We start from the raw sequence: 214,436 nt of genomic DNA on the forward strand, positions 1-214,436 counted from the left end.
CAACTCCGCACCCTCACAGGAAACGGACCCCGCAAGGACACCGTCGTGGTCGCATCCATGCAAACCGTCGAGGCCGACCTCGACACCACCAATCCTGGACAATGGATGCTGCACTGCCACAATGCCTATCACCAGGAAGGGGGAATGATGACCGTCATGTCCTACGTGCGCTGACCACACACACCAGGGATGGACGGTGAACCGGCCGGGCGGGTGAGGGTCGATCCCCAGGCGCCTTGGTGGGGCGGTGGATCGCACCGCCTCCCGGATGCGGCAGGTATGTGCCCGTCGCGCCTTCGCCTGCGTTGTGCGCGGCGAAGGCCAGAGCAGCCTGCCCATAACCATGACCGACCCGAGAACGGCTGTCTTACACGCGCCTATTCGTCGCAGCAGCTCTCGGGCCGCGCCGGACTCAGCTGTCAGTGTGCCACCAAGCTATCGAGTTCCTCGGCGAACACTAGGGCGGGTCGAAACCCATTCCGGCGAAGTGCCCGGCGAGTTCGAGCGCAGATGCGACCCGGCCGGTGCATCCGCTGGACCGGCCCAGCGATCGGCGCCGGAATGAGCATCGACGACGGCACTCACGTCTGGACCTTCACCCCCGTCGCGGCGTCCTCGTACGCACCGAGGAGAACTGGAACGGGCCCAAGTCGAAGCCGACGTATCGACCTCCACCTACTTTTCGGCGCCGGACTCGAAGCCTGGCTGACCGACCTGCGCACAGCCGCCGAGAACTGAACACCGTTGCGGCTGTGTGGCGCCGCTTCAGCTGCGGAAAGCGTGCGCACGGTGGAGTGCCTCGATCCAGTCGGTGAGTTCGGCGACCGGGTCCGTCGACCATGGCGTCCGGCACGACCTCGGTGATCGGCAGCGCCGCGACCGGGGCACGCGGGACACCCCACTCCGCCAGCCACGACACCAATTGACCGGACGACACGGCGTAAACGATCCGCCCGAGGCCGACCCATCCGTGGCTCGCCGCGCACATCGGGCAGTGCTCGCCGGAGGTATAGACGGTGGCCGCGGCGCGCTCGTGAGGCGACAGATGCGCCGCGGACCAGCGAGAGATCTCGAATTCGGGATGACGTGTCGCGTCACCCGCCTTGATCCGGTTCCGGTCCTCGAAGAGCACTTCCCCGTCGGCCGAGACCAGGAGCGAGCCGAACGGCTCGTCCCCGTCGTCGAGCCCCTCCCTGGCGAGTTCGACGCAGCGGCGCCGGTGCGAAAGGTCCTCGGCAGTGATGGTCATCGAATCATCCATAAGGTTGTAGGTGTTCAGGGCCAGACGCTCTGGATGCCCAGGACGGCGGGTTGTGGCTGATCGAATCTCGCCGCTGGGTGGCTTCCTAAGAGTGGCCGCCCCGTCGTTCTGGACGCCTTGGCCGCTGATTGAAATCTGTGCGCGAAGTCGCTGTTTATGGAGATGCAGGCAGGGTCGTCCGCGGGGTTTCTGCTCGATCTCGACCGCGAGATCAAAGACCTCGACAAACAACTCACCGAACGATTCGGCGACCATCCCCACGCCGCGGCCATCACCAGCGTGGACGGATTCGGCCCGATCCTGGGCGCGCAACTGCTGGCCGACGCCGGCGGCGACCTGCGCACCGTGTTCGGCAGCGCCGCACGGCTGGCCGCCTACGCCGGGCTGGCACCGGTGCCCCGCGACTCCGGCAAGGTCAAAGGAAACCTGCACCGCCCCAAGCGATACCACCGCGGCATGCGCAAGGTCTTCTACATGGCCGCGCTGTCGAGCATCCGCCGCACCGACGGACCTTCCCGCGCCTTCTACCAAAAGAAGCGAGCCGAGGGAAAGGTCCACACCCAAGCACTCATCGCCCTGGCCCGCCGCCTCATCGACGTCATCTGGGCACTCGTCCGCGACAACCGCACCTTCGCCACCGAGGCACCAGCCCCGATCAGCGCCGCGGCTTGACACGATCATTGAAACTCCTGGTAGCAGAAAACGGGTGGGCCTTGCCGGAATCGACAAGGTCCACCCGCCGACGCGGTCGATCAGCTATCGCATCGGTGCCGGTCCGCATTCCTTGCCCATCAAGTCGGGGAGGTGCGCCCATCCGGACGAGCAGTTCATGACCTCGCCGCCGTTCACCTGGAACGGCTGCGTGATCTCTCCACTCGCGGGCGCACCGTTCGACGGCGTGCAGTCCATAGCGGTCACTCTGCCTTCCCACACCGGCGAATGGGACGAACAGTTGTAGTTCCACATCTCCTGCGCCGTGGCGGTCGGCGGACAGAACAACAGCGCCGCCGCGGCGGCGAAGAACGGGGGAAGACCCAAACGAACGAGGCGTGTGGCTTTCATGACGATCTCCTTGTCCTGGTTCCGTGCGGTCTGAATCGGTAACCGTCCCGGACGAACAGTCCGAGTGGTAGCGAGCAGAAACTGCTTGGTGCTCAGGAGAGAACGTGCACACTGCGACAAGGACGCTACCCCCGGGATACCCGACCTGATGCGGAATGCCGATCGCTGTGACCATTCGGATACGGTGGCGACCATTTCGGCTGCCGAGCCGGGCGGACGCCGAGCAGCTCAGTGGGCATGCTTCCCGGGCGCGGCGCTGCCGCGGTACTCGCCGAGACCGGAGACATGATCTCGGGCATGCCGTGCGACCATCGGGAGTCCGGGAGCCGTGGTTCACGGTTCCAGCACGACCTTGCCGACCACCGTGCCCGACTCCGCGAGCCGCACCGCCTCGGCGACCTCGGTGAGCGGCAACCGGGCGGCGACCTGTCCCCGCAATGACCCGGCCACCGCGAGATCGAACACCTGCCCGAGGTCCTCGGCGATCCGGGCGCGGAAGGCCGCGGCGTCGCGCTTGCCCGCCCACAGATTGAAGAAGTGCGCTCTGCGCTTGTTCGGCACCGCGTTCCACAGTTGCAGCCGGGCGAGCAGTTTCAGCACGGGAAGCCGGGAATCGCCTTCGACGTCACGGGTGGCCGCGGTGCCGTAGGACACCAGGGTGCCACCGGGCGCGAGCAGCCGGAAGGAGTCCACGATGCCGGGGCCGCCGACGTGGTCGAACACCGCGTCAACACCGTTCGGCGCCAGCGCCCGGACCTGGGCGGGCACGTCGCCGCGGTAGTCCACCCACTGCGCGCCGAGCGCCCGGACCGCGTCCTCGTTGCGGGCCGACGCGGTGCCGATCACCGCGATACCGGCCGCGCGGGCCAGCTCCACCAGCGTGGAGCCGACGCCGCCGTTCGCGCCGTGCACCAGAATCGTCGCACCGCGCCGGGTTCCGGCGACCCGGTGCAGCATCTGCCACGCGGTGATCCCGTTGACGACCAGCGTCTCCGCTTCGGCCGGGTCGAGCCCGTCCGGCACCGGCACCAAGTCGGCGGCGTCCAGCAGCACGTGGCTGCGCCAGCCGCCGGTCTTGGTGAGCGCGGCGACCCTGCGGCCCCGCAGCGCCGCGTCCACTCCCGAACCCACGGCGACGACCTCGCCGACCAAGTCGTAGCCGGGCACGAACGGGAACGGCGGCTGGTCGTAGTACTTGCCACGCCGCATCTGCTGCTCGGCGAAGGAGACTCCAGTGGCCTCTACCCGCACCAGCGCCTGCCCCCGACCGGGTGGCGGCAGTTCGCGCTGCCGCACCCGCAGTCCGCTCGGTTCGACTCTGCCGGGCAACACGATCTCGGTAACTGTCACGTTCGGTGTGCTCATCTCGGAACCTCCTAGTGTGTGATTGATCAATCACTCTGTGGGTAAACGGCGATTTCGCCGCTCAGGACGTCGATTACATGCGGTTCGGGTGCCGGATCCCCTTGGTGAGCATTGCCGCCCACTCTCCTGCGCTCGCGTCGATGTCGAGCGTGGTGATCAGATGACAGAGCTGGCCGTAGGCGATGAAGCGCTGGACCTGCTCGGCGCTGCCGCCGGACCGCTCCGCGGCGAACGCGGTGACCCGTTCGAGCCCGTTGCGCATAGCGGCGGCGATTTCCGGGATGCCGGCCGCGGATTGGGCGTGCACCTGCACCATGAGCAGTCGGTTGTCCGCGATGAGCTCGGCGTAGGCGCCACCCATCCGATACAGGATCGCATCCGGGTCGGTCTCGCCCGGCCGGGACGCACCGGCCGACAGCGCTTCCTCGATCAGTTCGAAGGCGCGATCGAGCGCGGCGACGAACAGCGATACCTTGCCGGGAAACAACTTGAAGACGTACGCGGGCGAGATCGATGCGCGTGCCGCGACGCTCGTGATCGGCGTGCCGTGATAGCCGGTGCGGGCGAACTCGTCGATCGCGGCGTCGACGACGGCCTCGCGCCGGAGTTCCGCGGTGGAGAGAGTGGCACGTCTGCTCATGTGAGTGACTGTACACTCACTCTCCGGGGCGTGCAACGGTCCCGAGGCGGTCGCCAGAGGACCTTCTGCCCTGTCGATACCTTCGCCACCGTCGAATGATGATCGGAGTAGCGAACACGCCGCCGTAATAGAAGGAGATGCATCATGACGACCGCGCGGACCATCATGCGGCCCGACGTACAGCACATCAGTGTTCGAGAAACCATGGAGGCAGCCGCCCAACGCATGCGGCAGCTCGACATCGGCGCACTGCCCATCTGCGACGGCGAATGCCGTCCGGTCGGCATAGTCACCGATCGGGATATCGTCGTGAAGGTGGTCGGTGTCGGCGCTAATCCGAAGACCACCACCGCCGGCGAATTGGCGCAGGGCGCCGACCGACTGCATACCGTCGATATCGACACCGATGTGCGCGACGTGCTGGTCCTCATGGAGCAGCAGCGGATCCGTCGGCTCCCGGTCACCGACAACGGCATGCTGGTCGGCATCATCACCGAGGCCGATCTGGCCCGCAATCTGTCCGATAGCACCGTCGGCGAATTCGTCGAGGCGGTCTGCGCGGCCCATCTGCCCGCCACCGAGAAAGTGTGAGGATCGGACGCGTCGGCCAGCCCGTCGAAAACTGTCTCGGATAGGTGCAACGCGGGCAGCATCGCGACAATGATGCAGTAGGAATGCCGAGGCCGATATCATCGATACCGCGACCTTTTCACAATGCTGATCCTCCATAGCGAACGCGATTCATCCGTGCGGGAGGTGGTCGGTGAACGGCATAGCGTTCGGTCGCTACCGGTTGCACGAGTTGATCGGCGAAGGCGGCATGGGCCAGGTATGGCGGGCCTATGACACCGCTACCGACCGCATCGTGGCGATCAAATTGCTGCCCGAGCGCTGTGCGATTGATCCCAGCTTCCGGGAGCGGTTCCGACGCGAGGCTCACGACACCGCTCAACTGCGCGAACCACATGTGGTCCCGATCCACGGCTACGGCGAGATCGAAGGCCACCTCTATCTCGATATGCGCTTGATCGATGGCGACGACGCGAGAACGCTGCTCAACCGCGATGGTGCGATGGAGCCGGCGACAGCGGTTGGGGTGATCTCCCAAGTCGCGGCGGCACTGGATGCGGCGCACGCCCAAAGTTTGGTACACCGCGACGTCAAACCATCCAACCTGTTGGTCACCGATACCGGCTTCGTCTATCTGATCGACTTCGGTATCGCGCGCTCGGCCAGCAATACCCCGCTGACCAGCACCAGCACGATGATCGGCACCTTGGCCTACATGGCTCCGGAGCGATTCACCAGCGGGGTCGCCGACGCTCGGTCCGACGTATATGCCCTTACCTGTGTGTTGTGCGAATTCCTGACCGGAATACCGCCCTACCCGAGCACCAGCACGGAACAACAGGTCGCGGCGCACCTGACCGCAGCACCCCCGGCGCCGAGCATGCGGCGGCTCGACCTACCGGTCGGGTTCGACGATGTCATCGCCCGGGGCATGGCGAAGGACCCGGACGACCGCTACCAGACCGCAGGAGAGCTGGCAGCCGCCGCCGAACACGCTCTCACCACTGCTCCTGCGGTTGCCGCCGGAAGCGCCCCCCGAGCCGGCCCCATTTCGGTGCCCCCCGGCTTCGGAGGTCTCCGCGATCGGCCCGGGACGCCGCCGCCGGTACCCTCCACAGAGCCGTACGCGGAGCAAAAGTCCACGATCAACGCTGGACCTCCCGTAGATCTGCCCGGTCTTCAGCCCATCCGATCCGAATCGGGCGGGATCCCACGCGACGGCACCACACCGCCTCGACGTAAACGGCCTGTCGTGGGGGTAGTGGTGACCGTGGTCGCCGCGTTCATCGCCGCGGCACTAGGGGCGGGTATTTGGTGGCTCACCCGGCCATCGAAGCCTGAAGTCGCTTTCGACGGCAAATACGAAGTCACCTACACGCCCAAAACTCTCAACGGGAAGCCGGACAACAGTCCCCCGCAAGAAAGGATATGGTCAGTCCGATCCGACTGTCCATCGCACGGCGAACGCTGCGTGGCCTCGATAACCAGCCAGAGCACGTCCGAGCGGGAGACAGCCCCGGCCAAGTTCAGCGCGGACTATCGCGACGGCACGTGGACGATCACAAGAGACATACGGGCCCGCCCCGACCCCGATTGCGAAAATCCGATCACCAAGGTGCCGCAGAACGTCCCGGCATGGCAGAGACTCGAATTCCGACCCGGCATCCCGGCATGGACCGGAAACTCCTTCAGTTTCGTCGGCGGCCCTTGCGCATACACCCAACAACAAGAGATGAAGCTTTCCCGCGTCGGCGAGATCGATCCGAAGGTCGACGTCGTCCCTCCCGAAACCATCCCCGACCGCGGTCCCAGCCCGACCATCGCGCCGATCAGCGGCTCCTACGACGTAACCATCACATATACCGCGACACCAGACGTTCCCAATCCCCCACCGCCGAGCAAGTTCCGGCAGCAATACAACACCCTGTGCATGCGTGAGGGCGACCGCTGCGCCGCAACGACGGACACAAATTCCGGCACAGATCCGCGCAAAGATCCTCGCGCCGTCTTCGCTCCGATGTTGAGGCTCGAGGGCGGGGTCTGGCGGACCGATTACAGCATCCCCTTTCCCTGCTCCGCGGAATCGAACGAGCCGCACACCATCGCGACATTTCATTGGGAGTTGTTCCCGTCCGACGTGGGTCCCGAACCCACCGCATTCTTGACCGGAACATGGACCCGCGAAAAATCGGATCCTTGTCCCGAGACCAGCCGTGCCACGGTCGAGATGCGGCGGGTCGGCTCGACCGGCGCGCGGCCCGCTGTCGCAGGCAGCAATGCGGACCAGCAGCAGCCCCATCCATCCCCGGCTCCAGCGATCGTCGCAATCCGCTTACCCAAGGGAAGCGATGGGTTCCGAGACCCACACCTCGGACAAACGATCAGATAACAACGACGAGAGCGGTTCGGCCAAGGGATTTCAGCTCGCTTCGCGCCGCACCGCTCGAGATGGAGGCGGAAATGACCACAGGCGATGCGGATTGGTCCAAGCCGGCGGCGATGGCCCTGCCGAAGGAGGGGTTCTTCGAGCTCGAGCAAGGCCGGTACGGGCCGGTCTTTCCCCGCACACCCGCCAATTACGGCTTCTCGATCATCGCGCGGGTCAAACCCGGCCGTGAGGAGGCGATCCGGGAGTACGGCAAGCAAATCGAGGCCGCGGTAGCCGAAGATCCCACTGTGCTGGCGCCGCTCCGGCTGCATTACTTGCGGTGGGTACTGTTCGACATCGGCGACGGGTTGTGTTTCCAATATCAGGGGATCTTCGACACCGACTTCGACAAGTACGTCGAGGATGCTATCGCCTTGTTCCTGTCGACGGGCATCACAACCGTATTCGTGAACCTCGAAGGGTTCCCCGAAGACTGGAAGACCAATACCGATGCGGTGATCGAGTTCTTTCGTGAGCATCAATTCCCGAGCTTCTTGGAGTACGGTGAGTACCCCTATGTGACCGCGGACGAGGTCAAGAAGGCGCTGCGCGTGAAGGCGGCATTTTCCGACATGCTCGACCAGATGCAGTAGGGACCGAGAGGTTTGCTGATGCTCGAACTCGACGACATTCAGCACATTCTGCTGACCCGCGTCCCAGCGCTGACCGGACGCTACGAGTTCCTGTCGTTCGCCAGTGCCACCGGTGGGCGGGCGTGGCTGTCGGCCATGGTCGACCGCGTGGCCTCGGCCGCCGACGCACAACGCTCCGTGACCACCGACCGCCGATGGGTGACACTCGCGTTCACCTGGACCGGCCTGCGCGCACTCGGCGTGCCCGAACAGTCACTGGCAACGTTCCCCGAGGAGTTCCGCCAGGGCATGGCAGCGCGGGCCGGCGTCCTGGGCGACACCGGGACCGATCACCCCGACCATTGGGTCGGTGGATTGGCGGGCGACGATCTGCACGCGATCGCGATCCTGTTCGCCCACGACGACGCCGAACGCGCTCGCTGGGTGCACGAGCACCAGCAGCTGGTCGGCCGCTGCGCCGGAGTGACGGTGCTGTCGTCGCTGGACCTCGCGGCCGTTCCGCCGTTGGAGTACCCGCACGACCATTTCGGCTACCGCGACAGGTTGTCGCAGCCGGTGATCGAAGGCTCCGGTGAGCAGCCCACACCGGGCACGGGTGCCCCGCTCAAGGCCGGCGAGTTCATCCTGGGATATCCCGACGAGGACGGTCCTCCGGTGGGATTGCCGCAACCGGAGGTGTTGTCGCGCAACGGCAGCTACATGGCCTACCGGCGCTTACAAGAACACGTCGGGCGATTCCGCGAGTTCCTGGCCGAGCACACCGACACCCCGGAGGAACAGGAGTTGCTGGCCGCGAAACTCATGGGCCGCTGGCGCAGCGGCGCCCCTCTGGTGCTCGCCCCCGAGCGGGACGATCCCGAACTCGGGGCAGATATGCGGCGAAACAACGATTTCAACTACAAACAGATGGACCCCTACGGGTACGCCGTGCCTTTGGGCTCGCACATCCGCAGGCTGAATCCCCGCGACACCGCGGTGAACATGCAGCGGCGGCGCATGATCCGCCGCGGCGCCACCTACGGACCGCACCTCCCCGAAGGCGTTTCCGAGGACGGCGCCGAGCGCGGAATCGCGGCCTTCGTGCTGTGTGCCAGCCTGGTGCGCCAATTCGAATTCGCCCAGAACGTGTGGATCAACGACAAGACGTTCCACGAACTCGGCAACGAGCGGGATCCGATCATCGGCAACCAAGACGGCACCCTGGAATACAAGATCCCCAAACGTCCGATCCGCAAGACCATCAGAGGATTACCGGCGTTCACAACTCTCAGGGGTGGCGCGTACTTCTTCATGCCCGGTGTTCGCGCACTGCGCTACCTTTGCACCCCTACCGACAACGAGGTGGCACCATGAGCACCGTCACCCAGGCACGCACCTACAACCAATCTCAGCTGCCACGCACCTACACTCCCGGCAGACGCCGGTTGAGCATCTACTGGACTTGGAGTTATCCCTGGGAAGCCCAGCGCGATCCCGCCGCGCTGGACAACCGCTTCTCCACCATGACCGAGGTGCGCCAAGCGGCTTGGCCTGCCTACGAGACGCCCGAGTACGACGCCGCGCACTTTCTGCAAGGGATCGCCGGAACGCTGGAATTGTTCCACCGCTCCACCCTCACCTTCCAGCAGATCGCCGGAGAGGCCACCGGTCACCCCGTCGCGGTCTTCCAGCGCATCGATCAAGCCGGGTTCGAACTCCCCCTCGACGAACGCATTCTGGCCGACACCGATACTCTCATGATCTTCGGCCTCGACCACGTTCTCGGTCAGGCGGAAGCCGCGCCCGACGAGATCGCGGCCCTCGACGAATGGCTGCGACGCGAAGGCACCTGTCTGCTTTTGGCGCCTCATCACGACGTGGGTTGCACCGACGACCTCCAGCAACGCCAAGTCGAATACCAGCACCACGGCGACCCGCTGGTGCCGCGCCAACAACGCTTCAGCGCCTACACCCGCTCACTGATGACAGCCCTCGACGTTCCGGTGCACAACATGTACGGACTCCGACCCGCCGTCGCCGAAGGCACGAAATCCATTGCGCCGCTCAGCACAGTTCGTGACCTCGATGACTTGCACCTGCTCGACAACGTCACCACATTCAACTTCCACCCTCACCTCCCGCACTATCACCTCACCGCGCCCGCAAGCGCATCGGTGCGCCTGCTCGCCCGGCAACCCATCGACCTCGACCGCCCACACCCCTTCACCGCCGAAGGCAACACCGAATTCAACACCCTGATCTGGCTGCCGCCCACCGACCGACGCGCAGGCGACATCGTCATGATCGACTCCACCAACTTCACCACCTTGTTCGGAGGAACCGAAAGCCTCATCAACCTCTGGCGCAACTTCGCACTCATGAAGTGACCGCGCACCACACCGACGCGGTCTACCTCCTGCAGGCCAGGGGCCATCCGCCCATCGCGAGTTCGGCAGCCACCTGCCGCAGTTCCGCTTCGCTACGTGGGCGTCGATGTCAGCAATTGGTAGGGGCGAGCTCTCCGCGGGCCCGGCCTTCGAGCCACAGCAGCACCGCAGGCGCACCCAATACCGCAGGGGCCAAATGTTCCAGCGCGGAAGGCAATTCAACCGACGGCACCAGCACCGTCTGCACCCGCACCCCGGCCGCGCACCAACGGCGGACGGTATTCTCGATCGCACCGAGCGGAATCTGCTGGTCCTTCGGCGAATGCCATTCGAGGATCGGATTTTCCGGCATCCCGGGATAGAGTTCCAGGCTGTTCTCCTCCACCACCGAGCGGGCTTCGCGGCTGTCGATGATCGAGGTGTTGTCGAGGTACTCCCGAGCGCTGCCGTCGACGCCCGCGGTGAGGATGTCGTTGCTGCAGCTGTTGGCCATGTCCTGAGCGACCGCGAGGCCGCGCGGGTTGAGATACGAGCTCGTCGGCAGTCTGTCCGGGTACTCCCGCTCCAGACCGATCGCCGCCGCCATGGCCAACCCGAACGAGGGGTGCCGGTCCAGGCCCAGTGTCTCGGCCATCGTCATCAGATTCATCGGGGCACCACCGATGGCCGCACCCGCGAGTTTCAGCTCCGGTGCGTATGCCGGCTGCAACGCGGCCGCCCATGCGGTGGCCAGGCCACCGCCGGAATAACCGGCCATGACCGCGGGGCTGTGCTCCACGGCGAGTGCGGGTAGCCGCTTCACCGCACGGATGCCGTCCAATACGACCTGGCCACCCAAACGCGCTGCCCCGAGAGCGAACTGCGGCCCGAGGTGATCCGGCAGCGCCACAGTCCAGCCCCGCGCCAGCGCCACGTTCAAGATCGGCGTGGTCGCCACCAGGTTCAGATCGTCGCTGTACAGCTTGTGCGATATCGCGCAGCCGGTGCCGAGCGCGTTGATGAAATGCTGATACGACAACAGTGGCCCGCCGGGCTGTCGGGCGAAGGGAGTCAGAACCGTCGTAGTCGCAGCGATCGGCGCTCCATGCGAGTCGGTGGACCGGAACTTGACCAGCGTGACAGTGGCTGCGGGGAAGATCGCCAGCGCGGGCAGCGCCCGCACACCCAGCACATCCCCTGCTTCGTGTGCCGCCAGATCCGCCGGGGCGGCATAGAACGGGTCCGGATCGGGCAGTGGATACAGCGGTTGCGCGGTTGCCGTCGTCGCCAAGAGCAGCCCGAGTGCCACACCGCCGATCGCACCGCTGCGCCTGCTGCCGGGCAAAAGAAACCGCCGGATCACGATCTTCTACCTCCAGTAGTTCGCGCATTTGTCGACCGGCCAGCCTGCATTCAAATCCGACGCTGCGGACTGACCTTCCGCGACACGCCGCACGAAAATCTGAAACGGTAGGAATCGAGATGTGCGCGCGCTGTCACACACGCGCGAAGTCGGCAAGGTGTCGGGTTGCCCACTCGCGGAACGAGGTCGGCCGCACGCCGGTGACTTCTTGCACCGTCGGATGCACGACGGAGGTGAACGACTCCAGTGCGGTGGCGCGCAGTGCCATGATGGCGTCGGCCATGATCTCGGAAAGTCCGTGGTCCAAGATCGCCTGACGGGCGGCGGCGGGCTCGACTTCCAAGAACCGTAGCGGCCTGCCCAGCACGTCGGCGAGTACGGCGGTCATCTCGGCGGGGGTCAAAGCCTCCGGTCCGCTGAGCCGATAGGTTCGCCCGTCATGACCGTCGGTGGTGAGCACGGTGGCGGCGACGGAGGCGATGTCGTGTTCGTCGACGACCGCGATGCGGCCGTGGCCATAGGCGGCGAACACGCTGTCGCGGTTCCTGATCGAGTCGGCCCAGTGCAATGCGTTGGCCATGAACCCGAGCGGGCCGAGGATCGTCCACGGAATGCCGCTGTCGCGCAGTGCCTGTTCACCGCGGCGATGCCAGCTCGGGATGGAGTCGGTCGCGGTGTCGTCGCCGGTACGCCCGGAGGACAGCTTGACGACGTGCGCGACATCGGCGCGTACGGCTTCGCGAATCAGGTTCGCGTCGTGGGTTGGGATGTCGGGGCCGGCGGAAAGCAGGAACACGCGGTCCACCCCGCGCAGCGCCGCGGCGATGCTGCCGCGATCACTCAAGTCGCCCGCGACGACGTCGACGGCAGCGGGAAGACCAGCGGCGGCGGGCCGACGGGTCATCGCGCGCACGGGCACCTTCGCGGCGACGAGTCGGTCGACGAGCGAGCGGCCGACAGTGCCGGTGGCGCCGGTAACCAGAATCATGAGAGTCCCTTCAGTGGATCGTTGTCGTCGCGTCCTGTCCGACGACGGGACCCAGCATCGGCCCGGAGCGCCCGCCATCTCCATCCACAGGGAGATATCGGTGGAAATTTTCCATTGAAGACGGAATGCTGAAAGAAATGACCGTGATAGACGAGCTGGACCGGGGCATCGTCCATGCGCTGCACATCGATGGCCGCGCACCGTTCAGCCGTATCGGCACGGTGCTCGGGGTGTCGACGCAGACGGTGGCCCGGCGCTACCGGCGACTGCGCGCCGAGGCCGGGTTGCGGGTGGTCGGTCTGAGCCGTCTCGACCGCGACGACCACACCCGCTGGCTGGTCCGCCTCGGCGCCACCACGACGGCAGCCCGGACACTCGCGCATTCCCTCGCCCGACGTCCCGACACCTCGTGGATCAAACTCCTGTCGGGTGGCACGGAAATCCTTCTCATCCTTCGCATGTCGCACCAGGCGGACGCGGCACATCCGCTGCTGCTGCAGGAGATCCCCCGCACCGCCGGTATCACGACCGTGTCGGCTCACTACGTGCTCCACACCTATTTGGGCGGTCCGACGCCGTGGCACGGACAAGTCGCAACGCTCACCGAGCACCAGCAGCGACAACTCACGCCACCCCATCACGACGCGCTGTCCGCACGCGGGCTCTCCAGCGCCGACGATGCCCTGTTGTCCGCGCTGCAAGCCGATGGACGGGCCGGGCTGGCCGAGCTGGCGGCAGCCACCGGATGGTCCCCGGCGACGGTCGCGCGCCGCCTGGCCGATCTACGGGCGCAGGGCGAGATCTTCTTCGATGTCCAGGCCGACGACACCCTGTTCGGCGCCGCCACCCAGGCACTGCTGTGGATGTCGGTCGCTCCCGCACGGCTCGACCAGGTCGGCCTCGAGTTGGCGCGGCATCCCGAACTCGCCTTCGTGCTGGCCACCACCGGTCCGAGTAACCTCGTGGCCCAGGCGATGTGCCCGAATCCCAGCGCCTTGCACCATTACCTGACCCGCCGCCTCGGCAGCGACGACGCCATTCGAACACTGGAAGTGACACCCGTACTCGCCACGGTCAAAGCCGCAGGTCACGTCACCGCCGAACGCACCAGGCACGGCACAGCCAGCCGTCGTTCGAAAAGCGCGGCGAATTCATGGTGAGGCGCCCGTGTCGCAGCCGCATCCCGCATCCGCGCAATGCCCCGAGGTGGTCGTGCATCCGGCGCGCCGGGCGCGGGTCCACAACAGACCGATCGCACCGGCGACAATGAGGGCGATGCCCAGCGACTCCAGCCACGAAATGCTCACCAACGCCACCCCGCCGCCGAAGATTCCGGCGGCGACCAGGACTGGAAGCGCGCAGCATCCGACAGACAGAAGCGCGCCCAGCCCGATCGGTACCCACCAGCGTCGCGTCCGCGTGCGCTCAGCACCCACACTCGCCTCCTTCACCGGCGGAGTCGGTGGTGAATGGTACTGGGCAGCAAGGGCTTTCGCTGCAGGCGAGCAAGTCGTCACAACCTGCCTCCAATGCGGCATGCAGGGTGTCGCGCACCGCGGTCAGCTCGGTGAGTTTCGCGTCGATCTCGGCCAATTTGGCCGCCGCGCGCGCTTGTAGCCCGACAGCAGTACGGCGACCCGATGGGGTGGCGGACAAAAGCTCGGCGACCTCGTCGAGGGTGAACCCCAGCCGCTGGGCCGCCTTGATCACACGCAACACCGTGACGTACCGCTCCGGATACAGTCGATGCCCGCCGAGAGACCGCTGCGGTTCGGCGAGCAGACCACGCCGCTCGTAGTACCGCAACGTCTGCGTGTTCACCCCGGTGGCCGCGGCCAGCTCGCCGGTGCGCAACCCGGTCAACGCCGATCGCCGCCGATCCAGGCGTCCGCCCGCGCGGCCAGCGCGTCGAGTACCGCGGCCTGATTGTCGGGAACGGCGATACGCATCACCGGACCGTCCTCGGTGGCATCGAAGCCGAAGGTGAACAACGAGCAGCAACCGGACTCGCGCGCGGCGAGGTCACGGCCCTCCTCCTCCGCGCCGGCGGCCAGTAAGAGATCCAGTCGCGTGCGCGCGGGCCGATCCGTGCGCCGCACCGATTCGGCGAAGAACCGGTCGAACTCAGCGACTCGTACCGACTGTTCAACGGTGGGCAGCGTGCACGAGTCCGGTACCCAATCCCCGGCGGGAGGCGTGATCATCATGCCCTCACGGTAAGCCCGTACCCAGGTACAAGATGCAACCTCGAACCGCGGCAACGCGCGTACGTCCACCATTCCGCACTGCTGTATTACAGCGTCCGGCAAATTCGATGATTCAGTTCGAAGTGCTACGGATGTTCGGTCCGTTGCACCTGTTCGTTGATGAGGGTGTCGTCGTCAGCCGGCGGCTCGGGGTCATGCCACTCTTCTGCTCGGCTGGAACGATTGCCTCGTATCGTGCCTTCCAACTCGTGGGCCAACTCGTCGTCGTGTACGGGACCGTGCTTGGTATTTCCTCGTTCCATGGGATCTTCTCCTGTTGCGGTGGCTGGACACGGCGCGCTAGCGGTGGCGCAAAAGGGTGGCGACCCCTTCCCGGGGTACGACAGCACCTTCGACGGGCACGATCGAGCCACCCTGCAGCAATGTGACCACCGGCAACGCTTCGTCCGCGCGGTAGGCGCTGGACGATGACGCATCATCGATCCACTGCGCCGCGGTGATGCCGCGAAGCAATTCCGGATCGAGTTCGACGGATCGGTCCCCCACGGTGTCCGGATCGATCAGCAAAGTATCGGCGTTCGCCGCCAGCAGCGCCGAGACCGTCTCGGGCAGCCCCTCCACGGCCAGGCCGTCGGCCCTGCCCCGCGCGGTATTCAGTTGCTCGACAACCTGTCCCTGGTGCTGCCGTGCCTGCGTCCGCACCGCTTGCTGCACCTGCGCTTCCAGCGCGGCGGAGTCCGCACCCGCGGCCCGGGCACCGGCCTCGACCTCGACGATCCGAGCGGTAGGCGAATCGAGCGCCTTTGCCAGCGCTGCGCGGGCGCCGACCTCACCGACCAGCACGATGACCTGCGCTCCGACGCGATCCGCGAGATCGCGGACCGCCGTGGCGGCCTCCCCGACGTTCCGGCGGACCACTTCCTCTACCCGGCGCTGCATCGAAAGGTGTGCCCACCCTCCGCCGTGACGGATCTTGTGCACCGGATGCGCGGTGCCTTCGGCGGTCATCTCGATCAGGTTCTCGTCCTCGTCGACGCCGTACAGATCGCAGCCGACACGATCGACGACCGCGATCACATGCGGCACCTCGCGGGACTGCTGCTCGATGAGAGGCAACAGATACGGAAGCGCCGACACCCGCACTGTCTCCCGTGCGGGCGGCTCGGCGAGCATGTGATCGACGAGGACGCTGTCCGAATCGGCGATCAGCAGGCGGCCTGCACGCCCTTTCTCCGCCTTGACTTTGCTGATCGCGTCGTCGAGTAGCGTCAGCGTCTTCTCGGGAACGTGCTGGGCGGCCAATTGCTCGCGGATCGAGCGCCACCGTAACGCTTTTTGCTGCTCGGCGTCTTCGGTGTTGTGCGAGGCGTCGACGCAGAGCGAGACGAACGGGCCCCGCCGTTGCGCTATTTCTCTGAGATTCATGCCATACACATCCGGCGCGTACCCGGTTCGGCGTGCACGAATCCGAATCCGCGAGTGCGTTCGGAATACGCTCCGAACGGTGGTTTGGCCCACCCAGGCCCGGGTAGTCGCCACGCGTCCGCCGGGACAACCGACTGGAGGTGAAGCCATGGCCGAAACCGTCATCGACGACGAGCTGTGGGAGGAATTCCACCGCCTGGTCAATATGTCGTCCCGGCAGTTGCGCGACTGGCTGCGCACCGAAGGCGCCGATACCGGCACCGAAACGGAACCCGATCGCGCGGGGCCGGAGATCGGCCGGCGCATCCTTGCGGTTCTCGGCAAACGTCGTACCGACCTCGATGCCGACGACATCGCGGTGATGCGCCGGGCCGTAGACGAGATCACCGCGGCGCGCGGTGCGGAAGCAGAGCGCGAGCCGCGCGCGGGCAGAGACGACTGGCGCAGGCATCTGATGTCACTCGGACACGACCCACTCCAGCCGTCGTGAACTCCGCATCGCGAGTCGAGCGGACGGGTGTGCGCTCTGCAAGTTGACGGCGAGGAGGGTGCTTCGATGAAGGCAGTGGTGTGGCACGACGTGGGAGATATCCGGCTCGACGAAGTCGATGATCCCAAAATAGTGGAACCGACCGATGCGCTCGTGCGGATCACGACCTCGGCTATCTGCGGTACCGATCTCCATCTCGTGCGCGGCACGATGCCGGGCATGCAGCCGGGAACAGTGCTCGGGCACGAGGCTGTCGGAGTAGTGGAGGAGACCGGAGCAGCGGTGCGCGGGTTCAGCCAGGGCGATCGGGTCGTAGTGTGCTCGACCATCGCATGCGGGACCTGCTCCTACTGTCGTGCGGGCTACTTCGCCCAGTGCGATACCGCGAACCCGAACGGACCGCAGGCGGGAACCAGTTTCTTCGGCGGACCGGAGAGCACAGGCCCCGTCGCGGGGCTGCAGGCCGCTTACGCGCGCATCCCCTTCGCCGCCACCACGCTGGTGAAAGTCCCGGATTCGGTGTCCGACGAACAGGCGATCATGGTCTCCGATGTGCTGCCGACCGGCTGGTTCGGCGCCCGATTGGCGCAAGTCGGGCAGGGCGACACGGTACTGGTGCTCGGTGCGGGCGTGGTCGGGCAATGCGCGATCGCCGCAGCGAAGCGTCAAGGCGCGGCACGGGTGCTGGTCATCGACGGTATCGCCGATCGTCTGGCGACCGCTCGCGCGCAGAACGCCGAGCCGATCGATTTCAATGCCGAGGATCCGGTGGCAACGGTGCGCGAGCTGACCGGCGGTATCGGAGTGGACAGGGTGATCGACGCGGTCGGTGTGGATGCCCAACGCCCGAAGTCCGGACCGGCCGCGCAGGATCTTCCGGTTTCGGATTCGACGCTGGAAGCCGAGCGCAAGAAGGCGGCCCCGCAGGGCAGGACCGAGGGCGCGCAGTGGTTGGCCGGCGACGCGCCCAGCTTGGCGGCGCGGTGGGCACTCGAGGCAGTCGCCAAAGCCGGTAGCGTCGGCGTCATCGGAGTCTATCCGCCGAATTTCGACGCTTTCCCGATCGGCGCCGTGGTCAACCGCAATCTCACCGTTCAGGGCGGCAACTGCAACCACCGCCGCTACGTCCCCGGCCTGCTGGGCAGGGTGGCCCGGGGCGACATCGATCCGACCGCCTTCATCACCCAGCGCGCCGACCCGGTCTCGATCATCGAAGCCTACGAGACGTTCGACCGGCGCGAGGACGGCTGGCTGAAGACGATCGTGCCGATGTGAGGTGTGTAGCGATGCTGAAGTCGATCCTCCGCGGCGCCGCGGCGGGAGCCGCGGGCACGACCGCGTTGAACGCCGTCACCTTCCTCGACATGATCGCGCGCGGCCGACCACCGAGTCGCACGCCCGAACAGAGCGTCGAGCGCATGACCGACAGGTTGGGCGTGCAGGTGCCCGGTGACGAGGAACAACGGCGCAGCCGGATTTCCGGCGCGGGTGCGCTACTGGGCACGGGGACCGGCGTTTCGGTCGGCTGTGCCTACGGTTTCGCCCGTTCCATGAGATGGCAGCCGTCGATTCTCGCCGCCAGCACGGTCAATACCGCCACGGCCATGTCCGTCACGGCGCTGTCGCTTCTCGACTTGGGTGTTTCCGATCCCCGCCGATGGACACGTTCCGACTGGCTCAGTGATCTCGTGCCACATCTTGCGTACGGGCTGGTCACTTCCCTCACTTACGCCGCCATGGCCGACGGTCGTTCGACCTCGCGGCGACGTCGGCAGTGGCCGTGGGCATGACCCCAGCGGTGCCGGCCATCTCCGTGATGGGTTCGCGATTGCGCGGAGCCGGGTCGGCGAGCCTGTGCCGATCAACCCGCCCTGCTGTCCGAGTTCGTCTGCGTGCTGGTCGAATCGATGACGACGATATCCAGTTCGCCTGACGAGTACCGGGCGCGCAGGGCTTTCTTGTCGAATTTGCCGACACTGGTCTTGGGTACTTCGGGCAGGAAAGTCCAGCGCTCGGGCAGTTGCCATTTCGCTGTCCTACCGGCCAAGAACGCACGCAGCACGCCCGCGTCCGCCTCCGCTCCGGCCCGCAACGCGGCGGCGACGACCGGTCGCTCGTCCCATCTCTCGTCGGGTACGCCGAACACGGCGGCCTCGACGACGTCCGGGTGCGCCATGATCGCGTTCTCGAGCGCGACCGACGAGATCCATTCGCCGCCGGACTTGATGATGTCCTTGGCTCGATCGACCAGGGTGAGGTAGCCGTCGGCGGTGATGGTCCCGACGTCACCGGTGCGCAGCCAGCCGTCACGGAACGCGTCGGAGCCGACCGTTCCCGCATCGGGCGAGTAATAGGACGCGGTGATCCAGGGACCCCGAACCTCCAGCTCCCCCACGGCTTTTCCGTCGCGGGGCAGCTCCGTGCCGTCATCTCCGACGAGGCGCGCTTGCACCGGAGCGGGGAAGCGTCCCTGGGTGACCCGGTAGGCGTAGGCGTCTTCGCCCTCAATTCCGGGTGGCGGCCACGCGACGCAGCCCAGCGGCGAGGTCTCGGTCATCCCCCATGCCTGGATGATGCGCACTCCATGGCGGTCCTCGAAGGCGCGCATCAGTTGCGGCGGCACGGCCGAGCCTCCGACCACGACCGCTCGCAGATGGCCGAGGTCCTGCGGTGCGGCGTCGACCGCGGCGAGCACACCGTTCCACACCGTCGGTACGGCGGCGGCGAAACTCGGGCGTTCGGCTGCCATGAGTTCCAGCAGCGGCGACGGCTGCAGGAAGCGGTCCGGCATCACCAGCGAGGCGCCCACCATGAGCGCGGCGTAGGGCAGGCCCCACGCGTTGGCGTGGAACAAGGGGACGATGGCCAGCACCCGATCCCCCGTCCTGATGCCCATGCCGTCGGTGGTGCAGGCGTGCATGGAGTGCAGCCAGTTCGAACGGTGCGAATAGACAACGCCTTTCGGGTCACCGGTGGTGCCGGAGGTGTAGCACATCGCGGCGGCGGATCGTTCGTCGAGCAGGGGGAAGTCGAACGTGGACGAATGTCCGGCCAGCAGCGTGTCGAGTTCGTGTACCGCCACACCCTCGGGTGCGCGCAGCGCCGCCGCGTCACCGTTGGCGACGATGACGTGCCGGACCGTACGCAACTGCGGCAGCACCTGCTCGAAGGCGGGCATTAGCGAACCGTCGACGATCACCGCCTTGTCCCCCGCGTGATTCGCGACGAAGGCGATCTGTTCCGGGAAGAGACGGATATTCAGGGTGTGCAGCACCGCGCCCATGGCGGGTACGGCACAGTAGGCGAGGAGGTGTTCGTTGTTGTTCCACATGAAAGTGCCCACTCGGTCGCCGCGGCCGATTCCCAGCGCGGTGAGGGCGTGCGCGAGTTGGGCGGCCCGGTCACCGAGTTCGCGGTAGGTCAGTACCCGCGACCCGCTGCCCGTCCAGGTACGGACCGTGGCATCGGCGTGCACGGTGGTGGCGTAGCGCAGCAGCGTCGCCAAGGAAAGGGGTTCATCCTGCATGGTGCTCGGCATCGGCAGGTCGTGCTCGTGGTAAGTCATTTCGTGCTCGTCTTTCTCGAAGAATGCCCGGCCGACGGGAACGTGGTGAGCCCGGGCCGACGTTGCCGCCGGGCCCGGGCTGGTCTCATGGGTTTCAGCCGCGCAGCGCGGAGGCGAAAATCGGCGCGAGCGGGGCGACGCCGGGCTTCTTCGCGAAGTTGGTCAAACGCCGCAAGGTGGTGGCGCCCGTCCGGTTGGTGACGAACCACGGCGGCTTCGGCGACAGGCTGAATTCGCCGTGCAGCAGCGACCGAGGCGAGGGGCGGAACGGCCCGCGCAGGACGGTTCGTTCCGGTTCGGCGATCAGCAAGGCGTTGTGCACCACACCGATGCCGCTCTGGATATCGGTCAGAGAGTGCCCGGGGAAGGCGCCCCACGACGCGCGGGCGGTGAGGTAGCCCAAGCCGGTCCAGGCGTTGACAGCGATCGTGCCGTAGCGCAGTTCGGTGACGGCCGTGTCGAATCGGTCGCCCAACTGTTTGATCGTGGCCGGGTGGGCGATGATGTTGACGCCGAGCGTGCCCTCGAACTCGTCGTTGCATACCTGCACCGCCCGCGCCAGGAACTCGGCCGGGTCGCCGCCCGGCAATTCGATCACGCCGAGCACCGGGGCGAAGTATTCGGTGTGCAGAGCGGGTTCGCGCCGATTCGGTGTCAGGCCCTCGATGAGAGTGCGTGCGCCGATCACTTGCGCCTGCGGGTAGCTCTGTCGGGCGGCCTCGACACGGTCCGAGGATCCGGGATAGTAGTCCGGCCGCTTCGGCGCGCGGCCGATAGCCGCGCGGAGTTCGGCGAGGAACCGCTCCTTTTGCGGCCAATCCGCGGAGATCACCGCCACCTGTGCGGCGATGCAGTTGTACCCGTTGTTGTGCAGGCGCTGCGTCGCCAGGTGCTCGGCTTGGAAGCGCAGGTCCGCGTTGGACCATCGGCCCGGCACCACGATGGTGGGCGAAACACCGCCGAGTTCGCTGGTGATCGGCTTCGTGAGTCTGGGCGTGCCTGCCGCCTTGTTCCGTTCGGCCTCCGCTCCGGTGCCGAACACGATGGCGTCGTGGGTCGCCGCGCTGCCGGTCATGTGGACGGCGTCCACATCCGGGTGGTGCACCAAGGCCGCGCCGACTTCAGGGCCGCCGGTGATCAGGCGCACGAATCCGCGCTCTATCGCCGGAGCGAAGATCTTCTCCAGCACCGGCAGCAGCGGATCGGTGATCGGGTTGAGCTTCAGCGCCACCACCCTGTTGTCCGCGTAGAGCTGGTACAACACGTCCAGAGGGGCGATCGAGAAGATGTTGCCCGCCCCCAGGACGACGCCGATGCCGCCGGTGCTGGTCGGCGTGCGCTGCCCCAGGCCCGCACGGGCGCGAACGGTTTCGGCGTCGACGCCGGGCCGCGACCAGACTTCGGCGCGGAATCCGTTGAGCAGCAGGGCGTCGAACACTCCGTGCGGAAACACTTCGACGGCCGTCCGGCCACCGGGGGCCGGACGCATCGGGTACCCGTCGACCGGGCTGCGCCCCTCCTCCAATGCCAGCAGGGATTCCGCGAGCGCGGCAGCCCCGGTCAGCAGGGAATACGGTCCGCTCACCCACTCCTCACCGAGCAAGGGCGAATCCGAGGTCAGTTTCTTGATCCGGGCCGCGGTCTCGACCCACTCCTGCGCATGCCGCGCCGTGTTGACATGAATCTGATCCAGCAGTCGGCGCCGTGCGGGCAGCGCGGTGCGCGCCCATTCGACTTCACCACGCCGTAGTGCGGACACCGCGGCGCCGACGGTTGCCGTCACGGTCGAGGTCATGCTTCGGTTCCTTCCGATTCGGCGTCCTCGAGGACCATGTCGGAAGCCTTCTCGCCGATCATGATCGTGGGAGCGTTGGTGTTTCCGCGCACTACCGACGGCATGACCGACGCGTCGGCCACGCGCAGACCGCGCAATCCCAGCACGCGCAATCGCGGGTCCACGACGGCGCCGATCGCGCAGGTCGACGTCGGGTGGTACAGGGTCTGCGCCGTCCGAGCCGCGAAATCGAGCAGCTCGGCATCGGAATCCCCAGTGGGAGTCGAGAATTCACCGGTGGTGAGCTCCCGGAGCGCGGGTTGATCGGCGATCCCGAGGGCGCTGCGCAGCCCGGCGATCACGCTCTGGCGGTCCTCTTCGGTCTGGAGATAGTTGTGCTGGATACGTGGCGCCGTGCCGGGGGACGCGGAACGCAAGGTGACTTCGCCGCGGCTCGTCGGGTTGATCAGGCACGGGCCGAAGGCGTATCCGTGCTCCGTCGCGGCCCCCATGCCTTCACCGTGGAACAGCACCGGCGCCATATGGAACTGGATGTCGGGCCCCGCGAGACCGCCGCGGGTCTCGATGAAGCCCCCTGCCTCGCCGATATTGGAGGTCAGCGGGCCGCGTCCTTGTTCCTGCAGCAGAGCGAGGTTTTCCGGGGTCAGTGCGGTCATCAGCGACTCGCGATCGGTGCGGTAGTTGAGGAACACCGACAGATGGTCTTGCAGATTCCGCCCGACCGGCAGGTCGCGGATCGTCTCGATCCCGAACGCCGACAGCTGATCGGCCGGGCCGACACCCGACAACAGCAGCAGATGCGCCGATCCGTATGCGCCCGCGGCGAGAACAACCTCGCGCCGGGCCTGGATCACTTCCGTGCTGCCGTCCCGGCCGATGACCACACCGGTCGCGCGGCCGTTCTCGATGACGACTCGATGGGCGAGCGCGCCGGTGACCACCGTCAGATTGGGGCGCGACGCGGCCGGGTGCAGATAACCGACGGCGGCGCTGCACCGCATGCCATTGCGCTGTGTCACCTGATAGCGACCGACGCCCAGTTGGGTGGACCCGTTGAAGTCCTCGTTGCGGAGGTGGCCCGCTTGCTCGGCGGCGCGCAGGAACGCGTCGCCCAGCGGATGCCGCGATCGGCTTTCGCTCACCGCCAGCGGCCCGCCGACGCCGTGGTAGGCGTCCTTCCCGCGTTCGTTGTCCTCGGCCTTCATGAAATAGGGAAGGACCTCGTCGAAGCTCCATCCGTCGGCGCCGCCCGCGGCCCATCCGTCGTAGTCGGCACGTGCTCCGCGAATGTAGATCATCGCGTTCATGGAGCTGCTTCCGCCGACCACACGCCCACGCGGCAGATAGGCGCGGCGGAATTGCAGCCCGGCTTCGGGCTCGGTGTCGTAATCCCAATCGAGCGGACTTTTGAACAGAGAGGGAAATGCGACCGGCAGATGGATTTCGTCCGCCGTGTCCTGCGGCCCCGCCTCGATCACGGCCACCTGGACCCGCCGGTCCTCGGACAATCGACTCGCCAGCACGGATCCGGCGGATCCGGCGCCTACGACGACATAGTCGTACACGGTCGGCACCTCTCTCGAAATCAATTCTCGAATCGGGGCGCTATGACCCCGGTCACTGTCGAAGTCGATACTGCTGCGGGGATGCCTCGAACCACCATGTGCACGGGCCTACCGATCCACGGCGGATATGTGTGCCAGAGCACAAGCGCATTCCCGGCGAATGCCTACCATCTATCCATGACCACGCTGACGGAGCCGCCCGTGAATGATTCCGCCGCGGTGGCGCGCACGCTGCTCGCGGAGGTCGACGACCTCACCGCCGAACTCGTCGGCCGGATCCGGACCGGGGACCACGCCTACGCGGAATCGACCGCGCTCACCGACGCCGAGCTGGGCTTCGTCGTCCGCGACAACCTCGTCTCGCTGCTGGGCCAGCTCTCCGGCGGTGTCGGGCGTCGGCTGCAGCCCGCTACCGTGGTGGGCCGGGTCAAAGCCGAGCTCGGCGTGCCCCTCCCCGCGGTGCTGCACGCGTACCGGCTGGCCGGACGACTGCTGTGGGAACGCGCGCTCGCCGTGGCCACCGGCACGAGACTCGACGTGTTGCCCCAGCTCGGGTCGGAGATGTGGCGGATCATCGACGACTATTCGGGGGCGGCGGCGGAGGCCTACGGCGACTATCTGACCGAGCGAGTCCGCCACGACGATTCCGAACGCCGCTCTCTGTTGCGCCGTCTACTGAACGGCGATTCCCACGATCCGACACAACGCGACATCGCCCGCGCCCTCCACCTGCCCCCGCTGGGCAGCTTCGTCGTCGTGCATGCCGAAGCCGATCCCGAAGCACTGGCGCCACTGATGGGCATCGAGTCCCGGCTCCGCGCCGAATACGTCGAATCGATCTGGATCACCGAAGCCGGCGCTCGCATCGGGCTGCTCAGCCCGGCCACCGAGCGCGCGCACCAGCAGGTACTCGCTCAACTGCGGCAACACGCCACAGGCCGGGTCGGCGTGAGCCGCCCGTTCTCGACCGCGGGGGACGCGGGCGCCGCACTGCGGGAGGCCGAACTGGCCGGGCGTTGCGCACCGGCAGGCACCGCCACGGTCACCGTCTACGGCGACACACCCATCCCGCTCGTCCTGGCGCATGCTCCGTCCGCTGCGCACGAAATGGCGCACGAAATCCTCGGACCCGTACTCGACCTGCCACCAGAGGAGTGCGATCCCCTTCTCGACACGCTCGCCATGTGGTTCGAATGCGGAGGCTCCAATACCGAAGTCGCGCAACGTCTGCACTACCACCGCAACACCATCCACTACCGGCTGCGCCGCATCGAAACCCTGACCGACCGCCGCTGCTCCGATCCCAAAGCGGCCGCCGAACTCTACGTCGCCCTGACTGCCGTGCGGCTCATCGGACTGGACCGGTCCGGGATTCCCGCCGATCCCCCGTCGCGTGGCCAGGCACAACGCCTCGGCTTCTGATCACAACAGTCTTTCACCGGCTGGTCAGAGCACGCCACTCGCGCCGGAGCATGCGTCTAACCACCCTGGGAGTGACAGATCGTCGAACGACCATCCAGCCCGTGCACAAGATCGATGCCGCGGCCGAGATTGTCCAGTCGCGCGTGCAGGGTGTCGCCCGCGGGATAGAGACGTACCGTGTCCACGCCGGTGTCGCGCCAGGTTCGCAACCGCTCGCGGACCATGTCCTCGGTGCCGATCAGCGTGGTGGCCAGCACCATTTCGTCGGTGACCAGCGCGGCGGCGCCATCGCGATCACCGCTCTGCCACCGTTCACGCACTCGAGCGGCGACATCGGCCCAGCCTTGGCGGCTGTAGGCGTTGTTGTAGAAGTTGGTCGAGCCCGATCCCATTCCGCCCAGCGAGAAGGCGAGTTCTTTCTTGCGGCTGCCGAGGACCTCGTCGAGTTGGGCCTCGTCGGCGACGATATTGATCTCCGCGCCCTGACAGATGTCCAGATCCGCGCGCTCCCGGCCGGAGCGGGCCAGCCCGGCGTCGAGATGCTCGAAATAGGCGTCCGCTCCCTCGGGGACGAAGCTGGTGCCCAGCCAGCCGTCGGCGATCTCGCCGGTCAACTCCAGCATCTTCGGTGACAGGGTGGCCAGGTAGATGGGAACCGTGACCGCGGGCACGCTCAGCCGCATCGGTTTGCCCTCGCCACCGGGCAGCGGGATTGTGAAGTGCCGGCCCTGGAAGACGATCTTCTCGCCGGTGCAGGCTGCCCGGATTATCTGCACGGTCTCGCGCATGCGCGCCAGCGGACGGGCGAACGGCACGCCGTGCAGACCCTCGATGACCTGCGGGCCGGAAGCGCCGAGCCCGAGCAGGAATCGGCCTTCGGACAGTCGTGCCAGCGTCATGGCAGTCTGGGCGATCAGCACCGGCGACCGGGTGCCGAGCTGAATGATGCCGGTGCCCAACCGCATTCGCTCGGTGCGCGCGGCGAGGAAGCCCAACGGTGTCACCGCATCGCTCCCCCACGCCTCGGCCATCCAGCAGATGTCCAGGCCGAGTTTCTCAGCTTCGACTACGAATTCGACGAGGTCGGGCCAGTTCGCCCCCGACGCCTCGATGGTGGTGGCCGTGCGCATCACGCGTCCTTCTCCACTAGATCCTTGATGGCGGACAGATTGGCCGCCATGCCGAACTCGAACTCGCGCAGGCGCACGAAAACGATCTTCTGCTCCTTCTCGGGCATGGCATCGATCGCGAAGTTGAGTCCCGAACGCGCGGGACCCATCTGGGTCCACTGCTCCAGGACGGTGCCCGCGCCCTCGGGTTGGAGGGTGAAACGCCATATGCTGGATGGGTATCCGGGGTCGCCGACAGCCCAGGCGAAGCGCCGCTCCGGCTCGAATTCCACGACCGTGCTGGTCGTTTCCCAGTTCCCCATGGCCTCGTGGGCGTTACGGCCGATGAACCGCGCGCCGACCTCGGGTCCGGTTGCGCCGTCGAGCCATTCCACGCTCTGTAGTTCTTCACTCAACCGCGGCATGAGGTGGATATCGCTGACGAATGCCCACACCCGTCGCGGTGGCGCGTCGATGAAGGTCTGAACTGCCACGGTCGGGGTGTCGGCATACACCTGCCCGGTCCACTCCACGATCAGCTCCTTCCGGCTGTTTCGCCCATAGTTGCATAGATAGACTAAGCACTACAACGGTCTCTTCAGCGCACTCAACAGCTGAGTTTCACATTTGGACTCACGGGGATGGGGCTATGCCGCGCACATCGTCGGCGAACTGTGATCCTCCCGGCACCCCGCACGATTGATCCACTGGGGACGACTCTCGGACGCCCCTAGATGGGGCGTCGCTTCATCGATCGCCGACATGACGGGCTGGGGTAATCGATGGCTCTCCGACGAGGGCGTCGGCAAAATCCGGCGATCCGTAGCCGGTCATTCACCGGGAGGCCGGTCTACTTGGACGCACCCACGATGCGCAGCGCGAGGTCCACGTAATAGTCGCCGATCTCCTCCGGCGAGAGCGAGCCGTCCTCCCGGTACCAGCGAGCGAGGTCGATGCCGAGCGACAGCAGAGCGACCGCCGCCATATGCGGATTCGGGTTGTCGAACACACCCGCCGCCACGCCTCGCTCGATCAGCTGCCGCATCTCCGCGTCGATGAGGTGACGGATCGCCTTGATCTCGCCTTGATGCTCCGGACTGAGCGCGGCGAGTTCGTAGTTGATGACCCGGGCCACGGTATGCGCCCGAGCATGGAAAACAGTGAAGGCCCTGACCGCCGCGATCAACTGATCGACCGGATCGTCAGCGGAAGCGACAGCGCTCTTTAAGCGCTTCAGCGTGTTGTGGTGACCGGTCCGGGAGACCTCGTAGAGAAGTTCCTCTTTCGAGCGGTGATGCACATAGATGGCTGCCGTGCTCAGCCCCGCGATCGAAGTGATGTCGCGAGTGGTCGAGCCGTGGAAGCCCCGCTCGGCGAAGGCGACGACCGCGGCATCCAGCAGCCGAGCTCGTGTGTCGTCCGCACGTGATTCGGTCACTTGAACAGTCTCGCATCCTGCCATCGAACACTTCCGGACGGTATCGGTCCGGGCCTCGCGCGACCGGCGTCGATGCTGTCGTGACCTTCGGCGCGTCGCACGGCTGTGATCCCGGATACGCTGCGGTGGCCGCCGCTCAGAGCGCGAGCACGAGTTTTCCGTTGTTGGCGCCGCTGAACAGCATGTTCAGCGTCTCGCCGAAACGCGCGACGCCTCCCTCGACGACGTGCTCGCGGCTCTCGAGCTTGCCCTCGGCCAGCCATTGCGCGATCTGCGCGACGGCTTCGCCGTAGCGATCGGCGTAGTCGAAGACTACGAATCCCGTCATCGAGGCGCGGAAGACCAGCAGTGACATATAGCGCGACGGACCGGGAGGCAGCTGCTCGGCGTTGTAGGCCGAGATCGCGCCGCACAGCACCACGCGGGCCCCGCGGCGCAAGTTCATCAGCGCGGCATCGAGGATGTCACCGCCCACGTTGTCGAAGAAGACGTCGATGCCCTGCGGGGCGAGCTCGCGCAACCGCTTCGCGACGTTGTCGTTGCGGTAGTCGACAGCCGCGTCGAAGCCGAGTTCCTCGGTGAGCAACCGGGTCTTCTCCGGGCCACCCGCGATCCCGATGACCTCCGCGCCCTTGGCTTTGGCGATCTGACCGACCACGCTCCCGACGGCGCCTGCCGCCGCCGAGACCACCACGGTGTCGCCTGCCTGCAGCTTCCCGACCTCGAGCAGGCCGAAATACGCTGTCATGCCGGGCATTCCGAGGGTGCCGAGCCAGGTGGGGCCGGGGGCGATGGTCAGATCGACCTTCGAGACGTCACTGCCGTCACTGATCGCGTATTCGGTCACCCCGAAAGTGCCGCTGACCGTGTCACCGACGGCGAAGTCGGGGTGCGCCGATTCCACGACCGTGCCGATATCCAACGACCGCATCACCTCGCCGATCCCGACCGGCGGCACATAGGAACGCTGATCTCTCAGCCATCCACGCATGGCGGGATCGATGGAGATGAAGTCGATCTTCACCAGCAGCTGACCTTCGGCGGGCCCTGGCAGTTCCTCGGTCGTCAGGCTCCAGGTGTCGTCGCCGGGCAGCCCCGACGGACGCCGCGCGAGACGGATCTGCTGAGTCTTCGTCATGACATTTCTCTTCTCATCGATTCGGCCATATGTCCGGGATGGCGTCCGTTGCCGTCGGGAAACTCTGCCCCACAGCGAATCTGGTCAGCTGCAGATCCCGCTCGCAGACGGTCGCGAACCGTGCCGGTCAGTTCTTCGGTCCTCCGGCGACGTACACGACCTGCCCCGACACGAATCCCGCACCCTCGCTCGCCAGGAATGAGACGGTGTGTGCGACATCCTCGGGCGACCCCGCTCGCGCGACCGGAATCTGCGCGATCGCTCATGGTGCTCTCCTTCGGGATGGACAGATGCTCGACGGTCCACGCGCAACCGGTGGACGACAGCGGTGCGCGCTCAGGACAGCCGCTCGAGCACCATGGCCATGCCCTGGCCCCCGCCGACGCACATGGTCTCCAGGCCGAACTGTTTGTCATGGAACTGCAGCGAATTGACGAGGGTGCTGGTGATCCGCGCACCGGTCATCCCGAAGGGATGGCCGACGGCGATCGCGCCGCCGTTGACGTTGAGCTTGTCGAGGTCGATGTCCAGTTCGCGCATGGACGCGATGACCTGCGCCGCGAAGGCTTCGTTGATCTCGACCAGGTCGATGTCGCCGATCGTCATGCCCGCGTTGGCCAGCGCCCGCCGCGACGCCTCGACCGGGCCCAAGCCCATGATCTCCGGCGACAGGCCGCTGACGCCGGTGGAGACGATGCGCGCGAGTGGCGTCAATCCGAGTTCCGCCGCCTTGGTATCCGACATGACGACCACCGCGGCGGCGCCGTCGTTGAGCGGGCAGCAATTGCCCGCGGTGACCGTGCCGTCCGGCCGGAACACCGGCTTCAACGCCGCGACCGCGTCCAGCGTCACACCCGCGCGCGGACCGTCATCGGCCGACACCACCGTGCCGTCGGGCAGAGTCACCGGGGTGATGTCGCGTTGCCAGAATCCATTCGACAGCGCGATTTCGGCGAGGTTCTGGCTACGCACGCCGAAGGCGTCCTGCTCCGCGCGGCTGACACCCGCGAACTGCGCGACGTTTTCGGCGGTCTGCCCCATCGCGATATAGATGTCGGGCAGTGCTCCGTCTTCGCGGGGTTCCGACCAAACCTGCCCTCCCGCAGCGAATTTCGACGTCCGCGCGACCGCGTCCTCGAACAGGGAGTTCTGGGTGCCCGGCAGGCCATCGGCATTGCCGCTGTTGTAGCGGCTGACGGTCTCGACGCCCGCCGAGACGAACACATCACCTTCACCGGCTCGAATCGCGTGCAGCGCCATCCGGGTCGTCTGCAGGCTCGACGAACAATAGCGATTGACCGTGACGCCGGGCACCCGATCGAGCCCGGCCAGTACCGCCACCACCCGTCCGAGGTTGAAACCCGATTCGCCCGCGGGCTGGCCGCAGCCGAGCATCAGGTCGTCGATCGTGGCCGGATCGAGCGCGGGCACCCTTTGCAGCGCGGCCTTGACGATCTGCGCCGCCAAATCGTCGGGGCGCATGTCCTTCAGCGAGCCCTTGACGGCGCGTCCGATCGGCGACCGGGCGACGGAGACGATGACGGCTTCGGGCATGTGCCCAACCTCCCAGCTACTTACTAAGCGCTTATTCAGCGCATACGATGCTGGATCGGACAGGCCGCGGTCAATACCGACGGCCCGCATTTATCGATGTGATCTGCCACACAACATGTACATAAGTGCTGGTGAGGCAGGTGAATTCGGCTCGCGAAGAACGCGGCCACTGTGCGCGTAGCACCTCGTTCGGAGTGTCCTTCGGCAGAGCAGAGCACCGAAGCGACGATGGCGGTGGACCAGCAACTCGGTGTTCCGCTACACCTCGGGACCTGAAACCGGCCCCGGTGAACTTTCGTCAGTTACTTCGACTCTTGCCGCGCGAAGCGCTCCACGACGTCGGGACGTTCGCGCAGATGTTCGGGGTAGCCCGGACCCATGCGCAGGCGGGATTCCTCGATCGGGACAGGCTGTTCACAGTGCTCGCAGACCACCTTGACCTGTGTGTCATGACCGCACGCGGTGTGCCGCACAAGCACCGGCGGACCCGATTCGTCGGCGAGCCAGCGATCACCCCAGCTCGAAATCGCCAGCAACACGCTCCAGAAGTCGGCGCCCTTCTCGGTCAGCACATACTCGTACCAGGTCGGCTCGACCTGATACGGCCGTTTCTCGAGCAAGCCTTCGTCCACCAGACGACGCAAACGGTTGCTGAGCGTATTGCGCGCGATGCCCAACTGCTGCTGGAAGTCCTCGAAACGGCGTACTCCATAGAAGGCCTCACGCATCACCAGCGGGGTCCACCAATCACCGAGCAGATCCATCGTGCGCGCGACGGAGCATGGCCACCGTGCGAAGGATGTACGCCTCATTCAGCGAGGATATCGGTTTCATAGATAGACCATGCACTTGATGACGCCACGCGGCCGCCCGCGCTCTGTGCAGGCCATCCATCGGACCCCCGCCTCGACCCCGAACTTCGCCGACAGGCTGCGGCCGCGACGAGCCTAGGCTCAGGTCGAGCGCGATTCGCTCGGCGTCTGCATGGCATCGAGGGCTTCGATGACTTCCCGACACCAGTCGATCCAGGCACGTTCGGTCCCGAGACCGGCCTTCAGGATCAGATGCCTCATCGCGCCCGCATCGTCGCCGACAGCCGGAAAATCACGTGCCTCGATCTCCCGATAGGTCGCGAACGTCTTCTCGTGCACCGCGAGGTGGTGTGCGACGACCTCGCGGACACCTTCGAAGTCCCCGGTGGCGGCCGCTGCCCGCAACCTGATCAGCAGCGTTTCTCGCTGCTGCGGCGGCTCGTCGACCTCGCACACCCAACGGCGAAGCGCAGCGGTGCCCGCCGGTGTGATGGAGAAACGCTTCGGCTGACCACGCCCCGGGGCCTGTGGCTGCGAAACCTCGGCGACCAAACCGCCACCGCTGAGCCGATCCAATTCGCGATAGATCTGCTGATGGGTGGCCGACCAGAAGTATCCGAACGCGCGGTCGAAGCGCCGAGCGAGTTCGATGCCGGTCGAGGCCCGTTCGGTCAACGCGGTGAGGATCGCGAACTGCAGTGCCACGGCCCCATGTTAGAGAGCGTCGAGCGCGTTGGTCCCGCGACCTGAATCCGGAGTCTCCGCGGCGAAGGCTGTGCGCGGGACCTTGCGCGGCCCGGGATCCGGCAACTTATGAAGCCGTGACCACCGGGCGTGTGATCGGCCACACATGTTTTTGCAACTTATTGCATGAATGCGGGGTGCGTCGATAGCTTCGTCGTAACGCAGCGCTATGCGGCCGGAATCGCCGCGCGTCAACGCTTCAGAACTCCTCGAAGGACGTCATCATGGCCTTACCCGCCGCTCTGTCCGGTCGCCTCACCCTGCCCATCGTGGGCTCGCCGATGTTCATCTCCTCCGGACCCGAACTCGTGATCGCGCAGTGCCAGGCCGGGGTGATCGGATCCTTTCCCGCGCTGAACGCACGTCCGGCGTCACTGCTGGCGGACTGGCTGGACCGCATCACCGAGGAAAACGCGTCGTTCGCGGCGGCGAACCCGGACGCCACCGTCGCGCCGTTCGCCGTCAATCAGATCGTCCACCGGACCAACGACCGCCTCGAACACGACATGGACGTGATCGTGCGGCACCGCGTGCCTATCGTGATCACCTCTCTGGGCGCACGCCCGGAGATCAACGACGCCGTGCACTCCTACGGCGGAATCGTCCTGCACGACGTGATCAGCGACGAGTTCGCTCGGAAGGCAATCGAAAAGGGCGCGGACGGCATCATCGCCGTCGCTGCAGGCGCAGGCGGCCACGCCGGAACGCAGTCGCCGTTCGCGCTTGTCCAGGAGATCCGGGAGTGGTTCGACGGGCCGGTGCTGTTGTCCGGCGCGATCGCCCACGGCCGTTCCATCCTCGCCGCGCAGGCCGCGGGCGCTGATCTCGCCTATATCGGTTCGGCATTCCTTTCGACCGTCGAGGCGATAGCGGCTGCGGAATACAAGCAGATGATCGTCGACTCCCGAGCCAAGGACATCGTGTACAGCAACTTGTTCACCGGTGTCCATGGCAACTATCTGCGCGGCAGCATCGTCGCCGCAGGCCTGGACCCGGACAACCTCCCCCATTCCGACCCTTCCGTCATGAATTTCGGCTCCGGCGGCAATGCGAGCGCCAAGGTATGGCGGGACATCTGGGGCGCCGGACAAGGCATCGGCGCGATCAAGGAAAACCTCACTGTCGCGGACTTGGTGGCTCGCTTCAAGGCCCAGTACGACGAGGCGCTCCAGGCTCTCGCCCGCAAGACACCGAGGCCCGACACCGTCGAGCAGCCGGCCTGACCCACCCATGGCCGTCGAGGCCTTCCTCGCCAAAGACGAGGAATTCATCGGCCGCTGACGCGGAATACCCGCCTACCCGGTAACGCGATCATTGCCAGGTAGGCGGGTATTCCGCGTTTCGGCGCGCCGATGACCGGCCCGCGGCAGCAGTCTCAGCCGGCCGCGACGACCGGGTAGGTGTCGACCTGCCTGCGATCCAGTCGCGGAATGATTCCGTCGATTCCCAAAGTCCGGAAGTGCTCGGATTCGCGGTGGGCGGCGAAGCCCTCGGCATCGGTGTAACGCTCGAGGATCACCAGGTGCGTTGGGTCGTCGGTATTTTGGAAATAGTCGTAGGACAGGTTGGCCGGTTCTTCACGGCTGGCGGCGCGCAACCGGGCGAGCAGTTCGAGGACGGCCGTCAGCTGCTCCGGCTGCACGTGGTAGTGGGCGATCACCTGAAAGTAAGTCTGACTCATCTGGTTGCTTCTCCATATCGCGGCCGATGCTCTCGGGCGCGGCGAATTCAGCGGCGTAGCGTGCCGCACTGCCATGGCGGCCTGTTCCAGGCGTCTACGCCATGCGCGCCATAGTCAACATTCTTACTACATGCTTCACAGGCCGTGGCGTCGAGACCAACGCTTCGCGCGCCGGCGCAAGTCGGGCCCGGGCACGCTCGACAGCCGTGCAGCGGCACTGATTCCGCAGTGCGGATACCCATAATGTCGCAAAGGTTAGTTCTATTGTCGCAATCTTGACCAGGTCGATGGCTAGCGTCGCGAACGTGGCAACGGGAACACGAATACTCAACTCCTTAACCATCGGTCGAGGTGTGCGCTCGAGGGCTCGCACGGTCCCTGCCGCTGGTCGAGTCCGAAGCGAGAACTCCGGACAGCAGTGTCACCGCCACGCCAAACCGAGTCGTTCGAGTCATCAAAGGTGAGGAACACCGATGAAAGCTGTCATTGGCAACAGCCCCAGCCACTACCAGCGGTTGGGTCTCACGCCCGGCGTGATCGAGCCCTGGGAGGACGGCCTCCGCACCGGCGCTGCCGACGGGACATTCGAATGGTGGTACTGCGACGCGCATTTGGAGGATGGTTCGACCCTCACGGTCGAGTTCCACACCAAGCCGCCGTATGTCTCCCCCAAGGCGCCGCTGACCCCGTTCGTGTTGCTGACGTTGACGCGCCCGGACGGAACACGAATTCAGAAGACCCGCATCGAGTCACCGGACGCCTTCCGAGCCGCCACCGCCGGCTGCGACGTGCGGATCGGCGCCAACGTCTTCCGCGGTGGCCCCGAGGGCTACACCATTCATGCCGAGATCGATGAAGTGACCGTCGACCTCACGCTGAACCCGCAGGTGCCGCCATGGCGGCCCGAATCGGGGCTGCTCTTCTTCGGCGAGAACGAAGAGCACTACATCGCCTGGTTGCCGGTGGTGGCGAGGGGTGCCGTCGACGCCGTTCTGACCGTGGACGGCGAGGTCGTGCGATCGACGGGACTGGGCTACCACGACCACAACTGGGGCAACATCGCACCACGAAAGATCCTCGACCACTGGTATTGGGGTCGAGCATTGCTCGGCGACTACACGATCGTGACGCTGGCGTTCGTCGCTGATGATCAGTACGGCGGCGTGACGGTCCCCGTACTGCTGATCGTCAAGGCAGGCGAGATCGTGGCCGCCAGAGTGGGCGCGGAAGGCATCGAGGTCGCCGCGGACGACACCGCCGTACATCCCGACAGCGGCGTGCCGTTCGACAAGCGGCTGCGGTACACGATCGAGGAAGCGGGCACGACCTACACCGTCACCTTCACCTACCTCGACGACATCTTCCGGCTGGACTTCGGCGAGTACGGCGCCTACCACCGCTTCCTCGGCGACGTGACGTTGACGCACACCAGCGACGGTCACACCGACAGTCTCGACGGCCGAACCGTCTGGGAACTGCTGTATTTCGGCGAGCGCACACACGACGCCACGGCGACGACACCCGTCGACGCCGAGCATCCGCCGATCATCACCCATCAAGCATGACCGAATGACACACCCCAACCAGTCCGGCGCCGTCGCCGGACCGAGACGAAAGCTGCGACGCATGCGAGTGCTCTACTACAACGGAGCCGGGGGTTTGGAATGGCGCGACGAACCCGAGCCGGTGATCCGAAGCCGGACCGACGCGCTGGTCCGGCCCATCGCGGTCTCGACCTGCGATCTGGATCAGCGAGTGATCCGCGGCGCGGTGCCCCTCCCGGGTGTCGACGCCCCGTTCGCCATCGGCCATGAAGGCGTCGGCGAGGTCGTCGAGGTCGGGGACGCGGTGACCGGTATCGCCCCCGGTGACCTGGTCGCGATCCCCTACCACGTGTCCTGCGGGAACTGCGACCGGTGCCGCGCGGACCTGCCGCTCTACTGCCGAGCCACCGCCGCCCACGGTGTGGCGGCATACGGAATCCCGTTCGGCGGCGGATATGGCGGACTGTTCTCCGACCTCGTGCGAGTCCCGTTCGCGAGCTATGCGCTGCTCCCGCTGCCACCGAATGTCACTGCCATCCAAGCTGTTTCGGTCGGCGACAACCTCGCGGACGCCTGGCGCTCGGTGGTTCCGCATCTGCGCCGCGATCCCGGCGCCGATGTCCTGGTGATGAGCGGGGGCACGATCGGCCTCTACAGCGCCGATGTCGCGCGTGCCTGCGGCGCTCGTGTCGTCCACTATGTCGACCCCGACCCGGACCGGCGTCGCATCGCCGCCGAACTGGGGGCCAGTACCAGTGCTCCCGAAGAGTTCGAGCCCAGCGCCCACGAGTACCAGATCGCCCTCAACCACTCCAGTGGATCGGGCCGTGCCTTGCGCAATGCGATCCTGGCGACAGCACCGGGCGGTTATGTCGAAAGCAGCTCGTTCTATTTCAACGACATCGAGCTGCCGCTGCCTGCGATGCACATGAAGGGCATCCATTTCAGCAGCGCGCTCAGCAACGCCCGCTCGCACATGCCCGAGGTGCTGAATCTGCTGTCCAGCGGCCGCCTGCATCCGGAACTGATCATCACCGACGTGATTCCGTTCGACAGCGCCGACCAGGCGATACCGACGGCCGGATACAAACCCGTCTGCGTTCGCAGATCCAGCAGCGGCATCGAGGAAACGTGAGCGCGGTTGACGAACGCCCCGACGAGACCGACAGGAAGACAACCATGACCGTAGTCGACTTCACCAGCATGAGTGGACTCGAACTGATGCGCTGGGCCCAACGGGATCGGCCTGCCGACACACCGTCCATCGGCCGCTTGATCGGTATCACCATGGATGAGGTCGAGAAGGGGTATGCGGCGATGTCGATACGTACGCAGCCGGACTTCTCGAACCCGCTCGGCCAGGTCCACGGCGGCATCGCGGCCACGTTGCTCGACTCGGTCATGGCATGTGCGGTGCACACCACCCTTCCGACCGGAGCTCGCTACACCACTCTGGAGTTGAAGGTGAACTACATCCGCTCCGTCGCGCTCGATGCCGGGCGAATCACCGCTGAGGGCAAAGTGATCCATGTCGGGCGAACGGTGGCCACCGCAGAAGGCAAGGCCTTCGACGAGAGCGGCAAGCTCGTCGCGCACGCCACCACCACCTGCATGATCTTCCTCCCCCGGTAGGCAGCAGCCCGGGCGTGCGGCGTCCGTTCGCCGTCACGCCCGGCAGTGGCCGACCTGACTGCGAACTCGGCCCCGCATCCGCTTGTTATCGCCCGGTGAATCGTGCCGGTCGCCGCTCCAGGAACGACAACATGCCTTCCCTGGCATCCTCACTGGTGACCAGACGCCGCAAGTCCGCACGGATGGCTTCGCCCGCGACGACCTCGCCGTCGTTTATCGCGCGCCGGGCCGAAGCCATGGTCGCCTCGATACCGAGCGGCGCTTGCTCGCTGATCCGTTCCGCCAGCTCGAGCGCACGCTCGAGCTGACGGCCGGGCTCGACCACCTCTTGGACGAGCCCGAGGCGCAGCGCTTCGTTCGCGTCGAACGGATCTCCGGTGAGCAGCCAGCGCATCGCGTTGCCCCATCCCGCCTCACGCGGAAGCCGGTAGGTCGCGCCACCGAGGGGAAAGATACCGCGCTGCACTTCCATCTGCGCGAACTGAGCGTCGGCGGCGGCGATGCGCACGTCCGCGGCGAGCAGCAGTTCGATTCCGATGGTCATGGACCATCCGTGCACGGCCGCCACGACCGGAGTCGTGCGCGCCGGTCCGGTGGTGGACACCGGATTCAACTCGTCCTCGGCCCAATCGACGCTGCTGTCGGTGATCTGCGGCAGCACATCGGCCAGATCGAGCCCGCCGGTGAAATTCGCGCCGTGGCCGTACAGGACACCGCACCGCAGGTCGTCGTCCGTCTCCAGGACGTAGTAGGCATTTCCGAGCGCACGCAGCAACTCCATGTCGAACGCATTGCGTTTGGCCGGGCGATTCAGGCCCATCAACAAGACATGCCCGCGCCGCTCGACGGTGAGGACCGCACTTGGCCGCAGATTCTCGGTCATGCCGAGACCACCGTCGACACGGCCTGTTTCACCATCGACTCGTGTGTTCGGAAATGCGAGCATTCCGTGCGCGAGCCGTCCTTCGCGGACTGTCCGGCGGCACGGAAAGTTCCGAGCCGCCGGAAACAATATGGCCGAGAATCGACCTGTGCCTTCATGAAGTTCTCCGTTCGGGACATCGACGACGACCGATTTCGTCGTCGCGGCCGACGCTACGTAGCGCCCGGATACCTGATGCGGCATAACGGCCACCGTTTGCGACATGATCGGGACAACGGAGTCCGGCACGGGCCCGGCTGTTCAGGGGCGGACGAGCACCTTGAGCGCTTCGCGGGAATCCGCGGCGCGGTAGGCATCGGCGATCTGGTCGAGGCCGGCTTCGCGGTCGAAGACCTTGCCGGGTTCCACCCTGCCGTCGAGGACGCCCGGCAGCAGGGTGTCGGTGTAGGCGCGGACCGGCGCGGGACCTCCGGTGAGAGTGATATTGGGGCCGAACAGACTGCCGAACCCGATCGGGGCGTTCTTGTATTGCGGGACACCCACCCGGCTGATCACACCGCCCGGGCGGACGACGCCGACGGCCTGCTGGTAGGCGGGCATATGACCGACGGCTTCGATGACGACGTGGGTGCCGTCCCCGCCGGTGAGCTCACGGACGGCGGCGATGCACGTCGCCGCCGATGTCTTCGACTACGCCGACGAACTCGTGGCCCATGGAAAACCCCTGGGGTATCGGAGCCATGGAATGGTAGGGGTGCAGATCCGTCCCGCACACGCAGGCGCGCACCACGCGGACGATGGCGTCGGTGGCGTCGTGGATCACCGGGTCGGGGACATTGATGACGCGAACGTCGCCGGGGCCGTACAAATACGTGGCTCGCATGAAGTTACGCCGCGCCGTTCTTGACCGCGACCACCGACAGCGGTGACACCGTCGGTGGCTGGGCGAGCAGATCGCTGCCCTCACCCAGAATCAGTGCGGCGGCCGCGCCCGCCATGTGCGCCTTCTGCTCCTCCGGCGAGGCGAACACGTCGACGAGGAAGAATGTCGACGGTTCCGTGGCCGACCGTCCGGCCAGCCACACCGTCGTCCCGGCTTCGGCTTCGATCAACGGACGGGCGCGTTCCAGGAGTTCGGCGAAGGCGTCCGCTTTGCCCTCGGCGGTGGTGAAGGTGACCATCAATGCGGTATTCGTTGTCATGGCCGCGACACTATTGGCGACAAAACTAATGATTGCGACAAAACGGCTACACTTTGCGACATGAAGATCGGGGTTGCCGCGATCACCGGCGGCTGGGACTCCGGCCTGACCACCGTCTTGGACGTCCTACGTACCGCCGAAGCCGCACGAGAACGAGTCGACCGGAACATTCCGGCGATTTCCGTCTGCACAATCGCGGCGACCCCGGCACCGATCCCCACGCAGGGCGGCCTGCTGGTCCCGATCGACTTCACCTTCGATGATGCCCGCATGGGCGATCTCGACATCCTCGTCATTCCCGCCATCGGCGCCAACAGCCCACCCGGCGTGATCGACGCCCTCCTGCGCCCCGACATACATCGGCTGCGCACGCAGCTACGCGACTGGGCAGACGAAGGCCGTCAACTAGCCGCCGCCTGCACCGGCACACTGCTGCTGGCGGAGGCGGGCATCCTCAACGGACGCCGCGCCACCACCAGCTGGTGGCTCACCACCGAATTCCAGCGCCGCTACCCGCGCGTCGATCTCGACATGACCCGAATGGTCGTCCAAGACGGACACATCACCACAGCGGGCGCCGCGTTCGCCCACATCGATCTCGCGATCAACCTCGTGGCTCGGGCCAGTTCACAACTCGCCGACTTCACGGCTGCGACTCTGCTCATCGATGAACGTCCCTCCCGCAGTATCGAATCCGCCCTCGGCTATCTCTCCAGCACCGACCGGCTCATCACCGACTTCGAAAACTGGATCCGCGCACATCTCACTGAACCCATCTCGATTGCCGACGCCGCCACCGCGATCGGGACCACCCGTCGCACTCTGGAGCGTCACGTCCGGCAACAACTGGGCACCAGCCCCAATACCCTCGTGCAACACATTCGCGCCGAACGCGCCCGCCACCTCCAGCGCACCACCGACCTTCCCCTCACCAAGATCGCGCCGATGGTCGGCTACCAAAGCAGCGCCGCACTACGCAACGCACTGACCGCCAGCGAATGCCGCGAGCACAGTTAGCGCGCCGAGACGTGCGCCGGGGAACGAGCTATGCATCGTCGTTGCCATCGCGCAGGGAATGGATCATGCTCCGCAGGATCCGCAACGCGCTGGACCGCTCGGTCTCGGTCAGGCCGGCGAGCATTCTGACCTCGACGGACCGGACCGCCACGGTCGCCTTATCGAGGCTCCGTCGTCCGCGGGGCGTGAGCCGTGTGGGAAGAACCTTCCCGACGGGCGCCTCCGCGGGCCTGGTCACGTAGCCGTCTCGTTCCAGAGCCTGGAGTAGCACGTTCATCGTCTGCCGTGTCACGAACGCGCCCCGCGCGAGCTCGGAGTTCGACAGGCCCGGTCGTTGCGCCAGCAGCTCGAGGCAGGAGTAGTGCGTCACGCTCATCCCGAGTGGCCGCAGCACCTCCTCCATGGCTACGCGCAGGACGCTCGACGCCTCTTTCAGCAGGTAGCCCAGTGACGTTTCCAAGTCGACGCCCGCACGGTCTTGACTCATGTCAGTATTCTGACATAGATTGCCATGTGTCAGAAAACTGACACAGAATGAGGAGATCATCATGCCCGTTACCGGCCCCGACTTCATCTCGCTGCAAGCGCGCGACCTGGTTGCTTCGCAGGCGTTCTACGAGCAGTACCTCGGCCTCGTCCGCTCGCAGGCCGGACCTCCACACGCCGTCGTCTTCGAGACGAAGCCGATCGCGTTCGCACTCCGCGACGTCGTTCCCGGCACCGATCTCGCATCCGTCGCTCAGCCCGGCATCGGCGCCGCGATCTGGCTCCACGCCACCGACGTCCAGGCCATTCACGATGCTCTCGTCGCCGACGGTCACACCATCGTCTCCGCACCGATCGACGGCCCCTTCGGTCGGACATTCACCTTCGCCGACCCCGACGGCTACCAGGTCACTCTCCACGACCGCGTCTGACGGGACCAGCGTCACCGGACGATCACCGCCCCCGAAGACCGCGCGGCGACAAGTACACCGCCGTGATCATCGACCTCACCGGGATCCGTGACTCCACCGGACCAGCGCGGCTGCTGGACATACGCTCGCCGACCGGCCCAGTCGCTGTCGCCTCGGCGACTTACGCACCTTCAGTAGCCTACTTCCTTGACGAATTCCGCTATGGCGGTGCCGATTTCATCAGGGCTGTCTTCCTGAATGAAATGTGATCCCGCGACGGTCGTTTCGCGCTGATTGGGCCAGGTGCGGCAGAATTCGCGTTGCGGTCCGGTGAGAATGGAGCCCGGTTCCGCGTTGACGAACAACTTCGGGACATCGCTGGTGCTCAACCATCGTCCGTAGTCCTCGACCACCTCGACGACATCCTTCGGCTCCCCTTCGATCGGGATCTGGCGAGGCCAGCTCAGAGTGGGCCGGCGATCCTCGCCCGGCGACGCGAACGGCCGCCGATATTCCGCCATCTCCGCGTCGCTCAGCGCTCGGAGTACCGAACCGGGGAGAACCCGCTCGACGAAGATGTTCTTCTCGAGCACCATTCCCTCACCAGCAGGCGACCGGAAACCCTGGAACACGCCCCGTGCGCCTTCGGGCCACTGTTCCCACGTCACCGGCATGACAATGCTTTCCATGTAGACGATTGCCCGGACGCGGTCGCGGTGCTGGTTGGCCCAATCGAATCCCAAAGCCGACCCCCAGTCGTGGAGGACCAGCACGATATTGTCGCCGAGATCGAGCGCATCCCACAGATCGAAGAGATACGAGCGGTGCTCGGCATAGGTGTATCGGTCGGGACCGGAATCGGGGAGCTTGCCGGAATCACCCATGCCGATGAGGTCGCAGGCGATCAACCGTCCCAGCCCCGCACAGTGCGGCATGACGTTGCGCCACAGATACGACGATGTGGGATTGCCGTGTTGAAAGACAATGGCGTCGCCCTGCCCCTCGTCGATGTAGGCCATGCGCTGTCCGCGAACATCCGAGAATTTCTTCGCCGCGAAAGGCGCTGTACTGTATGGCATTACAGAGTCTCCTTATGTGTAGGTGTCCCGTTGAAGGCAGGTCTATGCCGCTGCGGCAGTCCGATCACTCACACCTCTGCCCCAGGCCCGCGCTCGGCGCGCTCGTCGACCGCGGCGCCCATCCGCGCCGCCGCGTTCCGGCACACGCGAAGAATCCGCGACGAGAAGGACTCGGATTCCACAGCCCGTGACAGCACGAGTCCGCCGATACACAAGGCCAGGGTCGCGATGGCTTCGTCATAGAGTTCGTGCTCCTGCGGATCGTCCACCGGACGGCCACCCATCGCGTTGAGAGTCTTGCGCAGTTCCTCCTCGTAGGCTGACCTGAACTCGGCGGGCATGCGCGCGGCGTCGGATCCGATCGCCGAGAACGCGCACGAATCCGCCCGCTCGTCGCGGTGGGTCCGGTTGAGATAGCCGCGCGCGAGTCGGGCCGCGCGGGCGCCCCAGGACGCGTCGCGCGTCTTGCCGATCCAACGCGGCCGGCTTTCGGCGAGCCCGTGCCGGAAGGCCGCGATGGCCAGATCGTCCTTACTCGCGAAGTGTGAGTAGAAGGCTCCGTGCGTCAGGCCCGCGTCCCGCATGACCTTCCCGATAGCGCCGCCATCGGGACCATCCGCCCGCAGCCGAGCGGCGCTCGCGTCGAGGATGCGCGTCAACGACTCTCGTTTCTGTCGCGCCCGCTGCCCCTCCCCGGAGGGAGAATTTCGCATGTCGACCATCATGTGAACTACGCTCTCGCATGATGTCCGTCATGTCAATGCGCCCAACCGGCCGAGCGGTCGGGCGCGCACGGGATATCGCAGGGTCAACTGACGAAGTTCCTGGCGAGCCGCCGCATGGTCAGGCGCGCGAGCAATCGCGTGGTGAACTCGCCGAAGGCACCCTCGAAGCGGGCGAGCTCTTTGCCGATGGCCACGTCGAGATCCGCTGCGGTGATCAACGTTCCCTTGGCCACCGTCGCCGTCAGGTCCCGGCTCACCGACCAGCTCGAATGGCGTGGATCCGATCGAGTGACGACGAGTTCGGCGCGCGCACCACGATCCACGGTGCCGATATCGGTGAGTCCGAGCGCGCTCGCCGCGGTGGCGGTGGCCAGCCGCCACGAGTCCCGGCGTGGGATACCGGCTTGCTCGAAGGCCTCGAGTTCGCGATGCAGGGCGATCCCCGGCGCGACGAACGGTTGCTGGGTGTCGGTACCCAACCGCAGCGGCACACCGTCACCGAAGAGACGGTTGACGAGCAGGTGTTTGCGCTCCACGGCGCGCCTGCACCGATCGAAGTCCTCGCGTCGGATGTCGCGATAGGCGGGGATGCCGTGTCGAGGGTGCCACACGATGGCCGAGTAGAACGACGGCAGCGCTCGCGCTGTGGGCTCGTCGCGCGCTTGGTGATGCCGCTCGAGATCGAGGACGCCGGTGGAGGTGTTCAGCGTCGGCGTGACCGCGAGCCCGCGGTCGGCGCTCACCTGCCGGACGAGATCGATGCGGCGGTCGTCGACCGCGTCCCAGTCGATCATGCGATTGAAGACGTGGTCCCGCCGAATACTGGCCGGCGGCGCCATACCGAACAGGTGCTGCCCATCCGGCAGTTGCGCATCCTCGTGCCCGAGCCCGTACGGGACGTGTCCGAGAACTCCCATGCCGGCCGCACGTGCCGCTGCTTTGAGCGCGACGATGCGCGGAACATCGAGATTCTCATAAGATTTGACCCACGTGGCCCCCAGGTGCCGCAGCCGATCGATGATGTCCGGCGCCTGCTCCGGATCGGCGTAGCCGAACGAGTTCGACCACCGTGCCGGTGGGGAGTTCACGAACCCGTAGGCGTAGTGGATCTCCGGTCCGGGCAGGGCGCCGGATACCACCGATGCCAGCGCCGCCGGTGTCGCCGTCCCGTCGGTGTCGCCCGCGTCGCGAACGACCGTGATCCCGTGCCGCAGGGTTTGCAGTAGGAACAGATCGGTCAGCCGAAGCACGCTGTCAGGAGGCATGTGCACATGCATGTCGATCAGCGCGCTCGCGACAAAGCCGCCGCGAGCTTCCTCGAACACCGTCGCCTGTGGCGGAGGTTGCATCGCACCGGCCGGGGTGATGCTGTCGATCCGGCCGTCGACCACATAGACGTCGACATGCACCGCATCCGGCCTGTCCATGTGGGCGATGGTCACATCCGGCAGGACGAAGGCGCCACGGATCGTGGGCAGGATCGAGTCCCGTGTGGACACCGTCTCGGTCCAGGCGTCTCGGCCGAGCCGCTTGAACAGGCTGTTCTGCCGCATCGGCTGTGCCGGACGCGATCGCACCACGGATAGACTCGGTGCCGCGCAACAGCTCTCGTGTACCAGGCCCATGACGGCGCGGCAGAACTGGTCGAATGCGATGTTCGACGTCGTGGCGAGCGACAGGGCGGAAGTCACAGTCTGTCCTCCTTCGGAAATCGACGAACTCGACCCTATGAGTATTCGAATATCGAGGACCAGGGCCGAGTTGGACAAAATAGAGACCACTCGTGACAGATGATCGGTCGAGCGCCCGTGGCAATCGGCGGGCACTGTTGCCGTCCGGGGTCATGAGTACCATCGTCCTACGGGAATAATTGGGACTCGGTGAACGAGAATTGACCGAGGCGACAATCACCCGCCACGATCGTCCACGAATTCTGCGCAGACACGAACCGGATATGATCGAGACGTGAAAGCCGCAGTGCTCGAACTGCCGGATATGCGAGCCACCGGAATCGCGATCAGTCACGACATGCTCGAGTCGGCCAACCGAGCCGCGGAAGCTCTCGGCCGGCCCCGCCCTTTCGAGATCACCGCATTGCGCCCTGGCGATCAATTGCCCGGCGCGCTCGATCTGCTCGCTATTCCGGGAATGGGGTGCGTATCGGTGAGCGAGCTGGACGCCGTTCTGGCGCGAGCGAGCGATCCGTGGTCGATGCGAATTCTGTCCGAGGCCGTGAACTCGCAGGCTCGGGTGGCCGCCTCTTGTTCGAGCGTGTTCCTGCTCGCCCGAACCGGAGCGCTCGACGGTGGCCGCGCGACGACATCCTGGTTCCTCGCAGCCGAACTCCAGGCACGGCACCCCGCGATCACCGTCGAACCCGACAAGATCTTGGTCCGGCACGGCCGCACGGTCACCGGCGGAGCATCACTCGCCCATGTCGACGTCATGCTCGCGGCGATCGAGATGCTCACCGGCTCGGACGTGGCCGATCTGTGCGCCCGCTATCAGCTCATCGACCGCCGGACCTCGCAGCGTCCCTACATGATGCTCACCGTGCTGATCGCCGACGACCCCGATCTGGTGCACGCCCACGACTGGATCGTCAGCAATCTCCGCCGATCCTTCACGACCACCGATCTCGCCGACGCGGTGGGACTTCATACCCGCACACTCGCACGACGCCTACAGCGCGCTACCGGCCTCAGCCCGCAAGCCTTCGTCCAGTACATACGCACGGACACCGCGTTGACGCTGATCCGATCGGGAACCACTGCGGAGGCTGCCGCCCATCGAGTCGGCTACGCCGACGCCTCTTCCCTGCGCCGAGCCATTCGCCGCCGAGAAACCGGTCGCACCAGCTGGTCGACTCCCGGGCACAGGCCGGACGGCGGGCAGGGCACGGCGTCACCCCGGGAATAGCGGCTCCAGAGGACCGAACACGTGTTTTCGCACTGACCAATGGCGCCCTCCCGGTCACGGCTGTTGCCACTTCCGGGAGGGTTCGCGACGGTGCCCGGCGCCATACGTCCGCTACTTCACGGTGATCGTGAGCGTCCGCGTCTGCGTCTTGGCGGGCAGCTTGGTGGTGTCGACCATCAGCACCTCACCCGTGTCCTGGGCGCCGTTGGCGAGGAGTTTGGCCTTCAGTCCGAACGGCGGCCGGTCGCCGGTGGCGGCCTCGATGCCGAAGTCGCTGTCGTCGGCGATGTAGAGGGTCTTGCCGCCGTCGCGGGTGGCGACGCCCTCGATCTTGTCGTGGCCGAAGAACTTGCCGTCGGCGTTCAGGCCGTCCAGCAGACCGCCGAGGTCAAGGGCGGACTTCTTGGCGACGGGGGTGACACCCGCCTTCCGCAGCGTGGCGACGCCTTCGGCAGTGGGCACGGCACCGACGAGGAGTTCCAGCGGCTTGCCGTCGACCAGCAGGCCGAGTTGTGGATCGTAGTGCGCGTTCTGGATTTTCGCCTGCGGGCCGATGTCGGTGGCGCCGGTGATGTCGATGGTCCACAGCTTCTTGTCGGCCTTGGGCGATTTGCCGCCGTCGCGTTCGTCGACCAGGAAGGTGGTGTCGCTCAGCGCCGTGATCTCGGAGACCGCGAGCTTCTGCTTCGGATTCTCCAGCGGATATACGAATTCCTTGACGTCCCGGGTCTTCAGATCCACGGTGACGATCCGGGTCATGGGCACCTCACGCGCCGACGCGACACCTGGCTCGTTCAGTGCACTCTGCACGATGCCGACCAATGTTCTGCCGTCCGGCGTGATGGTGAGCCCCTCCATACCCTGGTTCGGGGTGCGCAGCGAAAGCTCTTTGGGCAGACCGCGTCCCGGTGCGAGCCGCTCGAGCTCGGCGCCGTTGGCGTCGAAGTGCACGACGAACGGCCCGTACTCGTCGGACACCCAGAAGCTGCCGTCGGGCATCGCGACCAAGCCTTCGCTGTCGATGCCGTGATCGGTCGGCGGCAGGACGGTGCCGTTGAGGTCGCGGATGGTCTCGCCGGTGCTTGCGGAGGTGTCGACCAGGCCGTTGAACGGCTGGCCCGCTGAATTCTTCAGGGGAATGGTGCTTTCCAGCACCGCCTTGGTGCCGACCAACTTGAATTTCGCGATGGTGGGCGTGAAAGTCGGTATCGGCGTGAGCTTCTCGTTCTTGCCCTTGCCGTCCACGTTCGGACCGCGATCGGTGAGACCGTAGAACTCGTCGGCCGATCCGGGCACCGGGGTGAACGCCGACCCGTATCCGCTGCCCTGCAGACTCACGCCACCGAAGTCACCGAGCGGCGGGATATCGGTGGTGAACAGCTTCACGGCGTCGGTGGTGGTCACGGTGATGCTGTCGGAACCGGTGTATCCAGCCGCAGGGGTGTACACCACCGCACCGTCGGTGCGGCGGGTGATCGTGCCGTGCTGCGGATCGGCGATCCCGACCGCGGCGCTGCCGCCGGTCGCGGCCAGCAGATCATCCAGCGAGATCACCAAGGGCTGGTCCTTGGCGGCGGTGAAGCCCGCCTCCGAGTTCGACGACGAGCAAGCGGACAGAACGGCGGTCGCGCACACGGCGACCATGACGAGCGCGCTTCGGGTACTGCGGTGCATTCTCACCAGCGATGCGTACCGTCCGAGCCCGACCGCCAGTTGGCATCGAGCTGAACATGAGCCGTCGATCCCCACAATCATCCGATCAGTTTGCAGTGTTGCCAATCCTGACGAACGTGAGCACTGCGGTATCCGAGCGTCGGCCGCGTCGCTACCGACTTCGATGCCGAACAAGCCTTAGCGCTCGGTGAAGGGTCAACTGCGTCCGATCGGGCGCCTGCGGCGAGGAAGATGCCGAGCAGGCCATCCGCATCGAGGTCCCCACAGCCGGGACGCGGCCCCGCCACCACCGCCGCCCAGCGGAGGACCCAGCCGTGCGAGCTGTTCGGAGATCATCCCGGAAGTGTCGTGTCGTTCCCCGTATAGCTCTACGGTGGAGATATGACCGCCTTGGAGTATCAGCATGTGCTGGTCGCGCGGGACGGCGACACAGTGCGCATCACGATGAACCGGCCGGAGCGACGCAATACCCTGTCCGGCGAACATCTGGCCGAGTTGCTCGCCTCCTTCCGCGCTGCGGGCGAGACGGACGCCACCGGGATAGTGCTCGGGGCAGCCGGTCCGGTGTTCTCCGCGGGACATGATTTCGCCGATGTCGCCGCACGCGACCTGCTCGGCGTGCGGGAACTGCTCACACTGTGCACCGAGCTCATGTCGACCATCGAATCGGTCCCGCAGGTGGTGATCGCTCGGGTGCAAGGTTTGGCCACAGCCGCCGGCTGCCAACTGGTGGCCTCGTGCGATCTGGCCGTCGCCGCCGAATCGGCCGGTTTCGCGCTCCCCGGCGGCAAGGGCGGCTGGTTCTGCCACACCCCCGCGGTGCCGGTAGCCCGCGCCGTCGGCCGCAAACGACTGATGGAACTCGCCCTCACCGGCGACCCGATCGATGCCCGCACCGCCGAACAGTGGGGCCTGATCAACCGAGCGGTGCCGGACGCCGAGCTCGACACCGCCGTCGACGAGCTGCTCGCCCGAGCTACCCGCGGCAGCCGCGCCAGCAAAGCACTGGGCAAACGCACCCTCTACCGCCAGCTCGACCGCCCCGAGGCAGATGCCTACGCCCTCGCCCTGGAAGTCATGGCCGCCGCCGCCCAACTTCCCGGCGCCCGCGAAGGATTGGCGGCCTTCCTGGCGAAGCGCCCACCTGTCTGGCGCGATTAGCGGCGCCCGGCGTCTGCCCGTGCCCGCCGGAGACGGCTCGAATCGGCAAGAGACGCTGGAGGCGTCGCGTATTCGCTGCTGCCGTCAGCTTTTCATCGGATCGTGGCCCCAGTTCATCAGCGAGTATCGCCATTTGGTGTTCTCGATTTCGCCGGAGGGTCGCTGCTCGAGATGGCGGTGCGCATAGCCGATGACTTTGCGCATGTGCGCGTAATCATCGTCGGTCGGTTTCTTCTTCTCGAGGATGTCCGCGATGCGCCGCCCGCTGGCGTGCCCGGTCGACTCGCCGCCGTCTTTCGGCTTCTGCCCCACCGACTTCGACTCGTCGGTGTCGAGCCACCGGCGCAGTTCTTTCGCCGTCATGTTGACGATGTTGTCGAATTCCATACGCGTGTCTTTGTCTTCCGTCGTCATGGCGCGGCTCCGATTTTCGATGTCAATCGTCGTGCGGACGTAGCGCGCCGGGCTTGTGCACCGCGTCACGGCCGCTCTTCGCACTGCGCACCCGATACTGCGGATCTTGTTCGGAGGCCCGTACCGTTCGGCCCGCCGCTTCGGTGTCGGACGTGATCACTTCTTCCACCTCGCCCTCGGCGGTACTGCCGTGGCTGTTCCATTCGACTTCGTCGCCTTTGCTGAACGATTGCTTTCCCATGGTCGATCCCTTCCCCATTCCCGCATCCAACGAGTTCGTGTTACCCGGGAGCTGCTCTCGAAAACTGATAGCTGAGCCGGTCCTCCCGATTCGCCACCCACTCTTTCTGCGGCCAGAACCTAGTGAAAGGTCGCGATTGTGCCAGTTTCGACCCGACCATCCCGTTGTCAGCACCAGACGCTCTGTTGCGCTAGGAGGTAGTGGTCGGGCGCCAACAGCCTGAGGCGGCGGCTTGCGCGACATAGTTCTCGAATGTCCGCGCCGGACGGTCCAAGGCCTGGTGCACGTCATCGGTGGGGGTCGTGCCCGGGCCGCCGTGGGGAAGGCGGGTGAGAATGTCGGTGAGTAGCCGCGCAGCCTCGGGCGAGACACCGAAGCCGATTTGCTGTTCGACGAAAGTCACGGGGTCGATGTCGACGTGGCGGATCGTGCGGCCGACGGTCGCTCCGATCAGGTCCACGGCTTCGCCGAAGCTGATCGCCCTCGGGCCGGTCAGCTCGTAGGTGTTACCGCTGTGCCGGTCATCGATCAGTGCTCGCGCCGCGACTTCGGCGATGTCGTCGGCGTCCACGAACGGGGTACGGCCGTCGCCGGTGGGGATATACAGCGCGCCGTTGAGAATGCCTGATAGCCAGAAACTTTCACTGAAATTCTGCGCGAACCAGTTGGGTCGCAGGATGGTCCATTCCAGCCCGCTGTCCCGGGTCGCGCGCTCGGCGGCGTGCAGGGGATGATCGGCCTGGTCGGCGGCCGGTGCGGACAGTAGTACGAGTCGCCGGACACCGGCCCCGACCGCCGCCTCGATGAATTTCGGAATACGCGCTCGGCCCTCGTCGGTGAATTGCAGGGCCGGTTCCACGAGATAGGCGGAGGTGGCGCCGTCGAGCACGGCCGACCAAGTCGTCGGGTCGCCCAGGTCGAACGACATATCGCCCCCGGTGCGGGCGACCGCCCGTACCGGATGGCCCGTGGCTCGGAGGTGGCGTGCGATCCGTCGGCCGGTCTTACCGGTGCCGCCGAGAATCAGGATGTTGGTCATGGCAATCATCCAATCGAGCAGCAGTCAGACGATCCATGGGAGAAGATCCGGGATGTCTTTGTGATCGTCTAACGTTGCTCGCTGTGGACGTGCTGAGTGATCTGTTGCATCGAGCGCGAGTGGGCAATACCGAGGTGCGCCAGCTCATCCAGCGGCCGCCGTGGTCGCTGACCTTCGCCGCATCCGGACATCCAGCGCTCGCTGTCGTCGCGGTGCTGGGCGGTCCGGCGCACTTGCGGCTCGACGATGCCTTCACGACAAAGGTGCCGGTGCCCGAGGGCGGTATCGCCGTGGTGAAAACGACCCGCGGATATACGGTTGCCGATAGTCCGACCACCCCGCCTCAGATTTTGATCGAGGAGGGGCGCAAAGTCGTCCTCGACCACAGCCGGGAACCGGGCGCGCTCCGGAATATGGGCCCACGCACCTACGGTGACGGTTTGCCAGGAGCCACGACAGTGCTGCGTGGCTCCTTCGTACTTCATGGCGACGTGGGCGAGCGAGTACTCGATCTGCTGCCACCCGTGGCGGTCGTACCTGCCGGATCCCGGACCAGCGCCGCGTTGCATCTGCTCACCACCGAAGCCGCCCGGGACGAGCCGGGACAAGACGCCGTCCTGCATCGGTTGCTCGATCTGGTGCTCGTGTTGGCGCTGCGCGCCTGGTGGGCCGCGCCCGGCGCGACACCACCCGGCTGGTATCACGCGATGATCGACCCGCGGATCGGCCGTGCTCTCCACGCGCTCCACAACGATCCGGCCCACCGCTGGACCGTTGCCGCGTTGGCCGAGGAGGCCAACATGTCCAGAGCCTCCTTCTCCGCCCGCTTCACCGCCTTGCTCGGACGCCCGCCGCTGACCTATCTCACCGATTGGCGAATGACCCTGGCCGCGGACGCCCTGCGCGATACCGACGCCACCGTCGCGACCATCGCTCATCAAGTCGGATACCACGACGCCTTCGCTTTCAGCGTCGCGTTCAAACGCGCCCGCGGGGCCGGGCCCTCGGCCTGGCGGCGCCAGCAGACCATGCGTCCACCGCCAGACCGAGACAACCATTGACCGCCCTATCCCGCTGTCCCCGGTGCACTCGCGGGGGTCCGGCGGCCAGTCGGCGAATCAGCCCACTGCGACGCCGAACCACCGGGGCAGGTGCTCGCGCAGATCCTGCTGGTCTGCACCGACCCAGGCCACGTGGCCGTCCGGCCGCAGCAGCACGGCGGGCACCTCCAGTTCCTCGCTGACATCGACGACGTGGTCCACCCGATCCGCCCACCCCGTTACCGAAAGCCGGCCCGTCTGGTCGAGCAGCAACCCACGCCCGCCGTGCATCAGTTCGTAGAGACGACCCCGCTTCAGCCCGACGTCCCGCATCCGCCGGCCGAGCAGGTCGTGCCCCTCGCCGAAGTCGTAGCGGACCCCGACCGCGGTGATGATCTCGGTGATATACCGGTTGACCTCCTCGAAGTCCATCAACTTCGAGAACAGCTCGCGCAGCGCGGTCGCGCCAGGATCGGTTCCCATCAGCGTGATCTGCGCACGGGTGTTCTCCAGCACACGCGCGCCCACCGGGTGTCGTTCGGCGTGGTAACTGTCGAGCAATCCCTCCGGCGCCCAGCCGTTCACCTCGGCGGCCAGTTTCCAGCCGAGGTTGAACGCGTCCTGGATGCCGAGGTTCATCCCTTGCCCGCCGGTCGGCGGGTGGATGTGCGCAGCGTCGCCGGCCAGCAGCACCCGGTCGACCCGGTAACGCTCGGCCTGCCGCGTAGCGTCGCCGAAGCGGGACAGCGAGCGCGGGGAGTGCACCCCGAAGTCGGTGCCCGAGAACGCCCGCAGTTGCCGCTTGAACTCCTCCAGGGTCGGGGCCGCACGATCGTCCGACACGCCCTCGGCAGGCACGACGATACGGAACAGCCTTCCGTCGTCACCGGAGCGGGCTGCGCCGAACCGCTTCTGCGTTTTGTGGACTTCCTCGACGATCGCGGCCACCTTCGCCGGGTCCTCGGTCACCTCCATTTCACCGAGCAACGTCTCGACTTTGGTGGGTTCGCCGGGGAAACCGACGCCGAGCAGTTTGCGCACCGTGCTGCGGCCGCCGTCGCAGCCGACGAGGTAGCGCGAGCGTAGTTGCGTGCCGTCGGCCAACGCGACGGTCACCCCGTGCTCGTCCTGACTCAGCCCCACCACTTCGCAGCCGCGCCGGATCTCGGCGCCGACCTCGAGGGCGTACTCGTTGAGCAGCCGTTCGGTGACGGGCTGTGGAGTGGCGAGACCGTACGGGTGCGCCGTCTCCAACCGGTCCGGCCACGGCTTGACGATGCCGCCGAAAAGACCGCCGACTTGGAACTTTTTACTGACCGCGAGGAACCGGTCCAGCAGGCCGCGCTGGTCCATCATCTCGACACTGCGCGCGTGCAGGCCCTGCCCCCGGGACAGCGTGGACGGTTCCGTCTCCTTCTCCAGTACAAGCGTGTGCACGCCGTGCAGCCGCAACTCGCTGACCAGCATCAAGCCGGTCGGTCCGCCGCCGACAATGATCACGTCAAACATGAACCGCCCATCCGTTGGTGTCGCATCTCGGCCAGCTGGTCCGGCGGAAACCCGCGAGCGCACGTGCCTCGCAAATCGCCGATTTCCGCAGGTTCTGGCTTCGGCCGAAGATTTTGCAGCACTACCCGGGCCTTGCCGCAAGTCCCCCAGTGCGATATATGTTAAAAGGGAAGAGGAATTGGTTCTTCCCCGTCTGCGCCCGGTATGGACATCCTGGCAGCACCCATCCCACATTCGGCCAGTGCGTTCGCTTCGGTCTGGCAAGAAGCATCAAACCCACGCGTCGGGTGGCCGGTCCACGCTTCTCGACCTCAGCATGCCTCGCAGGGTCGGGCGCGTCCGCCGTGTAGATGAGTCGAAGCGGAATCTGCCGACAATATCCGGTCCGCAGATGATGTGACCAACGAATATAGGGCCGTCCCAGCGGAATCGGCGACGGTGGCGCCCGGCTATTCGACGCCGAGCGCCACCTCGGTCGACTTGATGAGGACTTTGACGCGTGTGCCTTCGGTGAGTCGCAGGTCATCGACTGCGTCGCGGGTGATCGAGGAGGTGATCTCATCACCCCCGGTGAGCCGGACCCGGACCACGGCCATGGCTTCGCCGCGGGTGATCGAGACGACGGCGCCGTCGAGTTGGTTGCGGGTAGATAGCTGCATGCCGGTGATGGTACGCACGCCCGGCCCGGGTGGCGGGGATTGCCGACGGGGGTGTCAGTAGGCGTCGCGGACGTGACAACCGGCTACCTCACCCCCGCCCCAAACCGGGGCTTGCTCGACACGACGGTGGATATGCCGTCCGCATGCACGAAATGTGCGGCGGGATGCTGTTCGTGCGGCTGCCGGAATCGGTGAGTGCCGATCAGTATCGGTCGACGGCGGGCGGCGTCAACGTCGAATCACGCAGCGGCCCGATCGTTTCCTCGAACGCCTTCTGCCAAGAACCGTCGGCGACCATTTGCTCGATCGCGTCGTTGATCTTGTTCCGGGTTTCCTGGTCGCCTTTCTTCAGGCCGATACCGTACTTCTCGGTGGTGAACGTGTTGCCGACCAGCTTCAGTTCCCCTGACGCCTGCCCCGCGAAACCGGCGAGGATGATGTCGTCGGTGGTCACCACATCGACCGAACCGCGGCGCAGAGCTTCGATGCACTGCGAGTAGGTGTCGAGTTCCACCAGCTGAACATCTTTGGCGTAGTGATCCTTGACGTATTGCGCCGGGGTGGAGCCTTTGACCGAGCAAAGTTTCTTGTTGCCGTTCAGCGACTCGACACCGGTGATATCGGTGGTCTCCTTCTTCACCAGCAGCGCCTGCCCGGCCACGAAATACGGTCCGGCGAAGTCGACTTTCTCCTTGCGCGCGTCGGTTATCGAATAGGTGGCGACGATGAAGTCCACCTCGCCGTTCATGATCATCGTCTCCCGCCGGGCCGACGGCGTCTCTTTGAAGGTGATGCCGTCGGGCCGCACGCCGAGCTTGCTCGCTACGTACTTGGCGATCTCGACGTCATACCCTTGGTAGGAGCCGTCCGCTTCACGGAATCCGAGTCCTGGCTGGTCGAACTTGATGCCGATGGTCAGCTTGCCGTCCCGCACGTGATCGGCGGTGGTCGCGGCGTCGCTGCCGCCACCGCAGGCGGCGGCGGCGAGGGCGACGGCGATCGCCCCGATACCGAGGCGAAGTGTTCGGGTGATCCTCATCGAATTCGGCTCCTTCTCACGGTGAGCTGCCGGTCCGGGGGCCGACGACACGTCATCTTTCCCGGAACATCGATCGCCCGGCTCGACTGTCCCTCCCGCCAGTGGAAAGTTCGGGGACGTGGCCGCCCGCGCCGGAAGTGCACATCGTCGTTCAGGCCGACGACGCGGCCCCGACGACCGTTATCGGCACTTCCGGGCTTTCACGAGACGGTTGGAAGTTGTCGCGCCACAGACGTACGAGCGACCACGCGGTTGCGCAGAGCAGCAGGCCGTTGCGCACTGCCAGGACCACTACTCCCGGCCCGCTTCCGGTGGCGACCCGGTCGTAGAGGAACGGGAACTCCACCTGACTCGCCAGTGCCGTCGCGAGTACCAGCACCAGCACAGGCCGCTGCGTGGTGCGCGGGTCGAGCGCGCAGACCGCGGCGACCCCGACCGCCCACACCAAGTACTGCGGGCTGAGCACCCGACTGGCCGCCAAGGCGAGGAGCACCGCCGCCAATGCCAGATCCGTCGCCGGAGGACGCACGCGCCACCAGGTGATCAGCAACACCGCGCCCCCGATGATCATGACGGCCACGCATCCCCTGGCCACGGCGGACACCGCAGGGCCGGACAGCTCCTCCGCCCCGTAACGATGCACGATGGTCCAGCCGCCGTTCATCAGCCGAGAAACCAACAACGGCGTGGCAGCGACGGATTCGATCTGCAATCCCCGCTTCGACTGAAACTCCAGAAACGACCACGCGCCCGGACCCAACGCGGTCAATCCCGCCATCGCAACCAGACCGGCGCAGGCCGCCGCCGCGCTCATGCGCCACAGCGTCCGTCGGCGCAACCCGAGCACGACCACCACCGGCCACAGTTTCAGCAACACACCCGCGGCGGCGGCCACGCCTGCCGCCGCCGGTCGGCGCGCTGACCACAACAGTGCCGCGATCGCGGTCGCGGCTACGATCAAATCGAATCGGCCGTAACAGACCCGGCCAAGGAAGGCCACTCCGAGCGTCCAAATCCACGGCCCGGCCTGCGCTGTCCGCAGCCCGTCAGCCCGCGCCGCCCTGATCAACAAGCTGAGCACACCGGCATCCGCTGCCGCGACCAGCGCGAAGAACAACCAGTTGTAGCCCAACCCACCGCCGATCAGCCAGGGCACCACCAGCAACGCACCCGCCCCGGGCGGATACTGCCAGCGTTCGTCGTCCAGCGGGAAAGCGTTCTGGTGCACGATATGTTCGGCCCAGGCGCGGTACAGGGTCAAGTCCGCCGCCGAGGCATCCCAGACGCTGTGCGGCAACGCCGTCACACCGGTGAACACCACCATCAGTAATCGAGTAACCACCCAAACGACCCACAACCTCGACACCGATGACAGCTCGCGCACAAGGTCGCAGCCTAACCGTCGTGCGCAATGAGCAAGGCGCCCACGGGCATTCGCAGACGACGATCTTACATTCCGGTTCGTGCGGTGATGCGGCCTTCCTGGATCGCGCGCTCGAGTTCGGCATGGTCGCGCGCGTTCTGGTCGGCGTAGGTTTCGGCGTATTCCGCCATGGCATGGTCGAACTCGTCTGTCGTGCCGAGGTACGAAGCGATCGCTATCCGGTCGCCCGCGCGGGCGTGTGCGTAAGCCAGCACCCGCCCGCACAGTCGGCCGTAGAGCCGCAGTCCCCTGGGACCCATGGTCTCGATCACCGCCGAGCCCTTGCCGTCACGTAGCTGCCGGAAGTAGAAGTCCCGCTGCTCGCCGTCGATGTCGGGACCGTGTTGCCAGCCCAGCAGGATGTCGCTCGCCGCCTGCATCAGCCGCTGCCCACGCACTACCCGCTCCCCCTGGTTCGGATACGACGGGCCCGCCAGATACCGTGCCAATACCGACGGTTGGGCCTCCTTCGCCTGCAGAAACAACGGATCTCCGTCGACTCCCAGCAGCAGGACGATCCAAGCGCGGGTGCCCACGCTCCCCACGCCGACCACCTTGCGCGCGGCTTGCGCGAACTCGAATTGGTCCAGCAGCGCGCGGCGATTGTCCTGCAGAGTCGCACGGTACTCGCTGAGACGTTGGCGCAGTTCGCGATACAGCTGCTCGGCGTCGACATCGGCGAAGAGTTCCTCGAGCGGGACGAGCAGGGGCGGGTCGCTGATGATCCGCGGCCTGCCGTCGACACGAGTGGTCAGCTTCGCCAGGGCGTGGTGACTGTCGTGCGTCCGCGACTTCGCGAGCGCCTTGCGCACCCGCTCCTGGGTCGAGGTGTCCAGCTCGTCGCGCAATTCGGGCAATTCGGCGGTGGGATCGATGCGCGAGTACCACACGGCTGTGGTGCTCCGCTCGGCTTGGTCCCGCATCGTGGTCCGGTATTCCGCCGCGCACGCTCGCGTGACTTTCAGCCGCTGTTTCGCGGAGAAGCCGTTCTCTCCGGCGGCGACCGCCAGGCTGGTGACGAGCCGTTTGACATCCCATTCGAACGGACCGGGGTACGTCTCGTCGAAATCGTTGATGTCGAAGGCCAGGCGGCGTTCGGGTGTCGCGAAGATTCCGAAATTGCTCAGGTGGGCATCACCGCACAGTTGAGTGTGCAGCCCCGTCGTGGGCGCTCGGGACAGATCGTCCGCCATGACCAGGGCCGCGCCGCGATAAAAGGCGAACGGTGAGTTCGCCATGCGGCCGTACCGCACCGGAACCAGTTCCGGAATCCTGGATCGAGCCTGCCGATCGAGCAGGTCGACCGGGTCCCTACCGGTGGCGTCGTGTTCGGCGAGAGCGGCGAAAGGGGTAGTCCGCCGAGCGGATTCACCCTGCTCGGCACGTTCGGCGCGGGTGGCGATCCGATCGTTCACCGCGGCCGTCCGGTGGGTCACGGTGCGACCGGCTCGAACGGGCGCGTTTCATCGTGACCGAGGCGGACGACGCCTGCCGACGATTCCTGGACTTCGTTCCACGCTCCCGGCAGGTCACGCAGCGGCTCGGAGACCACGAACCGGGCCTCCTCCCCCAGCGCGCGGAGAGCTTTCACCTCCGGATGCAGGGCGCGCACTTTCGCGACATCGTTGGAATAGAACAGCGATCGCGTCTGCCGCTCGGTGGAATACCGGAAGAACCACATGGATTCGCCGTCGGTGGTCGCGACGGTCATCTGTACCGGAGCCTCGACCTCGTGCGCCCGGCCGACGTCTTCGACGAGGCCGACCGCGCGGGCGACCGCCTCGAACGGGTCGTGGACGAGCCCGAAGGTCAGGGCAAGGAAGAAGAGCAACTCGGAATCGGTAGATCCCTCGATGTCGGCGAACAGGAGCGGATCGACCGCCGTCATCAGATCACGCTTGCACTGGCGGAACCCGCGCAGCGCTCCGTTGTGCATCCACAACCAGTGCCCGTGCCGGAACGGGTGACAGTTGCTGCGCTGCACCGAGGTCCCGGTCGACGCGCGCACGTGCGCGAAGAACAGCGACGTGCGCACCGCGCCCGCGATCTCCCGCAAGTTGCGGTCGTTCCATGCCGGTTCGGTGTTCTTGAACACCGAAGGTCGCGGGCCATCGCCGTACCAGCCGATCCCGAAGCCGTCACCGTTCGTGGTCGTCGCACCCAGTTGGGAGTGCAAGCTCTGGTCGATCAACGAATGCGTCGGCCGGAACAAAAGGTCCTCGGCCCGGATCGGCTCTCCTGAATAAGCCATCCACCTGCACATATATCGATTGAAGCAGAGCAGGCGGGGTTCGGCCACAGCATCCGCGCGATCAGTGGGTCATGATCACCTTGACCACCACGACGGTGGTGGCCGCAACCGCCAGCAGCAGGGCCTCGAGCAAGGTCGAACGCCGGGGGCGCGCACCGTTGAGCCGCTCGATGACGAACACGATTCCGCCGATCCGGATCAGCATGACCACCTCCGCGAGCAGCTGCGCAGTGCGCGGTTCGAGCCATCCGAGACCGGCGATGCCGAGGATCACGCAAGGCAGCACCGCCGAGCTGAGGATCGGCACGGAGTCCCGCATGTCCATCCAGCGCTCCCGAGCGGAGATAGGCCGGTTCTGCTGGACGCTCTGGCCGACCCCTTCGGCGAAAGAGTGTGCGATGAACGTCGAGAAAGCCGTCCCGAGGACGATCAAGATGCCGACGTGTTCGGCGGAGGTCGTCACCGGTATCAGCGCCGCGAGTATCAGCACGTTCCCGTAGACATAGGCGCTGATCCGGCTGGCCGCGTTGCGGCGGTCCAGCGGAGCGCTCCGGGAGAACAGCGGTCCGTGTAGGAATGCTTGTCTGCTGGCTTCCATCGACCTCTCACCGAGTTCGTCGCCGGGCCATCCGTCTTTCCGAGTCGTGCCTAGCCCGCGGCAAGGCCTACTAAATAGTAGCCAGAAGATCGCTGGGGATTATGCTGAACACCGGCGCACGGCGACGTGTGCGGGCTCTGTTGTTCCAGGTTTTCGGTACGTCCCATGCGGATCGGGCAAGACGCCCCGTCAGACCGATGCATCGCTCCGTGCATCGCCGATGAGAGAGGTGACCGGCAAATGTCAGCAACTGATGACCATTCCGTCAAGCAGGCGGTCGCGGCCACTACTTCGATCGGCGCCGCGGTCCTGCTGTTGGCCGCCGGGCTCCTGTCGATCTTCCAGGGGATCTCCGCGATCGCCAAGGATGATCTTCTGGTCTCCGGAACGAATTACACCTATCAGTTCAGTACCACCACCTGGGGGTGGATCCATCTCGTTCTCGGCATCTTGGTGGTGATCGCGGCGGTCGGGCTGATCGCCGGCGCTATGTGGGCGAGGGTCACAGCGGTGTTCCTCGCCGCGCTGTCGATCCTGGCGAACTTCCTGTGGCTGCCGTACTACCCGTGGTGGTCGACCATCGTCATCGCCTTGGACGTCGTCGTGATCTGGGCGGTCACGACCTGGGAGCCGAGCCGCATGTGACCGGCAGCGGCCGCGGTGCCGGTGCGGGTCAGGTGTCGCGCGACGCCACGGGCGGCGCCGACACCGTGCGGCGGGGCAGCAGCGCCGCGGCGAGCAGTCCGCCGAGGCCGATCGCGGCGAGAACGCTCATCGCGGCGGCGTAGGCGTGACCGCCGGGATCGGCGACCAGGATCGTCCCGGCCACCGCGGTACCGAGCGAGGAACCGAGGTTGGACACGCTGCGCGACAACCCCGAGATCTCGCCCTGCTGTTCCTCACCGAAGCTGGACTGCACCACGTTGACCGACGGGGTGAGCATCACGCCGAGGCCGAGCCCGATCAACAACAGTCCGGGGGCGAACGCCCACGGGTTCAGCGCACTGCCCGCCAATGCCAGCAGCACCACCACGCCGATGATGGTCACCAGGAAACCACCCATGATGAGGGTGCGCGCGGCGCGGCGCCGCGCCAGTCGTCCGGCCGACAGTGACGAGACCAGCAGGCCGATGGTGGCGGCGGTGAAGATGACGCCGGTCTCAATGGCGTTGTATCCCCGCACAACCTGCAGATACGCCGAGACGACGAACGAGGTGCCCATCAACAGCAACCACTGGATGTTCTGGGTGACCAGGCCGAGGTTCGACGTGCGGTTGCGGAACAAGCCGGTCGACAGCAGCGGCTCATGCCCGGCGCGCTCCTTGTTGCGGCAAGAGACGAAGAACCAGGCGAGGAACATCGCACCGAGTGACAGCAGCGCCAGCATCAACCAGATATTGTCGTCGGCGGCCAGAATGCCCATGACGAGCAGGATCAGACCGACCGCCGACAGAATCGCGCCCCCGAGATCGAAAGGCCGCGTGGGGTCCGCGGGCAGCGGGTCGGTAATGCGGCGGCTGAGCAGGATGATCGCCACGATGACGAGAGCCTGGAAGCCGAAGGCGGCGCGCCAGCTCAGCCCGGAGGTGATGAGTCCGCCGATCAACGGTCCGGCCGCGGCGCCGATGCCGCCCATGGCCATGATGGCGCCGAAGGCCCGTGCGCGAGACGTCGTCTCGGTGAACAGCAGGGTGCTGAGGATATAGACCGGTGGGATCAGCAGCGCGGTGCCGACACCTTCGAGGATCGAATTGCCCAGGATCAGCACACCGAGCGCCGGTGCGAGAGCGCTGAGCACGGCGCCGACGCCGTAGACGGCCAAGCCGACGACGAAACATCGCTTGCGACCGTATCGGTCGGTGAGCTTTCCGCCGGGGATCATCAGCGCGGCCATCACCAGCAGGAAGATCGTGATCGTCACCTGCACCCCGTGCACGGTGGTGTTCAGGTCGGCGCTGATGTCGGTGATCATCACGTTCATGTTCGAACCGGCGAAGCTACAGATGAACTGCGCCAGCGCGAGAGGAAGCAGCACCCGGCGCGGTCCGGACCCGGTCGGCTCCGCCATTCACGCGCCCCGGGTCAGGAACCGTCCGGCCGAGCTTCGGCTCGGTCGAGCTGTTCGTCCAACGCCATCGCCGCGGCGACCAAGGCCAGGTGCGTGAACGCCTGCGGGAAGTTGCCCAACTGCTCGCCGGACGGGCCGATCTCCTCGGCGAAGAGACCGACGTGATTGGCGTAGGTGAGCATCTTGTCGAACGCGTAGCGGGCTTGGGTCAATCGCCCAGCACGGGCCAGCGCCTCCACATATAGGAAACTGCACAGATTGAACGTGCCCTCGACGCCGCGTAAGCCATCCGGGGAGGCTTCGGGGTCGTAACGGTAGACCAGGCTGTCGCTGACCAATTCCTCGTCCATCGCGTCGAGCGTGCTCAGCCACGCCGGATCCTGCGAGGATAGGAAGCCCATCCGCGGCATGAGCAGCAGCGACGCATCCAGCACCTCGGTGGCGTAGTGCTGCACGAACGCCTGCCGCTTCGAGCTCCAGCCGCGCTCGATGATCTGGTAGAACACGGCGTCCCGTTCCCGTGTCCAGCGCGCGACGTCCGCGGGCCGAGAGTGTTCGATCGCCAGCCGTACACCGCGATCGAACGCGACCCAGGTCATGAGACGGCTGTAGGTGAATTCCTGTTGACCACCACGAGTTTCCCAAATCCCCTCGTCGCGCCGGTCCCAGTTCTCGGTGAGCCAGTCGATCAGGTTCGCGATCGCCCGCCAGCCCGAGATTCCGCCGATATCGGACATCTGCGCCAGCGCGTCGGCCGCCTCACCGTAGATGTCGAGCTGGATCTGATCGGCCGCCGCGTTACCGACCCGCACCGGCGCCGATCCGCGGTAACCCTCCAGATGAGAAAGAATCTCCTCCTCCAGTCGAGGATCGCCATCGATGCGATACATGATCTGCAACGGCTCACCAGAAGTGGTGTCACCGGCTTCCAGCCGCTCGCGCAACCAGCGCCGGAAGGCATACGCCTCTTCGGCGAAACCCAAATCGTTCAGCGCCCGCACCGACAGGGACGCGTCCCGGATCCAGGTATAGCGGTAGTCCCAGTTGCGTTCGCCACCGACCTGCTCGGGCAGGCCCATGGTGGCCGCGGCGATCGGTGCGCCGGTCGGTGCGTAGGTGAGCAACTTCAGCGTGATCGCCGAGCGATTCACCATGTCCCGCCAGCGCCCCCGGTAGGTCGACGAACGCAGCCACGACTGCCAGAACGCGCGGCAAGCCTCGAATTCGGCGATGACCGCTTCCCGCACCAGCGGGACCGGTACCGCGCCGTCGCTGTCCATACTCGTCAACACGAGCACTGTCGTCTCCCCCGCCGACAGGGTGAACCGCGCGGACACGTCATCGCCTTCGGCGTGAAACGACACCGGGTCGGTCGCCTGCAGGTGCAGATCGGTGCCCGGACCTCGGAAGATCGCCGAGCACTGATCGTGCAAAGTGAGCGTGTGTGCGGCGCGCGCGTAGTCGAACCGTGGTCGGCAGCTCAGCACGAAAGGCAAAGTGCCCCGCACCACCCGGGCGATCCGCACCAGCCGATGCCGGTCAGTAGGGGCGGGATCACGGATCGGCTCCATGAAATCGATGACTTCGCCGACCCCACTCTCCGCCATGAACCGGGTCACCAGTACGGCCGTGTCCGACAGGTACAACTGACGAATCGTCACTTCGGCCTCGGCCAGATCGGCGGACAACTGACAGCTACCGCCGCGCTCGCTGTCGAGCAGTGCGGCGAAGACGCTCGGGGAATCGAATCGCGGAGTGCACCACCAATCGATCGTGCCCGCCGAGGACACCAGCGCCGCGGTTTGCAGATCACCGACGATACCGTGCTCAGCGATCGGTGGATACGCGTTCATGGGCACTCCTCCAGTGGAATCGACCGAACGGACAACTCAGCCCAGCGCAACCGATCGCCGCATCCCCTACACGAGAGATGCGACCTTCACAGTGTGCGCCATCTCAACCGGAAAAGTGAACAGCTTACGTGTAGCAAATCTGAAACAGTCACGATGCGCAGCCGCGGGTACGCCGCCACCCTTTCTCGAGCCGGACCTTGCGTATCACGTCATGCGCACATTCCACGCCGTCGACGAATCGCTCGGCCCATGCTTCCGCACCCGGGGATGGGCTCGTCCTACCTACCCGCGCCTGAGGCCCCGCTCTTTTCCGACCATGTAGCCAGAACATCGGATTGCCACGGCTTCCAAGACATCCGGGCAGCTCGGCCGACGGCACGGCGGCTCGACGCGTACGCTGAATCACGCTGGGTAGGAACGAGTTTCGGTGGCCTTCACCGCAGCCCACAGCCGCTGGCCCGGACGCAGTCGCAGCTCGGCGACGGTGGCCGGTGTGATGTCGGCGAGCACGGGCGGTGCGCCGTCGAGACGAATCCGGGTGATGTGCGCGTGTTGCTCGATGCCGGTGATCGTGACCGGCCAGCTGTTGCGGGGGCTGCCGACGGGTTGTTCCGGATGCAGGCCGACCGCGTTCGGGCCGAAGGCCACATGGACTCGCCCCTCGGCGGGTTCGGCGATGGTGAGGCTGCCGCCACCGTCCAGGTCGACAGTCGTGCCGCGAGCCGTGCCGCGGTAGAGGTTGAGGCCCATCAAAGTCGCCACGTAGTCCGAGCGTGGTCTCGCCGCGACCTGCGCGGGCGGTCCTTGCTGGACGATCTTGCCGTCTTCGAGGATGATCAGCCGGTCGGCGAGGACCATGGCGTCGAGAGGGTCGTGGGTGACCAGCACGGTGTGGCCGGGGTAGTCGCGCAGATGGTGGGCGAGGTCCGAGCGCACTTGGACCCTGGTGCCGGCGTCGAGTGCCGCGAGTGGCTCGTCGAGCAGCAACAGCTGCGGTTCGGTGGCCAGCGCGCGGGCCAAGGCGACCCGTTGCGCCTGTCCTCCGGACAGTGCCCGGGGTTTGCGAAGTGCGTAATCGGCCAGTCCGACCCGCGCGAGCCATTCGGCGGCCCGCTCGCGCGCGACGGCACGCCGACATCCCCGGGCGCGCAGCCCGAATGCGACGTTCTCCAGTGCCGACAAATGCCCGAACAACAGGTAGTCCTGGAACACGACGCCTACCTGTCGGCGTTCGGCGGGCACGAACGCCGACGGTGGCGCGTCCCAGGTGGTTCCGTCCAGCCGGATGTGCCCGCCGGTCAGCGCGATCAGCCCCGACAGGGCTCGCAGGGCAGTGGTCTTGCCCGCCCCGTTCGGTCCCAGCAGAGCGGTCACCTCGCCCGGCGCGGCGGCGAGAGGCAGTTCGAGCGCGAAATGCCCTCGGTCGATCCGCAGGTCGGCCTCCAAGCTCATATCGCTCCCCGGATCCACCGTTCGCGCAACGCGACCAACACGGTGACCGAGACGGCCAACAGAACGAGGCTGAGCACGATCGCGGCGTCCGGATCGGTCTCCAGCGCGAGATAGACCGCCAGCGGCATAGTGGTGGTGCGGCCGGGGAAGTTACCGGCGAAGGTGATGGTGGCGCCGAACTCACCGAGCGCACGGGCCCAGCACAGCACCGCGCCCGCGACCACTCCGGGCAATACCGACGGCAGGGTCACCCGGCGGAAGGTGTACCAGCGGGTGGCGCCGAGCGTGGCGGCCGCCTCCTCGAAGCGAGGATCGGCCGCCCGCAGCGCTCCTTCGACGGAGATCACCAGGAAAGGCATGGCCACGAATGCCTCGGCCACGATTACCCCGGCGGTGGTGAACGGCATTGAGACACCAAACCATTCGTAGAGATACCGCCCGATCAGCCCCCGCCGTCCCAGCACCAGCAGCAGTGCGACACCGCCGACCACCGGCGGCAGCACGAGCGGTACGGTGACCAAGGCCCGGACCAGCCCGCGCCCCGGCAGTTCGGCGCGCGCCAGCACCCAGGCCAGCGGGATGCCGAGGACCACGCAGATCGCCGTGGCCGCGGTCGCGCACACCAGCGAAAGCCGCAGTGCCTGGCCGACTTCGACGCTGAACAACCGATCCGGCATGGTCGCCCACGGCGCTCGCGCCAGCAACCCGATGAGCGGTAGGGCGAGGAACGCCAGCCCGCAGCCTGCGGGCAGCATCAGCGCGACCGGTCGCCGCCCCAGCACCGCCCGCCGCCGCGAGGGCGCGATCACGGCGTGTCGAATCCCGCCGCGGCGAAGACCGTCTCGGCCTTGTCCGAGGTCACGAAGTCGACGAACGCCGCCGCGGCGGCCGCGTTCGGCGCGTGCGCCAGCGGCGCTACCGGGTAGTCGTTGATCGCCTTGCCGGACTCCGGGAAGTCGATGCCCTCGACCTTGTCGCCCGCCGCCTTCACGTCGGTGCGGTATACCAGCGCCGCGTCGACCTCGCCGAGCGTCACCTTGGTCAGCACCGCCTTCACGTCCTGCTCGCGGGTATCGGGTTGCGGGGTGATGTTCGCCGTCTCGAACACCGTCTTGGCCGCCGCGCCGCAAGGCACCTGCTCCGCGCACAGCGCGAGCTTGGGCTCGGTCCTGCCGAAATCGGCCAACCCGGTGACGTGTCCCGGGTTGCCCTTAGGCACCGCGATCTCGAGCCTGTTGCGCACGAAGGTGACCGGCGCGGCGGTGACTTCGCCCTTGTCGCGGACCTGCTGCATGTTCTTCGGCGCCGCCGAGGCGAACACGTCGGCCGGTGCTCCTTGGTTGATCTGTTCGGCGAGCGCGGAACTCGCGCCGAAGCTGTAGATCACCTTCACGCCCGGGTGGGCGGCCTCGAATTGCTTGCCGAGTTCGGTGAACGTCTCGGTCAGCGAGGCGGCGGCGAACACGGTCACCGTGCCCGAGACATGCTCGGCGCCGGTGTGTTCGGTCGCGTCGTCCGAACCACAGCCGGCCGCCGTCACCACAGCCACCACCGTCGCGGTGGCGACACCCAACTTGCGAATCATCCTCATCCTCGTCAACTTTCCGGTATCTCCACGACGACGTGCGTGGACTTCACCGATGCGACAGCGACGCTGCCGACTTCCAGACCGAGCTCGTCCACCGATTCCCGGCTCAGCAACGACACCAGCCGGAACGGTCCGGCCTGCATCTCCACCTGCGCCATCACCGTGTCCTTGACCACCCGGGTTACGATCCCGCGCATCCGGTTGCGGGCCGACGCCGCGACCGTCGCACCGGGTGCGGGCGCCTCGGCAGTGGCGCGCAGGAACTCGGCGAGCTCGCGGCCGCTGACACCCTTGCGGCCGTTGTCCAGCTGAATCGCGGTCAGACGGCCCTGATCGATCCATCGACGCACCGTGTCATCGCTGACACCCAGCAACGCGGCGGCTTCGCTGATCCGTAGATTCGACACGAGCGACAGTTTATTGCCGCATTCACGGTAAAGATAGTCGGTCAGATCCGCTACCTCGAGTACTCTCGTTCGCCCGCGCCCGGCGGCTTCTCGTGACGGCAGGGCGTTGTCGATGTCTTCACCAGCCGGACTGCGCCGCAGTGCGGCGATGTCACCTACCCGCCGGGGTGGAGCGTCGCTGTCGATGCGGCAATCCGACGGCTATACGGTCGTGATAGGCCACCGCTCGCGCAGTCGTGGCGCATGGCAGACGACAAGGAACCCGAGCGACATGTCGATATCGAAGAAGGCGCATCCGAACGCGCGCACGCGGGAATTGGTGGCCGCCTGCCGTGCGGAGATCCCCGCGCTGACCGATCGGCTGATCTCGGAGATCTTCACCGACAACCCCGACTGGACCGATTATTCGCGGGTCGCCCGCGCCGATCTGGTCGACGGCTGTCGCCGGTACGTGACCCGCATCCTCGACCTGTTGGGTGCTCCGACAACCGCGTTCGACGACGATGTCGCCGCGTCCATCGGGCGCCGCCGTGCCGAACAGGGCGTGCCGCTGGAAGCCATGTTGCGCACGTTCCGGCTCGGCGGCCGGATCGTCTGGGAGGTCCTGCTCGACCGAGCGGACGATCTCGCTCCCGGCGAGATCCGCGCGGCGGGCACCGCGTTGTGGGCCGTGATCGACGGGCTGTCCACGTCGCTGGTCACGTCTTACCGGAATACCGAATTGGAGCAGTTGCGCAGCGACGAACGCCGTCGGCACGCCCTGATCGAGGACCTGCTCGCCGGCCGAGGCAACGACACCACCTTCGCCGCGCGCGCCGCACGTGAGTTGAACCTTCCAGCCGGTAGCGACTACCTCGTGGTCGTCGCCTGCGGTGCGGGCGAGGCGATGCACACCGGCACCGAGACGGCCTTGGCCGCGGTCGGCATTCGTTCGGTGTGGCACGATCGCGTCGACTCGACGGTCGGGCTGATAGCGGTCGAGCGCCACGACGTCGCCTCGGTGTTGCGACGGATCGAACCGCATGTTCGCGGACGAGCAGGCGCCTCGCCGACCGTCGGCGGCCTGGCGCAGGTCGGCACCGCACACGGCTGGGCACTGCTCACCCTGCAAACCTTGCCCGAGGACGCGACAGGACTCGTGCCGCTGCACCAACGCTTCCAACATGCGCTGTTGCTGCGCTCGACCGACGTGACCGACATGCTGGTCGCCCACACCCTCGGTCCGGTACTCGCACTGCCCGCCGCCGAGCGCACGACCTTGCTCGACACGCTCGCGGCATGGTTGGCGCACGACTGCTCGGCGGCCCATGCGGCGACACGGCTGCACTGCCACCGCAATACCGTGATCAACCGCCTCCATCGCGTCTCGACCTTGCTCGGCCGCACGCTCGAAGGCCAGCGCAGCTATGTGGAACTGTCGCTGGCCCTGGCCGCCCTCGACCTCGACCGGCCAGCGGATAGAGCCTGATCCGACCTCATCGGATTGGGCGCTGCGCCCAATCCGACGATTGCACTACTGGGCTTCATGGCAATTGTGTGTGCACTACGCTACGGCAACACTCGATAGCGATGATTCGCCCCACAACCGGAGGCGGATCGGATCATCGAGGACGAGGAGCACCACGAGTGCCGGATTTCGATCTACTGGTGGTCGGCGGCGGCCCGGGCGGGTACGTCGCCGCCATCCGCGCGGCCCAGCGCGGCCTGCGGGTCGGCTTGGTGGAGAAGGAGCGCCCGGGCGGCGTCTGCCTCAATTGGGGCTGCATTCCGACCAAGGCGATGCTGCGGTCCGCCGAGATCTTCCGAACCATCACCGCCGCAGCTGATTTCGGCGTGTACGCCGACAACGTGCGCTACGACTTCGCCGCGGTGCGGCAGCGCAAGGACGGCATCGTCAAGCAACTCACCGACGGTGTGGCGAGCCTGCTCGCCGCGAACGGCGTGACGGTGATCGAGGGACACGCCCGCTTCACCGGTCCGACCAGCGTCGAGGTATTCGAGGCGGGACAATCGCCGATCTTCCCAGGCGGCCCCCGCTACGCCGCCGCTCCGACAGCCACCGCCACCCGGACGATCAGCGCGAGCGACGTGATCATCGCGACCGGATCGGTGCCCGCTCGACTGCCGATACCGGGCGCGGACCTGCCGGGCGTCATCACCTCCGACGGCGCGTTCGGGCTGACCGAGGTGCCCGAACGCCTCGTCGTCATCGGCGGCAGCGCGGTCGGCGCGGAATGGGCCAGCCTGTTCGCGAGTTTCGGCAGCCGGGTCACCATCGTCGAGCTACAGGACACCCTGGTGCCGCTGGAGGACGCCGACGTCGGCGCCGCCCTGGGACGGTCGTTCACCAAGCGCGGCATCGCCGTGCTCACCGGCTCGACCGTCGAAGCCATCGCGCGAACCGATGCCCTGCGCGTCACCGTCGCGGGCGAGCACGCCGGTGAACTCGACGCGGACGTGGTACTTGTCGGCGTCGGACGCCGTCCCAACACCGCCGACCTCGGCCTGGACCGCGCGGGAATCGACACCGACCCGCGGGGATTCATCCCCGTCGACGAACGGCTGAGCACCGGCGTCGAACACGTCTACGCCATCGGTGACGTCACCGGGCGTGCCCTGCTCGCACACGTCGCCTCGCATCAGGGCCTCACCGCCGCGGACGTGATCGCCGGCCATCCGGCGCACATCGACTACACCGCGATCCCGGCCGCCACCTTCACCCACCCGGAGATCGCGAGCGTCGGGCTCACCGAGGCGAAGGCCCGCGCCGCCGGGCACGAGGTCGTCACCGCCCGATTCCCCTTCGCGGCACTCGGTCGGGCGAAGACCTTCGGCGAAACCGAGGGCTTCGTCAAAATCGTTGCCGGACAGCGCCATCGAGAAGTGCTCGGGGTGCACATCATCGGCCCGTCGGCCAGCGACCTGATCGCCGAGGGCGCCTTGGCTATTGCGCTGGAGGCGACCCTCGACGAACTCGCCGACACCATCCACGCCCACCCCACTCTCGGCGAGATCGGCATGGAGGCGGCCATGGCCGGACTCGGACTGCCCGTGCACATCCCGCCCCGGAAGCGTTGAGGAGCCTGCCGTGACCACCAGCACCGCATCCCGCAAACCGAGTCGCAAGACGGCTCGGTCGACAGCCGCACACACCTCCGCGCCGGTCGCCGAGGAGCGCAAGAGCGACGCCGCCGAACCCGCACGGACGCAGGACGACTCCGTTCCGGCCGACGCGCGCATCGCCGCGGAGGATCCGGACAGCCTGCGCGGCCTGTACCGCGACATGCTGTTCGTGCGCCGGTTCGAGGAGCGCACCGCCCAGAGCTATCAGCAGGCGAAGATCGGCGGCTACTGCCATCTCAACCTGGGCGAGGAAGCCACCGTGATCGGGCTCGGCGCGGCCATGCGCCCGACCGACTATCTGTTCACCAACTACCGCGAGCACGGATACGCGCTGGCCAAAGGCATCGAGCCCGGCCGCGTCATGGCGGAACTGTACGGCCGCTCCACCGGCACCTCCAAGGGCTGGGGCGGTTCCATGCACATGTACGACACCGCGACTCGCATGCTGGGCGGTTACGCCATCGTCGGCGGCCAGGTTCCGCTGGCCGTCGGCGCGGCGCTGGCCATCGACTACCGCGGCGAGGACGACGTGGTGGTGTGCCAGATGGGTGAGGGCACGACGAACATCGGTGCGTTCCACGAGTCGCTCAACATCGCGGCCCTGTGGAACCTGCCGGTGGTGTTCCTGGTGATCAACAACCAGACCGGCATGGGCACCACGGTCGAGCGCTCCTCCGCCGAGCCGGATCTGTGGAAGCGCGCCGCCGCATACCGCATGCGCGGGGAGCGTGTCGACGGCACCGATGTGCTCGCCGTCCGCGATGTGGCCGGTGAGTTGATCGAAACCGCTCGGCGCGAGAAGAAACCCGCGCTGCTCGAGGCGGTCAGTCACCGCCTCAAAGGCCACTCCGTGGTCGACCCGGCGAAATACCGTACCGAAGAGGCGGTCTCGATCGCCCGCGGCAACGATCCCATCGTGCGCTGGCGCGACGCGCTGCTCGCCGCCGGTGTGCTGGACGATCGGTCCGTGGCCGCGCTCGAAGCGGAGGTGATGGCCGCGGTCGCCGCGGCGGTCGAATTCGCCGACACAAGCCCCCATCCGGAGCCGTCGAGCCTGTTCGACTACAACTACGCGACGCCCGTGGCGGGCGATTCGCGTCGCCTGCCCGCCGATCCGCTCTTCATCCATTAAGGACATCACCGTGGCTGTCATGACCTATCGTGAAGCGCTGCGCGAGACCCTCCGCGAGGAGATGCGGCGCGACGACGATGTCTTCCTCATCGGGGAGGAGATCGGCATCTTCGAAGGCTCCTACAAGATCACCGCGGGACTGCTGGCCGAGTTCGGCGAGAAGCGGGTGCGCGACACTCCCATCGCCGAGGAGGGTTTCGTCGGCGCCGCCATCGGCGCCGCCATGCTCGGACTGCGCCCGGTCGTCGAGATCATGACGATCAATTTCTCACTGCTGGCGCTGGATCAGATCGTCAACCACGCCGCGAAGATCTACGGCATGTTCGGCGGCCAGACCAGCGTGCCCATGGTCATCCGCACCCCGGGCGGCGGCGGGCAGCAACTGGGCGCGACGCATTCGCAGAACGTGGAGTTGTACTACGCCTTCGTGCCGGGCCTGAAGGTGGTCGCGCCGAGCACTCCGGCCGACGCGCGTGCGCTGCTGAAAGCCGCCATCGAAGACGACGATCCGGTGTTGTTCCTGGAGAACCTGTCGCTGTACAACACCAAAGGCGAAGTGCCGGAAGATCTTCCGAGCGCCCAGATCGGCAAGGCCGCGGTCACGAGAACCGGCTCCGACATCACGCTGATCGGGTACTCGCGAATGGCGACGATCTGCTCCGAGGTCGCCGAACGACTAGCCGCCGACGGTTTCTCGGCAGAGGTCATCGACCTGCGCAGCCTTCGTCCGCTGGACCGCGCCACCCTGATCGAGTCCGTCCGTAAGACCGGCTGCGCCGTCATCGGCGAAGACGACTGGCTCACCTACGGCATCGGCGCAGAGGTCGCGGCCTCCATCTCCGACGGCGCCTTCGACTACCTCGACGCCCCGGTTCGCCGGGTGGCCATGGCCGAGGTGCCGCTGCCCTATGCCAAGCCGCTCGAACGACTCGCCCTGCCGTCGGCCGATTCGCTGTACACCGCCGCAGTGGAAACCCTTGCGGCAGTGGGCAAGCGACGCTGAAAGACCAGAGGACATTCATGCCCGAAATCACCATGCCCCGCCTCTCCGACACCATGGAGGAAGGCGTCGTCGTCTCCTGGCTCAAGCAGGTGGGCGATCCGGTCGAACAAGGCGAAATCCTCGCCGAGATCGAAACCGACAAAGCTCTCATGGAGCTCGAGGCGTACGACAGCGGCGTGCTCGAGCAGATCCTCGCCGGTGAGGGCGCGCGGGTGCCGATCGGAACACCCATCGGCGTCATCGGCGACGGCAGCGGAACTACCGCGAGCGGCCCGAACGGGGGTACGCCCGCCCCCGCCGAGGAGCAAGCTGCCGCCGGACACGGTGCGGAGCCGGACACTCGCCCGGTTCCGGCTGTCACAGTGACCGAACCCACCGTCGACTCCCGCGCAACGGTGCAGCGAAAGAAGACGTCGCCGCTGGCGCGCAAGATCGCCGACGAACTCGGCGTCGACATCACCACCGTCGTCGGCACCGGTCCCGGTGGGCGCATCATCCGGCAGGATGTCGAATCCGCCCATCGTGCAGCCGAACTCGATCCGCCGCGGAAAGTCGTCCCCGCTCCCCCGAGCGAGCTTCCCGCTCCGGCCGCAGGCGACTACGAGGAAATTCCGCTGACCACCATCCAGCGTGTCTCGGCCACGCGGCTCACCGAGAGCAAACAACAAGCTCCGCACATCTATCTGACCAACGCGGTCGATGTGACCGACCTCTTCGACTTCCGCGCACAGGTCAACGCCACGCTGGCGCAGACAGGTGTGAAGGTCAGCGTCAACGATCTGCTGCTCAAGGCCGTCGCCGTGGCGCTGCGGAAAAACCCCTCGGTCAATGTCTCCTTCGCGGGCGACAAATTGTTGCGGCACCGTGGAATCAACCTCGGTATGGCGGTAGCGACGCCCGCGGGCCTTCTCGTTCCTGTGCTGCGCGACGCCGATCGCAAGAGCGTGTCCGAGATAGCCGCCGAGAGTAGGGACAAAGCCGAACGCGCCCGCGAACGCAAGCTGCGCACCGACGAGATGAGCGGCGGCACTTTCACCATCTCCAACCTCGGTATGTTCGGCATCGAGCACTTCACCGCCGTCATCAACCCACCGGAGGCCGCCATCCTGGCCGTCGGCGCGGCCACGGACGAACTGCGTCTGGACGACGGTGAAGTGGTGACCCGCAAGATTCTGCGGGTCACTATGTCCGCCGACCACCGCGCCATCGACGGAGCCGTGGCCGCACAGTTCCTGCAACAACTGAAGGACCTGCTGGAACATCCACTCCGCATCGTGACCTGACGCTTCGGCGCTCAGCCCACCGCCTTGCGCACCAGTTCGCCGATCCTCGCCTCCTCGGCGGCGGTCACCTTCGTCAGCGCGAAGTACGTCGGCCACATGGCGCCGTCGTCGAGGGTGGCGATATCGCTGAAACCGAGAGTCGCGTAGCGCGATTTGAATTTTTCCGCGCTCTGGAAGAAGCACACGACCTTGCCGTCCTTGGCGTAGGCGGGCATGCCGTACCACAGCTTCGGCGACAGATCCGGAGCGCTGGCTCGGACGACGGCGTGCACCCGCTCGGCCATGACGCGATCGGATTCGGCCATTCCGGCGATCTTCTCGAGCACGTCCTTCTCTCCGTCCGCCTTCGTCGCGCGCGAGCCGCGGCGCGCGGCCGTCTTCAACTCTTGGGCGTGCTCCTTCATCGCGGCGCGTTCCTCGTCGGTGAATCCCACCGCGGTCTCGGTCTTTGCGCTGGTGCGGGTGGCGGACTTCTGCGCGGTCATGAGTGTGTCTCCTTCGTCTCGGACAGGGGTGATTTCGATGGTGGTTCGGGCGCTCATCGGTCTTGGATCAGCCCGAGGACGTGGCCGTCGACGTCGGTGACGGTGGCCACCAGGCGGCCGCCGCCGACATCGTGGGCGGACTCCGCCACAGTGGCGCCCGCGGCGGTCACTTCCGCCAGCTTCGCCTCGATGTCCGGCACGTGCCAGTAGGCCACCGGTGCGGTCATTCCCTGCGGTCCGCCATTCGGCACCAGCCCGATGTGCTGGCCCTCGGCCTCGAAGCCGACGTAGTAAGGCGAGTCGGTCTGCGGCGCCGTGCCGAGCAAAGCGGTGAACAGCGCCTTGGCTGCCGCCAGGTCGGACACGGGATGCAGCACGGTCTTGATTCCCTGGGTGGGAGAGCTGGTCATGATCACTCCTGAGCTCGTCGGTCACGTCGTCCCGGTGTGCCGTTCTGTCGGGCGAACCGGGCGTGCTCACAGCATCTCTCCCGGCGAGTCCGACCCACATCCGTGGCGACTACGGAACCGTCCACTGATCGGGCCACCGATCGACTACGGCGGCAACCCGCAACCGGGGAACAGACCGAGAAGTATCAGGGCGAAGGGATACGGCAGAATCGGTGCCATGGTGGCGACGGTGGAGATCTCGGCTCGGGAAGCCGAGGTACTGGCGCTGGTGGGGGAACATCTCAGTAACGCCGAGATCGGGGCGAAGCTGTTCATCTCCGTGCGCACCGTGGAAAGCCACGTCTCCTCACTCCTGCGCAAGCTGGAGGTGCCCGATCGACGGGCACTGGCCCAGCGCGCGTCCGCTTCGGTACGCGACGACCGGCCGCACCCGGCGCCGGTCCTGCCGAGGCCGCTGACTTCCTTCATCGGCCGCGGCCGGGAGCGCGCGGAACTGACCGCGATGATCGGCGAATACCGGCAGGTGACCGCGGTCGGTCCCGGCGGAGTGGGCAAGACCCGGCTTGCGCTGGCCGTCGCGGCGGAGATGGCCGCTGCGTACACCGACGGGGTGTGGTTCGTCGACCTGGTGCCGGTCACCAGCGCGGACACCGGCGTGATCGCCGGTACGGTCGCCCTCGCGCTCGGCCTCGGCGAGCAGCCCGGCCGTGGCATGGACGAGTCTGTGCTCACCGCGCTGGCCGACCGGCACGCCTTACTGGTGCTGGACAACTGCGAGCATGTGCGCGACGGGGTGGCGCCGTTCATCGAACGACTGCTCGCGACATGTCCGCGATTGACGGTGCTGGCGACCAGCCGGGCCCGGCTGATGGTGCCGTTCGAGCGGGTGTACACGGTCGCGCCGATGTCCTTGGCCGGCGATGGCGACTCGGATGCGGTCCGGCTGTTCATGGACCGCGCGGCGGCCGGCGGCTGGCCGCCGAATCACGCCCTTCGCGACCAGGTCGCCGCCTTCTGCGAGCGACTCGATGGTGTGGCGCTGGCGATCGAGCTGGCTGCCGCACGCTGGACGACGCTCGGGCTGGATGGTCTCGAAGCCGGACTGTCGGACCAGCTCCGGATGCTCGCCGGGGGACCGCGCGCCGAGGACCGGCACCGGTCGGTGCGGGCAGCGCTGGACTGGAGCCACGCCTTGCTGGAGCCGGACGATCGAGTGCTCCTGCGCCGGGTGTCGGTCTTCATGGGTGCGTTCACCGTCGAGGCGGCGGCGCAGGTAGCGGCGTCCGAGAAAGCCGTTGTCGCAGACGGATTGGCCCGACTCGCCGAGCAGAGCCTGCTCGCGGTGACGGCATACCCGAGTGGGACCGGATACCGGGCGCTGGAAACCATCCGCCAGTACGGGACGGAGCAGCTCACGCAGGCCGGTGAACTGGCAGGCACCCGTGCGGGACACCTCCGCTGGTGCCTGGCCGAGGCCGCCGAGCTGACGGTGGTGAAAGCGGACTGGCGGGCACGATTCGACGCGGTGGCCGACGACTTCCGCGCCGCGATGGCGTGGGCGAACGATCAGCCGGAGCACCGCGCGGATGCCTTCCGCTTCGCCCAGCATCTGGCGCGACTGTGCTTCACCCGCAATCTGATCGGCGAGTCCCAGATGCGCTACGAGCAGGCGGCCGCGCTCGCCGACGACCCGTCCGCCGCCGCCTCGATGCTGCGCCATGCCGCTGCCGCGGCCGGATGTCAGATGCGGGGCGACGATATGCACCGCCTGCACCGCGCGGCCGCGGAGGCGGCCCTCAGGTCCGGCGACTCCGCCGGCGCCGCCCGCGACCTGGCGACCGCCGCTGCCAACGGCTACCGGTTCGCGAGTAAGTTCGTCCGGCCCCTGGCACCGGAGGAAGCCATCGCGCTCATCACCGAGGCGCGGCAGCTCGCCGGTGTCGACCCGGCCGCCCAGGCCGCCGTGGCGCTGGCCGAAGCCGGACGAGCGCTCACCGATGCCCTCACCGGCCTGCACTCATCCGACCTTGTGTCCGAGACCGTCGCGCGCGCCGAACGTGCCGTCGAACTCGCCAGGCACACGGCTGATCCGCTCGCGGAGTCCGCTGCGCTCGACACACTCGCCGGCGCACACAGCATGGCCGGTGACACCTTCGCCGCAGCGGCCGTTGCGCGTAGCCGAATGGTGTTGCTGAACTCCGCTCCGCATACCCCAGCCGGTACCCATGAGCTGATCGACGCGCTCGGCGAGGCCGCCGAGGCCGAACTCGGCGCGGGTGATCTGCTGGGCGCCCGCCGGTGGGCCCAGCAGCTCGCGGATCATCCGCTGCTCGCCGAGGTCGGACATCGCGCGACGAGCTGGCTGCTGGTGACCGACGCGTTGGCGGGCAATGTCGAGGAGGTACGCACCAACAGCGTCCGATTCCTCGAGTCGTGGCATCGGGTCGGCAACCCCGTCAAGTCGGTCCTCGGTCCGGCGGTAGCCGGCGTGGCGATGATCCACGACCTACGCGGCGACCATGACGCTCGGGCCGAATGGGACGCCGTCGTAGCCCGACTCGGCACGCCACCAGCGCATATCCACGGCTATGGCGCGGTCTTCGACGCACTCGCCATGCTCCACCGCGGGCAGGTCAGCGCGGCGCTGGAACGGATGGCAGCCGATCCCGGCGAGGTATGGAGATGGGTCACCTGGATCTGGCTTCACTGGTATGTGGCGCTGCGGGCTGAAGCCGCCGTGCTCGCCAAGGCCCCCGACGCCGCCGATCGCCTCGCCGAGGCCAGGACCATCGTCGCCGGAAACCCCATCGCCGGTGCCATCGTCGAGCGCGCCGCGGCATTGCACGCCGGTGACCGGCAGCGGCTGCTCGCCACGGCGGCCGCGTTCGACGCCGCCGGTTGCCGTTACCAGTCGGCGCGCACCGTGGTGCTCGCCGGTGGCGAGCACGCCGCACGCGGCGCGGCCGCGTTCGCCGAACTCGGCCTCGCCCCGATGGCGCCTATCACTTTGTGAACCGCCGTCTGCGCTCGGCTCGCGCTTACTTCCCGCGTCCCGACCAACGACGGAACAATCGCCGGACGCGCTCGCTGAGACTCGGCGCGGGTTGCGGCTGCGCACGGGCGGTTTCGGCGTCCGCCGCGGCCGACGCCGCCTGGGCCAATCGCGCGTGCAGTTGTTCGCGCACTTGGTCCGGGGTGTAGGCACGGCGGCGGCGCTCGGCGCGCACCACCACGACACCGGTGGCAACCACACCGGCCACACCCGCCAATCCCACTGCCTTCCACCACCTCATACCGCATAGGCTACGACCATGACGGGGACGGGCATCGATCTCGACCGAGCGGTCGAGGTCACCAGGACGGGTGACATCTGGCTTTTCCGTGGCCATTCCACAGCCGACCGGGTGATTCGCATGACGACGAACAGTCCGGTGAACCATGTCGGGATGTCCGTCGTGATCGACGACCTGCCCGCGCTGATCTGGCACGCGGAGCTCGGACGATCACTCACCGACATGTGGTCGGGGACCGCGCACCGTGGCGCCCAGTTGCACAATCTGCGCGATGCCGTTCTGGTCTGGGCACACCGCTACGGTCAGCAGGCATGGTTGCGCCAGTTGAACCCTCCCGCCACCCGCGCCATGGAGGACGGCGCGCTGCGCGCCATCGCCCGGCTCGACGGCACTCCGTTCCCCTCCACCGCGGGCTTGGCGGGGCGCTGGCTCCGCGGTCGGGCGCGTCTGCCCCGCAGGAAGACGAGCGGATCGACCGCCCGCGACCTGGAGAACGCGTACTGTGCCGAAATCGTCGCCGCCACATACCAAGCGATGGGTCTGCTGCCCGAGCGCCGCAGCCCCGACTGGTACGACCCGGGCCGATTCTGGAGCGGAGACCGACTGCAACTGTCCGGCGACTACGCATTGAGCGGCGAAATAGCCGTACGGACACCGGCTCGCACGGATTCCTGACGCGAACACGAGAGCGGACCCGGCGGTCCCGAAGTAAAAATCACCGCGATTTTCACAATATGGAGCGGATAAGAATATCCGTACTGTGGGGCCATATGGTCCCATCATCCTATCTGCGCAGGGCGCATTACTTACCGGCGCATATTCGAGTTGTCGCATGACCACCTACCGGCAGGACGGATCGTCGGTCGAACTTCCCTCACTTCGGCCATTGTTGTTCACCGTTTACGTACCCGCGGCGGCGTACGGGATCGGCATGGGAGCCGCGGCGCCTGTCATGGCACTCACCGCGCTCGACCTGGGCGCGTCGGCCGCCGTCGCTGGTCTGACCGTCGCCCTGGTCGGCCTCGGACAGATACTCGGCGACATTCCCGCGGGCCAGGTCGTCGCCCGGCTCGGTGAGCGGATCTCCATCATCGCCGCGAGTACGGCGGGTTCGATCGGCGTGCTGTTGTGCTTGTTCGCACCGGCGGTGCCGATTCTTGGTGCAGGGCTGATAATCGTCGGACTGTCGAATGCGGTCTGGGGATTGGCTCGAATGAGCTATCTGTCGGAAGTGGTGCCGTTCGAACGCCGAGCGCGGGCGATGGCGTTATTCGGCGGAGCCATGCGACTGGGATTCTTCGCCGGACCATTTCTCGGCGCGGCCGCTATCACCGGCCTCGGCACGCGCGGCGGATTCGTCGTCCAGTTGATCGCCATCGCGATCGCCGGATGGCTGATGGCCCGGCTGCCGGACCCGCAGGCCTCGGCCGCCGGAGCGATACCGAAACCGCCGCTGTCCCTGGTCGAGATCACGCGAGCACATCGCGCGCTGTTACTGACGCTGGGCGCCGGGTCGTTGTTGATGGGTGCGGCGCGTTCGTCACGGGAAGCCGTACTGCCGCTCTGGGCCGATCATCTCGGCGTCGACGCTGCTACCGCGAGCCTCATTTTCGGCATCGGGGCGGGCCTCGATGTACTGTGCGCATATCCCGCAGGACATTTGATGGACCGGTACGGCAGGAGATTCATCGCCGTGCCGTCGTTGGTCATCCTGGCCGTCGCGTATTTGTCGGTGCCGCTGACCGATTCGGCGCTCACACTCGGCATCGCGGCGATCGTCATGGGGATCGGCAACGGCATCGGCAACGGTGTCATCATGACCATCGGCGCCGATATCGCGCCCGCCGCAAGCCGTGCCGAGTTCCTCGCCGCGTGGCGGCTCACCCACGACGGCGGTTTCTTCGTGGGCCCGTTGGTGATCAGCGGATTGGCGGCGATCGGTCCGCTGGCCGTGGCGGTCCTCGCCATCGGAGGCGTGTCGGCCCTCGGCGCCGGGGTGATGGCGCGATACATTCCGGTGTACATCCCTTGGCCCAAACCGAGCTATCGCGCAGTTCAGCCGTAGTTACCGTTCTCGGCCGACCGAATGAGGAAGACGGATCGGGCTCGCGCGCAACGACACCCGATCCGTCGCATGCATTACTTCGGAGCCTGCGAGTTGTACTTGTTGGTGTAGAACTTCGACGGCTCGAACGAACCGGTGATGGCGCCGGTATCCCGCAACCAATCCTCCCAGCGCACGAAGTCGGCATCGACGATCACGCCGTTGACGGCAGGCACTCCGACCGAAAGCCAGTACTTCACCGACGAGGCGTCCTCCCCCGAACGCTTTCGCTTCTCGATGATTTCGGTGAACTTCGCGACCACCTGGTCACGAGGAGTCGTCTTCAGCCATTCGATCGCCTTGGCGACCCCGTCGACGAATGCCCGGACACTGTCGGGGTTCTTGGCGATGAAGTCGTTGCGGAACACGTACTGGCCGCCGTTGAAGGGGCCGAACTCCTCGTAGTCGGTGAAGACCGGACGAAGGCCGCCATTGGCGATCGCGCGCTGCTGGAATTGTCCGCTCAGCGCGGCCACGTCGACCTGGCCGCGCCGCACGGCGTCCTCGGTATTCGGCGGGGGCAGCACTACCAGCTGAACCGATTTGATCTGCTGCTCGTTGAAACCGGCCTTCTTCAGCGCCGTGTGGATGTCCGCCTCGGACTGACCACCCAGGGTGTTCACCCCGATCTTCTTGTCCAGCAAATCTTTCGGAGTCCTGATCGGACTGTTCTCGGGAACATAGAATCCGGTGAACGTCTTCTCATCGGATCCGTAGTAGTTCACCACCGCCGTGATCGGCGCACCACCCTGCGCCAGTTTCGCGACCGCGCCGCCGAACGCGCCGCCGAAATCGACCTGACCGGTCGCCGCCGATTGGATGTCCTGCGGACCGCTGATGGTATTGCCCTGCCATTCGAGCTTCACTTTGCCGTCGAAGAAGCCCAGATCCTCCGCGAGTTCGGGAATGACAACTTGCGAGGCCCAGCCTTGATACCGCAGGACCGGCACACCGCCGGAGGTGCGGACCTCCCCGCCACCGCATGCGGTCGAAAGCAGTGCCAGAGTTGTGGCGACTACCGCGCCTATTAAAAACTTACTGCGCGTTATCACGCTCATACTCTCCCTCGATACATCCGCCGACGCGCCATCGCGTCGCAGTGCAGCGATCGTTGAGCATGCGCTATTTCGTGTCCAGGGTTGTCTTCGGCGCGATTCGAAAACGACACGCACTCGCGGCAGGCACATCGTCGTGCCCGCCGCGGTGCGACGCCCCGCGATCAGGCGCTGCGCGTACCTTCCAGTGGCCGTGTGGCGGTCGACTTCTCGGTCCGCCTGAAGGTCAGCACCCCGTCTTCGAGCGCGCCCTTGCGCAGCAGCTTGCGATCGCGGAAGTAGTTGTTGATCACCTGCCACGGGCCATTGGTGCCCTGCCGCGGCATCACCGCGTCGCCGCGCCGGATGTAGCCGGAGGTCAGTGCCCCGCCCATCACCGAGTCGGCGCCTCGGTCGCGCTCGGTGGCGACGGCCTCGACCCGGGTGAAACCGTTCTTCCTCATGTGGTTGAGCACCCGGCAGAAGTACTCGGCCGCCAAGTCCGCTTTCAGCGTCCAGGACGCGTTGGTGTAGCCGAGCACCATCATCGCGTTCGGCACGCTGTCGAGCATGGCCCCCTTGTAGACCACCCGGTCCCGGGTCACCACCGGCTCGCCGTCGATCTCCAGGGTCATGCCGCCGAGCATCTGCACGCTCAGGCCGGTGGCGCTGATGACCAGATCGGCGGGCAGTTCCTCGCCGGAGGCCAAGCGGATGCCGGTCTCGGTGAAGGTCTCGATGCGGTCGGTGACGATGGAGGCCTTGCCGCTGCGCAGCACCTTGAACAGGTCACCGTTGGGAACCACGCACAGCCTCTGGTCCCACGGGTTGTAGTTCGGCGTGAAATGGCGCATGTCGATGCCGGGGCCGACCTGCATGCGCACGGCGGCCAGCAGGAGCTTCTTCGCCGCCTCCGGGTTGGTGCGGGAGAGTTGGAAGCTCGCGCGCTGCAAGGCGATATTGCGGGCCCGGCCGATCCGGTAGGCCAGCTTCTCCGGCACCTTGGCGGCTTTCATCCCCACCGCGACCGGGTCGTCGGCGGGCAGCGCGGTGATGTACGTCGGCGAGCGCTGCAGCATGGTGACGTGCGCCGCCGCGTCGCTCATGGCCGGGATCAGAGTGATCGCGGTGGCGCCGGAGCCGATCACCACCACCCTCTTGCCTGCGTAGTCGAGGTCTTCCGGCCAGTGCTGGGGATGCACGATGCGCCCACCGAAGTTCTCCTCACCGGGGAACTGCGGACGGTAGCCGTTGTCGTAGTCGTAGTAGCCGGTGCAGCCGACCAGGAAGTCGCTGGTGTGGATCTCGGTCTCGCCGGTCTGCTCGTCGACCGCCTCGACCGTCCAGGTGGCCGTCTCGCTCGACCAGCGGGCCGTGGTGACCTTGCGGCCGAACCGGATGTGCTCGGTGACGCCGTACTCGGCCGCCGTCTCCTCGATGTAATGGCGGATGTGCGGGCCGTCGGCGAGGACCTTGGTGCCGTTCCACGGGCGGAAGCCGTAGCCGAAGGTGTACATGTCGGAATCGGATCGGATGCCGGGGTAACGAAACAGATCCCAGGTGCCGCCGACGGCGTGCCTGCGTTCCAGGATCGCGTAACTGCGTCCCGTCTGCTCTTTGGTGAGATGGCAGGCCATGCCGATTCCGGACAGCCCAGCGCCGATGATCAATACGTCGACATGCCGCGTCATTGAGGTACTCGTTTCGTCCGGTCCGCCTCGCACACCTGAGGGTGCGTGCTGAGGCCAGATTACGTGTTATTCGTGGTTACGTCTAGTCACGAATAGTGACACGTACCGAGACCGGAATAAAAACCGGCATGGTTTCAAATCGTGACCTGAGCCGGCGGTGCGCCCAGCATGGATCACTGCGGCGCGCCCACAAGGCGCACCGCCCGATCTGTCCCACCCGAGGTGCCGCGGGGCCGTTGTGACCGCGACACCGGTTCGGGTCGCTTCGCGTGCGAGCTGGTCACCGCGGTGGCTCGGCCGCGGTCTCCGGAAGGGAGTTGGCTCAGCATGAGTCTGTCGTTCCACTGGTTCCTCCCCACTTACGGCGATTCCCGCGGACTGGTCGCGGGCGGGCACGGCACCTTCATGTCCGGTGACCGCCCGGCCAGCCTGCGGTATCTGAACCAGATCGGCGCCGCCGCCGAGGACAACGGGTTCGAGGCCGTGCTCACCCCCACCGGCGCGTGGTGCGAGGACGCCTGGCTGACCACCGCGATGATGGTGGAGACCACCGAGACGCTGAAGTTCCTGGTGGCATTCCGCCCCGGCCTGGTCAGCCCGACGCTCGCGGCACAGATGGCGGCCACCTTCCAGCGGCATTCCGGGGGCAGGCTGCTGCTCAACGTGGTGACCGGTGGCGAGCCGCACGAGCAGCAGGCCTACGGCGACTTCCTGGACAAGTCCCAGCGCTACGCACGCACCGGCGAATTCTTGCATGTGGTGCGGGAACTGTGGACCTCCACCGAGCCGGTGACGTTCGAAGGCGAACACATCCGAGTCGAGCAGGCACTGCTGAGCAATCGACCGGACCCGGTGCCGCCGGTGTTCTTCGGCGGTTCCTCCGAACCCGCGGGCCCGATCGCGGCCCGCTATAGCGACACCTACCTGACCTGGGGCGAGCCGCTGCTCGCGGTGAGCAGGAAGCTGGAATGGATCCGCCGTCTGGCGGTGGACCACGGACGCGTCCTCGACTACGGCCTGCGCATCCACGTGATCAGCCGTGACACCTCCGAGCAAGCCTGGGCCGAGGCCGACCGGCTGCTGGCCGGCATCGACCCCGCCGATATCGAGCGGGTGCAGGCGAACCTGGCGCGCAGCGAATCCGAAGGCCAGCGGCGCATGCTGGAACTGCACGGCGGCAGCACCGCACGGCTGGAGATCGCGCCCAACCTCTGGGCGGGCGTCGGCCTGGTCCGCGGCGGCGCGGGCACCGCACTGGTCGGCTCGCATGCCGAAGTCGCCGAACGGCTGGCCGAATACGCGCGCCTGGGCATCACCCACTTCATCCTCTCCGGCTATCCGCACTTGGAAGAGGCGTACTGGTTCGGCGAAGGCGTGCTGCCGATCCTGGAGCGCAAAGGCCTGTGGCGGCATCCCAACCGCACCGAGCACATCGCCGCCGCCACGCCCTTCGCGACGTCATCCGGCAGCTGAGCGCAACACCCCAGTTATTCCCACGCGCTGCTGCGCGGCGAGAATGGTCTATCTGTCCGGCACACCGGCCGCGACCGACGGACCGTTCCCGAGGGAGTCATGACCACCGCATCAGCCCGGCGATGGCGCCGCCGCCTGCCCGACACCGCGACCGAAGCGGGCGCGCCCACGCTGGCGCGCAGGCTCGGTCGGCTCGATCTCACCGCCATGGGCGTCGGCACCATCGTCGGCGCGGGGATCTTCGTCATCACCGGCGTGGCGGCCGCGGAGAAGGCCGGGCCCGCCATCATGCTGTCGTTCGCCTTGGCCGGAACGGTGTGCGTGCTGGTAGCGCTGTGCTACAGCGAACTCGCGGCGATGGTGCCGGTCTCCGGCAGCGCCTACACCTATACCTACGCGACCCTTGGCGAAGCACCGGCGTTCCTGGTCGGCTGGAACCTGCTGCTGGAGTTCGTCATCGCGGGCGCCGCGGTGGCGATCGGCTGGTCCGCGACCACGGTGTCCGCGCTCGATTCACTGTTCGGCATCACCGTCCCGCACGCACTCGTCGCGGGGCCCGGAGAAGGCGGCGTGGTGAACCTGCCCGCCGTACTGATCGTCGCCGCCGTCGTCGCGGTGCTGGTGGGTGAGGTGACGTTCACCGCCCGCATCACCAAGGCGCTGGTCCTGGTGACCATCGGTGTGCTGGTGCTGGTGATCGCCGTCGGCACCCCGCACGTGAGCGTGGACAACTGGACCCCGTTCGCGCCGTTCGGGCTCGGTGGGATCATCGGCGGCGCCGCGATCGCGTTCTTCGCCTTCCTCGGTTTCGACGTGGTCGCCGCGTCGGCGGAGGAGGCGCGCAACCCTCGGCGCGACGTACCCTTCGCCATCATCGGCACGGTGCTCATCGCCACCGTGCTCTACGCGCTGGTCAGCGCCGTGCTCACCGGCATGGTGCCGTTCGTGACGCTGAACAACAGCGCACCGATCGCCGCCGCGTTCGGCGCGGTGCGCATCGGCTGGATCGGCGACGTCATCGTGATCGCCTCGATCATCGCGCTCACCAAGGGTTTGCTGCTGATCGTGTACGCGCAGGTGCGGTTGATGTTCGCGATGTGCCGTGACCGGCTGCTGCCCTACTCCCTCGCGGCCACCGGCAAACGTGCCACTCCGGTGCGGCTGACGTTGCTGCTGGGAGCGCTCGGCGCGGTCATCGCGGGACTGCTGCCGATCGACATCGTGGTGGAACTGGTGAACATCGGCGCGCTGTCGGCGTTCGCGGTGGTGTGCGTGGGCGTGCTGGTGCTGCGCCGGGTGGAGCCCGAGCGCGAACGCCCGTTCCGCACCCCGCTGGTGCCCGTGGTTCCGGTGCTCGCGCTGATCGGGTGCCTGCTGCTGGCGACCACGCTGGATGCGCTGACCTGGGTGCGGTTCGGCGTGTGGGTGCTGGTCGGCATCGCGGTCTACCTCGGATACGGACGCAAGCGCTCCACCCTCGCCGAACCGCGGCTGGACGCCGCCCCGCCGACCGGATCCTGACTCGGCGATACACCTGACGCCGATTTGCACTCGCTGCCGAAACATTCTGCGGCACAATCTTTTATCCGGCATCGAGTGCATCGGCGGTTCCACGTGGATCACGACGGGCACCGCCACCACGCGACACGCTCCGCACGATCCCACCACTCGCGCGGCCGAGTTGTGAATCACAACATCCGGACCGGCACGCCGCGGCATGGGCGATTAGGGTCGGTCAGGTGACCTGGACCGTGGGCTTCGACCTCGACATGACGCTGATCGACTCGCGGCCGGGCGTCGCGCGGGCCATCGACCTGCTCGGCATCGAATTCGATCTGCCGCTGAACGGGACGACCTTCGCCGATCGGCTCGGCCCGCCGCTGGCCACCTTGCTCGTCGAAGCGGGCGCACCCGAGGATCTCGTTCCGGCCCTGGTGACCCGCTACCGCGCGCTCTATCCGACGATCGTGTCGAGCATTCCCCCCATGCCCGGCGCGCAAGCCGCGCTGGCGGCTGTCGAGGCACGTGACGGACGAGTGGTCGTCGTCACCGGCAAGCACGCCCCGCTCGCGCAGTTGCACCTCGCCGAACTCGGTTGGCGCGTCGATCATCTCGCGGGCGACCTCTGGTCGGCAGGCAAGGCGGCGACGCTGCGCGAACAGGGTGCGAATCTGTTCGTCGGCGACCACGTCGGCGACATGAACGGCGCGCGCGCCGCGGACGTCTTCGCGGTCGGCGTCAGCACCGGTCCGTGCTCGGCCGACGAACTGCGCGCGGCGGGCGCGGACGTGGTGCTTGCCGACCTCACCGAGTTCCCCGCCTGGCTCGCGACGGAATTCGGAGCGGTCACCGCTTAACCCACCTCCGATCACGGCTCCTCCCCTTCGGGGCCGCTCGCCCGGTCACCACGGCCATGTGCGACGGGCCGATAGCGGCACGACGCATTCGCGGGTGAAACGACGGCCGACCCAGCCCTCCGCGAACGCTCCACGCCGAAAACTTGCGGTGCAAGTTTTTTCTTCGCTAGCCTACCGCGCATGAACCTCGAACTGTCCGGCGAGCAGACGGCGGCGCGACAGCTGGCGGCCGATTTCGTCGACCGGGAGATCGCGCCGCACGCCACCCGGTGGGATCGCGACGAACAGGTGGACCGGTCGATCGTCGCCCGGCTCGGCGAACTGGGCTTCCTCGGGCTCACCATCCCCGAGCAGTACGGCGGCAGCGCGGGCGACCACCTCACGTACTGCCTGGTCCTGGAGGAATTAGGGCGCGGCGACTCCTCCGTGCGCGGCATCGTCTCGGTGTCGCTCGGCTTGGTCGCCAAGTCGATTCACCACTTCGGCACCGAGGAACAGAAGCAGGCCTGGCTCACGCGGCTGGTCGCAGGCGAGGCGCTCGGCTGTTTCGCGCTCACCGAGCCAGGTACCGGATCCGACGCCGCCCAGTTGCGCACCCGCGCGGTGCGCGACGGCTCGGACTGGGTGCTGTCGGGCACGAAGATGTTCATCACCAACGGCACGTGGGCCGATGTGGCGCTGGTGTTCGCGCGTACCGGCGGCGAAGGGCATCGGGGCATCAGCGCGTTCCTGGTCCCGACCGACTCCCCCGGCTTCACCGCGCGGGAGATCCACGGCAAGCTCGGGCTGCGCGGACAGGCCACCGCCGAACTCGTGCTCGACGGGGTGCGCGTCCCCGACGGCGCCCGCCTGCACGCCGAGGGCAAAGGCTTCACCGTGGCGATGGCGGCGCTGGCCAAGGGCCGCATGTCGGTCGCGGCCGGTTGCGTCGGGCTGGCGCAGGCGTGCTTGGACGCCGCCGTCGGCTACGCCACCCAGCGGGAACAGTTCGGCAAGCCGATCGCAGCCCACCAGCTGGTGCAGGAACTGCTCGCCGACATCGCGCTGGACGTCGACGCGGCGCGGCTGCTGGTGTGGCGGGTCGCCGATCTCGTCGACCGCGGCGAGGAATTCGCCCTGGCGTCCTCCAAGGCGAAGCTGTTCGCTTCCGAGGCCGCGGTCCGTGCGGCCGATCGCGCGGTGCAGGTGTTCGGCGGCTACGGGTACATCGACGAATTCCCCGTCGGCAAGTATCTGCGCGACGCCAAGGTGATGACCCTCTACGAGGGCACGAGCCAGATCCAGAAACTGCTCATCGGCCGCGCACTGACCGGCGTCGCCGCGTTCTGACAGGAGTACCTCCGATGCACCGCTTCACCGACCGGGTCGCCGTTGTCACCGGCGCGGCTCAGGGCATCGGCGCGGCCACCGCGCTGCGCCTCGCCGCCGAGGGCGCCGCCCTGGCCGTACTCGACCGCGAGGAGCCCGGCGAGACCGCCGCGCGGATCACCGCCGCGGGCGGCGTGGCGCGCGGTTACGTCTGCGACGTCACCGACCGCGCGTCGGTGCAGAACGTATTCGACCGTGTCGCAACCGATCTGGGCAGTCCGCAGATCTTGGTGAACAACGCGGGGATCACGCGCGACGACCTGTTCTTCCGCCTGACCGAGGAAGACTGGAACGCGGTACTCGCGGTCAATCTGACCGGCGCCTACCACTGTGCGCAGATAGCGCAGACGTTCATGGTGGCCCAGCGATACGGCCGGATCGTGTCGCTGTCGAGCCGGTCGGCGCTCGGCAATCGCGGCCAGGCCAACTACGCCGCCGCCAAGGCAGGCATCCAGGGACTGACCGCGACGCTCGCTCTCGAACTCGGGCCCTACAACATCACGGTGAACGCGGTGGCGCCCGGCTATATCGCCACCGCCATGACCGCCGCCACCGCGAACCGGGTCGGTGTGACGGCCGAAGACCATCAGAAAGCCGCCGCGGACCGTACGCCGCTGGGCAGGGTGGGACAGCCCGACGAAGTCGCCGCGGTCATCGCGTTCCTCGCCAGCGACGAGGCGAGCTACGTCAGCGGCCAGACGCTGTATGTCAACGGAGGCGCCCGCTGACTTGCGCGAGCCCGGACCGAGGCACCCATCGGCCCGCACCTTCGGGACTTCGCCTCGGTAGCCGGTCCCGTCGTCGGCTCACCACGGGACCGGCCCGGTGCGGTCGAAGAACCCGCCGGTGGGTCCGTCCGGCGGGAGCGTCGCCAGCCGCACGATCGCGTCGGTCCCTTCGGTGACGGTCTGGAAGCCGGAGTGACCGTTCAGGTCCGTCGCGGTGTAGCCGGGGTCGGCCGCGTTGACCTGGATGCCGGGAAGCGCGCGGGCGTACTGCGAGGTGATCATGTTCAGCGCCGTCTTCGACGCCGGATACGGCAGGCCGAGCAACGTGGATTCGATCCGGGCCGGGTCGGAGGTTCGCGCCAGTGAACCGATACCGCTGGACACCATCACGATCCGCGGCTGCTCGGCGGCACGCAGCAGCGGCAGGAACGCGTTCGTCACCTGAACCGGACCGAAGACATTGGTTTCGAACACCGCGCGCATATCCGCGGCCTCGACTTGATCCGGCAGCTTCCGGGTCCCTCCGATACCCGCGTTGTTGATCAGCACGTCCAGCCGCGCGGTGCGCTGCCGGAACTGCTCGACCGCGGCCGCGATCGACGCGGCAGAGGTGACGTCGAGCGGGATGAACTCGACCGGCGCCCCCGTCGCGGTCAGCTCCGCCGCAGCCGCCTCCCCCAGCTTCTCGTCCCGCGCGGCCAGGAACACCCGCCAGCCCAAATCCGCCAACCTGCGGACGGTTTCGCGTCCCAAGCCCTTGTTCGCCCCGGTCACCAGGGCCGTAGTCGTGTCGTTCACGGGTGCCAGCGTCACGTGTCCAAGCAACCGCGCACCAGGGCTGCCAACTCCTGGGAGCAGCGCTCCCACCCCGGCGTCGACCGGCTGCGGCATGATCGGGATGTGGATCGAACCGAGCTGGCCGCGTTGCTCCGGCAGGCGCGCGAGCGAGTGCGTCCGGTGGACGTCGGGCTGCCCGCGGGCTCGCGCAGGCAGGTGCCGGGACTGCGGCGCGAGGAGGTCGCCCAGCTCGCCGGCGTCAGCGTGGACTACGTGGTGCGGCTGGAACAGGGGCGCGGTCCCCGTCCGTCCAGCTCGGTGCTGGCCGCGCTGGCCCGCGCGTTGCGGCTCAACGACGAGGACCGCACGCTGCTGTTCCAGTTCGCGGGCGCGGCGCCTCCGCAGGAGGGCCGCATCGACATGGTGGTGCGGCCCAGCGTCTTGCGTCTGCTGGACCGGATGGCGGATCTGCCCGCGCTGGTGCTGTCGGCGAAAGCTGATCTGCTGGCCTGGAATCCGATGGCGACCGCGCTGCTCGGCGATTTCTCCGTGTGGCCGCCCACCCAGCGCAACATCATCTGGCAGCGTTTCCTCGGCACCGAACCCGGACGGGTGATGATGACACCCGCCGAGGCCGACAATGCCGCGGCGTTCTCGGTCGCCAGCCTGCGCAGCGCCCGCGCGCGCTACCCCGACGATCCCGGCCTCCTACGCCTGGTCTCCGAACTGCGCTCCCGCAGTCCACGATTCGAGCAACTGTGGAACGCGCGGCGGTCGGGGCAGTGGCGCAGCGCGACCAAGACGATCGATCACCCGGACCTGGGCTCGTTGCGGCTGGACTGCGACACCCTGCTCGTCCCGGACACCGACCAAGCCGTCGTCGTCTATTCGGCGGCGCCCGGCAGCCGGGAAGCGTCGGCCCTGGAGTTGCTCCGGGTGACCGGTGCCCAGCGGTTCACGGTGACGGAGCCCAACGGCTAGCCACCGCCTTACGATGACAACGTGCGCGACGATCCCTACTGGAATCACAACACCCGCTACCACCCCTGGCTGTTGAAGCAGGTGCCGCTCTCCGCGCGCACCGCCCTCGACATCGGCTGCGGGGACGGGCTGCTGGCGGGCAAACTGGCCGGACGCGGGTTGGCGGTCACCGGGATCGACGTCGACCCGGACATCATCGCCGCAGCCACCGCCACGACGGGCGTGTCGCTCGAACAGGCCGACTTCCTCGACTACGCGGGCTCTTTCGATGTCGTCACCACCGTGGCCACGCTGCATCATGTTTCGCTGCGGGCGGGGCTCACGGCACTGCGCGACCTGGTCGCGCCCGGCGGCGTGCTCGCCGTGGTCGGGGTGTGGAAGATGACGCCGCGCACGGACTTCCACTACTTCCCACTGGTGCCGCTCACCCGGGCGATGGACCTCGCGCACCGCGTCTCCTGGCCCAGTGCGCGAACGCGCGACCCCGTGGACGGATACGCCGAGATCCGCTCCGCCGCAGCGGAACTCCTGCCCGGAGCGCGCATGCGGCGGCGGCTCATGTGGCGCTACACACTGCTGTGGCACAAACCCGCGTGATCGTCCATCGCGAGGACGCACCCGGCTAGAGTCGTGGGCATGCCGCCGCTTCGGGAGCACAGACCGCGAAAGGCCATCCGCACGCTGCCCGACCACGCCGTGCCGACGCCACCGCTACTACCCGGCGAGGAGGTGGACGTACGGCACGCAGGCGCGGCGTGACCACCCGCGCACTCGGCGGAGTCGTCTTCGACGCCGCCGCCGTCGTCGCGTTCGCCAACCGCGCCAACTACGCCCAAGCGGTCGTCTGGGCGACGGTCGACGCGGGAAACACCATCGTCGTTCCGAGCACCGTTCTCGCGGCGGCGCGCACGCACATTCCGGCCGATCGGCTCGACCTCCTGGCCGTGCTGGTCGGCCTGCCGCACACCGTCGTCCCGTCGTTCGACCGCACCGTGAGCCCGCCGCTCACACCACTCGGCGGCGCGGCCCCCGCCGACGCCCTCGTCGCCGCGGGCCATGTCACCCGCGAGGCGGTCGTCCGCACCTGGCCCTGCCTGACCAGCCGCCCGAGACGGCTCAGGCAGATCGATCCGCGCGTCATCATCGATCCGCTGCCGTGACTCGCGTCCTGCGGATCAGCGCAGCAACGCGATGACCGGGGCGAACTTCTCCATGCTGTCCTCGAGAACGGTGATGTAGGTGATGCCGTAGCGATCACGCCGATCGCGCAGGCGGTCGGCCATAGCCTCGGGAGTGCCCATGAGCAGGATCGGATGTTCCTCCGGGGAGTCGGCGACGTCGGGCGGCAGCGCCGGACCGAAGACCTCCAGCACGCTCGCGCGCTCCTCGGGCGGCACCACCCGCTGCACGAGGATGTTGAACTCGACCTTGTCCAGCCGCGGACCGAGCAGATCCCGCACATAGGCGACGCGCTCCTCGATCTCGTCGAGCCCGGCCATCTGCAGTGGCCCGCCATTGCGCGCGGCCGCCGCGCCCGTGAAGGCGATGATGTCGGCGTGCCGCGCGGCGACGGCGAGCAAGCGATCACCCCATCCGCCGATGAGCACGGGCGGTCCCGACGGCTGCGCGGGTTGCGGCTGATACTCCGGATCGGCGAACAGGCCGCGCAATGTGACCACCGTCTGTTCCAGGTGCTCGACGCGCTTGCTCCCGCTTTCGAACGGGATGCCCGCTGCCTCGAATTCCGCCTGCACGTAGCCGGCGCCGAGCCCGAGTTCGACCCGCCCGTCAGTGAACTGGTCGGCACCGGCCACGTCGCGGGCCAGCAGGACGGGGTTGTAGAACGCGGTGTTGAGCACGAAGGTGTTCAACCGCACCCGCTCGGTCGCCTCGGCGGCCAGGATCATCGCGGGGAACGGCGCGGGCAGGCCGAGATGGTCGGCGACACCCACCACGTCGAAGCCGAGTTCCTCTGCTCGACGGCACTTTTCGATCCAATTCGACCTGGACTCGGGGACCACCATGTTGACACCGAACCGGAAGGGGCGCTGCGCAGTCACGTGTCCTGTCTAGCGAACCGGGCCGGACCGCCGTACTTCGGGGCCGATTCAGCACTGGGCGAGCGCACCCGCGGCCACCACGATGCCGAGCAGCGCGACGACAGCGGCGACCACCGGTACCGGCCTGCGCAGGGCCCGACGGACCGGGCCGGGAGCGTTGCGCGCTACGGCGTTCGCGCGCGGGGATCGACGGGCGAACCAGCGCCGCGTCATGGCGACCGTGGTGATGATCAACGTCGCGATCAGCATGCCCGCCTCCTCAGACGCGTACGGCGCGCGGCGCGACCGCCCGGGAGGTGGACTTGCCTCGCGGTGGTGCGACGATCCCGTGCTGCAGCAAGCTTTCGGCGGTGTCCAGCACGGTTTCCCGGACCGGGCGCATGGTCCAGCCCAGTTCGCGCCGGGCTTTCTCGGCGCTGAGCGACTCGGTGCGCCCCAGGGCCGGCAGGGTCAGCCGGACGCCTTTGTCGAAGATCGCTACGCCGCGCACCAGCCAATTCGGCAACTGTCTGGTCGGCACCCGGAATCCGCGCGGCCCGAATTCCTCGGTGAGGATGCGCGCCATTTCCCCCATCCACAGGTGCTCGCCCGCGCAGATGTAGCGGTTGCCTGCGGCCTCCGGCGTTTCCAGGGCGAGCCGATGCGCCACGGCGAGATCGCGCACGTCGACCGGCGCCCAGCCGACGCGGGGCGTGCCGGGCACGTCCCCGGCGAGCAGTCTCCGTATGGGCTCGTGCGAGGTGCTCGTCGTGGTGGACAGCACCGGCCCCAGCACCATTCCCGGGTTGACGACGACCAGTTCGAATCGCTCACCCGCCGGAAGCCGTGCGACGAAATCCCAGGCCGCCCGCTCGGCCAGCGTCTTGCTCTTCTGATAGGCCGGGCTGCGCTCGACCACCGTCCAGTCGGCCTCGGTGCGCAGAACGTCCTCGGTGTGCCCGGCGACGATCGCCGCGATCGAGGAGGTGAGCACCACCCGGCGGACGGTGCCCGCGGCGGCGCAGGCGCGCAGCACGCGCAGCGTTCCTTCGACCGCCGTGTCGATGAGTTCTCGCTCGTCGTCGGGCGGGGTGGTGGGGAACGGCGAGGCGACGTGCAGCACCGCGGCGCTACCCGCGACGGCGGCTGCCCAGCCGTCGTCGCCGTTCAGGTCGGCTTGCGCGAACTCCAGTTCGCCCCCGGTTCGCCGGGCCAGCTCGACCAGGTGTGCCCGTTTGCCGGTGTCGGCGAGGTCGCGAACCGTCGCGCGCACGGCGTAGCCATGCTCCAGCAATTCGGCGATGACGTGACCGGCGACGAAACCCGTTGCGCCGGTGACCGATACCCGTGTGCTCATTTCTTCATCCGTCTCGTGAAGTGGCTGCGCCGCACTCATCTGAGCGCCGCTCAGATAATCTAAGCACCGCATAGTTAGGTTGTCCAGGACACGTCGCATACGCTCGGACGGTGACGCGGACCAGTTACCACCACGGCGCCCTGCGCGACGCGCTGCTGGCCGCCTGCCTGCGTTTGATCGAAACCGAAGGGCTCGCCGCGGTCAGCCTGCGCCGGGTGGCTCGCGAGGCAGGCGTGAGCACCGCGGCGCCGTACCACCACTTCCCCGACCGAGCCGCGCTGCTGGCAACACTGTCCACCCAGGGTTTCCAGATGCTCGGAGCGCAACTGGCGGCCGCCCGCGCCGAGGCGGAAACGCCCATGGCCGCCCTGACCGCGCTGGCGAACACCTACGTGCGGTTCTCCCGCGAGCAACCGGCCTACTTCCGCCTGATGTTCCGGCCCGAACTCTCCCAGCCCGACAAGCATCCCGACACCATGGCAGCCGGCGACGCGGCTTTCGGAGTGCTGGCCGACGCGATCACGGAGTGCGTTCGCGCGGGCGCGCTGCCCGCCGACAAAGCCGACACACTGGCCGTCATGTTCTGGGGACTCGGCCACGGCCTGGCCTCGCTGTGGCTGGACGGACAGCTGGAGAAGCGCGCGGGACAGTTCGGCACCACCGGCTCGGCGTTGGTGGACGACGTGATGCGGACCTTCGCGACATTGATCGAACCCGGCGCGCCGCCGCTGCCCTAGAGTGAACGCCAGACGTTTGCTCCTCCGATGCTCCCCACACCGATCCGAGAGGACGACACGGATGACCGCGCAGCTGGATCCGACGGTGCAGGAGTTCGTCGACGCGCTCAACGCCAATGATCAAGACCGGTTTTACGCGGTGCTCACCGATGACGCCACCATGTCCGACGACGGTGTGGAGCGCAACCTCGCCCAGTGGACCGAAGCGGAGATCTTCGACAGCAATGCCCGCATGCAAGTCGAGTCGGTCGGCGACGACGGCACCGAACTGGTCGCCGACTACACCAACACACGCTGGGGCTCGATGCGAACCACCTGGCGATTCGTCCTGCGCGAAGGCAAGGTGAGCCGTTTCGAGACCGGGCAGGCGTGAACGCCCTTGCCAGCCTGCCGTCCGCGTTGACATCCTGACCTTCGTGTTCGTCGCGCCGCGTTACGGTACGGGTTCCCTGGCCGACCTGTTCCCCTCCGTCCTCGCCGGTCTCGGCGTGCCCGGCGAGGCGGACCGCCTCGGGCTGGAGCTCGACGCCGACCAGGTCTGTGTCCTGCTGGTGGACGGGCTCGGCTACCACGATCTGGTCGCGAATCCCGCTGCGGCGCCCTTCCTGTCCGGTCTCGCGCCGACCTCGCTCACGGCCGGTTTCCCGACGACGACGGCCACCAGCCTGGCCTCGCTCGGGGTGGGCGTTCCTCCCGGCGAGCACGGCATCGTCGGCTATCTGTTCCACGTCCCCGGCTACGACTCGCTGTTCACTCCGCTGTCCTGGCGGCTGCACGGCGTACCGAAGTCCGACCTGCGGAAGGAACTCGCTCCGACGGAGTTCCAGCCGCGCACAACGGTTTTCCAGCGCGCCGCCGCCGACGGCATCGCCGTCGCCCAGGTGTCGCCGCGCGATCAGGCGGGATCGGGACTGACCGAGGCGGTTCTGCGCGGCTGCGAGTTCCGTCCCCAGCTGTCGTTCGGCGATCTCGTCGCCAATGTGAGCGAGGCGCTGCGCGCCGGTCCACGCTCCCTGGTCTACACCTACCACGGCGATCTCGACCTCACCGGACACGTGCGCGGACCCGCCTCGCGATCCTGGGAGTTGGAACTCGCCCATGCCGACCGGCTCGCCGCCGCGCTCGCCGAGGAGTTGCCCGCCGGAGCGGCGCTGCTGGTGACCGCCGATCACGGCATGGTGCCACTGGACGACCGTATCGATTTCGACACCACTCCCGTGTTGCGAGAGGGTGTCCGGGCACTCGGCGGTGAAGCCCGCGCCCGGCACGTCTACACCGAGCCGGGCGCCGAATCCGATGTCGCGGCAGCCTGGCAGGCCACCCTCGGCGCGGACTTCGAGGTGCTCGGCAAAGCGGAAACCGTGCGCCGAGGCTGGTTCGGGCCCACCGTGGACCCCGCGATCGCCCAGCGCATCGGCGATCTGATCGTGGTCGCACACGGGCGGCGCGGCGTCATCCGGACCGGCGCGGAACCGCTGCAGTCCCGGCTGGTCGGTCACCACGGTTCGCTCACCCCCGCGGAGATCGACGTCCCGCTGTGCGTCTTTCGCGCCTAGCCCCTGTCGTGGTGAACATACGCCCGGGAGCGCTCTAGTCTGGAGTCCGATCGCGGCGGGCAGCGCCGCCGAACCTCAGGAGGAGTCCCATGAACGCCACGCTGTCACGGACCGGCCGAACCGGCCTCGGGATCGCGATGGTCGCCATGGCGCTCGCGGGCTGCACCGACATCGAACGCGCGCTCAACCGCGGCGGCGACACCCCGTGCAGCGAGTACATCAAGCAGGACCAGGACACCAAGCGCACGACGATCACCAAGTTCGTCAAGCAACAGAGCAAGGACGACCGCGAGCCGGCGGGGACCGTGGTGGACGCGACGATGGTCTCGGTCGACTTGCTGTGCGGCGCTCAGGCCAATGCCGACACCCCGATCAAGAACGCCGACGTCGCAGGCGTTTTCATCCGGAAGTGACCGCTCAGGGCGGCGGATGGGCGGCAAGCCAGTCCGCCGCGCGCTTACGCGAGGCCCGGGCCAGCCAGGCGTCCTGGATGACCTCGGTGAGCTCCCGACGGCTCAGTTCGCCGAGTTCGGCCGCGCGCACCAGGACCGACGGATGTCCGTCGAAATGCCGCGTGGTGAAGAACGGCGAGTCCGGGTCCTGGACCAGCGCCTGTTTGTCCGACTCCGACGGCACCCAGATCACGATCACATCGGCATAGCGCTCGCCGGTCGCCGGGTCGACCGCGTCCGGACGCGGATTGCGGAAGAACACAAACGATTTGCCCCCGACCTGGTAGATCGGGTTGCCGCGTGGTCCGTCGACGCGCGTCACGTGGGGCATGCCCGAGGCCACTGCGTGCACGTCGGCGAGGCGTGCACGTGGAGTACCGGTCGCCATGCCAGCAGCTTATGGCGTGACCGGCCGGTAGGGCTCGAACAGTTCGCCACCGTCACCGGCGTCCGCCAGAATGAGAGTGCGAATACGAGCTCACACGACGATGGGTCTTCCACGTGGCGCGGTTCCGCACCCTCACGCAACAGCGGGTCGAACTGGAAAGAGAATGGGAGCGTTGGGCGACGGCTCCGCGGGCGACACCGGAGCCACGGAACACCGTCCTGCGCAACGAAGTAGCGCAATCCTGGCGGCGGTCGTTGCACACCGTCGATCCGGGCACCACCGGCGCGCCGGGAGTGGACGACATCGGCGACCGCTGGGTCGCTTCCCCGTTGCGCGATCCGGTGACGGCGCTGGCGGGTGAACTGCGCGCCGTCACCGAGGACTCCGGTTATCTGGCCGTGGTCACCGACAGCGCGGGCACCGTCCTGTGGTCCTGCGGTGACCGCACCCTGCGCAGGCAGGCCGAGCAGGTCAATCTCGCACCAGGCGGCTGCTGGGACGAAAGCCATATGGGCACCAACGGCCTCGCCCTCGCGCTGCACACCGATCGCCCTGCCTCCGTGTTCTCCGCCGAGCACTTGGTCGCCGCCCTGCACGGCTGGGTCTGCTATTCCGCACCGATCCACGGCCCCGACGGCAGGCAGGTCGGGGCGCTGGATCTGTCCAGTACCTGGGACCGTTCCCATCCCGCGGTGCGGACCTCGGTGCGCGCGCTGGTGACGGCGGTGGAGACGATGTTGCGCACGGCCGCGCCCGTGCCCGAGCCGGGAATCCGGCTGGAATGTCTCGGCGCCGCACGACTGGTGCGCGACGGCGTACCCCTGCCCCTGCCCCCTCGGCAATTGGAGATCCTCGCGCTGCTGGCGCTCCAGCCGGACGGCTTCTCTCCGGAGCAATTGCACGCCGCCCTCTACGGTGACCGCGCGGTTTCCATCAGCACGCTGAAAGCCGACGTCTCGCACCTGCGCCGCGCGATCGGCGGCGAGATCAGCAATCGCCGTTATGCCCTCACCGGTCCGGTGTCCTGCGACGCCGTCGACCTGCTCGCCGCCGTCACCGCGGGCGACACCACCTCGGCGGTCTGGCTGTACCGGGGGCCACTGCTGCCCGGATCGGAAGCGCCCGCCGTGCTGCAGTGGCGTGATCATCTCGAGGTGGGTGTGCGCACCGCCGTGCTCGCCGGGGACCGCGCCGAGCACGCGGTGGCGTTCGGCGAACGCGTGCCCCGTGACATCGCGGTGCACGAGCACGCGCTGCGGTTGCTGCCGCCCGACGACGTGCGCCGCGCCCTGGTCGCGGCTCGGCTGCATACCGCGCTGCGCGACTGAGATTTTCCCACCAACCTCGCACCAACCTCGGCGGACCATAGTGGGTCGGTCCGAGATATCTGCGAGGAATCATGAGCTACACCAGACCGGGGGCCGGACTCCGGCATCGCCGACTACCCGATGCCCGGCTCCGTCGCCCACGCGGTACGGCGGCGCACCGAACGCATCGGGTGGACATCACCGACCGCGCCAGGGCCGTGCTGCGCCACGTGATCGACCAGCACGGGGCCGTGCTGCTGCACCAATCCGGCGGACACCACGACAGCGGATCGCCCCGCTGCCTGCCCATCCGGGAGTCCCGGATCGGCGGTGAGGACGTTCTGCTGGGCAGCCTTCCCTGGCACACCGAATTGTGGATCAGCGGGGAGCAATACGAGCACTTGAAGCACGCCCACCTCACCGTGGACGTGGCCGACGAGCCCGGCGGCGGCCCCTCGGACGCACTCGAGGACATGCGTTTCGTCATCAGATCACGGCTGCTCACCGACGAAGAAGCAGCGGCGATGGCGGCGGGCGGGCCGCCGCGCACCGGAGCCGACCGGTTGGCGTGACCCCTGCACGACCGAACCGGCGGGTCGTCCGTCCGGGTGGGCACGACCACCCGGACGGACGTCGTGTCTCAGCGCCCGGGCAGGAAACGCAGACTCCGGGCCACCGTCATCAGGAACGGCTGCCACTTGCCCTTGGGGAACAGTTTCGGCGCGTCGAGGTTCATGAAACGGGTGACCACGATCGACTGCGGCTCGGTGAATTTGAGCAGGCCGTCCGGCCCGTGGCGGCGCCCCACACCGGAGATACCCATACCGCCCATCGGCGCCCCGGTGGTGCCCCATGCCGGCGCGTAGCCCTCGTCCACACAGACCGTGCCCGCGTGCAGCCGCGCCGCGATCCGCTCGCCTTCGGACTTGCTTCCCGCCCACACCGAGGCGTTGAGACCGTAGGCGGTGTCATTGGCCAGGCGCACGGCCTCCTCGACATCGTCGACCGGATAGATCGACACCAGCGGTCCGAAGGTTTCGTCGCGGCCGCATTCCATCTCGTCGGTCACTTCGCCGAGGACGGTCGGCTCGAAGAACAGCGGACCCAGATCCGGGCGGGCCTTTCCGCCGGTGAGGACCTTCGCTCCCTTGGAGGTGGCGTCCGCGACGTGCTTGGACACCGTCTCCAGTTGCGCTTCGGAGATGAGGCTGCCGATGTCGGTCGAATAATCGTAGGCGGCACCGAGTCTGGCGGCGTTCGTGGCGGCGACGAATTTTTCGGTGAACGCCGCGGCGACCTGACGCTCGACATAGAGCCGCTCGATCGAGATGCACAACTGCCCGGCGTTGGAGAAGCAGGCGCGCACGGCCGCCCGCGCGGCCTTGTCCAGGTCGGCGCCGGCGGCCACGATCATCGGATTCTTCCCGCCGAGTTCGGCGGAGAAGCCGATCAGCCTGCGGCCGCACTGTTCGGCCAGGGTGCGGCCGGTCGCCGACGACCCGGTGAACATCAGGTAGTCGCAGGCCTCGACGATCGCGGTGCCGACAACGCCGCCCGGCCCTGGGACGACCGCGAGCAGCTCCCGGGGCAGACCGGCCCGGTAGAGCAATTCCGCACCGGCCAGCGTGGAGAACGGAGTCTGGCTGTCGGGTTTGACCACCACGGCGTTACCCGCGATGAGCGCCGGTATGGAATCGCCGATCGACAGCAGCAGCGGGTAGTTCCACGGAGCGATGACGCCGACCACGCCTTTGGGCTGGTACCGCACGGAGGCGCGGTTGAGCACCGGAAAGGCGCCCGGTACTCGGTGGCCGCCCAGCAGGCTCGGCGCGATCCTGGCGAAATAGCGGGCCGCGAACATCAGGCCCATGATCTCTTCCTGGGCCGCCCAGCGCGCTTTGCCGGTCTCGGCCTGCACGACGTCCATCAGGAATTCACGGTGCTCCACCACCAGCGCGCGGTAACGATCCAGCACGGCGGCGCGTTCGGCCACCGGCTTGGCTGCCCAGCTCCGCTGCGCGGCCCTGGCCTTCTCGAAGGCGGCGGCGACATCAGCTGCCGTGCCGACCGGCACGCTGCCGAGCGGCTTTCCGGTGAAGGTCTCGGCGATCGTCCTGCGCTGACGATCTGCGGGCGCCTCGATCGCGGCCAGCGCGCTGAGGCGGTCGAATACATCGGCTTCCGGCGCGGGCATCGTTGCCTCCTACTTGTGAGTAACCGAGGGATACGGACAATCTACGCCGCGTTCGAGGCGCGCTGAACCGGCCACGGGAGGATTTCGGGGCGTATCGGGCCACGGCCGACCGCTCAGGTGAGCCGCGCCGGACGCCATCGCCTCCCAGTTATGTGCTCCGGCAATAATTTTCGGTAGAGCGCCGCCGGATCACGAGGACGCGTGTCACGTCAACTCGAGTCCCGCTCACCGGGACAGGACGCCCGGATCGCCGGGTTCGTGGATTACGTTGTGCCGATGTTCAGAGCGAGGCTCGGGGTCCGCACCCGGATTCTGGCGATCGCGCTCATTCCGAGCCTGACTCTGCTTGTCGTCGGCGTGGGCGCTGCGAGCTATCTGGTCGCGGAAGGAACCAAAGCCAAGGACTGGGCTGCCGAGAACCAGAAGGCCATTCCCTCGACCAGAGAATTGATGGAGGCGGTCCAGCAGGAACGCTACTTGACGCTCGCGCAGCTGAGCGGCGACCCCACGGCGGCGGTACCACTCGGCGCCGCGCGGATGCGACTGGACGGTGCGCTGCGCGGCTTGGTCCAGGCCTCCGAGGGCCTCCGCGACATCGACGACTCCAAGCTCGGCGACAACGTCGCCAACTTCACCACCCTCACGCAGAACATGACCGCCGTGCGTTCCGGCGTCGACGCCGCGGCGCTGCCGCCCTCGGACGCGTACATGTTCTTCAACCGCCTGCTCGACGTGATCTCCGTCGGCACCAAAGTCGCCGAGCAGACCGCCCCGTACACCGAAATCGGCGTGCGGATCGCCACCGGCATGCGCCTGTTCAACGCTACCGAGGCGATGGCGCGCAGCAACGCGCTCGGCGGCCTGTACGTCGACGGCGCCACCGCGCCACCGGCCATTCCCGCCGAGGAGTACGTCCGTCAGATCGGCTTCTACCACACCGAGATCGCCGCGCTCAGCGCCGAACTGCAGGGCGCCGAACAGCACCAACTGCAGACGCTGACCGCGAGCCCGGCCTGGCAGCAGCTCACCGCGATGGAGAACGCCATCGCCCAGCGCGCCGTGACTCCTGCCGCGCCGACCGGCTCGAGCACATCCGGCAGCGGTACGCGTTCATCGACTCCGCCGCCGCTGCCACTGAACACGCAGGAATGGCGCAGCGCCGCCGCCGAGGTCAACCGCGGCCTGATGGATGCCTGGACCGGGCACAACCGGGCATCGCAGAAACTCGCGGAGGACAAGGCGGCCGCGGCGGCGGCCAGATCCGCGTTCGCGGGCGGCGGCGTGCTGGTGGTCAGCGTGCTGGCGTTTCTCATCGCCGTGGTGATCGCCAATCGGGTCATCCGCCGGTTGAAGCGGCTGCGCGGTCAAACGCTGGCCCTGGCCGATGAGCGGCTGCCGGAGATGATGCGCAGGCTGCGCGACGGAGAGACCGTCGATCCCGCGGTCGAATCCCCGAATCTGGACTACGGCAGCGACGAGATCGGCCAGGTGGCCAAGGCTTTCCAGCACGCGCATTCCGCGGCCGTCTCCGCGGCGGTCGCCGAATCTCGTACCAGGGAGGGCGTCAAAGCGGTGTTCCTGAACATCGCGCACCGCAGCCAGATCGTCGTGCACCGGCAGCTGGAGATCCTCGACGAAGCCGAGCAGCGGCAGGAGGACCCGATCCTGCTCGACACCTTGTTCCGCCTCGATCATCTCGCGACCAGGGAGCGGCGCAACGCCGAGAACCTCACCATCCTCGGCGGCGGCAAGCCGGGCAGGCAGTGGCGCAACCCCGTGCCGCTGGTCGACTTGGTGCGCAGCGCCGTCGGTGAGACCCTCGACTACGCGCGGGTCCGGGTGGCGCGGCTGCCCGAGGTCCGCGTGCTCGGTACGGTGGTCGCCGACCTCATTCACCTGCTCGCGGAGCTGGTGGACAACGCGACCTCCTTCTCCCCGCCGCAGTCGCGGGTCGAGGTGACCGGCAACGTGGTCGGCAAGGGCGTAGTGGTCGAGATCGGCGATCAGGGCATGGGCATGTCCGAAGCCGAACTGACCAAGATGAACGAGATGCTGCGCAACCCGCCGGATTTCGGCGTGGCGGCGCTGTCGGCGGACTCCCGGCTCGGGCTGTTCGTGGTCGCGCAGCTGGCTACGCGCCACGGCATCGCGGTGCGGCTGTCGGACTCCGACTACGGCGGTATCAAGGCCATCGTGCTCATTCCGACCGCGCTGATCGCGACGGATTCCGTCGCACCGCAGACACCGGCGGAACTCACCGATCCCGGCAGCCGACGCAAACTCGTCGCCGGTGCCGCGGTCGCGGCGGATACCGGGACGTTCGCGCAGTCGGCATCGCCGGTGGCGACCCTTTCCGCCGAACCGGCCGCACCCCCGCGCTACGGACCGCGCCCGTATACCGAGGCGCCGACGCAGGCGGGTCCGGACGGCCGTCCGGCGTTGCCCCGCCGGAGCCGACAGACCAACCTCGCACCGCAATTGGCGCAGCCGGTCCAGGAGCAGGCCGCACCCGCGCAGCCGCCCCGCTCCGCCGAGCAAGCCCGCGATCTGATGTCCGCCATCGAGAACGGGACCAGGCAGGGCCGTCGCGCTGCCATCTCCGACGAACAGGAAGGCTAGGTGTGTCCGCTTCTCCCGCAGGTGATCTCAATTGGCTGCTCGACGATCTCGTCGACCGGCTGGCCGGCGTGCGCCACGCGGTGGTGCTGTCCACCGACGGGCTGCTGCTGGGCCGCTCCAGCGGAATGAACCGCGAGGACGCCGAACACTTCGGTGCGATGTCCTCGGCGCTCTACGGGCTGGCGCGCAGCGCGGGCAACCGATTCGACGGCGGCGGGGTCCGCCAGGCGGTCATCGAACTGGACCGCGCGGTGCTGTTCGTGACCTCCGCGGGCGACAACGCCTGCCTGGCACTGCAGGCCGCCGAATCGGCCAATCTCGGCATGGTGGCCTACGAGATGAACCTCACCGTCCAGCGCGTAGGCAACTACCTGTCCACAACTCCGCGCCAAGACCTCGTCGGACATGTCGAATAGCGACCGCCATGACCAATCCGCGTGAGCCCTGGTTCGACGAGGCGGCCGGTCCGCTGGTGCGTCCCTACGCGCTCACGCGCGGGCGCACCAGCGGCGCCGGACCCGAACTGGATATGCTCACCACCGTGGTCGCGGACACCTCCGCGGCCGCACTGCGACGCAGTGAACCCGAGTACGCCGAAATCCTTCGCCTGTCCCGGGTCTCGCAGACCGTCGCCGAACTCTCCGCACAGTTGCGTTTGCCGCTGGCGGTGACGAAGATCCTCGTCGGTGACCTGATCGGCGACGGGCAACTGATCTTCCGCGCTCCCGTTCCGACGGAGGCCGGACCCGATGACCTCAACATATTGCGAGCGGTACTGGATGGAATCCGAAAACTTTGACCCGAGCGGCACACCGCAACTGGCCGCCTCGGTCAAGATCCTCGTCGCCGGCGGGTTCGGCGTCGGCAAGACCACGATGGTCTCCGCGATCAGCGAAGTCGCGCCACTGCGCACCGAAGAACTGATCACCGAGGTGAGCACCGGCATCGACGATCTGTCGGGCGTCGAGCAGAAGTCCACGACCACGGTCGCCTTGGACTTCGGCAGGCTCACCATCGACCGTGAGCTGGTGCTCTACCTGTTCGGCACGCCCGGCCAGGATCGGTTCTGGTTCCTGTGGGACGAACTCGCGCGCGGCGCGCTCGGCGCGGTCGTGCTGGCCGACACCCGCAGACTGGGCAACTCCTTCGCCGCCGTGGACTTCTTCGAGCGGCGTGGTCTGCCGTTCATGGTGGGCGTCAACTGCTTCGACGGCGCACCGCGATACACCATCGACGAAGTGCGTGACGCCCTCGACCTCGACACGGTGACCCCCGTCATGCTCTGCGACGCCCGCGACCGCAGCTCTTGCAAAGACGTCCTGCTCACCCTCGTCGAGCATCTGATCCAGCGGGCACAGCGCGCACACGCCACCACCTGATCGCGCCGCGTGTTCACACGCGGTGCACTCCCTAGGCGACTGAAAACCCCGAGAGTTCCGGGCTCACACCTGCCGCAGCCAGGCGACGAACAGCAGCGCGCCACCGGCGACGAGCACGACCGCCGCCGGAGCGGGCCACCGCGGCCCGTTCCGGCCGAGCAAACCGCGGGTCAGCCGCAATTGGAACGCGCCGAGTCCGGCCAGGGCCAGCAACCACACCGGCAGCAACCCGACACCGAGCGCCGCGTGCACCGCCCACGCCCCCGCCAATGTCGGGCCACCCCAGGAATCTTCGAGATCATCACTCGCGACGAGCGGATAGCAGACTCCGCGGAACGCGCCCAGGGCCGCGAGGAACGCCAGGAACCACGTCACCAGGCCCACCCCACCACTGAGCACCGAGTGCGACACCGACCGGAGAGCCGAGAATTTATGCGGCAGAACGGATTCGCCGAGCATTCGCCGCGGCACGCGCAATCGGGTGGGAATTCGCCGCGCCGCCAGGGGCAGCGCCCGGAGTGCGTAGGCTGCGTAGCGCAGAAGCGGCCGAAACCAGGACATATCGCCGACGGTAGCGCTGTTCGGCCCGCGATTCACCGCAGCAGACCCGCGTGCACCAGATCATCGAACAGCAGCTGATCAACGGGGGGTACGAGGGCGCGATCGGCATAGGAGAACCACGCGACCTCTTCGATCTCACTGCTGGCGGCCAGCGTTCCACGATAATCCGCGGTGTAGCAACTCATCCGCACCAGCGCGCCATCCGTCGGGCCGTGCACCGCCTCGTAGGTGCCGACATGCGCTGCGGTCTCCGGCAGCAGGGCGACGGTGAGTTCCTCCTCGATCTCGCGGAGCAGTGTCTGCAGGTCGGTTTCGGCGCCCTCGCGCTTGCCGCCCGGGATGTAGAAGACGCCTTTGCCGCGCGGTCTGGCGCAGAGAATGCGTCCCTCCTCGATGCGCACCCACGCCACCGTGTCGATCAGTTGCCGCACTCGCCCGTCCGCCACCGCCGCAGCCTATCGCCGCGCGGCGGTGAACGCGGAACCGGCCGCACCCGCCTCAGCGCGATGGCAGGAGGGAAGGATCCTTGGCGCCGGGGCCGAGAACGGGGCGCAGGTCGCGTGGTGCGATGTGCTCACCACACTCGGAGCACACCGGTTCGACGGTCGCGAGGTTCCCGCACGCGGTGTGTACGGTCTGCACCGGCGGGCCGTCCGGGGCGGCCCATTCGTCGCCCCACTGACGCATCGCGGTGACGACAAGCCACAGCGAACGGCCTTTCGGGGTGAGCCGGTAGTCGTAGCGAACCGGATTGTCCTGGTATGGCTCTCTGGTCAGTACCCCATGCTCGATCAGATGCTCGAGACGCTGGGTGAGCACGTTGCGGGCGATGCCGAGACGGGCGTGGAAGTCGTCGAAGCGCGTCACGCCGAACAGAGCGTCACGCACGATCAGCAGCGTCCACCACTCTCCGACCACCTCGAGGCACTGGGCCAGCGAGCAGTTCATGTCCTCGAAGCTCGTCCTGCGCATATCCGTCAGCATAGTCGGTTGCTTCATAGAACTCACTCGCTTATGGTGCGTTGCATGAAACAACTCACTAAGCGGACGCTCGCCGAGGAGTTCGCGCTCACCGAGACCGGCACCGCTGGGTGGCAGGCGCGCGTCGACCGGTCCTGGCGCGGCTGGACCGGCCCGCACGGCGGCGTGATCGCGGCACTGCTCATCGAGGTGGCTCGCGCGGCCGCCGCGGAACCGCTGCCGGTGCGGGCCGTGGACCTCCGGTTCCTGGGCCGCCCCACGGACGAAGTGCTCACCTTCCACGCGACCGCACGCGCCGTCGGCCGCAGCACCGTCGTGGTGGAGGTGGGCGCCGACCAGGACGGCAGCCCGGTCGCCGGGGCGTCCGTCACGCTCGGTCGCGCCATGGCGTCGGGCGTCGCGGATTACGCAGGCGCGCCCGCGCCGCGAGTGCCCGATCCCGATTCCTGTGCGCACTTCGCCCTCCCGCCCGAAATCGTTCCCGCGGGCGCTCATTTCGACATCCGTCCGGCAGCCGGGCCGCTGCCGCTGACCGGTGCGGACGAACCGATGATGTGCGCGTGGATCGAACTCGTCCCCGAGTTGCCCACCGATGCCGCGGCCCTCGCGATCCTCGCCGATGCCCTGCCGCCCGCCGTCTTTCCCACACTGCGCGCGCCCGTCGCGATTCCCACCGTGGCGTTGTCGATGCACCTGCACGACGTACCGACCGAGGGCTCGCCGGTGCTGGTGCGCACGGTGAACGCCTCGACCGGCGGCGGCTGGTCGGTGGACGACACTTCGATCTGGGATCGAAGCGGCCTGCTGCTCGCCTCGGCCCGCCAGACCCGCCGCGTGCTCGGCTGAACGGAGACGATCGTGCATTCTCCATCCACGCCGCCCAACCGGGCCACCGACTACCGGGTCGTGCTCGCCGTCGTCTCCCTCGGCGTCCTGCTGTCGAGCCTGGACCTGTTCATCGTCAACGTCGCCCTGCCGGACATGGCCGCCGACCTCGGCGGAGCGCAGATCTCGGGACTGTCCTGGGTACTCAACGCCTACGCGATCGTGTTCGCCGCGCTGCTGGTCCCGGCGGGACGACTGGGCGACCGTCGCAGCATCCGGACCACCTTCCTGCTCGGGCTGGTGATCTTCGTCGTCGGATCGGCACTGTGCGCCACCGCCTGGGACGTCGGGTCGCTGGTGTTGTTCCGCGTGCTCCAGGCAGTCGGCGGCGCGCTGCTGACACCCGCCTCGCTCGGCTTGGTGCTCGCGGCCAGCCCGCCATCGCGCCGCGCCGCCGCCGTGCGGCTGTGGGTCGCCTTCGGCGGGCTCGGCGCGGCGCTCGGCCCGGTCCTCGGCGGCCTTCTCGTCGAATTCGGCTGGCGCTGGGTATTTCTGGTGAATGTGCCGATCGGTCTGGCCGCCGTGGTGGTCGGACTGCGGACGCTGCCCGATCCCGAGGGCGACGGCGGGCGGCTGCCCGACCTGCTTGGTGCGGCGTTGCTGGTCGGGGCCATCGCGAGCCTGGTGCTCGGCCTGGTCAAGGGCGAAGGCTGGGGCTGGTCGTCGGCGCGGGTGCTGGTCGCGTTCGCGCTGGCGGCGATCCTGACGGTGGCGTTCGTCGTCTCCTCGGCCCGGCACCACAGCCCGGTGGTGGATCCGGCGCTGCTGCGCGCGCCCAACTTCGCCTGGATGACCGGCAACGCGGTGTTGTTCAACGTGGCCTTCGGCGCGATGCTGCTGTCGGTGGTGCTGTGGGCGCAGAACGTCTGGGATTGGTCGGCGTTGCGCACCGGACTGGCCATCGCGCCCGGCCCGCTGATGGTGCCGGTGGTCGCCGCCCTGGCGGGACGGCTGATCGGCCGGATCGGGGCCGGGCCGGTCATCGCCGCGGGCGGGATCGTGTTCGGCGCGGGCATGCTGTGGTGGGCGCGGGCGATCACCCTGACGCCCGACTATGTCGGTGGCCTGCTCGGCGGCATGGTGGTCAGCGGCATCGGCGTCGGGCTCACCCTGCCGACCGCCTTCGCCGCGGGCACCGGCGGACTGCCGCCGCAGCGGTTCGCCACCGGATCGGCGGTGCTGAGCATGGCGCGCCAGCTCGGTCTCGCCGTCGGCGTCGCGGGCCTGGTCGCGGTGCTCGGCTCACCCACAAGCCCGGAGGCGACACTCGACGCGTTCCGGCACGGGTGGTACGCGACGGCCGTTGTCGCGGTCCTCGCGGGTTTGGTCGGCGCGACCGCGCGTATGCCGAGACCTACTGTCGCACAGCCAGAATCGGCTATCGAGTCGGCCGTCGCCTGATCCGGATCCAAGCCCATGGCCCGTGCGTGACACTCCGCTCGACAGCGCCGATTCGAAAGCGCGGGTCGCGCCGCCAATTGCTCGGCGATCCGCGGCCGCAATTTCCGGATCCATCGCGGCGCTGTCCGTAGTGGCTGTCATCGGCCGATTCGTCCCGCACACTTGGTCGATCCCTGGTCGACGTCCGAACAGCACCGGACGCCGACCAGGGTCCCACGCGACGGGCGGTTCAGCGGCTGGGCGCTGAAATCGCCGGACCACGAGCGGCAGAATCGGCATCAGTAGCCCGTTTCGGTCGGCAGTGCGTCCTCGACAGCCTGCGACACCCTTATGCCACAGCGTGGCAACGCTACGCGACTCGCACCGTGAGGCTCTCGCGCCCGGCCGCCAGCGCCACGTGGGCGACGGCCGCTTCCAGGCCCCGCGCAGGCAACGGCGCACCGTCGAACATGGTGATCTCGACGGCGTCCTCGGCGAGCTCCCAGACACCCGCGATGCGCCCACCCACCACGACGATCGGTGAGATCCAGCCCGCGGCGCGGCTCACCTTCGCACGGTGCGCGGCAGGCAGCAGCTCGGTGTCACCGGTGCCCGGTCCCAGCACGTATTGATCGAAGGCGCCGAGCAGGTGCACCGGCGCACTCGGCGCGGCGGCGGCCAGTGCGTCGACCTGGTCGGTCGGCAGGAAGGCGCGGCGGCCCTCCACGTCGATCTCGGTGATCAGGTCGCCCAACTCGGCGAACCAGCGGCGCACCGTGGTCTTGCGCAGGCTGTTGCGGCTGAGCCAGGCGTCGAAGGTCTCCGGCGTCGCCGGGCCGTGGGCGCCGAGATAGCCGAGGATCGCCACCCGCGCCGCGGCGTCGAGATCGGGCAGGCCGGGCCAGTCGCGCACCAGGTGCGCGGGACTGGTGAACGTCACTTTGGTGCCTCGTACCGGGCCGTGACACAGCACGCCCTGCCAGGCCAGTGGTTTGAGCAGCGCACCCCAACCGGATCGCAGTTCCTCCCCCAGCCGATGGAATTCCGGTGCGGACACCAGGGCTTCGACCAACTCCTCCCGGGTGAGCACCGCGGCGTCGAGTACCTGCGCGACCGCCTCGGTCAGTGCCGCCACCTCCGTGGGCGAAGCGCCGAAGTTCTTCTGCCACGAGGGTTTCTCCCAGGTGCGCGCGGAACCGATGAGCGCGAGAACGGCGGCGGCCTGTTCTGAAGGCAGCGCGTGCAGCGTGCCGCGCATCGCCCAGGTCTTCATCAGCGCGCCCTCGTCGAGCGCGCGCACCAGCGCGCCGGATTCGGGCTTCGTGCTGCGCAGTGCGACCGCCAGTTCGGCCGCCGAGGTGACCTGAGCCTGGACACCGCACAGACGCCCGGCCACCGCTACCGCACCTTCGTCGGTCCGGGACAAGACATAGTGCCGGTCCAGCCGCCAGGCGAAAACCTGATCCCAGGTGGCCCGCATTCGCGCTCCTTCTCCTGCTCAGTTCAGCATCGTGCCCGCGCAGGCGACCAGCGCGGCGGCCAGCGCCGACCCGGCGACCGTCATCGCGATCACGCCGAGCAAAGCGGTGCGGGTGGTGGCGCGCCGAATCGCGCCGACCGGGTCGGCCAGCCGTTCGGCGCGGGCCAGTACCGCCGTCCCCGCCGCGGCCAGCGCACCCGGCGGCGCGGGCTCGACGATGCCGACGATCGCCAGCAGCCCGCCCAACAGCGGCAGCGAACCGTGCTCGTCGGCGGCCTTGTCGTCGGCGCACATCTCCAGCAGGCGGGCGATCTCGGCCGCACCACCGGTGAACAACCGCAAGCCGGGCAGTGTGGTGGCCACCCCGCGCAGCACCGCGGTCAACGCCGCGTGCCTGCCGGACAGGTGCGCGCGTTCGTGCGCGAGTACCGCGGCGAGTTGATCCTCGTCCAGCGCCGCCAGCGCGGCGGTGGTGACCACGATGGTGTCGGGTCGTCCCGGCACGCAATACACCTGCCGCTCCGGTGAGTCGAGCACGACCGCCCCGATTCCCGGCACCGGCCTGCCGACCAGACGGACCGCGCGCGCGTGGACGCTGGTGCGCCTGCGCATGTCCAGCACGACTCCCACGGCGCGCGCCACCAGCGCGACGGTTCCGGTGGACACCAGGGCCGCCACCGCGAACGTGGCCGCACGGCCGGCCGCGGCGCCGTGCGCATCCACCGGAGCCCACAGGAACGAGGCGCACGCGTGCAACGCGTCCTTCGGATGTCCCCAGTAGGTGGCGAACTCGACGGTCAGCACCGCCGCCGCGACCCCCCATGCGCTCAGCGCACCGATGATCGCGACCACCCAGGCGATCACACCCAGCCGCGGCGCGATCCCGCGATGGGTCAGTCTGCGCAGCACGGGCGGACCGAAGGCCGCCACGACGCCGCCGTACAACGTCAGAGCCAGGGCCAGGCTCACGGCACTTCTGGTGACTTACGCGCCGCGAGTCTGCGTAGCGCGGCACGCAGCCCAGCCGACTCCTCGGCGCTGATCCGATCGACGAAATGGCTGAGCACCAGATCCGAGCGTCCGCCGGAACCCAGCGCCTCCAGCATGAGCCGGGCGCTGTGTTCTTCCCTGGTGAGCGTCGGCCAATATCGATAGGCCTTGCCCGCGCGTTCGCGCGCCAGCCACCCCTTGCGATGCAGGTTGTCCATGGTCGACATCACCGTCGTATACGCGATGTCGCGCTGAGCCGACAGTTCGTCGAAGATCTCACGCACCGTTGTGTCCTCTGCGTCCTGATCCCAGATGCGGTCCATGATCACCGCCTCCAGATCCCCGAATCCACGCACCGTACCGACTCCCTCATCCGAGCTGTGCCCCGTCGTGGGAACAGGTTACCGGTTTGGGTGGGTTACTACGGAGGCAACCAGTAGATCCGCCCGCTCCGACCGCACCCTGTCGGGGCCATATGCGAACATATGTTCGTGTCCGACGCGCCCGTCTCCCGATCCGGCAGACCCCGGATTCTCGCGCGGCCGGAGGCATCGATCCTGCATGCCGACCTCGACTCCTTCTATGCCTCGGTCGAGCAGCGGGACGACCCGTGGCTGCGCGGCAAACCAGTGATCGTCGGCGGCGGCGTCGTCCTGGCGGCCAGCTACGAAGCGAAGGCGTTCGGAGTGCGCACCCCGATGAACGGCGGACAGGCGCGCCGGCTGTGCCCGCACGCGATCGTGGTGCCGCCGCGCATGTCCGCCTACGCAGAGGCGAGCAGAGCCGTCTTCGAGATCTTCCGCGACACCACACCCGTGGTCGAGGGCGTCTCGATCGACGAGGCCTTTCTCGACGTCGGCGGACTGCGCCGGATCGCGGGCGAGCCCGTCGCCATCGCGACGCGGCTGCGTGCGGAAGTCCGCGACCGCGTCGGCCTGCCCATCTCGGTGGGCATCGCTCGCACCAAGTTCCTCGCCAAGGTGGCCAGCGCCGTCGCCAAACCCGACGGATTACGGCTGGTGCCGCCGGACGGCGAACTGGACTTCCTGCATCCGCTGCCGGTCGAAAGGCTCTGGGGTGTAGGCGATGTCACCGCGCGCACGTTGCACGCGCACGGCATCACGCGGGTGGGCCAACTGGCCGAGCTCGGCGAGCGCCCGCTACGGGCGATCCTCGGTCCCGCCGCGGCACGCCACCTCTACGCCTTGTCCTGGGCGCGTGACCCGCGCCGAGTCGAGACCGGCCGGCGGCGGCGCTCGATCGGCGCCCAGCGTGCCCTTGGCCGCAAGCACCGGCCGCAGGACGAGATCGAGGCCTATCTGCACGGGCTCACCGATCGGCTCGGCCGTCGCCTACGCACCGCCGACCGGGTGTGCCGAACCGTGGTGCTGCGCCTCCGTTTCGACGATTTCACCCGGGCCACCCGCTCGCATACTCTCGCCGGGGCCACCGACCACACCGAGACGATCCTGAGCGCGGCCCGCACCCTGCTCGCCGGGGCGATGCCGGTCATCCAGGAACGCGGCCTCACCCTGATCGGTCTCGCGCTGACCAACCTCGACGACGCCGACTCCGTCCAGCTCACCCTGCCCTTCGAAGCCCGTGCCACCAACAGCCTCGACGCCACCCTCGACGACTTGCGCAAGCGCTTCGGCTCCGCCGCCGTCACCCGCGCCGCCCTCCTCACCCGCGGCGAGGGCCTCTCGGTTCCTCTTCTCCCCGACTAGCTGCCTCAGTACGAGCGTTTCGGCCGCTTGTCCATCAACCGCAGGATCAGCGGCGTGAAGATCAGCTGCATGGCCAGCTCCATCTTCCCGCCGGGCACCACGATGCAATTCGTCCGCGACATGAACGAGTCGTGCAGCATCGACAGCAGATAGGGGAAGTCGATCACCTTCGGGTCGGCGAACCGGATCACCACGAAACTCTCGTCCGCCGTCGGAATGGTGCGCGCGATGAACGGATTGGACGTGTCCACGGTCGGCACCCGCTGGAAGTTGACGTAGGTGCGGGAGAATTGCGGGCAGATGTAGGTGACGTAGTCCGGCATCCGCCGCAGGATCGTATCGATCACGGCCTCGCTGGAGTACCCGCGCTCGGTCTTGTCCCGGATCACCTTCTGAATCCACTCCAGATTGATGATCGGCACGACGCCGACCAGCAGATCGGTGTATCGCGCCACATCCACGGTGGAGGTGACCGCCGCGCCGTGCAGGCCCTCGTAGAACAGCAGGTCGCTGCCCGGCGTCAGCTCCTCCCACGGCGTGAAGGTGCCCGGCGGCTGGCCGTAGGGCTTCGCCTCGGCCTCGTCGTGCAGGTACCGGCGCACCGTTCCGACCCCGGTCTCGCCGTAGTCGCGAAACAGCGTCTCCAGCTCCTTCAGCAGGTTGGCCTCCTCCCCGAAATGCGAGAACCGCAGATTGCGGCTCTGCTCCGCCTCGGCCATGGCCAGTTTCATCTCGTTGCGGTCGTAACGGTGGAACGCGTCGCCCTCGACGATGGCCGCGTTGATCTCTTCGCGGCGGAAGATCTCCTGGAAGGTCCGCGTCACGCTGGAGGTCCCCGCCCCGGAGGACCCGGTGATGGCGACGACCGGGTGCTTGACCGACATGGTTCTCCTCTTCAGCGCTGGGCCGGACGAAACAGCGACCGCCTGCCGAACAGCGAGCTGTCGAAGCTGGGGCCCTCGTCCGGTTCGCGGTGATACCGCTCGATGCGCTCGACTTCGTTGCGGGAGCCGAAGATCAGCGGCACCCGCTGATGGACGTCGCCGGGCGTCACTTCCAGCACTCGCTCGCTGCCGGTGGTCGCCGAGCCCCCGGCCTGTTCGACGATGAACGCGATCGGATTGGCGCCATAGAGCAATGCCACCCTTCCCGGACGCGTGGGCGGGCGGGTGTCGCGGGGGTACAGGTACACCCCGCCTCGGGTCAGGATGTGAAAGGTGTCGGCGACCAGCGAGGCCACCCAGCGCATATTGAAATCCCGCTCGCGGGGGCCGTCGACGCCGTCGAGGCACTCGTGCACGTAGCGGCGCACCGGTCGTTCCCAGAACCGCTCATTCGCCGCGTTGATCGCGAATCCAGAGGTGTCCTCGGGGATGCGCATCCGCGGGTGGGTCAGCACGAACGCGCCGATCTCCCGGTCCAGGGTGAACCCGTCGACCCCGCTGCCGGTCGTCAGCACCAGCATGGTCGCGGGCCCGTACAGGGTGAACCCCGCGCACACCTGCTCGACGCCGGGCTGCAGGAAGTCGGCCGCCGCAGGGCCCGGGCCCTGCGCGGGCGCGCGCAGCACGCTGAAGATGGTGCCCACCGGCAGATTCACGTCGATGTTCGACGAACCGTCCAGCGGATCGAAGGCCAGCAGGTACTTCCCGCGCCGATGGGTGGCGGGCACCGGATGGATCTCGCTGATCTGTTCGGACAGCAACGCCGAAAGGTGCCCGGTCCATTGAGTTTCGGCGACGATGATGTCGTTGGTGATCGCGTCCAGTTTGCGATGCACCGTCGGCGGCAGATTGTCCGGCTCGGACGCACCGATCGAGCCGACGATCGCGCCCCTGGTGACCTGATTGGCGACGATCTTCGTCGCGGTCGCGATCACGTTCACCAGCGCGGAGAACTCACCGGACGATCCGGGATGCCGATGCTCCTGTTCGATGGTGAAGCGGGTGAGGGTCTTCAGTCCTTCTGGCATAACGCCTCGATCTCGTCACCGGGGTCACACGGTCGGCTCGCCGGCGGGCTCGGGGTCGGTGAACACGCTGCTGCCGTAGACATCCCGGTCGGTCAGCGTGATCAAATCGGTCTTGGTCAGCGGTCTGCGCAGTTCCACGAGACGCTTGGCCTGCCGCAACCGGCAACGGTCGAGCGCGTTGCGGACGCTGCGCGCGTTGGAGAAGCGCGGGCGGGCCATCCGGTGTTCCAGGTACTCCCCGAAAGCGGTCCGCGCCGCGTCGTCGAAGTGGAAGTTCTCCGCCGCCACCATGAGCTCGGCGATTCCCAGCAGCTCCGCGTGCGTGTAGTCGGCGAACTCCAGGTGATGGGCCACCCGCGAGGACAGGCCCGGATTGGCGGAGAAGAAGCGGTCCATCCGGTCGGGGTAGCCCGCGAAGATCACCACCAGGCTGGCGCGTTCGTTCTCCATCTCCTGCAACAGGATCTCGATCACCTCCTGCCCGTAGTCGCGTTCGTTCTCCGGCCGGAACAGGTAGTAGGCCTCGTCGATGAACAGCACCCCGCCCGCCGCCTTGGCCAGCGCCTCTTTGGTTTTCGGTGCGGTGTGCCCGATGAACTGACCAACGAGATCGTCGCGGGTGACCGTGTGCACTTTCGGTTTGCGGATGTAGCCCAGGGCGTGCAGCATCTGCGCCATCCGCAATGCCACCGTGGTCTTGCCCGTGCCGGGACCGCCGGTGAAGCTCATGTGCATGGTCGGCCGCGAGGAGGTCAGTCCGAAACGCTGCCGGGCACGGTCGATCAACAGCAGCGCCGCGATCTCGCGGACCCGCCGCTTCACCGGAGCCAGCCCGATCAACTCCGCGTCCAGCCTGCGCAACGTTTCCTCGACGTCGTGACCCGCGATGTCGCTCGACAAGTCCAGCACCGCGTCCTCGGCCAGGATTTCCGGCTCTTCCGGATCGGGCGACGCCGTCCGCACCGCGCCGGGGACATCAGCCCCCGGCCGGTGCAGACGGAATCCGGAGCCGTTGCGCTCAGCCGCCATACCGCTCTCCCGGCCGGACGGTCGTGGCATACGAATGCAGGCCGTATGTCTGCATCCGGTCGGGACCCTCGGTGCGGGTGAGCACGAAACCCGGCTCGTCGGGCGGTCGTTGCACCAGGAAACTCAGCGCCGTCGTCTGCCTGGTGTAGCGGGCGTCGTAGGCGAGCACCCGCACGTAGTGCCGGGGGAAAGTCGCCCGGCACGCGTTGATCTCGGCCAGTACGCCGTCGGGCTCGTCCAAGTCGAACAGCGGCAGCCCCCACATCTCCCAATAGGCATTACGCGGGTGCGGATCGTCGGTGTACTCGATGGATACCGGCCAGCTGTTGAGCAACGCGTAGCGCACTTGGGCGGCGATCTGCTCGTCGGTCAGCGGCGGCAGGTAGCAGAATGTTCCGTGCCTCAGATACATCGGCTCGTCCTTCCCGGATGGTCAGCGGCTGGCCGTCGGCACGGCGTCCGGCGCGTCGGTGGAGGTGTAGTCGAAGGTGACATCGCCCCAGGTCGCAAGCGCGACATCGAGCGGACGGCAGATCTCGGCCGCCTTCCTGAGCACATCGGGGCCTTCCTTCAACAGGTCGCGGCCTTCGTTGCGGGCCTGCACGACCGCCTCCAGCGCGACCCGGTTCGCCTCCGCGCCCGCGGCGATGCCGAGCGGATGCCCGATCGTGCCACCGCCGAACTGCAGCACCACGTCGTCACCGAACAGGTCGAGCAACTGATGCATCTGCCCGGCATGGATGCCGCCGGAAGCCACCGGCATCACACCGGGCAGGCTCGCCCAGTACTGGTCGAAGAAGATCCCGTTGGCCGGCTCGGTCCGGATGTGGTTCTCCCGCAACGTGTCGTAGAACCCCTTGGTCGTCGCCGGGTCGCCCTCCAGTTTCCCGACCACGGTGCCCGCGTGCAGATGGTCGACGCCGATCAGCCTGCACCACTTGGCCAGCACCCGGAAGCTGACGCCGTGCGTCTTCTGCCGCGTGTAGGTGGAATGCCCCGCGCGATGCAGATGCAGCAGCACCCCGTTGCGGCGCGCCCAATGCGACATCGACTGCATCGCGGTGAAGCCGACGGTGAGGTCCATCATGATGACGACGCTGCCGAGTTCCTTGGCGAACTCCGCGCGCTCGTACATCTGCTCCATCGACGCCGCGGTCACATTCAGGTAATGCCCTTTGATTTCGCCGGTCTCCGCCATCGCGCGGTTGACGCCCTCCATCGCGAACAGGTACCGATCGCGCCAGCGCATGAACGGCTGCGAGTTGATGTTCTCGTCGTCCTTGGTGAAATCCAGGCCGCCTTTGCATGCCTCGTAGATGACGCGTCCATAATTGCGGGCGGATAGCCCGAGTTTCGGTTTCACCGTCGCGCCGAGCAGCGGCCTGCCGTATTTGTTGAGATATTCGCGTTCCATCACCGTGCCGTGCGGCGGCCCTTGGAACGTCTTCACGTACGCCACCGGAATACGCATGTCCTCCAGCCGCAGCGCCAGCAGCGGCTTGAACCCGAACACGTTGCCGATGATCGAGGAGGTCAGGTTGGTGATCGATCCCTCCTCGAACAAGTCGAGATCGTAAGCGATATAGGCGAAGTACTCCCCCGGCCGCCCGGGGACCTCGTCGATGCGGTAACACTTCGCCTGGTAGCGCGAGTGGGCGGTGAGCCGGTCGGTCCACACCACCGTCCAGGTCGCCGTGGAGGATTCACCCGCCACCGCGGCCGCCGCCTCGATCGGATCGACACCGCGCTGCGGAGTCACCCGGAACACGGCGAGCACGTCGGTATCCGACGGCTGGTAGTCGGGCGCGTAATACCCCATCGAGGCATAGGATTGGACACCCGGATCCCAGCGGTCGCGTTCGGTTTCTTCGGCCATCGTTCCTCCTGCTGTGCCACTGCGGGACACCCGCACCCGGGCGAACGGGCGTGCCTTGGGATTTCCAGGATGACGTGCCGGATACCGACAAACAATTTGATTGTTTCTCGCGATACTCAACATATTCGTTGAGTTTGTTACCGTTCTCCGGTGGGTATGGTGAGCGCGGCTCGGATGGAAACCTTCCTGGCCGTCGCCCGCCACGGCAGCATCCGCCGCGCCGCGGCGCAGTTGCACATCACCGAGGCCGCCGTCTCCGCGGCCGTCGCGCACATCGAGAAACAGCTGGGGGCAAAGCTCATCGCGAAGTCCGGGCGCGGCATCGCGCTCACCGAGTCCGGGCGCGTCTACGCCGAGTACTGCCGCGGCATCCTCGGGTTGATGAAGGAGGCGCAGGCGGCCGTGCGCCGCGCCGAGACCGGGCGGCTGCGAATCGGCGTGGTCGCCACCGCGGGCGAGTACGTCCTGCTGCGGCCGCTCGCCTCGTTCCGCCGCCGGTTCCCCGACATCGAACTGAGCCTGTCGGTGCATCCGCGCGACGCGCTGTTCCTCGAATTGCAGCACCACGAAACGGATCTCGTCATCGCGGGCCGCCCGCCACGCGACACCGGGCTGGTGGTGCGCGCCCGGCGGCCCAGCCGCCTGGTCGTGGTCGGCCTGCCGGAACTCGATCCGCTGCGCACCACCTGGCTGCTGCGCGGGCGCGGCTCCGGCACCCGCGAGGCCACCCTCGCCTTGCTCGACCAACTCCGGATCGAACCGCCCGTGCTCACTCTCGGCTCCCACGGCGCCGTCCTCGCCGCCGCGCGAGAAGGACTCGGCGTGACGCTGATCCACAGCGACGCCATCTCCCAGGACCTGGAGAACGGCGCGCTGCGCGTCCTCCCGGTCGAGGGCACCCCGCTGGATCGTCCCTGGCATGCCATCACCACCCGCACACCGACGCCGACCACCCGCCTGTTCCTCGCCCATCTGCTCGACCCCACGGAGGTCGGCTCCGACGCCTTCCACCCGCATTGAGGCCCGCGACCTGCGCGAACCGGCACCACAGCCGCCGCGGAAACCGACTGGACGGATATGACAGACTGACTCGCATGACCCGAGGGGATGTTCCGTCCAACGTCTCGGACACCGCGCGCTGGGTCGCGGCCTACCGGGCACGCGAGACGATCCGCCCGGACGCGCTGTTCCAGGATCCGTTCGCCGACCGGCTGGCCGGCGAACGCGGCCACGCCATCGCCGACAACGCGCCTAGGGTGATGCGCCACGGGTGGCCGATCGTCACCCGGACCAAACTGATCGATGACCTCGTAGCCACAGCGATCGGCGAGGGCTGCGACCGCGTCCTCAACCTCGCCGCCGGTCTGGACACTCGCCCCTATCGGCTCGATCTGCCCGACGAGTTGCTCTGGATCGAGGCCGACCTACCCGAGATCGTCGCCGAGAAGGACAGCGCCCTCGCCGGCGAGACGCCGCACTGCGTGCTCATCCGCCGCGCGGTCGACCTCGCCGACCCGGACGCGCGGACGAAGTTCCTCGACGAGGCGCTCGGCGCGATCGGCCCGAACGCCACCGGCGCGTCCAAGGCCCTGGTGCTCACCGAGGGGCTGCTGATGTACCTCGACCCGCCGACGGTCACCGATCTCGCGACCGCACTGGCCCGCCCCGAGATCGCCTGGTGGCTGCTGGATCTGAGTCTGGGCATGCGCAAGATGCGCTCCGGCGACACCTTCGCCAACGCGCCGATGCAGTTCGAACCCGCCAACGGCGTCCGCTTCTTCGAAGACCTCGGCTGGCAGCCGATCGAACTGGAAAGCCTGCTGCTGCACGCCCGCAAGTTCCACCGCGCGCCTTGGTACCTACGTCCCTTCACCTATCTCCCCCAGCCCGACCCCCGCAAACCCATGCGCACCCCGTGGTCGGGCATCATCCGTTTCCGCCACACCTGAGCGACGCCGCCCGCGGCTACAGCTGGCCGTGCTGGGAGTCGAAGGTGAGCACACGGCCGCCCAGTTGGATCTGGGCTCCGGGTGTGAGGGCGATCGGCTGGCCGGGGACCGCTCGGACCCAGTCCTGGCGTCCGGGATGACGGATGTGGGTGCCGTTGGTGGAACCGCCGTCCACGACCGTGACATCCCAGTCGACGAGGCGGATCTCCGCGTGCGCACGCGACATTCCGCCCGAGCTGTCCTCCAGCCGCACCGGGCGCGCACCACGCGCGACCGCGTCCGAATGCTCCGGTTCGCGGCCGAGAACGCAGTCGCTGTCCAGGACGAACGACGTGCCGTCGTCCAGTAGCAGCACACCGAGCGGTGGGCGCACCCCTTCGCTGAGCACGCAGGTGAGCTGATCCATCCGGATCCCGCAGACCGCGCAGAACGACACCCGAGGATCGTTGTGATGATGCCGGGCGCATTGGAAACCCGGCACGATCACGCGATGTCCCAGCGCGTTCGAGCCGGTCGACCCGAGCGCGTCGGCGACGACGCCGGTCGAGGGAACCATCGTCTCGGCGAGATTCGCGTCGTTGGCGATCGCGTGATCCCGATCGGTGCGGTGCGCGGGCCGCGCCGGGCTCTGGTCCGGCGCCGGTGGTACGGGCTTCGCCGCCGGAGGCGTCACGCCTTCGCGTGGCGTGGCCCGCCGCGCCGGCGCTTGGAGATCGACTTCCGTAGCGGCATCGCCGGACTCCTCGCCCTTCCGCAGGCTCGGCGCCCGCCGTGGTTGCGCTTCGGACGCCTCGGAACCCGCCTGCCCGCCCGGCCGGTGTGGTTGCAGCATCGCCTGCGGTCCGGCGGTGCGACTCGGTTGCGGCATCTGATCCGGCATCGGCGGCCGATCCTCGACGCGATGCGGTTCGGCCGCCGGTCGTGGCGCGACGTGCGGCGGCTCCGGCCGGGGCTCGACGGAAGATGGCGGCGCGGATCCGGCGTCCGGTCGCCGCGGGGACTCGGCGTCACCGTGGCTGTCCGGCTCATCACCGATCGCGCCCGACCACAGCACCGCGCCGGACCCTGGCGCGGTGCCCGCATCCAGCGACAGAATCCCCCGCCCCGGTAGCGATTCCGCGGTCCAGCCCGCCTCGTCCACGAACAACCCGGCGCCGCTGCCGGGTGCGGGCGTCACCATGCGGTCGACGGTGAATCCGGCGTCCCGGCCGCGCAGCACCTCCGTGTGGCCCGGACCGGCGAGCACCGCGGTGACCCCACCGTGCAGGAACACCGCGAGACCTTGGTCCACCGGCGTGATCACCCCGAATTCGACTTCGTCCTCCTCGCCGTTGGACAGGCCCATCAGCCAGGTCGTGGCCAGTCGCGCCACCGCGCGCCCGCTGCGGCGCCGGTCGCGCGCGACGGCTTCGCGCACGATGTCCAGCAGCGCCGTCATCGTGCGGGCAGCGGCCGTGTCCGCCGTGAGGAGCCCGTCGCCCCGGTGCGCGACGACCACGACTGCGCCATTCGCGCTCGCCACCAGGTGGGCGCCGGGCAACACCTCGATCTGCGCGCTCACAGGAACCGGCCGCCTTGGAAGCGCCACCGATGGAAGACCACCCGCATCGGCCCGTTCACGATGAGCCAGAAGGCGACCCATGTGACGACGAACTGGATGAGGAAGGCAGCCAGCGACGGACGCAGATGCTCGGGCAGCACCACCGTGGTGTAGCGCACGAGCACCCAGATCAGCGCTCCCTCATTGAGGATGGTGACCAGACCGAACAAGGTCGGCCAGTCCTTCTCCCAGCGGAACTGTTGGAGCAGGTGGTAGAGCAGTTCCCAGAGCACACCGACCAGAACGGTCGCCAGCAGCACCGACAACGTCACCCGGTACGCCTGACCGATGCTCGAGGACCCGGTCGGCAGGAACGGGGTGATGAGCAGCGCGACGACGAAGCCGATCACGCTCAGCGCGAGCAGACGGGTCTGGATTCGCCCGTTCAAGGTAGGAAGCATCGCTCAGATCTTCTCGTTCGTAACCCACAGCCACCATTGCCGCGTCGAGCGCAGCGGCCCCATCCTGCGGCAGAACCCGACCGCGGCCAGGTCGTCGGCGATCTCCTGCGCGGCGATCTGCAAGCCGAGGAAGGTGTCCACCCCGGCGAACGGCCCGCCGAGCGTCGCGCTGCCGGAGGCGTATATCCGTCCTGTGCCGCTGCGGGTGCCGATCAGCTCGAAGGTCGTGTCCACGTCCAGCCGACCGAGCGGATTACGGCCCGCGCCGGTGTGGTCGAGCAGGTCTGCCAACAGCCGGTGCTCCCGGACGTCGGCTTCCAACCCCGTGCAGTCGATGATGTAGTCGACGGTCGTGTCGAAAGGTTGCGTCGGCGGCGGAAAAGGCAAGGGCGCACTGGAATCCGGAAGAATCGTGGCGACCACGCCTTGCCGTCCAGCGGCAGGACGCGGAGCGCGCATCGTGCCGGCCATCACCTGGTACCACCCCTCCCGGCGGCCACGGCGCAACTGTTCCTGCCAGTTGTCGCGGATGGGGGTGTTGGTGCCGGAGATCTCCTTGTACGCGCGCGCCCGTTCCTCGCCTTGCAGTCGTCGCACCTTCTGCTTGAGCTGACCGCCCCACACCGACTTCGGATAGTTGAAACCCTGGTAGGCCCATCCGTCGCCGCCCTTGCGCCTGCTGAAGATGTTCTTGCCGTGCGAGCCTGCGATATAGGTGCGGAACAGGTGCAGGATCCGGGTGTCTAGCCGGTACTTGTCCCGATCGTCGATGAGCCGTTGCAGGACGCGGCTGGCCACGATCCCGCTGCCGCGGATCAGCACCGTGCCGGGCCGCCGCTGGAGCGCCTGATAGACGTGCTCGTGCGGCTCGTAGGCATTGACCACACGGGTGGGATCACGATGGGTCTCGCGATACTCCTGCAGATCCGGCAGCAGCTTCAGCCCCGGATAGCCGACGGCGACATGGACGTACGTGCTGCGGAAAGCGACCCGCTTGGTCGGTGCCGAACCCGCGGGCGGGGTGAGGATGGTGAAGTATCCGCCGCCGTTGCGCTTGCGGACCATGCGCACGTGCCCGCGGTGCAACGAGCGGGCATAGCCGATGCGGTGGAATTCCCGCTCCATGGAGGCGAACGCCTGGCCCGCACGCGGGGTGTAGTAGTTGGCGAAGATCGGCTCGACGAAGACGTTCCACAGCGGCTTGATCGACTTGTCCGCGATCGCCTCCCGCACCGCGTAGGACGGAAAGCCCCAGATGTTGTCCGGCGTGGAGGCCGAGTCGCTGCGCAGGCGTTCGGCACGGGGGATCTGCGACACCCTGGTGAGGTACTCGTAGGAGGTCCACGGGTGCTCCTGCGGACCGAGCACCGCCATCGCTTCGGCGGGCACGCCGAAGATCCGGAGCGTGTCGTAGGTGACGAACGATCCGATCCCGCTGCCGATGGTCACGAACGGTACGTCGAACACCGGAATCCCGGCGCTGCCGAGCATTTCATCGGTCCATACGTCGGTGTCGACGAGGGCCTGCGTGATATCTCCCCGCATTGGCCGGACTTTACCGGCAGATCCTTATCAACTGCTTGCCATCGGCTTTCGCCGGACGACCGCACTGGTGACGCGCCGCGCACGACGCGTGCGAACCATCTGCGCCGAACCTGCCACGCGGTACGCCCTCGCGGACGTACCATGCCGTTCGTGGCCGATTCCACTCGTTCCACCCCACTGCGGGTCCTCGTGTACAGCAACGACGCCGACACCAGGCGCCAGGTGATCCAGGCCTTGGGCAAGCGTCCGAGCGCGGAGCTACCGGAGTTCGAGTACCTGGAGGTCGCCACCGCTCCCGTGGTGATCGCGCAGCTGGACGCCGGTGGCATCGACTTGGCCATGCTCGACGGCGAGGCCGCCCCCGTCGGCGGGCTCGGCATCGCGAAGCAGTTGAAGGACGAAGTCGATCCGTGCCCGCCGCTGCTGGTGCTCACCGGCAGGGCCGACGACGCATGGCTTGCCAGCTGGTCGCGCGCGGAGGCAGCCGTGGCGCATCCCATCGATCCGCTCCGCCTCACCGAGGCCGTCGTGGCTCTGCTGCGCAGCCGCTCGGCGGCCTGATCCCGCCAGCTATTCATAGCGATCATGAATTAATTCACCCGGGCGCTCCACCGCGCCAGGACCGCCGGTAAGCGACCCTCGACCGCGCCGCCCCTCGGCGCCGTTGTTCGCCGCGCAGTTTGCCGCCTTTTCCGACTGCGAACCCGCTCGGGACCACATTTGACGTCGCGGTACCTGGCATCTCAACGTTTCCAACTGACCGTTCACCCAACGGTGCGGACCCTTCGCGCGGATTACCACCGTTTCGGTCATAAATGCTTGTACTGAATTCGATCAAACGCCGCTGCCAAACGCGGTGCGGGCCGCCGGTTCAGTTGTAGGCTGTGCCCTACCTCACACGGAGACGGATCCGGTCATGACCGTCCCCGGGTGGAGCCGAGGGGCGAGTCTGGCCGAGGCGGACAACGACGTCAGCCCGCCTCGGACGCTGTTGTCAGCTGCCGCTCGCAAGGAGGGGAAGTGCAGTCGTGAACATCGAGGTGCCGACACTTGTACTCGGCGCGATCGCGGCGGCGTTCGCGCTGTTCTCCATCGTCCTGTCCGCCCTGGTCGGCCCGAAACGACGAAACCGGGCAAAGCTGGAACCCTACGAATGCGGTATCGAACCCACGCCGCATGCCGTGGCGGGCGGACCGGGAAACGTTACCGGGCAACGCTTTCCGGTGAAGTACTACCTCACCGCCATGTTGTTCATCATCTTCGACATCGAGATCGTGTTCCTCTACCCGTGGGCAGTCCACTTCGATGCGCTCGGTCTCTTCGGTCTGGCCGCGATGGCGTTGTTCATCGTCAACGTCTCGGTGGCCTACGCCTACGAATGGCGACGGGGTGGCCTCAGCTGGGACTGACCACCGCGCAGCCGAATTCGTAGCCGACGAGTGGAAGCGAGTCAGTAGAACATGGGTCTCGAGGAAAAACTGCCCAGCGGCTTCCTGCTGAGCACCGTCGAGGATTTCGCCGGATACCTTCGCAAGGGCTCCCTGTGGCCGGCCACCTTCGGGCTCGCCTGCTGCGCCATCGAGATGATGGCCACCGGCGGGGGCCGTTTCGACATCGCCCGCTTCGGCATGGAGGCCTTCCGCGCCTCGCCGCGGCAGGCCGATCTGATGATCGTCGCGGGCCGGGTGAGTCAGAAGATGGCTCCGGTGCTGCGCCAGGTCTACGACCAGATGACCGAACCCAAATGGGTGCTGGCGATGGGCGTCTGCGCCTCCTCCGGCGGGATGTTCAACAACTACGCCATCGTGCAGGGCGTGGATCACGTGGTGCCGGTGGACATCTACCTGCCCGGCTGCCCGCCCCGGCCGGAGATGCTGCTGAACGCGATCCTGGCATTGCACGCCAAGATTCAACAGATGCCGCTCGGCGTCAACCGCGAGGAGGCCATTCGCGCCGCCGAACAGGCCGCGCTCGCCTCGACGCCGACCATCCGGATGGAGGGTCTGCTGCGATGACCTTCGACACCCCCGACGACACCGAAACACCGCCCGCGCACGACGCGATCGATGCCGCCGCCACCGCGGGCCCCGAAGGCACACTGCCCGAAGAGGATTCCAGGCCGGCGGAGGCCGACGTGATCGGCGTGCGCCGCGGCATGTTCGGTGTCACCGGCACCGGCGACACTTCCGGCTACGGCCGCCTGGTCCGCCCCGTCACCCTGCCCGGTGGCACGCCCGCCCCCTACGGCGGGTACTTCGACGAGCTGGTCGCCGCGCTGCACGCCGCGCTCGCCGCCACCGGCGCCCGCTCGGACGCCGCGCTGGAGAAGGTGATCGTCTTCCGTGGCGAACTCACTCTGCACGTGCGCCGGGAACATCTGCCCACGGTGGCCCGCGCGTTGCGCGACGATCCCGCGCTGCGATTCGAGCTCTGCCTCGGCGTCAACGGCGTGCACTACCCGGCGGACTCCGGCCGTGAACTGCACGCCGTCTACCACCTCATGTCGATCACGCACAACCGCCGTCTACGCGTGGAGGTCTCCGCACCGGACGCGGACCCGCACATCCCCTCGCTCTACGAGGTGTATCCGACCACCGATTGGCATGAGCGCGAGACCTACGACTTCTTCGGCATCCGGTTCGACGGGCACCCCTCGCTGACCCGGATCACCATGCCGGACGACTGGCGCGGTCACCCCCAGCGCAAGGACTACCCGCTCGGCGGGATCCCGGTCGAATACAAGGGCGCGCGCATCCCGCCGCCCGACGAGCGGAGGGCATACAGCTGATGAGCGACACCGACACCGAACCCGAGGTCACCGCGCCCGAGCCCGCCACGGTCACCGTCGCAGGCCAGGACTGGGACCAGGTGGCCGAGACGCTGTCCGGCGCGGGCGAAGAACGCATCGTCGTCAACATGGGTCCGCAGCATCCGTCCACCCATGGTGTGCTGCGCCTGATCCTCGAGATCGAAGGCGAGACGGTCACCGAGGCCCGCTGCGGAATCGGCTACCTGCACACCGGGATCGAGAAGAACCTCGAATTCCGCAACTGGACCCAGGGCGTCACGTTCGTCACCCGGATGGACTACCTGTCGCCGTTCTTCAACGAGACGGCGTACTGCCTTGGCGTGGAGAAACTGCTCGACATCACCGAGCAGATCCCCGAGCGCGCCACGATCGTCCGCGTGCTGCTGATGGAGCTCAACCGCATCTCCTCGCACCTGGTCGCCCTGGCCACCGGCGGCATGGAGCTCGGGGCGTTGACGCCGATGCTGTTCGGCTTCCGCGAACGCGAGCTGATCCTCGACGTGTTCGAGACGATCACCGGCCTGCGGATGAATCACGCGTTCATCCGCCCCGGCGGCCTGGCTCAGGACCTCCCCGACAACGGCGTCACCAAGGTGCGCGAACTGCTCGCGCTGCTGCCCGAACGGCTGCGCGATATGGAGCGCCTGCTCACCGCCAACCCGATCTGGAAGGCCCGCACCCAGAACATCGGCTATCTCGACCTGCAGGGCTGCATGGCCCTCGGCATCACCGGCCCGGTGCTGCGCGCCACCGGCCTGCCCCACGACCTGCGCAAAGCCCAGCCCTACTGCGGCTACGAGAATTACGAATTCGACGTCCCCATCACCACCGGATGCGACTGCTACGGCCGCTACGTCATCCGGGTGGAAGAGATGAAGGAATCGCTCAAGATCGTCGAGCAGTGCCTGGACCGGTTGCGGCCCGGCCCGGTCATGATCGACGACAAGAAGATCGCCTGGCCCGCCGACCTGCAACTCGGCGCCGACGGACTCGGCAACTCTCCCGAGCACATCGGCAAGATCATGGGCAGGTCCATGGAGGGCCTGATCCACCATTTCAAGCTGGTCACCGAAGGCATCCGCGTTCCGGCCGGCCAGGTGTACGCGGCCGTCGAGTCACCGCGCGGCGAGCTGGGCGTGCACATGGTCAGCGACGGCGGCACCCGGCCCTACCGCGTGCACTATCGCGACCCCTCGTTCACCAATCTGCAAGCGGTCGCGGCGATGTGCGAGGGCGGCATGGTCGCCGACGTCATCGCCTCGGTCGCCAGCATCGACCCCGTCATGGGCGGAGTGGACCGATGAACCCGGCAACAGACGGCGATACCCCGAACGGCGGCTACGGGACCGGTGGCACGCGGGTCCTGCTGAAGCTCAGCGCCCGGCCCGAGCCGTACCAGCCCTTCGTGCGCGAACGGCTCGAAACCGACGCCAAGGAGATCATCGCGCGCTATCCGCATCCGCGCTCGGCGCTACTGCCCCTGCTGCACCTGGTGCAGTCCGAGGAGGGTTGCGTCACCGGCACCGGAATCGAGTTCTGCGCCGAGCAATTGGGCTTGACCGGCGCCGAAGTCACCGCGGTCGCCACCTTCTACTCGATGTTCCGGCGCACACCGACCGGCGACTACCACGTCGGCGTCTGCACCAATACGCTCTGCGCGGTCATGGGCGGCGACGCCATCCTCGCCGCACTCGAGCGCCACCTCGGCATCGGGCACGGCGAGACCACCGCGGACGGATCGATCACGCTGGAGCACGTCGAGTGCAACGCGGCCTGCGACTTCGCGCCGGTCGTCATGGTCAACTGGGAGTTCTTCGACAACCAGACCCCCGAGTCCGCGCGGGCGCTGGTGGACGCGCTGCGAGCCGGACAGCAGGTCACCCCGACCAGGGGCGCGCCGCTGTGCACGTTCAAGCAGACCGCCCGCATCCTCGCCGGTTTCCCCGATGAGCGCCCCGGTGTGCTCGACGGCGCGGCCGGTGACGCGACACTCGCCGGCCTGCGGGTGGCCCGCGAACAGGGCATGCGCGCCCCCACGCCGGAAGAGGACGCGGAGGGCAGGCGATGACGCTCACCCCGGTGCTGAGCACCTACTGGGACGATCCGCAGTCCTGGACGATGGACACCTACCTGCGCCACGACGGCTACCAGGCGCTGCGTACCGCCCTGCGGATGGACCCGGATCAGATCATCCAGACCGTCAAGGACGCGGGCCTGCGCGGGCGCGGCGGCGCGGGCTTCCCCACCGGCATGAAATGGAGTTTCATCCCGCAGGGGCCCGGTCCCGACGGTGTCACCAAGCCGCACTACTTGGTGGTGAACGCCGACGAATCGGAACCAGGCACCTGCAAGGACATTCCGCTCATGCTGGCCGCCCCGCACGCGCTGATCGAAGGCGTCGTCATCGCCGCCTACGCCATCCGCGCGGCGCACGCGTTCATCTACGTGCGCGGCGAGGTGGTTCCGGTGCTGCGGCGGCTACAGGCCGCGGTGGCCCAGGCCTACGAGGCGGGCTTCCTCGGTCACGACATCCTCGGCTCCGGCTACGACCTCGAGCTGATCGTGCACGCGGGCGCGGGCGCCTACATCTGCGGTGAGGAAACCGCACTGCTGGACTCGCTGGAAGGGCGCCGCGGCCAGCCTCGGCTGCGCCCGCCGTTCCCCGCCGTCGCGGGTCTGTACGCCTGCCCGACCGTGGTGAACAACGTCGAGTCCATCGCCAGCGTGCCGCCCATCATCCGCAACGGCATCGCGTGGTTCCGCTCCATGGGCAGCGAGCGCTCGCCCGGCTTCACGCTCTATTCGCTGTCGGGTCACGTCACCCGGCCCGGGCAGTACGAGGCCCCGCTGGGCGTGACGCTGCGCGAACTACTCGGCTACGCCGGTGGCGTGCGCGCCGGGCATCGGGTGAAGTTCTGGACTCCGGGCGGCTCGTCCACGCCGCTGTTCACCGAGGAACACCTCGACGTCCCGCTCGACTACGAAGGCGTCGCGGGTGCGGGATCCATGCTCGGCACCAAAGCCTTGCAGATCTTCGACGACACCACCTGCGTGGTGCGCGCCGTGCTGCGCTGGACGGAGTTCTACGCCCACGAGTCCTGCGGCAAGTGCACCCCGTGCCGGGAGGGCACCTACTGGCTGGTGCAGCTGCTGCACCGTATCGAGGCGGGCACCGGCGTCGCATCCGACCTGGACAAGCTGCTCGACATCAGCGACACCATCAACGGCAAGTCGTTCTGCGCCCTCGGCGACGGCGCGGCCAGCCCGATCATCTCCTCGCTGAAGTACTTCCGCGAGGAGTACGTCGAACACCTGCGGCTGGGCCGCTGCCCGTTCGACCCGGCGCGCAGCACGGCATGGGCCGAGTCAGGAGAAGAGGTCCGATGAAACCGGTATCGCGGAGCGATTCGATCAGGGGTGGCGGCCGGGCGGCGAACGGGCCTGCCGCCGTGCGTGACAACAACGGCGGGCCCGCGCCCGCCGACCTGGTGACCGTGACCATCGACGACACCGCCGTCAGCGTGCCGCCCGGCACACTGCTGATCCGGGCCGCCGAGCTCATCGGCATCCAGATCCCCCGCTTCTGCGACCATCCGCTGCTCGACCCGGTCGGCGCATGCCGTCAATGCCTGGTGGAAGTCGAAGGGCAGCGCAAGCCGGTCGCCTCCTGCACCATGGCCGTCGCCGACGGCATGGTGGTGCGCACCCAGCTCACCTCCCCCGCCGCCGACAAGGCGCAGGAGGGCGTGATGGAGCTGCTGCTGATCAACCATCCGCTCGACTGTCCGGTGTGCGACAAGGGCGGCGAGTGCCCGTTGCAGAATCAGGCGATGTCCACCGGCCGGGCCGAAAGCCGGTTCGACGGCCGCAAGCGCACCTATCCCAAACCGATTCCGCTGTCCACGGCCGTGCTGCTGGACCGGGAACGCTGTGTACTCTGCGCCCGCTGCACCCGTTTCTCCCAGCAGATCGCGGGCGACCCGTTCATCGAACTGATGGATCGCGGCGCGCTGCAACAGGTCGGCACCGCGCAGGCCGAACCGCTGGACTCCTATTTCTCCGGCAACACCGTGCAGATCTGCCCCGTCGGCGCGCTCACCGGCACCGCCTACCGATTCCGCGCGCGCCCGTTCGACCTGGTGTCCAGCCCGAACGTCTGCGAGCACTGTGCCTCCGGCTGCGCCCAGCGCACCGACCACCGGCGCGGCAAGGTGTTGCGCAGGCTGGCCGGAGACGACCCGCAGGTCAACGAGGAATGGAACTGCGACAAGGGCCGGTGGGCTTTCGCCTACGCCACCGGACCCGACCGGCTCACCACCCCTCTGGTGCGCGGCTGGGACGGCGAACTCGCCCCCGCCTCGTGGTCGCAGGCGCTGGCCGCGGCCGCGGAGGGGCTGGCCGCGTCCTTCGGCAACGCCGGCGTGCTGGTCGGCGGACGGGTCACCGAGGAGGACGCCTACGCCTACGCGAAGTTCGCGCGAGTCGCCCTCGGCACCAACGACGTCGACTTCCGCTCCCGCGCGCATTCTGCCGAGGAGGCCGATTTCCTCGCCGCCCGCGTCGCGGGCCAGGACGGCGCGGTCACCTACGACAGCATGGAAGCCGCACCGGTCGTCCTGCTCGTCGGATTCGAACCCGAGGAAGAGTCGCCGATCGTCTACCTGCGGCTGCGCAAAGCGGCCCGCAAGCGCGGCCTGCCGATCTACTCGCTCGCGCCGTACTCCTCGCGCGGGCTCGAGCGCATGTCCGGACGGCTGATGCGCGCCGTGCCGGGCGCCGAACCGCATCTGCTCGACGCCATCCGCACCGGCGAGATCACCACGCCCGGCGCGGATCCCGCCCAGCTGGCCGATCTGGCCCGGCTGCTGCGCGAACCCGGTGCGGTGATCATGGTCGGCGAGCGGATGGCGGGCGTCGCGGGCGCGCTGTCGGCCGCGGTGCGCCTCGCCGACGAAACCGCGGCCGCCCTCGCCTGGGTGCCGCGCCGGGCAGGCGAACGTGGCGCGGTCGAAGCGGGCGCCATGCCCGGCCTGCTTCCCGGCGGCAGGCCCGTCGCCGATCCCCGTGCCCGCCAACAGGTCCGGGCTGTCTGGAACGTGCCGGAGCTGCCCGTCGGCGCGGGCCGGGACACCACGGCGATCCTGGAGGCCGCCTCCGGCCTCGGCGCGCTGGTCATCGGCGGAGTCGATGTCGCCGACCTGCCCGACCCGGCCGCAGCGCTGGCCGCGATCGACGCGGCCAGGTTCGTGGTGAGTCTGGAACTGCGCCGCAGCCCGGTCACCGAACGCGCCGACGTGGTCTTCCCGGTAGCCGCGGCCATGGAGAAGTCCGGCACCTTCCGCACCTGGGAGGGCAGGCCGCGCCCGTTCGCCGCCGCGCTCGGTGACGACATGGTGCGCCGCCAGACCGCGCCGCTGTCGGATCAGCGCGTGCTGCACGCCATCGCCGAGGAGATGTCGGTGCGCCTCGGCCTGCCCGACATCGAATCCGTCCGCGCCGAGCTCGCCGAACTCGGCGCGTGGGACGGCGCACCCGTCACCGCCCCCACGCACCCGTCGAACCCGTTGCCGCGGCTCGAGCCGGGAACGGCGGTGCTCGCCAGTTGGCGCATGCTGCTGGACGAAGGCCGGATGCAGGACGGCGAACCGAATCTGGCCGGTATCGCCCGGCCCCCGGTGGTGCGCCTGTCGGCGGCCACCGCCGCCGAGATCGGCGTACAACCCGACGACCCGGTCACGGTCGCCACCAGCCGCGGCACGGTCACGCTCCCCCTGCTGATCAGCGACCTGCCCGACCGGGTGGTCTGGCTGCCGCAGCACTCGCCCGGCTGCTCCATCGCCGAGCAACTCGCCGTGCAGCCCGGCGCGATCGTGCATCTGCGGCACGCCGACGAGAGGATGAAGGAGCACCGTCATGAGTGATCTCGCCGCGCTCGCCTTGACCTCCACGGTTACCCACGCCGCCTCCGATCCCTACGCGCCCGCCGGCTTCGGGCACGACCCTTTGTGGCTGGTGATCGTCAAGGCGCTGGCCGTCTTCGTCTACCTGATGCTGATTCCGCTGATCGCCGTGCTCGCGGAACGAAAGATCGTGGCACGCATGCAAATGCGGATCGGCCCCAACCGGACCGGGCCGTTCGGCTCGTTGCAGAGCATCGCCGACGGCGTGAAGATGGCCCTCAAGGAAGACATCGTCCCGGCGATCGTGGACAAGCCGATCTACATCCTGGCGCCGGTCATCTCGGTGGTGCCCGCGTTCATGGCGTTCGCGGTGATCCCCTTCGGGCCCGAGGTGTCGTTCTTCGGTGTCATGACGCCGCTGCAGCTCACCGATCTGCCGGTGGCGGTGCTGTACATCCTCGCGATCACCTCCATCGGCGTCTACGGCATCGTGCTGGCCGGATGGTCGTCGGGCTCGACCTATCCGCTGCTGGGCGGGTTGCGCTCGACCGCGCAGGTCATCTCCTACGAGATCGCGATGGCGCTGTGCTTCGCGACGGTGTTCCTGCTCGCGGGCACCATGGCCACCTCCGGCATCGTGTCCGCGCAGGAAGGCACCTGGTATGTCTTCCTGCTGCTGCCGTCGTTCCTGATCTACTGCGTCTCGATGGTCGGAGAGACCAACCGGGCGCCGTTCGACCTGCCGGAGGCCGAGGGCGAGCTGGTCGGCGGCTTCCACACCGAGTACTCCTCGCTCAAGTTCGCCATGTTCATGCTGGCCGAGTACGTCAACATGGGAACGGTGTCCGCGCTGGCCACCACCCTGTTCCTGGGTGGCTGGCACGCCCCGTGGCCGCTGAACATGTGGGACGGCGCCAATTCCGGTTGGTGGCCGGTGCTGTGGTTCACCGCGAAGGTCTGGACGTTCCTGTTCGTGTTCATCTGGCTGCGCGGCACACTGCCCCGGCTGCGCTACGACCAGTTCATGAACCTCGGTTGGAAACTGCTGATCCCGACCTCCCTGGCTTGGGTCATGGTGGTGGCCACCGCACGGGTGTTGCAGGCCGAGGGCTATCGGGTGCAAACCCCCATCCTGGTGATCGGCGGCTTGGTGGTCACCGGTCTGCTGGTGCTGCAATTCCTGCGGGCGGGCCGGGCGCAGGCGGCGCCGCCACCGGTCGAGCAACCCGTGACCGCGGATTCCCCCGAGTCGACGGTCTTCCTCGGCTTCCCGGTTCCGCCGCTGCCCGCCGACGCGCACACACGCGACGCCACCCGCACCAAAGCCGGGCTGTTCGATCCACTGGGCGGGTTCGCGGTCACCGCGGGCACCATGTTCAAGAAGCCGAACACCGAGTTCTATCCCGAGCAGAAGACGCCGACCGCGCCGCGTTACCACGGCAGACACCAGCTCAACCGGCATCCCGACGGCTTGGAGAAGTGCATCGGCTGTGAGCTGTGCGCATGGGCCTGCCCCGCCGACGCGATCTACGTCGAGGGCGCCGACAACACCGAGACCGAACGATTCTCGCCTGGTGAACGATACGGCCGGGTCTATCAGATCAACTACCTGCGCTGCATCGGCTGCGGCCTGTGCATCGAAGCCTGCCCCACCCGGGCGCTGACGATGACCAACGACTACGAGATGACCGATGACAACCGGGCCGACCTGATCTACGAGAAGGACCGATTGCTCGCCCCGTTGCAGCCCGGAATGACCCCACCGCCGCACGCCATGCACCCCGGCGCCGACGAGGCCGACTACTACCTCGGCCGGGTGCCCGGCGCGCCTGCCACCAGCGGTGCCACGGCGACCGACGCGCTCCGCAAGCCCGCCGCCGCCGGCGCGGAAGGAGTGACACGATGACCGAACTGATCCTGGCCGCGGAGCCACTGACTCGCGCATCCACCGGCGAGACCGTCCAATTCTGGATCCTCGCCCCTATCGCCGTGCTCGGCGCGCTCGGCATGGTGTTCGCCCCCAAGGCCGTGCACTCCGCACTGTGCCTGGCCGCGACGATGATCGCGCTGGCCGCGTTCTACATCGCCCAGGACGCACTGTTCCTCGGCATCGTGCAGATCGTGGTCTACACCGGCGCGGTCATGATGCTTTTCCTGTTCGTGCTGATGCTCGTCGGCGTCGACTCCGCCGAATCGCTCAAAGAGACCATCCGCGGCCAGCGACTCGCCGCCGCTGCGGTCGGCATCGGCTTCGGGCTGCTGCTCAGCGGCGGCATCGCCCACGGCGTACGCGAATCCGGAACCACCTTCCCCGCCAACGGTTTCCCCGGCCGCAACGTGATCGCCGAATTGGCCGAACTGATCTTCCTGCGCTACGTGTGGGCCTTCGAACTCACCGGCGCCCTGCTGATCACCGCAACCATCGGCGCCATGGTGCTCGCGCACCGCGAGCACTTCGGCCCCCGCACCGATCAGCGTGAACTGTCGCGCCGCCGCTTCCGCGAGAAGGGCCACCGCGCCACACCACTGCCCACCCCCGGCGTCTACGCCAGGCACAACGCGGTGGACATCCCCGCGCGGCTGCCCGACGGGTCGTTCGAGGAACTGTCGGTCAGCACCATCCTGCGGCACCGCCGCACCAGGGCGCTCACCGAAGCGGCCGTCATCTCGGTCGGCACCACGCCCGCGGCGGACGCGGCCGACACACCCAGCGACGAGGAAGGCAACCGGTGAATCCCGAGAACTACCTGTTCCTGTCCGCCCTGCTGTTCACGATCGGCGCGGCCGGAGTGTTGCTGCGGCGCAACGCCATCGTCGTGTTCATGTGCATCGAGCTGATGCTCAACGCGGTGAACCTCGCGTTCGTCACCTTCGCCCGGATGCACGCCAACCTCGACGGACAGGTGTTCGCGTTCTTCACGATGGTGGTCGCCGCGGCCGAGGTGGTCGTCGGCCTGGCCATCATCATGACCATCTTCCGCACCCGCCGCTCGACCTCGGTCGACGACGCCAACCTGCTGAAGTTCTGACGTGGACACCGCAACGCTGTGGCTGCTGCCCGCCCTCCCCCTGGCGGGCGCGATCGTCCTGCTGCTGACCGGACGTTACGCCGACAAGTGGGGCCATCTGCTCGGCACCGCGCTGGCCCTGGCCTCGTTCGTGGTCGCCGCGCTCGCGTTCGCCGACATGCTCGGACGCGACACCGCCGACCGCGCGGTGCGCGAGGATCTGTTCAGCTGGGTTCCGGTAGCCGGTCTGCAGGTCGACTTCTCGCTGCGACTCGATCAGCTGTCGATCTGTTTCGCGCTGCTGATCACCGGCGTCGGCTCGTTGATCCACATCTACTCGATCGGCTACATGAGCCACGATCCGGCTCGGCGGCGGTTCTTCGCCTACCTGAACCTGTTCCTCGCGGCCATGCTGCTGCTGGTCTTGGCGAACAACTACCTCGTGCTCTACCTCGGCTGGGAGGGCGTCGGCCTGGCCTCCTACCTGCTGATCGGGTTCTGGCACGAAAAGCCCTCGGCGGCAACGGCGGCCAAGAAGGCCTTCGTCGTCAACCGGGTCGGCGACATGGGCTTGGCGATCGCGATGATGGTCATGTTCGCGACGTTCGGGTCGATCGACTTCGACGTCGTGTTCGGCGCCGCGTCCGCCGCGGGCGAGGGCACACTCACCGCGATCGGCCTGTTGCTGCTGCTGGCCGCGTGCGGCAAGTCCGCGCAGGTGCCGCTGCAATCCTGGCTCGGTGACGCGATGGAAGGCCCCACCCCGGTGTCGGCGCTCATCCACGCGGCGACCATGGTCACCGCGGGCGTGTACCTGATCGCGCGCTCCAACGCGATCTTCGACCTCGCACCGAACGCGCGCCTCGGCGTGGTGCTGGTCGGCGCGGTCACCCTGCTGTTCGGCGCGATCATCGGCTGCGCGAAGGACGACATCAAGAAGGCGCTCGCCGCCTCCACCATGAGCCAGATCGGCTACATGGTGCTGGCCGCCGGACTCGGCCCCGCCGGATACGCCTTCGCCATCATGCACCTGCTCACCCACGGGTTCTTCAAGGCCGGGCTGTTCCTCGGCGCCGGTTCGGTGATGCACGCGATGAACGACGAAACCGACATGCGCCGCTACGGCGGACTGCGCACCCTGCTGCCGATCACCTACGTCACCTTCGGCCTCGGCTACCTCGCCATCATCGGTGTTCCGCCGTTCGCCGGATTCTTCTCCAAAGACCGGATCATCGAGGCGGCGTTCAACCAAGGCGGTCTCGGTGGAGTCGCGCTGGGATTGGTCACGCTGCTGGGCGCGGGCCTGACCGCGTTCTACATGACGCGGGTCATGCTGATGACGTTCTTCGGCGAACGGCGCTGGAAACCGGACACCCACCCGCACGAAGCCCCCGCGGTGATGACCGGGCCGATGATCCTGCTCGCCCTCGGCTCGATCGGGGCGGGCGCGGTGTTCGTCTTCGGCTCCTCGCTGCAGAACTGGCTCGAACCGGTCGTGGGCGCCCACCACGGCACCGAAACCGTTCCCGCGGCGCTGGTCACCATACTGGCGCTGGGCGTGGTCGCCGTCGGAGTCTGGGTGGCCTACTCGCAGTACGCGCAGCGCGACATCCCCGAGACCGCACCCGAAGCCGTCTCCGCGCTCACCGTCGCGGCGCGCCGCGACCTCTACGGCGACGCGGTCAACGAAACGGCGTTCATGCGGCCGGGACGGTACCTCACCCGGGCGCTGGTATTCCTCGACAATCGCGGCATCGACGGCGTCGTGAACGGCACCGCGGCGCTGATCGGCGGGTTGTCCGCACGAGCCCGGCGTGTGCAGTCCGGCTTCGTGCGCTCCTATGCCCTGTCCATGTTCACCGGCGCGGCCCTGGTGGCCGCAGCCCTGCTGGCGGTGAGGTTGTGGTGAGCGAGTTCCCCTGGTTGACGACGCTGTGGCTGGCACCGGTCGTCGGTGCGGCGATCGTGCTCGTGCTGCCCGCCGCGCGACGCACGCTCGCGCGCGCGGTGGCACTGGCCTTCTCGGTGCTCACGCTCGGTATCGGCATCGCGCTGGCGGTGCGCTTCGATCCCGGCGGCGCGCAATACCAGTTCGTCGAATCCCATCAGTGGATTCCGGCGTTCGGCGCCGGCTACACCCTCGGACTGGACGGCATCGCACTGGTGCTGGTGCTGCTGACCGCGGCACTGGTGCCCCTGCTGATCCTGGCGGGCTGGCACGACGAACGCGAAGTCGGCAGCGGCAAGCGGGTGGCCCACACCTACGTCGCGCTCATCATGCTCGTCGAGGCGATGGTGCTGGTCTCCTTCGTCGCCTTGGACATCCTGCTGTTCTACGTCTTCTTCGAGGCGATGCTCATCCCGATGTACTTCCTCATCGGCGGGTTCGGGCCGCGTACCGGCGACGCGCTGGTGCGCAGGCAGCGCTCGCGCGCGGCGGTGAAGTTCTTGCTGTACAACCTGTTCGGCGGGTTGATCATGCTGGCCGCGGTCATCGGGTTGTACGTACTCACCGCCCGCGAAGGTTTGGGCGAAGGGTCCTCGGGCACGTTCGATTTCCGCACCGTGGTCGCCGCCGCCAACGCCGGGCAGCTCGGCGCGGGTCCCGCGGTGCTCAATGCCCTGTTCCTCGGGTTCATGTTCGCTTTCGCGGTGAAGGCGCCCTTGTGGCCGCTGCACACCTGGCTGCCCGACGCCGCCGTCGCCGCCACGCCTTCCAGCGCGGTGCTGATGATGGCGGTGGTCGACAAAGTGGGCACCTTCGGCATGCTGCGCTACTGCCTGCCCCTGTTCCCCGACGCGTCGAGCACCTACGCGCCGCTGGTGATCACGCTCGCGGTGATCGGCATCGTCTACGGCGCGCTGCTGGCCATCGGGCAGACCGACGTGATGCGCCTGATCGCCTACACCTCGATCTCCCACTTCGGTTTCATCATCCTCGGCGTCTTCGCCATGACCAGCCAGGGTCAAACCGGCGCGACGCTGTACATGGTCAATCACGGCATCTCCACCGCCGCACTGTTCCTGGTGGCCGGATTCCTGGTGTCCCGGCGCGGAACCCGGCTCATCGCCGATTACGGCGGCGTGCAGAAGGTGGCCCCGGTGCTGGCGGGCACGTTCTTCATCGCCGGTCTCGCGACGCTGTCGCTACCCGGGCTCGCACCCTTCGTCAGCGAATTCCTCGTGCTGATCGGTACCTTCACCCGCTACCAGTTCGCCGCCGTGATCGCCGCGAGCGCGCTGGTGCTCGCTGCACTCTACGTCCTGTGGCTCTACCAGCGGATGATGACCGGACCGGTGAAGAAGGGCAACGAGCGGATCTGGGATCTCGCCCCGCGCGAACTCGCCGTCGTGATACCGCTGATCGCCGCGCTGCTGTTCCTCGGCATCTACCCGAAAGTCTTGACCGACTTCATCAATCCCGCGGTGAGCCAGACCCTCACCACCATCGGCCGGACCGACCCCGCACCGTCGACACCACCGGCGGAAGCGGGATCGACCCACCATCCCGGAGGTGTCCACAAATGACCGACCTCGCCTCCACCGCGACGCTCGCCGCGAGCGTTCCCGCGCCGAGCATCGAATACGGCGCCCTGTCCCCCATGCTCATCGTGTTCGGCGCCGCCGTACTCGGTGTACTGGCCGAAGCGTTCGTCGCCCGGCACTACCGCTATGCCACCCATCTGGTACTGAGCGTGGTCGGCTTGGTCGCCGCGCTGATCGCGGTGGTGCTGCTGGCGGGCACCGAATCCACCGCTGTCGCCGGTGCGGTCGCGATCGACGGCGTGACGCTGTTCCTGCAGGGCACGATCCTGGTGGTGTCGCTGCTCGGGATTCTGTTCATCGCCGAGCGCGGAGCCGAGCCGCGTCTGCGGGCGCGGTCGGGCCCCGGAACCTGGAGCCGAGCCGCCGCCACCCTCGAACGCGGCGTGGACGCGTTCACGCCCCAGGCCTCGGCGGTGCCCGGCAGCGCGACCGAAGCCGCGGCGCTGCGCGCGGGTGTCGCGACCACCGAGGTGTTCCCCCTGACGCTGTTGGCCGTCGGCGGCTTGCTGCTGTTCCCGGCGTCCAACGACCTGCTGACCATGTTCGTCGCCCTCGAAGTGCTGTCGCTGCCGCTGTATCTGCTGTGCGGTCTGGCCCGGCGCAAGCGGTTGCTCTCCCAAGAGGCGGCGCTGAAGTACTTCCTGCTCGGCGCGTTCTCCTCGGCGTTCTTCCTCTACGGCGTCGCGCTGCTGTACGGGCAGGCGGCTACGGTGCGACTCGGCGGCATCGCCGACGCGATCGCCCAGCATCCGGACAACGCGACGCTGGCGGTCCTCGGGATCGCGATGCTCGCGGTCGGCCTGCTGTTCAAGATCGGCGCGGTGCCGTTCCAGTCCTGGGTGCCCGACGTCTACCAGGGCGCTCCCACCGCGATCACCGGGTTCATGGCCGCCGCTACCAAAATCGCGGCGGTCGGCGCGTTGGTGCGTGTGCTGCAGGTCGCGGTGCCCGGTCTGCGCGACGACTGGCGGCCCATCCTCGCGGCCGTCGCGATCGCCACCATGGCCGTCGGCGCGGTCATGGCGATCACGCAGACCGACGTCAAACGAATGCTCGCGTATTCCTCGGTGGCGCATGCCGGGTTCCTGCTCACCGGCCCGGTGGCGGCCAACGACCGCGGTGTCGCGGCCGTGCTGTTCTATCTGCTGGCTTACGGAATCGGCACACTCGGCGCGTTCGCGGTGGTCAGCTCGGTCCGCGAGCCGGACGGTGACGAGGCCACCGGCCTGCCACGGTGGGCTGGGCTCGGCCGCAGGTCACCCTGGCTGGCAACGGTATTCGCGCTGTTCCTGCTCTCCTTCGCGGGGTTGCCGCTCACCAGCGGCTTCGTCAGCAAGTTCACCGTCTTCGAGGCCGCCGCTTCGGGCGGCGCGGCGCCACTGGTCGTCATCGGCGTGATCTGCAGCGCCGTCGCGGCGTTCTTCTACCTGCGGGTCATCGTGCTCATGTTCTTCACCGACCCGCCCGCCGACGCGCCGGTGCTGGTCAGCCCGCCGCTGACGACGACGATCGTGGCGGTCACCGCGGCGATCACGTTCGCGCTCGGTGTCTTTCCGCAGCCGTTGCTCGACCTCGCCGAGCAGGCGGCGACGTTCGTTCGCTGACCGGCCCGCTCGCCCCGATGCCGCCGCACGACCGCGGCGGCATCGTCGTCTCACGGCTGGCTCGATGCACTCAGGCGCCGCGCCGGCCTTGCAGCGCTTTCGCGATCAGCGCCCGGGCGCGATCGCCGTACTCGGCTTGGTCGGCAAGGATCGCGAAGGTCTTCTCGTGCAGCGCGATCTCGGACGGGCGCGTGATGGTCAGCTCCGCCGAGACCGTCTCGGTCAGCACCTGTGAGCGGTCGTAGATGACGAAGTTCGTCGCGGGGGCGCGGTACTCGGCGCAGATCGGGATGATGCCCAACCGCACAGTCGGGTTGGCCATCACCGCGAGCAGGTGGGCGAGCTGCTCGGCCATGACGCTCGCGTCGCCGACCGTGCGCCAGAGCGCGGCCTGGTTGACCACGAAGTGGAACCGGTGTTTCGCCCGGAAGAGCACCTGCTTACGGGTCATGCGCGCGGCCACCGCTTCTTCCAGGTCGTCGCGCCCACCGGTCACCGCGATGCAGGCGGTCAGGATCGCGCGCGCGTAGCCCTCGGTTTGCAGCAGGCCCGGCAACGTGTCCGGCGCGTACCAGCGGATCTGCGTGGTCTGCGATTCCAAATGGATCGATTGCCGTTGCCTGCGCGCGTGCCCGGAGGCGACGGTGCGCTGCCATTCCAGGTACATCGACTGTAGATTGCGCGCATTGGCGACCAGATCGTCCAGCACGGCGGTGTTACCGCACGCTTCACACCACGCGGCGAGGTCCGCTTCCGACGGCGTCTGCTTGCCGCCCTCGATCCGGGAGACCTTGCTCGAATGCCAGCCGCACCTCGCGGCCAGCTCCAGGCCGGTGAGGTGGGCAGCGCGACGAAGTTCACGCAGGCGCGCGCCCAGCACCTCGCGTGCGTCCGACACACCGTTCACTCGGGTACGTGCTCACTCTCGCAATATCGTTGATGATCGATGCCCATGGGCCACAGCCGTTCCCGCACCCGCAGGTACCGGGCGACCAGCGCCGGATCAGTACTGATCGACAGCCCGGTGAACGCCCCGTTCTCGGCGAAGGTGTTGAAGGCCACCGTGTCCGAGTCGAACAGCCAGTAGTCGTCGTGCGGCAGATCCGCCGCGTCGACCAGATGCCGCGGTAGCCAGCGCACCGCCTCGCCGGTGGCGATGTTGTCGTCGGTCGCCGACAACAACCACCGGGTGTAGCCGGTATGCGGGACCGTCACGACACGTAGTCGCTCCAGCGTGACTCCGCGGGTGGCCGACTCGACCATCAGAGCATCCCAGGCTTTCCACGACTCGGGCTGTTCCTCTCGCTCGTACGCTACTCCGGCATCGAAGCGGCGCAACGCTTCCTGCTCGTCCTCCATCAGGTACTGATCTCTCACCTCCAAGTGGAAAGCGCGGAATCGAGCCGCCCGAAAGAGCGGCTCGAAACAGCGGTCACCGGCGACGTGCAGCATCAGCGCACCACCACGGCGGTTTCGTGACAGTCGAGGGTCAACTGGGCGAGCAGTTCGGGGTCGGTGACCGGTTCGCCGGCCACCAGCACCGAACCGCAGGTTCCACTCGGCTCCACCCGTAGCCACATGCCTGGTTCCAGCCAGTCCAGCAATTGGTGCGGTACACGCACCGTGCCCGTGCGGTCGGTGGCATCGCCCTGCACCACGAGCACGCCGGTGTCGGTCGCATACACGGCGGGGCAAGCTCCATGGTCGGATCCGGATCCGAGAAGTCGCAGGTTCATAGCTGATCCTTTGCGAGAGCTGGCGGACGATGTCGTGCAATCGTCCCCACCGGACCCGATGCCGGTCAACGCACTTCGCAAAGTCGCGCAAAATGTGGGCGGCGGTATCGGTGTGGCTTCTACCGTCGATTCGGCAGCCCGGGCCACCGCGCCGATGTCGGTCCCGGGCTGCCTTCTCCTCGAGGGAAAGGGCCGCGACATGATGAGACGCCCCAGGACTGCCGCCGATTTCGCGGTGCTGGGTGTGCTGGCGCCGGGCGGGTTGCTCACTGTGGAGCAGCTGGCGCAGCAGGCGCGACTGACCGCCTGGTCGGTGCGCAGCGCATTGCTGCGCCTGCAGTCGCGCGGTTTGATCATGGACTGCCAGCACCGCGGCCGCTGGGCCATCACGCCGCGCGGCCGCGGCGAGTGGGCCGCGAAGGGCCGCAGATTCACGTTGTGAGCCGGATCCCGAGACTTCGCAGGCGACTCCAGCCGATTCAGGACTTGTCGAGGATTTCGCGCAGCCGGTCGGCGAAGGCGCCGGGATCGTCGACGAATCCGGTGTGTCCACCGGGGAACAGCGTTGGCGTCAGGTCGAGCGCCGCGGCGAGCGCGCGCGAGGTGCGATCACAGAATTGCCCGGCGGATTCCGCGCCGATACCGATGACGAGACGAGTGGACGCGTGGCGCAGGGCGCGGATATCGGGTTCCCAGGTGGTGGTGCCGCGGATCTCGTGGGCGAACCAGTAACGTTCACTGGCCAGCTGCCGCGGGTCGCGCTCCGGGCCGAACATCTGCTCGAGCACCGGCTCGGGCATCGCAATGTTCGCGGCCGCGAAGAACTTCCGCCAAGCGCCGAGCACGTCGCCTCGGGCATAGGTGGCGACGAGGTCGTCGGTCGCGGCTCGATGCGCGTCCCGGTCGGCGATCAGCGCGTTGATCGGTGGTTCGTGCGCGATCGCCGTAGTGACGAGATCAGGACGAGACTGGGCGAGTGCGAGCGCGGTCACCGCACCGCCACTGGAACCGAAGACCACGGCGGGCCCGGCGTCGACGTGCGCGATGAGCCGGACGAGGTCGTCGGCGCGCAGTTCCGGCGTCGAGTCCTCTTCGGCGTCCTTCAGCGTGGAACCTTGGTGCCCACGCGGGTCGGTGGTGAGCACGGTGTGGTCCACGGCGAGCAGATCGGCCAACGGCGCGAACGCGGCGGCGTCCATCGGCGCGCCCGCCAGTACGACCAGCGGGCCCGCGCCACGCAGTTCGTAGTACAGGTGCGCACCCGGGACGTCGAGGGTCCGCGCGGTGACCGCGGACGGCAGATGGGTCATGGGTTCTCCTCGTGCAGTCGGTTCCCTCTTCGGAATGCGGACGATGTGCACGAACGAAATTCATCGGCCCAGCGCAGATATTTCTCCGCAGCAGGCTAGATCGCGGGTAGCCGCTCGCCTTGTACGACTTCGATGTCGAGGTCGATTTTGACGGTGGTGCCGACGGCGGCCACTCCCGCGCGCACGACCGCGTTGTAATCGATCGCGAAATCGTTGCGATGCAACACTGTTTCGGCGTGGAACGCAGCACGCACGCCGCCCCATGGATCCGCTCCGAAGCCACCGTAGGTGACCTCGAGATCGACCGGGCGGCGCTGCCCGTGCAGGGTGAGCTCACCCGGCATCACCCAGGTGTCACCACCGGTACGGCGCAACCCGCTGCCGGTGAATGTGATCAGCGGATAGGTGTCGACATCCAAGAACTCGGGCGAACGGAGGTGATTGTCACGCGCAGAGATACCGGTATCGATACTCGCCGCTTTGATCTCCGCGTGTCCGGTGGACCGCTCGAACGGCTCACCGATATCGAGCCGCCCGCTCACCTCGGCGAATCGGGCCTTGATACTCGCTATACCCAGATGACGCACCGTTGCGATCACCGTCGAATGCACCGGATCGATCGTCCACGGCCCCGGTGGCGGTGCCGCCACCGTCCCGGCGATCGGCGCCAACACCATCTCCCCGAGCACACCCGTCCCTGCTGAAGAGATCCGCACGGTGCGGGCTACGGGCTCGAACCCGACAGCGGTGAGCACCGCGGTATGAACACCCGCGGGCAACAGCTCAGTGCCCACCGCCCCGGTCTCGTCGACGACCGCACGGGCGATCTGGCGCCCCGTCATATCCGTCACTGTCAACACCGCGTTCGGCACCGGCCACCCTTGTGCGGTGCGAACACGACCGGTCAATCCGCTCATCGACGATCCTCGATCTCGTAACCGAGCCGCACATCGTAGGCGACCTCGCCACCGGACACGGTGACCTGCCCGGTCACCGGCGGATAACCGCGCGCGACAACGGTGTACTGCCCTTCGGGCAGATCGGTCACGACATACCGGCCGTTCTCGTCGGTGCGTGCCGTGGCGGTCACCTGCCCCGCGGCGTCGAGCACACTGACCAGGACATCCGGCACCGCTCGGCTGCCCTCGGCCCACGCGGAGCCCGCAAGCACCGCCATCGTGGACAACTCGATGTCATGACGCAAAACACCGCTGTCCGGCACCGTCAATGTGGTGGCACTGGGACGCATATGCTCAGCGACCGCGACCAGGGTATAGACACCTGAGACCACACCGCGACATACGTAGGCGCCGTCGCCGCCTGCGACAGCCGACCCGACCACCTCGCCACGCAAATCGGTCAACGTGACGGTCGCACCCGGCAGCGGCACACCGGAGCCGGCGGTACGAACGACACCCGACAACTCGCCGGAGCCCACCAAGGTCAGATCCAGGTGATGGGGCCGCTGGCCGACCGACACGTTCACCGCGGTCGGCTGGTGCCCCATCGCCGACACGATCAACACATAGTCACCCGTCTCCGGCGCGGTGATCGCATAGCCACCATCAGCAGCACTGTTCGCCCGCGCGACCTGACGGCCACCGTGATCAACCAACGTCAACACCGCACCCGGCACCGGACGACCGTCTTCACGATGGACACGACCACGCAACGCCCCACCATCGAAGTCCGGCCCCGGCAAGCCGCCGGTCGACTGACCGTTCTGTGCCGACGCGGCCACCCGGTACACACGACCGTTCTGCTCTACCACCGCATGCCGCCCGATCGACGCGGCTGGGACCGGCTCGGGCAACACCCGCTCGGCGCCTTCCCAGAGTTGGTTTTCGTCCCAGCTCGACTCGGCGAATGCGTCCAGTTCGGCATCCAGTGCGGCCATGTCGTCCGTGGCAGTCGGATCGTCCCGCACCGCAGACTTTTTCGTGGTCGGGTCGGGTGCGGGGTTGATGTCGATTGTGCGGCGTAGTGGGCGGTTGGGTAGCAGTGCGGTGGCGATGAGTGCGACGGCTGTTGCGGCGGCGGCGATGAGGAAGATTCGTCCGGTGGCGTCGCCGTAGGAGGCGCGCACGATGGTGGCTATCGGTGTGGGCAAGGCATTGAGATTCAGATTGCCGCCGCCCGTGGTGCCGGTCCGCACACCGAGCTTGGCGAATCCTTGGGCGGATAGTTCGCTGACGCGGCTGGCCAGTACCGAGCCGAGGATCGAGACGCCGATGGCGCCGCCGAAGGTGCGGAAGAAGGCGACGCTGCTGGAGGCGGCGCCGATGTTGTGCACGCTGACGGTGTTCTGTACGGCCAGGACCAGGTTTTGCATCATCATGCCGACGCCGAGGCCGACGATGGTGATGTAGGCGCCGACCAGCCACAGGTTGGTGGCGTGGTCGATGGTGGACAGCAGCGCGAATCCGGTTACCAGCAGCGCGGCGCCGGCGACGACGAAGCTTTTCCATTTGCCGCGTCGGGTGATGAGTTGGCCGGAGCCGACCGAGGCGGTCAGCATGCCCGCGACGAGCGGGATGGTCAGGACTCCGGCGATGGTCGGGGAGTAGCCGCGTGCGGTTTGGAAGTATTGGCCCAGGAAGGTGGTCGCGCCGAACATGCCGACGCCGACGGCGATGGAGGCGATGATCGCCAGGCCGGTGGTGGGTTCGGTGATGATCGGCAGCGGGATGATCGGCGATTCGGCGCGGGACTCGACCCATACGGTGGCGAGCAGCAGCAGCACGCCGGCGGCGACGTAGATCGCCGTTTCCCGCGACATCCACGCGTAGTATCCGGCTTTGCCGGCGAAGGACACCCAGATCAGCAGTACCGAGACCCCGGCGGTCAGCAGCGCGGCGCCGAGCCAGTCGATCCTCACGCCGTCTTTGCGTTCGGTGGGTAGTCGCAGGGTGCGCTGCAACAGCGCCAGTGCGATCACGGCCAGTGGCACGCATACGAAGAAGCACCAGCGCCAACCCAGTGGGCTGTCGACGATGACGCCGCCGAGGATGGGGCCGCCGGACATCGAGACCGCCATGACCGCGCCCATGTAGCCGGAGTAGCGTCCGCGTTCGCGTGGGGCGACGATGGAGCCGATGATCGCGACGACGAGCGCGGTCAGCCCGCCCATGCCGATGCCCTGCACGACGCGCGCGGCCAGCAGTATCGGCACGGTGTGGGCGAGTCCGGCGATGATGGAGCCGGTGACGAAAATGACGATGGCCGATTGGACCAGCAGTTTCTTGTTGAACAGGTCGGCGAATTTGCCCCAGATCGGGGTGGAGGCGGCGTTGGCCAGCAGCGCTGTGGTGATGACCCAGGCGTAGGCGGTTTGCGATCCCTCCAGGTCGCCGATGATGGTGGGCAGTGCGGTGGCGACGATCGTGGTGCTGAGCAGCGCCGTGAACAGCGCCGCCAGCAGCCCGGTCATCGCTTCCAGGACCTCGCGGTGGGTCATCGCGGCGGGGTCGCGTCGCGTCACCGACTCGACTGAACTAGACATCCACTTCCTGACTCTCTGTCGAAACCGGCCCGCTCGCGCCCACCGCGGTGTGGTGCGCGACTGCGGCCAGTGAATTCCTGAGCTTCTGAACAACCACGGCGGCCTGCTCGGCCTCGTCCTCACTCCAATCGGCGAGAGCGGCCTGCAATCCCCGCGCCCGCGACACTCGGATGCGTCGCAGCAGATCGCGTCCTTGGTCCGTGATTTCGATGAGGGTGGCCCGGCCATCGCTGGGATCGGCATGGCGGGCGATGTCGCCGGAACCCACCAACTCGGCGACATGCCTGCTCAGTGTCGATGGGCTGATGCACAAGTCCACGGCCAGATCCACTTGCCGGCATCGCCCCCTGGCCTCCAGGGAGCCCAGCACGCCGACGCCACCCGGAAGCAGGTGCCCTTCTTCCGGGTGCGACAGAACAGCGCGCATCGCACGGCCCATGAAATAGAGCTCGGTTATCAGGCTCCGAGCCGCATCGGGTGATACTGCCATGCCTACTCCCAGCACGAGAATTAGTTGCTTGTGCTACGCAACTATAGCGTGCTTACTTGCGCTAAGCAATTAATCACTCACAACTGACCCAGATGGCCCGCCGCGACGAGAAGGGCACCAGTCCACGACGCCGATTGCAAAACCTAAGGGTTCTAGGATAGAAACTAGGAACCCAAGAGCGAGGAGGTGTGCACATGATGGCCCGAGCGGGACTGACCGCGGATCGGATCACGCGGGCCGCGGCCGACCTCGCCGACGAGATCGGCTTGGAGAACGTCACCATGTCGGCGGTGGCCAAGAAGTTCGGCGTCCAGGACGCCAGCCTGTACTCGCACGTGAAGAATCTGCGAGACCTCCGCGCGCGGGTGTCCGTTCTGGCGGCCACGGAGAAGACCGAACTGATCGCGTCCGCCGTGGCCGGTCGCGCCGGACGTGATGCGCTCGCCGCCTACGCCCACGCCTGGCGGGACTACGCCCTGCGTCACCCCGGCCGCTACGCCGCGACCCAGCTTCCGTTCGATCCCGAAATGACGCCCACCGCGACCGGCGCGCTGCACGCCATCGAGCTGACCTACGGCATGCTGCGCGCCTACGGTCTGGCCGAACCCGACCGGACCGACGCGGTCCGCTTGCTGCGCAGCGCCTTCCACGGATACAGCGTTCTGGAGGCGACCGGCGGCTTCGGGCACACGCGCTCGACCGCCGCGTCCTGGGAACGCATCATCGACGCCCTGCACGTCACCCTAGAGCAGTGGCCGACCGACAAGGAGAAATCATGAGATCCGGCACCCTGCGAGTCCCGGGAGCCACCCTGTACTACGAGGTCAGCGGCGCCGGGCCGGTGCTGCTGTTGCTGCCGGGCAGCGGCGGCGACGCGGCGGTGTTCGATCCCATCCTCGAGCCACTCGCACAACACTTCACCGTGGTCACCATCGACCCGCGCGGCTACTCGCGCAGTGTGCTCGACCCCGGCCCACCGGCCGACATCGAGGTCGAGGTGCAGAGCGAGGACGCCCACTTGCTCCTCGAACACCTCACCCCTGAGGACGAGAACGCTTACGTGTTCGGCGGCAGCGGCGGGGCGGTGGTCGCGCTCGACCTGCTTGCCCGGCATCCCGATCGGTTGCGTCTGGTGATCGCGCACGAGCCGCCCTCTTTCGGGGTGCTGCCCGATGCCGCCGAGCACAAAGCGTTCGTCGACGAGGTGTACGAACTGTTCGTCACCGACGGTCTCGCCGCCGCGGGCGCCCGCTTCCTCGAAGGCATCGGCGGAGGTGTGCGGATGCCCGATCCCGCCGAACTCTCCCCGCGCGCCGCGGCGATGATCGAACGCCTGCACGCCAACGCGCCGCGCAATATGGCGCACGAGTTGCGCACGATCACCTCCCATCTCCCCGACGTCGCGGCCTTGGCGCCGGTCAGCGACCGCCTGGTGCTCGGGGCAGGACGAGAGAGCAAGGGCAAGCTCCCCCACCGTCCCGCGGAAGCGCTCGCCGAGCTGCTGAACATTCCGCTCACCGAGTTCCCGGGCGGGCACAGCGGATTCACCGACGCACCTGCCGAATTCGCCGATCTGCTGCTCGAATTGCTGCTCGCCGCGCGCGTGGAGTGATCAGCGCGGCGCGACCGACCGATTGCGGCTCTGCGCGGAGAACCGGCAGCGGGTAAGACGGGCTGTCCACCTCGCCGCCGCTCCCGGTCAACGCGGCGGTTCGAACCTTTCTCGTGGACCTGCCGATTCGGCGGCGGATGCCAGCGGGCGATGAGTCGCCGCTCGACTCGGTCGGATTCCATGTCCATCAACTATGTGATGAGTGGATTCCGGTATATGGAATCGGTCGGCTGCGCACATCGAGTCGATGTATCCCGAGCCCCGGCGGCTTACCGGGGCAAGATCATCGATTTCAGATCCGGCAGGTTGCCGATGCGCTGGGATGCGGGCCGATCAGCGGCATCGGTTTGCGGTGAGCCGGTTTCCCGCAGCCGGGCGCGCACTTCCGCAGGGGACTTGCGTCCGGCCGCGGCCGCACTCATGCCCTGATAGCTGGTGACCGCGCCGACCACGATCGGGGACGCGCTCGAGGTTCCGCTGAACACGTCGGTGTACCAGAGGTCCTCGTCCGGACCGCCTTGCAGGTCGCCGTATCCGGTGGTGGTGACTTCCAGGCCCCAGCCCTGCACGTCGACCCGCTTTCCGTAGTTGGAGAACGGCAAGCGGGAGCGGGCCGTGCCGTTGTCGCGGCCATGGAAGCCGGGTGGGGGTGCGCCGGCTCCGACGATGATCGCACCGGAGTCGGCTTCGCCGCCGCGAAAGGGATTGCGCCACGTGCTCGGAAACTCCGCGGGGCGGGAGTCGTAGATCGCGGCGTCGAGGTCTTCGCCGCCATTGCCTCCCGCCTCCACCACGACGACGCCTTTACCGACCGCGTAGCTGATCGCCGCGAAGTCGTCGGGCCACCATTCGATCGCGATATAGCCGCGCTGATCCGGCCGGTTGGCGTAGGCGAAACGCGGGCCAGGCCGGTGCAGTTCGAGCAGCATCACATCGCCGGGGTTGAGCGCATCCGCAGCCGAGCGGATCGCGGACGCCGATCCGGACCCGAAGATCGACACCGCGCGGATGTACGCTTCGGGCACGATCCCGGTGATGCCGTAGGCATTCACGTCACCGCTGATCACTCCGGCGACCGCCGTGCCGTGGTCGCGCCAACCCTGCTCCGGTGACGGGGTGCCTCCGATCACCCCACCCTGGTTGACCTGCAAGTCCTCATGGGTGAACCGCCACGCGCCCTCGACATCCACCACTCGCACACCGGTCCCGCGGCCCCCCGGCACCGTCCATGCCCACCGAGCGTCGATCCCCTGCGGGGCGGCATCCAGATATCCTTGCCGCATCGCGAAATCCGGCGTGACCGGCGGGGCCTCGGCGGCGGAACGGCCGGTGATCGCTCGCGCGCCCTGCGGCGCTATCGGCGGCTCGGCGGGCGGTTTCACATATGCCGCCGCCACGTCGTCCGCGGTACGCAACCGCTCGGCCAGTTCGTCGAGTCGGCCGGTGGCACCGCGGACGTAGAAGTAGTTGAGATACTCCGCTCCGGTCTCCAGGCGTGAGGTGCCGGTGAGCCTGCGCTCCAAGCGGTTGGCCGGTCCGAAGATGCGCACCAGTTCGCTCCCGGCCGGAAGTAGTTCCGTCAGACGAGCTTGCGCGCTGTGACTGTCGCTCAGAGCGATCGGCGTGATCGCGGTACCGGCGCCATGGGTGACCACGATGAGTTCCGCGGGCGACCGGAGCTCGGATTGCTGGGATGCCATGGCGCCCAGTCAACCTGGATAGCATCCCGCTCGCCACCTCGAGGTCAGCCATCCAAGCGCAAGGTCGGCACCATCCCCGGCAGCGCGACCGTGTCGCGCCGGGAGCCCACGGAGAACAAGGCCTCCAGCGTCCCGATCGCGATCATGCACGATCCGGCCACCCAGCCGAGCGTGTCCGGCGACTCGAACGACACCGACCCGACCAGTAGACCGAGTGCCAGCGTGATCAGCCCGAACAACTCCTGCCGTCCGCGCCCGGGCAGATCATCGACCCAGACCGCCACGGTGGCGTGACAGATCCCACGGATCGCCCACGCCAATCCGATCCAGAACGACAGCAGCGGAGCCGAATTCCCACCCGCGAAGCAGAGCACCGCGAGTAGGGCCGACAGCGCCCCACTGACCAGCACCAGCATCCGCAGCGGGGTCACGAAGCGGGCACCGAGCGCCACGACCAGTTGTAGGGCGCTGTTGAGCACTAGGTAGCCGCCGGACAGCAGTTCCGCTGTCGGCAGCGATTTGTGCGGCCACACCGCTAGGGCCACACCCATGATCATCGAGCAGGCACCGGCTACCAGTACCGTCTGCCGGGCTGCCCCGGCCAGTGGTTCCGTACGCCCTTCGACTCCGGTTTCGGGCATAGCTACATGATATGACCAGAGCCGCGGTTAGCGGCTCGTTTGCCCCATCCCGCTCCTCGCCGTGCACGCGCGGACACACCGCTCCGTTCGAACTACGCAGCCAGGCTGATGAATACGCCGGTGGCAATGGTGTCGTCGAGCCGCCACCACGCGTCGACCCGACCGGCAACCGCCGACTCCACAGGCGAGACCGGCACTTGCAGAAGGCGATGGATACGAAGGATCCGATCGCCCACCGGGATGTCGGTGTAGAACAATCCATCCCGAGCTGGACCGAAACCTCCTGCGAGAGAGAGCGTATCCGCGACGTGCACCGTGACCGAGGGATCCGGCGTGTCGCTCTCGCTTTGGGCCTGAGGCCGCGCGTTCCCGACGAGCGCGGAGACGATCTGGGCCACCGCGACCGGGTCACGGGTGGCGTCGTACACCCACCGGGTGCCGAGGACACCGTGTTCGGAAGTGCCCACAAGTGCCTCGGCGGCGTCCGGCAGCGGTGCGCCCCGGTAGGTCAGCGGCACGTGGTAGGTGTGCGGCTGCGCGCCGGAGTGATCGGTGATCACCACGAATTCGATCCCGACTTCCCCGTCCGGGTCATCGAGCCGGAAACCGCCGGCTTTGCGCAGATCCGGTGGCTTTTCACCGCGATACCACGCGCGGCCGGGCAGCCATGAGGTCAGCAGTTCCATCTTCGTGGGAACCATGGTGGTCCGATGGATGACGGCCATGCTCGACTCCTCCTCCACGTCGCACACCGAGATGCACCGAGATGCACCGAGATGCACCGAGATGCACCGAGATGCACCGAGATGCACCGAGAGCCTAGTACGGAAGCCCTACGCCCGCTCAGGCGTCGTCGCGCCGGTCGGGCTCGGTAACGGGTGATTTGCGGCGAGCTTCGGCGAGGAGTTCGTCGAGCTGGGCCTCGGCGCGTTCGGCGCGCGCGAGGGTCTGCACGCGAGCTTCGTCCAGCGCTTCGAGCCGCTGAGCGGCTTCCGCGCGCGCCTTGTCGACAGTCGCGGCGGCCTCTGCGCGGACGGCGGCCAGTTCGGCGGCCGCGGCGCGACGGGTTTCGGCGAGCTCGGCGCGGGTGGTGTCGAGTTCGGCGCGTACTCGGCGCCATTCGGCTCGCGCTTCGTCGGCGGCTTCGGCGCGCTCCGAGGCGGCACGCTCGGCTCGTTCGGCCGCTCGTTCGGCGTCCGCCGCGCGCTGCACGGCGAGATCGCGCTCGGAATGGGCGGCCGCGACCAGGGCTTCCGCCTCACGCCGGGCGTGTGCGATGTCGGTCTCCGCGCGACGCTCGCCGCGCTCGACTTGTTCGGCGGCTTGCTTTTCGATGCGTTCGATCTGTTCGGCGGACTCGCGGCGCACGGTGCGGACTTCGGCTTCCGCTGCGCTGCGTGCGGCGAACACGTCATCGGCCGCCTGCTTGGTGACGCGTTCGACCTCACGCAGCGCGTCGTCGCGGGCCGAATTCGCCTCGGCGACCAGCCCTTCGGCGTGTTCGGCGGCGCCGGCCGCGTCGTCGGCGGCGGATTCGGCGAGTTCCCTCGCCTCCTGCGCCTCCCGCCGCGCCTGCTCGGCCACTACCGCCGCGCCTTCCGCCTCGGCGATCCGCCGCGCCGCGTCCACCTGAACCGCCTGCACCTGGGCTTCCGCGACCGCCGGGTCGGCCAGCGTGGACAACTCCGCGACCGCGGCGTTCAGCGTGGTGTTCAACTGCTCGGCGAGTCCCCGGAATTGGGTGAGCAGTTCATCGGCCCGCAATCGCGCAACGGTCACCGGCCCCGGCTGCGTCACAGTGACGGCAGTGGCCGCAGTCTCGGCCTCCTGCTGTTGCCGTTGCCGCTCGCGCCACGCACGCCAGCGCGTGTGATCGGGCCGGTCGCAGTACTCCGAGGGACGACCGGGTCCTGCTCCGCTCGGAATCGGGCGCGTACAGCCCGGATAGTTGCACACCTTCGACACGGCCAGATCGTAGCGTTCGATTCTGCGCAACCTCGCTTCCCCACCGAGGACGTATCACGCACTTCAGGCAGTGCGGCGGCCGTCCTGGCTCAGTAAATACGAGGTCAACGACCAGCGTGAGCTGACCAGCGACCCTATCCGCCGCGCGGCCGAAAGGATTGGAGGCGCTCACGCGCTCACGTCACGTTTCGGCACCGGCTGGCCGCAGTAGCGGAGTAGGCATCGAAGAACCGCGTGGACTTGCCCACCGGCAGAATCAGCCATGCAGCAGCCGGATCCGTCGCCGGATCGCCAGCGCCCAGCTCGCCGAAATCGAGCACGCCGGAGAGCATGCCTTCGCGGACAACGACTTCCAGTTCTGCGCCGGATGTTTGCCCTGCCGCGGTCGAGGACGGTCCCCCACACCGGCCGGGTCCGGCGGTCCCGGTGGTCAGAGGCCGGCTCGGCGGCGGACGGTGCGCTCGAGGATCCCGAGGGTGGCTTTGAGGGAGGACCGGGGAACCACCGGGAAGCTGAGCCGCTGCTTCCATTTCTCATCGATCTGTGACCAGTCGCAATACGACGTGACGAGGGTGCCGCCCTCGGCAGGTGCCAACCGGTAGCCGTAGATGTGGCCGAATCGGCGGCCACCGGTTTCGACTGTCCAGGCGATCTCCTCGTCCGGAACGAGCCTGGTGATGACGACCTCGACCTCGTACCTGCCCAGGGGAACGTCCCCGAGGGCCTCGCGATCCATGTGGACCAGGAATCGGTCGCCGGGACGCTCGACCGGCTTCCCTTCGGCGTCGATCAGCATTCCCGATGCGTCGATGTCCACGTGCCCTTTCGGGTCGGTCAGCACCGCGAAGACGGCATCGGGGGATGCGGGGATGAGCCGGGACACCTCGACCCGTTCGGCGTCTGCCGGTTTCCCTTCGGCAGGCGGCGTTTCCGCAGTGGCGATGAGAACCGCCCTGCCGAGGATGTGCGAGGTCATGGCGAAGCCGAGCAGGGCCGGGGTGGAGTCGACCGGCACGCCGATGGATTCGACGTCGAGGGCATGCACCACGACCAAGTATCGGTGTGGGCCGTGCCCTGGCGGAGGGGCCACGCCGCTGAACCTGGCCGCGCGGGCGTCGTTGGGCAACTGGAAGGAGCCGGTCGGCAGACCCGCCCCCGTGTCGTCGCCGGCGCCCTCGGGCAACTCGGTCACGGTGGCCGGGATGTCGGCGACCGCCCAGTGCCAGAATCCCGACCCCGTCGGAGCGTCGGGGTCGTAGACGGTGACGGCGTAGCTCGCCGTGCCTTCCGGCGCGCCGCTCCAGGACAGCTGCGGGGAGACGTCCTTCCCGCCGGGAACGCCGGAGGAGAACTGCGCGGGCGGCCAAGCGCCGCCGTTGGTGACCGTGGTGCTGGTGACGGTGAAGGAGGCCGCCTCGGGGAGGCGGGCGAAGGGGTCGTTGGCGCTCATCGTGTCTTCTTTCCGTTCATCTACCGACATCCACGGTACAAAAATAATCGATTATTCTCTAGATGATCTATTATCTGGGTATGCATCGGACATCGCGCACTCCGGACTCACCCGGAAAGAAGATGCTCTCCGAGCAGGTCTACGCGCACCTACGGGGCGCGATCATGCGCGGGGAATACGCTCCCGGTCAGGCCCTCAAGCCGCAGGATCTGGCGAAGAAGATGGACGTGAGCCTTGCCGTCGTCCGCGAGGCGCTGGTGCGGGTGGTCGGCGAGGGCCTCGCCGACCGGCTGCCCAACCGCGGCTTCGCCGTTCCCGCCTTCTCCGACCGCCGATGGCAGGAGATCGCGGAGGCCCGCCGGACCATCGAGCCAGTCCTATTGCGTATGTCCATCGAGCGCGGCGACCTGGACTGGGAGGCTCGCGTGCGAGCCGCCCACCACCGCATGGCCGGCACTCCGGTGTACCTAGCGGGAGACGGCGAACACTACAGCGAGGCATGGTCCGAATTACACCGGCTCTTTCATCGCGCCCTGGTCGATGGCTGCGGTAACCCAGTCCTACTGGAGACCTTCGACAGGCTGTGGACCGCCAGCGAGCTGACCCGCCGCTGGTCGACCCGCCGCAACCCCGACCGCGACGGCGTCGAAGAACACCGCCGACTGGAAGAGGCGGCACTGGCCCGTGACGCCGACGCCGCAGCCGACGCATTGGCCCGGCACCTCACCCTGACTGCCGCCGGACTGGAACCGTGATCGGTGAGGCCGGAGTGCCGGACAGGCGCGGCCCGCCCCCGGTGGGGCCACCGGGGGCGCGGACAGCATCAGCAGCTTCCTTCGGCGAATGGATCGCCTTCTCCGCCCGACAGCCGTGAGGTCATGCGGGTTTCGGGAGTGACTCACGTCACTGATCGATGCTGTCAGGGATTGGGGGGCTGTCTCGTTCAGGGAGCACGCGAACCAGACAGGAGCGAACCATGAAGCACCGCATCGTCGTCCTCGGGGCCGGATACGCCGGAGCCTTCTCCGCCGGATACCTGGCGCGCCAACTCCATTCCGACGACTTCGAGATCACTGTCGTCAACGCCGAACCCGATTTCGTCGAGCGGCTGCGCCTGCATCAACTCGCCGCCGGGCAGGATCTCCGCCACCGGCCGCTGGCGGAGATGTTCGCGGGTACCGGCATCCAGCTGCGACTGGCGCGGGTAACCGACGTCGACGTCGAGCACCGGAGTGTCACAGTCGCCGACGCCGAGGGCGTCGAGCGGCTCGGATACGACACCCTCCTCTACGCGCTCGGCAGCGCTGCCGCCGACCACGGCGTTCCGGGCGTCCACGAGCACGCCTTCCCCGTGGCCGCGCGGCCGTCCGCGCTGCGCCTGCGCGCACGCCTGGACGAGCTGGGCGGGGACGGGAAGGTGCTGGTAGTCGGCGGCAATCTGACCGCGATCGAGACCGCCACCGAGATCGCCGAATCACGCCCAGGCCTTCGGGTCGGCCTGGCCACCAGCGGCGAACTGGGCGGCTGGCTGGGCACGAAGGCTCGCCGTCACCTGCTGCGCGCCTTCGACAGGTTCGATATCACGGTCCACCAGCACACCGCCATCGAGCGCGTCGAGGAGGCGGCAGCGGTCGCCGCCGACGGCACCGCTTTCGCCTCCGACGCGACCGTGTGGGCCGCAGGCTTCGCCGTCCACCCGATCGCCGCCGCCAGCGGCCTCGAGGTGGTGGCCAACGGCCAGATCACGGTCGACCGTCAGATGCGGTCGGTCTCCCACCCGGACGTCTACGTCGCCGGTGACAGCGTCTTCGTCATCGGTGACAACGGTCGGCCGTTGCCGATGTCCTGCGCTTCCGCGGGATTCACCAGCATGCAGGCGACCGCCGCGATCATCGGGGACCGGACCGGGCGCAAGGTCTCGACGACCTCGCTGGCGTATGTCGGCAACCACATCAGTCTCGGCCGCAAGGATGGGATCTTCCAGCTGGTGGACGGTGACGCACGTGCGAAGTCGTGGGCTCTGTGCGGCGGGACGGCCGCGCGCGTCAAGTCGGCGATCCTTCGGACTGCCGCCTGGAGCGTGAGCCACCCGACCTTCGGAAAGCCGAGTCGCCACTATCGCTCGGCCACCACCGCAGAGCACTCGCCCCACGTGGTCGCCGCATAGGGTCGTGCTCATGGACACTGCCACCGTGGCGCGTTTCGAGGCCAGCCGCAATCGGCTGGCCTCCCTCGCCTACCGTCTGCTCGGCTCGGCCGCCGATGCCGAGGACACGGTGCAGGACGCGTTCCTGCGGTGGCAGGCCGCCGACCAGGAGTACGTCGATGTGCCCGAGGCATGGCTGACCAAGATCGTCACCAATCTGGCGCTCGACCGGCTCCGTTCGGCGAAGGTGCGCCGCGAACGCGCGGTCGGCGCCTGGATGCCCGAACCGCTCCTCGACGGCGACCCGATGCTGGGTCCGGCCGACACCGTCGAGCAGCGCGAATCGGTGACCCTGGCGGTGCTCACGCTCATGGAGCGTCTGTCGCCGATCGAACGGGCCGTCTACGTGCTACGCGAGGCCTTCGCCTACAGCCACGCCGAGATCGCCGAGATTCTCGGCATCACCGAGGCCGGCAGTCAGCAACACACCCACCGAGCCCGGCGCCGAATCGCCGCCGCGGGCAATGGCACCGACGTCGATCGAGCCGCGGCGCGCCGAATCGTCGAGGCGTTCGTCGACGCCGCCTCCTCGGGCCGGACCGAACGGCTGCTGGCGCTGCTGACCGACGACGCGACCGGCATCTCCGACGGCGCCGGGCTGGGGCTGGCCGAGAAGCTGATCCGGTACTCGACCCCGCAGCGGATCGCCGGCGTGGTGCGGGCCGGCTTCAAGCCGTCTCCGGCCAAGCGGAGACTCGCCGGCGGCTCGCCCTCGATCCATGCCGCCGTGGTCAACGGCTGCCCCGCCATGCTCGCCACGCTCGACGACCGCGTCGTGGGCGTGGTGGTCCTGGAGATCCGTGACGACAAGATCGCAGGCATGCGCGGCATCGCCGCGCCGGACCGACTCGGTCGCCTCACCCAAGAATGGCAGCGGCAGGAGCATGCCGCCCCGCTGATTGAATCGTGGTAAGCGGCTGTCCGACAGTCGATTTCACGTTCGTCGGTGGCCACTGACGCGTTGGTGGATCTGTTCGAGCTGGTGCGCAGGATCAACACGGGGCGGATCGGCGCGTGGAACAGGAGATTGCCGAAGGCATGGGGATGCGATCGATTTGCCGGGAAAGGGGCCGATGGCCTTACGCGGCACGGTTGTTCAGCCAGGTGCGGTAGCGGCGCAGTGCGCGACGCTGGAGCACGGTCTCGTGGAGGAGAGCGACCTTGGGGTTGATCCCGGGACGCGCGCGCCGTCCGGCGCCGAGGCGGCGAAGCTGTTGTCGCACTCGGGCCATGCTCGCGGCGGACGCGACAGCCTTGTCCTTGATCTCCACGGGTGTGAGTTCGACCTTGGCGTCAGCGTCGCGGCGCCACCGGTTCGGCAGGTCAGGGTCGACGGCCAGCGCGCTGCCCATGCCGACGAGATCGATGCCGCCGGCCAGGATCTCCTCGGCCACCGGCCGCCGGAGGACACCTCCGGTCAGCATCAGTGGCAGCGGGCTGGTTGTCGCGAGTTCTTCGGCGAGGGAGAGGAAGTAGGCCTCGCGGGCTCGGGTCCGCTGGTCACTGGCTTGGCCGGTCATGGCAGGGGCCTCGTAGCTGCCCCCGGAGAGCTCGACGAGGTCGACGCCGAGCGGGGCCAGCATCGCGAGCACGGTCGCGGCGTCGTCAGCATCGAAGCCGCCGCGCTGGAAGTCGGCGGAGTTGAGTTTGACCGCGACAGCGAAGCCGGAAGCGACCGCGGCCCGCACCGCACGCACGATATCGAGCAGCAGCCGGGCCCGGTTCTCCAGGCTGCCGCCCCACTGGTCGGCGCGCCGGTTGGTCAGCGGCGAGAGAAACTGCGACAGCAGATAGCCGTGGGCGGCGTGGATCTCCACACCGTCGAACCCGGCCGCCTCGGCCCGACGCGCCGTCTCGGCGAAGCGCTGCACAGTTTCCTCGATCTGCCGCGGGGTCATCTCGACCGGGTCGGCGAATCGCTTGCTGTTCTTGCCGACATCTACACGGATCGCCGACGGCGCCCAGGCGACGCCGGGCATGTCCGCGCGCACCTGCCGGCCGGGATGGTTGATCTGCATCCACACCCGCGCGCCGCCGCTCTTCGCGGCGACGGCCCACCGACGGAACGGTTCCAGCGGCGACTGCGCGTCCAGGACGACTCCGCCCGGCCCGGTGAGCGCCTCGGCATGGACCATGACATTGCCGGTGATGATCAGTCCGACCCCGCCTCGACTCCAACGTCGATAGAGCCGGAACAGGGACTCGTCGGGGAGTTGACCGGATGCGGCCATGTTCTCCTCCATAGCGGCCTTGGCCAGCCGGTTGGCGACCACGGAGCCGTTCGGGAGGGTGAACGGCGCGAAGACCGGTGAAGTTCGCTCCGCGCCGCCTGACCTCGCGGGGATGGGGGCTGTTGATGGCATCGCCGCTCCTGAATGCGGTAAGTTTACATTGCTAACATGAGCCTAGAAAGGGATGTAAGCGATGTCAACTTCAGCGAAGAGGAGTGGCTACCATCACGGCAACCTCAGGGCGTCGCTACTGACGGCGGCGATGCACCTACTCGAAGTCGGCGAACCGTTCTCGCTGCGCGCCATCGCTCGCGAGGCAGGCGTGTCGCCGACCGCGCCCTATCGACACTTCGTCGACCGCGACGCCCTGGAGTCCGCGCTGGCCGTGCAGGGCTTACGTGACCTGAAGGCGGACCTGAGCGACGGACGCGAGCTCCCGGCATCGGCGGCGGGGCTCGGCGAGCTGGCGGTCGCCTATGTCGAGTTCGCCCTGCGGCGGCCGGCGTTGTTTCGCCTGATGTTCGGCAACGCCTGCGACGAGGGCAACGAGGAGCGGGTCCAGGCGGCAGAGGAAATCCACGATCTCGTACAACTCGCGATGAAGCAGGTCTTCCCGGACGGCGACCCCCAGGCGCTGGCCTCGGCATGGTGGGCGCTGGCCCATGGCATGGCATACCTGCACCTGGACGGCAAGCTCCCGGCGGAGTCGAGCCGCGAAGTGGCCGATCACGTGCGCGCCGCGTTCGCCGCGATCGTTTCCGCGCGCACACAGCAGGCCGGCGCCGCCCAGAGTGTGCCCACTCACACCGACGCAGGTGTTGACAGTGCTCACATCCCGACCTAGCCTTGCCAATGTGCGCAATGTAAACATTCAGGAGGATGACCGACCATGAGCAAACGCATCTTGAACGTCGTCACCAACGTCGGCCACTACGACGACCCGTCCCACCCGACCGGTTTGTGGTTGTCCGAGCTCACCCACGCCTGGCAGGTCTTCGAAGAGCACGGATTCGAGCAGACCATCATCAGCCCGGCGGGCGGCCCCGCTCCCCTGGAACCGCGGTCACTGAAGTTCCCCAACTACGACAAGACCGCGAAAGCCTGGCGTGCCGATCCGGCACGGATGGCGCTGCTGGAGAACACCGTCAGCCCCGACCAGATCGACTCGGCCGACTACGACGCCATCTATTTCACCGGCGGGCATGCGGTGATGTACGACTTCCCCGACAGCGAGGGCCTGCAGCGCATCACCCGGGAGATCTACGAGCGCGGCGGCATCGTCTCCTCGGTCTGCCACGGCTACTGCGGCCTGCTCAACACCAAGCTCTCCGACGGGTCCCACCTTGTTGCCGGCCGCAGGGTGACCGGGTTTGCCTGGCAGGAGGAAGTCCTCATCCGCGTAGACAAGCTCGTGCCCTACAACGCCGAGGACGAGATGAAAAAGCGCGGCGCCCGCTACGAGAAAGGCAAGCTGCCGTTCCTCTCCTACGCCGTGGTCGACGGCAACCTCGTGACCGGCCAGAATCCCGGATCAGCCAAGGAGACGGCGAAGAAGGTCGCCGCCCTGCTGTGACCCCTCCGCACCGGCGTCCGACCCGAAGCGGATGGCCCACGCGCCGCCGGGCCGGGCGGATGCCAACCGCAAGCGTTCGGCAAAGTGGCGTTCGGCTCCCGGCTAGGCGAGCCGGCGCGGAACTGACACCAGGCGCCGGAGATCCTTCGAGCCAGAGATCGACTGCCGACAACCCCTGGCAGTTCGCTCCCAGTGCCTCGTCCGGAAAGATCGAACCGGGCCGCCAGGCCATGACAACCGATGAACGGTTTGCGCCCGGAAGCGATGTGCACCTGCGGATCTGGTTGGGTGGCATGGTCTTCGACTACGCGGCCACCGCCGTGGCGGCTCGCAATGTGATCGATGACTGGAGCCGAAAGCATTGGGTCACAATCGAATTGATCTGCGACACCATCGAAGAACATCTACCGCTGCCCCGCCTGCCGTACGAACGATTGTTCCTCGGCCCGTGACAAGCAGGTGTAGTCCACCACCGGATACCGGGCTTCACGCACGACGGCGTCGGGGTGACCCACGGCTGCGGTTGGGCGCCAGGTGCAGATCATGCCCCTGGCTGGTCACCGACCACCTCCCGCTCCGACGCTTTGACATGGGTCCAGGGAGTCGAACCGGTGTGTATGCCAGATAAGGCGTGAGCGTTCCTCGGGATAAGGCTGGGTAGTCGGCTCGGCGCTGTAGACACGAGTGGATCGCCTTCCCGGATCGTAGGACGCCCAGCCAGGGTTTCCGGTGGTCGCGAAACGCACCCAGTCGCTGCGCATTTGATAGGAGACCTCCAGGACCTCATTCGCGGCGTTCGGGTAGGCCAAGGGGTGGCCACGCACCTCGTCGGCGCTGAGCGTGCCGAACACAAGCAGCATGTCGAGGCTGTGCGAGGCACCCTGATCCCGGCGGAAGCTCCAGCACAGTTCATAGAGCCACACGGGTCCATGCCCGGCGTATTGGGCATCGGCGAGATGCAGGCTCGGCATCCGAAGCAGCCAGTCGGAGTTGACGAGCTCATACAGCTGTTCAGGGGCGGCCTCCGGGTAGGCGGCGCGGTATCCGCCGCTGCTGTCCGAGACGGGCGCGAGACGTTCGAGTGCGGCGGTCGCATGCTCATCGGTCATCTCTGTGCCGCGCCAGGCGTTGAACAGCGAGTACTCGTCACGGGTGTGTCCGATGAGCAGATCGATACCCCGCGCGGCACCGTTGGCGAGCGCATGCCACGGCGAAGCAGGCAGTACGACGCCATCGACAACCGGTGAGAACGGCGTAGGCGTCAGCGCCGTGGGTCCCCACGATTCGACGAATTCGGGCATCTTCCGAATCACCGCGTCGGTCGCCTCGATCAGCGCACGCGGCGGGATGCCGGCGAGCTCATCGACGGTGGCGCGCACACCAAGTTCCGCGGCGATCGTCGCGGAGATCGCGCCGGCGAGCCGTGGGGAGAAGTACGTGCCCGGCAGGCTCTGCGATATCGCACGACGAAACAGCCCCGCTGCCATGGGCATAGCGAGCAGCGCCGCGACAGAACCAGCTCCTGCGGACTGGCCGAACACAGTGACGTTGCCGGGATCGCCGCCGAACGCGGCGATATTGTCCTGTACCCACCGCAAGGCTGCGATCTGGTCGAGAATGCCGCGGTTGTCCGGGGCCCCGGCGATGTGGGCGAAACCTTCCACGCCCACTCGATAGTTCATGCTGACCATCACCACACCGCACGCGGCGAGAGTCGCACCGTCCTGGTGCGGGTTGCTGGCGGCGCCCTCGAAGTATCGGCCCCCGTGAATCCACACCATCACCGGCAGCCGGACGGTACCGAGCTCGGGTGACCAGACGTTGAGCGTCAAACAGTCCGCGGAATCATCATCGGTGCTGCCGGACACCGACGACATCACCGAACCTCGATGGCTCGCTTGGGGAACCGGTGGACCGAACTCCAGCGCGTCGCGGACACCATCCCACCGCTGTACTGCAACGGGAGCCGCGAACCGACGCGCGCCGAATGGTGACTCGGCGAAGGGGATGCCCCGGAAGATCGCGACTGCGTTCTCCCACCTGCCGCGCACAACCCCCGCAGTCGTTCGGATCTCTGGTTCGAAACTCCCCCAACCTTCAACGCGCACACCGGAACCCCCGCCAGTCACACCCACCACCCCGTCCATGCCGTTCGCCGACGCCAGATCGCGGGTGATCATGCCACAGTGGCCAGGAATTTCGAGACATCGGCCAGGTCCACATCTACACGGTGGCCAGATTCACTGAGACTTGGCCAGTTTCCTCGAGACGGAACACTCCAGGTCCAGTCATCTCCGAAATCAGCTCTCCAGTTCTGACCTCCGATAAATGAACCTTATCGGGGGTCAGGACGAAGCTTCATGTCCGGCTACCGTTGTGATAATTACGTTTCGTAGCGTTGGTCATGACGTAACTAAACCGCCACGAAAAGAGAGAAAAACTAGGTACCCCCTCTGCTGACGTCAAATGTCAGTTCTCATCTGATCTGCCGGGATAGGTGATAACCGAAGTGGCTTGCTGTCGGGACGGGCTGAAAGAATGTCCTCTGCCCAAAGCCGTATCCCCCCGCGAGCTTCGTGAGGACGTCGGCCGTGTCGCTCACAACGCCGAGGTGACCCTGGAGCAGATCGCCGCCGATTTCGGGATCCACCCGGTGACGCTGTCGAAATGGATGCGCCAGGCCGACGTCGACGAGGGAACCAAGCCGGTGTCCGGCGGCATCCTGCATACCGATCGCGGATCGCAAGCCCGGCCGATTCCGCAGCCGAAAGTTCGCACGCCCCGACTCTTCACTGCATGACCGGATCGATGGGCCGCGTCGGCGCGGCCGGTGACAACACCTGATCGAACGGACCTATAACGTCACTGTGACGCATGGTGTTTCCGTGCGCCAACGCGCATCGGACGGCACTAACACAGGCGAATTGTCACTCGACAGACTCCGCAAGTGCTGCCGCTTCGGTGCCGTAGGCTGGCATTCCTGCGCCGAGTCGTGGCGCGAACAAGTCCGTCATCGTTAGGAACGCGGGAGCCCGAACCATGGACGATCGATCCAGTGTGGTCGCGGTTCCGGAGTCGGTGCGCACCGAGTTGCGCCGTGGGGTGCGCAGCGTGCTGGTCGACGCGGCGGCACTGCGGCTGGTGCGTGACCGTTTCGATGACGATCAAGCCGGATCGCTGCGGCGGTATCTCGAAGCGTCGCAGTCGGCGAACACGCTGCGCGCTTATCGGGCCGATTGGGTGGCGTGGTCGGCGTGGTGTGCCACCGAGGGGCGTCAGGCATTGCCTGCCGACGCGCTGGACGTGGCCGTCTATCTCGCGGCGGCGGCCGACGCGCGCCGCGCCGGCGGCGAATGGGCGTTCAGTCCCGCGACTTTGGAACGCAAGTCGGCCGCGATCGCCGCGGTGCACGCGGCCAACGGCCTGCCGTCACCGACTCGATCCGATGTGGTGCGCCTGACGCTGCGCGGCATCCGCCGCACCCGGCGGGCGCAACCCCGACGCAAACGCCCTGTCCTGCTGCACACTCTCGATCAACTGCTGGGCGGACTACCCGAACCGGGCTGGCCCGCCGAACCCGCCCGGCGCCGGGATTCGCTCGTACTGCTCGTCGGTTTCGCCGGCGCCCTTCGCCGCAGTGAACTGGCCGGTCTGCGCATCGGGGACGTCGAAGTCGGTCTCGACCACACGACCGGCGAACCGATTCTGTTGATCCGGCTGCCCGCGACGAAGACCGACCCTACCGGCGCGGCCGAACAGCGCGTGGCGCTCCCCCGTGGCCGCCGTCCCGCGACCTGCCCGGTCTGCGCCCTCGCCGACTGGCTGCGCCTACGCGAAACACACGCCGCCGCGGGGACTATCGGTGTCCGGTCCTGGCTCGCCGACCTTCCCGCGAGATCGGCCGACATCCACCGTTGCCACGGCTTCACCGGCACCACGCTCACCGACGCGGACCTACCTCTCTTCCCCACCGTCAACCGGCACGGCGCGATCGGCGACCGCGCCATGTCCGGGCGGGCGGTCGCCGAACTGGTCAAGCGTTATGCCGCCAGGGCCGGGCTGGACCCCGACCTGTTCTCCGGACATTCGCTGCGCGCCGGCTTCGCCACACAGGCCGCGCTCGGCGGCGCCAGCGACCGCGAGATCATGCGTCAGGGACGCTGGACCAACCCGCGCACCGTTCACGGCTACATCCGCACCGCCAACCCCCTGGAAGACAACGCGGTGACCAAGCTCGGATTGTGAGCCCGGAATCAGGATGAATCGCATTGAATGCAACACCGCATTCTCGCGATGAAGGCTGCGACGCACATCGAGAGCAATTGCCACCCTCGCGGGTCACCGCGAAAATCGCGCCCTTGATTACATTTTCCGGCCGTGCACGGGTCCACCTGCCTCGGCTAACCAACAGTCGATGAGTTCCTGACTGCTCCAGCTTCTCTCACCCCACCCACTCCGGCCTGGACCTGGGCCATCCCAGGCCTCCTCTGCGCCGAATGTCTCACTGAAGTGTTGTCGCCTCGGCCGAATGAATTGTGGTCGGGCCGACGGTTCCTCACTGCGGCTGAAGACAAGGAGGCGTGGGTTGGCCCTGGCGGCAGTGCGCGATCTGCAGGAACTGCGGGTCCCGGCGACCGATGACGAGCTCGCCGACTTCGAGACCGACGTGCTATCGGGGTTCGTGCTGGCGCGGGCGTCGGCCGGGCTGGTCGACTCCACGATCCGCAACGACGTCAATCACCTGGAGTTGATCCGGGAGTGGTTCGGTCGGCCGTTGTGGGAGATGCAGCCCGTCGACGCCGACACATACTTCGGCAAGGTGCTGCGGGAGGCGAAGCCATCGACGCGGACTGGCCGCGCGGCCGCGCTGACGGTCTACTTCCACTTCCTCGAGCTGCGGCACAAGATCGAGCTGCACAACCTCACCGGCCGCGTCGTCGAATGCCCCCTGGACGAGATCAACCGGCCCCGGGCCTCGGTTGATCCGCAACTGCGGATCCCGCCGACTGCCGAGGAGATCGAGCAGCTGTTCGCCGGTTGGCGCGAGGAGATGGCTACCTGCCGTAAGTTCGCGCCGACCGCCCGCAACTACGCGGTCGCCCGGCTGGCGGCCGATGTCGGTCTGCGGATCAACGAGGCCCGGATGCTGGATCTGGATGACGTGCGGTGGGAGCTGGGCCGGTTCGGGAAGCTGAATGTCCGTCACGGCAAGGGATCTCGCCGCAAGGGCCCGAAACCGCGGCTGGTGCCGTTGATCAACGGCGCCGACCGCAGCTTGCGCTGGTTCATCGAGGACGTGCTCGGCCTGTTCGACCTCCACCCGTCCCGGCACGGGATGCCGCTGTTCCCGTCCGAGCGCAAGAACACCGATGGCACCGCCATGCGCGCGACCGCCGACGTATTCCGTCGGTCCCTCGCCGAGGCCGCCGACCGGCACCTGCCTACCTGGTCGGGCAAGCTGACTCCGCATGTCCTGCGGCATTTTTGCGCCAGCCAGCTCTATCTGGCCGGGATGAACCTATTCGCGATCCAGGAATTATGCGGTCATTCCTGGACAGCCACAACTGCCCGATATATCCACGTTCACGCCACTCACGTCGAAGACGCCTGGGTGACCGGGCAACGCCGAGTCGCCGACCGATGGAAAGGACTGGCCCAATGAAATGGAACCTGCGTCTCGCCGCGGCCAACCGCGGCATCTGGAAGGCCAGCGAGCTGCAACGCATGCTCGCCGCCCGCGGCCTCGTCATCAGCGCCGGCAAGATGTCCGGGCTGTGGTCGGGTGACCCGAACGTGGTCAAACTCCGCGACCTGGACGTCATCTGCGCGGTCCTGAGCTGCGGGGTCGAAGAGCTGCTGATTCCCGAGCCGGAGACCGTCAGCGCGACGGAACCGGCGACCGAGGACACAGCGGCCGCGGTCGGCGAGGCCCTGCCGGTCGTTCCGCGCGCCCGGACCGGTAGGTCACTGCCGCCCCGATGAACTGCGCGCATTGCGGCAAGCCACTGCCGGAGAAGCGGCGCAGAGACAAAATCTATTGCAGCAAAGGCTGTTCCGCACTCGCCTCCTACTGGAGGCGCAAGAACGGGGAACCAGTCCCGCCCGGCTGGCAACATCCGGCGCTGACCGCTGATGACCTCGTTCTGCGGGCCGCTGCCCAGCACGCCCGTCGGCTCGGCCAGGCCCGAGGCTGGAGCCGGTCCACCACGCTCTGCGTTCTCGACGGCCTGGTCACCGTTCTGACCGAGCAGCTTGCGGGCGAACGAGTGCTGCTCAGCGAGGTCCGGCGCCGCCCTCATCGGCGGGTGTCACGTCCTCGCCTCATCGAAGTCCTGGCCGATCTCGGACTGCTCGAGGACGACTCGACGCCCTCGATCCAATCCTGGATTCATTGCGTGACAACCGATCTCACGCCAGGGTTCGCCGAACCAGTCCGGCACTGGCTGACGGTATTGCTCGATGGAGACGCTCGCGCCCGGCCCCGCTCGGCCTCCACCCTCTACGTCTACTTCGGTTGCGCCCGAACATTTCTCGAACAATGGGCCACTCGCTACGACCACCTGCGGGAAGTCACCCGCGCCGACATCACCGCCGCGCTCAAGCCGTTGACCGGCTCGCAACGCTTCAACGCGACCTGCGCTCTGCGATCACTGTTCCGGTTCGCCAAGAAACGCGGCCTGATCTTCGCCAACCCGACCACCGGGCTCAAGACCCGCCCCGCCGACTTCGCCCTGTTGCCGATGACCGACGAGCAGATCCACGCCGTCGAGCAACTCGCCACCGACCCCGCCTGGCGAGTCATCGTCGCGCTGGCCGCCGAGAACGCCGCCCGCACAGGCGCTATCCGGAGCCTGAAACTCACCGACGTCGATCTGGCCAACCGGCACATCACCCTCGCCGGACGCCGTCAACGTCTCGGCGACCTCGGTCACCGCGCCATCCGCCGCTGGCTCGACCACCGCCGCACCACCTGGCCGACCACCGTGAACCCGCACCTGCTGGTCGGCCCGAAGACCATCCACAGCACCGCACCGATCAGCCAGAGGTCCGTGAGCCTGCGCATGCAGCCCAGCGGCTGCACCGTCGACCAGATCCGTCGCGACCGCATCCTCCACGAGGCCCTCACCGCCGGCCCCGACCCACTGCACCTCACATTGGTTTTCGGCATCGCCCACAACACCGCCGCCCGTTACGCGGCCGTCGCCGAGCACCTGCTCAGCGACGAACTCGAACATCCACCAGCCGACTGAGCCCACCAGCAACCGCTAGACTTCCGCCGAACTCGCCGCGATTCCCCGTGCCTCCCGCGGAAATACCGTGAGTTCCCGCTGAAAGTCCGTCAGTCAGCGTGAACCCACGGGAGTCGTGCCGGTAAGGATCGTGTCACCTGGTACATGAAGCTGTCGTAAAAGCCCCGCCGGGGATCTGCCGGCCGACTTCGAGGAACGCCGCATTTCGCACTACGAGAAGCTGGGCAAAGCCCTGGATCCGACGAAATTCATCAATGACCTGCGCGAGGAGATGCGCGCCGAACTCGACGCCCTGCACACCGCACTGCCGCACTGTCCCTGGTTGGAGATCAAGGAGCGCCGGCAGGGCGCCATCAAGCTGCTAGGGCTACCCAAGGCGCTGGAGCCGCGCTACCGAAGTCGTGAATTGCAGCGGGAGATCAACAGCGGCCTGAACGTGATCGAGTCCTGGAACAGTGCCAACTCGGTCATCTACTACGGCAAGACCTGCGAGATCGCGTCCAACCGGCGCGACGAGCAGGAGATGAGTGTGCTGCGCCTGCTCATCTGCCAGGCCGCCCTGGTCTACGTGAGTGTCCTGATGATCCAAGACGTTCTCGCCGATCCGGACTGGGACGGCGTACTTACCGCCGAGGACGAGCGCGGCCTGACCCCGCTGTTCTGGTCGCATGTACTGCCGTACGGCGAGGTCGAACTCAATATGACTACCCGCCTTGCTCTCGGCGGATGACTCCGACTCACTCCATCGAGTGTGAGTGGCGCACATCACATCGCATCGTGTCATGTCTCGGTGATCCGCGGTGTCTTGAGGGCATGACCGAACACAACACACACCACAAGGTCGTCGTTATCGGCGGCGGTTATGCCGGCACAGTCGCGGCCAATCATCTGCGGCTGCGCACCGACGTCGATATCGCGCTTGTGAATCCCCGCCCGAGGTTTGTCGATCGAGTCCGGCTGCACCAGTTGGTTGCCGGTACCGGCGATGCGACGGTCGATTACGGCACGCTGCTCGGTGAAGGCATCGAGCTGGTGGTCGACAGCGCCACGCGCATCGACACCGCCGCCCGCACGGTGCGATTGGCGTCGGGGGGCGCGCTGGACTACGACCATGTCATCTACGCGGTCGGCAGCACGGCGGCCATACCGTCGGTGCCTGGTGCGGCCGAGTTCGCTTTCCCCATCGCTGAATTCGAGGCTGCGCAGCGGCTGCGCGCCAGGCTGGACGAGTTGCCCCTCGATGCTCCGGTCACCGTGGTCGGCGGCGGGGCAACGGGTATCGAAACGGCCGCTGAACTCGCCGAACAAGGACGCATGGTCACTCTGGTGTGTGGTGGATGCCTGATGCCGTCACTGAGTGCGCCGGGTCGCCGTTACGTCGCCAAGTGGATGTCGCGACACAATGTCGTCGTGCTCGAGGCCAGCAAGGTGACCGAAGTCCGGCCGGATGCGGTCGTTTTCGCCGACGGGGGGGTGCGTCCGAGCACGCTCACCATCTGGACGACCGGATTCGGCGTGCCGAAGCTGGCGGCAGACAGCGGGCTTCGCACCGATGCCCTCGGCCGGTTGCTCACCGACGAGACACTGACGAGCATCGACGACGAGCGCATCGTGGCGACCGGCGACGCCGCCGCACCCTCAGGGCAGCCGCTGCGGATGAGTGGCCAGGGCGCGGGCCCGCTCGGGGCGCAGGCCGCCGATACCGTGCTGAGCCACGTCGCGGGCACCGAACCCGCGGCGATCGACCTGGCCCTGTTGGGAACCTGCGTCAGCCTCGGCCGCCATGTCGGTATCCGGCAGCTCGCGCGCAAAGACGACATCGCGATCAACCTCTACATCGGCGGTCGTGCAGGCGCGAGAATCAAGGAGATGACCTGCAAGATCGGGGTAAGCAAAATCCGCCGGGAGGCCCGCAAGCCGGGTTCGCTGGCCTGGCTCAAGGGCGGCCCGCGTCCTGAACAGTCGTTCTCCACCGGACAGGTGGTCGGGTCCGCATGACGACCGACGAGCACACCGAGCGTTTCACCTTGCTGCGGCCGTTGCTGTTCACGATCGTCTACGAAATCCTGGGCTCGGCGACCGAATCCGACGACGTGCTGCAGGACAGCTATCTGCGATGGGCCGAGGTGGACCTTGCGACGGTGCGCGACACCAAGTCGTATCTGGCCCGGCTGGTGACCCGTCAAGCGCTCAACTCTGTGCGCGCCGGCACGCGCCGTCGTGAGGACTACATCGGCCCGTGGCTGCCTGAACCACTGCTGGTCGACGAGCACGACGCATCGGCGGATATGGTGCTCGCCGAGTCGGTATCGATGGCGATGCTCGTTTTGCTGGAAACACTCACTCCACACGAACGTGCGGTATTCGTGCTGCGCGAGGTATTCGGCTTCGACTATGACGAGATCGCCGCAGCGGTGGGCAAATCCGTGATGACGGTGCGCCAGGTGGCCCACCGTGCGCGCTCCCACGTACACGCGCGGCGTAAACGCTTCGAGCCCGTCGACGCAGCCGAGATCGCGCACATCACCGAACAGTTCATGACAGCGGCGACCACTGGTGACACGGCCGGGCTGCTCTCGCTCCTCGCTCCCGAGGTCACCTGGACCGCCGACAGCGGCGGCAAGGCCACCGCGGCGCGGCGACCGGTGGTGGGCGCGGAGAAGGTGGCCGCAGTCCTCATCAAACTGTTCCACGCCAGGCAGCCGACGTCGGACATGCGGATAGAGATGGTCACCTGCAACAACACGCCCGCGATGGTCGCCTACCGCGGCGACCTGCTCGAAGGTGTCTTCCTGATCGAGATCTCCGACGGACAGATCACCAACCTCTACGCCATCCGCAACCCGGACAAACTCGCCACGGTGACGGTCCCGCGCAGGATCAGCCGGTAAGGCCGGACGATGTCGTGGTGTTCCGTATGCCGATCCGCCACCGGAACACCGGGCTCGGCAGCCAGGTCTACGACTGGGCCGACCCGTTCGGCATGCTGTTCCTGCAAACCCTTACCATGGTTGCCGAATTCGAGGCTAACCCGATCACCTGCGGACCCGCGAGGGCATGGCCAAGGCCCGCGCGAAAGGCCGCCTCGAGGGCAAGCAGCCGAAACCATCTCTCGCCGAGCGGAAAACGATCCACCGCCGCTACCACGAGCCCGCCGATGACGCGAGCCTGGCAGACCTCGCCGAGGAATACAGCGTCGGCCGCTCCACCATCCACCGCTGCGAAGCGGCATTTTATGTCCGCTGCGACAGGCCGATACCGTCGAATTCACGGAGGGAATTTTCGGTCGGCCGAAGAGTGCGCGGCCTTCATTGCGTGCCAGTGACGTAACCTCGGCGGAACTGACCGACGAAGCGATCGCTCATATCGAGCGGGACGACAAGGTGACGGCTGGCGTTCTCTCGTAGCGGCCGGCGACGGCGCGGGGTTGTTCGAGCCGGTTGATACCCCGGCGAGCATGTTGCGTGCCGGTAGATAGCGGGTCGAACGCCGGTGGCCGGCGCGGCAGGCGGCGATGGCCGGCCCTTGTGAGGTGAATGGCGTTCACCTATGGTGGTGAACGCCATTCACCTCCGAGAGGGTTTCGCTGTGCCCATTGATTCGCATCCGTCGACGTCTCCGACTGCCGACCGTGGCGTCATGGCCGTTCTGGCGGCTGGCGGCATCGTCACCACGCTGGTGCAGACCGCGGTCGTGCCGCTGCTGCCGCAGCTGCCCCGGCTGACCGGCGCGGCACCGGTCGATGTCGGGTGGGTGGTCACACTCACGCTGCTGACCGGCGCCGTCGCCACCCCGCTGCTCGGGCGTGCCGGGGACATGTACGGCAAGCGGCCGATGCTTCTGCTCGCGCTCGGGGCACTCGCCGCCGGGTCGCTGGTGTGCGCATTCGCCTCCACCCTCCCGTGGCTGTTGGTAGGGCGGGCGCTGCAGGGTGTGGGCGCGGCGGTGGTGCCGCTGTCGATCAGTTTCCTGCGGGGTGTGCTGCCGCCGCAGCGGACGGGTTCCTCGGTGGCGCTGATGAGTTCGACGGTGGGCATCGGCGCGGCTCTTGGTCTGCCGCTGGCCGCGCTGTTGGTGCAGTACGCGGACTGGCACGCGATGTTTTGGGCCATGACCATGCTCTCGACGGGTGTGCTCGCCCTGGCGTGGCGGCTGCTGCGGAAAGAGCCGGTCCGGTCGCCGGGGCGTTTCGACCTACTCGGGGCGTGCGGGCTGAGTGCGGGGCTAGTGTTCTTGCTGCTGGCTTTGTCGAAGGCAGGTGAGTGGGGCTGGGGCAGTTGGCGGGTTCTGGGCCTGTCGGGGGCGGCGCTGCTGATCCTGACGGGCTGGACTGTCCACCAGCGCCGCGTGTCGCGGCCACTGGTGGACGTGCGCCTCGCGATGCGTCCGGCGGTTCTGCTGCCCCACCTGGCCGCGTCGTTGGCCGGGTTCGCCTTCTATGCCAACTCCCTCGTCACCGCGCAACTGGTCCAGGCGCCTCGGGCCACCGGGTACGGTCTGGGGCTCTCGGTGGTGGCGGCGGGTGTATGCCTGCTGCCCAGCGGTGTGATCATGGTGTTGTGTGCTTCCTTGTCCGCCCGCCTGTCCGCCGCTCGCGGGGCCAAGGCCACCCTCATCCTGGGCACGATGATCATCGCGGGCGGCTATGGCCTACGCATCGCCGACAGTCGGCAATTGGGGGCGGTCATCGTGGGCGCGGCCGTGGTCTCGGTCGGCACGGCACTCGCCTACTCCGCCCTGCCCCTGCTGATCATGCGGGCGGTGCCGCTGGAGCAGACCGCCGCAGCGAACGGCCTCAATGTCCTCATGCGCACCATCGGGCAAGCCTTGTGCAGCGCGGTGGTCGCCACCGTGCTGGCCCAGCACACCCGCCCGTTCGCCGACACGGCGGGCGTGGCCGTGGCGGCGCCGACCCTGAACGGGTACCGGATGGCCTTCGCCGTCGCAGGCGCGGTCGCTCTGCTGGCCTGCGCGGCCGCCTGCCTCGTCCCGCGCCAGCCGCGATCCGCGCCGTCCCTCCTCCAGGAGCCTGAACAACATGTCCGACCCGAACTCCCCCTCTCCGCGCAGTGCCCGCCTGCGATCGAGGTCCATAGATCCGCCGAAGCCCGACCCGGCCCAGGACCGGTCGGCACGACCGCGTGATGCCGACGCCCGCCGTGCGGACATCCTCGCCGCAGCCCGGCGCGCCTTCGCACGCCACGCCTACGCCGACACCACCATCGCCGCCATCGCCGACGACGCAGGCGTGAGCCCGGCGCTCGTGATGAAGTACTACGGCACCAAGGAACACCTGTTCACCCAGGTCTTCACCTTCGACGCCGACGCCACCGCCCTCTTCGACGCCCCCTTGGACCGCCTCGCCCGGCACATGGTCCTGCATCTGATCGCCACCCAACGCGGAAAGACCCGCGACCCGATCCTGCGCATCGCCTTCTCCCGCCACCACTTGGAACTCGGCGGGCAGGCACGAGCCAACTTCCGCACGCAGGTCATCGACGCCCTCGCCGCCCGCCTCCCCGGCCCGGGCGCCCCGCTGCGAGCGGAGATGGCCATCGGTGTGCTGCTCGGCCTCGGCGCCCTCTATGCCACCGTCCAAGCCGACCAGCTCACCCAACTGGACCCCGACGAAGTCGCCGACCTGTACGTCCCGCTCCTGCAACCTCTGCTCTGCGGCGAGGCCACTGCGTGCAGCTGACTGGCCGGACCCCACTGGGCGGCGTGTCAGTGGCCTTGTGTAAGTGCCGTGGAGAGGAGCCCGTACCTGATATTTGCTGACGATATGCTGGCTGAGTGCTGTCAGTCCAGGCGCCGATGCTGGCCGTCTCCGGACGGCCACCGCGGGAGCACGGCCGGTGGGCGTTGGAGATGAAATGGGACGGCATTCGCGCCCTCGCGCGGTGCCGGGCGGGGGAATGCCGGTTCTACAGTCGCAACAATCGGGATCTCAGTGGGTCATTTCCTGAGCTCACGGCGGTTCTCGCCGAACTGGGCGAGGGGGGTGAGCTGATCCTCGACGGGGAGATCGTGGCGCCGGATCCGAAGACGGGGGCGCCGTCGTTCGCTCGCCTGCAACGGCGGATGCATGTCGTCTCCCCCAGCGCGGAATTGCTGCGAGGATTCCCGGCGCAGTATCTGGCGTTCGATCTCCTGGCTGTCGAGGGTGCGTCCATCATGAACCTGCCCTACACCGAGCGTCGCGAGCGTTTGGCGGAACTGGCGCTGGACCGGCCTCTGGTCCGGACCCCGCCGTACTACCGCGATATCGACGCCGACACGCTGCTCGACGTCGCTCGCGAACACGGCTTGGAGGGAATAGTCGCCAAGCGTCTCGATTCGGCCTACTACCCCGGGCGGCGGTCTCCGTTGTGGATCAAGACGCCGCTGCGCAAGACGACCGAGGTCGTCGTAGCGGGCTGGCTGCCCGGTACGGGCCGTTTCTCCGCGACGTTCGGCTCATTGGCGCTGGGTGCCTACGACGACAACGATCAGCTGGTGCACGTCGGCAATGTCGGCACCGGCTGGACCATGCGCGACCGCCGCTCGCTGCAAGTTCGCCTGAACGAGCTGTCCCGCTCCGACACGCCCTTCGACGTCCCTCCGCCGCGCGCGGTGGCGGCATCCGCCCACTGGGTCGAGCCGGTCCTCGTCGGCGACATCGAATATCGCGAAGCCACCTCCGAGGGCCTGCGGCACCCCAGCTGGCGCGGGCTGCGCCCCGACAAGTCTCCGCGTGACGCGAAATGGCCACTATAACATACAGGTCCGGCCCAGCCTGTCCGGCCGGGGCGGACCTGCACCGGTTCCGCGCCCGCGCGCTCAGACGGTCGCGACAGGAGCCCCCGCGCCGGTCGCGACGACGCGGCGACGCCGGCTCGGCGCCAATAGGGTCGGGTGCTTCACGCACCAGGCCGCGATCGAGCAGATCAACTCCTTCACGCGGGCGGCCTTGCGGCCCACGTCGACCTTGGAGGTCGGCTGATCCTCCTTGGTCACCTTCTGCACGATGGCATCGCGGCGGCCGAGGCTGATGCACTGGCTGTTGTAGCCGATGGGGGCATCGGGAATCGCACGTCCGGTCAGCCGAGCGGCAATGGCATCGGCGCCCAGCCAGGCCATCGGGGAGGCGGTGGCGCAGCCCATGCGCAACGTCCTGCCACCCACTCCCGCGGCGTGCGCGGCATCGCCGACGGCGTATACATCCGGGTGCGAGACCGAGCGCTGGGTAGCGTCGACGACGATCCGCCCGGCCTCGGAGACGGTCAGAGTGCTGGCGGCCGCGATCGGGTGCACGGCGAATCCCGCTGTCCAGACGGTCATTTGCGAAGAGATCTGCGCTCCCGATCGGGTGGCCACGCCATCTTCGGTGACCCTTATGACGTCGGCGTGCTCGTGGACGGTGATACCGAAGCGTTCGAACGCGCCGCGCAGGTGGCTCTGTGCCTTCTCGTCGAGCCAGTCGCCGACGCCGCCGCGCGCGGCCATCGCGACCTTCAGATCCGGGCGCGCCTCGGCGATCTCGGTGGCGACCTCGATACTGGTCAGGCCACCACCTACGATCAGCACGGTCTCCCCCGCCCGCAGCCGGCTCAGACGTTCGCGCAGCCGCAGCGCCGCCTGCTTGCTCGCCACCTGGTGGGCGTGTTCGACAACGCCGGGCACGCCGAAATCGGCGACAGTGCTGCCAAGGGCGTAGACGAGTGTGTCGTAGGCGAGGGTCTCAGCCCCCTGATCGCCGATCAGTTCGACGGTCTTGCGGTCGGCGTCGACCGAATCGACCCATGCGATGCGCACCTGGACGCCGGTGCCCGCGAACATCTTCCGCAGTGGACGAACCGGCAGGTCCTGCCCGGCGGCGAGCTGGTGCAGGCGCACCCGTTCGACGAAGTCGGGATCGGCGTTGACCAGGGTGATCTCGACGTCGTCGCGGTGCAGTCGCTTGGCCAGGCGGCCGGCTGCGGTGGCTCCGGCGTACCCGGCTCCGAGGACGACGATGCGGTGCTTCATGGTGTTGCTCCTGTCTCGGTGGGTTCGGAGCTTGAACCGGACAGCCACACGAATGCTGACAGGAGCAGTATGTGATGTGGGTCACCATAAATCGGGCAGGGGTGCCCCCGGTGCGTAGGTGGCCCACTGGCGATTGGCGAATGCCAGCTTGTCGGGGTTGACGTGGGCGTGCACGGCGGCGATGCCGTCGGCGGTCACCTCCAGTACCACGACGCCGACGATGCGATCCTCGGCCACCAGGATCAGCGCGGGCCTGCCATTGACGATCGCGGCGAAGGGTGTGGGCTTGCCGCCGAGCTTGTCCCACTTGGCACCCGTAGGTTTGATGGCCAGCCGCACGAACATCGCGATGCGCTCGGCGCCGACGAGCGGCCTGTTCAAGGTGGCGAAGAAGGCGCCGCCGTCACCGATGATGGCGGCGTCATCGGTGAGTAACCGCACCAGCTCGTCGGTTCGGCCGCTGACCGCCGCGGCCAGGAATTCCTCCACGATCCGGCGGGCGGCGGTCTCGTCCACCTCGATACGCGCCCGTTCCACGGCCAAGTGCTGTTTGGCGCGGCGATAGACCTGCTGGCAATTGGATTCGGTGATGTCGAGCAGGTCGGCGATCTCGTGGTGCGAGTAGCCGAAGGCCTCGCGCAGTACATACACCACGCGTTCCTTGGCGGTGAGCCGTTCCATGAGCGTGAGCATGGCGATCGACACCGATTCGCGTTGTTCGACGGTGTCGGCCGGGCCCAGCATCGGGGCGCCGGCCAGCAGCGGCTCCGGAAGCCATTGCCCCACATAGGTTTCCCGGCGCGCACGGGCGGAGGTGAGCTGGTTGAGGCAGAGATTGGTGAGCACCTTGGTCAGCCACGCCTCGGGCGTCTCCACATATTCGCGGTCGGCGGCCTGCCAGCGCAGATACGTCTCCTGCACCGCGTCCTCGGCGTCGCCGGCCGAGCCCAGCAAGCGGTAGGCGATCGCTTCCAGGCGACCCCTGGAGCGTTCGAACAGATCAGCCTCGCGCGTGAGCAACATGTCGGTCATGGTCGGCCATGCGCACCGGTCGTGTCCAGCGGTAGCGGTCCCCAACCAGCTTGCTCGGAGGCGTCGCGCACGTGCCGGCCGCGACCGGGTGCCGGTGCGCCAGCGTCGTCAGGATCGCCGCGGCCCGGTCGGACAACTGTCGCAGGCTCTCGCCACCGGGCCTGGCGAGCGACGGCTCGGCCCAGCTTTCACAGTAGTAGCGCGCATAGCCGGGTGTCGGGCCGATCCCGGACTCCCACTCGCGCAGATCGTGGTCGGTTTCGATGGGCAAGCCGGTGCGACGTGCGAGCGGTTGGATGGTTCGGACTGCGCGGAGGTAGGGGCTGGAGAAGATCACGGTGGGCGACAGGGCGGCCGGGTCGGTGACCAGCAGCTCGGCTTGTTGTTCGCTCGCAGCGGTCAGTGACCGCTCGTAGTCGCCCGGCCCCACCCGCGCGAGGGGTGAACGGCTCAGCGTGACGGACCAGGACGAGAGTGGAGCGGACCGTGTGCCGGGTAGCGATTCGTCGCACCACATCGGGAAGCAACGTGTGTTCGGCGTACAGCACCCGCGCGCCGAGTGTCTCGACCGTGTCACCCGGCTCGACCGGTACCTCTACCTGGGCGATGATCTGCCCGGTGTCGTATTCGTCCGAGACGAAGTGGACGGATACACCGCTGACGGGATCTCCGGCGTCGAGAACGGCTTGATGCACGTGCCCGCCGTACATACCGGGGCCGCCGTGTCGGGGCAGCAGTGCGGGGTGGACGTTGATGATCCGTCCGGAGAACTCCGCTCTGGTGCGCGGCCCGATCTTCTTCAGGTATCCGGCGGTGACCACCCAGTCGGCCGAGTGCTCGACGAGCGCGGCGCGGATGGCTTCGTCGGGGTCGTCGTGGGTGCGTCCGGACAGGTGGCGGGCGGGAATCGCGTTGTCGCGGGCATAGCGCAGCGCACCGGAGTCGCTGTTGTCGCTGATGACGAGCACGATCCGGAACCGCGCGTCCGCGACGAGGGAAGCTCGGTGCAGCGCACGCAGATCGGATCCGTTATGGGAGTCGATCACCGCGACACGAAGTTCCGGCACGGCTTCGTAGTCCGGCACAGCGAACTCGCCATGGTCGGTGTGCATCGACGCTGGGCGTCGCGAAGGGCGCAGCGGCCGGGCTCGCTTCTCCTGCTGCCGGCTTGCGAACCCGAACGGCCGGGCCACAGGCAGGTCAGCGAAGGTCTTGCGGCCGGTGGGCGTGATCTTCGACGGACGCGGGCCACTGATCGATCCGAACCGGCGGGGTGCGGCGGCGGGATCGGAGGAGGTCGCGGAAGCCGCGATCGGCGCGCAGTTGCGAATGTGCCCGTGCCGCATAGTGTTCGGTGTGGCGGGCGGTGGGATGCCTGCGCCGGGCTTCGGCGAGCCATCCGGTGGCTTGGCGGAGGGCTTCGGTGCGGGTAAGGGGCGGGTCGGTGGGCAGCAACAGGGTGGCGTGGTCGGGGTCGACGACGATCGCGGAGCCGAGGTGTTGCAGGCAGCGGCCGATGCCGAGGTCGTCGTCGAGGACGCGGTAGGCGGTCAGGGCGAGCTGCCAGCAGCGCAGGGCTCGGCGGGGTTCGCCGCGGGCCCACCACATCGTGCCCATGGTCTCGTGGGTCTGCGCGCGTCCGTCGGGATCGAGGCCGGCGCGGGTGAGGGACTCGGCGAGTTCGAGACGATCCTGCGCGGCGTCGAGGCGTCCTTGCCGGATGTGCACGACGGCGAGATTGATCAGGGCGCACACCTCGCCGGCGACGTCGTCACGCGGCAGCAGCCACCACGCGGTCTCCAGCTGCTCGGCCACCTTGTCCAGCACCGGCGAGCCGGCGTCCAGCTCCCGCAGCGCCGCCTGATGCTCCCAGCGGGCGGCCAAGCTCGTCGACAACCGCCGCGGCCGGTAGCCGCGCGGCCGCTCGGTGAGCCGTCCCGCCCGCAACAACAGCAGATCGCGGTTCAGCTCGTCGGTTTCGGGAAGCGCGCACAGATCGTCGGCCACTCCGCGCCCGTTCTCCCCCAGGCCGATACGCGCGTACCACACGTCCAACGCGTTGCCGATGTCGACCAGGTGCGCCACGGCCGCCGGGGGGAAATCCACGCCTCGAGCCGCGCACGCGTCCACCAGGGCGCGCAGGTACGGTTCCTCGGTTTCGAACCAGCGGCGAGCGCCCACCGCGAAGCGCCGTGACTCCAGCGCGATGGCCCAGCGCCCCGCGCGGTCGGCGTAGTGGTGCAGCAGCGCGGTGAGCGCCGCGGCCCACTGCGGTCCGGCGGTGACCGTCGCTCGATCCGGCAGCCTGGGCACTTGTCGCACGCACCACCGCTGGGCACCGTGCCCGGCGAGAATTCCGCGGCGGTGCAGACCGTCCAGCAGTCTCGCCGCGGTGCGGGCCGAGGGTTCCCGTGCCAGCGGCAACCGTCCCGGCGTGTCCCGAATGGCGTTGAGCACCGCCAGCAGCGCGACGGTTTCGTAGTCGTGCACCGGCAGGTCCCGCAGTACCGCGGCGATGAGATGCCCGTCGAGCGCCGCGACCGTCCGGCGCGGCGGCGCGGCTTCCCGCGGCCTGCGGTCCGCGAGCGCGGGGCCCGGCTCGATGAGACCGGCGATGAGGTCCATGTCGCGAGCGGTGCGCATCTTGGTGCGATACCCGCGTGCGAACCGGTACAGCGCGTAGGTCGCCGCCGCGGCGATGAACAGCACCGACAACCAGCGCAGCGGCCCGTTGAAGAACTGCACGACGGCGTTCTCGCCGAACGAATTCACCACCAGGGTGCGCACCAGCTCGAACAACACCGTGTAGGCGACCAGCGACGCGGTGCCAAGGAACCCGATCCAGATCGAGGATCTGGGTGTGGCGGTCTGCCCGACCGGTTCGGTGTGCTCGGTCGAAGTGCTCACCCGATTCCTTCCTCGCCGCCAGCGGCTCGCGTCATCGCAGCACTCCACCGGTCAGGCCCGGCACCACCCAGCGCCGCCAGGTCACCAGCAGCAGCGCCACCGGCAGCACGGCCGACACCAGCGATCCCGCGGCCAGTTGCGCGCTGTTCTCGCCGAATTGCCGTGCTTCGCCCCACAGCAGCAGCGACCACGGGCTCGCGCCCGCTCCGCTGACCACGAGGCCGATGAAGAAGTCGTTCCACACCTGCACGAACTCCAGCACCGCCACCGCCCCCAGCGCGGGCCCGGAGGAGGCCAGCACGCGCTGGGCGATGGTCCCCGGACTGGCCAGACCGTGCAGTGCGTCCGCGGCGGTGCTGCCCGGCGGGGCGAGCATCGCGCCGCGCAGCACGAGAATGGCGATCGGCAGTCCGGCGGCGGCGTGCACGAGGATCAGCGGGATGCGGGTTCCGGACAGTTCGTAGGTGTCGACGAGACCGTCGATCGGTCCGAGGTAGGTCTGCGCGGGTATCACCGCTAGCACCACCAGCGCTACGACGGCCAGTCGTGCGGCGGTGCCGTTGGGTCGCAGCGCGGCCAGCCGGTAGGCCACCGGCGCGGCGGCGGTGACCACGACCACCGTGACGATCCCCGCGACCCAGGCGGTGGTCTGCAGCGAACGCCACAGTCCGTCGTCACCCGACACCAGAGCGATGGCCGAGAAGCCGAAGCCGTCGTGCGTACGCAACCCGGTATAGGCGAGCACGCCGATCGGGTACAGCACCAGCACCGACACCAGCACGATGCCCGCCGCCCGCACCGGACCGATGCGCCGCCGTCCCGCCACCGAGATCGCGCGCACCGCCGACCAACTCGCGCGGTGATGGCGTACGTCCACTTGCAGCAGCCAGGCCACCGCGCCCACGAGTACAGCCAGCGGCAGCGCGTAGGCCGCCGCGGCGCCGGGTTCGGCGTCGGCGGCCAGCCGCCACCAGTGCACGGTCGCGCTGTCGACCTGGTATTCGAGCGCCCCCGGCACCCCGATCAGCACCACGTCGAACACCCGCGCGGCCGCGACGCCGACGGCCAGTCCGGCGATCAGCAGCACCGGCCGCAGCAACTCGTACAGCCGGATCGCCAGCGGTCTGCCGTCGTCGCGGTAGAGGTACCCGGCGCGCGCCGGATCGGCTTCGATCGCATGGATTCCCGCGCGGAACAGCGCGGTGAGGAAACCCAGCCAGGTCCACAGGAACGCCGACCCGAGCATCGCCGCCAGCCACCACCGGTAGAGCCCGACGTCCTCGATGTCCAGCCACCGCGCGCCGTTGCCGAAGATCACCCGGAACGCCACCCCGGACACGAACGCCGACACCCCGAACGGCACGATCAGCGGCAGCCACAACCAGCGCGCCGCCCGGCCCCACCAGGCGATCGCCAGCGCCACGAGCAGCAGCCCGATCCCGAACGCCACCCACAACAGTGTGCGCAGGTACGCGCCGCGACCGTCGGCGTTCATCGTGCCGCCCAGCAGCCACAGTCCGGCGATCGTGGCACCGATCGACAACGGCCACAGCAGAATTCGGATCCACGACACACCCCGCCGCCTGCGCAGCGCGGCGGGCAGCAGCGCACCGGTCGCCGCGACCGCGCACGCGAGCACCGACAGCGGGCTGGCCCGGGCGGCGATCAGCACGGTCCATCCCGCCGGCAGCACCAGCAGCGCCACCGTCAGCAGCGTCGCCGGCAGTCCGGCCACCCAGCCCAGCCAGCGCCGTGGCCTGCCGCCCGCGACCAGCGGCCCGCGCATGCGGCGGGTGGCCAGCTCGATGCGCAGACCGTTGACGTCGAAATCCGGAGGGATCGTCATCGGCCCCGCCGATCGACGTCGTCCAGCGTGGCGATGGCACGGTCGGTGGCCTCGGTCGTTCGTGCCTGCCCGCCGTCGCCGATCGCGATGAGGAACTCCGTCAGCACCCGCCACAATCCTTCCCGTCCGCCCACCGGCCCGATCCGGTCGGACAGATCGAAGGTGCTGCGCGCGGCGAGCTCACCCGCCGAGGGCGCCAGCAGCGGCGAGTAGTCCGCCTCGGTGCGCAGGTTCGGGGCGAGGAAGCCGCCGTAGCGCTCGATCCACGGCAGGGGGGCGCGAGCGGCGGCCAGTTTCTCGACCAGTTCGTCCGCGCGCGATGTCGCCTGCCGCGTCACCACGATCACGTCACCGCCGACGATCTTCGGCCGCCCCGGCGCGGTGTCCACCGGCGGGAAGGACACCACCCCGACGGCGTCGTCGATCTCGCGCCCGGACGCGCGGACCGCGCTGCGCACGATCGGTTCGGCGAAGTCCGGCGCCACGACCGCCACGGCCCGGCGATGCTGGAACACCTCTCGGATGGCGTCGGAGAACTGCCTGGTCAGCGCGACGCCGACGCCACCAGGGAACGCGTGCCGCTGTCCCCACAGAATCCCCAGATGACCGAAGGCGGCCCGCACCGCCGGGTTGTCCCATTCCCGTTCCCGGTGGTTCTTGGAGGCCAATTCGTCGTAGATGCGGGGTGATTCGGCGAGCAGGACGTTCTCGAAGAAATCGGTGAGCACCCAGCCGTCGGCGGCGGCCAGCGCCAGCAGGCGGGTCGGCGTCTGCGCGAGCACCTCCATCCGGTCGACCCAGCCGTCGAGCGTCCATGCCGCCGGCTCACCCAAGCCGTGGGTGTCGAACTGTTGGCGGTCGAACCACACCAGCGATTTGTCCGCGGCTTTGAACGGCACACCGTAGAGCCGACTCTGGTAGCGCAGCAACAGTTGCCAGGGTTGGGCGTAGCGGGTGCCGAGTTCATCGGCCCACACCGTCTCGGCGACGGGCCGCAGTTTGCCCGCGTCGGCGAGTTCGCGCACCCGCCCGGCTTGCGGAAGCAGCACCACGTCCGGCGCGGAGCGGCCGCCTGCGGTGAACGCGGTGTCGGTGTTGTCGCCGAGGGGGATGACCTCGACCTCGAAGCCGAGGTCCAGCCCGTCCAGGACGGCGTGGAAGGCGGCGAGTTCCTGGCCGCTCCAGGACACGCCGACGCGCACCGCGTCCGAGCTGCCCAGCAGCACCTCCGGCGCGCACGCGGCAGCCAGCGGGAGGACCATTCCCGCTTGCAGCACCGCTCTGCGCGTCCCCATCGACCCCCGATGTCATTGCGTGCCAGTCGAACTCGATTATGCGTCAGAGCCGTCGCGCCGGTGGCCGCTTTGAGAACTCTCGTGCGCGGGCGCGGGCGCCTCTGCTAGCGTCACCGGCATGGAGCGCGCAGCTGTGACGACGACGCCGGAATTCGTCCCGGCGCGCTGATCCACGTTCATTCCAGCTCCGGGGCGAGTGCCCCGGGGTTTCGTCTCGTGGTCACTCGCCCTGTGTCGACGAGGAGACCATCATGCCCGACCACCGCGGCCTCGGCCGTGCGCTGAATCTGTTCGATACCGACCCGCTCATCGGCGCGGGACTGCCGTTCTGGCTGCCGGACGGCGCGGCCGTGCGCCACGCCCTCGAGGATTACATCCGCGCCGCCGAACGCCGCGCGGGCTACCACCACGTGTATTCGCCGGTGCTCGGCAAACGTGAACTCTACGAATTGTCCGGACACTGGGAGCATTACCGCGACGAGATGTTCCCGCCGATGGATCTCGGCGGTGAGCAGGTGGTGCTGCGCCCGAGCCTGTGCCCCCATCACGCGCTGCTGTTCCGCTCCCGTGCGCACAGCTATCGCGAATTACCCCTGCGCATAGCCGAATTGGGCGGCATGTATCGCTCCGAGCTCTCTGGCGCGCTGGGCGGATTGACCCGGGTGCGCGGGATCCAGCTCAACGACGCGCATATCTTCTGCACCCTCGATCAAGCCGCCGACGAGGTCGCCGCAGCGCTGGCGATGATCGCCGACGCCTATGCCGCACTGGACATCCGCGCCGCCCGCTACCGGTTGTCGCTGCCCGGTCCCGGCGGGAAATACGTTGCCGCTCCGGGTTTGTGGGAGCGGTCGATCGCCGTGCTCACCGCCGCCTTGGACGAGCGCGGCCTGCGTTACGACGCGGTGGACGGCGAAGCCGCGTTCTACGGCCCGAAGATCGACGTGCAGGTGCGCGACAGCGCGGGACGGGAGGCCACCCTGTCCACCGTGCAGGTCGATTTCCATCAGCCGGAGCGGTTCGATCTGCGCTACACCGGCGCCGACGGCGTCGCGCACCGTCCGGTCATGGTGCACCGCAGCATCATCGGCAGCATCGAACGGGCCGTGGCCCATCTGATCGAATGCCACGGCGGCCGGTTCCCGGCCTGGCTGGCGCCGACCCAGGTGGTCGTGCTACCGGTGACCGAGGCCCAGCACTGCGCGGCCGCCCGATTCGAACGCCGTTGCCGCGAGAGCGGGCTGCGGGCGGCGGTCGCGCCGCCGGATCGCGGCAGCCTCGCCGCTCGCATCCGCGAGCACCGGCTCGCGCCGTATCAGGCGATCATCGGCGCGGCGGAACTCACCGCCGACCGTGTGGCGTTGCGGCTGCGTGACGGCCGCCGCCTCGACCCGTTGCCCGCCGCCGAAGCGCTCGACCGCATCGCCGCTCTGCTCGCCGCCCACAGCGCGGCATTGTGGGACGACTGCTGACGGGATCGCGGCGGCGGTCCGGGTCGGCATGATGTGAGCCTTGCCACAACGTGGTACGTGCGCGTACCGTACGGGTGGTACATCGAAGTACCACACGAGGAGGTGGGCGTATGCCCGCTGTGCGACTTCCCGACGGGCCATCCACCCCGCCGATCGTGCAGAACCTGCAGATCCTGACGGGGCGCACCCGGACCTGGCGGCGCATGCACGACCGTTACGGATCGGCCTTCACCATCCAGATGCCCCGATTCGGGCGGTCCGTCGTACTCGCCGACCCCGCCGAGATCAAAGCCCTGTTCACCGCGAGCGCCGACCTCGTCGACAACATCGACATCAACCTCGGTCAATTCCTCGGTCCCGGTTCGCTGTTCGCGCTCAGCGGAAACGAACACCGCAAGCAGCGCAAACTGCTCACCCCACCCTTCCACGGCCGCAGGCTGACAGTGTACGAATCGCTCATCGAAGAGGAAGCCGTCCGCGAGATGGCGTCGTGGCCCTCGGGCCGCGAGTTCGCGACGATGGACTCGATGATGCGGATCACGCTGAACGTGATCCTGCGCGCGGTCTTCGGCGCCGAAGGCGCGGATTTCGAAGAACTGCGCCGACTGCTGCCCAGACTCGTGCTGATCGGCTCCGGTCTCGCCGCGATCCCGGTTCCCCAGCGGGCGCTGGGCCGGTTCGGCCCCTGGGCCCGCTTCGCGGCCTACCGCCGCCGCTACGACGAGATCGTCGGACAACTCATCGACCGCGCCGCGAGCGACCGGATCGAGGAGCGCGACGACGTGCTCGCGATGATGCTGCAAGCACGCTACGAGGACGGCTCGGCCATGTCACACAGTGAGATCGCCGACGAATTGCTGACCCTGCTCACCGCTGGACACGAGACGACGGCGACGACGCTGTCGTGGACGATCGAGCGGCTGCGCAGGCACCCGGATATCCTGCGCCGCTTGGTCGCCGAAGCCGATGCGGGCGGATCGCAACTGCGCGAGGCGACGCTGCTGGAGGTGCAGCGCGTGCGGCCGGTCATCGACGCGACGTTCCGGCAGGTCCGGGCCGAAACCCTGCAGCTTGGCCGGTGGACCCTGCCCAAGGGCCAGAAGGTCGTGGCCAGCATCCGGTTGATGCACGACAACGAGGAACTCTTCCCGAACGCCCGCGCCTTCGACCCCGACCGGTTCGTCGGCGTCCGTCCGGGCACATTCAGCTGGATCCCGTTCGGCGGCGGCAGCCGCCGCTGCATCGGCGCCGCGTTCGCCACCATGGAGATGAACGTCGTGCTGCGCACGCTGCTGCGCGATTTCACGCTCGAACCCACCGATGCCCGCGACGAGCGAACGCACTTCCGCGGCGTCGCGCTCGTCCCGGCCGAGAAGGGCCGCGCCGTGGTGCGCCGTCGCACACCGCCGTCCAGTGGGCGAGCGCTCGACCGCACTGCCGAGGCGGCGGTATGAGCGAGCGGTTCGCCGAAGTCGGCGGCGGCGTCACCCTCGCCTACCAGCAGCACGGCTCCTGCGGTGTCCCACTGCTGTTGATCGCCGGATTGGGTCAACAGTTACACGAGTGGCCCGACGGGTTGTGCGAGCTCTTGGTCGCGCGCGGCTGCCAGGTCGTCCGTTTCGACAACCGGGACGTCGGCCGCTCGACGCACGCGAATTTCCCGCCACCGGCGCCGGTGCAGATGCTGCGGCGGCGCTGGCATCGCGAGCAGTACACGCTGGCCGATCTGGCCGCCGACACCGTCGGATTGCTCGACGCGCTCGAGCTGCCCTCGGCGCATCTGGTCGGCATGTCGATGGGCGGAATGATCGCCCAGACCGTCGCTGCCCGCCATCCCGCCCGGGTCGCGTCCCTGACCTCGATCATGTCCACCACCGGCGCCGCGCGGGTCGGCCGCCCGGCCTGGTCGACCTGGCGGTTGATGTTCGCCCGACCGGCACGCACCCGCGACGAGCACATCGATCGCACCGTGCGCATGTACCGGCACATCCGCTCGGCCGGATACCTTTTCGACGAGTCCGCCGTGCGCGCGCGAGCCGCCCGCACCTGGGATCGCGACCCCGGGCCCGCAGCGGGCGTCGGCCGGCAATTGGCGGGCATCGTGAAATCCGGTGACCGGACCCGCGAACTGCGCGCGGTCACCGCCCCGACCTTGGTGCTGCACGGCGACCGTGACCGGATGGTCGCCCCGACCGGCGCCCGCGCCACCGCTCGCGCGATCGCGCACGCGCGCCTGCACACCCTCGCGGGTATGGGCCACGACCTGCCCGCCGCGGTGTGGCCGACACTCGCCGACCTCATCCACGAACACATCCGCACGTCCGAAAGCAGGAGCATCGATGCCCCGCATCCGTAGGCCGTTATCCGGCCGCCCGGTCATGATCACCGGCGCGGCCTCCGGGATCGGGCGCAGCCTCGCCCAGTTGCTTTCCCGCACGGGCTCTCCCGTCGCGATCGCCGATATCGACCAGGCCGGGCTGAAGGAGACGGCGGCGTCGCTGACCGGGCCGGTGCTGACCCGTGTCCTGGACGTGCGCGACGCGGCCGATCAGCTCGCCTTCGCCGACGAAGTCCGCGACTGGCTGTCCGCGCCGCTGGCCGCGGTGTTCAACAACGCCGGTGTCGCGGTCTCCTCCTCGGTGCTCGACGCCGTCGCCGAAGACGACGAATGGCTGCGGCGCATCAACTTCGACGGAGTCGTCAACGGCACCCGCGCCTTCCTGCCCATTCTCGTCGAGCAGGACCACGGCGTGATCGTCAACACCTCCAGCGTGTTCGGGCTGCTGGGCATGCCCAACCAAAGCGCCTACTGCGCGGCCAAATTCGCCGTCCGCGGGTTCACCGACGCCCTGCGCCAGGAACTGCGCGGCACCGGTGTATCCGCGGTGAACGTCCACCCTGGCGGCATCAGCACCAACATCGCCCGCAACGCCCGCGTCCGCAAGGACCCCGAGGGCCGGGGCCGGACGCACGAGCAGATGGCGGCGGAATTCGAGACCATAGCACTGACCACGCCGCAGAAGGCGGCCGAAATCATCCGCCGCGGAGTGGAACACGGCAAGTCCCGCATCCTCGTCGGCCCCGACGCCTACCTGTTCGACGCCCTGGCTCGGGTGACACCCACCCACTACTACGGTGTGGTCGCGCTGCTGGAGCGCAGCCTGCGCACCCGGGAACCGAAAGGAGCACGGGCATGAGCGAACACCTCGACGTCCTCATCATCGGAGCGGGCCTGTCCGGCATCGGCGCGGCCCACCACCTGCAGGCCGCCTTCCCGCACCGCACCTACGCGATCCTCGAAGCACGCGACACTCTCGGCGGTACCTGGGACCTGTTCCACTACCCCGGAGTGCGTTCGGACTCCGACATGCACACCCTCGGATATCGATTCCGCCCGTGGACGCAAGCCGAAGCCATCGCCGACGGTCCCGCGATCCTGCGCTACATCCGCGAAACGGCCGCCGACGCCGGCATCGACCGGTTCATCCGGTACGGGCACCGGGTGACCGAAGCATCCTGGTCCAGCGCCGAGTCACGCTGGAAGGTGTCGGCCGAACACGACGGCGGCACCCGCGAATTCACCTGCGACTTCCTGCTCGTGTGCAGCGGTTACTACCACTACGACGAGGGCTACACCCCGCAGTTCGCCGGCATCGGCGACTTCCGCGGGCAGCTGGTGCATCCGCAGCACTGGCCCACCGACCTCGATCACGCGGGCAAGCGGGTGGTCGTCATCGGCAGCGGCGCCACGGCGGTCACCCTGGTACCCGCGCTGACCGACACCGCCGCGCACGTGACGATGCTGCAACGCTCCCCGACCTACATCCTGCCCGTGCCCGCCCGCGACGCCCTGGCCAACCGGCTGCGCGCACTACTGGGACCGAAACGGGCCTACACCGTGGTCAGATGGAAGAACGTGCTGGTCAGCACACTGATCTACCAGCTGAGCCGACGGCGGCCCCGGCAGATGCGCAGATTCATCCGTAACCTGACCGTCAAGCAACTGCCCGCAGGCTACGACGTCGACACCCATTTCAAACCCGTCTACCAGCCGTGGGATCAGCGGCTGTGCCTGGTGCCGGACGGCGACCTGTTCCGCGCCATCCGCGACGGCCGCGCCACGGTGGTCACCGATCGCATCGACCGGTTCACCGCGACCGGGCTGCGCCTGGCATCCGGCCGCGAGCTCGACGCCGATGTGGTGGTGACCGCGACCGGGCTGCGGCTGCTCGCGCTCGGCGGCCTGCGCCTCACGGTGGACGGACACGAGGTCGCACTGCAGCACACCATGGCCTACAAGGGCATGATGCTCAGCGGAGTGCCGAATTTCGCGTTCACCATCGGCTACACCAACGCGTCCTGGACGCTGAAAGCCGATCTGGTCAGCGAATTCGTCTGCCGACTGCTGCGGCACATGGACGCAGGCGGCTACCGGCAGACCACCCCGTGGCCCGACCCCGCCGTGACACCCACACCGCTGCTGGACTTCCAGGCCGGTTACGTATTGCGCGACATCGACCGATTCCCCAAAGCGGGTTCGCGGGCTCCGTGGCGGCTGGGCATGAGCTACGCCCACGACGTGCTCACCCTCCGCTACGGCCGCATCGATGACGGCACCATCCGCTTCACCCGAGGCGGCCCACCCTCCGACGACGGCCAGGCGATGGCATCGGCACACGATTCCGGGCAATCCACGGCCTGACATCCGGCCGCGGACTCGGGCCGGACGCGACGAACCGAAAGGAGTAACTAACCTGATTCTCGTGACCCGCGCCGCGCCCGTACCCCGCACCTCCGCCGACAACGGCACGGATTCGGGGTTCCGCCGCCGCCTGCTCGACGCCATGGCCGCCGCCGTGCGCGAACGCGGCTACCAGGACTCGACCGTCGCCGACGTGGTTCGTTATGCCCGCACCTCGCGCCGCACCTTCTACGAGCACTTCACCAGCAAACAGGACTGCTTCATCGCCCTGCTGAGCGAGCACCACAAGGACATGATCCAGCGGATCGATGCCGCGGTCGACCCGCACATGGCTTGGCGCACCCAGGTGCGCCAAGCCATCGAAGCGTGGATACGCACCGCCCAGCAAGAGCCATCCCTCACTCTCAGCTGGATCCGTGTCGTTCCCGCCCTCGGTGACGACACGCGCCAGTTGCAGCGCGAGGTCGGCGAGTCGTTCGTGGCGCTCATCCAGAAGCTCGCCGACACACCCGAATTCGCGGCCGCCGGACTACGGCCGCCCTCCCGCCAAGTGGCGACCATCCTCTTCGGCGGCTTCCGCGAACTCATCGCCACCACCGTGGAAGACGGCGACGACATCGCGGACATCATCGACGTGGCAGTCGAATCCGCGATCGGGCTGATCGGCCCCCACCGCTAGCGCCCGGCCGCGCTCACCACGCGGCGTCGACGAACGCCCCATCGGTCAGCACCGGCACCACCCCGCTGCTGTCGAGTTCGGTGGCCGCCGCGACATCCTGCGTGAACCCGCCCTCGGCGAGTTCGCGGCCGGATGCGCAGTCCCGGATCAGCGCCGCCACATCGGCGATCCCGCCGTACGCCACCGCGGCGGCGTGCGCTTCCGGAGACAGCGGCCCGGCTGCGCTGCGCGCCAGTGCCGCGGCGACCGCCCCCGCACCGAGCCAGTCCTCCACCGCGGGCCGCAGCCCGTCGCGGCCGGGCCAATGCTCACCTGCCGCGATCACGGCGACCGGCTGGCGCGCGCTTCCCCATCCTCGCCCGGCGATCCAGCGAGCGACCGCGCTCGCGTTGCGCAGGCACGCCGCGACCACCGGCACACCGCTGACGGCCGCGGAGATGGCCGAACCATTGGGCGAGGGCAGCACGAGCCGCTCGGCGACCGGCGCGCACCGCAACGCCGCCGGAGACAGCGACCACGGCTGCCGCTCGGACACCGCCCGCCGCCCCACCGCCAGCTCCGCGCCGTGCCGCGCGGCGAATTCCGCGGCACCGCCGTCCCGCCACGGATAGGGCAGCACTCGCGTCCCGGCTTCGACAGCGACCGACACCGACGTCGTGAACGACAGGACGTCGACCACCACCACACACGCGCTCCCCGGCCCCAGCGCCATCGCACCGGTCAGCCCCCACTCCAGCCGCACCCCCCACGGCCGCTGCCGCGCCCACTCCGCGATCTCCGCCACGAACTCCCCTCCCGATCGACACCGCCGAGGTCTGCCACGAATGACGCTGTCCGCCGCTGGACCTGGGCGAACGCGTACTCGCCCCACATGAACGGGTCACCGCCGCCCGGCCCCGCGCATTCGGCGACCGACGCTCGGCTCAGCCCTGCTTGGGCCGGTCGGGCCGGTAGAACCACTCCTCCAAACCGAAATCCTCCCGGATCTTCTTCTGATCCACGAGGAACTGCTTGGTTCCCGTCAGCAATTGGATGCCCAGCGGCGCGAATATCTCGTCGGGAATGTAGCTCTCCCGCGCGGTGGCGCGCACCACCGCTTCCGGCGATTTCGACTGGGACACCTCGTAGTTCACGTAATCGTCCCAATGCGCCTTCGCATACCGGTTGGCCTCGGCGATCACCGACTGCCACGCGGGACCGAACTGCGGATGGCTGTCGAGGAAGTCCTGGCTGCTCACCGAGGAACTGGTACCCGCGAGATCGGGATGGTTGTCGTGAATCGAGTCGACCTGGTGGAAACCCTTGGCCAGGAACGCGTGGAAGAACGACGACGGGTTCACATCCGGCAGCGCGACCGCCGCGATATCGCCGCCGTTGAGCGGAGCCTCCGCGTCGGTGGCCAGCAGATGCACCAGCTGCGCCTGGATGCCCTCGGCCTTCAACGCACCCTGCAGGTACCGATCGATGTAGGAGCCCGACTGCACGCCGATCTTCTTGCCCGCCAGATCCTTCAGCGTCCGGATCGCCGGATCCTTGGCCACCACGCCCGCGTTGTAATTCACCGCCGCGATGGCCAGCAGCCGCGTCTTCAACCCGCTGCCACGCGCGACCAGAGCGGGCGTGTCACCGTAGGTGGCGACGTCGAGGCGGCCGCCGACCAGCGCCTGGTTCAGGTCGGGACCGTTGGGGAAGCTGTAGACCTCGATGGCGTCCACCCCCAGCGGCTTCAGCGCGGGCAACAGGGCTCCGCGCTGATGGGCGAAGCCGACCGGCCCGGTCAGCACGTTGCCGGTGCCAATGGTGCCGATGCGGAGGGTCTTGATCTCGGCGCGGGTCGCCGAGCCCGCGTCGTCCGACCCGCAGCCGGTGAGAACCAGCAGCAGGGCGGACACGACAGCGGGCACGATCAGCCGGAGTATGCGCATGATTCGCTTTCGTTGTTCAGAGTTCCGACAACCGCGGCGGCGGAGTGCCGTGCGGCAGACGCGGCCCCACCGCGACCAGACTGCCCGGTCGGCGGCCGCGGCCCCAGCCCAGCTCTTTGCGGTAGCGGCCGATGTGCTCGCCGCGCACGGTGTCGTGATCGGCCAGCGGCGTCGACTCGGGGTCGACGTACAGCGCGTCCGTGGGGCAGTAGGCCTCGCACATGAAACAGGTCTGGCAATCGGACTGCCGTGCGATGACCGGGATTCCGCTGTCGGTGCGGTCGAAGACATTCGTGGGGCACACGTCCACGCATTTGTCGCAGGCGATGCAGTCACCAGCGCGCAAGATCTCGATCATCACGCCACCGCCGAAGTGGTCGCCGCCGCGGACGTCGCCGTCCACACCTCGTCCAGCCCGCCGGACAGGATGTGATGGTGCTGCTTCGGGTCCAGATCCGGATGATCGGCGCGTTTGCTCATCCCGCGCGTCTCCGTCCGCGCCAGCGTCGACCGGTACATCAACCGTCCCACGGCGGTGATGGCCGCGGCCTGCCGAGCGCGCACCCGCTCGTCCCCCGTGCCGCCGCCCAAGCCGCGGGTGGCCTGCTCCCACACGTTGTCCAGCCGCTCCAGCGCAGGCCCGACCCGGTCGCCGTGGCGCAGGTAGTTCTTCTCGAACGGGATCAGCTCTTGCTGCGCGGCTTCGACCACGTCCGCCGCCCGGACCGACTCGGCGCTCTGCGGCCGCAAGCCGGTGCGCCCGGCACCGCGCAGATCGGCACTGCGCGCCCCACCGGAGTTCAGCGCGAACAACGCCGCGCCGCGGCCCGCCCAACTGCCCGACGACATCGCCCACGCCGAATTGTGGCTGCCGCCACCGGTGAAACCGCCACAGATCCGTTCCCTGGTCGCCGCGTCACCCGCCGCGTACAAGCCCGCGACCGAGGTGGCGCAGTCGTCGTCGACCACATCGATGCCGCCGGTGCCGCGCACGGTGCCCTCGGCGAGCAGATCCACCTCGAACCGGTCGGTGAACGGGTCGATACCGCGCCGATCGAACTGGAGTTGGGACACCTTTCCGTAGCGAACTCGCAACCTGGCAGGCGCTCTACAACCGATCTAGCACCTCGTACCCAGGGCTGTTCACCCGCGGTCGGCGGTCCGCTGGCGGGAGGTGGTCGGCATGAGCGACATCCTGCCGCCGATTTTGCCCGGTGGAAGTCCGCGGCTTGCCGCAGCTCCCGCACTGACGAATTACCGGAATGATCGCCCGCTGACGACGCTCTATCAGCGCCCGCCTCGGCAAGAGCCGCAGTGGCTTTGCAGCGTTCGCCGTGTGGACGCCGGAGGCAGGGTGATCGAGAAGAGACTTCTACCTGCTCTTGGTTGGCGCCCCGGCGGGCGTCTCGGGTATGAGCTCGAGGGCACGATGGTCATCGTCGGGAGCTTCGGGGATCCCGAACTGTGGATTACGGCCGCTGGTGACCTCCGGCTGCCAGCCCGATTCCGTCGCAAGGCTGGTTTCAACACCTCCGATCGGATCCTCTTGGCGGCGCACCTCACAGAAGGCATTCTTCTCATGTTCGGCCCTGGCGCTGTCGATGAGATGATCACGCGGCAACGGCGGACAGCGACTCCCTCGGGGGGCGGCCGATGACATCGTCAGTGTCCAGCGTCGAAGTGCAGACCGCCCAATTGCTTCTCGAGCGACTGGGAGTCAGCCTCGAGGACCTCGTGTCCGCTCAGTCGAGACGCACCGTACCGACTTTTGCCGAGTATGTGCCAGTCGTCCATGCGGCCATGTCACCCGGCGCCACCCGCGACAACTACATGTCCTACTGGAAGAAGGTTGTCGAGGTGTGGCCGGATCGCCGACTCGATGAGCCATCCATCACGGAATTCAAACAACTCATCGGCAACTTTCAGGCGCAACGCAACATCCGGCGCAGCGATCGCGCCGGATATGGCATCGCAAGAATGTCAATAAGCGCCCTCCGTTACCTATACCGGCACGCGGTCGAGGACAATCTGATCCGTTCTGCGGACAATCCCGCAACCCGATTGGTCAAGCCAAGGATGCGCTCTTCGAGCCGGGGAGCCATACCGACCGGTCGACTCTCGGAGATCAACCGTGTCGCGGCCGAGTATGGCGATGAACCTGAATTGACCACACTGATTCTGCGAATGTGCACCGAAACCGCCTGTCGACGAGGCGGCATCCTGGCCTTGAGGAAGCAGGATTTGGATCCGGACCAATGCCTCGTTCGGCTTCGCGAGAAGGGCGACACCGAGCGCTGGCAACCTGTATCACCGACTCTGATGCGGGCGCTACTGGACCACCACGCATCCCGCGCTCACTTGCGGAGCGGGGAAAGTCGGCTAGCAGGAAACGGCAGACCGATCAGCAGGAAAGCTGACGAAAGACTGTTCCGCTACAAGAACGGCGATCCGATCACTGCGATGCGATTCGACATCATGTGGCGGCAGATCGGCGAGCAGCTACCGTGGGTGAAGCAGCAAGGAATCACGTGTCACTGGCTGCGTCACACCACGTTGAGATGGGTAGAGCGGAATTTCGGTCATGCTGTCGCCAAGGCTTTTGCCGGACACGCCGACAACCACAGTGACGGCGCCACCTCGATCTATACCCGCGCAACTCGCGAAGAGGTGGCTTACGCCGTGTCGGTCTTGACCGGAGAACCGCACCCAGTGGCTCCCCAGGTCGCCACTGCTTACACGGAGGAACTTTCAAGGTGAATATCTCCGCCCGCGATCCGGACCCGACTACCAGCTCAGGGCCCCAGCCGGCTTGGAAAAGGCGACACACGCCATGGCTGCTGCGTCGGCGTAGGCGCCGCGATGATGCACTGGATCCGAATGAGCTTGCTCGCCGCCTAGCGGCGGCGAAGGCGTGTCTGCCTTCTCTGCAAGATCCTGCGCTGTACGACGCGTACGCCGAAGGCGAGCTCGATGCCGAGCAAAGGCTGCATCGATGGATTCGGGCGCGGGACCGCCGCGATCGTCAACGCCAGGTTCGCCGGGAGCGCGCATCAAAGAATCGCTCGCGGCGCACCGCGGAGCGGATTCGCGCGAGTGAGCAGCGGGAGCTGCGGTGGCATGCTCGCGCTCGGGCCGAGCGTCGTCGTGCCACCAGCGCGGATGCGTTGGAGGGCATGCTGCACCGTCGCGCGACCCGGTCGTCGTTGCGGCTGCGTGCGGTCATCGTGGTCGGGCTGGTGTGGTCGGCGGTGAACGTCGGACGCAACCTCGCGCCCGACGGCGGGCCGACAGGCCCGTCGTGGTGGCTGTTGTGGCTGCTGTCGTTCGGGATCGAGGCGATGATCTCGGTGCCGATCCTAGAAGTGATGGCACAGGCCGCGACCGCTGCACGGCTGGGTGTGACGGTCGAGCGCCGCAGGATTCTGCTGTTCGAGGCGTGCCTGTTGACCGCAACAGTCGGCCTCAACAGTGGGCCTCATCTCGCGGCAGGAGACCTCGGCGTCGCCGCCGAGTATGCGGTCGCGCCGGTGATGGTGGTTGTCCTGATGTGGTTGCACGCCTGGCTGGCTGCCCGCTACGCCCGGCTCATCAACATGGTCAGCCCAACCGACACCCTGGACGATACGTCGGACTCCACAGATCGTGCGGACGGTGATCATGGCACGGATCGGACCATGGATCTTCTGCATGTGGACGACTACCCCGTTTCGGTCATGGCGCAGACCACCGCATCCCCTGCGCATGCGACCGGCCTGGTGGCGTCGACCACCGAACCTTCCGTGGGTTCGGTCCAAGCGCCGCCTCACAATCAGGCGCTGCCGCGGCAGCAGGTGGAGAAACCGGAGCGGGTGCTGATCGATGTGTCAGAGCCTGACCAATGCTGTCGCATCGCACGGGAGTTGGTGCGCGGCAGATTGACTCAGAAGCCAGAGACGGAGATCGAGGAGCTCCTGCGGCTTGCTGAGCGTGGGGTGAACGCCAACGCGATCGCGACCGAACTGAGTCGGATCACGGGCGTCAGGTGGACCCGCTCGACGGTCGATCGCATCGTGGGTCGCGCCGAGTCGATGGGCTTCGGAATCGGATCCAGGCAGGGGGTGGGGCCCGCGGTCACCTCCGCTTAAAGCGACGGCCGGGGTGCGCGTGTTAGTCGCACGCTACGCCGCGCACCCCCGCGCTCTCGTGAGCCACAGCTCACTACAACTCCAGATATGACGAAGGCCCCCAGCGGCAACTGAGGGCACTTCTGAAACACAACCCGAAGGTTGCTCATGAAAGGCACCTCCGAGGGTAGCGCACACCCTGCCACGGCATCAAACACTGCCAACGGCACAGGGACCATCCCGTACCGGCCACCCGCGCAGCTACCCCGAAGAACCGAAAACCCCGCCGCGCCGATGGCTGTCGATGAGGTCGCTGCCGCGCGAGAAGCGTTCGCTCGACTCGCACCATTACTGGCTGCCCGCCGCTCGATGCGCCTGCGGAATCCGAGCCGAGACGGATACAACGACCGCGCCCGAACACTGACCCGTAAACTGCCTGATCAGCCCGCGGCGGTGCCGATCTATCGGGACGGCCGGACCCGTCTGCTCGCGTTGGATTTCGACAGCGCCCGTGGCGGCACCGTGGCGGTCGCTCGCGATGTCGAGCGTTGCCTGGGATGGGTTCGGGCAGCCGGGGGCCGCGCGATCACCGACTGCTCCACTAGCGGCGGCCGCCACATCCTCATCCCGCTGCCCCTCGGTGACACCCTCGACCTCATACAAGCCGAATCCCTTGTGCGCGCACTGGCCGCGCGGCTGCCCAGCTTGGACATCACACCGATGCTCAACCCCGCGACCGGCTGCATCACTCCACCCGGATCGCGCTGCAAGCAAGGCGGATTCCGCCGTCTCGACGGCAGCCTCGACGACGCTCTCGACGCCTTCACCACCCGATCCGCACCGGGGTTCGTCGCCCGTTTGCGGCACCTGGTGGCCGGGACCGTGCACACGGTGAGCACCACGCGCGGGGCATGCGCGATCCCGCGCGCAGCGCGCGCGGCCGACGACATCACGCGCGAGGTGCAGATTTGGGAAGGCGAGGGTGAGCGTGCGCGGCTGCGCGCGCAATACCGCCGCCGCAGCCCGCTCTCCCCCACCATCCACAGCTTCGCGCGCGACGGCGCCGCCCCCGCCGACGGCCGGTGGGCGACGCGTGCGGGCCGGTTGGATCGCTCCGCGGCACGTCAATCCGTGCTCGCCGCCGCGGTCGTGCGCGGCTACTCCTACCTCGACGTGCGCGCGCAACTGCCTGCCGCTGGCGGCAGCTGGCGCGGGTTCGCCGACGCCTACCGACGCTACGGCCGCGGCGCCGACGCCGCGATGCACCGCGACTGGCTCTCCGCCTGCCGGTGGGCCGACCGCGTCGTCCCCGAATTCCTGTCCGTGGCGCACAAGCAAAAAGACACAGGGGGTACACCACGGCTCCGGTCGGCGGCGCGTCTGCAGCAGCGGTGGCTGGCGGCCGCGACGGTGTGGGTGCACGCGCAGTGGCCGCGGTCCCCGCGGCGGTGGACGGTGCTGGCGGTGCTGCAGGCGTTGGCGTGGGCTTCCGCCGTCGGAGGGCAGGTCGCACGCGGGGCGCCGGTCGTCGAGTTCGGTGGCCGGTCACTAGCACTGGCCGCGGGCGACCTACCGGAATCCACCGTGTGGGGCGTACTGCGGGAACTACGCGACATGCCCGGCGCACCGATCCTGCGCACCCGCACCGGCCGCGGACTCGCTGCCGACCGCTACGCCCTGGTCACCCCGCACCACGGCCATCAACCTATCCGCCCGAACCCGGCCCAGCTGAGGCGCGCGCGGGTCGAACCCGTCCATCCCGCCTGGAGCGTCCTGGGGCTGCACTGCCGCCGCATCTACGAACTCATCACCCACGACGAGCTCACCACTCCCGCCGACGTGTTCGCCGCGGCATCGGTGAGTCCCAGCGCGGGTTACAACGCACTGGCAGTCCTGACCACCGCCGGACTCGTCAACCACACCCACGGCCACCTGCAACCTGGACCAACCAGTCTCGATGACGTCGCTCACGCGCATGGCCTTCACCAGCAGCGCATCCGACGCCTGGCCTGCCACCGACGCGACCGCACGGCATGGAAGCAGTGGCTCACCCGACACGACGGACGCACCGGTAGGCATGTAGCGCACACCACCGCATCCACACAGACGAATCCCATTCGCACGCCAGGTGTGCAACACCGCAATCAGGGAAGTGGAAAACAACTCAACTCAAGCGGGGATACCGCGCTGGCATCCCGCAGTCCCCGGCCAGCCGAATTCGTTGTGATCGACTCGGCGACGCCGGTGCTATCCCCCGCGCCGACGGTTGCCTCCGCCGCACCGAGACCGACCGCGCGCAGTACGCGCGCCCTGGCTGTCTCCGCGGATCACAGAGGTTGCGAATGGCTCGAAACGTCCCGCCAGCGCGCGCGATTCTGGAGTCGAACGACCGCCGAACGCGCGCGCATCACCTCCCGCGCGGGTTACCCGCGCGCAGTAGCCGAAATCTATGTGGAGACATCTGCTACGCCGATCGCGGGTGGGCGTTGGCTGATCGCGACGGACTCGACCGTCGTCTACGAGCGCCCCACTGGTGTGCAGGTAGCTTCCACCGTTCCCGCATCGCTGCTTCGGCGTTCACCATCTTGGACGCGCGTGTCCGGTCCATCCGAATCGGTGAGGCGATGAAGTGACGCGGCGCCCTTCCCTGCCTGTTGTGAACCGGTTCGGCACAACCCTGGCCGTTGAAACGCGGCGCGTCCGACGCCGGTCGGGAATAGCATTCGATGGTGCAGTCCAGAAAGTCCCGTCGACGGCGAAATGGTAGGCCGCGCAGGCGAATAGCGGACCCCGTGCGCGGCGTTCCGCAGGCCAGCCGTACTTGAGCCGACCAGCGGGCAGGTACTGCTGTTCCTGTTCGGGTGGCCGTTCTTCGTGCTGTATTGGTGGGCGAACCTGGACGCCCGGCCGCAGTGGGTGCGGGAACTGATCAAACTAGTCCGCACGTACCCGAAGCTGTCGGCGAGCATCGGGATCGCGGTCGGTCTGTGCTTGCTGATCGGAGGCCTCGTCAACAACGCCAGCGAGAACTTCCCCGCCTCGATCGTAGGAGCCGTTGTCATGGCGGCGTGCGCCGGGTTGCTGCGGTGGCAGGTGGCGCGGGAGCGGGCCGCCGCCGCTGCTGAAGTCGCGGCACGCGCCGACGCTCAACATGCCGCGTACATGCGAGGTGAGAACTTCGGGGTCTACGGCACGAACGATCTGCCGGAGCTGTAGAGACTCCGCCGAGCGTGTGCAGCTTCCCGGCCCAGCCAGCGGCCCAACGCGCAGCGCCGGCAATTAGGGCCGCTTCCGCCGCTCAATCCCCGAACTGCCAGCATTTGTGATGCATTTGCTGACGGCCGGATTGTGTGACGAAATCCGTTTCGACGGTGGTAGATATGGAGTCGAGCGGGTCTGCCCAGTCGGGAGTTCGAACGAATGCATCACATGTCAGGAGCTGCAGTAAGTTCGGCAAGGAGCAGTCTTACTTGTTTGGTCGGCGCGCCTGTTGCCAGGGCGATGTCCCCCAGTGGTGTAGAGGCCGAGGCCAGGGCAGCCACCGCCTCACGCAAGGCCGTCGTGTAGGTGTGCTGGACGGCCCGCAGGTTCTCCAGCTCCGGTGTCACCGCGATGACGGTGACCTCTGCGGTCACGCCGATGTGCGCGAGCCCGTCGACGATGCTGGCGCGCACCGCTTTCAGCGTCTGCCCGTACCCGTACACTCCGCGCTCCGCTACGTGCGCCACCCACATCCGGCCGCGCCTGGTGGCCCGGCACTCGATGCTGTCGGTCACGTCGGCTCCTGCATGTCGGCGATCACCTGTTGCAGCACCACGTCCGGGATCGGGTTGAGCAACACCACCTTCCGCGCCCCGATGCGGCACACCGTGTGCGTTGCACTGCTACTGACCGTGGTGACGGTGAGCCCCAGCCGTCGAGCCGCGGCGCGGATACGCAACAGCGAGCCGTCCGTCTGCGATCCCGCGCGCAGTGCCGCGGTGACTTCCTGGGCCAGCTCCCACTCCTGCAAGCTGATCACCGGCTCGTGCACGATTTGCGGCGACCACACCCATTCCGAATTCGGATTCTTCCGGGAAGACCCGGGTCGACCGGTTCGGGTCGCGCGCCGGTTATACACCTGATGGCCGGAAAGTTTCGGATTCGCGACCAGGCCCTCCACCAGATTGTGTGTCCACCGGCCCTCGATCGGATACCGGTCGGGGTCCGCGGCCAGGATGGTGATGATCTGCGCCGACGTCAGCTGCTCCTCCCGTCGCAGCCGGCACAGCTCCCGGGCCGCGTCGAAGCGGCGGGATCGGGATGGGGAGCGAGTTTGCGCTTCGGCCGCATCGCGCCGAATCGTCCCCTCGCCGGTGCCGGGGCGGTCTCGTCGACCACCGTGGTGTAGGGGTAGGGCGCGTGCCCGTGGTTCCAGCCGTTGATGGCGTGCTGGATCTGCCCGCCCATCGACATCTCCATCAGCGTGGTCCGGTAGATCTCCGCGTCGACCTGGCTGTAGCGGCGGGTGCGGAGCCGTCCTGATTCGGTGCCGCCGATCGGCTCGTTGGCGTACACCACCTCCACCCTGGCCTTCCCGAGCTCGTGCTCGACGGTGAGACTGGTCAGCATGGCGCGTGCCCCGCGGTCAGAACGCTCGGCCAGCACATGGGTGACGCCCAGCTGCTCGGCCCGGTCCACAAGATCCTGCAGTCCACCGTCCCTGGGAAGCGGCACCGCAAGCGCGTCATACATCTCTCGCGGTGCGAGGCTGCGTAGCTGCGGGGCAAGCATCCCGGACTCGACATCCCAGAAGTAGCCGGCGAACAAGGCCAACGCGCCCGAGTTGCCACGCCAGGCGGCCGAACAGTACGAACCGTGCTTCCGTGTTGGATCCGTATGCCACCGTTATCTAGTGCAGGACCGCATGCCCGAGGTTCGCATCGAGGACGGCCGTGTGATCACCGCCCCGGGTGTGGCGCTGGTGTGGCTTCCGCTCGATGGTGAGGTTGTCGCGAAGATCCCGCCGCGCAGAGGCAATCGGCGGTGGCTGCACGAGTCTGTGCGTATCCGCTCCCCACGCCTGGACGACGACCGGTGGCACCTCCCCCGCACCTGCCTGAGCCGACCAGTTGTCGCCGCGGTCGACCGCTACGGCCATGTCGTGGTCGCTCGGGACATGTCGAAGCTGTCGCGCTGCACCCAGTCATGTCTGGACGCGACAGGATGGACTGTGATTGCGCGTGCATGGGACTCTCACACGGATCGTCGAGAATCGATAACTGGGTCTGTGTCGTCGGTGATGTCGTCTTCTCCAACCGTGGCGAATTTACTCGTACCGCAGTAGTTTTCGGACCCCAAGGCAGCGACCTCGACGCCGTTGTCTACCAGGGTGAGCTCGCCGGATACACCTACCGCGCAGACCGCGCCGGACGTCATGACGAGGGCTGGCCTGGCGCCTCGCAATTCATGTGCGCGGGCTGTGTGAGCGTCCAGGCCAGCGTGTGGGATCACTGCCATACCCACGGCTACGTCCGCGCACCGCTGTGCGGGCCGTGCAACACCCGCCACTGGCAGGGGTGGAAACCCGAGCACCGCCTCGGCGCCGAGCCCGGAGGTAACCTGGAATACCAAGCCCGGCTGGGGGCGACAAGGCCAACACCGCGGTCGGTGCCCAGGTCATCACCTCCGCGACCGGTGCGGTGCTGCACCTGTCGCTGCACACCGACATCGACGCCACCGCGCAAGCCTCCGGCGAGATCGACGAGACCACACTGGAGGACCTGCCGGCGGAGTGGACGATCGCGACCCGCTCCCTCGGCGAAGGCTCCATCCGCGCCACCAAGACCGGGGCTTGGGACGAACGGCCGGCCGCCGAACCCCATCTCGAACCGAGCAACGATTCAGCCGTGGTCCCGGCGAGTCCCCGGTGGTGGCGGCTGCTGAAGCCACGAACCCGCTAAACGACTCTCGACCTCGAATAGGTCGCAGAGTGGAAGCGGTTCGAAGGGTCAGAGCGACTCCTCGGGCCAATCCGAGCCGCGATTGACCAAGTCGGCGAGCATGCCCATCGTGGACTGAAGTGCGGGTACACCAAGGCTCTCAGGCTGGCTGCCTTCTCCATCTGCCGACTCGTTGGCGCGGCTTCCGGTGAAGAGGAATCTCCACTGCTCACGGTCTGGCATCCAAACCGCTGCGGAGCGCGACTGCCTATCGAAGTAGGCGTTGCCCCGCTCGACCCAGACCTCTTCGGCAACATCGGGATCGATCGCAACAAGAGTGCTGGTCAGGTTGGGCACGCTGGCACGGAATTCCGGGCGCCGATTGAGCGACGCGAAACCGAAGGTCGCCACCGTGTGCGGATCAGGCTCGGGGTACCTCGCGTTCCAGGACTGACTCAGCTGAGTCATGACCTCGTCGTATCCCTGGTCGATGATCTCCTCATCGCCTGCGTACAGCGTGCGCAGGATCTCCGCGGTGGCAGATCTCATGGGGTCGTAGGTGATCCGTCGGATCCCGGCCTCGGATACCTCGTACCGCCGCATCCGCCGCCTCTCCAGCGACGTAGCACCCGAAGTCAGATACTCACCCAATCCGCCGCGGCGCAGAACCACCGTGATGGCCCAATCGAGATAGAGTCCGTCGCGCTCGCCGTACCGCACGTGCAGCTCGGTACAGAGTGATCCGCTGGCAGGCCCCAACTCGCCCACGTACTCGTTGTATGAAAGACCCAGTGGGAGGCGGAACCTCCGCGGCCGGCCCTTCCTTGGCCCACCCGCACGCTTGTTCGGCATAGCTACTGAGCCTACGGACTGTAACCGACACGACGGCTGCGTGGTGATGCGGCAGGCAGCCGCTACAGATTTGCCATTAGGCGGTGTCGATGGCCTGTAGCGTTATCCGGATGTGGGGAAACAAACCCAGACTTGCCGACTACCTCAACCAGCGGTTGCAGGCGGCCCTGGCGGAACTGGACAGTCTGGAGGCCGACTACCTCCTGAGCGAGAACGAAGAAGTCCTGGTGACGGCACTGATCCAGAAGCACATGCCGCAACCGATCGAAGTCGATTGGGATGGAGTGACTCGAACTCAGCTTTCGGAAGTGAAGATTCAGGTTCGGGACCAATTTGATCATGACGAGATCTACACGGTTCCCGCGAGCAAGGTGACTCTGCGGTTTCCCTTCACCGGTACGAAGGCCTTGCTCGACCACCAGGCTTCGAAGTTCACCATGTACGACGACCCCGATGGCAAAGTGCTGAACGATTCTCTCGTTCTGGAGATAGTCGAGCGCACCCTGACACCTGAGGTAATCCAGGGGCGTATCGCGAGCCTGAAGACCGACCTGGACAAACGAGTGGGATGGGCCAACACCGATCTCAACTCTTTCATCCCCACCGCTGAACAGGCGATTCGCAACAGATACGTCAGCCGCAAACAGCGAACCCTGGATGACCGGAAAGTCGAGGAGGCACTCGGAATTCCGGTCGCGTCTACTGGCGCACCACGGCAACCGATACCGGCCCGCCGCAAGCAAGTGTCGCTGGCGCAGCGCCGCAATCAGTCTGCCTCCTTCGTTCCCGAGCCTGAGATGGACGAGGCCATGTACAGGGATGTGCTCCAACAGGTGCATGGGTGGGCGAGGAGCATGGAGCGAGTACCGCAGACGAGCAACAAACTCGACGAGGAAGAACTCCGCGACCTGCTGCTCGGAGCACTCAACGGGTATTGGCAAGGTGGTGCTGGCGGCGAGCTTTTCAACGGCGACGGCAAGACTGACATCCTCGTTCGAGCAGACGGGCGCAACGTCTTCATCGGCGAACTCAAAATCTGGCGCGGTCCCAAAGTCGTGAACGAGACCATCGATCAGATCTTGAGCTACATGGTGTGGCGAGACAGCAAGGCGGCCATCGTCATGTTCATCAACACCGCAGACCCTGCCGCGACCATCAAGAAGCTCCACGATGCCGTCGAAGCTCATCCGCGGCACGTGCTCACCAAGACAGCCGACGATCCAGCGAAGCAGGTCGACTACGTTTTCACCGCTGATGAGGAAGGTCGACGTGTCTCGCTGGCGGTAATACCTGTCGTGTTGACGCCCCCACGCTCGAAGAAAGACTGACGCGACAAACCAGCCCCGGTGCTCTCTCCGACCGAGGCGTTGAGCACCTCATCGGGCGATGTCTACTTCTATTCGCCGCGCGGGGAGGGCGGTGCGGGACTTTCTTCGGCCCGCCCGCGCCCGTGCGCTCAATTCGTGTCGGTGGCCGGGGTGGCGACTCGAGTCATGCAGTTTCGCTCATACCATCAGGGCGGGCCGCTCCTCCCGTACACGGCACCCTCGACGCGGAATGGAACGCCGAGTGCGGCCATCACCTGTCGGCGTGGTGCCTGGTCGACGTGCACCGACTGCGCCGGGACCTGCTACGCGGCGCCGCCGAAGACGAGGACCTGCCCAGCTATATTCTCGATCTGGCCAGCTGACCGCGGTCATGTCGACCGCGTTGTCGGGTGCTCGCAGTCCGCATCGACCGGCGGGGTGTAGACAACGTGACCACACCAGCAGGCCTGTGACCCTACGAGCATGTTCCTCGGGCCGAATCGCTGGCCGCATTGCGGGCAGGCGCCAGGCCAGGGCTCGGCCCACCTGCCGTTGCGCAGCCGATACAGGCGGCCGGGTTCGACGATTCGGCCGTCGCTGAGCCGGTACACCACGCAAGGGTTCTCGAACACGCTTTCGATCATGTCGCGCACTGGTCGGCCTGGCGGGATAGGCTCACCGGCATGGTTCAGGTCGGTGACAGAGTGCTACTGGTCGCGGGCGGGGTCTCGGTGTTCGAGGTCCTGGAACTGGAAGACGACGAGCACGCGATCGTGCAGGCCGTGCTCGAGGCGCCCGGCCGCTACTCGTTCAGCGTCCGCAACGAAACCCTCGTGCCCGCCACGCAGGGGTGACCCGCCGACATGGCGGTGGCTGCGCCGAATATTCCGGCGGGGTGAAGGATGACCGGTATGCGGACTCGCTTCCATGAGGACCTCGATCAGCTTGCTGATCTGCTGCAGGCAATGTGCCTGCGTGACCGCAACGCCATCGCCACCGCCACCAACGCCTTGATGAGCGCGGATCTTGAGTTGTCCGGAGCAGGCGATCGACACCTGCCGCGAGATCGAGACCCTGCGCGAGGAGTGTGAGCAGGCGGCGGTGAGCCTGCTGGCGTTGCAGGCTCTGGTCGCCGGTGAACTGCGTCAGGTGGTCGCCGCCATCCAGCTCGTGGGTGATCTGGTGCGGATGGCCACACTCGCCGAGCACATCGCCAACGTTGCGCGCCGCCGCCACCCCGAGCACGCGGTCCCGGAAACGGTGCGTCCGTTGGTGGCCCGCATGGGCGCGGCTGCCATCGCGATGGCCACCAGCGCCGCCGCGGTAATGGGTTCGCGCGACCTCGACGACGCCGCCCAGCTCGACGGGCGGGACGACACCATGGATCATCTGCATCAGCAACTGCTGGCGGCGATCCTGGCCGACGACTGGAACGGCGGGACCACCGCCGCGGTGGATCTCACTCTGTTGGGCCGCTACTACGAGCGGTTCGCCGACCACGCGGTACAAGTCGGCCGGCGCACCACCTTCATGGCCACCGGCCAGTAGCCCGAGTACTGGCCGCGCTGAGGCAATCGCCGCAACCCCTCGCGGTGCTCGTCGAGCGTTCGGAAGATGGACGGCCCGCCCCAGAAGGGTTCCGTGGGATGTGGGCGGGACTGACCATCACCTGTGAATGTGAGGATCACGTGGGGGATTCGCATCGACGGACGCCCCAGGACCCGCTCAGCGAGGGAGGTGCCAAGCGGGCCCCGGTGTGCGGTTGTCCTCTGCGCTGTCCCGGGCCTCGGAGCGGAGCCCGGAACGACAGGCATGCTAGATCCAGTGCAGCGCAGGTGCTTGAAACTACAGTCCACGCGTGTCGCGGTGTGGCGCACAGAGGCTGGGCCCGGAAGGGCTTGCGCTCGCAGCACCGTTCCGGGCCCAACACTTCCAGCGTGAGCACAACACCTCCTCGCAGGCTGCTCAGCCCTGCTCGGCTCTGTCTGGACAATTTCCTGCGTCTCGACGGATTCGTTCAGCACCAGCTCCGAACAGGTTGGGTGAGAGTTCGGCTTATGGGCGGGTGATCTCGGTGGCGTGGAGGTTGCGCAGGGTGCCGTCTCCGGCCTCGTGCTGGGAGGGGTAGAGCAGTTGCACGGCGACGGTCAGGGGTGTGCCGGGTTCGATGGTGTGGTTCTCATCCGGTGTGGTGATGACGACTGATCCGTCGGTGCCGTCCTTGATCACCTGGTACCACTGGCTCTGCTGGGGATTGATGCGGGTTCGGGGCGGGACGTCGAAACCGATCTCCCACCACACCACCCGCTGCTGGTGGGCGGCCAGAGTGAGCTCGTAGCTGATGACCCAGCCCTTGGCGTCCTCGGGCCAGGTCTGGGGCCACTGCCCGACGATCACGGGGGACACGGTGACCGGTGGTCGATCGACGTCGGTGGTGACCGAGCCGGAGTGTCGTTCAGCGGTGTTGGCGCGGGAGGGTGAGGTGATGAGGCTGGTGCAGGTGAGCCTGCCTTCGTACTGCGGGTCGATGGTACCGGTCAGGGTGATGGTCGCTTTGCTGCCCTTGGGCAGGTCGATCGGCATGCGCAGGCCGTCGCGGACCGAACCGGTGCCACAGACGGCTCCGTTCTCGGCCTGGCAGGTGACTTCCAAGTCGGTCAGCACTGTCGGGACGGCGGCGTCCAGCACGGCGTCGGGGGCGTCGTTGGGGCCGAGGTTCTGCACACCGATGGTGTAAGTGATCCGCTGTCCGGACTGTGCTGTCCGCGGCCCGTGGATCTCCAGCGGCATCTCCGCGGGCAGGGTCACCTTCAGGTTGCGGATGCGGTGGGAGGCGGTCGCGGCGCCGGTTCCGGCTGCGAAGCCCAGTTTGAAGGTCTCGGGCACACGCGGTTGACCGTCACTGCCAGCGAGATCGAAGTTGTCGATCAGCAGGGTGCCGTTCGGATGGGTTTTGTCGGCGTGGCGCACGGTCAGCCGGCCGGCGATGATGGAGATCTGGATGTGGGCGCCGCGCTCCCAATCCGCGCGGAAACCACCTGGCACCGCAACGCCGGTGAGCCACCTGAACCCTTCCCGCAGGTTGCCTGCTCCGCGGACTCCGACGATGTTGGGCCGTGACGTACCGCCGCCGGTACCGGCCAGCGGTGTGGCGAAGTTGCCGTAGTTGTCGAAGCCGACGCCGACGAATCCGGCGGTGACGCCCGGCGCGGCGATCTGCCCCGACCCCGTTTTAGTGATGGAGTAGCCGAGTGCGGCGCCGATACCGCCGGGCTGGGTTGTATGCGCGCCGTCGATCACGTAGACGCTGAAGCCGTCGCCGAGGCTGGCTGCTCCCTCGCAGGAGTAGTCGAAGTCGATGGTGACCCCGAGCGTGGAGGAGAACGGCTGATCGAGAAACGCCGTCCCGGCCTGGGAATTGGCGTTGGGGGTCAGTTCCAGGCTGCCGTCGTGCAGCCGCGCGCTGCCCAGCAACTGCCAGTGCGGGTTGGTCACGGTGTCCTGGGTGAACGATTCGACGATCGGGAACTGTGCCTGCTGGATGGTGACCGGTGCATACGTCGTCATAGTCGAACCCTCCTTGGCCAGATATGCCATGAGATGAGCGATTGCGTCACGCGGATCGGCTCCGCCGCGGATTCAGCGAAGCCCCGGTCTGCTGATGGAGCCCCCGGCAGAGCAGCCAAGGGCCACACCCGTCGACTGTAGGAGCATCCCAGCGCGACCGATTCACCTCTTTCGAATGAACCGGGAGGGGCACCGACCAGCACCTACGCCGTCGCCTCGCGGCGCGAGCCCAGCAGCTGGTCCTACTCGGTGACGTCCGGCATCGGGCGGTCCTCACCGGCCGCCAGCTGCTTGCCGAATTCGGGCACGTACTTGTAGATCGTGCTGCATGAGACGCCCAGCAGCCGGGCGACCGAGAAGACGGTCTCCTCCGGCCGGGTGAGGATGGCGCGGCCCTCGCGGATCTGCTCGATGGTCATGGCCGGTGGCCAGCCGAGGCATTGCCTGCCGCAGACCGCACGGTGGCCTCCCCTCCGTTCGAAACACAGGGTATGAACGCCCCCAAGGCATGGACAGCTCTTGCGGATGAAAAGCCGAGGCCTCGCAGAACCGATCGATTCTCGATACCCCAAGATCTATGGAATGGAGGAGCGCTAACCCGCGCTGGAACCCTGCGGCAACATCTACCGTGTTGAAGTATGTGGCAGTACGCCCTGTGGGGGATCGCTGGCGCGGTCGCGAATTGCGGCATCGGCTATGTGGAACACCGACGCAATCGCCCCGCTCGGCGACGCGGCGGACGGGCTGCTGCGGCTGGCGGTGAGCATCGCCCACGGCCGCCCGGTCGACCTGCGCGGCACCCTGCCCGGGCTCGGGCACGCCCACGCCAGCGCCGTCGTCACCGCGACGGTGCGCGCCTCCGGCCTGGCCCGGTGACGTCGAGATCACCGAAATCCCGCCTATCTCGACCGGCGCCGCGCGCACGACACTGCACTGGCCGAGCTTCTGCGCGAGAGGGATCCGTAGCGATGTCAGCACTCGACGACCTGTTCCCCGTTCCGACCGACGACGACCGGAAGACTCGGCGCACGGACCTGTTCCGGCGGGCGCGGCTGGTGTGCGCGCATGGCTGGGACGACTACCTCTACACCTGGAGCACCGGCGAAGTCCTCGCCGTCGCGCTGCTGCTCGACCATCACCCGGTGCTCACCAACTTCGATGAGACCCGCGACAGTGTGCTGGCCAGGTGGGCCTACGACCTGTACGGCAGTCGCGAGGCCCGCGCTGACACCGCAACGGCTTTCCCGCCACCGCTGCCTGGTTCGCTGCGACCGCCACGCAACTGACTGCGACACAAGGAGACCAGTAGATTAGCCTGCCCAGCCAACGGGAGATACTCACCAAGGCGCTGGCCTCGCTGGACACGGCCCGCTCGGGATAATCCGGCGCGCGGGACTGGCTGCAATCGGGCTGGGCCGGGCACCTCGCTGCCCAGCGGCGCGGGCCCGCGCCGCATCCACGCGGTCGGTGAAATCCGCGGCGAAGAAAGCAATCGACCAGGCCAAGGACCAGATCTATCGAGCCCTCGAGGACCTAGACCGCGCGGCCGAGCAAGGCCCGCGGTGATCGCGGCAGACGGGCTGGACCTGCACCTGGCCACGCCGACCCGCGCGCCGGTCCCGATGTTGCCCGACCTCCCTGAGCCAGCCCGGGACCAGGCGTACCTGCATTTGCCAGATGACCCGGCGGCCGCGCTGGCCCTGCGGCCGGTGGCGGCGCGCCGGACCGGATCGCAGCTTGGGCGTTGACCTCGGCGGCTTCGGCGCGGCTACATCTGGTGGCCACCGCCGAGGAGAATTCCGATCTGGTCGCTGCCGACGCCGCCGCGGCCGCAAGGCGGCCGACGCCCAGTGGTTGACGACGACAAATGCCGCGCCTTCCTGGCCCGGCATGCCTAAGGCCAGTCCCTGCGCGAGATCGACCGCGGCGTCGGCGTCAGTCTCGCCGTCGTGCACGGTGAGGTTAATTACTCGAGCCGGGTCACCGTTACTTGGTGCGGGTCGGCGTTTCGGAAACTATCGCCGGGGCGGTTCGAACCCCGTAGGCCATATGGTCGACTCGTTACAGATCACGTCGGCAAGGTTGGCGCCGGTCAAGTCTGCGCCGGTCAGCGTCGCCTGAGTCAGGTCTGTGCCGGTCACGGGCATTCGAGAAATCGGCGTGATCTGCGTCCACATATTTAAGGGTCGCTCTGTCGAGATTCGGGCTGAGGAAGACAGTGTCCGTCAATTCCGCCGTATCAAACCCTGCGAGGGTCAGATCCGCTCCGGTGAACATGGCCGCCGTCAGGTCGGCGAAGATAAACGACGTGCCCGCGAGACCGAAATCACTGGCAGAAAATCTGCGTGACGTTGCGCTCTCGCTCGCGTTTGGATTGGCGCGTGGGCCGTCCATAGACCGCCGGAGCGTTCGGTTCTCGGTCCTAGCCTTGGTCAAGTTCTCGTTGAGCGCGGCAAGAAGGCCATACAGCTTGGTGTTCTCGCCGATCAGGCGAGAATGCGCCTTTCGAACCCCAGATCGGATAGAAATGTCGGCAGACTCCCAGTCCATTACCGCTTCGGCAGCTTCCAATTGGGACGCGGAAAATGGCATGAGTAGCCGTCCATGTTCCGCAGCAGATAGTTCTGCTGCTCAGAATCTGCTTCCCAGAACTCGCCCGCTGGATTCAACTCGGTAACAACCTTGCCGGGCCACAGGCCGGAGTCCTCGACATCGACGATCGTAGTCAGCGCGGCACGCTTCTGATCATCGTCGACATAGAAGATTGCTGAACGGTACTGCGCGCCGTAGTTCCCGCCCTGCCGATCTTTCGTCGTTGGATCGTGGATCTGGAAGAAGAACTCGAGCAGCGTCCGGTAATCGGTCTGCGCGGGATCGTAGACGACCTCAACGGCCTCAGCATGACCTGCATGATTGCGACACGTTGGCCGACTGTTCGGTCGCCCACCGGTATAACCGACCCTGGTCGACACCACCCCGGGCTGCCTCCGGATTAAGTCTTGCATGCCCCAGAAACACCCACCGGCTAGGACCGCCTTTCGCATTTCGGTCACACTTCTCCATTCACAACGACGGGACAGTCCCGCGCCCGATATAACCACCAACGACGCCACACCGCAGCCTGACAGAGCTCCAGATCACGGCCACGGACGTCGTTGTGCGGCGCGTCTGGGTGGCACAGAGAAGCCTCATCAAACCGTCCAGTATGTGCCGTCACACCACGCGGCGTGGCGGGCGACGACGTCCCGCACAGCACGTCCCGGGCGGGCGCACTGCAGAGTCCATGCTGCGGACTGATCGTCATGCCCTTCGCGCAGCCGACCGGCTCGTCATCAAACGAGAAGGTGAACACCTCGAACCCGTCGCCAAAAAAGCACTCAGTCCCGCAGTACAGGATTTCCCACGGCCCAATAACGTGGAACTCCTCGACGCCGGGAAACAGCAGAATCCCGATCTGCCTCCTCTGGTCGCTCAGTATCCACCCTACCCACCCTCTTCAATGCCGACCGCGCACCTCGTCCGACCTCCAGATACATATCGTCGCAGAGGATTCCGAGACGCGCCGCGATCAACTCGGCACAGTCCCCCGCCTCGGCATGGGTCGCTACATAGGGCTCGACCGCCGGCGCGGGAGGGTGCGCTCGGCGCGATAGCCAGTGACGCACCAACGCGGAAGCAGTCGTGCGGTGGCGTTCGATTATGGTCACGCGCAGCGGGACCGCATCGGCACCACTCGCTCGTCTGCTTCCTCGACCACTGGCTGATGGAATCGTCTATGCAGATCACGGGGCCGTCGAGTCGGTGGCGGCAGGCGCTGGTTGGAGGCGGCGGAAGTGGGCTTCCGTCTGCGCATCCACCGGGTAGTACAGCTCGATCGAGATCTCTTCGAGGGTGATGTCCAGCGCCGTGCCGAAAGTGGCGGTGGTCGAGAAGAGAGAGAGGACCTCGCCACGATGTCGAAACGTCATCGGAGTCGCAATCTCCGTTCCGATCGACACGAAATCTGCGTCATCTCCGGGACCGGCTTCGATAAGCCGATCGTAGAGCTCGGCGACGACAGGGTCGCGAGTTCGTGCGAGCTGCCGCGCCAGACGAGCACGTAGGACCGCACGCACCTGTGCGACATTGACGACCCGTCCGCCCAGTCCCCGCGGGTGCAGAGCCAGTCGGACCAGGTTGATCGGCGGAACTAGCAGTTCCGCGTCGGACTCGGCGAGGAACGGCCCCACCGCACCATTACTCAGCACAATGTTCCAGCGCTGGTCGATCGCGAGCGCTGGAAACGGCTCGTGCGCGCGGAGGACCGATTCCACGGCGTGGCGCGCCGATCTGAGTTCCTGCCCGTCGAGCGAGCGTTGACCGTAGCGGGGCGCGTAGCCCGCGGCGAGCAGCAGCCGGTTGCGATCGCGCAGCGGCACGTCGAGGTGATCGGCGAGACGAAGTACCATCGCCGCGCTCGGGTGTGACTTTCCGGTCTCGACCAGGCTGACATGCCGCGCCGAGACCTCGGCGGCGATCGCGAGGTCGAGCTGGCTAAGTCGACGGTAAGTCCGCCACTCCCGCAGCAGTTCGCCGACGCTCTTCATGGCGACAGCCTAGCTAGCCGGACGGAGCCGATCCATGACATCCGATTTCATCGACAGTTGCCGCTGGCACCGAGAAACTTCAGGCATGAACGATCAGAACAAGAACGATCAGAACAAAAAGTTGGTCCACGAAGTGGTCACCCAGTTCGTTGGACGCGGCAACCTCGATGTAGTCGAGTCGCTCCTGCGCGAGGACTTCGTCGACCACGCCGCGGATGTGCCGCACACGAACCGGGCCGACTGGATCACAGCCTTCAGGAACTATCCACTTCATGAGATGCGGATGGAGATCAGTCGGCTGTTCGCCGAAGGTGACTACGTCACGATGCTCTCCCGTAGGTGGGTGCCCGGCGGGGCGCTGATCGCCGTGGCCGACGTCTTCCGTATCCAGGACGACCTGATCGCCGAGCACTGGGAGGTCGTCCAACCACTCCAGGAGAGCGACGACAACCCGTTTGCCTTGCTCTAGACGAATCATGCGTCGGCGGGGATGTTACGACCTTCCTTCCGTGCCCCGCACCATCAACGCTGTCGAACACGAGGCTCGGCCGCAGTCTGAACGGCGAGCGTCTTCGTCACACGTTTAGCTAACAGCAGCATCGGCCCCATCGGCGAGACGAGCCGTGCGGCCGGGGACGGTGGGCTCGGCGGTAACCGATGCCGCACCAACGCACCGCCAGCGCCCGGCCGCTGGGGGCGGCGCCGGGCGCGGGTCGCGAGGTGGCGCTGGTCTCGTCCTCGACCAGTACCGCCTTCACCGAGCGGTGTTGTCGTGTTGTTCGACGTGCTGTTGCCGCTGGCGGTCGTCGTGCTCGGGGCAACAGGAGCTCGAATAGTGACGGTCAGGCGCACGGCCTTCGATCGTATGAGACGCTCGGCCGCTAGATCAGTCGCGAACATCGGTGGTCCGTTGGCTTTGCGGGGATGGTGTCACGACGGCTTCATGGCGCGTTCGGTGAGGTCGGCGTGGGCATTTGCCCTGACGCGGGTAGGGTCGTCGTCGGTCAGGTGGAGGATATGCTGCGTCTTGTGGATGCGCCCGGGGAGGTCGGCGACTACCTGCCCTGGCGAAGGTGTCCCCGTTACGAGAGGTCATGTTGGTGACCTTGCGGCCGGAGATCTCACCGGGTGCGTGGACACCGCGATGCGGCACATGCATTCTGAATGCTGGGCGAGGCAGCTGGTACCGATCCGTCCGGGCGCTGCGTTGTATGTGCGTTACACAGTTCACATGACCCAAAGTGCCGAAAGCTTTGCTGCCAAGTGATCGCCGAACTCCAGCCGCGGACATGGCCTGTAATCATCGGGCCCCAGAATCCGGCATCTCGATGGCGGCATCGAGCGGGCCTGGCCAGAAGACTATCTGCCGCTCGAAAACCGCAGACGGGTGGACTTCTTTGTGCGGTCATCAACTGAGCTGGTTAAGTCGCCCCGCCGTCGATGGCGCTGGTGGGCGCCGACCAGTCTTATCAAGATACTTCTTGCGCGCTGGTTTCGGGTGCGACTGCTCGGCGAGGCGCCTGCCGCGCTCGAGATCGAGTCGATCCTCGGCACCGACACTCACGCGAAGTTGCGGCGATCTGGCGGCGCAGCGCACACGGTCGCCGATACCGACGCCGCCGCGATGCTCGAGTTCAGGCAGCGCTGGCTCGACATCGTCGGCACCGACCCCCACGACGACCCGGTGACCAACTCGCGGTTGGGGTCCGCGATCGGGGCCACCGTCGCCAACATCGGCCGCGCCGTCCGCGCCACCCTGGTCGCGCCCGACCCGGCCCAGGCCGCCGCCACGGCGCGGATCGCCGCGCAACGGCCAGACCAACGCGCCGCTAATCAAGGCCGCAAGGTGTTCGGCGGCCACGGCAGCGGCGCTGGTTCGGAACCCGAATACGCTTCGCCTGGGCCACGCTGCCGGTCTTCGATAACATCCCGCCCGGATTCGTACACGTGGCCGTCGCCGGCGCGAGGTGGGCGATCGAGGAATGCTTCCGAGCCGCCAAAGGCCAATGCGGCCTCGACCACTACCAGGTCCGCAAATGATGCTGACACCCGTCGGGCCTGGACATCGGCGGGAGCTGCGGCGATGACTTTGTCGAGCGCGGCGCGGGAGGTCTGCAAATCGGTGATGGCCTTCGTGATCCGCTCGCGCCCCTTGGTCAGGTCGGCGACGACATCGGAGCAGGTCGGCACCAGACGTTCGCCCTCGTCACGCAGGCAGGGCAGGATCGTCGCGATGATGGCGGTGTTCAGGCCAGCGGCGAGCAGACTGCGGACGCGGCGCACACGGTGTCCACGTCCGCCTCGATGTATTCGATGTTCGAAGTCGGCTGCGCTGATGTTCGAAGTCATGTGCAGCGGGGCCGGGTCGTGCGGGCGTCAGTCTTGTGTGTTCGGTCGTTGTCTGGGTGCCTCGTATTTGACCCAGGGTGACTTCGTGTCACCGGATTCGTTCAGTTCCACCTCGGAACTGTGTCCGATGAAGGTGCCGGGGTCCTGTTTCCCCCTGCTGGGTCCCGGCTCTATGTAGCCGTATTTCTTTTCGGTTGCGTGTACGTCGAAGCCTATTCCTGCTGAATGCAGCGATTCGGCGGACTCGCGTGCGGCTGAGCCTGCGGCGGCTGAACACGACATCTGGATCAGTTCGGCTGTTGGTGCGCCTTTGACGGCCTGTTTGAAGTGCTTGTCGGCGGCAAGGATCGTCCCGTAGGTCCCTCCGTCGACCCACACGGGAACCCATCTGCTCCATCTGGTGAACGGAATCTTCTTCTTGACCTGAACGTCGTATCCGGACCCATCGGCGTGTGCCGACGCGGATACCGTCTCTTCACCCCAAGGGGCCGGGAACGTCCCTCGGAGGACCCACTTCGGCTGCTGGGATCCTCGGCCCCTGGTCCACTGTGTGTACGTGTGTCTCGCGGATTCAAGTTCGACGGGAGAGAAAATCATTGGCGTCTTCAAGTCTGTGAGCTGCGACGGAAAGTGCACCCCGACAACCTTTCTGTCGGGGCCCAGGATCGGCACGCTGCGGACTTCGTCGGGTGTGAAACCATGAAGGCGTCCGGTGATGCTCTGAGGTTCCCCCGCTTCCTTGGAGGGCTCTGAGCATGGTCCGATAGGACCGGGAAGGAGCCCCGCGTGGCAGCACCGAAGAAATACCCGGACGAGTTGAAGGCTCGAGCGGTCCGCTTGTATCTGGAATCGGACCCGAAGCCGACGATCCGCAAGCTCGCCCAGCAGTTGGGGGTCCATCACGAGGCCTTGCGGAACTGGATCCGACAAGCCGACACCGGTCAGCGACCGGAGCCGGAGGCGTCCGATTTGGCCGAGGAGAACAAGCGGCTGCGTAAGCAGGTCGCCGAGTTGGAGCGGGTCAACGACATTCTGCGGTCTGCGAGTGCGTATTTCGCCTCGGAGCTCGGCCAGACCCGGAGGTGATCGTGCGGTTCGTCAAGGACAGCCAGCACCCGGTCGAGCTCGTATTGCGGGTACTCGGGATCGCCTCGTCGACCTATTACTGGTGGTGCAAACGCCTGGAACAGCCCTCGGCTCGCCAGATCGCGGACGAGGCGTTGCTGGCTGAGATCGTCGATATCCATACCAGCTCCGGCGGCACCTATGGCTCTCCTCGGGTGCATGCAATGCTGGCCCGGCGCGGCATCTCCGTCGGCCGCAAACGGGTGGAGCGGGTGATGAGTGGCGCCGGGTTGCAGGGCGCGTTCCTGCGGAAACGGTGGCGCATCGCCTCGACACGAACCGATCCACGGGCGGCGCCGGCACCGGATCTGGTCGAGCGGGTCTTCACCGCGGACCGGCCGAACCGGTTGTGGGTGGCCGACGCGACCAGGATCCCGTGCGGTCAGGGTGCGTTCTGGCTGGCAGCGGTGCGGGATGCGTTCTCCAACCGGATCGTGGGCTGGAAAACCTCGGACCGCTGCGACACCGAGCTTGTGCTCGGAGCGCTGGAGTTCGCGGTTTGGAGCCGTGACATCCGCGACGGTGAGCTGATACACCACAGCGATAGGGGCTCGACCTACACGGCGATTCGGTTCGCTAATCGGCTGGCCGACAACGGGATCGCGCAATCGATGGGCTCGGTCGGCGATTGCCCCTTATCCGGCTAATATCCACCTATTTCCCTGGTCAAGGGGGGTTCGGAGGCCTTCGGCGATTCGTGTGTTCGCGT

211 protein-coding genes and 8 pseudogenes are annotated in these 214,436 nt (G+C 67.5%); 110 read left to right on the plus strand and 109 right to left on the minus strand.

Annotation, left to right across the window (positions count from 1 at the left end; translation table 11 throughout):
* A partial coding sequence (locus ACFV2O_RS27850; RefSeq protein WP_379254537.1) for a multicopper oxidase domain-containing protein occupies positions 1 to 174 on the plus strand: 174 nt, incomplete at its 5' end.
* Positions 175 to 765: 591 nt separating this feature from the next.
* On the opposite strand, the pseudogene ACFV2O_RS27855 reads toward ACFV2O_RS27850, so the two are convergent.
* Positions 766 to 1,249: pseudogene (locus ACFV2O_RS27855) on the minus strand (nucleoside deaminase).
* Between the two features lie 168 nt (positions 1,250 to 1,417).
* On the opposite strand from ACFV2O_RS27855, the gene ACFV2O_RS27860 reads away from it, so the two are divergent.
* Positions 1,418 to 1,933 (plus strand): transposase, encoded by a 516-nt coding sequence (locus ACFV2O_RS27860; RefSeq protein ID WP_379254325.1) that lies wholly within the window; start codon positions 1,418 to 1,420, stop codon positions 1,931 to 1,933.
* A gap of 84 nt (positions 1,934 to 2,017) precedes the next feature.
* On the opposite strand, the gene ACFV2O_RS27865 is transcribed toward ACFV2O_RS27860, so the two are convergent.
* From ACFV2O_RS27865 to ACFV2O_RS27875, 3 genes are all read right to left on the minus strand, one after another.
* Complete coding sequence (locus tag ACFV2O_RS27865) at positions 2,018 to 2,323, minus strand: hypothetical protein (RefSeq protein ID WP_364426146.1); 306 nt, start codon at positions 2,321 to 2,323, stop codon at positions 2,018 to 2,020.
* A gap of 333 nt (positions 2,324 to 2,656) precedes the next feature.
* Entirely contained in the window at positions 2,657 to 3,688 is a 1,032-nt protein-coding gene (locus ACFV2O_RS27870) for a medium chain dehydrogenase/reductase family protein (protein ID WP_379254327.1), read from the minus strand.
* 73 nt (positions 3,689 to 3,761) lie between these two features.
* Entirely contained in the window at positions 3,762 to 4,328 is a 567-nt protein-coding gene (locus tag ACFV2O_RS27875) for a TetR/AcrR family transcriptional regulator (RefSeq protein WP_379254329.1), read from the minus strand.
* 144 nt (positions 4,329 to 4,472) lie between these two features.
* Between ACFV2O_RS27875 and ACFV2O_RS27880 the strand changes: the two genes are divergently transcribed.
* The 5 genes from ACFV2O_RS27880 (at position 4,473) to ACFV2O_RS27900 (ending at position 10,285) form a co-directional block, all read left to right on the plus strand.
* Complete coding sequence (locus ACFV2O_RS27880) at positions 4,473 to 4,919, plus strand: CBS domain-containing protein (RefSeq protein ID WP_379254330.1); 447 nt, start codon at positions 4,473 to 4,475, stop codon at positions 4,917 to 4,919.
* Positions 4,920 to 5,091: 172 nt separating this feature from the next.
* Positions 5,092 to 7,287 carry a serine/threonine-protein kinase gene (locus ACFV2O_RS27885; protein WP_379254332.1) on the plus strand — a complete coding sequence of 732 codons (2,196 nt, stop codon included), beginning with the start codon at positions 5,092 to 5,094 and terminating at the stop codon, positions 7,285 to 7,287.
* Positions 7,288 to 7,358: 71 nt separating this feature from the next.
* Positions 7,359 to 7,919, plus strand: a complete 561-nt coding sequence (locus tag ACFV2O_RS27890; RefSeq protein WP_379254333.1) for a hypothetical protein — start codon at positions 7,359 to 7,361, stop codon at positions 7,917 to 7,919.
* Between the two features lie 18 nt (positions 7,920 to 7,937).
* The gene (locus ACFV2O_RS27895) at positions 7,938 to 9,272 is read left to right on the plus strand and encodes a Dyp-type peroxidase (RefSeq protein WP_379254334.1); all 1,335 of its coding nucleotides are present in this window, start codon (positions 7,938 to 7,940) and stop codon (positions 9,270 to 9,272) included.
* Positions 9,269 to 10,285 carry a hypothetical protein gene (locus ACFV2O_RS27900; RefSeq protein WP_379254336.1) on the plus strand — a complete coding sequence of 339 codons (1,017 nt, stop codon included), beginning with the start codon at positions 9,269 to 9,271 and terminating at the stop codon, positions 10,283 to 10,285. Before ACFV2O_RS27895 ends, ACFV2O_RS27900 begins: the two co-directional genes overlap by 4 nt.
* A 109-nt stretch (positions 10,286 to 10,394) precedes the next feature.
* Here ACFV2O_RS27900 and ACFV2O_RS27905 read toward each other — a convergent pair whose 3' ends face one another.
* Both ACFV2O_RS27905 and ACFV2O_RS27910 read right to left on the minus strand, forming a co-directional pair.
* The gene (locus tag ACFV2O_RS27905; protein ID WP_379254538.1) at positions 10,395 to 11,624 is read right to left on the minus strand and encodes a lipase family protein; all 1,230 of its coding nucleotides are present in this window, start codon (positions 11,622 to 11,624) and stop codon (positions 10,395 to 10,397) included.
* Positions 11,625 to 11,760: 136 nt separating this feature from the next.
* A complete protein-coding gene (locus ACFV2O_RS27910; RefSeq protein ID WP_379254337.1) occupies positions 11,761 to 12,615 on the minus strand; it encodes an NAD(P)H-binding protein in 855 nt (284 codons plus the stop codon).
* 137 nt (positions 12,616 to 12,752) lie between these two features.
* Here ACFV2O_RS27910 and ACFV2O_RS27915 point away from each other — a divergent pair, with 137 nt between their 5' ends.
* Positions 12,753 to 13,775: an Lrp/AsnC family transcriptional regulator gene (locus ACFV2O_RS27915; RefSeq protein ID WP_379254339.1), complete on the plus strand. Its 1,023-nt coding sequence runs from the start codon at positions 12,753 to 12,755 to the stop codon at positions 13,773 to 13,775.
* A gap of 265 nt (positions 13,776 to 14,040) precedes the next feature.
* On the opposite strand, the gene ACFV2O_RS27920 is transcribed toward ACFV2O_RS27915, so the two are convergent.
* The 4 genes from ACFV2O_RS27920 to ACFV2O_RS27935 all read right to left on the minus strand — a co-directional run bounded on the left by ACFV2O_RS27920 (position 14,041) and on the right by ACFV2O_RS27935 (position 16,247).
* A complete protein-coding gene (locus tag ACFV2O_RS27920; RefSeq protein ID WP_355073826.1) occupies positions 14,041 to 14,478 on the minus strand; it encodes a MerR family transcriptional regulator in 438 nt (145 codons plus the stop codon).
* Positions 14,475 to 14,822: a hypothetical protein gene (locus ACFV2O_RS27925; RefSeq protein ID WP_379254341.1), complete on the minus strand. Its 348-nt coding sequence runs from the start codon at positions 14,820 to 14,822 to the stop codon at positions 14,475 to 14,477. The genes ACFV2O_RS27920 and ACFV2O_RS27925 overlap by 4 nt, the downstream gene beginning before the upstream one ends.
* Positions 14,823 to 14,947: 125 nt before the next feature.
* A complete protein-coding gene (locus ACFV2O_RS27930) occupies positions 14,948 to 15,124 on the minus strand; it encodes a hypothetical protein (protein WP_355073830.1) in 177 nt (58 codons plus the stop codon).
* Positions 15,125 to 15,161: 37 nt separating this feature from the next.
* The gene (locus tag ACFV2O_RS27935; protein WP_379254343.1) at positions 15,162 to 16,247 is read right to left on the minus strand and encodes a Vms1/Ankzf1 family peptidyl-tRNA hydrolase; all 1,086 of its coding nucleotides are present in this window, start codon (positions 16,245 to 16,247) and stop codon (positions 15,162 to 15,164) included.
* A gap of 148 nt (positions 16,248 to 16,395) precedes the next feature.
* Between ACFV2O_RS27935 and ACFV2O_RS27940 the strand changes: the two genes are divergently transcribed.
* The 3 genes from ACFV2O_RS27940 (at position 16,396) to ACFV2O_RS27950 (ending at position 18,527) form a co-directional block, all read left to right on the plus strand.
* Entirely contained in the window at positions 16,396 to 16,737 is a 342-nt protein-coding gene (locus tag ACFV2O_RS27940) for a DUF3140 domain-containing protein (protein ID WP_356964245.1), read from the plus strand.
* Positions 16,738 to 16,803: 66 nt separating this feature from the next.
* Entirely contained in the window at positions 16,804 to 18,012 is a 1,209-nt protein-coding gene (locus ACFV2O_RS27945) for a zinc-dependent alcohol dehydrogenase (protein ID WP_379254344.1), read from the plus strand.
* Between the two features lie 11 nt (positions 18,013 to 18,023).
* Complete coding sequence (locus ACFV2O_RS27950; RefSeq protein WP_379254346.1) at positions 18,024 to 18,527, plus strand: hypothetical protein; 504 nt, start codon at positions 18,024 to 18,026, stop codon at positions 18,525 to 18,527.
* 71 nt (positions 18,528 to 18,598) lie between these two features.
* Here the strand turns inward: ACFV2O_RS27950 and ACFV2O_RS27955 are convergent, their stop codons facing one another.
* From ACFV2O_RS27955 to ACFV2O_RS27965, 3 genes are all read right to left on the minus strand, one after another.
* Positions 18,599 to 20,275 carry a long-chain fatty acid--CoA ligase gene (locus tag ACFV2O_RS27955; protein WP_379254539.1) on the minus strand — a complete coding sequence of 559 codons (1,677 nt, stop codon included), beginning with the start codon at positions 20,273 to 20,275 and terminating at the stop codon, positions 18,599 to 18,601.
* Positions 20,276 to 20,396: 121 nt separating this feature from the next.
* Positions 20,397 to 22,097 (minus strand): aldehyde dehydrogenase family protein, encoded by a 1,701-nt coding sequence (locus tag ACFV2O_RS27960; protein WP_379254348.1) that lies wholly within the window; start codon positions 22,095 to 22,097, stop codon positions 20,397 to 20,399.
* Positions 22,094 to 23,662, minus strand: a complete 1,569-nt coding sequence (locus tag ACFV2O_RS27965; protein ID WP_379254350.1) for a GMC family oxidoreductase — start codon at positions 23,660 to 23,662, stop codon at positions 22,094 to 22,096. The genes ACFV2O_RS27960 and ACFV2O_RS27965 overlap by 4 nt, the downstream gene beginning before the upstream one ends.
* Before the next feature lie 177 nt (positions 23,663 to 23,839).
* Here ACFV2O_RS27965 and ACFV2O_RS27970 point away from each other — a divergent pair, with 177 nt between their 5' ends.
* Positions 23,840 to 25,084 carry a PucR family transcriptional regulator gene (locus ACFV2O_RS27970; protein WP_379254352.1) on the plus strand — a complete coding sequence of 415 codons (1,245 nt, stop codon included), beginning with the start codon at positions 23,840 to 23,842 and terminating at the stop codon, positions 25,082 to 25,084.
* Between the two features lie 56 nt (positions 25,085 to 25,140).
* Here ACFV2O_RS27970 and ACFV2O_RS27975 read toward each other — a convergent pair whose 3' ends face one another.
* The 8 genes and pseudogenes from ACFV2O_RS27975 to ACFV2O_RS28010 all read right to left on the minus strand — a co-directional run bounded on the left by ACFV2O_RS27975 (position 25,141) and on the right by ACFV2O_RS28010 (position 31,840).
* On the minus strand, positions 25,141 to 26,214 hold the full coding sequence (locus ACFV2O_RS27975; RefSeq protein ID WP_379254353.1) for an LLM class flavin-dependent oxidoreductase: 1,074 nt from the start codon (positions 26,212 to 26,214) through the stop codon (positions 25,141 to 25,143).
* Positions 26,214 to 26,726, minus strand: a complete 513-nt coding sequence (locus ACFV2O_RS27980; RefSeq protein WP_379254355.1) for an SRPBCC family protein — start codon at positions 26,724 to 26,726, stop codon at positions 26,214 to 26,216. The genes ACFV2O_RS27975 and ACFV2O_RS27980 overlap by 1 nt, the downstream gene beginning before the upstream one ends.
* 317 nt (positions 26,727 to 27,043) lie before the next feature.
* Positions 27,044 to 27,631, minus strand: a complete 588-nt coding sequence (locus ACFV2O_RS27985; RefSeq protein ID WP_379254357.1) for a TetR/AcrR family transcriptional regulator — start codon at positions 27,629 to 27,631, stop codon at positions 27,044 to 27,046.
* 136 nt (positions 27,632 to 27,767) lie between these two features.
* Positions 27,768 to 28,769, minus strand: coding sequence for an NADP-dependent oxidoreductase (locus tag ACFV2O_RS27990; protein WP_355073844.1), 1,002 nt, complete (start codon positions 28,767 to 28,769; stop codon positions 27,768 to 27,770).
* 127 nt (positions 28,770 to 28,896) lie between these two features.
* Positions 28,897 to 29,031: pseudogene (locus tag ACFV2O_RS27995) on the minus strand (SDR family oxidoreductase); the annotation flags it as partial.
* A 74-nt stretch (positions 29,032 to 29,105) separates the two neighbouring features.
* Positions 29,106 to 30,323 carry an acetyl-CoA C-acetyltransferase gene (locus tag ACFV2O_RS28000; protein WP_379254541.1) on the minus strand — a complete coding sequence of 406 codons (1,218 nt, stop codon included), beginning with the start codon at positions 30,321 to 30,323 and terminating at the stop codon, positions 29,106 to 29,108.
* Positions 30,324 to 30,625: 302 nt separating this feature from the next.
* Positions 30,626 to 31,135 (minus strand): helix-turn-helix domain-containing protein, encoded by a 510-nt coding sequence (locus ACFV2O_RS28005; RefSeq protein ID WP_355073848.1) that lies wholly within the window; start codon positions 31,133 to 31,135, stop codon positions 30,626 to 30,628.
* A gap of 141 nt (positions 31,136 to 31,276) precedes the next feature.
* Positions 31,277 to 31,840 (minus strand): PadR family transcriptional regulator, encoded by a 564-nt coding sequence (locus ACFV2O_RS28010; protein ID WP_355073850.1) that lies wholly within the window; start codon positions 31,838 to 31,840, stop codon positions 31,277 to 31,279.
* A gap of 263 nt (positions 31,841 to 32,103) precedes the next feature.
* On the opposite strand from ACFV2O_RS28010, the gene ACFV2O_RS28015 reads away from it, so the two are divergent.
* Complete coding sequence (locus ACFV2O_RS28015; protein ID WP_379254359.1) at positions 32,104 to 33,102, plus strand: NAD(P)H-dependent flavin oxidoreductase; 999 nt, start codon at positions 32,104 to 32,106, stop codon at positions 33,100 to 33,102.
* Between the two features lie 152 nt (positions 33,103 to 33,254).
* Here the strand turns inward: ACFV2O_RS28015 and ACFV2O_RS28020 are convergent, their stop codons facing one another.
* On the minus strand, positions 33,255 to 33,560 hold the full coding sequence (locus tag ACFV2O_RS28020) for a putative quinol monooxygenase (RefSeq protein ID WP_379254361.1): 306 nt from the start codon (positions 33,558 to 33,560) through the stop codon (positions 33,255 to 33,257).
* A gap of 473 nt (positions 33,561 to 34,033) precedes the next feature.
* Here ACFV2O_RS28020 and ACFV2O_RS28025 point away from each other — a divergent pair, with 473 nt between their 5' ends.
* The 3 genes from ACFV2O_RS28025 to ACFV2O_RS28035 are packed head-to-tail and all read left to right on the plus strand — an operon-like array spanning position 34,034 to position 36,736.
* Positions 34,034 to 35,125, plus strand: a complete 1,092-nt coding sequence (locus tag ACFV2O_RS28025; RefSeq protein ID WP_379254362.1) for a hypothetical protein — start codon at positions 34,034 to 34,036, stop codon at positions 35,123 to 35,125.
* Positions 35,126 to 35,129: 4 nt separating this feature from the next.
* Positions 35,130 to 36,239 carry a zinc-binding dehydrogenase gene (locus tag ACFV2O_RS28030; RefSeq protein WP_379254364.1) on the plus strand — a complete coding sequence of 370 codons (1,110 nt, stop codon included), beginning with the start codon at positions 35,130 to 35,132 and terminating at the stop codon, positions 36,237 to 36,239.
* 44 nt (positions 36,240 to 36,283) lie between these two features.
* Positions 36,284 to 36,736, plus strand: a complete 453-nt coding sequence (locus ACFV2O_RS28035) for a PaaI family thioesterase (RefSeq protein WP_379254366.1) — start codon at positions 36,284 to 36,286, stop codon at positions 36,734 to 36,736.
* An 85-nt stretch (positions 36,737 to 36,821) separates the two neighbouring features.
* On the opposite strand, the gene ACFV2O_RS28040 is transcribed toward ACFV2O_RS28035, so the two are convergent.
* The 3 genes and pseudogenes from ACFV2O_RS28040 to ACFV2O_RS28050 form a co-directional block, all read right to left on the minus strand.
* Positions 36,822 to 37,619 (minus strand): crotonase/enoyl-CoA hydratase family protein, encoded by a 798-nt coding sequence (locus tag ACFV2O_RS28040; RefSeq protein ID WP_355073858.1) that lies wholly within the window; start codon positions 37,617 to 37,619, stop codon positions 36,822 to 36,824.
* A 300-nt stretch (positions 37,620 to 37,919) separates the two neighbouring features.
* Positions 37,920 to 38,502 (minus strand): annotated as a pseudogene (locus tag ACFV2O_RS28045) (zinc-binding dehydrogenase).
* A gap of 4 nt (positions 38,503 to 38,506) precedes the next feature.
* Complete coding sequence (locus ACFV2O_RS28050; protein WP_379254368.1) at positions 38,507 to 38,821, minus strand: putative quinol monooxygenase; 315 nt, start codon at positions 38,819 to 38,821, stop codon at positions 38,507 to 38,509.
* A 60-nt stretch (positions 38,822 to 38,881) separates the two neighbouring features.
* Here ACFV2O_RS28050 and ACFV2O_RS28055 point away from each other — a divergent pair, with 60 nt between their 5' ends.
* Positions 38,882 to 39,838 carry a GlxA family transcriptional regulator gene (locus tag ACFV2O_RS28055; RefSeq protein ID WP_379254370.1) on the plus strand — a complete coding sequence of 319 codons (957 nt, stop codon included), beginning with the start codon at positions 38,882 to 38,884 and terminating at the stop codon, positions 39,836 to 39,838.
* Positions 39,839 to 39,866: 28 nt separating this feature from the next.
* On the opposite strand, the gene ACFV2O_RS28060 is transcribed toward ACFV2O_RS28055, so the two are convergent.
* Positions 39,867 to 40,325 (minus strand): MarR family winged helix-turn-helix transcriptional regulator, encoded by a 459-nt coding sequence (locus ACFV2O_RS28060; protein WP_379254371.1) that lies wholly within the window; start codon positions 40,323 to 40,325, stop codon positions 39,867 to 39,869.
* Between the two features lie 61 nt (positions 40,326 to 40,386).
* Here ACFV2O_RS28060 and ACFV2O_RS28065 point away from each other — a divergent pair, with 61 nt between their 5' ends.
* Entirely contained in the window at positions 40,387 to 40,755 is a 369-nt protein-coding gene (locus ACFV2O_RS28065; protein ID WP_355073863.1) for a VOC family protein, read from the plus strand.
* Positions 40,756 to 40,925: 170 nt separating this feature from the next.
* Here ACFV2O_RS28065 and ACFV2O_RS28070 read toward each other — a convergent pair whose 3' ends face one another.
* From ACFV2O_RS28070 to ACFV2O_RS28080, 3 genes are all read right to left on the minus strand, one after another.
* Complete coding sequence (locus ACFV2O_RS28070) at positions 40,926 to 41,813, minus strand: haloalkane dehalogenase (protein ID WP_379254372.1); 888 nt, start codon at positions 41,811 to 41,813, stop codon at positions 40,926 to 40,928.
* Positions 41,814 to 41,881: 68 nt separating this feature from the next.
* Positions 41,882 to 42,526 carry a TetR/AcrR family transcriptional regulator gene (locus ACFV2O_RS28075; protein WP_379254373.1) on the minus strand — a complete coding sequence of 215 codons (645 nt, stop codon included), beginning with the start codon at positions 42,524 to 42,526 and terminating at the stop codon, positions 41,882 to 41,884.
* 95 nt (positions 42,527 to 42,621) lie between these two features.
* A complete protein-coding gene (locus ACFV2O_RS28080; RefSeq protein WP_379254374.1) occupies positions 42,622 to 44,229 on the minus strand; it encodes an amidohydrolase family protein in 1,608 nt (535 codons plus the stop codon).
* A gap of 274 nt (positions 44,230 to 44,503) precedes the next feature.
* On the opposite strand from ACFV2O_RS28080, the gene ACFV2O_RS28085 reads away from it, so the two are divergent.
* Entirely contained in the window at positions 44,504 to 45,457 is a 954-nt protein-coding gene (locus ACFV2O_RS28085) for a GlxA family transcriptional regulator (protein ID WP_379254375.1), read from the plus strand.
* A gap of 111 nt (positions 45,458 to 45,568) precedes the next feature.
* On the opposite strand, the gene ACFV2O_RS28090 is transcribed toward ACFV2O_RS28085, so the two are convergent.
* Positions 45,569 to 47,131, minus strand: coding sequence for an esterase-like activity of phytase family protein (locus ACFV2O_RS28090; protein ID WP_379254543.1), 1,563 nt, complete (start codon positions 47,129 to 47,131; stop codon positions 45,569 to 45,571).
* Positions 47,132 to 47,512: 381 nt separating this feature from the next.
* Between ACFV2O_RS28090 and ACFV2O_RS28095 the strand changes: the two genes are divergently transcribed.
* Positions 47,513 to 48,292 (plus strand): enoyl-CoA hydratase-related protein, encoded by a 780-nt coding sequence (locus ACFV2O_RS28095; protein WP_379254376.1) that lies wholly within the window; start codon positions 47,513 to 47,515, stop codon positions 48,290 to 48,292.
* 84 nt (positions 48,293 to 48,376) lie between these two features.
* Here the strand turns inward: ACFV2O_RS28095 and ACFV2O_RS28100 are convergent, their stop codons facing one another.
* The 3 genes from ACFV2O_RS28100 to ACFV2O_RS28110 all read right to left on the minus strand — a co-directional run bounded on the left by ACFV2O_RS28100 (position 48,377) and on the right by ACFV2O_RS28110 (position 49,986).
* Positions 48,377 to 48,790, minus strand: coding sequence for a DUF3140 domain-containing protein (locus ACFV2O_RS28100; RefSeq protein ID WP_379254378.1), 414 nt, complete (start codon positions 48,788 to 48,790; stop codon positions 48,377 to 48,379).
* Positions 48,729 to 48,947, minus strand: a complete 219-nt coding sequence (locus ACFV2O_RS28105) for a DUF2945 domain-containing protein (RefSeq protein ID WP_379254380.1) — start codon at positions 48,945 to 48,947, stop codon at positions 48,729 to 48,731. The genes ACFV2O_RS28100 and ACFV2O_RS28105 overlap by 62 nt, the downstream gene beginning before the upstream one ends.
* 190 nt (positions 48,948 to 49,137) lie before the next feature.
* Positions 49,138 to 49,986 carry an NAD(P)H-binding protein gene (locus ACFV2O_RS28110; RefSeq protein ID WP_379254381.1) on the minus strand — a complete coding sequence of 283 codons (849 nt, stop codon included), beginning with the start codon at positions 49,984 to 49,986 and terminating at the stop codon, positions 49,138 to 49,140.
* Positions 49,987 to 50,069: 83 nt separating this feature from the next.
* On the opposite strand from ACFV2O_RS28110, the gene ACFV2O_RS28115 reads away from it, so the two are divergent.
* Positions 50,070 to 51,047, plus strand: coding sequence for an AraC family transcriptional regulator (locus ACFV2O_RS28115; RefSeq protein ID WP_379254382.1), 978 nt, complete (start codon positions 50,070 to 50,072; stop codon positions 51,045 to 51,047).
* A gap of 57 nt (positions 51,048 to 51,104) precedes the next feature.
* Here ACFV2O_RS28115 and rox read toward each other — a convergent pair whose 3' ends face one another.
* The 7 genes from rox to ACFV2O_RS28150 all read right to left on the minus strand — a co-directional run bounded on the left by rox (position 51,105) and on the right by ACFV2O_RS28150 (position 58,505).
* The gene (gene rox / locus ACFV2O_RS28120) at positions 51,105 to 52,535 is read right to left on the minus strand and encodes a rifampin monooxygenase (RefSeq protein ID WP_379254383.1); all 1,431 of its coding nucleotides are present in this window, start codon (positions 52,533 to 52,535) and stop codon (positions 51,105 to 51,107) included.
* A 449-nt stretch (positions 52,536 to 52,984) separates the two neighbouring features.
* Positions 52,985 to 53,194, minus strand: a complete 210-nt coding sequence (locus ACFV2O_RS28125) for a molybdopterin-binding protein (RefSeq protein ID WP_379254384.1) — start codon at positions 53,192 to 53,194, stop codon at positions 52,985 to 52,987.
* A 202-nt stretch (positions 53,195 to 53,396) separates the two neighbouring features.
* Entirely contained in the window at positions 53,397 to 54,233 is an 837-nt protein-coding gene (locus ACFV2O_RS28130) for a glutamate ABC transporter substrate-binding protein (protein WP_379254386.1), read from the minus strand.
* Between the two features lie 151 nt (positions 54,234 to 54,384).
* Positions 54,385 to 55,575: a glycosyltransferase 87 family protein gene (locus tag ACFV2O_RS28135; RefSeq protein WP_379254388.1), complete on the minus strand. Its 1,191-nt coding sequence runs from the start codon at positions 55,573 to 55,575 to the stop codon at positions 54,385 to 54,387.
* 107 nt (positions 55,576 to 55,682) lie between these two features.
* Entirely contained in the window at positions 55,683 to 57,092 is a 1,410-nt protein-coding gene (locus ACFV2O_RS28140; RefSeq protein ID WP_379254389.1) for a DUF2252 domain-containing protein, read from the minus strand.
* Positions 57,089 to 57,907: a class II glutamine amidotransferase gene (locus tag ACFV2O_RS28145; protein WP_355073888.1), complete on the minus strand. Its 819-nt coding sequence runs from the start codon at positions 57,905 to 57,907 to the stop codon at positions 57,089 to 57,091. Before ACFV2O_RS28145 ends, ACFV2O_RS28140 begins: the two co-directional genes overlap by 4 nt.
* A 61-nt stretch (positions 57,908 to 57,968) precedes the next feature.
* The gene (locus ACFV2O_RS28150; protein WP_379254391.1) at positions 57,969 to 58,505 is read right to left on the minus strand and encodes a hypothetical protein; all 537 of its coding nucleotides are present in this window, start codon (positions 58,503 to 58,505) and stop codon (positions 57,969 to 57,971) included.
* 240 nt (positions 58,506 to 58,745) lie between these two features.
* Between ACFV2O_RS28150 and ACFV2O_RS28155 the strand changes: the two genes are divergently transcribed.
* A complete protein-coding gene (locus ACFV2O_RS28155; protein WP_379254392.1) occupies positions 58,746 to 59,150 on the plus strand; it encodes a hypothetical protein in 405 nt (134 codons plus the stop codon).
* 28 nt (positions 59,151 to 59,178) lie between these two features.
* On the opposite strand, the gene ACFV2O_RS28160 is transcribed toward ACFV2O_RS28155, so the two are convergent.
* The 6 genes from ACFV2O_RS28160 to ACFV2O_RS28185 form a co-directional block, all read right to left on the minus strand.
* On the minus strand, positions 59,179 to 60,573 hold the full coding sequence (locus ACFV2O_RS28160) for an MFS transporter (protein ID WP_379254393.1): 1,395 nt from the start codon (positions 60,571 to 60,573) through the stop codon (positions 59,179 to 59,181).
* A gap of 14 nt (positions 60,574 to 60,587) precedes the next feature.
* Positions 60,588 to 62,426: a glycoside hydrolase family 15 protein gene (locus ACFV2O_RS28165; RefSeq protein ID WP_379254394.1), complete on the minus strand. Its 1,839-nt coding sequence runs from the start codon at positions 62,424 to 62,426 to the stop codon at positions 60,588 to 60,590.
* 402 nt (positions 62,427 to 62,828) lie between these two features.
* Complete coding sequence (locus ACFV2O_RS28170) at positions 62,829 to 63,878, minus strand: ABC transporter ATP-binding protein (protein ID WP_379254395.1); 1,050 nt, start codon at positions 63,876 to 63,878, stop codon at positions 62,829 to 62,831.
* Entirely contained in the window at positions 63,875 to 64,633 is a 759-nt protein-coding gene (gene modB, locus ACFV2O_RS28175; protein WP_379254545.1) for a molybdate ABC transporter permease subunit, read from the minus strand. Before modB ends, ACFV2O_RS28170 begins: the two co-directional genes overlap by 4 nt.
* A gap of 50 nt (positions 64,634 to 64,683) precedes the next feature.
* Positions 64,684 to 65,463: a molybdate ABC transporter substrate-binding protein gene (gene modA, locus ACFV2O_RS28180; RefSeq protein ID WP_379254396.1), complete on the minus strand. Its 780-nt coding sequence runs from the start codon at positions 65,461 to 65,463 to the stop codon at positions 64,684 to 64,686.
* Between the two features lie 11 nt (positions 65,464 to 65,474).
* Positions 65,475 to 65,873, minus strand: coding sequence for a TOBE domain-containing protein (locus ACFV2O_RS28185; RefSeq protein ID WP_355073899.1), 399 nt, complete (start codon positions 65,871 to 65,873; stop codon positions 65,475 to 65,477).
* Positions 65,874 to 66,144: 271 nt separating this feature from the next.
* Here ACFV2O_RS28185 and ACFV2O_RS28190 point away from each other — a divergent pair, with 271 nt between their 5' ends.
* The 5 genes from ACFV2O_RS28190 (at position 66,145) to ACFV2O_RS28210 (ending at position 72,414) form a co-directional block, all read left to right on the plus strand.
* On the plus strand, positions 66,145 to 67,341 hold the full coding sequence (locus tag ACFV2O_RS28190) for a PucR family transcriptional regulator (protein ID WP_379254397.1): 1,197 nt from the start codon (positions 66,145 to 66,147) through the stop codon (positions 67,339 to 67,341).
* 158 nt (positions 67,342 to 67,499) lie between these two features.
* Entirely contained in the window at positions 67,500 to 68,951 is a 1,452-nt protein-coding gene (gene lpdA / locus ACFV2O_RS28195; protein ID WP_379254398.1) for a dihydrolipoyl dehydrogenase, read from the plus strand.
* Positions 68,952 to 68,961: 10 nt separating this feature from the next.
* Positions 68,962 to 70,128: a pyruvate dehydrogenase (acetyl-transferring) E1 component subunit alpha gene (gene pdhA, locus ACFV2O_RS28200; RefSeq protein WP_379254399.1), complete on the plus strand. Its 1,167-nt coding sequence runs from the start codon at positions 68,962 to 68,964 to the stop codon at positions 70,126 to 70,128.
* A 19-nt stretch (positions 70,129 to 70,147) separates the two neighbouring features.
* Positions 70,148 to 71,131 carry an alpha-ketoacid dehydrogenase subunit beta gene (locus ACFV2O_RS28205; protein WP_379254401.1) on the plus strand — a complete coding sequence of 328 codons (984 nt, stop codon included), beginning with the start codon at positions 70,148 to 70,150 and terminating at the stop codon, positions 71,129 to 71,131.
* Between the two features lie 17 nt (positions 71,132 to 71,148).
* The gene (locus ACFV2O_RS28210) at positions 71,149 to 72,414 is read left to right on the plus strand and encodes a dihydrolipoamide acetyltransferase family protein (RefSeq protein ID WP_379254403.1); all 1,266 of its coding nucleotides are present in this window, start codon (positions 71,149 to 71,151) and stop codon (positions 72,412 to 72,414) included.
* 11 nt (positions 72,415 to 72,425) lie between these two features.
* On the opposite strand, the gene ACFV2O_RS28215 is transcribed toward ACFV2O_RS28210, so the two are convergent.
* Both ACFV2O_RS28215 and ACFV2O_RS28220 read right to left on the minus strand, forming a co-directional pair.
* On the minus strand, positions 72,426 to 72,899 hold the full coding sequence (locus ACFV2O_RS28215; RefSeq protein WP_379254405.1) for an iron chaperone: 474 nt from the start codon (positions 72,897 to 72,899) through the stop codon (positions 72,426 to 72,428).
* Positions 72,900 to 72,952: 53 nt separating this feature from the next.
* A complete protein-coding gene (locus ACFV2O_RS28220; protein ID WP_356964301.1) occupies positions 72,953 to 73,309 on the minus strand; it encodes a VOC family protein in 357 nt (118 codons plus the stop codon).
* Between the two features lie 217 nt (positions 73,310 to 73,526).
* Between ACFV2O_RS28220 and ACFV2O_RS28225 the strand changes: the two genes are divergently transcribed.
* The gene (locus tag ACFV2O_RS28225; protein WP_379254406.1) at positions 73,527 to 76,322 is read left to right on the plus strand and encodes an ATP-binding protein; all 2,796 of its coding nucleotides are present in this window, start codon (positions 73,527 to 73,529) and stop codon (positions 76,320 to 76,322) included.
* Positions 76,323 to 76,347: 25 nt separating this feature from the next.
* On the opposite strand, the gene ACFV2O_RS28230 is transcribed toward ACFV2O_RS28225, so the two are convergent.
* Positions 76,348 to 76,602 (minus strand): hypothetical protein, encoded by a 255-nt coding sequence (locus ACFV2O_RS28230; RefSeq protein WP_364426281.1) that lies wholly within the window; start codon positions 76,600 to 76,602, stop codon positions 76,348 to 76,350.
* 18 nt (positions 76,603 to 76,620) lie between these two features.
* Between ACFV2O_RS28230 and ACFV2O_RS28235 the strand changes: the two genes are divergently transcribed.
* A complete protein-coding gene (locus ACFV2O_RS28235) occupies positions 76,621 to 77,277 on the plus strand; it encodes a hypothetical protein (protein WP_379254407.1) in 657 nt (218 codons plus the stop codon).
* Between the two features lie 157 nt (positions 77,278 to 77,434).
* Entirely contained in the window at positions 77,435 to 78,667 is a 1,233-nt protein-coding gene (locus ACFV2O_RS28240) for an MFS transporter (RefSeq protein WP_379254408.1), read from the plus strand.
* A gap of 74 nt (positions 78,668 to 78,741) precedes the next feature.
* Here the strand turns inward: ACFV2O_RS28240 and ACFV2O_RS28245 are convergent, their stop codons facing one another.
* On the minus strand, positions 78,742 to 79,755 hold the full coding sequence (locus ACFV2O_RS28245) for an ABC transporter substrate-binding protein (protein ID WP_379254546.1): 1,014 nt from the start codon (positions 79,753 to 79,755) through the stop codon (positions 78,742 to 78,744).
* A 170-nt stretch (positions 79,756 to 79,925) separates the two neighbouring features.
* A complete protein-coding gene (locus tag ACFV2O_RS28250; RefSeq protein WP_379254409.1) occupies positions 79,926 to 81,431 on the minus strand; it encodes a flavin-containing monooxygenase in 1,506 nt (501 codons plus the stop codon).
* A 327-nt stretch (positions 81,432 to 81,758) separates the two neighbouring features.
* Here ACFV2O_RS28250 and ACFV2O_RS28255 point away from each other — a divergent pair, with 327 nt between their 5' ends.
* The 5 genes from ACFV2O_RS28255 to fabG all read left to right on the plus strand — a co-directional run bounded on the left by ACFV2O_RS28255 (position 81,759) and on the right by fabG (position 87,357).
* Complete coding sequence (locus ACFV2O_RS28255) at positions 81,759 to 82,904, plus strand: LLM class flavin-dependent oxidoreductase (protein ID WP_379254410.1); 1,146 nt, start codon at positions 81,759 to 81,761, stop codon at positions 82,902 to 82,904.
* 99 nt (positions 82,905 to 83,003) lie between these two features.
* Positions 83,004 to 84,425, plus strand: a complete 1,422-nt coding sequence (locus ACFV2O_RS28260) for an amino acid permease (RefSeq protein WP_355073926.1) — start codon at positions 83,004 to 83,006, stop codon at positions 84,423 to 84,425.
* Positions 84,426 to 84,643: 218 nt separating this feature from the next.
* The gene (locus ACFV2O_RS28265; RefSeq protein WP_355073927.1) at positions 84,644 to 85,261 is read left to right on the plus strand and encodes a haloacid dehalogenase-like hydrolase; all 618 of its coding nucleotides are present in this window, start codon (positions 84,644 to 84,646) and stop codon (positions 85,259 to 85,261) included.
* A 180-nt stretch (positions 85,262 to 85,441) separates the two neighbouring features.
* Positions 85,442 to 86,590, plus strand: a complete 1,149-nt coding sequence (locus tag ACFV2O_RS28270) for an acyl-CoA dehydrogenase family protein (RefSeq protein ID WP_379254411.1) — start codon at positions 85,442 to 85,444, stop codon at positions 86,588 to 86,590.
* Positions 86,591 to 86,604: 14 nt separating this feature from the next.
* Positions 86,605 to 87,357, plus strand: coding sequence for a 3-oxoacyl-ACP reductase FabG (gene fabG / locus ACFV2O_RS28275; protein WP_379254413.1), 753 nt, complete (start codon positions 86,605 to 86,607; stop codon positions 87,355 to 87,357).
* Positions 87,358 to 87,435: 78 nt separating this feature from the next.
* On the opposite strand, the gene ACFV2O_RS28280 is transcribed toward fabG, so the two are convergent.
* Positions 87,436 to 88,155, minus strand: a complete 720-nt coding sequence (locus ACFV2O_RS28280; protein WP_379254414.1) for an SDR family oxidoreductase — start codon at positions 88,153 to 88,155, stop codon at positions 87,436 to 87,438.
* A gap of 15 nt (positions 88,156 to 88,170) precedes the next feature.
* Here ACFV2O_RS28280 and ACFV2O_RS28285 point away from each other — a divergent pair, with 15 nt between their 5' ends.
* The 4 genes from ACFV2O_RS28285 to ACFV2O_RS28300 are packed head-to-tail and all read left to right on the plus strand — an operon-like array spanning position 88,171 to position 90,275.
* Entirely contained in the window at positions 88,171 to 89,115 is a 945-nt protein-coding gene (locus ACFV2O_RS28285) for a helix-turn-helix transcriptional regulator (RefSeq protein ID WP_379254416.1), read from the plus strand.
* 21 nt (positions 89,116 to 89,136) lie between these two features.
* Complete coding sequence (locus ACFV2O_RS28290; RefSeq protein WP_379254417.1) at positions 89,137 to 89,712, plus strand: class I SAM-dependent methyltransferase; 576 nt, start codon at positions 89,137 to 89,139, stop codon at positions 89,710 to 89,712.
* Between the two features lie 39 nt (positions 89,713 to 89,751).
* Entirely contained in the window at positions 89,752 to 89,874 is a 123-nt protein-coding gene (locus ACFV2O_RS28295; RefSeq protein WP_355073936.1) for a hypothetical protein, read from the plus strand.
* Complete coding sequence (locus tag ACFV2O_RS28300; RefSeq protein ID WP_379254419.1) at positions 89,871 to 90,275, plus strand: hypothetical protein; 405 nt, start codon at positions 89,871 to 89,873, stop codon at positions 90,273 to 90,275. Before ACFV2O_RS28295 ends, ACFV2O_RS28300 begins: the two co-directional genes overlap by 4 nt.
* Before the next feature lie 15 nt (positions 90,276 to 90,290).
* On the opposite strand, the gene ACFV2O_RS28305 is transcribed toward ACFV2O_RS28300, so the two are convergent.
* The 3 genes from ACFV2O_RS28305 to ACFV2O_RS28315 are packed head-to-tail and all read right to left on the minus strand — an operon-like array spanning position 90,291 to position 92,511.
* Positions 90,291 to 91,175, minus strand: a complete 885-nt coding sequence (locus ACFV2O_RS28305) for an LLM class F420-dependent oxidoreductase (RefSeq protein ID WP_379254421.1) — start codon at positions 91,173 to 91,175, stop codon at positions 90,291 to 90,293.
* Between the two features lie 48 nt (positions 91,176 to 91,223).
* The gene (locus ACFV2O_RS28310; RefSeq protein WP_379254422.1) at positions 91,224 to 91,424 is read right to left on the minus strand and encodes a hypothetical protein; all 201 of its coding nucleotides are present in this window, start codon (positions 91,422 to 91,424) and stop codon (positions 91,224 to 91,226) included.
* A 10-nt stretch (positions 91,425 to 91,434) separates the two neighbouring features.
* Positions 91,435 to 92,511, minus strand: a complete 1,077-nt coding sequence (locus ACFV2O_RS28315; protein ID WP_379254423.1) for an SDR family oxidoreductase — start codon at positions 92,509 to 92,511, stop codon at positions 91,435 to 91,437.
* Positions 92,512 to 92,621: 110 nt separating this feature from the next.
* Here ACFV2O_RS28315 and ACFV2O_RS28320 point away from each other — a divergent pair, with 110 nt between their 5' ends.
* The 4 genes from ACFV2O_RS28320 (at position 92,622) to ACFV2O_RS28335 (ending at position 95,217) form a co-directional block, all read left to right on the plus strand.
* Positions 92,622 to 93,248: a TetR/AcrR family transcriptional regulator gene (locus tag ACFV2O_RS28320; protein WP_355073945.1), complete on the plus strand. Its 627-nt coding sequence runs from the start codon at positions 92,622 to 92,624 to the stop codon at positions 93,246 to 93,248.
* Positions 93,249 to 93,309: 61 nt separating this feature from the next.
* The gene (locus ACFV2O_RS28325) at positions 93,310 to 93,621 is read left to right on the plus strand and encodes a nuclear transport factor 2 family protein (RefSeq protein WP_355073947.1); all 312 of its coding nucleotides are present in this window, start codon (positions 93,310 to 93,312) and stop codon (positions 93,619 to 93,621) included.
* Positions 93,622 to 93,664: 43 nt separating this feature from the next.
* The gene (locus ACFV2O_RS28330; protein ID WP_379254424.1) at positions 93,665 to 94,804 is read left to right on the plus strand and encodes an alkaline phosphatase family protein; all 1,140 of its coding nucleotides are present in this window, start codon (positions 93,665 to 93,667) and stop codon (positions 94,802 to 94,804) included.
* A gap of 89 nt (positions 94,805 to 94,893) precedes the next feature.
* The gene (locus tag ACFV2O_RS28335; protein ID WP_379254426.1) at positions 94,894 to 95,217 is read left to right on the plus strand and encodes a hypothetical protein; all 324 of its coding nucleotides are present in this window, start codon (positions 94,894 to 94,896) and stop codon (positions 95,215 to 95,217) included.
* 4 nt (positions 95,218 to 95,221) lie between these two features.
* Here ACFV2O_RS28335 and ACFV2O_RS28340 read toward each other — a convergent pair whose 3' ends face one another.
* Entirely contained in the window at positions 95,222 to 95,644 is a 423-nt protein-coding gene (locus tag ACFV2O_RS28340; protein WP_379254428.1) for an MmcQ/YjbR family DNA-binding protein, read from the minus strand.
* A gap of 113 nt (positions 95,645 to 95,757) precedes the next feature.
* Between ACFV2O_RS28340 and ACFV2O_RS28345 the strand changes: the two genes are divergently transcribed.
* On the plus strand, positions 95,758 to 96,972 hold the full coding sequence (locus ACFV2O_RS28345) for a transcriptional regulator (RefSeq protein WP_379254429.1): 1,215 nt from the start codon (positions 95,758 to 95,760) through the stop codon (positions 96,970 to 96,972).
* 71 nt (positions 96,973 to 97,043) lie between these two features.
* On the plus strand, positions 97,044 to 97,523 hold the full coding sequence (locus ACFV2O_RS28350) for a DUF779 domain-containing protein (RefSeq protein ID WP_379254430.1): 480 nt from the start codon (positions 97,044 to 97,046) through the stop codon (positions 97,521 to 97,523).
* A 68-nt stretch (positions 97,524 to 97,591) separates the two neighbouring features.
* Here ACFV2O_RS28350 and ACFV2O_RS28355 read toward each other — a convergent pair whose 3' ends face one another.
* Complete coding sequence (locus ACFV2O_RS28355) at positions 97,592 to 99,145, minus strand: succinic semialdehyde dehydrogenase (RefSeq protein WP_379254432.1); 1,554 nt, start codon at positions 99,143 to 99,145, stop codon at positions 97,592 to 97,594.
* A 276-nt stretch (positions 99,146 to 99,421) separates the two neighbouring features.
* On the opposite strand from ACFV2O_RS28355, the gene ACFV2O_RS28360 reads away from it, so the two are divergent.
* From ACFV2O_RS28360 to ACFV2O_RS28375, 4 genes are read left to right on the plus strand one after another with little or no spacing between them, the layout of a single operon-like run.
* Positions 99,422 to 101,764 carry a nitrate- and nitrite sensing domain-containing protein gene (locus ACFV2O_RS28360; RefSeq protein ID WP_379254433.1) on the plus strand — a complete coding sequence of 781 codons (2,343 nt, stop codon included), beginning with the start codon at positions 99,422 to 99,424 and terminating at the stop codon, positions 101,762 to 101,764.
* Between the two features lie 2 nt (positions 101,765 to 101,766).
* Positions 101,767 to 102,180, plus strand: a complete 414-nt coding sequence (locus tag ACFV2O_RS28365) for a roadblock/LC7 domain-containing protein (RefSeq protein WP_355073958.1) — start codon at positions 101,767 to 101,769, stop codon at positions 102,178 to 102,180.
* An 8-nt stretch (positions 102,181 to 102,188) separates the two neighbouring features.
* Positions 102,189 to 102,563 carry a DUF742 domain-containing protein gene (locus ACFV2O_RS28370; protein WP_356964326.1) on the plus strand — a complete coding sequence of 125 codons (375 nt, stop codon included), beginning with the start codon at positions 102,189 to 102,191 and terminating at the stop codon, positions 102,561 to 102,563.
* Complete coding sequence (locus tag ACFV2O_RS28375; protein WP_355074427.1) at positions 102,544 to 103,143, plus strand: ATP/GTP-binding protein; 600 nt, start codon at positions 102,544 to 102,546, stop codon at positions 103,141 to 103,143. The genes ACFV2O_RS28370 and ACFV2O_RS28375 overlap by 20 nt, the downstream gene beginning before the upstream one ends.
* Positions 103,144 to 103,206: 63 nt before the next feature.
* Here the strand turns inward: ACFV2O_RS28375 and ACFV2O_RS28380 are convergent, their stop codons facing one another.
* From ACFV2O_RS28380 to ACFV2O_RS28390, 3 genes are read right to left on the minus strand one after another with little or no spacing between them, the layout of a single operon-like run.
* The gene (locus tag ACFV2O_RS28380; RefSeq protein ID WP_356964327.1) at positions 103,207 to 103,704 is read right to left on the minus strand and encodes a hypothetical protein; all 498 of its coding nucleotides are present in this window, start codon (positions 103,702 to 103,704) and stop codon (positions 103,207 to 103,209) included.
* Positions 103,705 to 103,736: 32 nt separating this feature from the next.
* Positions 103,737 to 104,150, minus strand: a complete 414-nt coding sequence (locus tag ACFV2O_RS28385; RefSeq protein ID WP_355073963.1) for an NUDIX domain-containing protein — start codon at positions 104,148 to 104,150, stop codon at positions 103,737 to 103,739.
* Positions 104,151 to 104,202: 52 nt separating this feature from the next.
* Positions 104,203 to 104,676, minus strand: a complete 474-nt coding sequence (locus ACFV2O_RS28390; protein WP_379254434.1) for a winged helix-turn-helix transcriptional regulator — start codon at positions 104,674 to 104,676, stop codon at positions 104,203 to 104,205.
* Between the two features lie 54 nt (positions 104,677 to 104,730).
* Here ACFV2O_RS28390 and ACFV2O_RS28395 point away from each other — a divergent pair, with 54 nt between their 5' ends.
* Positions 104,731 to 105,531 carry a thioesterase family protein gene (locus tag ACFV2O_RS28395; protein ID WP_379254436.1) on the plus strand — a complete coding sequence of 267 codons (801 nt, stop codon included), beginning with the start codon at positions 104,731 to 104,733 and terminating at the stop codon, positions 105,529 to 105,531.
* A gap of 12 nt (positions 105,532 to 105,543) precedes the next feature.
* Complete coding sequence (locus ACFV2O_RS28400; RefSeq protein WP_379254437.1) at positions 105,544 to 106,971, plus strand: MFS transporter; 1,428 nt, start codon at positions 105,544 to 105,546, stop codon at positions 106,969 to 106,971.
* Positions 106,972 to 107,320: 349 nt separating this feature from the next.
* Here the strand turns inward: ACFV2O_RS28400 and ACFV2O_RS28405 are convergent, their stop codons facing one another.
* From ACFV2O_RS28405 to ACFV2O_RS28415, 3 genes are read right to left on the minus strand one after another with little or no spacing between them, the layout of a single operon-like run.
* Complete coding sequence (locus ACFV2O_RS28405; RefSeq protein ID WP_379254438.1) at positions 107,321 to 108,430, minus strand: DNA glycosylase AlkZ-like family protein; 1,110 nt, start codon at positions 108,428 to 108,430, stop codon at positions 107,321 to 107,323.
* Positions 108,431 to 108,448: 18 nt separating this feature from the next.
* On the minus strand, positions 108,449 to 109,399 hold the full coding sequence (locus ACFV2O_RS28410) for a M56 family metallopeptidase (RefSeq protein ID WP_355073971.1): 951 nt from the start codon (positions 109,397 to 109,399) through the stop codon (positions 108,449 to 108,451).
* Positions 109,396 to 109,776 (minus strand): BlaI/MecI/CopY family transcriptional regulator, encoded by a 381-nt coding sequence (locus tag ACFV2O_RS28415; RefSeq protein ID WP_043691105.1) that lies wholly within the window; start codon positions 109,774 to 109,776, stop codon positions 109,396 to 109,398. Before ACFV2O_RS28415 ends, ACFV2O_RS28410 begins: the two co-directional genes overlap by 4 nt.
* 129 nt (positions 109,777 to 109,905) lie before the next feature.
* On the opposite strand from ACFV2O_RS28415, the gene dinB reads away from it, so the two are divergent.
* Positions 109,906 to 111,147, plus strand: coding sequence for a DNA polymerase IV (gene dinB, locus ACFV2O_RS28420; RefSeq protein WP_379254440.1), 1,242 nt, complete (start codon positions 109,906 to 109,908; stop codon positions 111,145 to 111,147).
* Between the two features lie 5 nt (positions 111,148 to 111,152).
* On the opposite strand, the gene ACFV2O_RS28425 is transcribed toward dinB, so the two are convergent.
* From ACFV2O_RS28425 to ACFV2O_RS28445, 5 genes are read right to left on the minus strand one after another with little or no spacing between them, the layout of a single operon-like run.
* Entirely contained in the window at positions 111,153 to 112,031 is an 879-nt protein-coding gene (locus ACFV2O_RS28425; protein ID WP_355073975.1) for a phosphoribulokinase, read from the minus strand.
* A gap of 11 nt (positions 112,032 to 112,042) precedes the next feature.
* The gene (locus ACFV2O_RS28430; protein ID WP_355073977.1) at positions 112,043 to 113,119 is read right to left on the minus strand and encodes a class 1 fructose-bisphosphatase; all 1,077 of its coding nucleotides are present in this window, start codon (positions 113,117 to 113,119) and stop codon (positions 112,043 to 112,045) included.
* A 24-nt stretch (positions 113,120 to 113,143) separates the two neighbouring features.
* Entirely contained in the window at positions 113,144 to 114,148 is a 1,005-nt protein-coding gene (locus tag ACFV2O_RS28435; RefSeq protein WP_355073978.1) for an AAA family ATPase, read from the minus strand.
* Entirely contained in the window at positions 114,138 to 114,560 is a 423-nt protein-coding gene (locus ACFV2O_RS28440; protein WP_355073980.1) for a ribulose bisphosphate carboxylase small subunit, read from the minus strand. Before ACFV2O_RS28440 ends, ACFV2O_RS28435 begins: the two co-directional genes overlap by 11 nt.
* Before the next feature lie 21 nt (positions 114,561 to 114,581).
* Positions 114,582 to 116,024, minus strand: coding sequence for a form I ribulose bisphosphate carboxylase large subunit (locus ACFV2O_RS28445; RefSeq protein WP_355073982.1), 1,443 nt, complete (start codon positions 116,022 to 116,024; stop codon positions 114,582 to 114,584).
* A gap of 156 nt (positions 116,025 to 116,180) precedes the next feature.
* Between ACFV2O_RS28445 and ACFV2O_RS28450 the strand changes: the two genes are divergently transcribed.
* Together ACFV2O_RS28450 and ACFV2O_RS28455 are read left to right on the plus strand one after the other, a co-directional pair.
* Complete coding sequence (locus tag ACFV2O_RS28450; protein WP_379254548.1) at positions 116,181 to 117,044, plus strand: LysR family transcriptional regulator; 864 nt, start codon at positions 116,181 to 116,183, stop codon at positions 117,042 to 117,044.
* A 74-nt stretch (positions 117,045 to 117,118) separates the two neighbouring features.
* Positions 117,119 to 117,973, plus strand: coding sequence for a class I SAM-dependent methyltransferase (locus ACFV2O_RS28455; protein ID WP_379254442.1), 855 nt, complete (start codon positions 117,119 to 117,121; stop codon positions 117,971 to 117,973).
* 16 nt (positions 117,974 to 117,989) lie between these two features.
* On the opposite strand, the gene ACFV2O_RS28460 is transcribed toward ACFV2O_RS28455, so the two are convergent.
* The 3 genes from ACFV2O_RS28460 to ACFV2O_RS28470 are packed head-to-tail and all read right to left on the minus strand — an operon-like array spanning position 117,990 to position 121,519.
* Positions 117,990 to 119,534: an FHA domain-containing protein gene (locus ACFV2O_RS28460; protein ID WP_379254443.1), complete on the minus strand. Its 1,545-nt coding sequence runs from the start codon at positions 119,532 to 119,534 to the stop codon at positions 117,990 to 117,992.
* Complete coding sequence (locus ACFV2O_RS28465) at positions 119,531 to 119,974, minus strand: hypothetical protein (protein ID WP_379254444.1); 444 nt, start codon at positions 119,972 to 119,974, stop codon at positions 119,531 to 119,533. Before ACFV2O_RS28465 ends, ACFV2O_RS28460 begins: the two co-directional genes overlap by 4 nt.
* Before the next feature lie 3 nt (positions 119,975 to 119,977).
* Positions 119,978 to 121,519, minus strand: coding sequence for a hypothetical protein (locus ACFV2O_RS28470; protein ID WP_379254445.1), 1,542 nt, complete (start codon positions 121,517 to 121,519; stop codon positions 119,978 to 119,980).
* A 141-nt stretch (positions 121,520 to 121,660) separates the two neighbouring features.
* Between ACFV2O_RS28470 and ACFV2O_RS28475 the strand changes: the two genes are divergently transcribed.
* The 14 genes from ACFV2O_RS28475 to nuoN all read left to right on the plus strand — a co-directional run bounded on the left by ACFV2O_RS28475 (position 121,661) and on the right by nuoN (position 138,386).
* Positions 121,661 to 122,080: a hypothetical protein gene (locus ACFV2O_RS28475; RefSeq protein WP_379254446.1), complete on the plus strand. Its 420-nt coding sequence runs from the start codon at positions 121,661 to 121,663 to the stop codon at positions 122,078 to 122,080.
* Positions 122,081 to 122,547: 467 nt separating this feature from the next.
* Positions 122,548 to 122,928, plus strand: a complete 381-nt coding sequence (locus ACFV2O_RS28480; RefSeq protein ID WP_067807371.1) for an NADH-quinone oxidoreductase subunit A — start codon at positions 122,548 to 122,550, stop codon at positions 122,926 to 122,928.
* A 51-nt stretch (positions 122,929 to 122,979) separates the two neighbouring features.
* Positions 122,980 to 123,534 carry an NADH-quinone oxidoreductase subunit B family protein gene (locus ACFV2O_RS28485; protein ID WP_040866749.1) on the plus strand — a complete coding sequence of 185 codons (555 nt, stop codon included), beginning with the start codon at positions 122,980 to 122,982 and terminating at the stop codon, positions 123,532 to 123,534.
* The gene (locus ACFV2O_RS28490; RefSeq protein ID WP_379254448.1) at positions 123,531 to 124,307 is read left to right on the plus strand and encodes an NADH-quinone oxidoreductase subunit C; all 777 of its coding nucleotides are present in this window, start codon (positions 123,531 to 123,533) and stop codon (positions 124,305 to 124,307) included. The genes ACFV2O_RS28485 and ACFV2O_RS28490 overlap by 4 nt, the downstream gene beginning before the upstream one ends.
* Complete coding sequence (gene nuoD / locus ACFV2O_RS28495) at positions 124,307 to 125,632, plus strand: NADH dehydrogenase (quinone) subunit D (protein ID WP_379254450.1); 1,326 nt, start codon at positions 124,307 to 124,309, stop codon at positions 125,630 to 125,632. The genes ACFV2O_RS28490 and nuoD overlap by 1 nt, the downstream gene beginning before the upstream one ends.
* Positions 125,629 to 126,396 carry an NADH-quinone oxidoreductase subunit NuoE gene (nuoE, locus tag ACFV2O_RS28500; RefSeq protein ID WP_379254452.1) on the plus strand — a complete coding sequence of 256 codons (768 nt, stop codon included), beginning with the start codon at positions 125,629 to 125,631 and terminating at the stop codon, positions 126,394 to 126,396. Before nuoD ends, nuoE begins: the two co-directional genes overlap by 4 nt.
* Positions 126,393 to 127,715: an NADH-quinone oxidoreductase subunit NuoF gene (gene nuoF, locus ACFV2O_RS28505; RefSeq protein WP_379254453.1), complete on the plus strand. Its 1,323-nt coding sequence runs from the start codon at positions 126,393 to 126,395 to the stop codon at positions 127,713 to 127,715. Before nuoE ends, nuoF begins: the two co-directional genes overlap by 4 nt.
* On the plus strand, positions 127,712 to 130,249 hold the full coding sequence (locus ACFV2O_RS28510; RefSeq protein ID WP_379254454.1) for an NADH-quinone oxidoreductase subunit G: 2,538 nt from the start codon (positions 127,712 to 127,714) through the stop codon (positions 130,247 to 130,249). Before nuoF ends, ACFV2O_RS28510 begins: the two co-directional genes overlap by 4 nt.
* Positions 130,242 to 132,134 (plus strand): NADH-quinone oxidoreductase subunit NuoH, encoded by a 1,893-nt coding sequence (nuoH, locus tag ACFV2O_RS28515; protein ID WP_379254455.1) that lies wholly within the window; start codon positions 130,242 to 130,244, stop codon positions 132,132 to 132,134. The genes ACFV2O_RS28510 and nuoH overlap by 8 nt, the downstream gene beginning before the upstream one ends.
* The gene (locus tag ACFV2O_RS28520) at positions 132,131 to 132,961 is read left to right on the plus strand and encodes an NADH-quinone oxidoreductase subunit J (RefSeq protein ID WP_355074000.1); all 831 of its coding nucleotides are present in this window, start codon (positions 132,131 to 132,133) and stop codon (positions 132,959 to 132,961) included. The genes nuoH and ACFV2O_RS28520 overlap by 4 nt, the downstream gene beginning before the upstream one ends.
* Complete coding sequence (gene nuoK / locus ACFV2O_RS28525; RefSeq protein ID WP_355074002.1) at positions 132,958 to 133,257, plus strand: NADH-quinone oxidoreductase subunit NuoK; 300 nt, start codon at positions 132,958 to 132,960, stop codon at positions 133,255 to 133,257. Before ACFV2O_RS28520 ends, nuoK begins: the two co-directional genes overlap by 4 nt.
* Position 133,258: 1 nt before the next feature.
* Positions 133,259 to 135,145: an NADH-quinone oxidoreductase subunit L gene (gene nuoL / locus ACFV2O_RS28530; RefSeq protein ID WP_379254457.1), complete on the plus strand. Its 1,887-nt coding sequence runs from the start codon at positions 133,259 to 133,261 to the stop codon at positions 135,143 to 135,145.
* A complete protein-coding gene (locus ACFV2O_RS28535; RefSeq protein ID WP_379254459.1) occupies positions 135,142 to 136,764 on the plus strand; it encodes an NADH-quinone oxidoreductase subunit M in 1,623 nt (540 codons plus the stop codon). Before nuoL ends, ACFV2O_RS28535 begins: the two co-directional genes overlap by 4 nt.
* Positions 136,761 to 138,386 (plus strand): NADH-quinone oxidoreductase subunit NuoN, encoded by a 1,626-nt coding sequence (gene nuoN / locus ACFV2O_RS28540; protein WP_379254461.1) that lies wholly within the window; start codon positions 136,761 to 136,763, stop codon positions 138,384 to 138,386. The genes ACFV2O_RS28535 and nuoN overlap by 4 nt, the downstream gene beginning before the upstream one ends.
* A gap of 70 nt (positions 138,387 to 138,456) precedes the next feature.
* Here nuoN and ACFV2O_RS28545 read toward each other — a convergent pair whose 3' ends face one another.
* Genes ACFV2O_RS28545 through ACFV2O_RS28555 form a run of 3 tightly spaced genes read right to left on the minus strand, consistent with a single transcriptional unit; the run spans position 138,457 to position 140,071 of the window.
* Positions 138,457 to 139,284, minus strand: coding sequence for a helix-turn-helix domain-containing protein (locus ACFV2O_RS28545; protein WP_379254463.1), 828 nt, complete (start codon positions 139,282 to 139,284; stop codon positions 138,457 to 138,459).
* Positions 139,285 to 139,289: 5 nt separating this feature from the next.
* The gene (locus tag ACFV2O_RS28550) at positions 139,290 to 139,838 is read right to left on the minus strand and encodes a DUF6879 family protein (RefSeq protein ID WP_355074012.1); all 549 of its coding nucleotides are present in this window, start codon (positions 139,836 to 139,838) and stop codon (positions 139,290 to 139,292) included.
* On the minus strand, positions 139,838 to 140,071 hold the full coding sequence (locus ACFV2O_RS28555; RefSeq protein ID WP_355074014.1) for a hypothetical protein: 234 nt from the start codon (positions 140,069 to 140,071) through the stop codon (positions 139,838 to 139,840). Before ACFV2O_RS28555 ends, ACFV2O_RS28550 begins: the two co-directional genes overlap by 1 nt.
* A 250-nt stretch (positions 140,072 to 140,321) precedes the next feature.
* Here ACFV2O_RS28555 and ACFV2O_RS28560 point away from each other — a divergent pair, with 250 nt between their 5' ends.
* Positions 140,322 to 140,564, plus strand: a complete 243-nt coding sequence (locus ACFV2O_RS28560; RefSeq protein WP_159929549.1) for a helix-turn-helix domain-containing protein — start codon at positions 140,322 to 140,324, stop codon at positions 140,562 to 140,564.
* Between the two features lie 37 nt (positions 140,565 to 140,601).
* On the opposite strand, the gene ACFV2O_RS28565 is transcribed toward ACFV2O_RS28560, so the two are convergent.
* The 4 genes from ACFV2O_RS28565 to ACFV2O_RS28580 form a co-directional block, all read right to left on the minus strand.
* On the minus strand, positions 140,602 to 141,432 hold the full coding sequence (locus ACFV2O_RS28565; protein ID WP_379254464.1) for an alpha/beta fold hydrolase: 831 nt from the start codon (positions 141,430 to 141,432) through the stop codon (positions 140,602 to 140,604).
* Positions 141,433 to 141,527: 95 nt separating this feature from the next.
* A complete protein-coding gene (locus ACFV2O_RS28570; RefSeq protein ID WP_379254465.1) occupies positions 141,528 to 142,349 on the minus strand; it encodes a YceI family protein in 822 nt (273 codons plus the stop codon).
* Positions 142,346 to 144,889 (minus strand): MFS transporter, encoded by a 2,544-nt coding sequence (locus tag ACFV2O_RS28575; protein WP_379254550.1) that lies wholly within the window; start codon positions 144,887 to 144,889, stop codon positions 142,346 to 142,348. The genes ACFV2O_RS28570 and ACFV2O_RS28575 overlap by 4 nt, the downstream gene beginning before the upstream one ends.
* A 37-nt stretch (positions 144,890 to 144,926) precedes the next feature.
* Positions 144,927 to 145,424 carry a MarR family winged helix-turn-helix transcriptional regulator gene (locus ACFV2O_RS28580; RefSeq protein ID WP_379254466.1) on the minus strand — a complete coding sequence of 166 codons (498 nt, stop codon included), beginning with the start codon at positions 145,422 to 145,424 and terminating at the stop codon, positions 144,927 to 144,929.
* 194 nt (positions 145,425 to 145,618) lie between these two features.
* Here ACFV2O_RS28580 and ACFV2O_RS28585 point away from each other — a divergent pair, with 194 nt between their 5' ends.
* Positions 145,619 to 146,203, plus strand: a complete 585-nt coding sequence (locus tag ACFV2O_RS28585) for a TetR/AcrR family transcriptional regulator (RefSeq protein WP_379254468.1) — start codon at positions 145,619 to 145,621, stop codon at positions 146,201 to 146,203.
* Positions 146,200 to 147,036, plus strand: a complete 837-nt coding sequence (locus tag ACFV2O_RS28590) for an alpha/beta fold hydrolase (RefSeq protein ID WP_379254470.1) — start codon at positions 146,200 to 146,202, stop codon at positions 147,034 to 147,036. The genes ACFV2O_RS28585 and ACFV2O_RS28590 overlap by 4 nt, the downstream gene beginning before the upstream one ends.
* A gap of 269 nt (positions 147,037 to 147,305) precedes the next feature.
* On the opposite strand, the gene ACFV2O_RS28595 is transcribed toward ACFV2O_RS28590, so the two are convergent.
* The 6 genes and pseudogenes from ACFV2O_RS28595 to ACFV2O_RS28620 form a co-directional block, all read right to left on the minus strand.
* The gene (locus ACFV2O_RS28595; RefSeq protein ID WP_379254471.1) at positions 147,306 to 148,736 is read right to left on the minus strand and encodes a S8 family peptidase; all 1,431 of its coding nucleotides are present in this window, start codon (positions 148,734 to 148,736) and stop codon (positions 147,306 to 147,308) included.
* A 44-nt stretch (positions 148,737 to 148,780) separates the two neighbouring features.
* A complete protein-coding gene (locus ACFV2O_RS28600) occupies positions 148,781 to 149,377 on the minus strand; it encodes a DUF308 domain-containing protein (RefSeq protein WP_379254472.1) in 597 nt (198 codons plus the stop codon).
* Positions 149,378 to 149,469: 92 nt separating this feature from the next.
* Entirely contained in the window at positions 149,470 to 150,102 is a 633-nt protein-coding gene (locus ACFV2O_RS28605; RefSeq protein WP_379254473.1) for a 1,4-alpha-glucan branching protein, read from the minus strand.
* Positions 150,103 to 150,220: 118 nt separating this feature from the next.
* Positions 150,221 to 151,156, minus strand: a complete 936-nt coding sequence (locus ACFV2O_RS28610) for a hypothetical protein (protein WP_379254475.1) — start codon at positions 151,154 to 151,156, stop codon at positions 150,221 to 150,223.
* 362 nt (positions 151,157 to 151,518) lie between these two features.
* Positions 151,519 to 151,872 carry a phosphotransferase gene (locus tag ACFV2O_RS28615; RefSeq protein WP_379254477.1) on the minus strand — a complete coding sequence of 118 codons (354 nt, stop codon included), beginning with the start codon at positions 151,870 to 151,872 and terminating at the stop codon, positions 151,519 to 151,521.
* 392 nt (positions 151,873 to 152,264) lie between these two features.
* Positions 152,265 to 152,792, minus strand: a pseudogene (locus tag ACFV2O_RS28620) (YbhB/YbcL family Raf kinase inhibitor-like protein); the annotation flags it as partial.
* An 80-nt stretch (positions 152,793 to 152,872) separates the two neighbouring features.
* Here ACFV2O_RS28620 and ACFV2O_RS28625 point away from each other — a divergent pair.
* The 3 genes from ACFV2O_RS28625 to ACFV2O_RS28635 all read left to right on the plus strand — a co-directional run bounded on the left by ACFV2O_RS28625 (position 152,873) and on the right by ACFV2O_RS28635 (position 155,911).
* Complete coding sequence (locus ACFV2O_RS28625; RefSeq protein WP_379254478.1) at positions 152,873 to 153,547, plus strand: GntR family transcriptional regulator; 675 nt, start codon at positions 152,873 to 152,875, stop codon at positions 153,545 to 153,547.
* A 221-nt stretch (positions 153,548 to 153,768) separates the two neighbouring features.
* Positions 153,769 to 154,959, plus strand: coding sequence for an FAD-dependent oxidoreductase (locus ACFV2O_RS28630; protein WP_355074030.1), 1,191 nt, complete (start codon positions 153,769 to 153,771; stop codon positions 154,957 to 154,959).
* A 10-nt stretch (positions 154,960 to 154,969) separates the two neighbouring features.
* Positions 154,970 to 155,911, plus strand: a complete 942-nt coding sequence (locus ACFV2O_RS28635; RefSeq protein WP_379254480.1) for a sigma-70 family RNA polymerase sigma factor — start codon at positions 154,970 to 154,972, stop codon at positions 155,909 to 155,911.
* A gap of 166 nt (positions 155,912 to 156,077) precedes the next feature.
* Here ACFV2O_RS28635 and ACFV2O_RS28640 read toward each other — a convergent pair whose 3' ends face one another.
* The gene (locus ACFV2O_RS28640) at positions 156,078 to 157,361 is read right to left on the minus strand and encodes an NADH:flavin oxidoreductase/NADH oxidase family protein (RefSeq protein ID WP_379254482.1); all 1,284 of its coding nucleotides are present in this window, start codon (positions 157,359 to 157,361) and stop codon (positions 156,078 to 156,080) included.
* Positions 157,362 to 157,422: 61 nt separating this feature from the next.
* Here ACFV2O_RS28640 and ACFV2O_RS28645 point away from each other — a divergent pair, with 61 nt between their 5' ends.
* From ACFV2O_RS28645 to ACFV2O_RS28655, 3 genes are all read left to right on the plus strand, one after another.
* Positions 157,423 to 158,073, plus strand: coding sequence for a TetR/AcrR family transcriptional regulator (locus tag ACFV2O_RS28645; protein ID WP_379254483.1), 651 nt, complete (start codon positions 157,423 to 157,425; stop codon positions 158,071 to 158,073).
* Positions 158,074 to 158,118: 45 nt separating this feature from the next.
* Entirely contained in the window at positions 158,119 to 158,802 is a 684-nt protein-coding gene (locus ACFV2O_RS28650; protein WP_355074036.1) for a type 1 glutamine amidotransferase domain-containing protein, read from the plus strand.
* Between the two features lie 266 nt (positions 158,803 to 159,068).
* Entirely contained in the window at positions 159,069 to 159,254 is a 186-nt protein-coding gene (locus ACFV2O_RS28655; protein WP_364426483.1) for a hypothetical protein, read from the plus strand.
* A 105-nt stretch (positions 159,255 to 159,359) separates the two neighbouring features.
* On the opposite strand, the gene ACFV2O_RS28660 is transcribed toward ACFV2O_RS28655, so the two are convergent.
* Positions 159,360 to 160,982, minus strand: a complete 1,623-nt coding sequence (locus ACFV2O_RS28660) for a carboxylesterase/lipase family protein (RefSeq protein ID WP_379254484.1) — start codon at positions 160,980 to 160,982, stop codon at positions 159,360 to 159,362.
* A gap of 431 nt (positions 160,983 to 161,413) precedes the next feature.
* On the opposite strand from ACFV2O_RS28660, the gene ACFV2O_RS28665 reads away from it, so the two are divergent.
* From ACFV2O_RS28665 to ligD, 12 genes are all read left to right on the plus strand, one after another.
* Positions 161,414 to 161,602 (plus strand): hypothetical protein, encoded by a 189-nt coding sequence (locus ACFV2O_RS28665; RefSeq protein WP_379254486.1) that lies wholly within the window; start codon positions 161,414 to 161,416, stop codon positions 161,600 to 161,602.
* Between the two features lie 239 nt (positions 161,603 to 161,841).
* Positions 161,842 to 163,047: a site-specific integrase gene (locus ACFV2O_RS28670; protein WP_355074040.1), complete on the plus strand. Its 1,206-nt coding sequence runs from the start codon at positions 161,842 to 161,844 to the stop codon at positions 163,045 to 163,047.
* A gap of 340 nt (positions 163,048 to 163,387) precedes the next feature.
* Complete coding sequence (locus tag ACFV2O_RS28675) at positions 163,388 to 164,464, plus strand: tyrosine-type recombinase/integrase (RefSeq protein WP_379254487.1); 1,077 nt, start codon at positions 163,388 to 163,390, stop codon at positions 164,462 to 164,464.
* Complete coding sequence (locus ACFV2O_RS28680; RefSeq protein ID WP_379254488.1) at positions 164,461 to 164,784, plus strand: helix-turn-helix domain-containing protein; 324 nt, start codon at positions 164,461 to 164,463, stop codon at positions 164,782 to 164,784. The genes ACFV2O_RS28675 and ACFV2O_RS28680 overlap by 4 nt, the downstream gene beginning before the upstream one ends.
* Positions 164,781 to 166,052 carry a tyrosine recombinase XerC gene (gene xerC, locus ACFV2O_RS28685; protein ID WP_379254490.1) on the plus strand — a complete coding sequence of 424 codons (1,272 nt, stop codon included), beginning with the start codon at positions 164,781 to 164,783 and terminating at the stop codon, positions 166,050 to 166,052. Before ACFV2O_RS28680 ends, xerC begins: the two co-directional genes overlap by 4 nt.
* A 271-nt stretch (positions 166,053 to 166,323) precedes the next feature.
* On the plus strand, positions 166,324 to 166,782 hold the full coding sequence (locus ACFV2O_RS28690; protein WP_379254491.1) for a Tn3 family transposase: 459 nt from the start codon (positions 166,324 to 166,326) through the stop codon (positions 166,780 to 166,782).
* Positions 166,783 to 166,865: 83 nt separating this feature from the next.
* Entirely contained in the window at positions 166,866 to 168,050 is a 1,185-nt protein-coding gene (locus ACFV2O_RS28695) for an NAD(P)/FAD-dependent oxidoreductase (protein WP_379254493.1), read from the plus strand.
* The gene (sigJ, locus tag ACFV2O_RS28700) at positions 168,047 to 168,943 is read left to right on the plus strand and encodes an RNA polymerase sigma factor SigJ (RefSeq protein ID WP_356964400.1); all 897 of its coding nucleotides are present in this window, start codon (positions 168,047 to 168,049) and stop codon (positions 168,941 to 168,943) included. The genes ACFV2O_RS28695 and sigJ (ACFV2O_RS28700) overlap by 4 nt, the downstream gene beginning before the upstream one ends.
* 166 nt (positions 168,944 to 169,109) lie before the next feature.
* Complete coding sequence (locus ACFV2O_RS28705) at positions 169,110 to 169,382, plus strand: hypothetical protein (RefSeq protein WP_379254494.1); 273 nt, start codon at positions 169,110 to 169,112, stop codon at positions 169,380 to 169,382.
* A gap of 309 nt (positions 169,383 to 169,691) precedes the next feature.
* Positions 169,692 to 171,197, plus strand: coding sequence for an MFS transporter (locus ACFV2O_RS28710; RefSeq protein ID WP_379254495.1), 1,506 nt, complete (start codon positions 169,692 to 169,694; stop codon positions 171,195 to 171,197).
* Positions 171,091 to 171,750, plus strand: coding sequence for a TetR family transcriptional regulator (locus tag ACFV2O_RS28715; RefSeq protein WP_379254496.1), 660 nt, complete (start codon positions 171,091 to 171,093; stop codon positions 171,748 to 171,750). Before ACFV2O_RS28710 ends, ACFV2O_RS28715 begins: the two co-directional genes overlap by 107 nt.
* Before the next feature lie 116 nt (positions 171,751 to 171,866).
* Complete coding sequence (gene ligD / locus ACFV2O_RS28720; RefSeq protein WP_379254552.1) at positions 171,867 to 172,808, plus strand: non-homologous end-joining DNA ligase; 942 nt, start codon at positions 171,867 to 171,869, stop codon at positions 172,806 to 172,808.
* Positions 172,809 to 172,871: 63 nt separating this feature from the next.
* On the opposite strand, the gene ACFV2O_RS28725 is transcribed toward ligD, so the two are convergent.
* The 7 genes and pseudogenes from ACFV2O_RS28725 to ACFV2O_RS28755 all read right to left on the minus strand — a co-directional run bounded on the left by ACFV2O_RS28725 (position 172,872) and on the right by ACFV2O_RS28755 (position 181,139).
* Entirely contained in the window at positions 172,872 to 174,059 is a 1,188-nt protein-coding gene (locus ACFV2O_RS28725; RefSeq protein ID WP_379254497.1) for an NAD(P)/FAD-dependent oxidoreductase, read from the minus strand.
* An 81-nt stretch (positions 174,060 to 174,140) separates the two neighbouring features.
* Positions 174,141 to 175,082 (minus strand): RNA polymerase sigma factor SigJ, encoded by a 942-nt coding sequence (sigJ, locus tag ACFV2O_RS28730; protein ID WP_379254499.1) that lies wholly within the window; start codon positions 175,080 to 175,082, stop codon positions 174,141 to 174,143.
* Entirely contained in the window at positions 175,060 to 175,608 is a 549-nt protein-coding gene (locus ACFV2O_RS28735; protein ID WP_379254553.1) for a histidine phosphatase family protein, read from the minus strand. Before ACFV2O_RS28735 ends, sigJ (ACFV2O_RS28730) begins: the two co-directional genes overlap by 23 nt.
* 4 nt (positions 175,609 to 175,612) lie before the next feature.
* Positions 175,613 to 176,203: pseudogene (locus ACFV2O_RS28740) on the minus strand (phosphoribosylglycinamide formyltransferase); the annotation flags it as partial.
* 88 nt (positions 176,204 to 176,291) lie between these two features.
* On the minus strand, positions 176,292 to 177,998 hold the full coding sequence (locus ACFV2O_RS28745; RefSeq protein WP_379254500.1) for a tetratricopeptide repeat protein: 1,707 nt from the start codon (positions 177,996 to 177,998) through the stop codon (positions 176,292 to 176,294).
* A 31-nt stretch (positions 177,999 to 178,029) separates the two neighbouring features.
* The gene (locus ACFV2O_RS28750; RefSeq protein WP_379254501.1) at positions 178,030 to 179,844 is read right to left on the minus strand and encodes a hypothetical protein; all 1,815 of its coding nucleotides are present in this window, start codon (positions 179,842 to 179,844) and stop codon (positions 178,030 to 178,032) included.
* Complete coding sequence (locus ACFV2O_RS28755; RefSeq protein ID WP_379254502.1) at positions 179,841 to 181,139, minus strand: ABC transporter substrate-binding protein; 1,299 nt, start codon at positions 181,137 to 181,139, stop codon at positions 179,841 to 179,843. The genes ACFV2O_RS28750 and ACFV2O_RS28755 overlap by 4 nt, the downstream gene beginning before the upstream one ends.
* A gap of 251 nt (positions 181,140 to 181,390) precedes the next feature.
* Between ACFV2O_RS28755 and thrS the strand changes: the two genes are divergently transcribed.
* The 6 genes from thrS (at position 181,391) to ACFV2O_RS28785 (ending at position 187,992) form a co-directional block, all read left to right on the plus strand.
* Positions 181,391 to 182,611, plus strand: a complete 1,221-nt coding sequence (gene thrS, locus ACFV2O_RS28760) for a threonine--tRNA ligase (RefSeq protein ID WP_379254503.1) — start codon at positions 181,391 to 181,393, stop codon at positions 182,609 to 182,611.
* A 110-nt stretch (positions 182,612 to 182,721) separates the two neighbouring features.
* Positions 182,722 to 184,065 (plus strand): cytochrome P450, encoded by a 1,344-nt coding sequence (locus ACFV2O_RS28765; protein ID WP_379254505.1) that lies wholly within the window; start codon positions 182,722 to 182,724, stop codon positions 184,063 to 184,065.
* Positions 184,062 to 184,967: an alpha/beta fold hydrolase gene (locus ACFV2O_RS28770; RefSeq protein WP_379254506.1), complete on the plus strand. Its 906-nt coding sequence runs from the start codon at positions 184,062 to 184,064 to the stop codon at positions 184,965 to 184,967. Before ACFV2O_RS28765 ends, ACFV2O_RS28770 begins: the two co-directional genes overlap by 4 nt.
* Positions 184,951 to 185,808 carry an SDR family NAD(P)-dependent oxidoreductase gene (locus tag ACFV2O_RS28775; RefSeq protein WP_356964416.1) on the plus strand — a complete coding sequence of 286 codons (858 nt, stop codon included), beginning with the start codon at positions 184,951 to 184,953 and terminating at the stop codon, positions 185,806 to 185,808. The genes ACFV2O_RS28770 and ACFV2O_RS28775 overlap by 17 nt, the downstream gene beginning before the upstream one ends.
* Positions 185,805 to 187,313, plus strand: a complete 1,509-nt coding sequence (locus tag ACFV2O_RS28780) for a flavin-containing monooxygenase (protein WP_379254508.1) — start codon at positions 185,805 to 185,807, stop codon at positions 187,311 to 187,313. The genes ACFV2O_RS28775 and ACFV2O_RS28780 overlap by 4 nt, the downstream gene beginning before the upstream one ends.
* Positions 187,314 to 187,374: 61 nt before the next feature.
* Positions 187,375 to 187,992 carry a TetR/AcrR family transcriptional regulator gene (locus ACFV2O_RS28785; RefSeq protein WP_355074073.1) on the plus strand — a complete coding sequence of 206 codons (618 nt, stop codon included), beginning with the start codon at positions 187,375 to 187,377 and terminating at the stop codon, positions 187,990 to 187,992.
* A gap of 13 nt (positions 187,993 to 188,005) precedes the next feature.
* Here the strand turns inward: ACFV2O_RS28785 and ACFV2O_RS28790 are convergent, their stop codons facing one another.
* The 4 genes and pseudogenes from ACFV2O_RS28790 to ACFV2O_RS28805 form a co-directional block, all read right to left on the minus strand.
* Complete coding sequence (locus tag ACFV2O_RS28790) at positions 188,006 to 188,776, minus strand: 2-phosphosulfolactate phosphatase (RefSeq protein WP_379254509.1); 771 nt, start codon at positions 188,774 to 188,776, stop codon at positions 188,006 to 188,008.
* 139 nt (positions 188,777 to 188,915) lie between these two features.
* Positions 188,916 to 189,917, minus strand: coding sequence for an ABC transporter substrate-binding protein (locus tag ACFV2O_RS28795; RefSeq protein WP_379254510.1), 1,002 nt, complete (start codon positions 189,915 to 189,917; stop codon positions 188,916 to 188,918).
* Between the two features lie 16 nt (positions 189,918 to 189,933).
* Entirely contained in the window at positions 189,934 to 190,275 is a 342-nt protein-coding gene (locus ACFV2O_RS28800; RefSeq protein ID WP_379254512.1) for a 4Fe-4S dicluster domain-containing protein, read from the minus strand.
* Positions 190,275 to 190,982, minus strand: a pseudogene (locus ACFV2O_RS28805) (pyridine nucleotide-disulfide oxidoreductase); the annotation flags it as partial. The pseudogene ACFV2O_RS28805 and the gene ACFV2O_RS28800, both read right to left, overlap by 1 nt.
* A 118-nt stretch (positions 190,983 to 191,100) precedes the next feature.
* Between ACFV2O_RS28805 and ACFV2O_RS28810 the strand changes: the two are divergent.
* The 5 genes from ACFV2O_RS28810 (at position 191,101) to ACFV2O_RS28830 (ending at position 197,236) form a co-directional block, all read left to right on the plus strand.
* The gene (locus tag ACFV2O_RS28810) at positions 191,101 to 191,574 is read left to right on the plus strand and encodes a hypothetical protein (RefSeq protein WP_379254513.1); all 474 of its coding nucleotides are present in this window, start codon (positions 191,101 to 191,103) and stop codon (positions 191,572 to 191,574) included.
* 8 nt (positions 191,575 to 191,582) lie between these two features.
* Positions 191,583 to 192,674 (plus strand): tyrosine-type recombinase/integrase, encoded by a 1,092-nt coding sequence (locus tag ACFV2O_RS28815; RefSeq protein ID WP_379254515.1) that lies wholly within the window; start codon positions 191,583 to 191,585, stop codon positions 192,672 to 192,674.
* Positions 192,671 to 194,041 (plus strand): hypothetical protein, encoded by a 1,371-nt coding sequence (locus tag ACFV2O_RS28820; protein WP_379254517.1) that lies wholly within the window; start codon positions 192,671 to 192,673, stop codon positions 194,039 to 194,041. The genes ACFV2O_RS28815 and ACFV2O_RS28820 overlap by 4 nt, the downstream gene beginning before the upstream one ends.
* Positions 194,042 to 194,473: 432 nt before the next feature.
* On the plus strand, positions 194,474 to 196,648 hold the full coding sequence (locus ACFV2O_RS28825) for a hypothetical protein (protein ID WP_379254519.1): 2,175 nt from the start codon (positions 194,474 to 194,476) through the stop codon (positions 196,646 to 196,648).
* A gap of 246 nt (positions 196,649 to 196,894) precedes the next feature.
* Complete coding sequence (locus ACFV2O_RS28830) at positions 196,895 to 197,236, plus strand: hypothetical protein (RefSeq protein WP_379254520.1); 342 nt, start codon at positions 196,895 to 196,897, stop codon at positions 197,234 to 197,236.
* A gap of 209 nt (positions 197,237 to 197,445) precedes the next feature.
* Here the strand turns inward: ACFV2O_RS28830 and ACFV2O_RS28835 are convergent, their stop codons facing one another.
* The 3 genes from ACFV2O_RS28835 to ACFV2O_RS28845 are packed head-to-tail and all read right to left on the minus strand — an operon-like array spanning position 197,446 to position 198,835.
* Positions 197,446 to 197,796 (minus strand): hypothetical protein, encoded by a 351-nt coding sequence (locus ACFV2O_RS28835; protein WP_379254521.1) that lies wholly within the window; start codon positions 197,794 to 197,796, stop codon positions 197,446 to 197,448.
* Positions 197,793 to 198,362, minus strand: coding sequence for a recombinase family protein (locus ACFV2O_RS28840; RefSeq protein WP_379254555.1), 570 nt, complete (start codon positions 198,360 to 198,362; stop codon positions 197,793 to 197,795). Before ACFV2O_RS28840 ends, ACFV2O_RS28835 begins: the two co-directional genes overlap by 4 nt.
* Positions 198,260 to 198,835, minus strand: a complete 576-nt coding sequence (locus tag ACFV2O_RS28845) for a hypothetical protein (RefSeq protein ID WP_379254522.1) — start codon at positions 198,833 to 198,835, stop codon at positions 198,260 to 198,262. Before ACFV2O_RS28845 ends, ACFV2O_RS28840 begins: the two co-directional genes overlap by 103 nt.
* A gap of 633 nt (positions 198,836 to 199,468) precedes the next feature.
* Between ACFV2O_RS28845 and ACFV2O_RS28850 the strand changes: the two are divergent.
* A pseudogene (locus ACFV2O_RS28850) lies at positions 199,469 to 199,555 on the plus strand (endonuclease domain-containing protein); the annotation flags it as partial.
* 146 nt (positions 199,556 to 199,701) lie between these two features.
* Positions 199,702 to 199,962, plus strand: a complete 261-nt coding sequence (locus ACFV2O_RS28855; protein ID WP_379254559.1) for a hypothetical protein — start codon at positions 199,702 to 199,704, stop codon at positions 199,960 to 199,962.
* Between the two features lie 48 nt (positions 199,963 to 200,010).
* Here the strand turns inward: ACFV2O_RS28855 and ACFV2O_RS28860 are convergent, their stop codons facing one another.
* Entirely contained in the window at positions 200,011 to 200,709 is a 699-nt protein-coding gene (locus ACFV2O_RS28860) for a hypothetical protein (protein ID WP_379254523.1), read from the minus strand.
* Positions 200,710 to 200,903: 194 nt separating this feature from the next.
* On the opposite strand from ACFV2O_RS28860, the gene ACFV2O_RS28865 reads away from it, so the two are divergent.
* The 3 genes and pseudogenes from ACFV2O_RS28865 (at position 200,904) to phoU (ending at position 203,648) form a co-directional block, all read left to right on the plus strand.
* A complete protein-coding gene (locus ACFV2O_RS28865; RefSeq protein WP_379254524.1) occupies positions 200,904 to 202,121 on the plus strand; it encodes a hypothetical protein in 1,218 nt (405 codons plus the stop codon).
* Between the two features lie 662 nt (positions 202,122 to 202,783).
* A complete protein-coding gene (locus ACFV2O_RS28870) occupies positions 202,784 to 202,954 on the plus strand; it encodes a hypothetical protein (RefSeq protein ID WP_379254526.1) in 171 nt (56 codons plus the stop codon).
* 57 nt (positions 202,955 to 203,011) lie between these two features.
* Positions 203,012 to 203,648: pseudogene (gene phoU / locus ACFV2O_RS28875) on the plus strand (phosphate signaling complex protein PhoU).
* Positions 203,649 to 204,155: 507 nt separating this feature from the next.
* Here phoU and ACFV2O_RS28880 read toward each other — a convergent pair.
* A complete protein-coding gene (locus ACFV2O_RS28880; RefSeq protein ID WP_379254527.1) occupies positions 204,156 to 205,667 on the minus strand; it encodes a hypothetical protein in 1,512 nt (503 codons plus the stop codon).
* 242 nt (positions 205,668 to 205,909) lie between these two features.
* Positions 205,910 to 206,086 carry a hypothetical protein gene (locus ACFV2O_RS28885; RefSeq protein ID WP_379254529.1) on the minus strand — a complete coding sequence of 59 codons (177 nt, stop codon included), beginning with the start codon at positions 206,084 to 206,086 and terminating at the stop codon, positions 205,910 to 205,912.
* A gap of 277 nt (positions 206,087 to 206,363) precedes the next feature.
* On the opposite strand from ACFV2O_RS28885, the gene ACFV2O_RS28890 reads away from it, so the two are divergent.
* Together ACFV2O_RS28890 and ACFV2O_RS28895 are read left to right on the plus strand one after the other, a co-directional pair.
* The gene (locus ACFV2O_RS28890) at positions 206,364 to 206,543 is read left to right on the plus strand and encodes a hypothetical protein (RefSeq protein ID WP_379254530.1); all 180 of its coding nucleotides are present in this window, start codon (positions 206,364 to 206,366) and stop codon (positions 206,541 to 206,543) included.
* Between the two features lie 92 nt (positions 206,544 to 206,635).
* Positions 206,636 to 206,953 (plus strand): hypothetical protein, encoded by a 318-nt coding sequence (locus ACFV2O_RS28895; protein WP_379254532.1) that lies wholly within the window; start codon positions 206,636 to 206,638, stop codon positions 206,951 to 206,953.
* A 729-nt stretch (positions 206,954 to 207,682) separates the two neighbouring features.
* On the opposite strand, the gene ACFV2O_RS28900 is transcribed toward ACFV2O_RS28895, so the two are convergent.
* The 3 genes from ACFV2O_RS28900 to ACFV2O_RS28910 all read right to left on the minus strand — a co-directional run bounded on the left by ACFV2O_RS28900 (position 207,683) and on the right by ACFV2O_RS28910 (position 210,253).
* Positions 207,683 to 207,844 carry a pentapeptide repeat-containing protein gene (locus tag ACFV2O_RS28900; RefSeq protein ID WP_379254533.1) on the minus strand — a complete coding sequence of 54 codons (162 nt, stop codon included), beginning with the start codon at positions 207,842 to 207,844 and terminating at the stop codon, positions 207,683 to 207,685.
* Between the two features lie 372 nt (positions 207,845 to 208,216).
* Positions 208,217 to 208,711, minus strand: coding sequence for a peptide-methionine (S)-S-oxide reductase MsrA (gene msrA, locus ACFV2O_RS28905; RefSeq protein WP_379254557.1), 495 nt, complete (start codon positions 208,709 to 208,711; stop codon positions 208,217 to 208,219).
* Positions 208,712 to 209,449: 738 nt separating this feature from the next.
* Complete coding sequence (locus ACFV2O_RS28910; protein ID WP_051021558.1) at positions 209,450 to 210,253, minus strand: helix-turn-helix domain-containing protein; 804 nt, start codon at positions 210,251 to 210,253, stop codon at positions 209,450 to 209,452.
* A 34-nt stretch (positions 210,254 to 210,287) separates the two neighbouring features.
* Here ACFV2O_RS28910 and ACFV2O_RS28915 point away from each other — a divergent pair, with 34 nt between their 5' ends.
* Positions 210,288 to 210,722 (plus strand): nuclear transport factor 2 family protein, encoded by a 435-nt coding sequence (locus ACFV2O_RS28915; protein ID WP_083881020.1) that lies wholly within the window; start codon positions 210,288 to 210,290, stop codon positions 210,720 to 210,722.
* A gap of 939 nt (positions 210,723 to 211,661) precedes the next feature.
* Here the strand turns inward: ACFV2O_RS28915 and ACFV2O_RS28920 are convergent.
* The 3 genes from ACFV2O_RS28920 to ACFV2O_RS28930 form a co-directional block, all read right to left on the minus strand.
* Positions 211,662 to 212,114 (minus strand): hypothetical protein, encoded by a 453-nt coding sequence (locus ACFV2O_RS28920; protein ID WP_157171096.1) that lies wholly within the window; start codon positions 212,112 to 212,114, stop codon positions 211,662 to 211,664.
* A complete protein-coding gene (locus ACFV2O_RS28925; protein ID WP_218004182.1) occupies positions 212,087 to 212,536 on the minus strand; it encodes a hypothetical protein in 450 nt (149 codons plus the stop codon). Before ACFV2O_RS28925 ends, ACFV2O_RS28920 begins: the two co-directional genes overlap by 28 nt.
* Positions 212,537 to 212,629: 93 nt before the next feature.
* Positions 212,630 to 213,274: a hypothetical protein gene (locus ACFV2O_RS28930; RefSeq protein WP_379254535.1), complete on the minus strand. Its 645-nt coding sequence runs from the start codon at positions 213,272 to 213,274 to the stop codon at positions 212,630 to 212,632.
* 114 nt (positions 213,275 to 213,388) lie between these two features.
* Between ACFV2O_RS28930 and ACFV2O_RS28935 the strand changes: the two genes are divergently transcribed.
* Together ACFV2O_RS28935 and ACFV2O_RS28940 are read left to right on the plus strand one after the other, a co-directional pair.
* Positions 213,389 to 213,688, plus strand: a complete 300-nt coding sequence (locus ACFV2O_RS28935) for a transposase (RefSeq protein ID WP_194982285.1) — start codon at positions 213,389 to 213,391, stop codon at positions 213,686 to 213,688.
* A 2-nt stretch (positions 213,689 to 213,690) separates the two neighbouring features.
* Positions 213,691 to 214,374, plus strand: coding sequence for an IS3 family transposase (locus ACFV2O_RS28940; RefSeq protein ID WP_379254536.1), 684 nt, complete (start codon positions 213,691 to 213,693; stop codon positions 214,372 to 214,374).
* Positions 214,375 to 214,436: the final 62 nt, after the last annotated feature.

This window comes from Nocardia sp. NPDC059691, assembly GCF_042733915.1.
GTDB lineage: Bacteria > Actinomycetota > Actinomycetes > Mycobacteriales > Mycobacteriaceae > Nocardia > Nocardia sichangensis.

Coding starts and splice junctions, on each gene's coding strand:
- ACFV2O_RS28205 (WP_379254401.1), top strand. CDS start 70,148: ATGACCTATCGTGAAGCGCTGCGCGAGACCCTCCGCGAGGAGATGCGG.
- ACFV2O_RS28040 (WP_355073858.1), bottom strand. CDS start 37,619: ATGACCGAGAATCTGCGGCCAAGTGCGGTCCTCACCGTCGAGCGGCGC.
- ACFV2O_RS28190 (WP_379254397.1), top strand. CDS start 66,145: ATGTCGATATCGAAGAAGGCGCATCCGAACGCGCGCACGCGGGAATTG.
- ACFV2O_RS28865 (WP_379254524.1), top strand. CDS start 200,904: ATGTGGGGAAACAAACCCAGACTTGCCGACTACCTCAACCAGCGGTTG.
- ACFV2O_RS28705 (WP_379254494.1), top strand. CDS start 169,110: ATGGCCAAGGCCCGCGCGAAAGGCCGCCTCGAGGGCAAGCAGCCGAAA.
- ACFV2O_RS28095 (WP_379254376.1), top strand. CDS start 47,513: ATGACCGCCTTGGAGTATCAGCATGTGCTGGTCGCGCGGGACGGCGAC.
- ACFV2O_RS28005 (WP_355073848.1), bottom strand. CDS start 31,135: ATGAGGCGTACATCCTTCGCACGGTGGCCATGCTCCGTCGCGCGCACG.
- ACFV2O_RS28225 (WP_379254406.1), top strand. CDS start 73,527: ATGGTGGCGACGGTGGAGATCTCGGCTCGGGAAGCCGAGGTACTGGCG.
- ACFV2O_RS27915 (WP_379254339.1), top strand. CDS start 12,753: ATGACCGTGATAGACGAGCTGGACCGGGGCATCGTCCATGCGCTGCAC.
- ACFV2O_RS27930 (WP_355073830.1), bottom strand. CDS start 15,124: ATGGAACGAGGAAATACCAAGCACGGTCCCGTACACGACGACGAGTTG.
- ACFV2O_RS28560 (WP_159929549.1), top strand. CDS start 140,322: ATGATGAGACGCCCCAGGACTGCCGCCGATTTCGCGGTGCTGGGTGTG.
- ACFV2O_RS27945 (WP_379254344.1), top strand. CDS start 16,804: ATGAAGGCAGTGGTGTGGCACGACGTGGGAGATATCCGGCTCGACGAA.
- ACFV2O_RS28165 (WP_379254394.1), bottom strand. CDS start 62,426: ATGAACGCGTATCCACCGATCGCTGAGCACGGTATCGTCGGTGATCTG.
- ACFV2O_RS28110 (WP_379254381.1), bottom strand. CDS start 49,986: ATGACCAACATCCTGATTCTCGGCGGCACCGGTAAGACCGGCCGACGG.
- ACFV2O_RS28315 (WP_379254423.1), bottom strand. CDS start 92,511: ATGAGCACACGGGTATCGGTCACCGGCGCAACGGGTTTCGTCGCCGGT.
- ACFV2O_RS28215 (WP_379254405.1), bottom strand. CDS start 72,899: ATGACCGCGCAGAAGTCCGCCACCCGCACCAGCGCAAAGACCGAGACC.
- ACFV2O_RS28600 (WP_379254472.1), bottom strand. CDS start 149,377: ATGCCCGAAACCGGAGTCGAAGGGCGTACGGAACCACTGGCCGGGGCA.
- ACFV2O_RS28890 (WP_379254530.1), top strand. CDS start 206,364: ATGTGGAACACCGACGCAATCGCCCCGCTCGGCGACGCGGCGGACGGG.
- ACFV2O_RS28210 (WP_379254403.1), top strand. CDS start 71,149: ATGCCCGAAATCACCATGCCCCGCCTCTCCGACACCATGGAGGAAGGC.
- ACFV2O_RS28595 (WP_379254471.1), bottom strand. CDS start 148,736: ATGGCATCCCAGCAATCCGAGCTCCGGTCGCCCGCGGAACTCATCGTG.
- msrA (WP_379254557.1), bottom strand. CDS start 208,711: ATGCGAAAGGCGGTCCTAGCCGGTGGGTGTTTCTGGGGCATGCAAGAC.
- thrS (WP_379254503.1), top strand. CDS start 181,391: ATGCCCGACCACCGCGGCCTCGGCCGTGCGCTGAATCTGTTCGATACC.
- dinB (WP_379254440.1), top strand. CDS start 109,906: ATGTTCGTGTCCGACGCGCCCGTCTCCCGATCCGGCAGACCCCGGATT.
- ACFV2O_RS28765 (WP_379254505.1), top strand. CDS start 182,722: ATGCCCGCTGTGCGACTTCCCGACGGGCCATCCACCCCGCCGATCGTG.
- ACFV2O_RS28485 (WP_040866749.1), top strand. CDS start 122,980: ATGGGTCTCGAGGAAAAACTGCCCAGCGGCTTCCTGCTGAGCACCGTC.
- nuoD (WP_379254450.1), top strand. CDS start 124,307: ATGAGCGACACCGACACCGAACCCGAGGTCACCGCGCCCGAGCCCGCC.
- ACFV2O_RS28650 (WP_355074036.1), top strand. CDS start 158,119: ATGAGCAAACGCATCTTGAACGTCGTCACCAACGTCGGCCACTACGAC.
- ACFV2O_RS28035 (WP_379254366.1), top strand. CDS start 36,284: ATGACCGTAGTCGACTTCACCAGCATGAGTGGACTCGAACTGATGCGC.
- ACFV2O_RS27950 (WP_379254346.1), top strand. CDS start 18,024: ATGCTGAAGTCGATCCTCCGCGGCGCCGCGGCGGGAGCCGCGGGCACG.
- ACFV2O_RS27900 (WP_379254336.1), top strand. CDS start 9,269: ATGAGCACCGTCACCCAGGCACGCACCTACAACCAATCTCAGCTGCCA.
- nuoN (WP_379254461.1), top strand. CDS start 136,761: ATGACCGACCTCGCCTCCACCGCGACGCTCGCCGCGAGCGTTCCCGCG.
- ACFV2O_RS28015 (WP_379254359.1), top strand. CDS start 32,104: ATGGCCTTACCCGCCGCTCTGTCCGGTCGCCTCACCCTGCCCATCGTG.
- ACFV2O_RS28360 (WP_379254433.1), top strand. CDS start 99,422: ATGTTCAGAGCGAGGCTCGGGGTCCGCACCCGGATTCTGGCGATCGCG.
- ACFV2O_RS28065 (WP_355073863.1), top strand. CDS start 40,387: ATGCCCGTTACCGGCCCCGACTTCATCTCGCTGCAAGCGCGCGACCTG.
- ACFV2O_RS28430 (WP_355073977.1), bottom strand. CDS start 113,119: ATGCCAGAAGGACTGAAGACCCTCACCCGCTTCACCATCGAACAGGAG.
- ACFV2O_RS28160 (WP_379254393.1), bottom strand. CDS start 60,573: ATGGCGGAGCCGACCGGGTCCGGACCGCGCCGGGTGCTGCTTCCTCTC.
- ACFV2O_RS28880 (WP_379254527.1), bottom strand. CDS start 205,667: ATGACGACGTATGCACCGGTCACCATCCAGCAGGCACAGTTCCCGATC.
- ACFV2O_RS28435 (WP_355073978.1), bottom strand. CDS start 114,148: ATGGCGGCTGAGCGCAACGGCTCCGGATTCCGTCTGCACCGGCCGGGG.
- ACFV2O_RS28340 (WP_379254428.1), bottom strand. CDS start 95,644: ATGGCGACCGGTACTCCACGTGCACGCCTCGCCGACGTGCACGCAGTG.
- ACFV2O_RS28475 (WP_379254446.1), top strand. CDS start 121,661: ATGCCGTTCGTGGCCGATTCCACTCGTTCCACCCCACTGCGGGTCCTC.
- ACFV2O_RS28645 (WP_379254483.1), top strand. CDS start 157,423: ATGTCAACTTCAGCGAAGAGGAGTGGCTACCATCACGGCAACCTCAGG.
- ACFV2O_RS28605 (WP_379254473.1), bottom strand. CDS start 150,102: ATGGCCGTCATCCATCGGACCACCATGGTTCCCACGAAGATGGAACTG.
- ACFV2O_RS28470 (WP_379254445.1), bottom strand. CDS start 121,519: ATGCGGGGAGATATCACGCAGGCCCTCGTCGACACCGACGTATGGACC.
- ACFV2O_RS28440 (WP_355073980.1), bottom strand. CDS start 114,560: ATGTATCTGAGGCACGGAACATTCTGCTACCTGCCGCCGCTGACCGAC.
- ACFV2O_RS27870 (WP_379254327.1), bottom strand. CDS start 3,688: ATGAGCACACCGAACGTGACAGTTACCGAGATCGTGTTGCCCGGCAGA.
- nuoH (WP_379254455.1), top strand. CDS start 130,242: ATGAGTGATCTCGCCGCGCTCGCCTTGACCTCCACGGTTACCCACGCC.
- ACFV2O_RS28450 (WP_379254548.1), top strand. CDS start 116,181: ATGGTGAGCGCGGCTCGGATGGAAACCTTCCTGGCCGTCGCCCGCCAC.
- ACFV2O_RS28020 (WP_379254361.1), bottom strand. CDS start 33,560: ATGAGTCAGACTTACTTTCAGGTGATCGCCCACTACCACGTGCAGCCG.
- ACFV2O_RS28075 (WP_379254373.1), bottom strand. CDS start 42,526: ATGCGAAATTCTCCCTCCGGGGAGGGGCAGCGGGCGCGACAGAAACGA.
- ACFV2O_RS28455 (WP_379254442.1), top strand. CDS start 117,119: ATGACCCGAGGGGATGTTCCGTCCAACGTCTCGGACACCGCGCGCTGG.
- ACFV2O_RS28375 (WP_355074427.1), top strand. CDS start 102,544: ATGGAATCCGAAAACTTTGACCCGAGCGGCACACCGCAACTGGCCGCC.
- ACFV2O_RS28270 (WP_379254411.1), top strand. CDS start 85,442: ATGAACCTCGAACTGTCCGGCGAGCAGACGGCGGCGCGACAGCTGGCG.
- ACFV2O_RS27940 (WP_356964245.1), top strand. CDS start 16,396: ATGGCCGAAACCGTCATCGACGACGAGCTGTGGGAGGAATTCCACCGC.
- ACFV2O_RS28900 (WP_379254533.1), bottom strand. CDS start 207,844: ATGTGGACGCAGATCACGCCGATTTCTCGAATGCCCGTGACCGGCACA.
- ACFV2O_RS28795 (WP_379254510.1), bottom strand. CDS start 189,917: ATGCGCATACTCCGGCTGATCGTGCCCGCTGTCGTGTCCGCCCTGCTG.
- nuoE (WP_379254452.1), top strand. CDS start 125,629: ATGAACCCGGCAACAGACGGCGATACCCCGAACGGCGGCTACGGGACC.
- ACFV2O_RS28370 (WP_356964326.1), top strand. CDS start 102,189: ATGACCAATCCGCGTGAGCCCTGGTTCGACGAGGCGGCCGGTCCGCTG.
- ACFV2O_RS28255 (WP_379254410.1), top strand. CDS start 81,759: ATGAGTCTGTCGTTCCACTGGTTCCTCCCCACTTACGGCGATTCCCGC.
- ACFV2O_RS28565 (WP_379254464.1), bottom strand. CDS start 141,432: ATGACCCATCTGCCGTCCGCGGTCACCGCGCGGACCCTCGACGTCCCG.
- rox (WP_379254383.1), bottom strand. CDS start 52,535: ATGTTTGACGTGATCATTGTCGGCGGCGGACCGACCGGCTTGATGCTG.
- ACFV2O_RS27890 (WP_379254333.1), top strand. CDS start 7,359: ATGACCACAGGCGATGCGGATTGGTCCAAGCCGGCGGCGATGGCCCTG.
- ACFV2O_RS28810 (WP_379254513.1), top strand. CDS start 191,101: ATGAGCGACATCCTGCCGCCGATTTTGCCCGGTGGAAGTCCGCGGCTT.
- ACFV2O_RS28000 (WP_379254541.1), bottom strand. CDS start 30,323: ATGCCCGAAGCCGTCATCGTCTCCGTCGCCCGGTCGCCGATCGGACGC.
- ACFV2O_RS28520 (WP_355074000.1), top strand. CDS start 132,131: ATGACCGAACTGATCCTGGCCGCGGAGCCACTGACTCGCGCATCCACC.
- ACFV2O_RS28145 (WP_355073888.1), bottom strand. CDS start 57,907: ATGGCTTATTCAGGAGAGCCGATCCGGGCCGAGGACCTTTTGTTCCGG.
- ACFV2O_RS27935 (WP_379254343.1), bottom strand. CDS start 16,247: ATGAATCTCAGAGAAATAGCGCAACGGCGGGGCCCGTTCGTCTCGCTC.
- modA (WP_379254396.1), bottom strand. CDS start 65,463: ATGATTCGCAAGTTGGGTGTCGCCACCGCGACGGTGGTGGCTGTGGTG.
- nuoF (WP_379254453.1), top strand. CDS start 126,393: ATGACGCTCACCCCGGTGCTGAGCACCTACTGGGACGATCCGCAGTCC.
- ACFV2O_RS28885 (WP_379254529.1), bottom strand. CDS start 206,086: ATGACCATCGAGCAGATCCGCGAGGGCCGCGCCATCCTCACCCGGCCG.
- ACFV2O_RS28775 (WP_356964416.1), top strand. CDS start 184,951: ATGCCCCGCATCCGTAGGCCGTTATCCGGCCGCCCGGTCATGATCACC.
- ACFV2O_RS28590 (WP_379254470.1), top strand. CDS start 146,200: ATGAGATCCGGCACCCTGCGAGTCCCGGGAGCCACCCTGTACTACGAG.
- ACFV2O_RS28630 (WP_355074030.1), top strand. CDS start 153,769: ATGAAGCACCGCATCGTCGTCCTCGGGGCCGGATACGCCGGAGCCTTC.
- ACFV2O_RS27955 (WP_379254539.1), bottom strand. CDS start 20,275: ATGCCGAGCACCATGCAGGATGAACCCCTTTCCTTGGCGACGCTGCTG.
- ACFV2O_RS28735 (WP_379254553.1), bottom strand. CDS start 175,608: ATGTGGTGCGACGAATCGCTACCCGGCACACGGTCCGCTCCACTCTCG.
- ACFV2O_RS28350 (WP_379254430.1), top strand. CDS start 97,044: ATGAGCTACACCAGACCGGGGGCCGGACTCCGGCATCGCCGACTACCC.
- ACFV2O_RS28055 (WP_379254370.1), top strand. CDS start 38,882: ATGAAGATCGGGGTTGCCGCGATCACCGGCGGCTGGGACTCCGGCCTG.
- ACFV2O_RS27875 (WP_379254329.1), bottom strand. CDS start 4,328: ATGAGCAGACGTGCCACTCTCTCCACCGCGGAACTCCGGCGCGAGGCC.
- ACFV2O_RS28150 (WP_379254391.1), bottom strand. CDS start 58,505: ATGGAAGCCAGCAGACAAGCATTCCTACACGGACCGCTGTTCTCCCGG.
- ACFV2O_RS28380 (WP_356964327.1), bottom strand. CDS start 103,704: ATGTCCTGGTTTCGGCCGCTTCTGCGCTACGCAGCCTACGCACTCCGG.
- ACFV2O_RS27895 (WP_379254334.1), top strand. CDS start 7,938: ATGCTCGAACTCGACGACATTCAGCACATTCTGCTGACCCGCGTCCCA.
- ACFV2O_RS28550 (WP_355074012.1), bottom strand. CDS start 139,838: ATGCTGCACGTCGCCGGTGACCGCTGTTTCGAGCCGCTCTTTCGGGCG.
- ACFV2O_RS28050 (WP_379254368.1), bottom strand. CDS start 38,821: ATGACAACGAATACCGCATTGATGGTCACCTTCACCACCGCCGAGGGC.
- ACFV2O_RS28220 (WP_356964301.1), bottom strand. CDS start 73,309: ATGACCAGCTCTCCCACCCAGGGAATCAAGACCGTGCTGCATCCCGTG.
- ACFV2O_RS28680 (WP_379254488.1), top strand. CDS start 164,461: ATGAAATGGAACCTGCGTCTCGCCGCGGCCAACCGCGGCATCTGGAAG.
- ACFV2O_RS28690 (WP_379254491.1), top strand. CDS start 166,324: ATGCGCGCCGAACTCGACGCCCTGCACACCGCACTGCCGCACTGTCCC.
- ACFV2O_RS28125 (WP_379254384.1), bottom strand. CDS start 53,194: ATGCAGCTATCTACCCGCAACCAACTCGACGGCGCCGTCGTCTCGATC.
- ACFV2O_RS28780 (WP_379254508.1), top strand. CDS start 185,805: ATGAGCGAACACCTCGACGTCCTCATCATCGGAGCGGGCCTGTCCGGC.
- ACFV2O_RS28260 (WP_355073926.1), top strand. CDS start 83,004: ATGACCACCGCATCAGCCCGGCGATGGCGCCGCCGCCTGCCCGACACC.
- ACFV2O_RS28580 (WP_379254466.1), bottom strand. CDS start 145,424: ATGGCAGTATCACCCGATGCGGCTCGGAGCCTGATAACCGAGCTCTAT.
- ACFV2O_RS28695 (WP_379254493.1), top strand. CDS start 166,866: ATGACCGAACACAACACACACCACAAGGTCGTCGTTATCGGCGGCGGT.
- ACFV2O_RS27925 (WP_379254341.1), bottom strand. CDS start 14,822: ATGATGATCACGCCTCCCGCCGGGGATTGGGTACCGGACTCGTGCACG.
- ACFV2O_RS28355 (WP_379254432.1), bottom strand. CDS start 99,145: ATGCCCGCGCCGGAAGCCGATGTATTCGACCGCCTCAGCGCGCTGGCC.
- ACFV2O_RS28155 (WP_379254392.1), top strand. CDS start 58,746: ATGTCAGCAACTGATGACCATTCCGTCAAGCAGGCGGTCGCGGCCACT.
- ACFV2O_RS28335 (WP_379254426.1), top strand. CDS start 94,894: ATGAACGCCACGCTGTCACGGACCGGCCGAACCGGCCTCGGGATCGCG.
- xerC (WP_379254490.1), top strand. CDS start 164,781: ATGAACTGCGCGCATTGCGGCAAGCCACTGCCGGAGAAGCGGCGCAGA.
- ACFV2O_RS28025 (WP_379254362.1), top strand. CDS start 34,034: ATGAAAGCTGTCATTGGCAACAGCCCCAGCCACTACCAGCGGTTGGGT.
- ACFV2O_RS28725 (WP_379254497.1), bottom strand. CDS start 174,059: ATGAAGCACCGCATCGTCGTCCTCGGAGCCGGGTACGCCGGAGCCACC.
- ACFV2O_RS28235 (WP_379254407.1), top strand. CDS start 76,621: ATGACGGGGACGGGCATCGATCTCGACCGAGCGGTCGAGGTCACCAGG.
- ACFV2O_RS28510 (WP_379254454.1), top strand. CDS start 127,712: ATGAAACCGGTATCGCGGAGCGATTCGATCAGGGGTGGCGGCCGGGCG.
- modB (WP_379254545.1), bottom strand. CDS start 64,633: ATGCTGCCCGCAGGCTGCGGGCTGGCGTTCCTCGCCCTACCGCTCATC.
- ACFV2O_RS28090 (WP_379254543.1), bottom strand. CDS start 47,131: ATGCACCGCAGTACCCGAAGCGCGCTCGTCATGGTCGCCGTGTGCGCG.
- ACFV2O_RS27865 (WP_364426146.1), bottom strand. CDS start 2,323: ATGAAAGCCACACGCCTCGTTCGTTTGGGTCTTCCCCCGTTCTTCGCC.
- ACFV2O_RS28585 (WP_379254468.1), top strand. CDS start 145,619: ATGATGGCCCGAGCGGGACTGACCGCGGATCGGATCACGCGGGCCGCG.
- ACFV2O_RS28750 (WP_379254501.1), bottom strand. CDS start 179,844: ATGACGATCCCTCCGGATTTCGACGTCAACGGTCTGCGCATCGAGCTG.
- sigJ (WP_356964400.1), top strand. CDS start 168,047: ATGACGACCGACGAGCACACCGAGCGTTTCACCTTGCTGCGGCCGTTG.
- ACFV2O_RS28390 (WP_379254434.1), bottom strand. CDS start 104,676: ATGCGCAGGACGAGCTTCGAGGACATGAACTGCTCGCTGGCCCAGTGC.
- ligD (WP_379254552.1), top strand. CDS start 171,867: ATGCTGGCCGTCTCCGGACGGCCACCGCGGGAGCACGGCCGGTGGGCG.
- ACFV2O_RS28395 (WP_379254436.1), top strand. CDS start 104,731: ATGAAACAACTCACTAAGCGGACGCTCGCCGAGGAGTTCGCGCTCACC.
- sigJ (WP_379254499.1), bottom strand. CDS start 175,082: ATGTTGCTCACGCGCGAGGCTGATCTGTTCGAACGCTCCAGGGGTCGC.
- ACFV2O_RS28915 (WP_083881020.1), top strand. CDS start 210,288: ATGACATCCGATTTCATCGACAGTTGCCGCTGGCACCGAGAAACTTCA.
- ACFV2O_RS28570 (WP_379254465.1), bottom strand. CDS start 142,349: ATGAGCGGATTGACCGGTCGTGTTCGCACCGCACAAGGGTGGCCGGTG.
- ACFV2O_RS28615 (WP_379254477.1), bottom strand. CDS start 151,872: ATGGAAGCAGCGGCTCAGCTTCCCGGTGGTTCCCCGGTCCTCCCTCAA.
- ACFV2O_RS28240 (WP_379254408.1), top strand. CDS start 77,435: ATGACCACCTACCGGCAGGACGGATCGTCGGTCGAACTTCCCTCACTT.
- fabG (WP_379254413.1), top strand. CDS start 86,605: ATGCACCGCTTCACCGACCGGGTCGCCGTTGTCACCGGCGCGGCTCAG.
- ACFV2O_RS28030 (WP_379254364.1), top strand. CDS start 35,130: ATGACACACCCCAACCAGTCCGGCGCCGTCGCCGGACCGAGACGAAAG.
- ACFV2O_RS28755 (WP_379254502.1), bottom strand. CDS start 181,139: ATGGGGACGCGCAGAGCGGTGCTGCAAGCGGGAATGGTCCTCCCGCTG.
- ACFV2O_RS28575 (WP_379254550.1), bottom strand. CDS start 144,889: ATGACCCACCGCGAGGTCCTGGAAGCGATGACCGGGCTGCTGGCGGCG.
- ACFV2O_RS28870 (WP_379254526.1), top strand. CDS start 202,784: ATGGTTCAGGTCGGTGACAGAGTGCTACTGGTCGCGGGCGGGGTCTCG.
- ACFV2O_RS28635 (WP_379254480.1), top strand. CDS start 154,970: ATGGACACTGCCACCGTGGCGCGTTTCGAGGCCAGCCGCAATCGGCTG.
- ACFV2O_RS28660 (WP_379254484.1), bottom strand. CDS start 160,982: ATGATCACCCGCGATCTGGCGTCGGCGAACGGCATGGACGGGGTGGTG.
- ACFV2O_RS27880 (WP_379254330.1), top strand. CDS start 4,473: ATGACGACCGCGCGGACCATCATGCGGCCCGACGTACAGCACATCAGT.
- ACFV2O_RS27990 (WP_355073844.1), bottom strand. CDS start 28,769: ATGACGAAGACTCAGCAGATCCGTCTCGCGCGGCGTCCGTCGGGGCTG.
- ACFV2O_RS28105 (WP_379254380.1), bottom strand. CDS start 48,947: ATGGGAAAGCAATCGTTCAGCAAAGGCGACGAAGTCGAATGGAACAGC.
- ACFV2O_RS28295 (WP_355073936.1), top strand. CDS start 89,752: ATGCCGCCGCTTCGGGAGCACAGACCGCGAAAGGCCATCCGCACGCTG.
- ACFV2O_RS28425 (WP_355073975.1), bottom strand. CDS start 112,031: ATGTCGGTCAAGCACCCGGTCGTCGCCATCACCGGGTCCTCCGGGGCG.
- ACFV2O_RS28230 (WP_364426281.1), bottom strand. CDS start 76,602: ATGAGGTGGTGGAAGGCAGTGGGATTGGCGGGTGTGGCCGGTGTGGTT.
- ACFV2O_RS28895 (WP_379254532.1), top strand. CDS start 206,636: ATGTCAGCACTCGACGACCTGTTCCCCGTTCCGACCGACGACGACCGG.
- ACFV2O_RS27910 (WP_379254337.1), bottom strand. CDS start 12,615: ATGATTCTGGTTACCGGCGCCACCGGCACTGTCGGCCGCTCGCTCGTC.
- ACFV2O_RS28710 (WP_379254495.1), top strand. CDS start 169,692: ATGGCCGTTCTGGCGGCTGGCGGCATCGTCACCACGCTGGTGCAGACC.
- ACFV2O_RS28670 (WP_355074040.1), top strand. CDS start 161,842: ATGGACGATCGATCCAGTGTGGTCGCGGTTCCGGAGTCGGTGCGCACC.
- ACFV2O_RS28405 (WP_379254438.1), bottom strand. CDS start 108,430: ATGCGGGCCACCTGGGATCAGGTTTTCGCCTGGCGGCTGGACCGGCAC.
- ACFV2O_RS28490 (WP_379254448.1), top strand. CDS start 123,531: ATGACCTTCGACACCCCCGACGACACCGAAACACCGCCCGCGCACGAC.
- ACFV2O_RS28250 (WP_379254409.1), bottom strand. CDS start 81,431: ATGACGCGGCATGTCGACGTATTGATCATCGGCGCTGGGCTGTCCGGA.
- ACFV2O_RS28170 (WP_379254395.1), bottom strand. CDS start 63,878: ATGAGCTTGGAGGCCGACCTGCGGATCGACCGAGGGCATTTCGCGCTC.
- ACFV2O_RS28070 (WP_379254372.1), bottom strand. CDS start 41,813: ATGCCATACAGTACAGCGCCTTTCGCGGCGAAGAAATTCTCGGATGTT.
- ACFV2O_RS27975 (WP_379254353.1), bottom strand. CDS start 26,214: ATGCGCACGGCCACCACCATCGAGGCGTCGGGGGCGAACTGGCCCGAC.
- ACFV2O_RS28310 (WP_379254422.1), bottom strand. CDS start 91,424: ATGCTGATCGCGACGTTGATCATCACCACGGTCGCCATGACGCGGCGC.
- ACFV2O_RS28625 (WP_379254478.1), top strand. CDS start 152,873: ATGCATCGGACATCGCGCACTCCGGACTCACCCGGAAAGAAGATGCTC.
- ACFV2O_RS27960 (WP_379254348.1), bottom strand. CDS start 22,097: ATGACCTCGACCGTGACGGCAACCGTCGGCGCCGCGGTGTCCGCACTA.
- ACFV2O_RS28910 (WP_051021558.1), bottom strand. CDS start 210,253: ATGAAGAGCGTCGGCGAACTGCTGCGGGAGTGGCGGACTTACCGTCGA.
- ACFV2O_RS28800 (WP_379254512.1), bottom strand. CDS start 190,275: ATGATCGAGATCTTGCGCGCTGGTGACTGCATCGCCTGCGACAAATGC.
- ACFV2O_RS28770 (WP_379254506.1), top strand. CDS start 184,062: ATGAGCGAGCGGTTCGCCGAAGTCGGCGGCGGCGTCACCCTCGCCTAC.
- ACFV2O_RS28715 (WP_379254496.1), top strand. CDS start 171,091: ATGTCCGACCCGAACTCCCCCTCTCCGCGCAGTGCCCGCCTGCGATCG.
- ACFV2O_RS28445 (WP_355073982.1), bottom strand. CDS start 116,024: ATGGCCGAAGAAACCGAACGCGACCGCTGGGATCCGGGTGTCCAATCC.
- ACFV2O_RS28465 (WP_379254444.1), bottom strand. CDS start 119,974: ATGCTTCCTACCTTGAACGGGCGAATCCAGACCCGTCTGCTCGCGCTG.
- ACFV2O_RS28060 (WP_379254371.1), bottom strand. CDS start 40,325: ATGAGTCAAGACCGTGCGGGCGTCGACTTGGAAACGTCACTGGGCTAC.
- ACFV2O_RS28640 (WP_379254482.1), bottom strand. CDS start 157,361: ATGCCATCAACAGCCCCCATCCCCGCGAGGTCAGGCGGCGCGGAGCGA.
- ACFV2O_RS27860 (WP_379254325.1), top strand. CDS start 1,418: ATGGAGATGCAGGCAGGGTCGTCCGCGGGGTTTCTGCTCGATCTCGAC.
- ACFV2O_RS28325 (WP_355073947.1), top strand. CDS start 93,310: ATGACCGCGCAGCTGGATCCGACGGTGCAGGAGTTCGTCGACGCGCTC.
- ACFV2O_RS27970 (WP_379254352.1), top strand. CDS start 23,840: ATGACCACGCTGACGGAGCCGCCCGTGAATGATTCCGCCGCGGTGGCG.
- ACFV2O_RS28130 (WP_379254386.1), bottom strand. CDS start 54,233: ATGAGGATCACCCGAACACTTCGCCTCGGTATCGGGGCGATCGCCGTC.